We start from the raw sequence: 230,686 nt of genomic DNA on the forward strand, positions 1-230,686 counted from the left end.
CTTCCACCTCGTAAACCATATCAAAGTCGCCCGGCTTCGAAATTGAGGTTCCAATATCTTTGGGATGAAGCAGCTTAACATTAGGACATTAACTCCGAACAAAATCATCCGCCGCCAATTCACAATTTTTGCCGATTGTTTATTGATTTTACTTATTTGCGCGTTATATCCATCTTGGCCAATCCGAGCGTCCATTGCCTCTTGACGCTCTTTCAAGCATTCATCAATTTTTGCTTTGTTTCTTGCTGTTAGTTCATAATCACTCGTATTGAGTTCAGACTTTTTTATACTATGCCAGCATTGGCTGCCCCAAACCTGTTGGGTCAATCCACTGGATATGGTGGACTGCATATTGGTAATGCCACCAATGATGGAGCGTTCAACAAACAACAAGCTCCCCACCTCAAACGTAAAAGCCACCCCATGAGAGATGGCTTATATATTGATTTGCTAAAGGAGTTTATCGAATGATCTTCCCTGCTTTTACATCCTCTAACCAACACCCTTCAACGAGATAGGGAGGAAGCCAACCAGTTTCAACTGATAAACGATGACCTTTGTCGTACCACATACAAGCCATGCCAAGAAGAGGGAAAGATATGAAAGTTTCTATAGAAATCAAGTCCTCTGGCTTATCGAGCCTCATTTGGTATTGCTCTTGGAACTGTAGGTTCTTAATGAGTACCTCTTCAAAGTCATAACCGATGTCAGTTGTCAGGGCAGCAAAAGTTTCCAAAATACCCATGGCGATTTCTAACGCCCAATCATCACCCTGAGCAACTGCCGCGTCCATCGCGGCCACCAGTTTATCAGGGTAGTCTGCTGTACGTTGATGGAACGACTGTATGACGTCTACTAACATATAAGACAGCTCACCCGCTTTGGTAGAGCTCTGTCTCATCAAAAAAATCGGAAAGTTCGCCAACACATCCATGCTAGCTTTGTCACGGACGATGACAGAAGTAAAATAGGCATCTAGCCACATTGAAGGACAAATGAAGCCTGTTTTTAAAATACCTTCGCCTTTCCAGGTCACTTCTGGGTATCTAGGTAATTGAATACTTTGAGGTTCGTCAGGCCTCATCGCTAACTGATGATAAAACGCGCGCATTAATGACGCTTCATACAGGCAAAGTGTTCCGATTTGTTCATTTTCTATGGAGTGTGGGAACCACGAGTACCATCTCACTAGATAAAACGATTCATCACTTAAAGCAACTAAGTTTTCTCTACGAATACTGATTACCTCTTTGCGCGTGTCAAGGTCTTCATCAATATCAGAACTATAGCCTTTGATTAACTCCGAGGTCAGCTTTGGATCAGCATTTCTTTTTATTTTAATTTTGTCAGACATTTTAAAACTTCCCTAAATCTACATTAAATTCTTTTACTTTAATCTTTGAAACTTTCCCTGGTTCAGAGATTGGGGTTTTAGTATGTATCTATCTAATTGGGCGTCCACTCCTCGAAGCGTTTCTTATTGATTTAGCTGTTTCCCACTCTGTTGTATTTCGCCCATTCCTAGACATCTTACCAACTATTGCCGCTGCATATTTAGACGTTCCTTGCTGACATGCTTCGTTTCCTATTTTTCTACTACCCAAAGGACTGCTCCCCCTTTGGCCTCAACAATGATAATTTCACCTAGTGGTGGCTCTTCCACCTCGTAAACCATATCAAAGTCGCCCGGCTTCGAAATTGAGGTTCCAATATATTTGGGATGAAGCAGCTTAGCATTAGGACGTTTACTCCGAACAAAGTCATCCTCGACCGTTTCACAATTTTTGCCGATTGTCTATTGATTTTACTTATTTGCGCGTTATATCCATCTTGGCCAATCCGAGCGTCCATTGCCTCTTGACGCTCTTTCAAGCATTCATCAATTTTTGCTTTGTTTTTTTCTGTTAGCTCATAATCACTCATATTGAGTTCTGAGTTTTCTTTATACACTGCTTTATTCAGCACAAGATCTTCAGTGAAGATCGTGCAACCTTTCTCCCCACCAACTTTCTCAGATTCAAAAACATGCGCATTGACAAACTCCTCAATCCCAACAACATACTGCACTTCGTGTCTGGTGCCATCTGAATGATTAATATGACGATAAAAAGTAATCTCGTTTCTCTCGCAATCGATATGGTCTAAATCGTATTCATATCGGATATGATTTTTACCTTTTGGGGAACGTTATTTGCGCCTGATACTCTGCCAGCATTTGCTGTAAGCATTTTAACCCTTCTTCACAGAGGAAACCTGTTGGGTCAATCCACTAGATGGGGTTGATTGAATATCGGTAAACATATAAGCCACCTCGTGAAAGGTGGCTTATATACTGAATTTCTAACTAAATGATAATTTATCGAGTGATCTTCCCTGCTTTTACTTCTTCTAGCCAACGCCCCTCGACGAGATAAGGAGGAAGCCAACCGGTTTCAATAGATAAACGGTTGCCTTTGTCGTACCACATACAAGCCATGCCAAGCAGAGGGAAAGAGATGAAGGTTTCGATTGAAATCAATTTTTTAGGAGCATCCAAGCGCATTTGATATTGCTCCTGGAACTGCAGGTTCTTAATGAGTACCTCTTCAAAGTCATAATCAATATCGGTTGTCAGGGCGGCAAAGGTTTCTAAAATGCCCATGGCGATTTCTAATGCCCAGTCATCACCCTGAGCAACTGCAGCGTCCATTGCTGCGACTAGCTTATCGGGGTAATCCGATGTGCGGTTGTGGAATGACTGAATCACATCCACCAGCATGTAAGAAAGCTCACCAGCCTTCGTAGAACTTTGTTTCATCAGAGAAATCGGAAAGCTCGCCAATACGTCCATACTTGGCCTGTCACGCACGATCACCGAAGTGAAATAAGCATCAAGCCATCGGTTAGGGTGTAAACACCCCGTTTTTAAAATACCTTCACCTTTCCAGGTTACTTCCGGGTATCCAGGTAATTGAATACTTTGAGGCTCGTCAGGTCTCATGGCGAGCTGATGATAAAATGCACGCATTAATGATGCTTCATATAGACATAGTGTGCCGGTTCTCTCATCATCATTTAATGGAGGTAGCCATGTATACAGGCGAATTTGCTCAGACACATCATCACTCAAATAAACCAAGTTTTCTCTTTTTATCGCAATGCGCCTTTTTCGTTTATCTAAGTTCTCTTTTACTTCTTCTCTGTAAGCATCTATTGCCGCTTGAGTTAGACTAATATGAGCCAATCGCTCAATCTTTTTTAATTCCTTGGCATCAAACATTTCCAAATTCTCCCATGTCTATATCAAATTCTTTCGCTTTAATTTTCGAGACTTTACCATCTGAAGATATTTCTGCTTGTGTATGAATATAACGAATCGGAATATCATCTTTGATAGCGGATTTGATGTGATTTGCAGCAATCTTTTCCGTTGTACCTTGTTCTTGCTTAGACATCTCACCAATAATTGCTGCTGTATATTCAGTTGTCCCTTGCTGATATGCCATATTTCCAATTTTACGACTGCCGAGCGGGCTGCTGCCACCCTTAGCCTCGACGATGATGATTTCTTCAGGATCATCTGAGAGGTACACCATATCGAAATCACCTGGTTTCGATCCCGAAGTTGCAAGGTCTTTGGGGTGGATCAACTTAGCATTAGGGCGTATATTCCGAACAAAGTCATCCGCGACCAACTCACCAATTTTTGCTGACTGCTGGTTAATTTTAGCAATTTGGGCGTTATGCCCTTCTTCGCCGCTACGCGCATCCATTGCCTTTTGACGTTCTGCTAAACACTCATCAACCTTTTGTTTGCATTCTTCAGAAAGTTTGTATTTCTCATCCTCATCCTTATTATTGAATTCGAATTCTGAGTTATCCTTGTAATCCGCTTTATTCAGCACTAGGTCCTCGGTGAAGATGGTGCAGGTCTTATCGCCACCGACCTTCTCTGAATCAAACACGTGAGCATTAACAAACTCTTCTATCCCGACTACGTACTGCACTTCATGTTTGCTTCCGTCAGAATGATTAATGTGGCGATAAAAAGTAATCTCGTTTCTTTCGCAATCAATATGGTCTAAATCGTATTCATATCGAATATGATTTTTACCTTTGGGTTTTCGGATTTTGACTTGCGAGCGAACGCCATCTTCTCCGACGGATGATTCTTTTGCTGCCTCTAAAATCTGATCGCAAACCTCTTGGGGAACGTTGTTTTGCGCCTGATACTCAGCCAGCATTTGTTGCAAGCGTTTTAGCCCTTCTTCACACAAGAAGCCTGTTGGGTCAATCCACTGGATAGGATTGACTGCATATTGGTAATGATTAATGCCACCAGCAATAGATATCGGATCTTGTTGGATAAAACGTCCTAGCTTAGGGTCGTAATACCGAGCGAGGTTGTAATGTAAGTTGGTTTCTCGATCGAAGTACTGCCCTTGAAAACGCAATGGATTTGCTACATTTTCAATATGTACATGAGCAAAACCGTGAGCATCGTAACTTGCACTCCATACAACATTCCCCTCGCAATCGATCAGTCGCTCTGGTTTACCAACTTGATCGCACTGGTACCAATAAATAACGTCATTTTCTAGCAGTGCCACTGGCGTGTAGGTTTCTGGTTGATATAGGTACCAGCGGAAAGCACATGAAGAGCGTTCACCAATTAAACGTTCCCCTTCCCACAAGAACTCCGTAACGCCTTGTTGTGTAATTTTCTTCGTCCTGCGCCCTAATGCATCATATTCATATTGACTGATGCCATCGTCGGTGTGAACTTCAATGAGCTGATTTAACGCATCAAATACGCGAGTCTGAACGTGTCCTTGCCCCTCACGTTTTGTCTGATTTCCTTGCGCGTCATATTTGAACCGGACATTATCGTGCACTTCAATACGATCAGCGAATACCTCTGAAGATGGCAAAGTAGGATTGCCAAAACTATCGTATTCAAACTTAGTCACTTCTCCGGAAGCATTGACTCGTTTCAGTTGCCCTAAGGCATCGTACTGATAGTGTGTTGCTCCTGCCGTATTATCAATGATTGATGAAATACGGTTTTGCGCATTGTAAACGTACTTTTTCTCTCTATCAGGCCAATGTTGTTCGACCAAACGACCAACACCATCATAAATGATGCGCTCATTAAAATATGCCGTTTCAATTTGGGAAACTCGTCCCATTTCATCGTAATGAAATTTGATTTGAGGTAAATCTAGGTTTCCAAACCGAATCGCTGAAAAACGCCCATATCGATCATAAGAGAAGTTCAGCTCCGTATTATCTGGCAGTACCTGAGATACGCGTTGGCCAACTCTGTTAAACTCCTGCGCTATCTCAAACTGACCTTGAATGCGCTTTGTTAAATGCCCGAATGAAGAGTATTGGTATTGCAATGTTTGATGGCGATTGGAGGCGAACGTAAGTCGCCCACCAAGCGTATAATTAAAGTGGTGCTCTACAATACTGCTAGCATTTCCTGCTTTGACGTGCTTGAGATAACCCGCAGCGTCATAGCGGTACAGCACGGTCCTATCGGCGACTTGCTTACGATGGATCCGTCCCATATGATCATAATCAAATTGGCTTTGTAGATTATCAAACCCGACAGTTCCTGACAGCTGGCCTTCATCGTCATACAGGAATTCGAACTCTAAGCCGTCACTCCGAACTAATTTAGTCAGGTTACGTTGTTGATCGTATTCGTAAGAAATATGGCTGCCATCGGGAAAGATGACTGCTTCTTGTTGCGCGAGTGCTCCCCATTGATACGAGGTAATGCCTGCTGGCGTTCGAATCTGAGCAACACGGCTGTGCTCATCGTAAGAATATTCTTCGCTATAACCGACTTTGTCTTCGTCGTTAAAATAACGAACTGATGTACGCCTGCCAAATTGATCATAAGCGAGTTGAGCAATACACCCATCGGGATAAGCAACGCCATTCACTAAATCTTCTTCATTGTAGCTATAACGAAGTAATGTACCGTCTATTTCATTCGCGATAAGTCTTTGTTGTTCATCCCACCACCACTGACTTTTCTTACCATCTTCAGACTCTTTTTTGACGACTTGACCGTGTTTATCGTAATCATATTCCGTGACACAGCCGAACTGATCGGTATCCCAAACTCTTTGACCGAGGCTATTGTAGTAAGCCTTCTCAATATCCCCGTCAGGTGAAACCGTTTTAACTAACTTACCTAAGCCGTCATAGCCATATTGAATTTCTTTGCCAGAGGAATGAAACTTAGAAACTAATTGACCATGCTGATTATATTGATAATTGACCGTTGACTGATCAGGATAGATAGCTTGTGCTTTTCGTCCTAATTCATCATATTGCCATCGCCAAGTTCTACCTGTGGGGCTTATTTTCTCGAGTAAGTTACCCTGCTCGTCATGCAAGAAAGACCATTGATGATCTAACGAGTCAGAATAAGAAGAATGATTTCCCTGATAATGGAAGCGATAGTCATAAATTCCTGCGTCCCCAACGTTCCTGATGCATTTCGCGTTAGCACCTTCGCCATCCCATTCAAAATAATGAGTAAAGCCAGTTGGTCGTACACGCTTAACAATTAAATGGCCGCGGTATTGATACTGTTCCTTCAAGCCCAAATGATTAGTTGCACTGACCAAATCATCGTGCTCATCATAGGTATAAGTTGTCAGAACTTTTTGGGACTTTGCATTAAGCAGTTCTACAAGGCGTCCTTGCTTATCATATTGACATTCAAGAACCGGACGCTTGTTGTATGAAATCTCGATCAATCGATGGTTTCGAGAATACTGCAGTTGAAACGTTGAAAACGTGCCATTTCTGACTTGTTTAACAAGCCAACGATCATCTTTCTGTTCAAATCGATATTGATGCCCATTAGCGAGCGTCACGATCCGAGTTGCTGAATTTAGGAAATAACAGCTCGCACCAGCGTATATCTGGTAACTTGTTGCTCCAATATCTACTGGCTCAAATTCTGTGATATCGGCCTTATCGTCAACAAACTCCCAAGCGATAACATTGTCTTTCTCGTTCGTCTTTTCGCGTAATTCAAACTGAAATGCATGTCGCCAACCAAAGCCCATTCCATGATTTACATCCGACTGCGAAGAGCGGTAAGTACGCTGCCAAGTAGTACCTTGTTGTAGCTCGATATCATAGAGTTCGAGAATTTCTTCACCCGTCACAAGTGATACAGGATCACCGGCTTTCTCATGTTTTTCGCTGCTTTGTTGCTGAGGCTTGGCGGATGCGGCACTTCTGCCACTCTTTTTATTCGACTTCCCCTTTCCCTTCGATGGTTTTGCATTGACGGTATTTTGAGTCGGTGGAGGCGTAACCGCCGACGAGAGTGCGTAGTTTTCGCCGGTAGGTACAATTCGAGCAACATGCAAGTCACCGTTCACCAAAGCATTGGCAAACGTTGAATTATAGTGTTGGGAAGTAAGCTCACCGTCAGGTATGTTTGGCTTGAATTGACCAATCGTATAGAACAAATCCTCGACAGAGCGAAGGTCAAGCTCACCAAAGCTCTCAAGAAACTCTATTGCCTCTTGTTTGGTCACGAATGTTTTAGGTTCGCCGCTAGTAAGTAACTGACCAGAGAAGTGATAACTTTCGCCAAAGCGATTCGTGATAGGAATGACGAATTGAGGGATCATAGCCGTAACGTGTTTGTCCTTTTCTTACCTTGCCGCATCATTTAATGCTCGTTTCGCTCTTTTTATTTGTGAGAGCAAGATGCCTTAATCAAACATCCTCCGATAGAGATTCCTCTGTATGCGTAGACTGAATGTATTGATGGCAATTTTCACGTATGCAACTCTTTGAATTTCTGAGCGCAGCGTACTTTAACGGGACGATGAATCCTGAGTAAATGAACAATAGCGTGAGTGAGACTAATGTCTCATCGTGACGCGATTTTTTTACATGTTTCTTACTTAACTATGATTTTCTGCCCAGTTACGTAAATTCACTCAATAAGTTGCATCAAGTATCACCACTGCGACTCAACGCTTCATATTTGAGACAAAACAGCAACAAAAAAACCGCCTATTACGGCGGTTTTGCTTAAAGAATACTGATTAAAGGTTTGGACCTGTCGATGGTCTGTGTGGTTGGTTATTGAGCAGTTGCTGCATCCCTTGAAACATTCTCATAAACCACACCAAGATGGCTAATGCAGCAAACACCATCCCTACCCAAGGAATAAAGTAAGCGATGGTTTCAAGCAAAGTACTATGCAACCAATAATCACTCACGCCAACGAGTACACCGTTAGAAGTCGCGACGGTGACGATCAACACAACAAAAAACGTCAGGTAGAGAAAGAAGGTGCGAATTAAACCGTAGTAATGAGAAATCACTACGTCGCTGTCTTCTCCCTTATCTAATCGGTAACCCGCATAGATAATTGCGATAACGCCTGAGATCAGAAACGTAAACGGGGTCAGACAGCTCAGGATGTACGCAACCCAAATCCCATTATGAGGTTTGTTCATTCGCTTTCGCTCCTTTTACTTCCGTTTGTGCCGTATCTGTTTCGCCCATCGCTTCTTTGGACTTCACTTCCTCATACCAAAGATCGTGGTGTTCTTTCGCCCATGTCTCGTCAACTTCACCAGTCACCATGCCTTCTAACGCACCTTCCATACCGAATAGACCAATATAGATGTGGAAGATAAAGCCACAGATTAGAATCAGTGCCGAAATCGCATGAACTAAGTTAGAAAGCTCCATGTCACGGCGAGTTTGGCCAAAGATAGGAAAGTCCAGAACTAAGCCACTCACTGCCGCGATAGCACCAAAGAAGATCAACAACCAATAGATTGCCTTCTCGCCACCGTTTGAGAAACCAGCTGACGGATGTGTGCCTTTGTGTTTACCAACCATGCCGCCCATTTTCATAAACCAACGAACATCTGTCATGTTTGGAATCGACTTGCGCCACCATTTAAAGAGCACGAGCATCAGTAAAATGAAGAACAATGGTCCCATGTAATTGTGGTACTGCTTCGCCAACATGACGATAAAGCCCCAGAACTCAGTAGGAACGTACGGTTTTAAGAAGTGCTTACCGTAAACCAGCATCAAACCACTGAATGCCAACGTTAAGAATGTAAACGCCATACTCCAGTGAAGCGCGCGGTCTAAACGAGACCAACGCTTCATCTTTTTACCAGTACGCGGCTTGCTAAGCATCAAAGGACCAACGAATACGTAAGCCATGATAACCATCGCGATACTGCCGAAAATCGCGACAGCACCAGCAGGAGACATCCATTTCTCTTTTAGAATGTACCAAGTCTCACCAGGTTTACTGATCAATACGCCATGTTCTGGCGATTGGGACGTGGTGTAGCCTTCTTGCCCCTCTCTGACTTCGCGCCAATAGTCTGCCCCGGCGAGTTGCGTGATCTCCTGTTGAATAACTTTAGAAGATTGTTCCTCTCCTGAAGCAGGCATTGCGAAAGTCAGCAGCAATGCCGTCATCATTGACAGCATTGCTAGAGATGCACGTTTAAGCGTGTTTAACATGTGCCTCTCCTTACTTAGCTTTTCGTCGCATCGTAAGAAAGATCGTTTCCGTCTGTCCAACCTGCGTTTTTCGCGCCGCGTTCTACCACACGTTGACGGAAAATGTCAGAGACTTTCTCTGCGTCACCCGCAAGCAGCGCTTTGGTTGAACAAAGCGATGCACACATCGGTAACTTGCCTTCTGCGATACGGTTCGCACCGTATTTTTGACGTTCTTCCTCAGAGCCAGGCTCTGTTTCTGGGCCGCCCGCGCAGAAAGTACATTTATCCATTTTGCCACGTTCACCAAACGCCTCTTGTTTAGGAAATTGAGGTGCGCCAAACGGACAAGCAAACAAACAGTAACCACAACCGATACACAGATCTTTATTGTGAAGAACGATGCCGTCTTCGGTATGTTCGAAACAATCAGCTGGACAAACTGCCATACAAGGCGCATCGGTACAGTGCATACAAGCAACAGAGATAGAGTTTTCACCAGCTTCACCGTCGTTTAGTGTTACCACGCGGCGACGTTGAATGCCCCATTCAAGCGCATCGTCGTTTTCGTTCTTACATGCAGTAACACAGCCGTTACACTCGATACAGCGTTTGGTGTCACATAGAAATTTCATTCGTGCCATTGTCAGACTCCTTACGCTTTACGAATGTTACATAGGGTTACTTTGGTTTCCTGCATCAAGGTAACCGGGTCGTAACCGTAAGTGGTTGCCGTGTTAGCCGATTCGCCAACAACGTAAGGTTGTGTACCTTCTGGGTATTTAGGGCGTAGGTCTTCACCTTCGAACTTACCGCCAAAGTGGAACGGAATGAACGCCAAACCAGGTTTCACACGACGTGTTACCATCGCTTTCACCTTGATTCGTCCTTTCTCTGCACCTTCAACCCAAACATCATCACCATCTCTAAAGCCAAGATCGTTCGCGTCTTTCGGGTTCACTTCAACAAACATTTCTTGTTGAAGCTCGGCAAGCCAAGGGTTTGAACGCGTCTCTTCACCACCACCTTCGTATTCAACCAGACGGCCAGAAGTCAGAACGATTGGGTACTCGCCCGATTTGTCTTGCTCTTGAATGGATTTATACAACGTAGGAACACGGAAGATTGCATCTTTGTCTTCCCAAGTTGGGTAATCCATTACAAGGTCACGACGTGGTGTGTAAAGTGGTTCACGATGCAGTGGCACACGGTCTGGGAACGTCCAAACAATCGCACGCGCTTTCGCGTTACCAAATGGAATACAACCGTGCTTGATCGCGACACGCTGAATACCGCCAGAAAGGTCAGTCTTCCAGTTTTTACCCTCTGATGCCACTTTCTCTTCAGCAGTTAAGTCGTCCCACCAACCAAGTTGTTTCAACAACTTGTCAGTGAACTCTGGGTAACCGTCTTTGATTTCACAGCCTTTCGAATAACTGTCTTCTGCAAGAAGGCTCTTGCCTTCAAATTCCACACCAAAGCGCGTACGGAAGTTACCGCCACCTTCTGCAACCGTCTTAGACGTATCGTACAGAATGTGTGTACCTGGGTGTTTCATTTCTGGTGTGCCCCAGCATGGCCAAGGTAGACCATAGGTTTCACCGTTGACAGGGCCACCTTCCGCTTCCAATGTGGTTTTGTGGAACGTATGCCAGTTTTGTTGGTGCGCTTTCAAACGCTCTGGGCTTTGGCCTGTGTAACCAATCGTCCACATGCCTTTGTTGAATTCACGCGTTAGGTCTTCAATCACCGGCTGGTTGTTTTCAACACGGATGTTTTTGAACAGAAGATCGGAATAGCCCAGTTTCTTCGAAAGCAGGTACATGATTTCGTGGTCTGGTTTTGATTCAAACAAAGGTTCAATCACCTGATCACGCCATTGTAGAGAGCGGTTAGATGCGGTAACGCTGCCGTGTGTTTCAAACTGTGTTGTTGCAGGAAGCAGGTAAACGCCGTCGGTACGGTCGTTCATTACCGCAGCAACCGTTGGGTATGGGTCCACAATCACCATCATGTCCAACTTCTGCATCGCTTTTTTCATCTCAACACCACGTGTTTGAGAGTTCACTGCGTGTCCCCAGTAGAACATTGCACGTATGTTTTCGCGTTGACGAATGTTGTCTTTGTTTTCCAGTACACCATCAACCCAACGAGATACAGGAATACCTGCACTGTGCATTGGTTTCTGACCGCTATAAGCGTTGTCATCGAAACGACCTTTGATCCATTCGTAATCGATTTCCCACACTTTTGACCAATGACGCCAAGCGCCTTCAGAAAGGCCGTAGTAGCCCGGTAGCGTGTCAGAGAGCACGCCAAGGTCGGTTGCGCCTTGTACGTTATCGTGACCACGGAAGATGTTTGCGCCGCCGCCTGATTTACCAATGTTACCAAGCGCTAGCTCAAGCACACAGTAAGCACGTGTGTTGTTGTTACCAGTAGTATGCTGAGTACCACCCATACACCAAACAATACAGCCTGGGCGATTTTCAGAAAGCAGTTTTGCTGTTTGGTAAACGTCTTCTTCGCTTACGCCTGTTACGCGCTCAACTTCTGCTGGCGTCCATTTCGCCACTTCAGCACGGATCTCATCCATACCGAATACACGTTGACGGATGAACTCTTTATCTTCCCATTGGTTTTCGAAGATGTGCCACAACACACCCCAAATGAATGCTACGTCAGAACCAGGACGAAGTGATACATAGTGATCCGATTTTGCTGCCGTACGTGTACGACGAGGATCCGCTACGACGATCTTACAGTTGTTCTTCTCTTTTGCGATCAGAATGTGCTGCATCGCTACTGGGTGTGCTTCAGCTGGGTTTGAACCAATGAATAGCATCGACTTACAGTTGTGCATGTCATTGAAAGAGTTGGTCATCGCACCGTAACCCCAAGTGTTCGCTACACCCGCCACGGTTGTTGAGTGACAAATACGCGCTTGGTGGTCAACGTTGTTCGTACCCCAAAGTGATGCCATTTTGCGGAACAAGTACGCTTGTTCGTTGCTGTGCTTTGCGCTTCCCAAGAAGTAAACCGAATCAGGGCCAGACTCTTTGCGGATGTCCATCACCTTGTTACCGATTTCTTCGATCGCTTGATCCCAAGAAAGCTTTTTCCACTTACCGTTTTCAAGCTTCATTGGGTATTTAAGACGGCGCTCACCGTGGCCATGTTCACGCAGTGCGGCGCCTTTTGCACAGTGTCCACCGGCGTTAAATGGGTGGTCGAATGCAGGCTCTTGACCCGTCCAAACACCATTTTGAACTTCTGCGTAAATACCACAACCCACTGAACAGTGAGAACAGATAGTACGTTTTATTTCTGTTTTCGCTTCTGGATCGACTGATTTTGCTTGCGCTTTTTTCATCATTCCCGGTGCGAATAGACTAGCACCAACCACTGCGCCACCAGCGGCAAGCGAAGTGTTTTTCATGAATGCACGACGAGATACGCCAAGCTGGTTCGTTTCTTTGCTCACACTGTCGGAGCGTTTGACAAGTTTCATCCGTTATCTCCTAAAGTGTGTCGTAGTAATCGCGAATGTGTTGAGTTTCACGATACCCTTTCTTCTTCACGTCGTTTTCAGAAGGCTCAACCGTTTCTGAAGCAACGGCCACTTTCGTGGTTCCCGCAACAACAGCACCGGCAACGGCAGCGGTTGTGAAGCCTTTTAGGAGATCCCTACGGCTTGTGTTTATTTCTTTATTATCTTTCATCATTGCTTCCTTACCTTACGGTAGATCTTTGGAGACTCATGCCTCTCTATCGATATGACCAAGTACTGCTCGATTACTCGTAATCAGTGACGTTTTTCACATCAATTTTTAATTTGTTCTTACTGCTTTTGGTGTTCACGCTAAAGCGGACTTGCTCTAACGTTAAAAATGCATCGCAAAGCTGTGCAGCTGGCTTGTAGAAGTTCACGCTTTCGGCGCTCTCTAGTTGGCGCGTAAAAGATTGGAACCAAGGGGCAATGTGTTTGTTAAACACCGCTTGTTGAAGTTCTTCCTCTTCACCTGTCAGCATTGCCATCACTTCGCACAGTGCAGAAATATGGTCTTCAGGCTCTTTCACGCTCTCTTCTCGTTCGATGCCTAAAAGATCCAAATCGCGACGAATTTCCGCTAACGGCTTTTCCATCATCGAGCCAGTACGATGCCAAGATCCGAATGGCACAACTTCACCACGTCCAATGCCAATAAACAGATCTTGATATTCTTCTTCTAACGCTTCTCGCTGCGCTTCGTTCGCGGCTTGTTGCAGTGCGAGCCAAGCTTTTTGCATCGCGCTCTCAGACGGCTCAATTTCTAGCGATTTCAGGAACGCCAGCATTTCATCACTAGGCGCACTACGAAAAAGTGCAGATAGAACGAGATAAATGTCTGTTCTCAGTGTTTGTTCTTGTTGTGTGTCCACTGCGAGCTCCTAGTATTTTAATTGTTTCATTGGGTCTTCTGCCATCGACTCAAACATGTCGATCACACGGCAGTCTTCACACATCGCGATACGATTGATCGCCGCTTCATCAGAGAAATGAGAGTGACCGCGTAACTTGTTTTGTAGCATGTCGATCATCGATTGCGGAGCAAAGGGCTTGTGACAACGAATGCACTCGGCTGCCTTTTCTTCATGAATCACAACCGCTTTCTGGCGTTCTTCTTTCACCCAGTTCATACGAGGAGTAAGCGTCAGCACTTTCTCTGGACACGCTTTCTCGCACAGCCCACATTGAATGCAGTCTTGCTCGACGAATTTAAGCGACGGAGATCGACCGTCCGTATGCAATGCACGTGTTGGACACACAGCCACACAGCTCATGCACAACGTACAACCTTTACTTTCACAAGAGACTGTGCCGTAAGGTGCGTTCGCTGGAAGTTCAACAATGTTCTCGACTGGAATACGTGATGCGGACAACGCATCCAACGCCGTAAATAGACGCTGACGTTTGTTGCCTTGCAAGTCTCCTAATGCCAAATCAAAAGACTCGGTACAAAGTGTCGGAGCACCTTCACGTAGTGACTCTAGATACAGAATGTCGATGGTTTCTTTGGCGATACCAAGCTGACCGAGCAGCTCTTGAGCAATACCTACTTCGCTATTAAGCACACGAATAATGGTTTGAGGCATAAAACGTGAAGCCGCAAACAGCACCTGAGTAGCACCATTCACAAGCGCGGCGAACCAAGTATCAATACCAACCGAAGGCAGTTCTTCCACCACAATTGGAATCACATTATCTGGCAGTGCTTTCAGTGCCATCACGTTGTAGCTCTCGTGGCGAGAACTGCAAATCAATACGATAGGATCTAAACCACCCGCTTGCTCATAGTTGGCGAGCGTACGTTCAATAAACTTTTGCGTATCTTCAGGGTTTGGCAGTGCGTAATGAATCGCTTCTGTCGGACACGCTGTAGCACAAGTACCCACGCCTTGACATAGGTATGGGTTGATCTCGATGCGATGGCCCGTTTTGTCGCTGCCTTCACTCGATAGTGCCCCTGCCGGACAAGCATCCACACACCGTTCGCAACCTTTTACGCCACGAGAGCTGTGTGCACATAAATCGGTATCTAAACGGAAGAATTTCGGTTTATCGAACGTCCCCATTAAGGTTGGAATCTCTTCCAACGCTTCAGCCAGTTTCGGATAGCCACGACCTACTGGGTAGTAGCCCGGTACTGGGACTTCTTCCGACATGCAGCTGTTAAGGCAAAGATCGAGTACGATATCGAAACAATCGCTATTGATCGCGACCTTGGCAAGATTGTTGGTCGAACCATGATTTTCAATCAGAACTTCAAACGTACCTAAGAACCCTGAAACCTGAACCGAATTGGCGTAATAAAGCTCGGGATTTGTGCCCTTTTCGCCATCGGTAGAAAGCAGCGTTAGGCTGTTCATTTGCGACAATTGCGCTGCCGCACTTTCGATGATTGCTGTTGGGCCCACAATCAAAGTATTACCACCGCTTTCATAGCTTACGGTTGGTGGAATAAGATTGGTCAACTCTACGGTATTTTCGAAAGCGTACAGCCTCGCTTTACCGTTATTGGAAGTTGCTTGTTCTAATAATTGTTTCAGCATTGCTCAATTCCATTTATGAACATGGATAGTCTTTTCCATCTCTTAGTGTAGTTAGCGCCGGAGATTCTGCTGATTAACTTATCAATGAGCATTCTTATTCCGCCATCTATAGGCGATGAATACTACGCAGTGCGTCCGTACTAACTTCAACCAGATTGGTATTGAGCAACAGATAGCAAGTGTCATGCCAATAAAATATCAACTAAAAATCAATAGGTTATCAATTTTACTGACAAATAGTAGGGATAAAAAAACCGGTTGAGACATTTTGTCTCAGCCGGCTCATTGAGTGTTTAGTCAAAATGTACCTATTCTTTGTGTGGTATATTTTGTCTCACCTCGTTAGGCTGTGATTCTTCAGCAAAAGTATCACTTTCGCCAGGAACTGTATTTATATACAGTTCATTTTCATCTTGAGTAATTTGGCCACTTTTGTCGGTGTTTGACTCTGCGTCTTCAACTACCCCAGATGCGATATCGTTAGCGTTAAGCTCAGACCCTTGCGCAGTTTCAGCGTCTGGTTCGTCTTCCACTTTGTCTTTAACCCAATCACGCAGCGTCTCAGCGACGTCTTGAGAAAGTGACTTTAAGTTACTGTAATCATCATCGTAATCGTCTAGGCCGTCACGCACGTTAAATTCTTCGGACAAGAACATTTTGCGCAGCGCAGCTTTCTTGACGCTTTCTGAGGCTTCAGAAACCAGCAGTTGCGCCACAGACATTTCTTCGGTTTTTTCAGTCTCTACACTCGCGGTAATGTCTGGAGCCTGACTATCCTCATTGACGTTCAAAGCATCTGAGCTTTCGTCAGCGTTTGAAAGCGCTGTGACACTATCTTCGGATTGCGCCGTCTCTGCTATCGGCGTGATCTCTTCATCATGTTGGGAGGATTCTTCTAACTTACGTTTCGACCAACGGCTTAAAAAACTAGTTGCCATTTGCTCTGCCCGCTCCTTTGCGTTTCTTACGTCTTACTTCTAACAACTCACCGTGGCGACCGATAAAGGCTTCCATCCAAGCCTGAACGGCTAACGGCATATCGTTAGATAGTACAAGGTTATCACCATCCATATATTGCGCCGCAACAGATTGTGAAGCCGTCAGTAACTGTATCGCTGGTTTTTCACCAGACTCGACGTTATCCATCACTAAAAAGAGTTTAGGTTGCAGAGAGCTTAAGTTAAAGCGGTAGTCTGTACGTTCATCTTTATGTAATTGCAACGGACAAACATCTGGAGTTTCTTCCGTCGGATTCAGCGCAAATCCTGTCAACTGCCATTGGGTTGTCACCCAAATCCCTGTACTGATCTCATGCTCAACAAGCTCTACGCCGATTGGCCATGTATCCTCAGTCTTTTCGTAATTTTTTTCGAAATCTTTCTTATCCGACATAACTCACCCAGTCTTTCTATTTTTGGTCTGAAAACACACAGGACATTTTGCCCCCGTTTTCGACCATTTTTATTGTCTTCGAAGCAATAAACGCGCCAAGCTGATATAACTTAGTCTATATACTCCCTCAGGCTATAAGTACCAAACTAGACGAAACTCAAATGTATTGATGTGTCATTACTGCGAACTCGCAGTTTTAATGCATTGTTGACATAAAACCTCGCAATTTCTGTGGGAACCGCTATTTTGGAATGAGATTTGCTAGCCACTTAACAAGCTAAAATGCGTAGCAACCTAACGCTCTTAATCACTAGGACACGACTGTGCTGAAACCAAACATTATTAAAACCAGTGAAAATCCCCTGCAAACCATTGAAGTCGATGTGTACGACGAGTACGGCGAAAAACTGACAAAGCAAATCGCGTGCGAGCGTCCTCTTACGGTCATGCTGAACTGGAAAGAAGTGGTCACGCTCATGACGCTAGGTTCGCGTCCAGAAGCACTAGTACTGGGTTATTTAAAAAACCAAAGCTTCCTGTCCGACCCAGCCGCGATTGAATCCGTTATTATTGACTGGGAAACGCATTCCGCAGCGGTGATTACTAAAGAAAACACTGAACACTTAGAAGGCGCCCTGAAAAAGAAAACCGTCACCTCAGGTTGTGGCCAAGGCACTATGTATGGCAACGTGATGAAGCAGCTTGAAAATTATCAAGTGCCTCAAGTTCCTCTTAAGCAGTCAGAAATTTATTCTGCGCTGGAAGCGTTAACTCATTACAACGACACCTACAAAAAAGCGGGCGCAGTACACGGCTGTGCGGTTTGCAAAGGTAATGAAGTGTTGTCATTTGTGGAAGATGTCGGCCGTCACAACGCAGTGGATACACTTGCAGGTGAGATGTGGCTCAAAGAAGAAACAGGTGAAGATAAAATTTTCTACACAACTGGTCGCCTTACATCAGAGATGGTGATTAAAGTGGCTCAAATGGGCATTCCTGTTCTGCTTTCTCGCTCTGGCGTTACTCAAATGGGGTTAGATCTAGCGAAGCAATTTGGTATTACAACCATTGCGCGTGCGAAAGGTTTGCGCTTCCAAGTGTTTACAGGAGCCGACAAGGTTGAATTTGATGTAAAAGGCAACCAATAACACCTTTTCAGTGTAAACTAAAACCAATAATGCGGATTCACAGAGGATGTGGACTATGAATAATGACCAATTGTGGAATTTTCTGCTTACGCCCAGCGGTATCATGCTTTCTATGATTATTACCTTTGGCGTGGTCGGGCTCTATGCGTATATAACCGGTCAGTTTAAGGATTAAGGCCAAATATCAAAAAAGCCTCGCTAAATAGCGAGGCTTTTGCTTTTTAAACGCTTTGCGAGTAATTACGCGTCAACACCACGAGATTTTAGGAACTCAGAGTAAGTGCCTTTAAAGTCTGTGATTTTACCATCGCGGATTTCGATAATACGCGTTGCTAGTGAGTCTACGAATACACGGTCGTGAGATACGAAGAACAACGTGCCTTTGTATTGCTCAAGCGCAGTGTTCAAAGATTCGATCGATTCCATATCCATGTGGTTGGTTGGTTCGTCCATTAGCAACATGTTTGGCTTGTGCATCATCAGCTTGCCAAGCAGCATACGACCTTGTTCACCACCAGACAGTACTTTTACTGACTTCTTAATGTCGTCTTGGCCAAACAGCATACGACCTAGGAAACCACGAACGACTTGCTCGTCATCACCTTCTTGACGCCATTGACCCATCCAATCCGTTAGGTTCATGTCTTCTGCAAAGTCATGCGCGTGGTCTTGCGCGTAGTAACCGATGTTTGAGTTTTCAGACCATTTGTACTCACCCGCACGCGGTTCAAGCACACCAGCAAGCGTGTTTAGAAGTGTTGTTTTACCCACACCGTTCTCACCGATGATCGCAACGCGCTCACCCACTTCAAAAATTGCATTGAAGTCTGAGAACAAGTCCTCTTCGAATCCTTGGCTTAGGTTTTCAACAATCAGAGCGTTACGGAACAGCTCTTTCGACTGTTCGAAACGAATGAATGGGTTTTGACGGCTAGACGCTTTAACTTCATCCAGTTTGATCTTGTCGATTTGCTTAGCACGAGATGTCGCTTGTTTTGCTTTCGATGCGTTTGCAGAGAAACGAGCAACGAACGTTTGTAGCTCAGCGATTTGTGCTTTCTTCTTCGCGTTGTCGTTTAGTAGACGTTCGCGAGCTTGAGAAGCCGCAGTCATGTACTCATCGTAGTTACCTGGGTAAACACGTAGCTCACCGTAATCCAAATCAGCCATGTGCGTACATACTGAGTTTAGGAAGTGACGGTCGTGCGAGATGATGATCATTGTGCAGTTACGTGCGTTTAGCGTGTCTTCCAACCAACGGATAGTGTCCATATCCAAGTTGTTGGTTGGTTCGTCAAGAAGCATCACATCTGGGTCTGCGAATAGAACCTGCGCTAGAAGCACACGAAGTTTCCAGCCTGGTGCTACTTCACTCATTAGACCGAAGTGCTGCTCCATTGGAATACCCACCGCAAGAAGAAGTTCGCCCGCTTTGGCTTCTGCCATGTAGCCGTCCATTTCCGCAAACTGAACTTCTAGGTCAGCCACTTTCATGCCGTCTTCTTCGCTCATTTCAGCAAGTGAGTAGATGCGGTCACGCTCTTTCTTCACTTCCCATAGCTCTTTATGACCTATGATAACGGTATCGATTACAGTAAATTCTTCGTAAGCGAACTGGTCCTGGTTCAGTTTTGCAACGCGCTCGTTTGGATCGTAGCTTACGTTACCACTGGTTTGCTCAAGCTCGCCGCTGAGGATCTTCATAAAGGTTGATTTACCACAACCGTTAGCTCCAATTAAGCCATAGCGATTGCCTTCGCCGAACTTAACTGAAATGTTTTCGAATAGCGGCTTAGCGCCGAATTGTTGAGTAATATTCGCTGTGGAGATCAAAACCTTTACCTTAGCAATTGGGGTGTATTTAGAAAAACCGGGCAACGGTACTTGTTCATGCTACATACTGCAAGTGTTGTTTTTATTAATTCACTCCAAGTGAAATCATTGTAAGGCTTCTAAGAAGCAAAAGCGTGAACATAAATGCGTCATTAAATACAAAAAAGAGCCACTATCGTCAGTGACTCTTTTTCCATTAATACTTCAAAAAAGTGACTAAGCGATGTTCGTCACCTCTAGGATCAGTTCGGCTTTTTTAGGTAAATAAATACTGAATTTACTGCCTTTTCCCCATTCAGACTCTGCTTTTAACTCACCACCCGTTTGGCTGAGAATACTTTGGGAGACCGATAGCCCTAACCCTGTGCCTTCTCGTTTAGTTGTGTAAAATGGCGAGAAGATTCGACTCAAGTTTTCTGGTTTAATACCGCAGCCCTCATCGATAACATGAATCGCGGCTCCTTTCACTTCGCCCTCTTCAATCCAGTCTTCACTGACTACTGTTAAAGTTCCTTTACCGCTCATTGCGTGAATGGCGTTCATTTGCAAATTAACTAAGATTTGTAGCAAATGATGGCGGTTTATCTCAACTGACGTATGCGCTTGTAGGTCAGTCACAAACTCGACGTCGCGTTTCTTGGTGCCCGTTTTAACCAAGGTGATGCTTTCATCAATGATAGGATTGACATGTTGCCAAGTGATTTCATCTTGAACACCACCTTGGCGACTGTATTGCAATAAACTGCGCGTGATATTGCGGATACGATCAATTTGCGCGTGAATCGCATCAATTTCTTCTTGTACTCGACTTGCATCGTCACCCAATTCAAAATGGATCAATTCTACGTTGCCAAGAATCACGGCGGTTGGGTTATTAATTTCGTGAGCAATCCCCGCGGTGAGTTCTCCCAGTGCTGCCAGTTTTTCATGAACAACGAGTTTGTCGCGGGTTTGGTTGAGCAATTGAATATGCAGTTCAAGATCTTGGGTTTTTTCTCTCAGGCTTGCCGTACGCTCTTGAACTTTGCATTCAAGTTGAGCTGCGGAGTTTTTCAGTTCAATTTTGCGCTCTTCTAGCGCGTCTAACATATCATCAAACTGTCTGGCTAACTGCGCAAGTTCATGATCGGCATCTAATCCTAACGGGCCAATCCGTTTTTCTTTACCTTGTTGGACCTGCTTCACCACTTTGTGAATGCGTTCGATCGGTCGAAACAGATCATAAGAACCGCGATATACCATCACGCCAGAAACCAGCAATAACATAACCGTAATCAAGCTGATTTCGGCAATGTTGGTCATGTAGGCTTTAACGAATGGCCACATGAGGTAACCCGTATAAAGCATACCAATAACATTGTCGTATTGGTCTTTGATTGGTTGATACGCCGTAATATACCAAGCGTCATACACATAAGCGCGATCAACCCACTGTTCACCCTTCGAAAGTACTTGGTTATACACTTCTGCGCTCACGCGAGTGCCTATGGCGCGCCCTAGCCTATGATCGCTGTCTAAAGGAACGTTGGTGCTCACACGCAAATCATCGAGAAATACCGTCAACGTACCCACAGGGCGAAGGCGGTCATTATCACTTAAGTATATGAGATCGCGGATTTGATCCACCAGCACTGTACTATTGTTAAGGAGCAAACCACCATCCAGAAAGCCGATCAAATCGTTCGCTTGGCTGTATACCGGAATCACGGTTCGACTGACTAGCCCACGCGCCTCCCTGTCACCATCAGCAAGAATAGGCACTTCTGCTCGTTTGGCGAGTTCAGGATCGAGGCGTTCGAGTTCTTCTTTATTGAGTACATCAAAAAACGATTCGCGCTTGGTGAGATCCATAAAGCGGAATTTGTTTTCCATGGAATTAACGCGTTGGAAAGAGAGAAAATCTAAAGCATATCTTTTCTTCTGCTCTGTGACCCACTTTTGCAGGTCACCTTGTGGCGTTCCTTTATTAATGCGAATACGGAAATCGTACGAATCGGCAAACGCCCGCACGTAATTGGCTTGCTTTTGCTGTAACAACGTTACACTGTTATTTGCAACACCAAGACGTTCCGAGACATCAAGCAGCGCATTTTGCCACGTGTAATGAATAGACCAATAAATGGTAATGCCGATCAGAGCTAACAACGTGAGGAAAATCGGCGCAGAGGTTAAGAATAACAAACGATAACGCACCATGGTTTTAAAACGGTGCGTCCATTTTGACAATCCTTTGTGCTGTGGGCCGTTAGTCGGCATATTCCTCATCCTCAGAATCCCATTCTTTGTATTTACGTTCTAAGGTCTTGCGAGCTACGCCCAAGTCGCGAGCAGCGGCTGATTTGTTGCCTTCGTGCAAGTTAACGACTTGTTTAATATGTGCTTTCTCGACTTCTTTTAACGTCCAGCTGTTTGGATAGCCCTCGCCAGTAAATTCTTTGCCTTCTTTAAAGGTTGGTAACTCAGCTGAGTGAGAAACAGTAATCGATACATTAGGCAGTGAATGCCCGCCATTCAGCTCTCGCCAATAGTGTGCAGGTGGTTTGCCAAGCAAGATACAACGCTCAATCAAGTTTTTCAGCTCACGAATGTTTCCCGGCCAATCGTACTCACTCATGGCTTCCATGTCCTCGTGCGCCCATTTGGGCGCAGGCATACCGAGCTCGCGCGTCAGCATGTTGCTGAAAAATGGCACCAACTCAAATAAGTCGGTTTTGCGCTCTCGCAGCGGACACACTTCAATTTTCAGAACGTTTAAACGGTAATAGAGGTCACTGCGGAAATTACCTTGATTGACCTCTTCTTGCAGGTTTCGGTTGGTTGCCGCTACGATACGGACATCAATACTGATCTCTCTTTCTGAACCGACAGGGCGAATCGTACGCTGCTCTAACACACGTAATAATGATGCCTGCATTGCAAGTGGCATCTCCCCGATTTCGTCAAGAAATAAGGTGCCACCGTTCGCAACACGGAACAAACCTTCACGCGATTTTTTTGCACCGGTAAACGCGCCCGATGTATGACCAAATAACTCACTTTCTAAAAGCTCTGGTGCAATCGCACCGCAGTTGATTGGCACAAACGGGCCCGTTCGCCCACTCGCCTGGTGGATACCTCGTGCAACTAGCTCTTTACCCGTACCCGACTCACCTTCCACCAAAACAGAAGCACGTGATGGTGCAAATTGGTTAATAAGTTGCTTAAGCAGACGCGTTTTTTCTGAGCCGCCGATGATCTCTGAGGTATTGTGACGTTGGTAATCGCGTGTCATGGCGTACTGCATGCGTTCGTTCAAACGGCGATCCATACAGCGACTGACCGCTTTTAACATCTGCTCAAGGTTGAATGGTTTGAGGATAAAGTCGGAAGCACCGAGCTGTAGCGCTCGAATGGCAATTTCTAAATCCGCATAACCCGTCATAAAAATCACATCGGCACGTTTGTCATCATCTTCAAACGCTTCTTCCCACTCAATTCCAGAACGCCCTGGCAGATTAATATCCAGCAAGATCAGATCATAATGTCGAGAATTACGCAGTTGTTCTGCTTCTTCGATGCTACCAGCTGTATCGACATGTGAAAAAAGCTTACCCAATGCCTTTTTCAAGATGGCTTGCATGCCTAATTCATCATCGACGACCAGTACGGAAAAGGCGCTATATTGTTGGTTTGTACTAAGATGGGATTGAGTAGACATATTTACCCCAGATGGATTTCGATGGGACAGAGTGTACCAAGTTTAAACAGAGATACCCTACAAAAAGTGCGACATTTTGTACCAACGCAAACTTTTATGCAAATAACCCCATGATTTAGTGCATAAACCAAGCACTTTAAGCTTGTAAAAGGTTGGCATCTTGTTTGCTATAAGGTGGATACGGAGCGCATTTAAGTGATCTCAGGATGTTGATGTTTGCTTATTCCAACACCCTAAGACAACTTGCGTATTACGCTAATCGCTCTCGTCCAAAAAGGCTTCTCCCTAAAACCTGGAGAGATTCCAAAGAATCATTGGAAAGGAACACATAAAAATGAAAAAAATTGCGCTAACTCTGGCTGCAACGTCTATCACGCTTGTAAGTTACTCTGCGTTTTCTGCTCAAGACGGAGAACATGTTCGCCTTGCAACCACAACCAGTACTTACCATTCAGGTTTACTTGATTACCTGCTTCCACAATTTGAAAAAGACACGGGCTACAAAGTCGATGTTATTGCTGCAGGTACGGGTAAAGCCTTAAAAATGGGCGAAAACGGTGACGTAGATTTGGTGATGACACATGCACCAAAAGCTGAAGGCGCATTTGTTGAGAAAGGCTACGGCGTTTTACCTCGCAAGCTAATGTACAACGACTTTGTGATTGTAGGCCCGAAAGCTGACCCAGCAACAATCAAAAATGACGAAGGCGTGTTAGATGTATTCAAAGAGATCGCAAACAAAAACGCAACGTTCATCTCTCGCGGCGATGATTCTGGTACGCACAAAAAAGAAATGGGCTTCTGGGCTCAAACTAAAATCGAACCGAACTTTGGTGGCTACCGTAGCGTAGGTCAAGGTATGGGCCCAACTCTAAACATGGCGTCTGAAATGCAAGGCTACACCATGACGGACCGCGGCACATGGCTGGCTTACCAAAACAAATTGGATCTAGAAATTCTGTTCCAAGGCGATGAAAAACTGTTTAACCCGTACCAAGTTATTCTTGTTAACCCTGAGCGTTACCCAACGATCAACTATCAAGGTGCGAAGGCATTCAGTGATTGGTTGGTAAACCCTCGCGGACAGGAACTTATCAATGGTTTCCGCCTAAACGGTAAACAACTGTTTGTTGCGAATGCTGAGAGCAAATAACGCAATATGAATCTTGCTGATACAACACTGGAAGCGCTTCGCTTACTGGTGAATTTTGATGCAGACCTATGGGAGATCGTTGCGGTCTCCTTTAGTGTTTCTATCACGGCAATATCCCTAGTGGTATTGCCGGCTATTTTGATGTCCTTTGTACTGGCGTATACCGACTTTCGCGGTAAATGGTTTTTGTTGTCGATCGTAAATACGCTGCAAGCGGTCCCTACCGTGGTGATTGGCCTGTTGCTGTACATGTTGCTGTCGCGTGCTGGCCCTTGGGGAGACTGGCAAATGCTGTTCACTCAGAAGGCAATGATCTTCGGCCAAATGGTGATCTGCTTCCCTGTTTTGGTATCGATGATGCATGGTGCATTACAATCTAGCGACCGTCGTGCAGTGGAAACTGCCATCACGCTGGGCGTCTCCATTCCGCGCTTGGCAGCTACGATGATTTGGGAAACCCGCTTTCCTCTACTTGCGGCTATCATTGCAGGGTTTTCACGTATCGTGACCGAGGTGGGCTGCTCAATGATGGTTGGTGGGAACATTATGGGCGTGACGCGAAATATTCCCACGGCTATCGCAATGGAAAGCAGTAAAGGTGCTTTTGCGCAAGGAGTTGCATTAGGAATTGTATTACTATCTTTAGCGTTGGCTCTAAACTTCTTCTTATCAAGCATGAGAGGCAAAGGCTACCTCAGAACATAGAACATGAAGCAAACAAACGACTCACCATTAACCCCATGTCGAGGCGAATTATGACTATAAAAATCACCGCCGAACAGTTATCCATGCGCTTTAAAGAGCGTGTGCTTTTCCACATCCCTGAGTTAGCCATCGGCCCAAATGATGCCATTTATCTCAAGGGTGACAATGGTGTGGGCAAAACTACCCTACTCAAAATCCTTGCTGGCTTGCTCAAACCCTCTACTGGTGATGTTGTTGCGCCAAAAGATACGTGGCTAAAAAGACTGACGCGTCGCAATGGTCGTGTCGATGTGATTTATCTCCACCAATCCCCTTACCTTTTTGACGGCACTGTATATGAAAACGTAGTCTATGGAGTGAAATATCAACAAGACACGCAAAAAGATAAGCGAGCTCAAGTTATTCACGCGCTGCGCATGGTAGGTTTAGAAACCTTAGCGGACGAACATATTTCCGTGTTGTCCGGCGGTGAAAAACAGCGCGTTGCCATGGCAAGGGCTTGGATCTTAAAACCGTCGATTTTGTTGATGGATGAGCCAAGTGCGTCTTTAGACCAAGAATCCATTGAACGATTGGTGGTGATGGCGAAAGATCTTTTGGATCGTGGTTCCAGTATCGTGGTGACAAGCCATCAGGCCAACGCACTGACCGACTTATGTAAAAAACAGTGGTGGATTAAAGACAAGACTTTGATAGAGTCTCCTCTGTTGTATGTCATACCAAAAGAAACATCCCAAGAGAATGCATATGCTTCAACCAACACAAACTAGTTGGGTCATTTTGGCTGGTGGCCAAGCCAGCCGTATGGGTGGAAAAGATAAAGGTCTGATTGAGTTAAATCAGAAGCCACTCATCGAGCACGTTATTGAACGTTTATCTCCACAAACTCCACGCATTTTAATTAATGCCAACCGAAACCAAGATGCGTACAGCAAATTTGGTTTCGTATTTAGTGATCAATTCAAAGATTTCCCTGGGCCTATGGGCGGTATTCACGCGGGTTTGATGCATTCTGAAACCGACTGGGTCGGATTTGTACCTTGCGATAGTCCACAAATTAACACCGACCTTGTCGAGCGTTTCTGCCAGGCCGTCAAAGAAGACAGCGATATTTTGGTCGCGCATGATGGTGACCATCAGCAACCTGTTTTTACGCTCTACCACAAGCGCGTACTGCCAAAACTCACCGCGTTTTTAGAACGTGGCGACCGCAAAATCATTCTGCTCTACAAAGAGTGCAACACCAGTTACGTTGACTTTAGCGACTCACCAAACTGTTTCGTCAACTTGAACACTCCGGAAGAACTGGCGCAATTTGGACAATTAGAATCATGAAACACACGCTAAACATTCCTATTCTTGGTTTTGCAGCTTATTCAGGCACAGGCAAAACCACGCTACTTGAAGCCCTATTGCCAAAGCTGACCGAAGCAGGTTTACGCATTGGCATGCTAAAACATGCGCACCACAACTTCGATGTCGATAAGCCGGGTAAAGACAGCTACCGTTTACGCAAAGCTGGCGCATCTCAAATGCTGATTGCTTCTCGCAACCGTTTTGCGTTAATGACAGAAACGCCAGAAGCCGAAGCGGAGTTTGAATACCTATTAACACGTTTTGATGAAGACATGCTTGATGTGGTTTTGGTCGAAGGCTGCAAAAACATCGCGTTTCCTAAAATTGAATTGCATCGTGAAGAAGTGGGTAAACCTTGGCTTTATCCAAACGATGAAAACATCATTGCTATCGCTTCCGACAGTGCGGAGTTAGATTCTGAGCTCCCTCAAATGAACATCAATGATTTGGATGCCATCGCTCAATTTGTTCTTCAATACGTTCAAGAAGCGAAAGCGCCAAAAAACAAAGAGAAAGAAGCCGCATGTTGCGACACACTTTCTCCTGCTTTCCTTTCTGTGGTTCAAGGCCAAGAGAAAATCCTTTCTTTGGTGAACACGGTTTCGGAAATAGAAGCATGCAAGATTGAAAACGCCTATGGCCGCGTTCTTGCGGAACATATCGTTTCACCAGTAAATGTGCCGCAATACACCAACTCCGCGATGGACGGTTATGCCATCCGCAGTGATGATGTTGACCGTGATAGCTACCAAGTGGTTGCTGAAGTGATGGCGGGCCATGCTTACGATCAGCCTCTGGAAGTTGGTCAAGCAGTTAAGATCATGACTGGCGCACCAACACCACGTAACGGCGATACAGTGGTCATGCGTGAGCAAGCCATTCAAGAAGGTGACAAGGTCACTTTTAACGGTGCGAATATCAAAGCAGGCCAAAACGTTCGTCAAGCAGGTGAAGATCTCGCTATCGGCAGTGACGTCTTTACCGCAGGCACTCGCCTCGCCTCTCCAGAAATGGGCATGATCGCTTCGCTTGGCTTTGGTGAAGCGAATGTATTCCGAAAATTGAAAGTTGCCGTGTTCTCCACCGGTGACGAAGTACAAGCGCCGGGAACAGAGCAAAAAGCGAATTCTATCTACGATTCCAACCGTTTTACCATCATGGGCATGCTTGAAAAGCTCGGCTGCGAGAGCTTAGACTTCGGTATTCTGGAAGACAACGAACAGTTAATGATTGAAGCATTGGAAAACGCATCGGCGCAAGCGGACGTGGTTATGACTTCTGGTGGCGTATCCGTTGGTGATGCGGATTACATCAAACTTGCCTTGGATAAACTTGGTCAAATCGATTTTTGGCGAATCAACATGCGTCCGGGACGTCCATTAGCGTTTGGTCAAATCAACAACAAGCCGTTCTTTGGTCTGCCGGGCAACCCTGTTGCCGTGATGGTTTCATTCATCAACTTTGTTGAGCCTGCACTGCGTAAGATGCAAGGCGAACAAGGCTGGAAGCCTCTGAAAGTGAATGCCATCGCGACTGAAAACCTTCGCTCTCGCCAAGGTCGTACCGAGTTTAGCCGTGGCGTCTATGAACTGGATGCAACTGGCCGTTTAACCGTTCGTACAACAGGCAAGCAAGGCTCTGGTATTTTACGCTCAATGAGTGAGGCAAACTGTTTGATCGAAATCTCCCCAGCTATTGATACAGTAAAAGCGGGAGAAAGCGTGACAATTATCCCACTTCAAGGCAGAATCTAGCTCAAACTAGAAATTCAAAGGTCAGCGAGTCTGGCCTTTTTGTTTAATATACAGAAACCTTTTCAGAGAGACAGCTATGGCTCGCACCATTCTTTACACTTACAAAGACCAAGACAAAGAACTGACGTTCTCATACCAGCAACACCGCAACATTCAAGAAGCAGTTGCAGAAGCCGAAGGTATCGATATCACTGAGTTCCTAAAGATGGAGCAACAAATCGAAGCAGTGTCTGACACTAAAGCGGTGCGAAACTACCGCGACAACTACTTCAGAAAATTAGGCTTTAGCAAAATCACCCTAGCTCAAAAAGAAAACCTGGGCGTAGGCAAAAAGAACAAATAAGCTTAGCTGCAAACAGAAAACTCACGATTCGTCGTGAGTTTTTTATGCATGCTACTTTTGTTCATGATCCATACCCGAGCATACCGAAATTACTTAGGTATATGAGTTACTTGGGTATACAAGTTACTTCGGTATATAAGTTACTTCGGTATATAAGTAAAAGCCCCGTTTAACCTTGAAAGTCTAAACGGGGCTTTAAATTTCTTCTTACTTTATATCGAGTAAGGTTTAAGTCATTACTTGATGTTTAAGAACGCAGCGCCGCGTACACCACCTGAATCACCGTGTTTTGCTTTGATGATCTTAGGACACTTAGCCACAGACAATAAGTGTTTAGGGATGCGTTTTGGCATCTCTTCGTAAATCAATTCGAAGTTAGATAAGCCGCCACCAAGTACAACGGTGTGTGGGTCTGTTGCAGTAAACAGGTTTGCAAAGCAGATCGCTAGCAGCTCCATAAAGCGCTCGACGTGCTCTACTGCTTTCTCTTCACCCTCTGCGTGCGCTTTAATAATGTCGATCGCTTTCTTCTCTTCGCCGTAGTAATGCGCGTAAAGAAGCTCGAAACCACGACCAGATAGGTAACTATCTAAACAGCCTTTGTTGCCACAGCCACAACCCAGTAATGGTGCGTTTTCGCCTAGGTGGAACCATGCGTCGATAGGAAGACGTGTGTGACCCACCTCACCCGCTACGTGGTTGCGGCCAGAGAATACTTTGCCTTCGTAGATAAAGCCGCCACCAAAACCAGTACCAAGGATCAAACCTAGTACAGATGGTTCATCTTGAAGATCTTCGTCCCAGGCTTCAGAAAGCGCGAAACAGTTTGCATCGTTTTCAATTTTTACGCTGCGACCGATTTTAGCTTCTAGATCAGCACGAAGTGGTTTGCCTTTTGCCGCAGGAACGTTAACTGTTAGTACCGTTGCATCATCGGCGTCTTCCATACCTGGTAGGCCAAGACCAATCGTACCTTCGCAGCCAAACTCTGTATCGTATTTATTCACCAATTCCGCAATGGTATCAACCAGCAGCTCGTAGTTGTCTGTTGGTGTAGGTACACGTTCCGTCGCTACACGCTCAAGCTTCTCGTTAAATGCACCAAATTCAATTTTAGTGCCACCGACATCAAAGCCGTAATACATGTATTTCTCTCCTAAAAAATGCTTCAAACGACTCTCAAAATGGCTAGAGTCAAAAGTATAAACTGATGGCATTATCCATATCTGTACGCCTGCAAACCGTGACCGAATGCAGATTTATCCCCTCACCGAAGCCAGTTGAACAACATACCATCAACAAAAGCTCATTCCTTAGAGTCAGCTCTCGGTTTTCATCCACTCTTTGAAACGTTTCAAGTGTGGCTGGTTAGGGTCGTTTTTGACTCGAGTCTTGCTCAGCATGTAAGTTTCTCTGAAGGCTTCAAACCACAGTTGAAGGCATTCCGCAGCTTTCGGCTCACCAGCTTGTTTTAAAACTAATGTCGCGACTTCGGCGGTTGAAAGATGCTGCTCATTCTCGGAGCGGCGCATGATGTATTCAGACAGAGATTCCGGCTCAATGGAAAGCACAGGCAAAGATTTAAGAAAATCAGAACGACGGAATATCTTTCGCGCCTCACGCCAGCTACCATCAATAAAGATCAGCAACCATTTTTTGTTCTCGACATCTTCTTTTACCAATCGCCCTGGCTCTAGATCTTCAATTAAACGAGAGGGATCATCCACATAGTCTGCAGGAAATACAATCACCGGTTGGTAACTGTCATCCTGTAGTAGCGCTAGCATCTCTTCAGACGGTTCTGTTCGGTTCCATTGATACACGTAAGTCTCTTGAATCGTATCAGCGATTAGACGACCGGTATTACTTGGCTTAAACACTTCGTTTTCAGAAACAATCAACATACATGCAATATTGGCCTTGATGTTTGGCTGAAGGTCGCACAAACAGTGTTGCTCAGAAACCTGGCAATATTGGCAACGAACCACTTTACATCCACGCGCGTTGAAAGGCTTGGTTGAGATAGATTGTCGGTACTGATATAAACGGTGGAAAGCGTGAATTCTCATGGTAAGTAATGCCAAGTAAAAAGTAGAGCGCGATTCTACTGATATTATGGTTTCGCCTCAAGATAAGCCCATCAGCAGTGTGTTGAAATAATTTCACTCTTATCTCGGTCATAGATAAAGAAATAAATAAGGGAATGACAGTGACAGAAACGACATTTCAAGACCCCTCATGGCTCAGATTAGGCTTTTTCCTTGGCGTATTATTGCTTTGTGCCATTTGGGAGAACAAATTGCCTAGAAAAACACTGACCGCTTCGCGCAGGTTTCGCTGGGTCAATAACTTGTCATTGGTCGCTTTTAACAGCCTAGTTATTGCTTTAATCATGCCTATCGCCGCCTTTCAAGCTGCGGTCATAGCTCAGGAGCAACAATGGGGGCTGCTGAATATTCTGTCCCTCCCCGCTTGGTTAAATATTTTTCTAACCGTCATTTTGCTTGATTTCGTCATTTACGCTCAGCATGTTGTCTTTCATCATGTAAAGCCGCTGTGGAAGATTCACCGAATGCATCACGCCGATCTCGACATAGACGTCACTACAGGCGCACGCTTTCATCCCTTCGAAATAATCATTTCAATGGGAGTAAAAATTGCAGCCGTGTTTATCTTAGGTGTTTCACCTATCGGAATTGTGGTATTTGAAATTGTGCTTAATGCGAGCGCGATGTTTAATCACAGTAATGCAAAACTGGCTTTATCCATAGACCAAAAACTGCGAAACGTCATCGTTACACCAGACATGCATCGCGTGCACCATTCAGTGATAGTAAAAGAGACCCACTCAAACTTTGGTTTTTTCCTTTCAGTTTGGGACCGCTTTTTTGGGACATACCGAGCTCAGCCTAAGTTGGGTCATGATGATGTTGTTATTGGTGTGCCGGAAATTAGAGACGAAGAAGAGCAAAGATTAGATAAGCTTTTAACGCAGCCCTTTCGCTACAATAAAGAGAAGAAGTAATGGTTGAAAAAATATTGTTGGATGAAGTATGTCAACAAAACGAATAGACCAAGCCTAAACCCCTGTTAAACACTACTTCATCCTCATGATGTGTAAGAACAGATTAGTTTTCTGCTAGCTGACGCTTTTTGTTTAGCTGAGTAATACCAACAAATAAACCAACAACACCAAGCACTGCACATGCCAAAGCATTGGTGTTCATTACTTGCTGTGCCTCTATTGAGCTGTATAGAAAAGCAAGGCTGAAGAAAGTGGTGGCAAAGCTCAAACCTGTCAGTACGCTGAAACCAGCAAAACTGGCCAAGTCTTTAAAATCGTTCATAACGAGTCCCTGTTTACAATCCTTAATCGAGTGTTGTGAAAATAATAATTAACGAAATATTTGGCGCGATTGACTATGTTTTCGCGCATTCCATAACCAGATAGATACCCCAAATGAGAACCCTAAAAACAGTGTCTTCATTTGTAGGGCGACGTTGTTATCTAATATTTCTAATGTATAGTGAGCGTGGGAACTAAAGATAACATTGGTTATAAGAATCAATAACATAACGACTAGGCCAGAGCGGCGATGCTTGACCAATAGATACGCTCCTAATAAGTCCAATAGTCCCAAAGCGCTCCAATACATATTCAACCAGCGTGGCGCAAAATCGTAAGGTAAAAAGCCACCAACAATGTTGTCATAAACATGAACCACTCCGCCAACTGTCATAAAAAGGCATAAGAGAAACACGACGAATTTATCCATTACCGTTTCCTTATCTGAATGAATGAGCAAAGCATATAGAAGTCACTTAAACATTTGTAATCTCATCGCCATTTTTGAGATCGACAGTGCCATTATCAACACGATGAGAACAGTAACGGCTGCTCTACCTTCTTTATTTGCTTCTAGTAGAAGCATAGTGTTTGCTGTGGCGTTTCGCCCAAATCCGCCAATGCAATGACAGAATCCTCCTTTAAATCACGCCTTGGTTTATCAACTCTCGTACCTTTTCCAGCCCGCGCTGAAACACAGTATGTGCATTCGCGGGAAGGCCGCTCTCGACATCGTGCCAGAAGAACGCGAAATCATGTCCGCCATCGTCTTGCGTATGAAACAGTCATGAATTAGCGAGGTCAGTACACTCACACAAAACAAAATGCCATACTTGATTTTGAAAGCCACTGTCCCATGAGCATAAATATCGTGCGGAACGAACATGTGTGATACCAGGCTCCTCAGCGAGCTCCCGCTTGGCTGCTATGATGTAACTTTCATCAAACACTTCAACAGTGCCCTTGACGAGCTGAACACCCGCCAACGGATGTTTAAAAAGTAGGATCTCTTGATTTTGATTACGTAGAACGACGGGGCAAACTTTATCGATCACAAAACCACTCCTTATGGTTCAAGCAAAAGGCTTTAGCTTTCTCTGGATATAAAAAGAAATCGAGTGAAGTTGCTCTACACGCACCCACTTCAAATGGTACTGATTAACATCTGATTTTCTGATTTGCTCTGGCCCACTCCCTAGTTTCACTTTTAAGTTCCCTACATAAGAAAGAAAATAGGTTTCTAAGCGACCTTGATTTTCGAGTTCCAAAACTTTCTTAACCGAGCCAAGTTCTATTGAGGTTTCTTCCAGCGCTTCTCTTTTAGCAGCTTCAACAGGTTTCTCACCTGCTTCAACACTGCCGACAGGGAAAACCCAATACTGTCTGTCGTTTCGAACGCGGTGGATAAGCAAAAGCTCTTGGTGATGATTAACTAGTATGAGGCTGGCTCTTTGTGATAACTGCATGATTCGTTCCTTTGAATTCTGGCGACATTCTAGTCAACGAGTCCCTCGAACAAAGCATTAACATCACGTTGTGATAACTAAACCCTTTAGAAATGAACGAGATGAGATGTAACTCACTCTTGCAATGCAAATAGGAGCCATTGAATGGGTAGCCGTAACAAAAAAGCAGAACCGAGGTTCTGCTTTTAGTCGGTGGAAACATCTCATTTACTTGGTCTGATGAAGCTCATACTTGTGCAGCATTGCTTGCTGGTGCCCGGCAATTTCCGCCACTTGCTCAGAACTCTCAACCATAGGCTCAAGCTGCAGCTTTGTGCGTTCGCCAAGATCAGAAATATGTGTGATGGATTGAGATACATCTGCCGTCGCTCGTTCTTGTTCTTCTGTAGCAACTGAGATTTGCTCAACACGTTCTTGAATGTGCTTAACCGCGAGGTTGATATCAGAGAATGTCGATTTCACTTCATTACTGGACTTTAGCGCGTGGGTCATTTCTTCTCTTGAATCATTAACTGCTTGGCGCGAACGCTCTGCGGCAGTAATAAGCTCGCTCATCATTTCTCGGATGTTCGTAGTTTGTTGAGAGGTATCACTTGCAAGTTTGCGAACTTCATCAGCGACAACCGCAAATCCACGCCCTTGCTCACCAGCACGAGCAGCTTCTATTGCTGCGTTGAGAGCAAGTAAGTTGGTGTTGTCCGCGATCCCACTGATCATATCCACCATTTCACGAATCTGTTTAACACGCTGGTCTAGCTCTAACATTGACTGTTCATTTACATCCAAAGAGCTTTCTAATGACTCCAAACGTTCGCGGTTTTGTTCCACGACTTGAACTCCTTTTTCAGTGTGTTGGGTTGCAAGGAGCGAGTCCTGTGAAGATGCATTTGTCACCATTGCTATTTCACGAATAGAGGCTTCAAGCTGCGTTATGGTCGTGATCATACTCGACAACGCTTCATTTTGTGTTGCCAACCCATCACTTGTTTGTTCGGCTGCACTGTGACTTACTTCTGCCGTCTGATAAAGCGTTTCACAATTGCGCGTCACCGTTTGAATGGAGTCATGTGTGGAATCGATTACTTGATTCAACTTTCGTGCTACTTCTTTCAGTTCATAGGGGCCGACTTCTTCTGCCTTGTCACGAAAATCATGTTCGGTAAGTGCTGAAAGACGCGTTAGTACATTCCTTAACCCTCGGTTTGTCCATGACTTGAGACTAAACCAAGTAACCAGAATAATAAAAGAAATCACACACGCCGCAAACACGAGCACAACGCTCACCGATTCAATGGTCTCGTTGACCACCCGCTCTTTTTCATCGATCAACTGACCAGCGGTTTGGGAGATTTGATCAAGTAACCGCATGGTTTCATCCGCAAGCATCGAAGCCTGTTTAAACTCTGAACGTTGCAATTCCCCTTGTTCTAGTTTGGCGAGGATCAAACGCAGCACGCCCTTTTCACTAAAGCCTTGTTTCACCATCTCATATGGTGCGGTTAAGCTTGCATATTCACTTACTTCAGGATGGAAAGATTGGAAGTCTTCATAGGCGAGTTTAATACCTGCTATGCGATTTCGCATTTCTCGGTATTCTTTTTCGGCTTTGTTTAATTCTGAGTGCATCATCATGACTAAGAACGTACTTTCCATTGAGCTTGCAGAAGCAATGAAACGGTTAGCGGCATCGCTCGACTCAGGATTATCAGCACTAAGAAACGAACTGATTCGATTCATTTCCGGACCGATAGAGCTAAGCCCATAGCGAAACCCACCAACAGCGGCATCAATATCCATTTGAATTTGTATCACCGAAGATTGCTTCAACAAAATGGACTGCGTGATGTTATGTAAACGCGCTAGTTTGGTGTCTAACTCCTCCGAGAGTTGCTGAGCTACACCAGACGCTTTCACAACCAAAGTTGTGCTTTGAGTTGCAAGAGAGTCGATTTGCTCTTTTATGAGAGGCAACTCTTTCGGCTCAGTAATCTGCATACCATGGTTGAGTAGCTTAACCATCTCCAATACATTCCTGGTTAACTTTGCGTTTGCCATCGCGATTGGTAATGCTTTTTGCGACAAGTCTTCAAATTGTTCCCCTACCTGTTCCATTCCTTTGAAACTTGAGACAGAAAGGGCTATAACAAGAGCAATGATAGTTAAAAATGTTGCACTGACAGCCTGAATCAGTGAAAGTGATGTGCGTGAGCGTTTTCGCTTTGCCATAATCAATTTTTATTCTTTCTTAAGGTTGAATCGGTTCTGCAGTGATTCCGTCACATTTGTGAGACAAAACCGTGATTTGCAGCCCATACTATGGATTGGTTATGACACTAATATTTCAGTTGTGAGTCATAGAGATGACAGGTGGTGATTTGCGTCGAGTATATTTTCCTTTGATAATCAGTGTGCTACTAAGCGCCTGCTCTTCTGGGCCTGAGCCTAGTGAGCAAGCACAGGTGACAACACCTACAAATCAGCTATTGTCGGACAACCCTGACTTGTTCGACTTTTACACAGAGTGGCACGGCACGCCTTATCGCTTAGGCGGGACACAGAAATCTGGAATTGATTGCTCAGCATTTGTACAAAAAGCGTTTATTGAGGCTTATCAGCTCTCGTTACCAAGGACAACGAAGCAGCAATCAAAGCAAGGTGTGGAGTTAAGTTGGACGGATGCCAAGCAAGGGGATCTAGTGTTTTTTAAAACAAGACGTACAACTTATCATGTCGGAATTTACTTGGGTAACAAGCAGTTCATGCATGCATCGACGTCTAGAGGTGTGATTATTTCAAGAATCGACAACCCATACTGGGCATCTAAGTTTTGGCAAATAAGAAGAGTTACAATGTAACTCCTCTCACTCTTTAACCGGACATTGCTGTAAGTTAAAACAATATCAGTCGTAAGTCGCAACAGCATTATCGAACAGATTTTTGACCAGAGCGATGTATTCATCAAGGAACGTGATCTGTTCATTGGTCGCTTTTTTATGCCATACCCCAGCCAATATCTCACCAAGATCTTCAACAACTGCATCAGCCTCTTTCAACAATTTGAAGCGTACGCTCGAGTGAAGTTCTGGATTTTGCTCAAAAATCGCCATGATGTTTGAAGCCACCATATCGGTGACAACATCTTCGATGCTTTCGGATCCAGTGTCGCCAATTTCGGTCGTAAAAATATCTAGATTTAGAGACAAGTGCTCGATAAGAGCGAGATATCCATCGGTTTCTAAAACCACTGTTTTTCTCCGTTTATTGCAAGCCTTCGAAGCTGAAAGCAGAATAGTTTCAATAGTAAGACATGCCGAGAAAATTTCATTAACTTATTTCATATTAACAAACATTCACGAACCAACTGGATGATTTTCAAACAATTGAGCTTTGCTTCACTGAATTCGGATACAGGGTTTCTTCAAACCTTTTTATATTTCAGCCATTTTCATGCAAACAGGTTTGGTTACGACCATTTTCTTTTGCACGATACAGCGCAGCATCGGCACTCTTTAACCATTGAGTGTGAGTTTCAAAATAAGGCTTATACTCGCAAACACCAATACTTATCGTGTAATTAATCAAAAAATCTTCCACTTTCACGATCTCTTGCTCAATTCTTTTGCGCAAACGCTCTGCGAAATAGCAAGCTTGCTCCTGGTTTGTGTGAGGAAGTAGTACCGTAAACTCTTCACCACCAAAACGACCGCAGATATCACTGCTCCTTGCTGTTTTTCTCAACAATGCAGAGGTTCGACGAATGACTTCGTCCCCTGTCGGGTGACCATAAGTATCATTCACCTTCTTAAAGTGGTCGATATCGAATATTACTAATGAGCATGGTCCGTCGATAACTTTTAAGTGAGCAAACTCATCTTTCAATGATTGCTCCCAATAAGCGCGATTAAATAAACCTGTTAAACCATCTTTGCGACTGATTTCCGACAAATGTTGATTTGTTTCTTTCAAATGAATGCGATTTCTCGCAGTTTCAGAAACATCATTGACTTGAATCGCTATGTGGCTGACCTCTCCTGAGAGCCCAATTAACGGCGTGATCACGATATCTTGATACATAAAATCACTGCTGTTTGAAACCGGAGAAAAATTGTTGAACTTAAAAAGGTACGGTCGGTTTTCCCAGCTAGAAAAAGAACGAGTTTCCAGATCGGCGGCTGCTTTTATCTTGGTTTCTAGCCAAGTTCTTGGCAGCTCTTCAAAATGCTCAAATAAACATTCACCAAGAATTTCTTGTGATAGAACGCCACTGTATGACTGCATAAAACTGTTCCACACACATACTTTATACTCTTGATCCAAAACAATAAGCCCTGAATCCATCGTATCGAGAATTTGTGTGACCCAATGAAAGTCTGCTATGTCCAGCGTGATATCGGACATTAGATTAGCTCCATGATTTCATAGATAATTTCTACGGATGGCTTATCAATTAAAAACAGTACCTCGCACTCGAAATCGAGCGCTTCTGCCATGTAGGTGTATTCGATAGTAAAGAGCTCACCCAACTCGCCTTGCTCTTCACAATAAGGTGTTAAGGTATCCACAATGCCTGGCTGACGAAGTGAGAACTGCTTGTCGAGTTGATCGCCTAACGACGTGAGAAATGACGAAACCAGTAGGTTAGAGATATTCAAGATGATTTCATTATGAGGCGTAAACTCAAGGAGGTAACCTAATTTTTCCCCAATCTGATTGATATCCCTACCACGTAAGCACACCAGTGCCTCCCCGTGAATACCGCCACCGACAAACCTCTGCGCTACCGCAACGGAACTGTCACGCCCAACCACATCAACCAGTGTCATATGAAGCTCGCCGTAGGACAAAGGTCCAACATGAGGAACAGGAAGTTGGATGAACTCATGTAAATGGTCAGCCATAATCGCAGCCCCTTTACCAAGGGCAATGTTCGCAATTTCACGGAATTTGGCTAGTAAGGAAAGCTCTTCGCAACCCTGGTTTTTAGAATCAACCGAATGACTAGGTTTGAACGCATAATGCAGCCCTAATTGTTCGTATAGTGGGAGCACCTGCTCTTCTGTCAGAGGCTTAGCGATAAAAGCTTGAGCACCAAGATCGAGACAGCGCTGTTTTGCCTCTTGTTGAACATCTCCAGAAATAATGACGATTTTGGTCGGGTACTGACTAACAGGTAATGATTCGAGGACCTCAAAACCATCCATTATGGGCATCGTTAAATCGAGAAACAAAATATCGATATTTTGCTCAGCAAGAATATTAAGCGCCTCATAACCATCTTGCGCTTCAATAAGATGCAATGATGTATCTTGTACGATAGAACGCGCAATAAGCTTTCTTGCAACAGCTGAGTCATCACATATCAGTATTTTCATGCCACCAATGGAACTAACGTCAAAAAAATCATAATACCTGTTGTAAACGTTCATCTCCATATGCTAAGCCAACAAATCAGAGGCTTATAAGCGATTTGATTCACATTTATACAAATTGACTACACTAAGAGGAAGGTTTCTTTACTAAGTATGCTCAACATAGCGCCAACTCCCTGCTATTTATCCTAAACTATTGGTGGTCAAATAGATTCGCGAGGTTTTGTATGTGGCAAGCAATATCGCAACAGCTTTCTGATACTTTATTGTTCGATTACCAGATCACGGAAAAAGTAAGGCTGTCTGGTGGGGATATCAGTGAAAGCTACATGATCAATGATGGCGAGCAACGTTATTTTGTGAAAATTAACGATCGCGAGTTTTTGTCTAAATTTGACGTAGAAGCTGAAAGCCTGCATCTTTTGCGTGAAACATCCACCCTATTTGTACCTGAGGTGGTATTGGTTGGTAAAACCAAAAATGCCTCATTCCTAATTCTTAACTACCTTCCAACGAAACCATTAGAAGATGGTCCCAACAGCTTTAAATTTGGGCAGCAATTAGCTCACCTACACCAGTGGGGCGAGCAAAAAGAGTTTGGTTTTGATACCGACAACTATCTCGGTTCGACTCTACAGCCCAACAAATGGCACAAGAAATGGTGTGTATTCTTTGCTGAGCAACGCATAGGTTGGCAATTACAGCTCCTTAAAGAAAAAGGCGTCACCTTGGTTGATATCGATGACTTTATCGATGTCGTAAAACAGCGGCTAGCAAACCATGCTCCGGAACCTTCTTTGTTGCATGGCGATTTATGGAATGGAAATGCGGCACTCACTGCATTCGGTCCTATCTGTTACGATCCTGCGTGCTATTGGGGGGACAGGGAGTGTGATATTGCGATGACAGAGCTTTTTGGTGGATTTCAACCAGAATTTTATCAAGGCTACGAATCGGTTATGCCACTTTCTTCAAGCTATGAGGAACGTAAAGATATCTATAACCTTTACCATGTTCTCAACCATTGTAATTTGTTTGGGGGCCATTACTTGGAACAGGCTCAACTGGTTATTAATAAAATCATTTCTTATTAATTTGGAAGCCACTGCATATTTCAAGATGTAAAATCTCGAGGCACATCACTACAGAAAATCACCCTAAGCTCAAGGTTGAGTTTGGGGTCAAGTTTTGTACTTATTTCGACTCAATTAGCAACAACTCGACCTAATATCAAAGGAGACTTAACTTTGGATTGTGCCTATTTTCCTTGTAGGCAAAGTAAGTAAAGGGCTGTGCTTCCTTGATGAATAGTGTGTTTAAAAGCCCTGCGAGATTAGGAGTTGTTGTATGAAAAATTATACCGAAAGGTATGTAAAGTGCCCGCATTGCGGACACTCTATCGGCATTACATTGGATGCAAGTAATGGTGACCAAGAGTTTTATGATGATTGCCCAGCTTGTTGCCACGCTATCCACCTAAATATGCGAGTGGATGAGTTACAAGATAAGGTCGAACTATTTATCGATGACAATTACGAATAACAGCTCGAGCATGTGAACATCAGAAATATAAAAACGCTTAAATGAAAAAGGAGCACTAGGCTCCTTTTTCTCATTCTAAAGCTGTTTTGCTGCAAGAACGCGCTCAACAGTATCAACAATTGCTTGAGTCTGAGGATCAAACTCAATATTAACACGCTCCCCTACTTGTCTCACTCCAAAAAGCGTTCGCTGCAAGGTTTCTGGAATTAGGTGTACCGAAAAACGACACGCTTCAACTTCACCAATAGTTAGCGAGCAGCCATCTAAACCAATGTAACCTTTCGCTAATACATATTTCATTGATTCTTGCGGCAGTTGGAACCAAATCGTGCGGTTATTGGGCGTATCGATGATATCGACAATATCTGCCGTTAAACTAATATGACCAGACATGCTATGCCCGCCTATTTCGTCACCAAACTTAGCCGCGCGCTCAATGTTTACGCTATCCCCTTCCACCAGCCGACCTAAATTAGTAAGAGCCAATGTCGCTTGCATTAAATCAAAACTGATAAGGTTGCCTTCGATCTTAGTCACAGTTAGACAACATCCGTTGTGTGCAACGGATGCACCAATTTCTAACCCTTTACAAAGTTCATCGCTTAACTCGACAACGTGCGTTTGAAAGCGTTCTTTTTTATCAATTTTAACGACCTTCGCCGTACCCTGAACTATTCCTGTAAACATTTCTTTTTACCTATTGATTTAATACCAACTGTAGTCGAAGACTAAGCCCTAAACACTGCGCTACAGGTCGGAAATAAAGACCGCAGACGATAAAGCCATGGCTTAATGAACACTGGTTTGTTCTCATGCATGCTTCAACATTACCATGATTCGCTGCTGTTCTCAGTAAAAGCGTATCCTTAGCTTGGAGAGCGTCCAGTCAGTGTTATCGACTATTAGCTACCTAGCTATGGAATATAAACATACAATTGTTTATCATTTGCGCGGAGTTTCTCCGAGGCATTTTTTCACCTTATCGTGACTAAAATCAACCATCAGATCCGTTCACCACATCTTTTGCCCTCGAGTACTCTCATTCTTTCAACTTATTGTTCCGCTCTGGAGTATTTTTCGTGCATCGCTATAAAGAAGAAGCATCAAGTCTTATCAAATTGGCGACCCCGGTATTGATCGCATCTGTCGCTCAAACTGGTATGGGGTTTGTTGATACCGTAATGGCTGGCGGCGTTAGCGCCACCGACATGGCTGCGGTTTCTGTCGCTTCAAGTATTTGGCTACCATCCATTTTGTTTGGGGTGGGTTTATTAATGGCATTGGTCCCTGTTGTCGCACAGTTAAATGGCTCTGGTCGTCGAGTGAAAATACCGTTTGAAATTCAGCAAGGCGTCGTTTTGGCATTGCTGATCAGTGTGCCGATAATTGCAGTCCTGCTTCAAACCCAGTTTATTCTCGGGCTGATGGATGTTGAAGCACTGATGGCTGAAAAAACGGTGGGATACATTCATGCCGTTATATTAGCAGTACCCGCTTTTTTACTTTTCCAAACGCTTAGAAGCTTTACGGATGGTATGTCATTGACGAAACCGGCAATGGTTATTGGCTTTATCGGTTTGCTGCTCAACATTCCTCTAAACTGGATTTTCGTGTACGGCAAGTTTGGTGCACCTGAATTAGGCGGTGTTGGCTGTGGTGTAGCAACCACGATTGTTTACTGGGTCATGTTTGCCATGCTATTGCTGTATGTGATGACATCAGAGCGATTGAAAAGCATCAACCTATTTGGAGAATGGCATCGCCCACAATGGAAAGCGCAAGTTCGTCTATTCAAGCTCGGCTTTCCTGTTGCAGCAGCGCTGTTTTTTGAAGTGACATTGTTTGCTGTTGTTGCACTGCTCGTTTCACCACTGGGTCCTATCATTGTGGCAGCGCATCAAGTCGCGATTAACTTCTCCTCGTTGGTATTTATGCTACCAATGAGTATTGGTGCAGCAGTAAGCATTCGTGTCGGCCATCGACTTGGTGAAGAAAACGTAGATGGCGCGCGCGTAGCGTCACGAGTCGGCATTATGGTTGGTCTAGCATTGTCCGTTCTCACAGCGATTTTAACCGTCTTGTCTCGTGAGTGGATCGCCGAGCTTTATACTAGCAACCCAGAGGTAATCACTCTAGCGATGCACCTGCTCGTGTTTGCCGCTGTTTATCAATGTACGGATGCGGTTCAAGTGATCGCAGCTGGTGCATTACGCGGCTATAAAGACATGCGAGCCATCTTCAACCGTACTTTTATTGCTTATTGGATTCTTGGGCTGCCAATTGGTTACGTCCTTGGCCGTACAGACTGGATTGTCGAGCCAATGGGAGCACAAGGCTTCTGGCTTGGTTTTATCATCGGCCTATCTTCTGCGGCCTTTCTGTTAGGCGTCAGAATGCGTTGGATGCATCGCCAAGAGCCAGAAGTGCAATTGAACTTTTCAGTTCAATAAAAAGTAAAAAAAGCCAGCTTCCGCTGGCTTTTTTGATCGAATAATCACCCGGTTGAGTATACTTATAACAAGATTACGAAGCGGTTGATTTTGCTCTCTAGACAACGGATACGAAGTTATAAAAAAGGATATTTGTGCGGTCTATTTTATTGTTCTTAATCTTGATTCTTAATGGTTGTGATAACTGGTTTAATCCAGAGAACGCCATGTATGATAAGTATCATCAACGTGTAGCCAATGTATTGGACGTTCCTGCTATTCCAATAGAATTACAGTCTACGGTAACGATTCCTGCGAAACGCGTTTTGTTCGAGCCATTGCCAAGACTATCTATTGGCCTGCTAGAGAGCTATCAATTACGACAGTGCGGACTCTTTAATTTACTTGCTGAGAAAAACTCGCAACTTGGAAAGGTGCAGGATGCCTTTCATGATATTGATTATCAAACTGCCCTTTTAAGAGTCATGCATCGATGTTTATCCGAGTTTCCACTTAGCGATGAAGAACGCGCGACATTGACAGAGCTTTACTCAACCAAGTGGCAACATTTAGACATTCATCTCGACAACTTACTACTCGTAAGTGATGCCATGCAAAAGCAACTAACTGCCTCTGATTGGCTATCTCAAAATACGACGAATGATATTGCACGCATTAACGATGTCTATCGTATTTTCAGCGAAATGTATGATTTACCCCACCGCGCGGTCTCACGTCTACCCGACGTGGAAGTTACGCAATATCAAGAAGAGTTAGAGAAATCTCGTTTACTCGGACGACTTTACTATTCAATGGTAAACACATCCCTTTGGTTAAAAGCGACAACTCAGCTACTTGAGCAGAACCAGAGCAATGTATTGTGCGGGCCGAACAGAGACACCACTCAGTTCCGCTACTTAAGAAATGTCTTTCAATCCATTTACGTTGAAGAAGTGCAACCTTATTTGGCTTATTTAGACAGTACCTATCAACAACTTAATGATGGTGCCACTTTGGTGGAGAACCGTATGCAACTCCATGGTCACCAGTATGGCATAATTGAGGCACATAGGACATTTAGGCAAGAAACCCTAAACCACGTTCAGTTTTGGCAGGGTCTCTTCAAACGATGTGGCGTAACCGTTGGCAACTAGTAAGTGCAGAGCGTTCTATTCCTTCAACCTTTCACGCAAGAATCGAGCAAAACGCGGTTTACCAGTATGTGTAAAACCGTTATATCTAAATGTAATGGTTGAACCAATTTTCGGAGGCTGGCGACGCACTTCATCGGTAAATCCGCTACCGATGTAAAACTCAATGCCATTTGGTAAGCGAACTAACATTGCTCCCATCATACCTAATAAGCGCCCTGTTCCTGGCTTATAACCCACAACTAACGCTTCATCATCTGCGTATCGTTTTAGTTTAAGCAAATCACTACCGCGTCCAGCCTGATAGCGGCTTGATACCTTCCGCAACATCACCCCTTCACCGTCGGATATTGAAATTTTATCCAACTGTGTAAACAGATGAGCTTCATTTTGAATCGCTCGGTGCTCGACATATTTGATATGAGGCTGGTCGACTTCAAGCACTAAGTCTTTGATGTTGTAATAACGCTTCCGATAATCACCAGCGGAATATGGCATATCAAAGATCATAAAGTCGATGTGTCGCCAAGCAGACTCTACAGGAGTTTTATCTAATACCGTTTGCTGAACAAGATGGAAGTTACCTCTCCCAGCCCAAAGTTCACCGTCCAACGGATAATCAGGCAAAGGTCCTGTAAACCAATCTGGGGCGTAGATTCGATTACCATTTCTCGTCACGAGATGTTGCCCAGTCCAATAAGCGCGAACACCATCAAGTTTTTCGCTATACCAATATTCAGACACATCAATGCCATCCTGATAGCTTTGTGCAAGAGAAACTGGTGGTGCGAGAGAAGTATCCGCTTGAGGCTGTGAAGACGCTACCATAACAGCCAGCGCAATTAATGTCATTTTTAATGGCATAAGAAGACCTTGTACAAAAAATCGCCTTTATTGAAACGTAAGTCCTCTCGATGACCTATTTATTACTAGTTGTTCTTCGACTCATAACAATCAACATTAGTAATAATTTGCAAAGATAATCATAAACTTTAGACAGGTTTTGCATTTAGTCGTTACACGTTATTCACTTAAGGCGGATGGTTCGTCAATCGAGTTGGAATCTAATCATGACGAGATCCCCCGCTCTAATGACTTTTTAGGTTCAACACCTCTTATAAGCAAACCATTTCTCTGTGCATTTTTGATTCTCAATTTGAGAATCAGTCCTTTCTCAAATTGAACAATATCATCAACAGCGCTTAAACTTTTGATTTTTAAATAGTTTAAAATTGGCACGTTACCTGCTCTATATCCAATTAGAAAAACAAACGGAGACAGAGTCATGGAATTACGCAAACTAGAAATCAATCAAGACAAGTTAGCCATTGAGTTTTTTGGTGACTTAGACGCAAGCGGCTGTCGACAAGCACAACATCACATTGATGAAGTAATTCACAACAATCATCACAAAGAAGTCGAAATTAACCTACAGCACGTCCAATTTCTTGATTCTTCAGGGATTGGTGCCATTGTTTACTTATATAAGCGTCTAGTTGAACGTGAAAGAAGCATGAGTATTGAAAACGTATCAGGCCAACCTTTAGAAATCATGAGCTTGCTTCGTATCAACCATGCCATTCCCGTTAACTCAAAAGGACACTAAAAATACCGGTTTAAACGGAGGTTGGCATGGTAAATCTTATACGACGATATGCAGTAAGCGGTCTTGTTGTCGGCATGTTTGGTTGTTCGTCGTTTGACTACCCAGAACACGGGAAAGGTGGCTTGGCGGAAAGCTATCAAGATATCTCGATCGAGAATTATCAGTTTTCCCCAGTGATGCCTGACGAGCCTTTAGGTCCAGAACATGGGTTAAGGTTTGATTGGCAACTGACCAAGTTACATCTAGACGCACTAATCCAAGAGGGCGCGCGCTGGTGTTTTCCTGCGGCAGTTGTTCAGGCCCTTGAAAAACAAAATAGAATTGCGCGCGAGTTAGAAGGTGGGCTTTTACTCGACGCTGCCAACGACCTTGTGATTCAGCGTCGACGCTTAAACCAGCTCGAACAACAACTCGACTACGTACTGAGCCAAACCACTTGCACACCGCCCGATGATATTGAAGCACTACGTAGCGACCTAAACATAGTCTCGGATATCTATGCACTACTTAATATCGACAACCAGTTTGCTGTCGATTCAGCAGAAATCAACCCGAAGTACATGGGACATTTGGCAGAAGCAGCCTACATTTTACGTGACCACCCCAACCTATCTCTTGTAGTAACGGGGCATGCGGATGCAACTGGAACACCCGATTACAACCAGAAACTTGCTCAAGCGCGTGCGGAACAAGTAAAGCGTTACCTAACCGTATTTGGTATCACTTCAGAGAGAGTCACTACCAAATCTGTCGGAGATAATCTGCCACTCTATGAAGGTGACACATCTGCCGTGCGTTTAACTAATCGTCGAGTAAGCATCGAGGTTATTAGCCCTAATTCAGATAGCGATACCTCAATAAACCGCAACCCAACGGCAGGAGGCGCGCTATGAACACGATGAAACCATTTATCCTCTTAATGTTGTTGTGTCTGGTCGCGTGGGTACCTTCTTCCATAGCGGATGAGAGCAATACTGTTAAGGTCGGTGATTTAATACAGATTAACTTACCTGGAGAGGCGTCGTTAAACCAAGGGTTTCAGGTTGATCGTCGTGGACGAATTAATTTACCAGAAGTCGGCCCTGTATTAGTGGCCGGCTACAATGAACAACAACTCCAAGACGTGATTATCGACAGGCTAAAGACCGTGTATCGTGACGTTAACAACGCTCGAGTTTTTATTAAACAGCAACAGTTGTTAGTGTCCGTTCAAGGCTACGTGGTCAAACCCGGTGAATATACCTTACCTTCTGGGTCCAACATTCAAATGTTTGTGTACGAAGCTGGCGGCCTGCGCGCAGGGGCTCAGCTCGATAAAATGATCGTGAAACGTGGAAATAAAAACATTGAATTTGACTACAAACGCTTCCTTGATACGGGGGACAATAGCCAGCTGCCAAAACTAGAATCACTGGATGTCTTATTTGTCCCCGCTTCCCCACTCGTAGGGAATATTGAGCAAGAGTTTGATGCAGCAAAACTCGCGAATTCAGGTGACAGCGCAGATTCCGCTCGTGCAATCAAAGTCTTTGGTGAAGTCAACGCACCTGGCTCGTTCTCATACAAGCCAAACACCACGCTAGTTGATGTCGTAATGCGAGCTGGCGGCGTGACACGATATGCCAGTGTTGAACAAATTCGCGTGATAACAAACAATAACCCAACCATGTTTAACCTGAAAAAGTACCTTGATACTGGAGACCAAAGCCTACTGCCAGAGATCCTGCCAGGTGCCACCATCTTTGTCCCAAAACAGGAAGAAGAAATCAAAGCAGGTGCAAATGTGGTTTACGTGATGGGTGAAGTCGCCCATCCTGGGGCATACGAAGGCAAGAAAGGCGCTAGCTTCATGGATATCCTCGCCAACGCTGGCGGGCCCACTCGCTACGCAGAATCTCGCCAAATTCGCGTTATAAAAGCCGATGGCAAAGTCATCAAATTCGATCTTACCGCGCATACAGAAGGACTATCTTCAGCCAGACCACCAAATGTTGGACCAGGAGACGCGATTTTCGTACCGGAGAAAACCGATTTCAATGAGAAGTCTTGGTTAAAAGTAGCACCTAGTCGAGCGGTCGCAGTGATGGGAGAAGTTGTTCGCCCTGGACGCATCGAGTGGTCAGACGAAATGGATTTGATTGATCTGCTTGCACACGTTGGAGGCCCAACTCGACGAGCTGATACCACCAAAATTGAAGTCGCCAATAACGGTCAAATGACACAATTTGACTTAGACCAATACATTCTGGATGGCTCACCAACATCAAGCCTACCTCAAGTTTCCGCTGGTACAGTCGTAAGGGTACATGCATTGCCTGACGACCCATCCGATAATAAATCGCAATGGGTAAGCCAAAGCTCTGACGCATCGATATACGTTTTCGGGCAAATCAATGCACCTGGGCGCTATCGTTTCACCGAAGATATGCATTTTCTGGATATTTTATCTGCCGCCGATGGACCGACAATGGATGCAGATATTCACAACATCCGTGTCACACACCGAGGCCTAGGTTATGCCAAAGTGAGTAAATTGAATTTATCGATGTACTTTGAAACAGGCGATGAGTCAATTCTGCCCCACGTTCGTCCTGGTGATACCATTTACATTCCAGAAAAAAACAAAAACTGGTTAGATCGTTCAAAAGAGTCCACGGTACGCGTATTAGGTGAAGTAAGAGACCCGGGGCGATACGTATTCAATGACAACATGACTGTGCTTGATCTGTTAGCGGAAGCAGGAGGACCAACTGACAATGCCTACCTTGAAAAGATCAGTGTGGTCAATATGTCTTGCTGCCAGGGCCAAGCCCGAACATTTGATTTGGTGAACTTTAGTAAAACAGCCAACATTTATGAGCTGCCAGTCATTCGCGCAGGCGACACGATTTACATTCCCCATAAAGACGAAAGCTTTGTTGAAAAAGCGAGGGCCGGATTAAGAGATATTTTACAAATCACCACAACCATCGTGTTAATAGGAGCGTTGTAATGACTATTCCTGCAACTCACGCTGAGATTGAGCAAATTTATCTTCAGAGTGAACAGAAAGGCCACAAAACGATTTGTGTTGTGGGTTGTAAATCTGAAGATGGTGTCACTTCCGTGGCGTCATCTCTTGCAGAGCGCTTGGTTTTAGCAGGCCACAATACTTTGTATGTAGACCTTAACTTATTCAAACCCGCTTATCACACTGTTCACGAATTTGATGATGACGAGAAGGTTGGCCATTTGATCACACGAGAGAATACACATCAAACTTTAGTCGGCCTCCCAGCTCCATCTCTCGCCAGTACTCAGTTAGCGTACCGAGACCCAACAACGCTGAAACAAAACATTGCACAATGGTTAACGCAGTACGAGCGCGTCGTGATAGATACATCACCACTTCTTAGTGTCAACCGAAGCAATATTGCGCCTCAAGTGATTGCTGGCGTATGTGATGCTACTTTGTTAGTAGCGCATTATGGCTCTACGACTGCAACCCAGCTCGAGCAAGCCAAAAAGCTACTCGATGCTAGCGATGCGAACTTGATTGGTTCTGTACTGAACATGAAGCACACTCCAAGCCTGAAAGATGAGTTAATCCGCCAAGTTTCCAAGCTGCGTTTCTTACCAAAAAAGTGGAAAGAAAAACTGTCTCAGCAAATTAAAAAAAGCGAACTGTTTATGTTATAGGGAGCGCTATTATGACGATAAATAATACATTGACTATCGAGCAAGAATTAGTGGATGAGCATATTCTTCAGCAAATGATCAAAGATACGTGCGCCGAAATCATCCCTACCTTGATTGATCACTATGTCGAAGAGTCACGCGATCGCATGGAGAAAATAGAGCAAGCATTAAGCACAAAAGACCTTCAAACATTAGAGTTCGAGATTCACACACTGGGCAGTTCTGCTCTCGCTTTAGGCAATCGAACGCTTTCAAGACAAGCAAGAATGATTGAGAAGTACTGTGTCGAAGGAAAAATACCAAAAGCATTGGAGCTTTGTGAGACACTTCCGCAACTCGCCAATGAATCGTTTGATGCGTTAGAAAAGCGAAAAGCTCAAGGGTTTGAGTAGTATCAGTGTCTTACTCCCTAGCGAAGCATCGCGTTTGATAAAGCGCGATGCCGACATCATCTCAGAAATTTAGGCTCCAAATTCAATCACCCTCGCCAAGCCACACACCTTGAAATTATTTGGGCATAACTTAATCAATTAAAAAGTATGGATTTTTCGCAAATTTCCTACCTTGTGCTAATACTTAAATAACGCTTTTCTCAAATTGAGAATTTTCAGCACTAGAGAGCTATAAACCACTCATAATGCCAAATAGTAGTGCTGACAAAAATCATAAAAAATGAAACAAACTACGTTGGGATGGGACTATGAGACCAAGGGTGTTACTGGTAGAGGACTCTACTTCACTAGCCATACTTTATAAGCAGTATGTGAAAGACGAACCTTATGACATTTTTCATGTCGAGACAGGTCGCGAAGCGATTCAATTTATTGAAAGAAGCAAACCTCAGCTCATCATTCTCGATTTGAAACTGCCCGACATGTCTGGCGAAGACGTGTTGGATTGGATCAACCAGAATGACATTCCTACGTCCGTTATTATTGCTACGGCACACGGCAGCGTCGACTTAGCCGTTAATCTAATTCAAAAAGGTGCGGAAGATTTCTTAGAAAAGCCCATAAACGCTGATCGCCTAAAAACATCAGTCGCATTGCACCTCAAACGCGCCAAATTGGAAGATTTGGTGGAAAATATTCAGTCCAAATTTGATCGCCACAACTATCATGGATTCATCGGTTCAAGCCTCCCGATGCAGGCGGTATACAAGACCATTGATGCTGTTGCGCCAACTTCTGCCAGTGTGTTTATTGTGGGAGAAAGCGGCACAGGTAAAGAAGTTTGTGCTGAAGCCGTCCACCGCCAGAGCGACCGTAAAGACAAGCCTTTTATTGCAATTAACTGTGGGGCTATTCCACGAGATTTGATGGAAAGTGAGATTTTTGGTCACGTTAAAGGGGCCTTTACTGGAGCAACAACAGATCGAAAAGGTGCGGCGACGCTGGCACATGGTGGTACGCTTTTTCTTGATGAGCTGTGTGAAATGGAACTTGAGATGCAAAAGAAGTTGCTCCGCTTTCTACAAACGGGCACTTACACTCCTCTTGGTGGCACTCGAGAAATGAAAGTGGATGTGAGAATCATTTGTGCCACTAACCGAGATCCATTAACAGAAGTAGAAGAAGGTCGTTTTCGTGAAGACTTATACTACCGTGTGCACGTTATACCTATCGATATGCCTCCATTACGTGAACGAGGAAGTGACATTGTCACGCTCGCCAAGCACTTCTTGACCACTTACGCCAAACAGGACAAAAAGAAATTCTCAACAATCGACAGCGAAGCTCAACATATCATCAAGCATTACGAATGGCCGGGTAATGTAAGGCAACTACAAAACATCATACGTAACATTGTGGTGCTTAATAACGACGAAAAAGTCACGGTGAGCCACCTACCCACTCAACTCACTAAAAAGTCAAAAGTTACGAAAACAACGACACCTGCGCATGTTGCTCAAGAGTCAGCAAACATTGCACCAATCACACCACCACCTGTTTATACTGAGGAACCTTCACCTTCTGCGGTCGAATCGTCGATTACCGCAGCGGAGCAGCCTGGTACACCGTCCTCTGCTGCTACCTCACCGTACTTTAACTCTGATGGAACCATTCGTCCTATGTGGCAAGTAGAGCGTGAAGCAATTCAAAACGCAATTGCGTACTGTGATGGCAACGTCCTCAACGCCGCTGTCATGCTGGAGTTAAGCCCATCTACGGTTTACCGAAAAAAACAAGCGTGGGAAGCGGATGAAATTAATCTCGAACAATCTTGATAAACCTGCCATTGGTGAAATTTGGATCTTGCTTGATAGCCGTCTATTCGGCGGCATTGAAAGTCACGTTATCGAGCTAGCTCGGGGATTAATCGCCTTTGGACACAAAGCTCGAGTTGTGCTAACCACTGAGTATTCACCAGCTGCTCAGATTGTACAGAAGGCAAAAGAAGCCGCGATCCCTGTGAGTTACTTAAACTATTTGTCTGGCGAGCCCAATAAAGCTTTAAAAATTAAACACCTAACAAGCGCCGTCGCCAATCACCAACCCTCAGTGGTTCACTCCCATGGTTATAAAGCGTCGATTTTGTCGCGCTGCGCCAAACTGCTCACCCGTACGTTTCCTCGTTTGATTTCAACTTATCATGCTGGTGAATCGTCCTCAGGGAAACTATGGCTATACGATTGGCTTGATAGAAGCTCAGGCAGCCTATCTGACCATTGCTTTGCTGTCAGTCCAAGTATTCAGCGCAAAGTTTTTTGTTCTTCAGAACTGCTGAATAACTTTGTTTCGATTCCCAACAGTCAACTCAACTATCAGGAGATCGCTTTTGTCGGCCGATTGAGTCAGGAAAAAGGCGCCGATCAATTTATTGAGGTAGCGAGGCTCTGTCCAACATTACAGTTTAGTGTGTACGGTGATGGCCCAGAAAAAGAGTCGCTTAATCAAACTGCCCCTCCAAACGTGACTTTCTTCGGCCATCAAACCGATATGGAAGGTGTTTGGGAAAATATCAGCGTACTTATCATCTCTTCTCGTTATGAGGGTCTTCCAATGGCGGCGCTGGAAGCCATGTCGAGAGGCATTGCCGTGATGAGCTTACGTGTAGGTCGTCTTCCAGATATTATCCAAACGGGTAAAAATGGTTTTATCGTCGAAGACATTCCCTCTCTTGCTAAATGTCTTCATGACTGGATATCGATTGGTGAAGCGCAACAATCACTCATTCGCCAGAATGCTCGACAAACCATCATTGATGATTTCTCAGCGCAAAGTGTGATTCCCGTATTGCTACAAAAATATCAAATTGAAACGGATCACTAATCCATATTGGTTCTCAATATGAGAATGATGAGTTCCAAACATAAATATCATATAAGATTCAATCACATAAACTAATGGCATATTTTGGCATCTCTATTGCAGCTCAGCAGTTAACGCAGATTAATGATGAGACAGAGGTGACTTATGACTACGCCAAAACGCATTCTATATGTTCATTATGGTGATAATTGGATTCGCGGCAGTGAAGTGGTGCTTCTGGATCTCATTTCAGGAATCGACCGCAATAAGTTTGAGCCATTCGTATGGTCAAACTGCCAACCATTAATCGATAAGTGCCAATCGCTCGGAATTGAAGCGGAACATTCAGCCTTCAATTTGGTTGGTGGTTGGAGCGCTCCACGCTGGGATATTAGCGGGTGGAATAGCCTTATCAAACAAGGCTCAGCATTGATCGAAAAGCACAGCATCGACTTGGTACACGTCAATAGCGGCGGCCCTTGTCAATGGATGTGTTTGGCTGCTCGCATGAATCATATACCACTTGTCACGCAACTTCATTGCCATTATACATTGCGCGATCGCTTCTCTCTCGGACTTCACCTCTCTCCAAAATTGATTTGCGTTAGCAAAGATGTTGGACGCGAAATTCTTCAGGACGGCTACCCGCAAAACCAACTTCATGTCGTACACAACGGCGTGTCACTTCAAGGCGTGGATACACCCATCGACATTAAAGATCGCCTCGGAATCCCATCACAGGCCTTTACCTTTCTGTCGGTGGGTTCGCTAATTAAGCGCAAAGGGTTCGACCGCCTTATTCGCGCAATGCGCATGCACAACTACCACCACCACAACCCTCACCTTGTTATTGTTGGTGACGGCGAAGAAAGAGAAGCATTGCAACAGCTTGCCGCGGATCTTGGTATCCAAGAACGAGTGCACTTTGTCGGAGAGCAACACAATGCTGGAGCATGGATGTGTGGTAATGCAGACGCTTTTATTAGCGGCGCCTATGAAGAGGCCTTTGGTCTCGTGCTCGGGGAAGCGGCTTTAGCTCAACTGCCCATCGTGGCTCCTAAAACGGGAGGCATTCCTGAGTTGTTCGAGCATAATCACTCTGCATTGCTGTACCAGAACAGTGGAATGGCGAGCCTGTTAAACGCGATTCAACAAGTCATGCAAGACGCGGCATTAAGAAACAAGCTGGCGGAAAACGCTTACCTACATGCTAGCCAGCACTTAACGACGACTGCATCTATCAACGCTATTGAACGTATTTACGAAGGTGAACTTAATAACAACGCCATTACACCAATGCCAATGACTCACTGCATGAAGCCTCTTTCACGCTGGTTGAGCATCAATTGAGGAGCCCGGTCATGAAACGTGTATTGATGTTCGACGCCATCCCAATGCAAGGTGGATCCAAAATCGCGAATGCAGAGCTCCTTAAGCAGTGCGATAAGCTGAACGTGATTGGTTATCTACTCACTACAAATCCAGAGCATTGGGCGTCACTGCTTAGTGATACACCGCGTGTGCAAGTTATAAAAATAAAACCATCACCATTTAACTCGACTCATGGCCTGACCTACTGGTTGATGAACGCTTACTACTTTCTCCAACTTCTCTACGCGTGCATGAAGCTGCCAAAAATAGATAGCTTTTTGGGCCTATCTTGCCCAAGTAATGATATGCCTTTGTACTTACTACGATTAATTAGCAAAAAGCCTGTGGTACAGATGGTTCATGGCCCTATCGGACGATCGAGATCTGCTGGCTACTGCTTAGTAAAAGCATCGGCAATTTACTACTTGGCAAACACCCGCGAATCAATGGTAGAAGCATTACAGGCCTACCTCAAAACAGAGAAGCCAGCCACCGAACGTTACTGGTGTGGTTTGAATACATCTACGTTTGTTAATGGATTATCGAAAGATCGCTGGCCAAAACAAGCGAATCCGATTTCAAGCCGCGTTTTCTGGGCAGCTAGCTTACTAAAATGGAAGAACATCGATCTTTTGCTTGATGCTTTAACACTTGATGAGTCGAAAAAGATCAAATCCACCGTGTGTTACATCAAACCTAACGTGGCAGGTGTGGAATATTCAACACCGGACTTCAACACACAAGGTGTTGAATGGCATGAGTGCCCAAACAACTTAGATGAATTGCGTTCACAGTGTGGTGTGTTTGTTTCCACCAGTCTCAACGAACCTTTTGGGTTATCTATTTTGGAAGCGCTCGCTGCAGGTATGTGTGTCGTCATTCCACATGATGATAGTTATTGGGACCGCGTGTTAACTCACGGCCGAAATTGTATTAAATACACGCCTAACAATGTGGCTTCGTTACACAACGCAATTCGCCTTTTGAATGAATCGCCGTGGATGAAAGTAACGATGGGTATCGAAGCACTCAATGTTTCTCAACTATACACAGCCGAACGTTGTTATTTGCCAATCGCCCAGCACCTTGCTGCCGAAATTGCTACCAACAATGATTGCACACTCAAGACACCGCGAGACATCAAAGGATATGATCATGTCTAAAGCAATGACCAACATGACGCTATTTGCTATCGCCTTAGTGATCAATAAAAGCATCAGCCTAATCATGCTGCCTGTATTGCCCCACTTTCTCTCACCAGAACAAATGGGCAAGCTTGAGCTTCTAACAACCTTTGGTGTTGTTACGACCTTATTCGTCAGTTTCGCTTTGCATGAAGCGCTTTATCGATTCGTCGGCGTTGAAAAGGATAAAAATACGCGCACAAGCCTACTAAACCAGCTGTACTCACTTGCTTTACTCATCGCTGGCGTCGTCGCTCTTAGCTTGCTCACTATCATTTTAATCGCCCCCATTCCCGCGCCTTTTACGCGAGTCGAATTTGCTATTGTTATGTTTGCCATCGTTCTAGAAGGCAGTATTGCAATCGGCACTGCCTGGTTAAGAACACAAGACGACAAAGCAAGAACACTGCTTAACGTCATGGTCACTACCACCATTTTTCAGGTCATTTTTATCGTCGCGGCGCTGTCTGTTCATCCCCATGTTATTTCTGTTTTGTGGGGGGGCTTGTTGGCTGCTATTACTCAATTTGTTTGGCTGCACATCGTTAACCGTTACAATGTCACCCTTCCTAAGCTGACATTGGCAAAACAATACCTAAACTACTGCCTACCAATGATGATGGCCGGTTTAGTAGCATTTTGTCTCAATGGCGCTGAACGCTGGTTCATTGGTGCCAACACTTCTCTTGCGACGTTAGGGATTTACGCGATAGCGGTAAAATTTGCAGTGGGCATGTGTATTTTAGTGCAGCCGTTTGGCATGTGGTGGATGCCACGTCGATTTAACTACTTAGAAGGGCGCAAGAACACTGAAGCAGTGCGCATCACACACTTAGGTATGATTTACATTACAGGTTTGAGTGTAGTGGTTGGCACATTAGCAATGGTGATGATCACCCACTTACTGCCAGAAACCTATCATGAGGCGGTACTATTCAGCTTATTCTTGCTACCTATCGCCATGTTAAAAGAATGGAGCGAGCTGATTAACATCTCCATTTTGTACAAGCGTCGTACTCGCTGGCTACTGGGTATAAATGTCATCTCTGCGTGCGTTGCGATTGCTTTGCTGTTTGGCTTATCTTCTCTGGGTATTTATGGTGTGTTCATTGCGCTTTATTACGCACAACTGTGTAAGCTGGGCCTGACTTATGTAGTAGGTCAACAATGTATGACGTTGCCTTTTCACCTAAGTCTGATGGTTTTATTACAGATTATATCCGGTGTGGCACTGTTCCTGCTTCACTCTTCACAATCAATAGGAATCGCCATCGCAATTTGCATTTTGACATGCAGTTTGCTGGCAGGGATAGCCACTCGCTACATGAGTAAAGAGACGCTCAATGCTCTCACTCGATACATAGTGAAACGGCGTGGACAGGTGAAGAGATACTCGTTATGAATGAAACCAAGGTGAGAACAAAACAGTCCATCGCAGCACTGACGATCACTGTCGGTATCGGCCTGCTTTGGGTTGTTATGCCTCATCCCATTTTGATTGTTGCGTTGTGTTTCGCACCACTCGCGTTACTGTTTGTTCTCAATCAAACGTTTTGGCTTGTCACACTGTTCGTTATTTTTTCATTCTTTCGTATTCACGAAGCCTTTCCTGTTATCTATAGCTTCAAGATCCCATTACTCTTATCACTGGGGGCACTAGCCGCACTCGCTTTTCACCTTCTTATAAGCCGCCAGATTACAGCTTTTTGGCACCCTTCATTAAAGTGGCTGTGTATATTTTGGGGTCTGGTTATCATCGGAATCATATTCGCTTCCAGTCGTGATATCGCAATAACGGTGTTCAAAAATACCTATTGGAAAATCATCATTATGACGTTGGCAATCACTTGGCTTATTACTAAACCTTCACAGCTCGCACAGATGTCAAAAGCAATTATTTTCGCCGGACTATTGATTGGCTTAGTGGCATTACAAAACGCAGCGAATGGCATTGATTTAGTCGAAGGAACGCGCGTGTCAATAGGACGATCCATAGGTTCAGTACTTGGCGATCCTAACGATTTGGCACTAGTGCTGATGTTTCCCCTTGCCTTTACCGTTAGTCAATTGATGGAGAAGCATTCCCCCAAGCATCTCAGGCTCTTTGCCCTTATCACCTGTTTGGTTTTGTTCTTTGCGATAATTGAGACTCAGAGCCGCGGTGGGTTACTCGGTTCACTGTCTGTATTTGCCTACTTTGCTTTTAAACACATCAAAAGCAAAACATTAGTCTTGGTACTAGGCGCCATCGCAGCGATCGTACTCTACGCATTCGCTGGTATTTCAGGACGAGAATCGGGGGGAGCCGCTGAGGATGGTATAGATGCCTCTGCGATGGGGCGACTTTATGCGTGGGAAGCGGCATTTAAAATGGCGATGCATCATCCGTTGACTGGCGTAGGTCTAGATAACTTCTACTTTAATTACTATTTCTACAGCCCACACTGGGATGGTATCAACCACGCCGTCCATAGTACTTGGTTTGGCGTGTTAGCAGAAACGGGTTTTGTCGGGCTCGCGGTGTTCATTACTTTAATTGTGTCATTGATCCGCACCTCTTTGCATTCCATCTCATTGCTGACACCAAAATCAGATTACACCCTCTCTGTAGGAGCAAACGCCGTGTTAAGTGGGCTTATCGGTACCATCGTATCAGGTACGTTTCTGACTCAAGGTTTCACTTGGCCAATTTACATTCTAGCGGCATTAACAGTTGTCGTTAGCCGTATTGTTCAAAGTGACTGTCAAAATGAGAAATCCTAGTTTCAAACATAAACAAGACCCATAACTCACTGTTTTAAAATGGCTAATTCCTTGGCACGCATTGTGATTACTCACTTAATTAGTAATCAAATAACCAAGACTCAAGGAGAGTCACATGACGGACATCGTAGTATTTGGAGAAGATTTTGGTGGGTTACCCTCTTCCACTCAGCATATTGTCAAGCAACTAGCAGCGAACCATCGAATCCTTTGGGTGAACTCCATTGGCCTTCGTCAACCTAAGCTGGATTCTAAAGACATACAGCGTGCGTTAAACAAACTCACTCGTGTATTTCATAACGTAGGCTCACACAAGCCAACATTGGACTCTGAAACAAACCCAAACATTCACATCATCAACTTGCTCACCATTCCTGCCCCTAGTTCTGCATTCGCAAGAAAAGTGGCCGCTAAGATGATGAAACACCAGCTCAATAAACAATTACAAGCTCTTGGTTTTGATAAGCCTGTATTTTGGACGTCGCTCCCGACTGCTGCCGATCTTTGTTCAGAAATGAACCCACGTGGACTGATTTACTATTGTGGCGATGACTTTAGCGCTTTAGCTGGTGTTGACCACGACACGGTGGTCAAGCACGAACGTACTCTTGTTAATGCGGCCAGCGTTATCTTTACGGCAAGCGAAACACTCTCCACCAAATTTCCATCTGGTAAAACCGTCACTTTGCCTCACGGTGTCGACTTTAGTCTGTTTTCTGAGCCAGCACCTAAGGCTGAAGATTTTCCTAATAATGGTCGCAAAGTGCTGGGCTTTTATGGCAGTTTGTCTGAATGGTTAGACTACGACTTAATTGCCCAAGTCGCAGACCAAGCGCCTGACTGGGATCTCGTGTTCATCGGCCCTAACGAGTTCAGTGATAATCCACTTCCACAAAGATGCAACGTATACTACCTGGGCCCGAGAGCGCATCACACTCTGCCACGTTACTCCCAACACTGGGATGCCAGTTGGTTGCCCTTTGTTGATAACGCTCAAATCAAGGCATGTAATCCGCTTAAACTTCTTGAGTACTTGGCAACAGGAACCCCTGTTATCAGCACACCGTTTCCTGCATTAATGCCGTACAAACATATGCTTCATGTGGTTCAAGATGTCGAAGACGTGCGTGCCAGTCTCGATCACCTCTTACCTCCACCGACAGATTCAAAGTCATTTGTTCAACAGCAAAGCTGGGAAGCAAGAGCCAACCAAGTTGAGAAATTAGTGAGGACGCTATGAACGATTTGAGAGAGAACCTTAGTGTATTACTACATGGCGCTTGGCGACGTCGTTACATGATCGTTATACCAATGCTTGTCTTACCGGTGCTGGGTTTCATCATAAGTAAGCTGGTTCCGACGACTTATGTTGCTCATACCAGCATGCTTATTCAAGAGACAGCGAAAATGAACCCGTTCCTTCAAGACCTTGCCGTCTCAACAATGCTGAAAGACCGATTGAGCGCACTCAGTACTCTGCTAAAAAGCCGACACGTTTTGTATTCTGTCGCAAAAGAACAATCGCTGATCAATGACGAGATGAGTGCAAAAGAGCAAGAGTTCATCATAAAAGATCTTGCGTCGCGCCTGTCTGTTCAGCCACTCGGTAAAGACTTCATTCAAATTCAATTGCAAAGTGGTAAATCAGAAGGAATGGAGTCGATGCTGCTCTCTGTCAGAGAGCATTTTGTCGAACAGCTTTTGGCTCCTGAGCGTTCTTCGATTAAAGATTCGAGTCATTTTTTGACTATCCATATCAACAAACGCAGGGAAGAACTAGACAAGGCAGAGCAAGCCTTTGCAGAGTATAAAAATACTTACTCAGACGCGACACCCGAAATGCAAGCTCAAAGCCTTACTCGCCTTGCTAGCCTCAAACAAACGCTAGCCGAAAAGGAGGCGGAGCTTGCTGGTGTTTCACGAAGTCTGGGCAGTTTGGATCAACAACTATCCAAAACGAACCCGGTTATCGGTAAACTGGAAGAGCAAATCATCGACATTCGTAGTGAACTTACCCTGCTTCGCGCTAAATACACAGAGGCGCATAGTTTGGTGCAAGGTAAGTTGCGAGAATTAAACCGGTTGGAGCAGGAACGCTCGGTACTCTTGAACTCTAAACAACCAGAACTAAACAGTGCTCAACTATGGGATATCGCGAGCAATACCACAGTAAACAGTCTTGGCGAAGCACAGCCTCTACTTGTCTCCCAACTACATCAATTACAAATGATGCGCGGACGTTTTGAAGCACTTACGGAAGAAACCAACAGCTTGCGAGACATGATCCAAGAATTAGAGCGAAATGCGCACCAATTTGGGAGCACAGCAACAGAAATCAACCGCTTAGCTCGTGACGTCGCAGTGAAGAGAGAAATGTATGATGAACTCGTCGAACGCTATGAGATGGCCCAACTAACGGGTTCTTTGGGAGAGTTTGAAGAGAATAAGCGCGTAAAAATCATTGATGAACCGTTCACGCCAACGATTCCAACTAACTTACCTAGTTTTGTATTTGTCATTTTAGGATTTATTGGTGGCGCTGGTTTAGGCATTGGATTAGCGACGATACTAGAGTTAGCCGATAACTCTATCCGCTCTAAAAGAGCATTAGAAAAACACCTTGGTGTTCCTGTCATCACCACTTTACCTAACGTAGTGTACGGAAACTAACCGCCATAAGAACTCATTTACAAGCACTCGGTCGGCGAGTGCTTTTCTTTTACTACTGCCTTATACAGCCTCATAGCATGTCCACTAATATGAATCTCAAATTGAGAATAAACATAAAGTCTCACAAATATCAATATTAACCTATTGTTTTTAAATGATTAATTTTTTGGCACGCAGTCTGCAACTCCTAAATAAACAAAGAACTCAACGAGGGTTTGAAAATGGAATTCAGACAAAAACACAATAACACTAAGCACAGCAAAAAAGTGATATTACACGTCGTGCAACACTTAGCTCCTGGTGGTTTAGAAACGCTCGTACTAGAAATGCTTCGTTTTGCGCAGCCAAACCATTCCGTTTTTGTCGTGAGCTTAGAAGGAAGCAAAGAACATGCACTACAAGGCTGGCAAAAACTATTGCCCTACCAAGGCCAACTGCACTTTCTTAATAAGAAACCTGGATTCAGCGGAAAAACCATCAGTACGCTGACTTCCATGCTCAAAGGACTTAAGCCTGACGTGGTCCACACCCATCATATCGGCCCACTTCTGTATGGTGGTATTGCTGCACGTTTAGCGCACGTACCTGTAGTGATTCATACCGAGCACGACGCATGGCACCTTAATAACAAAAAATCAGCTCGACTACAGTCCCTTTTGCTAACGATGATTCGCCCGCAAGTAGTTGCCGATGCTAACTTTGTCGCCCATCAAATACAGACTAAGTTAAAGTATCGCAAAATTTGTACTATCCATAACGGGATTGACTGTCAGAAGTTTAAAAGCGGTGACCAAACGGCAACAAGACACTTGTTTGAACTTCCAACCGACAAAATCGTGATTGGCGTTGCCGGGCGTCTAGAAGCAGTTAAAGGCCATAAAGTGCTTATCGAAGCATTCTCTCATCTTACGCCAAACACACACCTAGCCATTGCTGGAGATGGTTCTCAGCGAGCTCAATTGGAAGCACAAGTTAGAACGTTAAAACTTGAAGATCGAGTAACCTTTTTAGGCTTGGTCGACGATATGCCCAGCTTTTACCAAAGCCTAGACTTGTTTTGCTTACCATCACTTCAAGAGGGATTTCCTCTCTCAACCCTCGAGGCTCAAGCATGTGACATTCCTTGCGTCGCGACGGATGTTGGCGGCGTGAAAGAGACGCTCTGTCCGAACAACAGCACACTGGTTGAAGCAAATCGCGTGTTTTCGTTGGCCGAAGCGTTATCACAGCAACTGGAATCATCACACCATTCTCCTCGAACTTTTATTCTCAAACACTTTGATATCAGAGACATGGTGAGTCGCTACTCACGTTTGGCCAAGGAGGCTAGCTATGAATGATTTACTTTGGATTATAGGGTTTGGTTTATCCGCGTTTTTGATTGTCTATCATCACGTTGGGTACCCACTGCTCCTTAAGTGGCTTCCTTTAAAACAGCAAGACGAAACCAAAGCACCATTTGTAGAGCGAGCTTACAAAGCCTCCAAAACAGACAGCCAGCTACCCTCTATTACTGTCATCGTGCCCGCCTACAATGAAGAACAATGGATAGCAGAGAAGATCCGTAACCTTGCGAGCCTAGACTACCCGAGGGATAAATTAAGAGTAGTGATCGCATGTGATGGCTGCACAGATAACACAGCCGAGATTGCTCAAGCGACAATTCAAGAAGCAATCTGCTCTGATACTCTGTTCATTATTAATGATCACCAAGTCAATCGCGGTAAAGTTGCCCTACTCAACGAAGAAATGCGTCATGTTAGCTCGGACATTACCGCACTGAGTGACACGTCGGCATTGATTTCTTGCGATTCTCTATTGCTAGCTAGTCAGCATTATCAAAATGAGAACGTTGGAGTGGTTAACGCAACATATCAAATAATGAGCACTGATAACCAAGGTGAAGCGGCGTATTGGCAATACCAGTCTCGAGTAAAGCACCAAGAATCTTTGTTAGGTTCAACGATTGGTTCCCACGGTGCGTTTTACACTTTCAGAACTCACTTATTTGAACCACTGGAAGTTAGCACCATTAATGACGACTTTATTCTCCCTATGAGAATCGTTTTGCGAGGCTATAGCGCTATTTACGAGCCAAACATGCTGGCTCTTGAACTAGAACAGAGCTCAGACAACGCAGATTTCAAGCGGCGCCTAAGAATTTCAGCGGGTAACATGCAGCAGCTCATGCAATTAAAGAAATTACTGCTACCTCGTTATCGTGGCACTGCCTTTGCATTTCTATCGGGAAAGGTTCTGCGCTTAGCAACACCCTATTTGATGATTGTTTGCTTTATTTGCTCACTACTACTGGCACACAATCCGCTGTTTCAAGTAATGCTGTCCGCACAAGTTGGTATTTATAGCATCGCGCTTATCACTTACTTGATGCCAGCACTTAACACAATTAAACCTTTTAAGCTGATTAGCTACATCGTCATTGGTCATCTCGCCAACTTTATCGGCGGTATGAAGTATTTACTCGGAATGGAAAATGGACGTTGGAAACGCGTCAACCAATAAGGAAAGCATCATGAAAAACTCACGCTACGATTCAAATGTATGCCACGCGAAAAGAACGTTTGATGTACTGGTTGCAATGCTTATTTTGGTCGTCACTGCACCACTATTCCCATTTATCGCGCTAGCGATCAAAACCACATCGAAAGGCCCTGTGATTTATCGCCAATTGCGAGTAGGACGCTGCACACCAGAAAAAATGGATCTTTTTCAAATCATGAAGTTTCGCACCATGTATATTGATGCAGAGCAACGCTCTGGCGCAGTATGGGCAACTGAAAATGATCCCCGCATCACGCCAGTAGGACGCTTTTTACGCAAAACGCGTTTAGATGAACTACCTCAACTGTTTAATGTGTTGAGAGGTGAAATGTCGATGATTGGGCCGCGCCCAGAACGCCCAGCTTTCTACCAGAAATTAGAAGATGAAATCCCCTATTTTGTAGAGCGCACATATGGCGTGTTACCGGGTATCACAGGCTTAGCTCAGGTTAACCAAGGCTATGATGCATGCATTGAAGATGTAAGACGCAAAGTTGGGTTTGACCACAGTTACGCACTAAGCTTAGGTTCGTTTTACTCTTGGATTTCAATGGACCTTTCAATCATGAGCAAAACATTCGTTGTGATGATTGACGGACGAGGTCAATAACTTCCGGTTCTGGTAACGGTCACTCTTGCCACTGGCGGCGCATCTTTTCTATCGTCGCTGGTGGCACGTCATGAATGCTTTGATACGCTCCGTGACACACTTTAATTTCCACCTCGATGCGCTTCTTCATGCAGTAGTCCATGTAACGCTTCATCTCCCAATGTCGAACAAACGTATTGCTCACAATCACGACTCTCCCTTTGTTCAACCACTTTCTAGTTTGCTGAAAACACCACTCATGCGCTTGAGGTAATTGAACTGGTTCAAAGTGATAATCACCTTCATCATTTTCAAAATACATGTCAGCTTCAAAATGCTTAGCACCAAGATCTATTGCCAATTGTTTTGCTAAGGTTGTTTTACCTGAACCCGGAAGTCCACGAATAAGAATGAGTTTAGCCAGTGACATAATGCAGTTTAATGAGGTGGGAATAAGCCTAAACTGTAACGAAATTATTGGAAAAGAAAAGTAGAAATAAAAAATGCCGAGCACATTAGGCTCGGCATTTAAACTCAATCATGGATCGTGTTGTATTTATTTGTAAGCTGGCAGTTCTGTTCTTAACCCTTTCACCAAACTTACGCACATCAACAGCAGAACAAAAGTAAACGGTAACCCTGTTGCAACAACGCCTGATTGCAATGCTTGCAAGGCTTCTTTACCACCAACCCAAAGCATTACGGCTGCAATTGCGCCTTCAATACACGCCCAGAAAATGCGTTGCGGTACTGGTGCATCAATCTTACCACCGGCGGTAATACTATCGATAACCAGCGAGCCAGAGTCTGACGATGTAATAAAGAATACCAGAATCAGCACGATAGAAAGCATTGAAATCACTGAGCTATACGGAAGCGCATCGTAAACATGGAACAGAGTCAATGAAATATCAGTTAGGCCATTTGCACCTAGCTCACCAACTTTATTCACCACTTGGTCAAGCGCGATACCACCAAACACAGACATCCAAATCAAAGTAACAACTGTAGGAATAACGATGACTGCGAATAAGAATTCTCGAACCGTACGACCTTTAGACACACGCGCGATAAACATACCAACAAACGGTGACCAAGATACCCACCAAGCCCAGTAGAATACCGTCCAGCCGTGCATCCAAGTTTCATCTTCACGACCGTGAGGGTTACTCAATGGAATAATATTTTCAATGTAAGCCATTGTTGTGTCGCGTAGCGAGCTCCACGCCGTATCAAACGTGATGAAGGTAATGAAAATAAGCAGCGCAAACGCAACCACCATATTGACGTTACTCAGTAGCTTAACACCACCATCAATACCACGAATCACTGATAGCACCGCGATAAAGGTAACGAAGGTGATCACAATCATTTGTGTACCAATGCCGCCTTCTAGACCAAAGACATGATTAATACCACTGGTCGCCTGCTGAGCACCCAGACCTAGCGACGTTGCAAGACCAAATAGCGTCGACAAAACGGCAAGGATATCAATAACGTGACCTAACCAGCCCCATGCACGGTCACCAAAAATTGGATAGAACGCCGCGCGCAATGAAAGTGGTAAACCTTTGTTAAAGGCAAAAAACGCTAATGCTAGTGCAACGAGTGCGTAAATACTCCAACCATGTACACCCCAGTGGAACATAGTGGCACCCATCGCGAGGGATTTTGCTTCTTCGGTGTATGGTACTGCGTTAAGTGGCATTCCCCACCAATCAGTGAAATACGCGGTCGGCTCAGCCACACTCCAGAACAGAAGACCAATACCCATACCCGCGGCGAAAAGCATCGACAACCAAGAAACGGTTGAGTGATCCGGCGTTGCTTCTTTGCCTCCTAAGCGGATTTTACCTAGCGGAGAAAAAAGAAGAGCAACGGCGAACAATAAGAAGAAGTTTGTCGACCACATAAAGAACGCATCAAACTGTTCGATAATTCCGTTTTTTAGACCGTTTAATACGTCACGAGCAGTGGTTGGCTCAACAAGAAGAAGTGAAATCAGACAGAAAACAACGAGCCCCGCACTAATGCCAAAAACCGGGTTATGTATATCGAATCCCCACTTTTGAACGTTATCCTGTCCAACCTGATAATCGGTTGTATCAATACTATATTTTTTAAATGCATTATCCATAAATACAAATTTAACGTGAATTTGAAACGCCCCTCAGGTGAGAAGAACTCCAATACCGCCCTCCATTAATTTGAACTCTAAAGTTTTAAAGCGGGACGAATTTTAGCAGCAATCACATATTTTTGCAAAAAGTCGTGATTTATTGCATTTTAAGCTCAATTCAAGACAGATGAAGGGGAAATAATATCAACACAAAAATTATGAGGTCTAACGATTGATTTTGTCGTAGGTTGTAGACTAGAAAAGACACAAGAAATACTTAAGTTCATAGCCAGTCACTGCGCAAATAGAGAAGACCTGCGCTGATTTGGTTTCACAATTAACGACGAAACCAAATCAGCAAACCTTTCATCCAGCGAGCGTTATAAGAAATGGAAGGTGATGTTCCCTGTTACGCTGCTAACGGTATCGCTATCGCCTTCAATATCCACGCCAAACGCTTGATAACTCGCGCCCACAGACACATTGTCAAGCAAGAAGTATTCGGCACCAACACCATACATATAAGAGACGCCATCATCTTTGTCTAAGTTTCTCAGTCCGCCGTCATAATCAACGTTGAATGCATTGATGCCGCCTTTTGCGTAAACGTGTAACGGGCCGAAGTCGATACTAGGTTTCGCCGCTAAATAGAATGAATCAAAATCAGCACTACCCCTGCTGCCACTCAAAGATAAATCCACTTTGCCGTGGTTAAAGTAGCCTGCTTCAATGCCAATGAATGGCAAAATACCAGTACCGACATGAATACCATAAGTTGTATCATTTTCGCTGTCGATATCGGACTGACCAATTTGACCACCAGCGTAAATCCAAGAGTCAGCCATTGCTGACGTTGAGCACAACGTTAGAGCGAATAACGAGAGTGTTTTTTTCATACTATCCCTTCCTGATCGATTCCTAAGCGAAACATTACGCAAATATGCGCATTTAATCGCCACTATATATTGGAAAGCATAGGCATTTTAAGACTCTAAAAGTGAATAATTTATGTTCAACTTTTGTTTTGTGACTTCCAGACAAAAAAACACCGACATAAAGCCGGTGTGTTTCATATGGTGTTAGAAAGCTTGACGCTTATAGGAAATGTAGTGTTGCGTTAACAGAGAACGTGCTGATATCGTCTTTACCAGCAGTGTAGTTCATGTAGCTAGCACCAACAGACATTGGACCAAAAATGAAGTACTCAGCGCCTACACCGTACATTAGATCGAAATCATCATCGTCTTTGCCGCCTTTTACTTTCTTATCCCACTGGTGGATACCACCTTTCGCGTAAACGTGCAGTGGGCCAAAATCGATGCTTGGCTTAAGTGCAGCGTAGTAAGAAGTCAGCTTAGTATCTTGGCCGTTTACGTTGAACTCACCGTGTTGAGTTACACCCGCTTCAATACCGATGATAGGTAGAATACCTGTACCTACGTGCACAGAGTAAGACGTATCTGTCTCGCCTTTGTAGTCAGATTGACCAACAGTTGCACCGCCGTAAATCCAAGAATCTGCCATTGCCGCAGAAGATGCGCCAAGTAGCGCCACTGCTAATAGAGTTTTTTTCATCATCTACCTTTACTCTTTATTATTCCCCACGTCTTGCAAATCAGACGTTGGTACTGCAAATACAAGGGAGGCGAACCATTGCCTCCCAGAACTAAAAAATAATGCTTATTGAGTTACTAGCAATTAGTGTACCAGCAACTTCTTAAGCGATAATTACAAATCTGACACTATTTTACTGGTTGATTAGCAAGCATCAATCGCGTTTTTGACTCGTTTATCAGAAACAGGATAAGGAGTGCCTAATTGTTGAGCAAAGTAACTCACGCGAAGTTCTTCAATCATCCAACGCACTTCTTTTACATTTTCAGGAATGGCCACACCTTTCGGGATCTTGTTCAGCAACTCTTTATAGTCTTGAGTCACAGATTCAATCTTCAGCATATGTAAACGATCTTTGTTTGGATCGATAGGCAACTTCTCCATACGGCGCTCTATCGCACGCATGTAGCGAAGAATATCCGGCAAGCGTTTCCAGCCACATTCCGTTGCAAAGCCTTTGAAGATCAAGCCTTCAATTTGTGCTTTGATATCGGACAGAGCAAACGCCATGGTGAAATCAATCTTGCCTTTCAGCTTTTTGTTGATGTTGAAAGCCGTCGTCAGAATGGTTTCTACCTGTTTGGCAATTTCCACCACGGTATCACCCAGTTCAGCGCGAACGTGTTCTTTCAACGCTTCAAACTTCTCAGGCTCCCAAACCAAACCGCCCTGCTCTTCAATAAGCTTATCGACACCACAGGCAATACAGTCATCAATCAGATCAAGCACTTTGCCGTAAGGGTTAAAGTACAGACCCAGCTTCGATTTGTTCGGCAAGTTTGCATGCAAATATTTAATTGGCGACGGTACGTTCAACAAAATTAAGCGGCGCTGACCTGCGCGCATTGCGGTGATCTGCTCAAATTCAGTTTCGTAGAGTTTGATTTCAACGCTGTCTTTAGTATCAACAAGCGCCGGATACGCTTTTACATCGTAGCCGCCACGTTTTTGTTGATACACTTTCGGCAGTTCGCCAAAACTCCACGTATGCAGGCCTTGTTGTTCGATATCGTCATCCGCGACTTTGGAAAGCGTTTCTTGAACTTTGTCTTTCAAGCTTTCTTTCAGTTCATGAAGATCTTTATTTTCCTTCAGCTTGCGATTTCGATGATCAACCGCGCGGAACGTGACTTTCAAGTGTTCAGGCACTTGTTCTAAGTTCCAATCTTCACGCAGCACTTCTACGCCCGTCATACGGCGCAGTTCTTTTTCTAGTGAGTCCAGCAGCGGCGCTTCCATTGGTGTTACGCGTGCTAAAAACGCATCCGCATAGTTCGGTGCAGGCACAAAGTTCTTACGAATTGTCTTCGGCAGAGACTTAATCAAGCTCACCACGAGCTCATGGCGTAAACCCGGGATCTGCCAGTCAAAACCTGCTGGTTCGACTTGGTTTAAAATCGGCAACGGCAAGTGTACGGTTACACCGTCACTATCATCACCCGGTTCAAACTGGTAACTCAACTTGAGCTTCAAACCATTCTGATGCCAGAAGTTCGGGTAATCCAAATCGGTGACATGACTAGCATCGCCCTTGAATAGCATCTCTTTTTCAAAATTCAGCAGTTCCGGATTTTCTTTCGATGCCTTTTTCCACCATGTATCGAAATGCTTACCAGACACCACTTCGGTACCAACGCGTTGGTCATAGAAATCAAACAACTCATCATCATCCACCAAGATGTCACGACGACGAGATTTGTGTTCAAGCTCTTCCACTTCTTGCAAAAGCTTACGGTTTTGCTTGAAGAACGCATGTTTGGTTTCCCACTCACCTTCAACCAATGCACTACGAATGAAGATTTCGCGGCTAACGGAAGGATCGATACTGCCGTAGTTCACCAAACGTTTCGGTACGATTGGCACGCCGTAAAGCATGACTTTTTCGTGCGCCATCACCGCCGCGCGTTTCTTCGACCAATGCGGTTCGCTGTAACTGCGCTTGATAAGGTGCTTGGCTAATGGCTCAATCCACTCCGGTTGAATCTTGGCGATGATACGACCCCAAAGTTTCGAGGTTTCCACCAGCTCAGCCGACATGATCCACTTAGGTTGCTTCTTGAACAACCCCGATGCCGGGAAGATATGAAAACGAGCGTTACGCGCGCCTTGGTATTCATTCTTCTCTTGGTCTTTCATACCAATGTGCGACAACAAACCAACCAGAATCGCACTGTGTACGCCATGGTAAGACGCAGGCTCATCGTTAAGTTTGAATTCCATTTCACGCATCGACTGGTGAATCTGGAAGTACACATCTTGCCACTCACGTACGCGCAAGTAGTTCAAGTAATCTTGCTTACATTGTTTGCGGAATTGGTTGCCCGTCAACGCTTTCTGCTGCTTCTGGATGTAATCCCACAAGTTCACAAATGTCAGGAAATCCGACTCTTCATGGAAGAAACGACGATGTTTATCATCTGACGATTGTTGTTTGTCTGAAGGACGCTCACGCGGATCTTGAATCGACAATGCCGCTGCAATGATCATCACTTCTTTTAGTGCACCATATTTTGGTGCTTCCAAAACCATGCGCGCGAGACGCGGGTCAATAGGCAAGCGAGCCAGTTGGCGACCAATGCTGGTTAAGCGTTTTTTCGCGTCCTTCGCTTCGGCGTTAATCGCACCAAGCTCTTCCAACAAGCGAACACCGTCTTGGATGTTGCGTTTATCCGGCGCTTCCACAAATGGAAACGCTTGAATGTCGCCCAAGCCAAGTGCCGTCATCTGCAAGATAACCGATGCTAGGTTAGTACGCAGGATCTCAGGATCGGTAAACTCCGGACGTGACTCAAAATCTTCCTCTGAGTACAGACGGATACAGATACCCTCTTCCACACGACCACAACGACCTTTACGTTGGTTCGCGCTCGCCTGAGAAATTGGCTCAATTGGTAGACGCTGTACTTTAGTACGGTAACTGTAACGGCTAATACGCGCTGTACCCGGATCGATCACGTACTTGATGCCCGGAACCGTTAACGAGGTTTCGGCAACGTTGGTTGCCAGTACAATTCGACGACCAGCATGAGGTTGGAAAATCTTGTTCTGCTCACCCGCTGACAAACGCGCGTAAAGCGGCACGATTTCCGTGCTCTTCAGGTTACGTTTAGACAGTGCATCAGCGGTATCACGGATTTCACGCTCACCGTTCATGAAGATCAGGATGTCACCTAAACCCTCATCACACAGTTCGTCTACCGCTTCGAAAATACCTTCAAGCTGGTCACGATCGTTGTCGTCATCACCACTTAGTGGGCGGTAACGCGTTTCTACTGGGTAAGTACGACCTGACACTTCAATAATTGGTGCATTGTTGAAGTGTTTTGAAAAACGCTCTGGGTCGATGGTTGCCGACGTGATGATCACTTTCAAATCAGGACGACGTGGTAGCAACTCTTTCAAGTAACCCAAGATGAAATCGATGTTAAGGCTGCGCTCGTGCGCTTCATCGATAATGATGGTGTCGTATTGATTCAAGAAACGGTCATGCTGAATTTCAGCCAACAAGATACCGTCCGTCATCAATTTGATTTGGGTATTTTCAGAGATCTGATCGTTGAATCGAACCTTGTAACCAACAAACTCACCAAGCTTGGTTTCCATCTCTTCGGCAATACGGTTAGCAACCGAACGCGCTGCAAGACGACGAGGCTGAGTATGACCAATCAGACCAAATTTACCGCGACCAAGCTCAGCACAGATTTTTGGTAGCTGAGTGGTTTTACCAGAACCGGTTTCACCCGCGACGATAACCACTTGGTTTTCTTCGATCGCTTTCGCAATATCGTCACGTTTTTGGCTTACAGGCAGGATTTCTGGGTACTCAATCGTTGGTTTGTAGTTGCTGCGCTGCTCTGCAACCATCATGGATTTTGCGATGTCTAATGCGATTTCGTCGAACACAGCATTACGCGCTGCGTCCTTCTTAATTTTGCTTGCACCAGAAATACGTTTACTCAAGCGGAAACGGTCGCGCATCATGCACTGATTCAGCGCTTTACGCAGAGATGCAGCACTATTCACTTGAGCCTGAGGTGTTTGAGCTTGTTTCGCTGTCGCTTTTTGCGCACCATTTGACGGTGTCGCTTGCTCTTCAGCTAGATTCTTTTTTGGGGGCTGTGACGAAGTCAAAGCGTTTCCTATTCTTTTCATTACAAAAACTGCGCGGATTGTATCACACAAGATCTGTAACAAGATAACCGAAAGCTCATTCAATTTTTTCGAACATGTTTAGCGAATCGCTAGGCTTTTGAACTCACTTACGTCGCTTATAATGGCTCCCATAGTCGAAAGCACTTATTTAAGGAATAACCATTATGTCTCGTGTACTAGCTCTAAAATCAAGCATCCTTGGCGATTACTCTCAATCAAACAAATTGGTTGAAGACTTCATCAAAAATGTAGACCAAGACAAGCTTACTGTTCGTGATTTGGCTGCAAACCCGCTACCTGTTTTGGACTTCGCCGTTGCGACTGCACTGCGCGCTACGGAAGATCTTTCACAAGAACAGCAAGCGGTAGTCGACTTGTCTGACACCCTTATTGAAGAAGTAAAGGCCGCAGACACTTTGGTTATTGCCGCTCCAATGTACAACTTCACCATCCCGACTCAGCTTAAAAACTGGATTGATTTGATTGCTCGTGCAGGCGTGACATTCAAATACACAGAAAACGGCGTTCAAGGTTTGATTGAAGGTAAAAAGGCGATTGTAGTAACGACTCGTGGTGGTATTCATAAAGATTCACCAACTGACAACGTTACGCCATACCTACGCACTGTACTGGGTTTTGTAGGAATCACTGATGTAGAATTTGTTTACGCAGAAGCGCTAAACATGGGTGAAGATGCGGCTGCAAAAGGCATTTCAGAAGCGCAAAGCCAACTTGCAACAATGGCGTAAGTTAGAATAAACCAGAATACAAAAGGGATTGGTTCGCGCCAATCCCTTTTTGGATCCTGATGCCTTGAACGTATTTATAGGGTCTCTTACATCGTCAAAGACGATTCACTTTCTCCAAGTTGCGTATTGCATCAAGGTAGACTTTTTCTAAAGACCGCTCAGCTTCGCTTATCATATTCTCGATCATCGCATTAAACGCGACATCGCTACGGATTTCTATATTGTCTCCCGCCTTAACGTCAAGAGAGTTGACGTACAACACCAACCATTCATCTCCCTCCAAATGCCCTTCTCCGTGAATGGCAAAAAAGCGTTTAGCAAATTCATAGTTAGTACAATTTATCGCTTCAATTTGAATATTGAATGAGGAGTCGATACTCATGGTGCTCATGCCATCCGATTCATCAGATGCATCACAAACAGCCTTAACTCTGGCACGATATACGAAATTTCTCGTTGAAAGCAGCATAGTATTATTCATCTTTACTCATAATGGGCGATAAATAAGTCAGTTGCAAATCCGACCTATATGCATCTCGCGATGCACTAAAACTCGAACTGGAAATAAATAGTATTGTAGTTGCTCCCACCTTTAATTCGCCCAAACTGGGAAGCGCTTTCAAAAATCGCCGAGCGGTGATGCAATGAATAGCCCACCCACATATTGTTCCAGCTCTTTTGGTTGAAGAGATCGCCTACATTGACATCAAACGAGAAATCTAGGTAGTTGAGCAACTTGCTTGGTGTATAACCCTTGTCTTCCATTTCTGTGCCTTCAATATAGGTAATGCTATCAATGTATGACACACCTTCCGCTACACCAAATCGCCAAGTCGTAGGCCAATTAACCGTATAATAAGCCTTAATCGCCATGACGTATTCTGTGCTCGCAGACTGAACACTGGACGACCAGTGATGAACCAACCCTGGAGTTAAATAAATATCAAGAGGAAAACCAAACAGCTCATCCGTTAATGGATGCCCATAAAACAATGAAGTAAGTTGATTGTCGTATGGGTCTTTTTCTCTCTCAAAGCTAAATATTTCACCGATGTTCGAAGGCGTCGCCCAACCATGCGCAATACGTAGGTATGCTTTATTGCTCAGTGTTGGTTTCGGAGCTTTGCTTTTATCGTTGAAAAAGCCAAAACCGACAAACACTTCTCCCTGATACCGATCTTCTACAAGCTGACTGTTGTAGGCGTTATCATCTAAGCGAGTAACACTCGTCTCACCCAATAAATACAAATTTGAAGTTACATGGTAACGCGCTTTAATACCAAGATTGGTGTCAAGTCCAGCTCCAATTCTCTCGCCAGTAATATCCTTAAAGGAATAATATTCACTATTGAAATCAGCGTCTTTGTATCGAATCGTAATCGATGGCTCTAATTCCCAATCACCAAATACATAATTGGCAGCAAGGCGGTAATTAGAGTGAAACTGGAGTTCGTCGTCCGTCATCAACTCTACTTCTGCGCGCCAATTGTCGTTAATGCTATAACGCACTTGCCCACCGAAATCGACTCTGTCTCCTTCATTAGCATTTTGTAGCGACATGGGAATATCGACAAATCTCAATCGCATGAGTGCGCTCGCGCACCAGTCGGAATCACTCTCGTTATACAAAAAAGCGCCACCTTCAATGCCATTGATATACACATGTTCGTTTTCAAAGAACATCATTGGTACAAATGTACTCACCGTAGAGTCATTATCGGCGGTATAAAACGGAATCGATGCTGTGCGATACATCGCAGCAATCCCCCACGTTTGTTCGTCTGCACCATGCGCAGAAGAAACTGCCGCAGCTAAAGGTAAAGCGAGTGTTGTTAGAATTAATCTCTTCATGAGTTCGAAAAATGTTGGTTGAGAAGCAGGCAAACATCAATGATTTGCCATTAAAAGCTTATGTTCTGCTGATGATAGCCGTTACAATGGCAAATGTTGTCATCCTCGTGACAGTTTGAGTCCCAAGATCATATTAATATTGCACGACTAGGTGAGCTTGTTTGCGAATATTTTACCATTACAACAAGCGCTTAAACTCTAGCTTAGTTCTAAATCAAACATAATGAAGTAAAAAGTGAAAGCATCAGAACTCATCTCTACCTTGAATCATTTACCCGCAGACACAGACATTGTGATGGGAGAAGCATGGCTGCCAGAGAGGTTGATAGGGACTCAACTCGATGGTGACATGTTGTTTTTGCACTTTGATAATGCACCAGAAGATGGTCAAGGTGACGAAGAAGGGCGTGGCTTCGTCGAACACGAAATCGACCTAATTAGAACTCGGCTTCAGCAAATTTTGGATGAAGACAGTGATAACGCGTCAAAAGCCGATGCGATGCTTGGTTTGTTCCTTATGGGACATGAACTTAGTAGCTCGCAAGTTATCGAAATATTAGAAGAAGAAGCTGACACATAAGGAGCCGTTTTGCCAGCATTGATGAACACGACTGAAATTTCTTCACTTCCTCTTGTCGTTGCAGGTCCGATCCTACGTAAAGTGACCGCAACTGAAATCAATATTTGGCTAGTCACCACCCAACGCTTGGAGGGTATGGTGCAAATTACGGATGAAAATGCCTCCATCCTTTATCAAGCCCCTTTAAGTGAACAAAAAGAACAGCTTCAAATCGGCCTCAATGCGTGGTGTTGCTTACTTAAATTAGAAGGCGAGTTTCCAACCCATCAAGCGTTACGCTATCAAATAAAAACGCAATATGGCTTAGTGACGGAACTGCTCCCTCACCTGACTTATGAGCGAGATAATACGCCAAACTTGGGTATTGAGTTCCTCGTTAGTGAAAAAGCGGATTATCTCTTACATGGCTCTTGCCGTAATCCCCATCACTTCAGTGATGATACATTGGTCGCTGCGGATCATAAAATCGCGTCTCAATCCATTGAAGAGAGACCAGATATGCTCATCATGAGTGGTGATCAAATCTATGCAGACCATGTTGCAGGCCCCACTCTCGATGCCATTGAGCAAGTCATAGCTTTATTGGGTTTGCCAGGCGAAGAATTCGATCAAGCTCCGATAAAAAATACCAATGACCTCTACCAACACCCTGCTTGCTATTATGGTCGAGATAAATTGTTGCCCCATTATGTGAGTGATGACAGTTTACTAAGTAAGTTTTTTCCACACCGAGGGACACCAATATTCAGCGCCAAAGAGTGTGAGAATCACCTAATAAGCTTTGCTGAGTGCTTTGCAATGTACTTATTGGTTTGGTCTCCGACCTTGTGGAAGCTTGTTCGAACGGATCGTTTATTAGAAAACGAATTTACTGTCGGCGGAGAAGTTCTTGAACCCAAATGGCAGCAGCAATGGCGCGAAGAAAAAAAACAAATTGATAAATTCGTCGTAGGTCTGGACAAGGTTCAACGCTTACTCGCTCACATTCCAACCTATATGATTTTTGATGATCACGATGTCACCGACGATTGGAATCTCACCATAGGCTGGGAACAAGCCGCATACAGCAACACGTTTGCAAAACGCATTATCGGTAATAGCTTGATTGCTTACTGGCTTTGCCAAGGTTGGGGAAATGCGCCAGAAAAATTCAATGATGAATTTATGAGCCTCGCTCAACGCTTTATCGATGAGCGAACCTCGCAAACCCAAGATGCATTTATTCAATATTTGTATCGCTTTGAGAATTGGCACTACACTATTCCTACGACACCAAAAGTTGTCGTGCTAGATACACGAACCAGACGCTGGCGTTCTGAGTCTAAAATGAACAAACCTTCTGGCTTAATGGACTGGGAGGCGATGATTGAGTTCCATCAGGAGCTCGTGCATCAAGACAAGGTTGTTATTGTTTCTGCCGCGCCAATGTTTGGTGTGAAATTTATCGAAGCACTACAACGTGTGGTGACCATGCTTGGTAAACCATTGATGGTTGATGCTGAAAACTGGATGGCTCACCCCGGAAGTGCGAATACTCTTATTAGTATTTTCACACACACAAAGACACCAACTAACTTTGTTATTCTCTCTGGCGACGTGCACTACTCTTTTGCATACGATATTAAGCTCCGCTATCGAAAAAACAGTCCGAATATCTATCAAATCACCTGTAGTGGAATTAAAAATCAGTTCCCTACACAACTGCTCAATATGTGTGATGGCCTAGATAGACTGCTATACAGCCCTCGCTCACCTTTAAACTGGTTCACAAAACGTAAACGACTCAAGATTTACAAACGCGCACCAAGTACGCACAACTTTTATCGCTTGGTTAACCATAGTGCCATTGGTGAGCTACGCCTTGATGATGAAGGCAAACCAAGTCAAATTAGTATTCTGACGAGTGATGGTGACGAAGTTCATTTTCCACCGACACGTGCTGAAAGCTGAGTATCAATCCCAAAATGACTTGCCCTTTGTAAGAGGCAAGTCACCTTGAACTAACTCAGGAGTTTAGGTTTTTTTGGGGAGAAAGTGGCCGTTCTTAAATGTCAACGGCGTGCTAAATTTGGTATCGCACCTTGAGATCTTCCGTATTTATTACCATGTTAACCAAATAAACAATAGCTCGGTGTTCATTATGTTTAATTCTCTCACATCATTATTTAAACAACTCATTGATGGCTCTGATTTAAGCCAAACCAACACACTTTCCCCTAACATGGCTATCGCGTGTTTGCTTTGTGAAGTTTCTGGCGCAGACCATAGTGTCGATGATAGAGAACAAGAAACAAAGCGCTCTTTATTGATGAAACTGCTTTCGTTAAATGAAGAGGAATCAAATACTTTGTTAGAGCAAGCGCAACAGAAAATAAAAGATTCCGCTTCGCTGTACGACTTTACCTCTCAACTAAGAGAACTGACTCAAGAAACTCGTTACAACTTAATCAAAAGCATGTGGGAAGTCGCTTACGCAGACGGCGAAATTGACCCGCTAGAAGACGCGGTGATCCGTAAAACAGCAGAGCTACTCTATGTTGATCACAGCGAGTTCATTCGAGCGAAGTTACAGTCTCAGTAAAGTGACGAGATGAGTATATAAGTCGCTGGCTAACTCTAAGCTACCCCTAGAATGACAACAGATATCGCTTCTGTAGCCATAAAAAAACGCGCACTCTGCGCGTTTTTCAATAAGCCAACGACATTGTTATTAAAATACTGGTCAAGGTATGTGTTTAGCTCTTTCCACACTAAACAGACTGCATGACAAAACAACAATGGTTGGATGATTATTTAATTACAAGCTAGCTAGGTTCGAATAACTAAAACATGGTCAAAGCAAGCTTAGCTAAGTTATATGCATCTACATAGCCAGAGTGTTGACGCCCTTCCCAGTCTATTCCTTTTGCTTCTTGAGCGGCTCGATGGCCTATACGTTTATCTTTAAGACGATTTTGAATACGGTAGAGTGTCGCTAAGTTGATGAACTCTGTGAACGGTGCTTCAATACCTTTTTGCTTACACTCTTCTAGAAGAATGAGGTCATCTCGCCCCCAAGATGCAAAGATTTTGTTGCGACCACCGAAATTCTTAACCATGGATTTAAGCACTTCTTCTAGTGGGCGTCCTTGTTTTTCAATCTTACGTGGTGTGATGCCCGTTAACTCAGCGCAAAATAGAGAGACTTCATCGTGTTCTGGTTTCACGTAGTATTGAGCACGCTTGACTATCTCACCTTTAGACAAATCTATTTCAGCTAACCCCACTTCGATAATTTCACCCGTGCTGCCGACGCCATTTTCGTTCCAGCAACACATTTCTAAATCGAAGCATACAATACGGTTATGGTTCATAGTTTGCCTTGGTTCCTAACATAAAAATTTAAAGCGTGCGATTCTATCGTAACACGGCGTAAAACTCGAATTTGTGCGCCCATTTAATCGCCGATCGACACATTATTACGGCCGTTTTTTTTACTCAAATAGAGTTGACTATCCATTTTGTGATACAAGCTCTCAGGATCTTCTTCTTTATGGATAACCGCACCGATACTCAACGTACAGATGATTGACGCATCACCATAATCAAAAGCCGTACTTGCCACAACACTCCGTAATTTTTCTAGGTAAGCTTCTAGCACTGCTCTATCAATGACTTTAGAAATAATACAAAACTCGTCACCACCAGCTCGGTAAAACTTATCTCCCGGTTTTAAATTAGCACTTACCAGCTTAGTGACATGTTGTAACGCTTCATCTCCACCTAAATGGCCGTGTTTGTCATTAATCACTTTGAAGTGGTCGATATCAAAACCAACCAAGGCGAAGTTAACACCTTTGTTTATCTGATTAAGCAAATGATCGTTGAATGCTCGGCGATTCAGTAGTTGAGTTAGAGGGTCTCGCTCTGCCATTCTTTTTAATTCAACGGTTTTGAGCTCCAACATGACCGCTAAGCGCTCTTTTTCTCGAGACTGTAAATTCACAATCCAACTGATCAAAAAGGCGATTACCAATCCGGCTAGTGTCGTGCCCGCTAAAATAGAACGTTCCCAAGCTGAGACTGCGTCAGAAAGCTTAAAGTCAATACGCCATTCACGGTTAGGCAGTTGAATGGTCCGGCTTATAACCGTTCCTCGAATGTTGTCCCAGCTCGCACTTTGAAAGAGAACAGGGTCATCTGCTGCGTCGAATCCCAAATCTTCTACGCGCACCGACATATCGAGCTCCGTCGCGGTTTTCGTAATCAAATCCTCAAAGTAAACCGTACTTCGGATAACACCGGTCACTACTCCTAATAAATATTTGTTCTCGAAGTCGAACACTGGATGGAACACCAGCAACCCAGTCTTAGGTATGGACTTGTCATAACCATCTTGCAGCAAGCGAACTTTATCCGAGACATTCGCTCGCCCATTTTCGGAAATATCATCCAAGATTAAATCGAAGCGTTTGCGCGAAAAATAGAAACCCAATAGAGAAAGGTTTTCCGGTGTTCTTGGGTAGATATCCGACGCGATGAAAATTGGCTCATTGTGTTCAAAAATGTACCCGTAGGTTTTGGGACCATCTTTAGGAACGGTAAACGGTTGGAAGTTTGGAAATTTTTGACGGGTCTTTAAAATATGTTCATCAAGATCTTCGAATTCGACCTTTTGCATCCATTGAAGTCCAATAAGACTTCGTGAGCTATTAATCACTTGTTCCGCATACATGGGAAACGATGGCCAATAGCTTCGCTCAATCGAATGGAAAAAGTTTGCGCCCGCACCAATGAACTTTAGATCATTCTCGACGTTTGCTTTAAGTGATTCTGCTTGTCGGTCGGCTAAAGTATCAAACGTAGTCTGTGTATACCGTTGCTGCATTGTATAAGCAGCACCAACTACACCAGCAGTGACACATAAAGTCGCCAAAAAAGCTAAAATAGAGTCTGAATGTCGTTTTATAAAGCTCTTATGAGCGGTGCTTTGTGTCATATCGTAATTTTTGATACTTCCGTAAGTTAAACTTCGGGATCTATTGAAATACTGCGTTAGCAATGCACAAACATCAAGCAACAACCTATATTGGGGAGTCTGATCGTCGATTTTTCACGCTGTTCGTACGGTATAGTCACGAATTATTACAGCCTTAAGCCTTGAATATGCTACCATCCGTCATCATTTTAATGTCTAAACTTGGTGCAAGATCGCAAAGACGATCGTTTTAGTGAACAAATATGAGCCAATACTGAGCACCAATAAATCAATAGAAAGAGAAAAAACGTCATGAACATTGATTTGAACCTAATTCCTCAAACGTTCGATATGCTTCACGCTGGCCTAACCGCATCGAGCGTTTTGCTTCTTCTAGTTGCAGTGTCGCGCAAATCAAAAGTGGTCGAGAAAGTGGTAGAAAAACCAGTCGAGAAAATCGTCGAGGTTGAGAAACCAGTTGAGAAGATCGTTGAAGTAGAAAAAGTAGTGGAAGTAGAGAAAGTCGTTGAAAAAGTGGTGGAAGTTGAATCAAAACTTGCAACCGCGTCAACGGACTCTGCAATGCAGCTGCTTTCTATCATGCAACAAGAAGCTCGCCTGATTGACTTCCTAAAAGAAGACCTAACGTCATTCTCTGATGAAGAAGTAGGCGCAGCTGCTCGCGTAATCCACACTGGCGGTCAGAAAGTACTGAACGACTACGTGACGCTAGCGCACGTTCGTAACGAAGACGAAGAAACTCGCATTACGGTTGAAGAAGGCTTCAACCCACAAGAAATCCGCCTAACTGGCAACGTAACAGGCAGCGCGCCATTCAACGGCACGCTAGTTCACAAAGGTTGGAAAGCAACATCAATGACGTTGCCTAAACTTGCTGAGAACTACGATGCATCTGTGATCGCTCCAGCTGAGGTTGAGCTGTAATGGAACACATGAACCAAGAAAACCATTCTCAAGAAGCGTCTGTTGAAACTCAACAGACGCCTAAATTCAGTGTTGGTATCGACTTAGGTACAACACACTGTGTTATGTCTTTTGTTGATACACACAACGAAGACGCTCGCGTTGAAGTGATGCCAATCCCGCAGTTGACTGCGCCGGGTACGGTAGAGACTCGTAGCCAATTAGGCTCTTTCCTATACCAACCACACGAACACGAAATGAACCCGCAATCACGCGTTCTTCCGTGGTCGAGCGAGCCAAAAGCTCTGGTTGGTGCGATTGCACGTAACCTAGGTTCGAAAACGCCAATTCGTCTTGTTGCAAGTGCGAAATCTTGGCTTTGCCACGCTGGTGTAAACCGTCGTGATGCTTTCCTGCCAGCAGGTAGCCCAGAAGAAGTGGAAAAAGTCTCCCCTCTTCGTGCGACAGAGCTTTACCTAGAGCATCTAAAAGACGCTTGGAATCACGCGAACCCAAATCACAACCTTGCCGATCAAGACGTGACTATTACGGTTCCTGCTTCTTTTGATCCTGCTGCTCGCGATCTAACTGCAGAAGCAGCACGTAACGTTGGCTTTGTGCACCTAACGCTTCTAGAAGAGCCACAAGCTGCGCTTTACAACTGGATCGATAACAGCAACGACAAATGGCGCGACGAAGTTGAAGTTGGCGACATCGTGCTTGTGGTCGATATCGGTGGTGGTACAACCGACCTTTCTTTGGTTGAAGTAACTGAAGACGACGGCAACCTAACTCTGAACCGCATCGCGGTAGGTGAACACATCCTACTTGGCGGTGACAACATGGATCTTGCACTTGCGTACCGCTTGAAAATGAAGCTAGCGCAAGAAGGCAAAGAGCTACAGCCATGGCAAGTTCAGGCAATGACACACGCATGTCGTGACGCGAAAGAAGCGTTATTGAACGACAGAGAACTTCAGTCAGTGCCAATCGTAGTACCAAGCCGTGGTTCTAAACTGCTTGGCGCAACGCTGAAAACAGAACTGACTCAAGAAGAAGTACAACAAACACTGGTTGATGGCTTCTTCCCTCAAGTTGCAATTACTGACCACCCTGTTCAACGTAACCGTGGTGCACTAACGCAAATGGGTCTGCCTTACGCACAAGATGCAGGCATTACTCGTCACATTGCAGCGTTCTTGTCTAAGCAAGCTAATGCCCTTTCTGCTTCAGGAAATGGCGCAGAAGCAGCAGCTCAAGATTTCAATCCATTCGCTAACATGCCTGGTATGCCAGGTGCGGATGCAGCCCAATCAGCTGAGTTCATCAAGCCAACCGCAATCCTATTCAACGGTGGCGTTCTGAAATCGAAACTTCTAGCAACTCGTCTAGAAGACACGATCAACGAATGGCTAATTGAAGCAGATGCAGAAATGGCGAAACGCCTAACAGGTGTGGATCTAGACCTTGCGGTTGCTAGCGGTGCGGCTTACTACGGCTCTGTACGTCGTGGTCAAGGCGTTCGTATCCGTGGTGGTATTGCTTCGGCGTACTACGTGGGTATCGAAAGTGCGATGCCAGCGATTCCGGGCATGGCGCCTCCAATGGAAGCACTTTGTGTTGCACCATTTGGTATGGAAGAAGGCTCAAGCGTTGACGTACCAAGCCAAGAGTTTGGTTTGATCATCGGTCAGCCAGTTAACTTCCAATTCTTCGGCTCAACGGTTCGTCGTGATGACCTAGCAGGTACTCACCTAGACTACTGGGCACCAGAAGAGCTTGAAGAGCTTCCAGAAATCCAAGTAACTCTGCCTGTATCTGAAGGTCGCCGTGAAGGTGAAGTGGTTCCTGTAACCCTAGCCTCTCGCGTCACAGAGCTTGGTACGCTTTACTTAGAAGCCATTGCCGCTGATAACGGTCAAAAATGGCATGTTGAGTTCGATGTGCGCGAAGACGCGAAAAGCAACTCAAACGAAGAAGAATAAATAGAAATCAAACGGCATCCAATCGGGTGCCGTTTTTAAATACACGAAGGTTTGTATGGCATCTCCTCGTTTTCTTGTTGGTATTGACCTTGGCACCACAAACACTGTGGTGGCGTATTGTGAAATTACCGACAACCTTGAACAATCCGAAGTATCCCTATTCGACATCGACCAATTGATTGGGCCGGGTGAAGTGGTTCGTAAACCATTGCTGCCCTCTTTCCGCTATCACCCAGCGGTTGGTCAAATCTCCCCTTCTGACCTAACACTTCCTTGGGAAAACGAACCTGTATCTGGCGACATTAGTAATGTGATCGTGGGTGAATGGGCTCGTGAATTAGGCGCTAAGGTGGAAGGACGTCAAGTATCCAGTGCTAAAAGCTGGCTATCGCACCAAGCAGTGGATCGTAGTTCAGACATTCTTCCTTGGGCGGGCGCGCAAGACGTAGATAAAGTCTCACCCGTTATTGCCAGCGCAAGCTACCTCAACCACATTCGTCAAGCATGGAACTACCGTCACCCTAGCAATAAGATAGAAGACCAAGATGTGGTTGTGACCGTTCCAGCGTCGTTCGATGAAACCGCTCGTAAACTCACGCTTGAAGCTGCACAGCTGGCTGGTTTAAAGAAAATCGTCCTGCTCGAAGAGCCACAAGCCGTATGTTACGACTGGTACGCACGCCACCAGCAAACCGCAGCTGATGAACTCAAAGAGTTGCCGCTGATTCTGGTGTGTGATGTGGGCGGTGGTACTACCGACTTGAGCTTGATTGAAGCAAGTTTCTCTTCTCAAGATGAACTAGCCCTTGATCGTATTGGTGTTGGCGAGCACTTGATGCTTGGTGGTGATAACCTCGACTTAGCATTAGCGCACCTTGCGGAGAGCCGCTTCAACCAAAGTAAGAAGCTCACTGCAGCAAGCCTGACTAAGTTGATTCAGCAAACTCGCAAGGCGAAAGAGAACCTGCTTTCAGCGAGTGCACCTGAAGAAGTAAAAATCACCATGCTGGGCAGCGGCTCAAAACTTCTTGGCGGAACAAAGAGTATTGGGCTGAGCAAACAAGAAGTGCACCAAATCGCTTTAGATGGCTTCTTCCCGCTTTCTGATTTCAGTGAAGTACCAGACAAGCGCCGCAGCGCCGTTGTCGAGTTTGGTCTTCCATACGTTGCTGACCCAGCAGTGAGCAAACACGTTGCCGAGTTCTTAACTCAGCATCAGCAAGTTGCTCGCGCCGCTCTCGGCATTGAAGACGACAAACAAAATGCAATTCCGGTAGGCTTGCTACTTAACGGTGGTGTGTTCAACAGTGAGCTTGTGACTGAGCGCGTCACTACCCTACTTTCCGATTGGCGCGGCGCACCAGTTACGGTATTAGATAACCCTCATCCAGATTGGTCTGTTGCGCTGGGTGCCGTTGCCTTTGGTAAAGCACGTCGTGGTGCACAGCTTAAAATTGGTGGTGGTGCAGCGCGTTCTTACTTCTTGCATCTTCAAGAAAAGAACAAGATGGGCAAAGCGCTCTGTTTGCTTGCAAAAGGTACAGAAGAAGGTCATGAGATCCGCTTAAGTGGTCGTCGTTTCTCGCTTACCCTAGGTGAACCCGTTCGCTTTAACCTGCTGACGTCTACCCACGACACCTTAACCAATAACACCGCTATTCAAAACGGTGTGATGGTGGACGTTGATCCTGACTTATTTGCCCCTCTTCCGCCTTATATCACCACCCTTGAAGGTGAAGGCGCTGAACTGCAAGCCAACCAGAAAGAGCGTGTAGAAGTACAACTGGCGTGTCAGTTGACCGAAGTCGGCACACTTAAGATGGAATGTGTCAGCGCAGAAGATGACAGCAAACGTTGGGAGCTTGAGTTCGAAGTTCGTAACAAGCAAACCGACGACAGCGAGCAAGTTAAGCTTCACCCTAAACTGAACGAATGTAAGGAGCTGATCGCTCGTCTTTACAGCGGTAACAAGAAAAGCGCAGAAGGCAAAGAGATCAAAACCTTAGCCAAAGACCTTGAGAAGAAGCTCGGCAAACGTGACGAATGGGACTTCACCACACTCCGTCAACTTTTCGATACTTTTGCACAAGGTCGTAAGCGTCGCCGTCGTTCTGAACAGCACGAGAAAAACTGGCTTCGTTTGGCTGGCTTTGCACTGCGTCCGGGCTTTGGCGATCCAACAGACTCTTGGCGTATTGAGCAAGTTTGGGGACTGTATCAACAAAATATTCAGTTCAAAAACCATCAAGGCTGGACAGACTGGTGGGTATTCTGGCGACGTATCGCGGGCGGTCTAAGCCAAGAACAACAAGAAACCATTTTGGCAGACATCGCGAAATACCTACACCCTGGCGCGATGAAAAACCCACAGTCAGCTAAAGCGGCACAAGACATGGGTTATGAATCCATGGTTCGATTGGCGGCGTCGCTTGAACACCTAGAAGTCGAAGACAAAGTTCTATTGGCAACGTGGTTCTTGAGCAAAGCCATCAACCAAAACCAGTTTGAACAAGCGCACTGGTGGGCATTGGGACGCTTGGCATCGCGAACGCCACTTTATGGCAGCCAGCACAACGTCATTCCTCGTGAACAAGCGGAACAGTGGCTACCTAAATTACTGGAACAAAACTGGCAGAAAGAGCCAATGATCGCGTTCGCAGCCGTAATGATTTGTCGTAAGACGGGCGACCGCCTATTCGATATCTCTGACGACTACCGTGAGCAAGTGCTGGCTAAGTTGAAGCAAAGCAAGGTGCCTGAATCTTGGATATCACTGGTTGAAGAAGTCAAAGAGTTATCTGAGAGCGAATCGAAGCGTATCTTCGGTGATGCACTCCCAAGCGGTCTGACGCTGGTAAATAACTAGGCTCTCACGCTTATAAACGCAACTAAGCCCTTCTCGTGAAGGGCTTTGTTTTATCTGATTCTACTTGCTGACCAAAGACGACTCGTTAGTTCATTTCCGTATTGATCACCACGTCACGCGTTTCATTATCCATATCACTGATGCCAACAACTGAGATTTCACGGTCAGATAAATTCTCAATCATGCTGTCTTCTAACCCACCGTCCGTCATCCACGCATAGAATTTTTCCGCAATACGATCCGAACCTTCCCCGACAAACGTTAATGTGACCTTCTTCATTTGTGACACTCCATCAATTTACGATTCAGCCACTTAAGCGTAGTATGTTTCGCAAATATCGACATAAACTAGGACTAACTTCTTTTATGAGTATCGAAAAATTTGACGCGATTTATCAGCGCGCTGCCGAGCGTAAAGGTGGTGAAGATCAACTTGAAGCGCTTTTGTCTCATCCACTAAGCAAAGAGGAACTGGCTGCGATTCCCGATGACCGTTGGCTGGCCGCTTTTTCGATGAAGGTATTCCAAAGTGGGATTTCATGGAGCGTGGTTCGCAACAAATGGCCGAACTTCGAAGAAGTGTTCTTCGGATTTAAAATTGAGCCGTTGCTGATGCTGTCAGACGAGCAATGGGAAACCAAAGCAACCGACAAACGCATCATTCGCCACCTCACTAAAGTCATGTCGATTCCTGCTAATGCTCGTATGATCCACGAAGCAAAAATCGAATACGGCTCGTTTGGCAAAATGGTTGCCGATTGGCCGCAAGAGAAAATCACCGACCTATGGGCGTATTTGAAGAAACGCGGCAATCGCCTAGGCGGAAATACTGGCCCTTACACACTGCGTCAAATGGGCGTTGATACCTTCATCTTGTCTAGCGACGTTGAAGCTTACCTACGTAATTGCAAGATCATTGAAGGTGGCAAAGATACGAAAAAATCGCTCGATGCAACCAACAAAGCGTTTGTTCAATGGCAGCAAGAAAGTGGTAGAAGCCTGTCTGAGATCAGCCAAATCATTGCGTTCAGTACCGGCGATAATCGCATTTAATCCAGACTGAACCCAAAATACAAACGGCGCACTGATCATTGGATTTAGTGCGCCGTTTTTATGTTCATTGGTTCAAGTACACACTTACTTTGAAGCCAGTGATTCCCACTCAGTCAGTAGCTGCATAATACGATGAGAATCGTCCCATGTTGCACAAGGGTTTTCTAACGAGGTACGCCCCTCTTCAACCGCTTGGCGAATATTGCGCACTTGATAGAAGAAAGCGTCCCCAGTTGCCGGTACAGACACTTCCCGCTTCGACGTCTCGTAAATTTCCACACTAAACTGGTTATCTTGCGTTGGTAGCCATGGGTTTGAATCTAAGGTAATACAGCCTTTGCTACCCAGAATGGTGAACTGGTGTTTCAATCCATGATCTTCGGCAGTATGTACGCTCACCGTTTGTTGCTCACCAAATTGCATCATCAAGCTCGACTCGCAGATATTCCCATCATTACCTCGTCGGCCAATCGCTTTCATTGAACGGTTCTCAAAGGTTTGTTCACCCAACATGGTTTTAACCACCAAATGCACTAATGACATTGGATAGCAACCTAAGTTATACAAAGCACCTTTGCTGTCTGGATTAACAAACTGCGCAATCGACGCAATATAAGACGTATGGATGGAGCGAAGTTCACCAATCTCTCCCGATTTAAGCACCGAAACCAACTCACTGATCAATGGGTGATGCAAGTACATTAAGCCTTCAGCAAAGAATACCTTGTGCGCTTCTACGGCTTGAAGTGCCAGCTCGGTTTTTTCCATATCTACCGAAAGTGACTTTTCACACAGGATCGCTTTGCCCTGCTCAGCCGCTTTGACGATAAAGTCATGATGAAGGTGATTTGGCAATGCGATATAAATAATGTCGACTTGCTCATCAGCAATCAACGCATCGTAATCGTTGAACGTATTCTCGATGCCATATTGCTCAGCGAATGCCTGTAAGTTCTGCTCCGAACGCCCAGCAACCGCGTACAGTTCACTCTTGTCATCGCCTTGGATTGCCTCAGCCATGACTCCTGAGATAAAGCTTGTGCCTAAAATGCCCCATTTCATGTTCACGTCTCCTATTGAGCTTGGGTTTCGAATGCTTGAACTAACTCTGCCATTTCAGCCGCAATAAACGCTTGTGTATGCGGCATAGCAAAATGCGCTTCAATCGCGGCGCGGTTTTCATATCGCTCCCAAAGAATCACACGTTGTGGAGCTTTAGAATCGTAGGTCGCATTCGCTTGCAAGCACCCCGCTTCGCTTTGCATATCAAGGCAAAATTGTTCAATGGCTTCAACCACTTGTTGTCTTGGCTTATCGGCATTCATTTTCAGTTCGGCGGTAACAAAAATCGTCTCATTCATGATGGATCTCTTTCTCCATTCTTAATCATACGCCCACTGTAATTAACCTCGTTTGATTGATAAACTCTGCTTTAGTTATTTCTTTATCAACTCTGGGTGTGCAATGGATAAATTAACAAGCATGAAAGTTTTCGCTTACGTGGTCGAACACGGCAGCTTTCGTAATGCTGCACACCACTTTGATATTTCACCGACTATGGTTGGCAAGCACGTGAGCTTTCTTGAGCAAAGCTTAGGTACACAGCTGATTCATCGCACCACGCGTAAACAGTCCCTGACCGAAGCTGGCAGACTCTACTACCAAGAGTGCCACCGCATTATTGAAGACATCACCAACGCAGAGAACCTGATCCAGACGCTGATCAACCGTCCAACCGGAACTGTAAAAGTTAACTGCCCTGTCACGTATGGCAAAAAGGTCATTGCTCCTATCGTGGCTGACTTCTTAGCTGAATTTCCCGATTTGAACGTTGAGCTGATGTTGGACAACAATTTGATTGACCCATATCGAAGCGAAGCTGACGTGATTATTCGAATCGGTGAGTTGGTCGATTCGTCGTTAGTCGCGAGAAAATTGGGTGAATACCACATGACTTACTGCGCCTCACCCTCTTACCTTGAACAACATGCCCCTATCCAATCGCTTGATGACCTTGAACATCATCATTGTTTGGGGTTTCAGTATCACCAAGGAGAAAGCCAACAAGTGGTGAACATGCCATCTAATACCTTTGGAAACAGTAACACCCGATTAACGTCTAACAATGGTGATGTGCTTAAGTTTGCTGCGTTAAAAGGCTCTGGTGTTCTTCTGCAACCAAAGATCTTAGTTGAGCAGGAAATCCAATCTGGTGCCTTGGTAGAAATTCTCCAGCAACATGCTCCCAAGCCAAAACCGATCCACCTGCTTTACCGTTCAAAACAGCTTTCCCTTAAAAACCGCACCTTGGTTGATTTTGTTCTTTCGCATGTGAATCCGTAACGCCACCTCATAAAGCGGCGACAATTTAACCACTCAATCAACTTTTGTTGTCGATACAACAAATATTATTGCTTGTTAATTGTCTTTATTTTTCATGTTGTTAGTCAGAAACACCCATAACTAGGCATAATTTATTGATTCACACCAATTGCATTGCTCTGACAAAGTGACTAGGATTGCCGCCTTTCCTGAGTGAACTATCAAAAAATATCGAGAAATTTAATCTAATTTCTCTTCCTGTTCGTGTGCAATCACAACATTTACACTCATTTCAAATTGCATAAGCACATTCCTTTGCTTATGAAAACGACATTGATTTCTCAACGCTTTTAGTCACGTATGTGGCTTTTTGGCTTGAGAGAGATTTTTATTCAAGGTAGGTCACAAGGACGCTACCCCTTGACTGCATTTACTGGAGGATAAGATGCCTAAAGGTCTAATGCTGACTGACTTAGCCATCGCTGGCTTACTATTGATTTTGGCAAAAGTCATTCGCGTTCACGCGCCATTACTACAGCGTATGTACATTCCATCGGCGGTTCTCGCAGGATTATTCGGTCTAATTTTTGGACCAGCCCTGTTAGACGTACTGCCTTGGACCGATACGTTTACCGCTAACGCAAGCCTATTAACTGCTGCACTTTTTTCTGCGTTAGGTCTGGCAACGGATGTTCCATCACCTAAAGCCGTCGCACAGCGTGCTGGCTCATTGTGGGCGTTTAACCAAATCGCTTCTGTTTCTCAGTGGTTGTTTGCGGCAATGTTTGGTCTAGTTCTCACAACCTTCTTCTGGCCAGAGATTAATCCCGGCTTTGGTGTGACAATGTCTGCGGGTTTTATGGGCGGACATGGCTCTGCATCTGTTGTTGGTGAAATCTTCACGGGGCTTGGCTGGGAAGATGGCTTCACACTTGGCTTAACGTTCGCAACCGTGGGTATTTTCATTTCAATTTCTGTCGGCATGCTCATGCTGCAATTCGCATTGAAGATGGGTTGGATTCGTAGCTTTACGACATTCGATAGCATGGATGAACACGAACGCAAGGGGCTCGTTAAGCCTGATGATCAAGAGCCGGTAATGAAAGACACCATGTCTTCCCTGTCGGTTGATTCTTTTGCGATTCACGCGGCGTTGGTTGTAGTGGTAACAGCTTTCTCGTATGTAGCGGCTAACTACTTATCCTCTTTCCACGATAAGGTACAAATCCCTACGTTCGTAACTGGCTTCCTTGGCGGCATGCTCGTGCGAATCGTCGCGAAACAAACGAAAGCTTCACGCTATCTTTGTGACGGTGCATTCAAACACGCTGCGGGCATCAGTACCGATTATTTGATTATCTTTGGTATCTCAGCCATCAAGATTACCGTCCTAGCCCAGTATTTAATGCCGATGGTAGTGCTTGCAATCGGCGGTGTAAGTTTCACACTTTGGTTAATCTTTTGGGTAGCGCCGCGAATCATGGGTGAAGATTGGTTTGAGAAAGGCATCTTCTCTTGGGGTTGGTTGACCGGTACGGTAGCTATGGGCATTGCTCTACTTCGTATTGTTGATCCAAAGATGCGTAGCAAGGTACTTGATGATTACGCCATCGCTTATGTCCCAGGCTCAATCACTGACATCTTCATCATCTCTTTGATGCCAATCGCGATGTATAACGGCATGCACTGGCAAGCGCTTGGTGTAGGATTAGGTTACATCGCAATTGTCTTATTTATTTGGCGATTCATTTTTAAACGTAACAGCAGTGCTCTGACACACGAATCTTAGTCGCTTTACTCGGGAGGATTTTATCCTCTCGAGTTCATTCCTTGGTTTTTATCAAAATCACTCCTCATCTCGAAAATAAGCAACTTGTTTTATATTTGAGATTTGCAATCCCGATCTCTTACTATCATTCTTTTTTAATACTTGACCTGAAAGTTTCTATATCAGAATAGCCGCCTATTCGTTTCTAAAACATGGAGAAAGGCTGTGCGTCGCTCTCAAGGATTTACTCTTATTGAACTCATTGTGTGCATCATCATTCTTGGTATTGTAAGCGTCGTTGCATTTCCTAAATTTCTTGGCTTACAAAAAGATGCCAGAGTGGCGGTTCTATATGGAGCCAGAGAAGCACTCATGACCGCCAACAACTTTGTCTACACCAAAGCAGTGATTCAATCTCAAGAGACAGTAGATGGCGGCATACAATATAACATTGATCTAGATAATGACGGCCATAACGACCTAATTGGTTACTTTGGATTTATCAAAAATGTTATTCCAGCAAAAGAGCTAGCAGGCTTTGATCCGCAACTCACTATCAACACTTGGTATGGGGTAGATAGCCCAGACGAGCCCTACTTCCTTATTGGTTTTGCAAACAAGCCTGTTGGTCCAGAACATATGTGTTATGTCGAAGTTTACTACCCAGAAACTCCTGGTGGCCAAGTGAAATACAAAATACAAACTGACGATTGCTAATTCCCATAGAGAGTGGCAGTAACACTTTTACTTTTGGTGTCTTCATCGTTATTGCAAGGTAATGGCTCCAAAACCATCATTAACAACTATTTCACATAATGTCGTCGCACAATGAGCTCATAGAGATAAAACCAGTAATTTGCGCCGACACATGGCTATAATTGAAACAATCTATCGTTTTTAAACCCGCCTATAACTTGTGCTTGTAAACTCATCATTTCGCTCAATAATAGTTCTATAACAAATTCAATAATTTAAAGCGGGAGGCGTAATGAGAATATTCTGGCAGCTACGTTGGTATTTCCAACAAAAGTGGAGGCACTATGTCGGATCCATTCTGCTTTTCGCTGTGATATCAGCACTACAGCTTGTTCCGCCCAAAGCAGTTGGCATCATAGTTGATGGCGTCGTAGACAACACTTTAGATACAAATACGCTGATTCTATGGCTCTCAGGGTTAACTGTACTGATCTTTACTATTTATGGGTGTCGCATCTTATGGCGAATTTGGCTTTTCGGCGCAAGCTGGGAGCTCGGGACCATTCTACGTAACCGTCTATATAGGCATTTATCGACACAGCCACCTCGTTTTTTTGAACGTTACAAGACGGGGGATCTGATGGCTCGTGGCACTAATGATGTGCGTAATATCGTTATGACTGCCGGCGAAGGGGTTTTAACCGCCGCAGACTCTTTGATCACTGGTATTGCGGTTTTAATCATTATGGTAACGCAAGTAAGCTGGAAGCTCACCGTAATGGCGCTTCTTCCAATGCCATTTCTTGCCATCATCATCTTCTTTATTGTGCGTATCCTACATCAACGCTTTCGTGTCGCTCAGGAAGCCTTTTCTACCATGTCAGACATGACACAAGAGTCACTTAATGGCGTGCGAATGCTGCGTGCTTTCGGATTAGAAAACCAAGAGCAGCAACGTTTTGAAGAGGTTGTGGATGATACTGGCGAAAAGAACATCGCTGTCGCAAGAGTCGATGCTAGATTTGACCCGGCAATTCAGTTAACCATCGGTCTTTCTTTCCTTCTTAGTGTCGCTGCTGGTGCTTACCTTGTTGATAAAGGTGAGATCACGCTTGGTGATCTGACCGCATTTACGATGTATTTAGGGTTGATGATATGGCCGATGCTGGCATTCGCATTCCTATTTAACATTTTAGAAAGAGGCTCTGCTGCATGGAACCGATTACAAGAGATCTTTGATGAAAAGCCAGCAATTATCAGTGGCAATAAGCCAATAGAAAATAAACCACTTCCGTTGAAAATTGATATCGACGATTTCCATTGGTCTAGTGATTTACCGCCCGCTTTGACGGAAGTAAACATCGAACTGGAACCCGGAAAAATGTTGGGAGTTGCAGGGCCGGTAGGAAGCGGAAAATCGACCCTGTTAACACTACTTTTGCGTCAACATGATTTAGAAAACGGCTCAATTAAATTCGGTGATGTCGAGATCAAGGATGCCCTACTTCCACAGTGGCGCAACCGTTTTGCTGTCGTTAACCAAAGTCCGTTTCTATTCTCCAAATCTATCTTCGACAATATTGCCTTAGGTAACCCTAATGCAGAGAAAGAAGAAGTCTATAGAGCAGCAAAGTTAGCCTGTATACATGACGATATTGAGAAGTTTCCTGAAGGCTACCAAACAGAAGTTGGTGAAAAAGGCATTACACTCTCCGGCGGGCAAAAACAACGTATTGCGATAGCACGCGCTATGCTGCTGAATGCCCAAGTGTTGGTTTTGGACGATGCACTTTCCGCTGTTGATGGACGGACCGAACATCAAATCCTTAAGAATTTGGAAACACACTACCGTGATCAAGCCCTAATCGTTATTGCGCACCGCCTCACCGCTTTGGAAGCAGCAGACGAGATCATTGTATTGAATCACGGACACATTACTGAACGTGGGCAACATAGCGCTTTATTAGCGCATAAAGGCTGGTACGCCGAGATGTTCGAGTATCAGAAACTAGAGCAGGCGATGGAGGAATAATGAATGAACCAGACCAGCACGTTTAAACGGTTAATGTCTTACCCATTATCTCAACCAAAGCCAATGATTAAAGGACTCGCCTTGCTGTTTATTGCTGCGTTAGCCAGCGCTGGCGGCCCTTGGTTGATTCAATATTTCATTGATGAGCACATCGCTAAAGGTGACTATTCACAAAATGTTCTGATTTCGCTAGCAGTAGGTTATATCGCTCTTCAGATCGTATCGGCAACATTCCAGTATTTTCAGTCATTGCAATTTAGCATTGTCGCGGCTAACACGATCAAAGCGATTCGTAAGCAAGTATTTTCTGGCGTGATTAAGCAGCCGTTATCTGCGTTTGATTACACTCCTGCTGGAAAATTGGTGTCGCGAATCACCAACGATACGGAATCTTTACAGCAATTTTATGAGCTTTTGATCGCGACCGTGGTGAAAAACGTGGTCATGATTGTCGTAATGCTTGGCGTTATGTTTTTCATGAGTTGGAAGCTCACACTCGTTGTGCTTGTATTGCTGCCGATCGTCATCGGCTTTATGTACTTGTTTAAGCAGCTAAGTACAGAAAGCTACCGAAAGATGCGTGACCTATTGACCGATATAAATGCGAATCTGAGTGAATCCATTCAAGGGATGAGTGTCATCCAATTAATGCAACAAGAAGAGCGTTTTAATAAACAGTTCAACGAGCTAACCGCAGAGCATCTGGTGGCATCTAAACGAGTGATTCGGCTAAACGGCTATCTGCTAAGACCATTAATGGACTTACTCGCTGGTCTTGCGTTGCTTTGCTTGGTTGCGATCTTTGGTTTTAATGGTATTGAGTTGATTGGTGTGGGGGTACTGTATGCATTTATCAGTTATCTTGCGCGAGTTACTGAACCACTAATTGAGATGACTCAGCAACTTGCTCTACTTCAGCAGGCGTTAGTATCAAGCGAACGTGTTTTTGAATTGATTGATGCGAAAGAACAAACTTACGGGGGCGATCATCAACCATTAAGGTCAGGTGCTATCGAACTTAAAGACCTCTCATTTAGCTACGATGGTAAACAGGACGTCCTAAAAGACATTTCGTTGAAGGCCAACCACCAAGACTTTATCGCGCTTGTCGGGCATACAGGAAGCGGTAAAAGCACATTAGCGTCACTGTTAATGGGCTTTTATCCAACGCAATGTGGTGAACTGCTCATAGATGGTCGTCCACTTAAAACATTAGGGAAAGACGTACTTCGCAAAGATGTGGCAATGGTTCAACAAGATCCACATATTCTCCCTGCTTCAGTCAGAGAAAACATCTCTCTCAGTCGGGCGGTTGATGACAATCAAATATGGGATGCGTTAGACAAGGTAGGTTTGGCAGAACAAATTCATCGTTACCCTAACGGGCTAGACACGCAGTTAGGTCAAGGCGAAACTAATTTATCTGCAGGTCAGAAACAGCTTTTGGCGTTAGCACGTGTGCTTGTGGTAAAACCTAAGATATTGATATTAGATGAAGCAACCGCAAATATTGACTCAGGAACAGAGGCTTTAATCCAAAAGAGCTTGGCGGTCCTCAGACAAGACATGACGCTCGTTGTTATTGCTCATCGGCTTTCAACTATCTTAGATGCAGACCAAATCATTGTTCTTCATCATGGGGAGTTAGTCGAGAAAGGCACACACAAAGCACTCTTAACGCAAAATGGTCGTTATGCTCAAATGTATCAGTTACAGCAAGCAAACCGACATCTACAACAGATTGAAGAAGACACCAAGCAACTCGAAGAAGCGGTGTGATTTTATGCCCGCGCCTTCTTTTTATTTAGTCGGCCTGGGCATAATTCGTGTAACTTCAAAATTTAACCTTGTTAGCTTCCAATTTCTTCATAATGTGAACTAATTTTCTATTTCTTACCTATTATTGACATAACCCCTCGCTATATCACGCAAGGTCGTTGTAAAATCGTACGGTACTTAAGTCTACTGCCTGTGGCATTGGGCTGAATTCCGCTTTCTAATTATGCACATTAATCTCATGACACAAGTCCATGGACAAAGATAAGTTTACTAACATCTATCGCTTGCCTGGTTCGATTCAAATTCGTATCGGTAAATGGCAAAAGACGTTCCGCGGCACCTCTGATTTAGTTTTACATCAGGCGCTAATGGAGCGTAATAAGCAATTTAAGAAGCCAGACTTTTTACCTAAAGGCTGGTGTGTCACTCCTATTGATGAAAATGACATTACAATTACGCATCACGGTAAATATATCCAAACCGTTATGCGCACAATGCTGGACAGAAAGGTCTCATACAAGCGACTGTTCCTATCTCGGATGAGTCTCGAAGATGGTGAAAAAGTGCTCCACAATTACAAGCTGGAGTGGGTAAGAAAACATAACCAGATCGCCAAAAAGTACAATCAAATTAAAAAGAAACAATATATGAACTTTGCAAGAGAAGAAGAGGAAACCCTCTACCCTTCGATTCCAAAGGGTGAGTTTGACAAAGCGTTATGGAACAAACTTGTCGTATCATCGTTTGGCCCGCAGAAAAAGTATAAAAACCCGCACTTTGTCCGTAAAGCCGATTTCTAAATAAACACCCCTAAAGTTAGGGGTGTTTATTTATACGTTAACTCACCAGTCGTAAGTTAAACTTGCAATAACATTTTGTCGGTCGCCATACCAACAAAAACCATCACATGTCGCTATGTACTTTTTATCCGCGATGTTTTTAGCTGCGACTTGTAGCTTGTAATCGCCGATTCGATAACTGACCGTCGCATCCATTAAGAAATAACTTGGTACTTTTAGTCTCTCTTCATTGTCTCCGTATGACTCACCTGTATAGCGCGCGCCTAAGCCAACAGCAAAGCCATCAAGAGGTCCATCAAAGAAACGATAATGTGCCCAAGCTGATGATACGGTATTCGCCACTTGGGAAGGTGTTTTGCCAACCCATGCCTTATTGATGTCTTCTTTTATCTCTGCATCAACGTACGCAATGTTCCCGATCAATGTTAAGGATGGTGTCACATTAGCTACAGCTTCAAACTCAACGCCGTTATTTTCTATTTTTCCTATTTGCGTTAATTCACTCAAGTAGATACGAGCCAAGTTTTCTTTTGTTGCCCGATACGTTGCAATATTGAAATAACCATCAAATGAATCCGGTTGGTATTTCATACCGATTTCAAATTGATCACCGCTTTCAGGCTTCGCTGGCTTACCATTGCTGTCTTCTTGAATAATTGGATCAAAGTACTGAGAGTAACTAAAGTATGGCGTGAAGCCAGAATCAGAAATATAAGCCGTTCCCACGCTAAACGTCCACTCTCCATTATCGACTTTCGTGCGAGCACCCGTGGTAACATTATGTACTTCATTACTTGTATCGTCGTAACGTGCGCCCAATAACATCGCCCATTTATCGTTGATCAGCATATGATCTTGAAAGTAGACGCCGAGCTGCTGATTATCGATTTTCGTTCTTTGCTTATCGGTTTCGCTCAATGGTTGTAGCGTATTCGGATCGAGTAACATTATGTTATCCGAATAAGTAGGATTAAATACATTAAACCTAGGGTCAGGCAAAGCTCCCATTGGTGTGTTTAAGAGCGCATTACCATCAGCAACGATAGGATCATTCGCAAAGTCCTTACCATCGATACTGATCATTTGAAAATCTAAACCCAACATCAAGTTATGCTCAACGCTTCCCCAATTTACTTGGTGCATCAAACGATTATCAATATTAAAAGCATCGGATGATCCATCTTCTGTTGAAGCGCCCCGAAGTATGGTCTTGCGTTCATTTGATGGATCTAAAATCGGCCCCAACCCAGGTACATCAGCCGAGTAAACGTACGAATACATTTGTCTCAACTTAACATCCATTTCACTGTAACGAGCAGCTTGAACAAACGAAGTGGTATCATTAAACGCATGAGAAAACTCATAGCCTAAAGACACCTGCTCACGCTCAAACGTCTCCCAGTTGGGATTGCCTATCGCTAAACTATCACTGATCTTTCCATTTTTGTTTGGCGTTAACGTTCCTTCAACTGGCAAAAATTGCAGATAAGGATCTGAGTCGTCTTTTTGATAGCTCGTTAGAAAGGTAATTTCAGACATCTCATTAAATTTGTACGTCATCGATGGAGAGAGAAGAATGCGCTCTGCTTCTACCCCACTAATTCTCGTCCCATTTTTTCTCGCTAACCCTTGAAAGCGGAAAGCTAGCTGCTTACTCACCTCAGAGTTTACGTCAAGAGAAAGTTGTTTACGGTCTTCAGAACCGTACTCCAAAGATACAAGTCCTGACCCCCCATCAAATTGAGGTCGCTTACTGACAACATTGATGACCCCACCAGGAGGGTTTTGCCCATAAAGAACAGACGCTGCACCACGTAAAACTTCAACCCTCTCTAACGCAAACGGATCTATTTGCCAACTATAGAAGCCAGAAGAATATAAACGGGTACCATCTTGATACAACCCACTGTTCGCCTGTTTAAAACCACGAATAATAAACCAATCTTGCTTGTTATCTTCGCCGAAATAATTAGTTTGAATGCTTGGTGTGTACTGTAGTGCGTCAGAAATGCTAATAGAGGCACGATCATCCATTTGCTCTCGCGTAACAACAGACACCGCTCTTGGAGTCTCATTGATAGCAATATCAGTTTTCGTCGCTGCCCGACTCTTCGCTCCGAGATAACTAAAATCTGGACCAACTGCACTGTCTTGCTGCTGTCCAATCACAACTATATTTTCATCTTCCTGAGCCAAGACATTTGGCGTTGATACAGCTAATACAACCGCCATCGACGTTGGTGTCAGCATAAACTGCCGAGTCATATTCTCTCCTTTTTGTCGGCAGCCAAACCAACCCTTCATGACTTCAGCGACCGCTGAAAGAAAAGCGAGTTACGGCATCGCCAGTTGTTTCCGTAAAAGACAAACCAGAGGTTTTGCATAAAGCACTCGCATAGGTTACGAATGCCACTACGAGTGCTTATTTGTATAAGTACTTTCTTGGTTGAGGCTTAGCTCATTTCTATAAGCGGCGTAAACCCCACATTAAATACAAACCGCCAATGAGAGACGCCATAATCCCTGTTGGTATTTCTTGCGGGTAAAGGACCTGTCGTCCCAACCAATCAGCCAACAACATCACCCCTGCCCCCAGTATCGCGGCGCATAACATGTGTTGTGACGCTTTGTTAAAACCAAATAAGCGAGCTAAATGCGGAGCCAACAACCCAACAAAGCTAATCGGGCCAACAACCAATGTCGCACTGACCGTGAGACAAGCAACTAAAAGAAGCAGTATTGCGCGTGAACGATCAACTCGAATTCCAAGTGCTTTAGAGGAAGCGGCACCGACAGGAAGAATATCTAGCCATCTTACGCAGAGAAAACTCAACCCTATAAAGACAAGCGCAGATAAAGACAATGGGAGTAACGTTTCAACCGAGACATAGTAGGTAGACCCAGACAACCAAGCCAATGCTTGATAACTTCTTGGGTCACCAGTGGCTAGAATAAAGCTCTGTATTGCATTCATCAGTGCGGTTATCGCAATACCAGTCAATAAAATACGCTCCGGCTGAAAGCCTGACTTACGGTTTAGCAGCACAATGACTAATACCGTCGCTAATGCACCTACGAGCCCGCCTAGAGAAAGAGTGAAAATTGACGAACCAAACCCAGTAAACATCGCGATGATCAATCCCATTGCTGTCCCTGAACTGATACCGATCACTTCAGGACTTGCCATTGGGTTTCCACTTAGGCGTTGAATCATGGTTCCAGCAATCGCTAACATTGCCCCCGCAATTGCTGCTGCAAATAATCTAGGTGCGCGCCATTCCAAAAAAATCCAATTTTGGCTAGCAAATAAGTTTGTCCACCCTTCATTTTGCACAGCAACCGTGGCAAAAAGAACAACAGAAATTAACGTGCCGATCAACGCCAATGAGATCGCTTTAGGGTTTAGCTTGTAAACATGTTGACGGTGTCGAGTTAACACTGTTTGAGTATGGCTCTGCGTCTTTTGTGATAAACGAGGTAACAGCCATAACAGTAACGGAGCGCCCAGTGCAGCGGTTGCTGCTCCCGTTGGTATAAAACTCGCCATTAGCCCTGGCAGTTGCTGAATAACCAAATCGGTTAAAGTCAATAACATGGCACCAATCAGCATTGATACCCAAAGCTTATGCTGGATTTTATTGATACCTATCAATCGAGTAATCGCTGGCGCCGCTAACCCGATGAAACCGATGATTCCTACGGCAGAAACCACCCAAGAAGTGATTAACACCGCAAGCCCAAGACAGACAAAACGCAACTTAGCTAACGAGACACCTAAACTCTTGGCACCTTGCTCGGAGAGTTCCAACAGACTTAACGGCTTTGCAATCACAAATGCAATGATCGTAGCAAGTGCGATTCGAGGGGCAAGATACGAGAAATCTCCCCATCCACTCTGAACAAGCGAACCCGCTCCCCATATCATTAACCCATTCAGCTTTTCGGTATTCATCATCAGAATAACCGTACTTAATGATGCAAAGTACAGGTTTATCACTAACCCAGAAACGACGACAACCGTTGGAGATAACGCTCGTCGCCATGACAACAGCATCACCAACCCCATCGATATCACACCGCCGATGAGAGCAACCAAATTAGGCGCGATATCCAACATCCAAGGTGCGAATAGCGTAGCTAACATCAAAGCAAAACTTGAACCGCTCGCCACACCAAGTGTCGTGGGTGAAGCGAGAGGGTTACGCAGCACTTGCTGCATCAATACCCCAGCAACCGCTAATCCAGCACCAGATATAATCGTGGTGAAGACTCGAGGCCACCAGCTAAAGTGAAGTAAAACAGAATCGATAGATTGAAAGTTAGGCTCCCATAAACTGATTAGAGCCAACGAAAATGAGCTTACTTGGTACAATTGGAAAGCACCAATAGAAAAGGTAAATGCCGAAAGTAACACCACAAAGCTTAAAGGCATCGTTTTCATTGTGTTAACTCCTCGACCTTACTCGCCGTAACTAACTCTGCGAAACGGAGAGCTGAAGGCATAGAACCAAAACTCCAAACGGGTGCGACTTGCATGACCTTTTCACCAGATTGTTGAACAACATATTGCCAAAATGGGTCTTGAGAGAGCTGCTCCGCTCCACCGTAAGGTAATGGCTCTACGATAACAATTTGAGCTTTTATGCCAGCTAACTTGTCGATGCCAACTAGGCTAAAGCCCCAGCTATTCGTCTTTTCATTCCATGCATTACTCAGCCCAATCTTTTCGATAGCCTGAGAGTAAAGACTATTTTGACCAAAAACACGAACGTGCTTCGTATCCATAAACTGAATCATTAAAAGCGGCGGCTGGTCTTTGTTTATGCGCTGTTTTAATAAAGAGAAACGTTTTTCATATTGTTGGATAAGCGCCTCTGCTTCCGCTTCTCTTCCCAGCTCTTCACCAAACCTCCGAGTGAAACGAGTAAGTACCGACCAATCTGTGATCCCGCTTTCATATAAGTCAATCGTGGTAACGGGGGCAATATCGACTAAACGATGCTTCATTGAGGAGAAGTACGGGGCAATAAAAATACGGTCAGGTCTGAGCTCGTAAATACGCTCTATATTGGGTTGAGTTCTTAACCCTACATCCTTAGTTTGAGGTGGTAACGGTGGCGATTTTACCCAAGCATCGTAATCTTGCCCTTGAGCGACGCCTACGGGCACAACCCCTAACGCCAACATCGTTTCAGTTTGTGTCCAATCAACCGACATCACCCGAGGTGATGCGTCAGCTAGTGCTTGAAAAGAACTGACCAAAAGCGCACTAAGTGAGAGAGCGAAAGAGAAATGTTTAAGTCGAGTGTTTGTACTGCTCATTATTCCAACCTTTAGCTTGGCATCGCCACCGGGTAACCCGCAGGGTGGTCAGAGATCATCATCTCTATCCCATATATGTCCCTCAACTTAGGTTCAGTAAACACCTGTTCAACATTGCCTTGTGCAATCAAATCACCTTGATGTAATGCAACGATGTAGTCGCAAAATCGTGCAGCCAAGTTGATGTCGTGTAATACGATAATAACGCCCAAGTCCAGTTCTTGACTGAGTTTAGAGATAAGCTTCAACATATCGACTTGATGGCTGATATCTAGCGCAGACAAAGGCTCATCAAGAAGCAAATACTCGGTTTTTTGGGCTAACAGCATAGCTAGCCACACACGTTGACGCTCTCCTCCAGATAACGTGTCCACTAAGCGATCTGCGTATTTTAGTGTGCCTGTCATCGCCATTGCTTCTTCAACAATGTCGTGATCTTTCTTACTCAAACGTCCAAGTAAACCATGCCATGGATAACGACCAAAACCGACTAAATCTCGACCTAAAATACTGTCGGTCACTGGAAGATGCTGAGGCAAGTAGGCAATGTGTTGGGCGAATTTTTTCGCTGAGAGATCGTTAATGCTCGTTCCATGCAGAACCACGTCACCAGCGGTGTATGGCTGTTGCTGTGCCAGCAACTTTAACAATGTGGATTTTCCTGAACCATTGTGTCCAACAAGAGCGTATGTTTTTCCGGGTTCAAATGTCACATCAAACGCTTTTAGCAATGACTTGCCTTCAATCTCAAACTGGAGTGCTTTAGCTTCCAACATCCCTACTTCACCTAATAGCCATTTACGAATAACAGTTATTCAGAGCTCTCATTCGTTGATCACGTTTGCCGTTCTTATTCAACAGAACGATTAATAAGGGAGGTTTTATATAACAATAAAGATACAAATGCAAACCGTTGTCATTATCATTGCATCAACAAGATCATTGAGAGAATTGCTAAGTGTTAGTGATAATTTGCTCTGCTGAACTTCATTAGTAAATTATAGGCAGGTCAACGAGAGCAGCGGTCTCCCACTGCTCTCGCATAAATTTGAACGAATACTGCAGCGTATGAAGAAATGAAAAATGCCGCAGTGAATACATTAATGACGAGCGTCAGCGCCAAACTCTACTTCTTTATAGATATCGGCCAGCGACTTTTTACCTTGTTTGTCTTTGGCTGAACGCTTTTTCTTAGTTTGATAATGGTATTCTTGCTCCTGAAGTGCTTGTTCGTGCTCTTTTGCTGACTCAACAAACTCAGGATTTGCAAGTGCTTGTTGGCGTAAGCGGTTTACTCTTTCAAGGGTTTCCCACAACATACTTCACCTCCAAACTTATTACTGTATATAAAAACAGTATTGTTTAAATATTCCTCCTCGTCAACATTTCAACTTTGTTACTGCTCTTCACATTAACCCCAAGCCTGTATAGTGCTCGGGATATTTGTGGATGATTTGCTTTATATAACCTTGATGCTCTCGCAGAGCATCAACACATTCTCGAGATAACCATCCCTGATATACCCATTTTTCAAGTTCTAACAATGCGTATGGGATGGACCACGCTTGTCTATACGGATGGTGCGTTGTCATAAAATCAAAGGCATTTGCGGCAGCCGTAATTTGGGCGGCTATTGGTATATCATCACTGGTTAAACCATACGGATAACCAGTGCCATTTAAATTTTCGTACTGATAAATAATCATCTGCAAAAACAAAGTCACACTCGGGTGAACCGGATTTCCGATACGGGCAACTATGTCATCCGCTGAATCGATACAACGCTCAATATGTTGAATCAATATCGCCTCTTGTTCTTGAGAGTAATTTGTTCGGCGGCTAGCAATTTCAACTGGCAGCTGACTATCACCGAGCGCATGGAACTGAGCAAAAATACCAATATCTTCGACCATTTCGTCATTCAGGTGATAACGATCCGCTAACTGCGTTGCGATAATTTGACTGTAGTACTTCATGCGTTTGGTATGCGCGTAATACTCAGGTGAATAGCCTGGCATCATACATTGCATTCGGTTAGCTAGCGTTTCTATCGCATTGACTACTTGAGTTTCTGATTCAACCGCAAATCGAATCATTTCGAAATAAGGTTTAAGACCATTCAGCGCTTCTAAACTAAACGCATCACGTTGAGTGGAGTTCAAAAATACAAAACCAGTAAAAGCTTTATTGTCATAACAAGGAATAGCAGCCGACGACTGATATCCGTGTTTGAGTAAAATTTGAACCCGAGGACAGTGCTTAATATCATGAAGGTCTTCGACGATACGAGGAACCGCGTTTTTAGAGGCAATATTGAGGTGGTGGAGTTTACGGAATGCTGATTCGTGATGGGCTAAACACCAAGTGTCGAACTTACTTTCTGCAAATGATTTGAGCACATCTTGGTCTGGGTGATATTTTGCAAATGACACCCTATCAATACATGGCAAGTGCGCCTGCATCCTGCCTTTTAGCGTTTGCAGTTGCTCGTTAAGCGGTTTTGCAAACGGGTAAAAACTCCGGTGCGCCATGCTTCACCTCCACACCAAAGCAGAGAAACAAGAAAAGCTCATTGTGTTGCAAATTCAATGGTATTTTGAGCGGTTTTCTCCACTTAAATTATCGATATACCACAACTTAAGTGTACGAAATAAAAGCACATTTCTACCAATTTTTTCACCGGATATCTTACGGTAATTTGATCCAGATTAAAAAAGCCAACGAGCGAAACTCGTTGGCCTAACAATACTGATTGATTACGATGGATTCAGTAACTAGAAGTTATTCAAAGAACGTTCTAAACAACTAGCCTAGAGCAGGAAGCACACCCAGCGTAATTAACACCTGAGCGAATACGATGCCAGTGCCAGCGATGCCCGTTATCACTAACGCACCTTGACCACCTGCGACGCGGTACTCCCCAGTAAAATCATCCGATTTACGAACCTTGATCACCATAACCAAAGGCAAAAAGATGGCTAAAATCGCTAAGGCAATCGCTGCATAGCCCAAAGCCATAATAAAGCCTTGAGGATAGAAAAGTGCGAAGCCTAGCGGTGGAGTAAACGTCACTAGTGCCGCAATCAAACGATTAGGCTTATCGTTACTTCCTTTGATGGTATCACCCAAAAATTCGAATAGACCCAAACTCACGCCAAGGAACGATGTCAACAATGCCAAGTCAGCAAACACACCAACAATGCTACCCAAATTTGATTGGTGTACTGTCTGAGATAGTTGACCAATCAGTGCGCTCAACCCTCCGTTCTCAACAAGCGTACTTTGGCTAACCACACCCAACGTCACGATTTGCCAAAAGATATAAATAACGAGTGGAATCGTCGAACCAATAATAACGGCTTTGCGTAAAGAAGAAGTGTCACCGTCTAAGTAATTCACAATTGCAGGTATACTTCCGTGGAAACCAAACGAAGTAAAGATCACCGGAATCGCCGCTACAACAAGGCCTTGTTCGATTGGCATACTTAACAAGTAAGATTCCGTAACGTTTGGAGCAAGAAAAGAAAGCACCGCAACCATCGCAATGAGCTTCATCGCGAACAGAACTCGGTTTACTTTATCGACCGTACCGGTACCCACTGTCACAACTAAAGTCACAATCAAGGTAAAGATTATCGTTGATGTAGGCCCTGAAATATCGAGGTCAAACCATTGTGCAAGGCGGTCTCCGAACTGAGCACCACCGCCAGCGATATACGCTGCACATAATGAGTAGAAAAGAAACAACATCGCAAAACTTGCCACCCACTTGCCTTTTTGACCTAGGATCTGTTTCGCCAAAGTATGAAGTGTAGCACTACTCTCCGCATGTTGATGAAGCTCAAGCATAAGCAAGGCAGTGAAAGCCATCAGAGCCCATAAGCCTAGCATGATGATAATAGAAGTTGAAAAACCAATGCCGGCAGAGGCAAGTGGAAGCGCTAGCATACCAGCGCCTATTGTAGTGCCCGCAATAATTAGCGTACTACCGAATACTTTAGAACGACTCATTGTATATTAATCTTTACACTTTATTAGAAATTATCAGTATTAGATCGGGCAACGGCGGACCGAAACCAACACCATATTTGTATTGCCGTCGATATTGTAGGATCTTTAGCAGAAGATCAAGCAAAGTGTAAGGATAAAAAACCACACATGTAAACTATAATTTACACCTTACTGATATTTAACAATAACTGTGTGCATTCTTCCCTGTTCATGAACTTGGGAACAGGGTAATTCCAGTGCGCCTCTTTCAGAATTAAATCAACAAGCGCATCAGCATCTTCACGTTGAATGAGCGCACTGGTTTGCTCAATATCAATAGTTGAAAACAAGGACTCCAGATTCGCCAAAAAATGCTGAGCACTTGCGTTACCTAACTGCCCCTCGGCCGTCAACTCATCGAGCTTTCTTAGTTGAGGCTCAATCTCTGATAATGAAAAGCGCAGCACAGGCAACAAGGCTAATCCGTTTGCCATACCATGAGGTATTCCATATCTCGCACCGAATGTGTGAGCAAAGGCATGAACATAACCCAAACTCGCTTTGGTAAATGCTAAACCCGCGTAATAGGATGCCATAGCCATTTTATGACGAGCTTCGACATCATCCCCTAGCATCACAGCCCTAGGAAGATATTTAAAAATGAGTTTAATAGCGGCAACCGAATAAGCCATCGTTTCTTGAGTAGCGTTTTTCGATACATAGGCCTCAATAGCGTGGGTTAATGCATCAACGCCAGTATCAGCCGTGATCTTAGGAGGTAAACCAATCATTAAATTCGCATCTAAAGCTGCCATTAGTGGCACCAACTTTGGATCCATTAAAGGGGTTTTAATGTGTGAGGAGGGATCTGACACGACCGCAGCGATAGTAACTTCACTTCCGGTTCCAGCCGTTGTTGGAATAGCAAAAAGCGGTGCTGGCATTCGCCATACCTTCAATAGTCCAGCTAATTTTTTTATTGGCCGTTTATTGGTAACTTTCGCAGCAATAACTTTTGCACAATCCATTGCAGAGCCGCCACCCAAAGCTAATATGCCCTCACAATGAAAACGATGATAAGCCTCTAGACCGCTCTCAACCTGATCATAGGTAGGATCGGGCTTAACTTGCGAGAAAACATCTAACTGTAAATCGAGTTGTGCTGCTGCCTCAAGCACCTTATCTACAATACCGACTTGGACTAACCCTTCGTCGGTTACTAACAAAACGCGTTTAAATCCCAGCTCGGCCATCGATTCTAATAGCTCATTCATCGAACCAGGGCCGGAAAACAAGGTTGGTCTCGGCATAGGAAGGATAAGGGCTGCTATTTTTAACCCTGCGGTGTAAGTCCGATATAAACGATGCTTCAACATACGAAATCCTTTTCATTTAGAGGTATCATTCTAGCTACTTTTACCACCTATGCTTACTTTGCAATCACACATTTTCAATAAACTTATCTCACCAAAAAGGCTAACATCGCTGGGAAGCCGTACCATTTTATTATCTTTCCTCAACAACATGAGCTACAGAGAAAATATTTTCAACGACGCTCTATTGTCATGTTGTTAACAAGCTGCTTTACCTAATACTCTGTTAGTTACAGAGCAAGCCTCGAAGAAGTCTTCTTATTTTTTGCCTTCAAGAACAACAATATAAATTCTGTTAATCACACATCAATACCGTGTGTCTCTGGTTGAGCCCGAACACGATTTACAAAAATAAAAATAAGAATGCGTTACATCATGATTTATTGTCGTTTTCAAATAAGTCAACAAGAGCAACAATAATCTTTCAAAACTTATACTTAGTTCAAATATCTGACTCTTAACCATGAGCTTCAGGTGATATTATTATGCAACTAGGATTATTATCCCGCCCATAATCAAAACTATGTCTAAACGCCCACCTTTTTGGGGTCTATTCGCTGTCGTACCCAATCTTTCCTATCACCTTCTGATTTGGGTTTAGCGTGGGCTAATTAGCAATGTCGGTATAAACCATGAATCATTCTTGCCATTCCCATACGGACATGGGCTTTGAAGTCGATCTGAAACAAGCACTTATCTGGGTTGCTCGAGCACTCGACTATGTCGGTGTTGATGATACGCACCATAGCCATCGTGTCGCTTACATCGCTTACCAATGTGCTCGGGTCATGAACTGGGAACCAGAAAAAGCGGAGTTTTGCTACTTCGCAGGGATGATCCACGATTGTGGAGTCTCCGAAACACAAGAACATAAAATGTTACTTGAGGAGTTGGTGCCACAAGATGTAAAAACACATTGCTTAAGAGGATACCGAAGCCTCAAGCAGTGTCGTTTGTTGCGTCAGTTTGCTACACCTGTTCTTTACCACCATACACATTGGAGTGAACTAAAATATCTTGATTTACCGCCTTTTGAAAAAGAGGTCGCTGCCCTACTCTATTTAGCCGATCGTCTCGATTTTATGCGTTCCAAATACGTCATGAACTGCCACTGTGACATTGTCACACTTCATGAAGAACTAATTGCAGAATGCATCATGGCAAACGCTGGAACTTTGTTTAATCCAGACATGGCTAAGGCAATGGTTAAGCTCGTTATGACCGACGCATTTTGGTTCGCGATGGAGTCTGAAAATATAGAAACCATCGGATTAAACTTTAAAAGCATTGATTGGCTTCAAAAACAGCTCACCATCCAAGATATGAATAGTTTGGGAATGTTTATCGCTCGAATTGTTGACGCAAAAAGCCCATTTACTTATCAACATTCGCAAAAAGTGGCGGAGTTATCTCGGTATCTAGCCATCAAGCTTGGGTTCTGTGAGCACGACCAAGAGATGTTATTTATTGCTGGGTTGGTGCATGATATCGGAAAGTTAAAAACACCAGATGAGATTCTTCATAAAGAAGGCTCTCTTAATAAGCAAGAGTATACACGTATTAAACGCCATACAATTGATACTCAGCTCGCATTACACAAAGTGTTTCCCAACGCTAAAATAGCGGAGTGGGCCTCTAATCATCACGAGCGTTTGGACGGTTCTGGCTATCCTTATCATAAAACAGGAGACGAACTCGATGTACCATCGCGTATTGTCGCGGTTGCCGATGTTTTTCAAGCTCTGTCTCAGGACCGTCCCTACCGCGGACGAATGGCTCAAGCACAAATCGCCGCGATTATGGGTGAGCAAGTCGCTAAACAAGAACTTTGTCCTGACGTCTATGAAGTACTAGAGCGAAACATGACCGAGTGTTACGAGCTATCAACTAATGTTTAATCGATAAAGGGCGTATCTACGCCCTTTGCTGATTTTATGCTGGTTGCAAACCAATCATTTTGCAATATCAAGTACATTGTCTCGCACACCATTGATTCTGAACCAACCTGCAATGCTGAACCGCTCTGCGTTGGTCGGTAAAACCTCATGCGGGAATTGCTCAGATAAGAATAAAAGTAAGCGTCCTGATTGAGGAGGGATGGTTGCTATCTTATTATCGTTTAGATCGTAAACCACCAATTCACCTGCATCCTTTTCCGTCCAAGATTCGTTCATGTAAAAAACGGTTGTCAATCGACGGTTTTCATTGCCCTTAAAACAATCTAGATGCTTTTGGTAGAAATCCCCTTCCTCGTACTTGGCAAAGTGAGCTTCATACTCAAAAAGCCCCAGAAACAAGTGACGGTTCACTTCTTGGCGTATTTCTTCCATCTTATCTAAGTAAGAAGTAACCGCGTGCCCCATATTGGGCGATAACCATTGAATTTTGTCACTTCGAATTGACTCAATACGTGTCACATCGTCATTACGACCAATACGCGCTTTTTTCCAGTTACTTGGAATGCAGTCTCGTAATTGAGCCACTTCTTGTTCAGAAAGAAAATCATCCCAGATGTAGTAGCCATGGGTTGCTAACGCATCGATCATTTTATCCATTATTGTCGTTCACTCATATTAGTTGGGCGGTCTATATAAAAAATCTTCAACCCCACAACAAATGCGATTTTTTGTCGAAACGACAACAAAATAAAAAGAGAGTAAAAATAGGTGATGACGAATATAAAAAATGCCGCTCATATGAGCGGCAATATCTTTTATTATTGACGAGCTTCTAATCTGGTTGGATGAACTCGCAACGGACTAAGACGTTTAATAGTCGGGCGTTGTTTGTTTTTTAACTGGATATGACAAAGTTCCAGAATTAAGCCGAATGCCATCGCAAAGTACACATAACCTTTGTTGATATGAATTTCGAAGCCTTCTGCCATCAATAAACCACCTAACAAAACGAGGAATAACAAAGCAAGTGTCTTAAAACCAGGGTAACACGACACCAGGTTATTGATTTTTTCGGCTGTCATGACCATCACGATAGCAGACGAAACAATCGCTGCGACCATAAGTGGGACATCACTTGTCAAACCAACGGCGGTTATCACCGAGTCCATCGAGAATACAGCATCCACGGCAACAATCTGCAACAGAACTACCGCTAAACCAGTACGGGCGTGAGTTGAGTGAGCCGACTCGTTGTGATTTAACCAACTCCACAACTCTTTCAGGCTTTTAGCCAAGAGGAATGCACCACCCGCAATCATGATAACGTCTCTTCCGGTAAACGCATGGTTCGCCAAAGAAAATAGCGGTTGAGTCAATTGCATGATCCAAGAGATTGAAAACACTAAACCAATACGAGCAATAACAGCAAGACCAATACCAAGGTTTCTTGCCAGCTTACGTTGGTGCAGCGGCAGTCTTTCACATAAGACAGAGATAAAAACGACGTTATCAACGCCTAAGACAACTTCAAGCGCAAACAAAGTGGCGAAAATAGCCCAAGCTTCTGGTTGCATAAAAAGTTCTAGCATGAGCATGTCTCCAATAATAAGAAGACATATGGTGAAGGGTTTTGTCGACTAAAGGGGTCGTCCATTAATTATTTATACCTTTGTTACTGAGGGATCATGAGTAAATCACCAAACAATCAACAAAACAATATCTATTTTAATTAACAAGGAACAAGTTTAATTCGTGTACAAATCAATCAACTCCTCCAAATTGATTAAAATTACATAGAAGCTTTAGAATTGAATAAATGAAAGCATTAAAGTCCAACAAAACTAAGATAAATTTCTAGACTTATAAGCACCATTAATCCTTATGCAACCCATTAAATGCATTGAGTTCAAAGAGAAACAGGCGTGTTTCCGAGATAAACAATAGTAAAAATTTGTTTCATGCTGATATACTGCCAAAAATCATAAGAAACCATGCTATTTATGGACTACATTGCTCTTTCGCGTATAAGCCTTAAACATCTAACTGTTTTACATATGTTGTTAACCACTCACAGCGTCACACTTGCGGCAGAACGCTTGTGTGTAACACCATCGAGCGTCAGTAAAACGCTCGGACAGTTGCGCGAAACGCTAAAGGATGACCTTTTTTACCGTGATGGCACTCGCTTAGTGCCGACAGCATTTGCGCTGCATATAGGCCCATCAATCCATGGCATACTCTCCAGTATGAATGGGTTATTACATCAAGGCTCTTTTAATCCGGCTTACTATCAAGGTAGTTTTTCATTAGCAATGCGTGAAAGTTCATTTGAGCTCTTTGCGCCAGTTCTACAGCACTTGTCCCAACAACTGAGCAATCACGCGCACTTGAATGTCCATGCGAAAGAGGAAATGAGCTTCGATGCATTAGCAAGAGGTCAAGTGGATTTTTTGTTGCTTCCTCACGATCTCAGCCAACCACCCACACAAAATAAAGACTTGGTATGGAAAACCATTTTGAAAGACGAAATGGTTTGCTTAATGAGAGCATCGAACCCACTCGCTGAGCAACCCTTATCTGTTGAAAGTTACCTTTGTGCAAGACACATCGGTATTCATGATAAAGATCTGTCACAACCTTATTTTGAGCAAAATCTCACCCAAAGGCATTCAAAACGAAACTTGGCCATGCGTGTAGCCGACTTTGGTTCAGCTGCGGTGATGTGTCAGCACTCGGATTACTTGTTCACATGCTCCAAGCTTTGGGCAAGAGCGGCAATGCAAGCAAAAGGTTTGGTTGAACAAGCTCTTCCATTCGATTACGGACAGGTAGCCTACAGCCTCGTTTGGAACAAAGCGAGCTTAAACGATCCCGCTTTAAAATGGTTACAGCAACAATTACTCGACGCCTGCGCCATGTTAGATGCCTGTGATGCGTAAGCATAGATAAACAACGGTACTACGTAAGTACTGTCGGCACTGTGATAGGGTTACTCACGTAGCATCGAAGCTCTGATTTTAAGCGTTCGATATCATGATGAGAGCACATATCCCAAGTTAACGCCTCCCCCACTACTCCGTGATGCTGAAAGGCATTTAAACGGATAAGCACCGATTCAGGAAGAGTACTCAAGTAACGTCCAATTGCTACGATTTCTATATCTAAATCACTTTTTTGGGGAATATGCAGTAAGCGGACCTCGTACAATTTTTCGTGCTCAACAAGGTACTGAAGGGTTTTAAATACACGATGATTATCACGCCCAGTTAGCCACTGATGCGTCTCCGTCTGCCACGCTTTCAAATCGATCATTGCGCCATCCAGAAAAGGTAGAATACGCTGCCAACCAGCAACCGCTAAAGAACCGTTACTGTCGATGAAACAAGAGAGGTGCCGTAATTCAGGATCTTGTTTTATCCCTTTAAACAGCTCAATAATGAAAGGAAGTTGTAAGGTAGATTCCCCACCGGATACTGTAACACCACTGATGAAAAAGCGATGCTTGCGTATCAAATCGAGCATTGTTACTACAGAGTAGTCAGTAATTTTTGGATTAGATTGGTTCTGACATATCTCTATACAATGATCGCAGTGGGTGCACTCCTCTTTAAGCCAAACAACGTTGTTGTTTTCGTCGAACTTCAATGCGCCTGCTGAACATTCACTCACACACTCACCACAATGATTACAATGGTTTATCGTGTGAGGATTGTGGCAGTTCAAACACTGATAGTTACAACCCTGTAGAAAGATGACTAGACGATTTCCTGGCCCATCAACACAAGAGAAAGGAAGGATACGAGTGACTTTTGCCAAAAGGCTTCCACTTCGTCTAGACATCTTGTTCTTTCCTAAACCGAACTTATGCCTGCGTGTAAGTCGGTGTTACTTCATGACTCACCACACGTGGCGAGCGTTCTAAAATTTTGGTATTTTTTGCTGCTTCTGCACCTAGACACGTCGTGTTGGTTCTCGAACCTTCTTTATCATATTTCGCGACATCTGAAAGTTTGATCATGTAGCCTGTCACGCGAATTAAGTCATTTGAAGTGACATTCGCGGTAAACTCACGATAACCAGCATTTAGTGCCCCTTTACATAAATTGAACATCGCTTCTGGGTTAGATTTCACCGTTTCATCAATCGTCAAAATATCGCTGATACCCGCACGATAATACTGATGATGCTTCGCCGTTGCTTGTACATAAGTGACAGGGTCTGGCTCTGCACCATAAGGCAGACGTACACCTGGCGTAACATCATGATCTAAGCTAATGCCGCCTTGTGCATGTAAGAGCGCTTTGCCATCTAAACCATATTTCACCGGGGTTGAGTCCACCAGTTTAGCCAGTGTTGCTGAAACATCATGAGCAAAAGTATTTGCTCGATCATTTTTTCCGTATCGCCCTATTTGCCCTTCTTTTTCAAATAGAAGGTTTACCGCTTCGGCCATGCCGTAAACGCCATACATTGGCGCGAAATAGGACTCTTTTATCAACCCTTCTTGCGTCAAAAAGCCTTGAAAGAAGTTCGATTTTTCATGCAAGTGCGTGCTTCTTGCGTTTATGAGCTCGACCATTAATCGATGGTAAGAAGGCAACGCACTGTTTAAGAAGTCGTTACAGTCTGATGCTCGTTTTGCAACTTCTTTTAAATTCATTCGCACCAATGTGTTCGAGCCACCTGCTAATGGAAGCGAGTTGTAACAACTTACAATACCAAAGCGTGAGCCGTTGTAGGCTTTCGTGTGCATTGGGTAATTGGCGATATGCGGTTTACTGCATTCACAAATGTTCTGTGTCGCTTGACGAAGTAAATCATCAGGTGTAACTGTCTCGTCGTACATAAAGGTGAGATTCGGTGCGATCTGCTTGAGCTCCGCATCTACTTTTAAAACAGTGCGACAAATAATGTTGTCTGTCGGTCCGACATTCACATGCATAAACGCATCTGGCAATGTGCGATCCAGCATGATCCAAAAATGTTTTAACTTTTTGTAAATCTGGCTCTCTGTTAGGTCGCCTATGTAAGGCAACAAGACATCATCTAACTGGCCTAAGTAAACCGGAATGTTCGTTACCGAAGGAACATGATGGTAAATGATGGTCAGCATGTTCAACGCATCATCGAAATCATCAGCCGGAGACAACTCTAAATAGTCTGAGCCTTGCGATAGAAATTTAGCGTAATCAGGCAACACATAGCGAGGTTTAAACGGTGCATGACCTTCAAACATATCGCAGATGATGCCTTCATCCATTGCTTGTCTCAGTGATGGAGATACGGTCATGTAAGGAATGCACGCTTCAGCCTCTAAAGCTAAAAAACTCGACTTCTGTTTTGGAGAAAGACGGACGTCGGTCGCGATATCTAGAAAACGTTGTTGTAGTTTAGAAAGGCTTGTCATCTAAGATATTCCTACAAAGTAACCACAAGCCCACAAGACAAAATACGAGCTCTACCCCTAAAGAGTAACGTGATTTTACTCCTGCTTGGCTGTTGCCACTAATGAAAATAAACAAAACGTCTATTTCCATTCTGGAAATAAGACAAAGCTAAATTAGCGCATTCCCACTTACTATATGGGAAAACCTAACTGCGTACCGAAGTCTGTCTTATTTATCGGTTTGCCGTCGACAACATCACGCCTGCACCAATAAATACTCCCCCAGTCAAACGATTAAACAACTTCGCTCTTCCAGCGACAAACAACCAATCGGAGGCTTTTACCCCTAACAATGCATAAAATGTTAGCCAGCTAAGCTCAAAAACCACAAATGTAGACGCGAAAATCGCGTATTGAGACAGTAGCGGTGCGGAAGGTTCTATGAATTGAGGAAACAAAGCGGTGAAAAAGACTATCGCTTTGGGATTACTAGCGCCAACAATGAAACCACTAGTGAACGCGCTAAACGCTGTCGCGGAACTTTGAGTCGTTGCCGTTTTATTAAAATCTGTCTGAGATGAGCGCAACGCTTGAATACCTAACCAGATTAAATAAGCGGCGCCACACCATTTGATAATATTAAAAACTAACTCAGATGAAGCAATGACAACTCCCAGCCCGGTAAATGAGAGCGTAAGGATGATCGTAATCGCAGACAAACTGCCAAGCGCAGTCATGAAAGCAATACGAAACCCACTACTCACTCCTTTACTTAAACACAACAGTGAGCTTGGTCCTGGTGAAGCTGTGAGCACGAGAATAGCAAGAGTGTAAAAAATCCATGTATCTATTTGCATTGGCATCCCTTCCAGCAAAATGAGGTTTATAGCCCATTGTGTATAGAACTATTTTATCGCCCGGTTTCTATCCATGAAGCCGAGGTCTTAATAACCATCTTGCATCTAAACAACTTAGAAAAAATTAATAGATAGTTATGCAAATAAAATACGATCTACATGCAAGGATGTAAAGCCTGTTGTATAAGCTTATCTATTTCTCTTAATCATAAAAAGGCTTAGGATCGATCTCTAACGATGAAGGCGCGATCGCTCTTTCAATTTTGTACGCACTCGTTTTTAAATCCACCATCGTGACATCAATGTATCGTTTATACTTGCGGGAGTAGAAACATTTCACTTCTGGCTTTAATGCTTGAGATTCATTTGAAGACCAAACAATACCAACACGCCCATCGTTCAACTCGACAATGGAGCCGACGGGGTACATCCCAATGCAATTAATGAATTTGTAAACTAAGTCGGCGTCTAAATGAAATGGCGTTAGACTCAACAAGATTTTAAACGCTTCCGCAGAACTCATGCCTTTTTTGTAACAGCGATCAGCCGTTAGCGCATCGTAGATATCTACAATACAGCTCATACGGCCGTGAATTGGAATCTCCTCCCCCTTCAAGCCTCTAGGATAACCATTGCCATCTAACTTCTCGTGGTGCATCAAACAAACATCACGGCTTACGTCACTAAGTCCTTTTACGTGAAGGATTATCTCACCTGCGAACACTTGATGTAGCTTCATATGTTCAAATTCTTCAGGCGTTAGCTTCGCTGGCTTGTGCAAGATCTTATCATCGACTTTAATTTTACCTACATCATGAATAATGCCACCTACAGCAAGCTGTTTTAGCGTTGGCTTATCCAAGCCCAAGTACTTACCGAATGACACTAAAAGACAAGCGACATTGACGGAGTGTTCCAATAAGTAAGAGTCTTTTTTTCGGAGTGCAGAGACACACTGCAACGCATCTGAGTCAATCAAAACACTTTCAATGACATCGTCAGCCCAAGCTTCTACTTCATCAACTTCAATGATTTTTCCTTCAAAAGTTTGATTCAATAGTTTCTGCGCCAAATCTTTTGCTTCGGCGATCAGCTTTTTGGCTCGCTTGTGTTGGATGTCTCTCGAACGATAAGTTCGTTGACCCCTCTTAAAATCGGAGTGTTTCTGCTCTCGCGTCTCTTTAGTGGCATCAGTTGATTCATCTACAGGCTTGAAGACACACTGCTGCGAAGATAATGTTTGATCTACCCAAACATACTTTACGCCACTTGTAGCAAGCTTCTTAATGCCTTCAGGGCTAGATATCCGCCCTGCATTGGCTAAATTGACGCGCTTGTTGTGCTCTATCGCGGTAACAAACATACCAACGCCGATATCAGCGAGCGCAATTTTGATTGAATTTTTCGGATCGTACTGCATATAAAGAAGGCTTACTCGATATTAACGTCCGCATTATAAGAGATTTGATTACTTGGCGTGATAATAAATTTGAATTGATTACAATTAATGAGCATCCTGTCAATTAATAATCGGTCGCGCTCATTAAGTCCTTTTTGTTATTATGGTTTTATCCAAGATAACATATATACAAATGACGTTAGAAAACAGCACATTGATACCGACACAACTGAAAATAACTTTAGGATAATTATTCATAAATATTTATAGATTGCGGACGGCATCAATAACTGTATTTTATAAATGATTTTTACTGTTGACTATTTTTTATAAATGTCGATGATTAGCCGCCTAATCTTAGTATGTTATTAACCTAGTAGCGCATAAAATGATAGCCAAACAATTTGAACTGACACTTTTGTGATTGTAATGTACGCCAGCAGATCAACTCTATGTTATCAACCCCAACACTCATCTCTGATGCTAAAAGGCTCGAGGAGGAAATATCTTGACCACCATATTTGACCAACAAGTCTCAGATAGTGACCGAGAGTTCCTAAAAATCGTCGAAGAACGATTCATTCATATCTTCGATGTATTTAACGAAGGCCTCTTTTACATGGATGAGTTTGGCACCATGGTATTTTATAACAAGGGCTTTTATGAGCAGCTTGGTATCAACGCTGGTCGAATCAGCTTAGAGCAATGGTTAGACCTTGTTCACCCTCTCGATCGAGAAAGACTCTCCACTCGGGTCGATGCTCACATCATTACCAACAACACGAGGGTCACAACGACCTACCGCGTGCGTAAACCCAATGGACAGTACGTCTGGATTGAAGGCGTAGCCATGACCAAAGAAACAGAACATGGTCATTATATGGTTGGTAGCCACCGTGATATTTCTGAACGCAAGCTGATGGAAAGCTACATTCATCAAGTCGCATTTCATGACAATGCGTCAGGTATGGCTAATCGCGCCCATCTCTTGCTGGATATTGAAGATAGTGTGCGAGCCACCGATTCTTGTGCATCTATCTGTTACATTCAGATAGAAGAGATTAAATCTTACTTAAATCAATATGGCAGCGAGTTGGTCGATGGGTTAGTGGAAAAATTGCTACAAACTCTCAGTCACCTACCTTCTCCAAATAGTTCTGTATATCGCGTACATGATGATGACTTTGCGATTTTGATTCACGATGAATGCTCGGTAGAAACGCTGCAAAGTTATGCCGAAAGTTTAAAGGAAACCTACCACGAGGCAGTGATTGAAGAGGGCCAATACTTAGGAAGTAACATTAGTATTGGTTTGTATCCTTGCATAGATCCAAGTCACTCAGCAGAGGAAATATTGCGTAAAGCAGCACGAACTTGTCAGTACGCAAGCGAGCAGAATAAAGACCGTGTTGCGGTTTACAGTGAGAAAACTCAGCATGCCGTAGACCGTTATTTCTTTATTGAACAAGGTCTAAAAAGTGCACTAGAAAAACAGACATTAAGCGTTAAGTTTCAGCCAATTATTGACGCCAAAAGCTCAAAAGTAGTGAGCTTCGAATCTCTGGTTCGCTGGCGTAGCAAAGAGTTTGGCGAAATTTATCCAGACGAATTCATCCCCGTGGCAGAGAACAAAGGTTTGATTGTCGAACTCGGATATCAAGTCTTTGCCAAAGCGTGTGAATTTATCAAAAACTACCGTGAGCGTTACCAAAACCAAGTTCGTGTCAACGTGAATGTTTCTGTACTTCAGTTAATGAACAGTGAATTCCCTGCGCGAATTAAAGCCATGGCGGATGAGGTTGGTGTCGATCCTGAGTCTATTGTGTTGGAACTAACAGAAACGTTTATTTTGGATAATAATCAGACAGCCATTGCCCCTCTGAATACCCTCAGGGAACTAGGATTTGCACTCTCTCTGGATGACTTTGGATCTGGTTACAGTTCATTAAATAGCTTCTTCGACCTCCCGATGACACAAATCAAAATTGATAGGTCGATGGCGTGGAAAACACTAACCAACCGCTCTTCACAAGAATATCTGAAGTTTCTTATCACTATGTGCCAGGAAAATAATATTGAAGTAGTGATTGAGGGAATTGAAGACGCCAAAATGTGTGAATTTTTTACCGAAATGGGCGTCGATTATCTGCAAGGTTATTGGTTCTCTAAGCCACTTTCTGTTGCCAGTGCAAGCCGCTATTCGTTGAGTTAAGCATACTAGAGCAATATTCCCGCACGGCCACGTTAAACATGCTGAACTATTCACTATAGATTTCAGACACTAACTGGCCGTGACGAAAACAAGCTTAATGTCCCCCGATTAACGTAGACGTTCAAACACCACACTCTGATCTAAATGCTCGTGATACTGAGTGTAATCTAAGCCCACATCAAAGATATATTGGGTCACCAAGTTTCTAACACACTCTATTAATTGGCTTGCTTGCCATGGTTTTTCAAAGTAGCGGTCAATGCCTGCGGAGTTGATCGCATTAATCGTATCGGTGTGCGTCGCTTGCCCGGTAAGAAGCACTTTCCTCGTAAAGCCAAAACGACCGTCTTTTGATACATCGGTCAGCAGTTCTACTCCCGTTTTACCTGGCATCACATGATCGGAAATAATCAATGCGATCATCTCGCCTTCTGCATCAAATTCATCCATCAGTTCTAGAGCCTCACCTGCTGATTCGCAGTCTTCGACATTCAACCATTGATTTAACGGCTCTAAATCTTGTAGAACCGCGCTTAGTACCTCTCGTTGGTCATCAACGCAAATTACATTAAGCTTCTCCATGTTCACCCTCTACTGGTAACTTGATTCTAAAAATCGTTTTTTCACTGTCGCTCTTTACCACAATAGAGCCGTTATATCCGGCGATAATGCGCTTTACAATCGACAGACCTAACCCTAAACCAAACGACAAGCCCCCCTTTTTAGTGGTGAAGTTTGGCCGGAAAATTTTTCTACGTGTCGCTTCATCAATTTCTGGTCCGTTGTTAGCAATCGTGACCAAAATTTTACCCTTACTCTCCCGAGTATGTATTTCGATACCGGGTTTCTCCGTTTCACCAAGTGCATCGCACGCATTCTTTAAGATATTTACCCAAACTTGGACGAGTTCGGTTTGAGAACCAATAAAAGCAGGTAAATCCGCAGGGCTAAAACGAACACTCACTCGTCTTAAGTCACTTTGCAATAGAGCCAAGGCGCGATTGATTGAATCATTGATGTTAATCGCTTCATCCAAGTCGATATCCGTGCGCCCCAATTGTTTTACGGATCGCACAATGCCAACGGTATGTTTAGAAGCGATGCGTAAGTCATGGAGATCTCGCCCCATTTGCCAGAAACGTATCGCTTCTTCTGGTCTTTTTAGCCAATGTTCTGAAAGGAAGTTATTTGGAACGGCACGTGCAAGATCACGAGCAACCTCCTTGGTTAAACCGTAGTATTTTTCGAAGTGACGCCCCCGCTTTCTCGCTTCGCTAGAAGAGACTTTCTGCCCTTGCATTAAACCAAAATCAAAAAATTGACTCGCTTCCGGATGAACTTCTTCAAGCAGTTCCATGATAACTGTCTCTAGCCGTTCTGATTTACTGCTTACAACGCCTATCGCATTGTTCAACTCATGAGCAATACCCGCTGCAAGCTGCCCCAACGTTGTCATTTGCTCTGCGGTATGAAGCTTTTGTAGTGCTTTTTCTTTAGCCAATGCCTCTTGCATTGCGCGCCGTTGACGACGAGATAATTCGTTAACCATCACAGGCATAAATTGTGTCGTCAATGGTCCGTATGTCGCCTCTTCCACGGCAGGCGTATCACGCTGTATCCAAGCCAATTCAACATCTGTTTGAGCAATCACTGTCGAAGAGGCAGTCCACGTACCAGAAAAGAAACTATGTACGCCAATAAACGCACCTTGAGACGCAGAAAATACCTGAATCGGTTTCTTGTCATCTTCCGCGTAATAGCCCGCCAGCTCTCCCGAAAGCACATAGTACAAGCGATCGTTGTAGCCAGCTTGCTCAATAAGCACCGACCCGGATAAAACCGTTAATCGGCGTTCAAGGTGATTAAAGTAGCGTTGTACTAACGCGTCTAACTTCGTTTCGTACATGGGTTATCCAATATGCCCAACAGTATGTAAAATCCACACCATCACAAAGCTGAGTAATACGCCAATCACGCCTAGCACGGCACCGATACGAGCCATTTGGCCGCTCTCGACATGCCCTGTTGCATGAGCTAACGCGTTTGGTGGCGTACTGATTGGTAACGACATACCGAGTGAAGCAGCAAATGTCACGACCAAGATCAGAGTAACTTCACCGCCGAGAGGCGTTAGCGAAGCCATAGAAGTACCCAGCGCAGCCATAATCGGCATCAGCAAGTTTGCGGTGGCTGTATGCGACATAAAGTTTGCCATTAACAAGCACAAGAAAGCCGCACCAAACAAGACAACATATGGCGAGAACTGATCAAACGGAATGCTGTGTACCACCAGCTTCGCAAGCCCGGTTTTATCTAGAGCAAGGCCCAGAGCAATACCGCCTGACACCAACCAAAGCACATCCCAAGAGATTTTCTTCAAGTCTTCTTTGTTGATGATGCCCGTCAATGAGAACACTGCGACCGGAATTAATGCTACTGTGTAAGAATTCATTCCATGTGCAGACCCCATCAACCAAAGAATAATCGTGCCGGCAAAGGTGACGTAAACCATTATTGCTTTGGGTGTTTTCAAAAACTTGCTTTTAATGTTCAGATCGATGGTGGTTTGTTCGGCTTTATATAAAAAGCCAATCAGAAACCAGGCTAACGCCATCATCACAATAACGAATGGCACACCAAATACCATCCATTCACCAAACGTAATTAAGTTGTCACCAACCAAATATTTTAGGGCGATGGCATTCGGTGGCGTGCCGATTGGAGTACCAATGCCACCAATGTTGGCCGCAACAGGAATACACAAAGCGAATGCAATTCGACCTGGGTCTTTAGGCCCGAAAACTGCTATCACAGGGGTTAAAATGGACAACATCATCGCTGTTGTTGCGGTGTTTGACATAAACATGGAAAAAACAGCTGTGATCAGCATCAACCCCAGCATAACGAACTTTGGTTTTTGTCCAAATGGTTTGAGTAACACTCGGGCTAAGTTGACATCTAACCTGTACTTTGTCGCCGCCATAGCCAAAAAGAAACCGCCGAGGAAGAGCATGATAATCGGACTAGCGAAGGTCGCCATTATCTCGTTATATTGTAATAGCTCACCAAAATGTGGCAGCCCTTCTTGCAAACGAAAGAGCACAATACCTTTATTTGATACAAGCAATAGCTCTAGGACAATGATCACAACCGAAGTGGCGTAGATTGGAATTGGCTCGAATACCCAGCAAAGTGCGGCAAGCAAGAAGATTGCAATCACTCTTTGCTGGACGATAGTAATGCCATCAAATGGGAACGCAGAGAGAGGCATTAACCAAACAAGCAATGGTATCAATGTTGGAACAACGTATTTGAGATAAGGGCGCATAGTACTACTTCTCTTCCTGAGATGGTTAGCCAGACACATTTGGCGTTTGGAACGCTATTACCCGCCGCAAAACCAAAACTTTCAGACTGTTTTTAAGCCTTCAGAGACGAAATGCGGTAATGGCGTTCCAGAGAAGATTATGTACACTGTTTTCAAACAAAACGTTGGTGCGAGATCAATGAACTCGTTTTCACATTGGAAAACATTTTATATCTGTGTTCAAGCTCACTAAATGCTCACTATTTAAGTTAAATATACTTTTCCATCATAAAGTTAGTTAAGGTTTCTCCCCTAACCTCAACACGTTGTCGAGACTTAACTGTGAAACCCATTTTCTCGTAAAAAGGTCGGGCGGTAATACTCACTTCAGAATACAGTCGTTTTATCCCCTGTACTTTCGCCTGTGAAAAAAGAAAAGACATCAAATCACGACCAACACCTTGTCCTTGGTATTCATGATGGCAAAAGAAATGATCAATCAAGCCGTCACCTTGCAAATCACAATAGCCAACGACCTGCCCTTCTATCTCCGCGACGTATGGTTGAATATCGTCCATTTTTCGTTGCCACACATCGAGGTCAAAATCTGATGGTGCCCAAGCGGAAACTTGTGATTCCGTATAATCGCGACGATTAATGATTCGCACAGTATGGTAAAAGAGTGCCCACAGTGTTGGGGCATCCTCGGTGCGATAACAGCGTATTGAGAGCATCAATTTCCTCATTCCTATTCAATAAATACTAAGCATTAACGCAAAGTGATACTAGTGAACTCATCATTTTCAATGCCAATCACTAAAGGCTTCCCAATCTGATCACTGTTCATCAATACGGTAGTATTCAGCTCACGGCTTGATCTGCGTATATTGCTTTTTCTTATGATATGAATATTCACAATATAATCGGAATACTCCTTTGTGATTCCGCCGGAAAATTCTACGTGCTCACTTTCATTGTCTCGGACAACATGAAATTTTCGATTGGCTTGAATATCAGTACTGATGGAGGAATCACCATAGTTCAGCACAACGGACGTTGGTTCGCTATCTTGATTGGCAAAACAGCCAAATGCGAACATGCTTAATGCGAGTATACTTTTTGATTTAAACATTAATTATTCTATTTCTAGTTATTTTTCTGCTATTTGCATGACCAAACAGCACTTGTTCTGTGAGCGCCTATTGTGCCATAGCTGAACGCTGACTCTAAACGCGCAAAAAGATGAGCGATGAAAATTCCGCCCAAAACAAGCAAATGTGAGACAATGTGAGGGTCCCAAACTCACTCAATCAGTCAAAATCCACTGTAAACCTCTGTTTTTTAATGCTTTTAATTCATGTGGTCGTGTAAGGAATACATACAACCTCTTACTTTTTCATACGCAACTAGACGAATCGTTCGAGAAATACGGCATCGTCTATGCCACATGTTACAAATCGGCTTACCTTATTATTACGTATGAACTGGAATTATGGCACTAACTTCCCTCTCTCTTTTAATAAGGAGAGGATTTCAACAATCAGGCTTGCCACGTTTTTATAGCTAAAATCAGTAGAGCGTTACCAACATCGGTTGGTCTAGGAGCAATAAATGAAAGACCTTCTCAACTTTACTCACCTTGTAAAAATTGGGTTCATGTCAATCGCGGTTATGCTGGGTGGATGCACTCAAGGAGATTGGCGTACTGCTAGCAGAGAACCTGCGGGTATCGCACCCGACCCTTCTAATGTTAAGCATGCTGTGATTGAGTTTTACGCCGCAGATGCGTTTGGTTGGCGAGGCTGGTTTGCTGTTCATACATGGTTTGCAATAAAGCCTGAAAATGCGAACGAATATACAGTGTATGAAGTAGTCGGCTGGAGAGTGAATCGCGGACAACCCGCTCTATATCAGTACCAAACTGGGACGCCAGATCGATATTGGTATGGTGCAAAACCAGAAAAGATCCTCTCCATACAAGGTGAAAAGGCCCGCCAGCTTATCCCTAAAATACAAAGTGTTATTAACCAATACCCTTGGGCTGAAGAATATACGCTGTTTCCAGGGCCAAATAGCAATACATTTCCGGCTTGGGTGGGTAAACAAATTCCAGAGTTAGAGCTAAACTTGCCGTTTCGCGCAATTGGTAGCGGTTACGCCAGCGATTAACAGCAAAGGTTAGTCACTGGCTCGTTTTATGTTCAGCATAAAGCGCAATATCTATTGTGCGTCGTCACCCAACTCCGTTCTATTTCTTCCATTATGTTTCGCTTTATACAGTGCATTATCGGCGTCTTTCATTACCGCTTCAATTGGTGTGTCATTGCCTTTCCAGTGAGAAACGCCCAACGAAACCGTGACCTTACCAACCACCTGAAAGTCATGTTGTTCCACATTGTGTCTAATACGCTCTGCAACATCCATAGCGTGGTTTACGTCTGTTTTTTCCAAAAACATCATAAACTCTTCACCGCCAGAACGACACAGGTGATCATTAGAGCGAGCTTGGTCTTTCATTAACTGCGCAAACTCTCTAAGTAAGTTGTCACCCACGTCATGGCCATAGTTATCGTTTACGCTCTTAAAGTGGTCAATATCTAGCGCCAAAACAGAGAACGCGGTATTTTCCTGCTTAAACAAACCAAGAACTTTATCTAATCCACGTCGATTCAATAATCCAGTCATCGAATCTGTTAATGTATCCAGTTGCAGCTTATCAATGGTTTTTGACACGATACCAAATGCTTTAAGAAAACTAAGCTTCAAATGTGAGACCTCAAAATACCAAGACTTAACCAGTTTGAGATCATCGATAGATGATGAATGTTCTTCGACACCTCGCACAGCACCCGCTAACTGCCAAAGTGGTCTAGAAATAAGAAGGGACAAGAACCAAATTAGCAACAAAGTTAATAAACCAATTGGAATCGACTTAAGGAAAACATTCCACATCTGTTCATCTAGCACAGATAACGTCATCGATTTCGGGCGCTGAGCAACAATTCCCCATCCTGATGACTTTACTGGTGCATAACCAGCAAGCATTTCGACGCCGCGAGAGTTAACAATTTCTTTGTTACCGCTCTGCCCCATCGTCACCGCTTTGATTGCCTCATTATCGTCGATTACTTCACCAACTCTCGATTGATCTGGGTGATAAATCAGAGTGTTACTCTCATCGACAACGTAAAGGAAAGAACCATCTTTGTATGCGTGCTGGCTGAGTAACTCTGCAAGAATATTTTCTTTTTCTAGATAAATAGTGCCGCCGATATAACCTAAATATTCATTAGATTGAGAAAATATAGGGTATGAGATGGTTAACAAGTAATTTCCAGCTGGCGATATAAATGGTTCAGTAACAACCGGTGCTTGAGCGTTTAAAGACTGGCGTTTTCTTTCACCCACTAACCTTACACCTTTCACCTGAAGTGTTTCAGGGGATACAGAAATAATAACCCCTTTTGCATTAACGACAACCACAGAGTTAAATGATTTGGTTTGCGTTCTTAATCTCTCAGCCTCTTTATCAAGAAGCTGAGCGTCATGCATCTTGTCTTTTAGCACGTTCGCACTGTATTTTAGCTGCGACATTGAGCTTTCTATGAAAGAGTCTGTCATTTCAGACATTTTTTGGGCGTAAACACGGTTTGATTCTAACGTGTTATTGATGATGAGATCCCTTTGAACACGATAAATCGAGTAGAATGCGTTGATCAAAGTGACAAGCACACTGAACACACATAGGGTGACAATAAGATTTCTAAGATTGAGTTTTTCTTTTCTTCTAAAAGACATTGCCAATGGCCAACTTTGAAGGCTTTCTATATGAATGAGCGTATAGGTTATATGAAATTGATTTGATTTTCAGGTAGTAAGTTGGGATCAATGTTAATATTTGCTCACATTAAAGAACACTTTATGAGCTAAAAAGAGAATTCAGTAGCACGATAAAGAACCGTGCTACTTTCATATTTGGCGTTTAAGAGGGTTTTGTCTCTGTCATCGTTTTTAATATATCCACAACTAGCTGATGATCATCTAACTGCGGTAAACCCGATACCGTCACAACCCCAACCAAACCAGACCCAGAAAGCCGAATTGGGAACGCGCCACCATGAGCGCAGTACTCACGAGCATCGAGATGAGGCTGATTTTCGAAATCACGTTGCTTTTGCTTGTTGTACATAGAAAGATAGTAAGAGCTGTGGCCATACCTTAATACTGAGTTTCGCTTCCTACGGACCCAATCTAAATGATCAGCACAGGTTCCTGCCATCGCGTATTGAAATAGCGTTTGTCCAAAGCCGTAAACCTCAATAGCAACAGCCGCGCCGCGAGCTTCAGCCTCTTCTTTTAGAGCGAGGCCGATAGACCACGCAATATGGTGATTAAATTCCGCCAACTGAAGTTCATGCTCTTGCAGGGCCACGAGTTCAAGCGTCAAACTCATGGTTTCACCTGAATCGTTTTACCCGTTTTACTGCTTTCCAATGCCATCTCAATCAGAGCGATATTCTGTACTGCCTGAGCGGCAGGAACTGGGTTATCAGTGCCCAAACGAATGGCATCTGCCACACCAACAAAGTAAGCTTGGTACGCGCCTCTCTCCGTTTTGATAGTTTGCGCACCGTCTTCGTCGTAACGGACGCCGTATAACGCCTCATCTTCTTCCGACCAAGCATCGTTTTCCGGCAAACGGCCTTCTTTTAAGTAGCCCTCTTGAGGATCTAATCCGAACTTTTCATATTTAGCTTCCGTACCCAATACTTTGTAGCGGAGATTCGGCTCTGGGCTATACAAGTTTGAATGCAAGTGCACAATATGCTCAGGGTAATGAAGTATCAAGTTGTAATAATCAATCGTTGTCGCACCCGGGCGCATCATTCGACATTGTGCGTCTATCGCATCTGGCAAGCCAAACAACACCAATGCTTGATCGAGAAGATGAGGAGCAAGGTCGAATAGAATACCACCACCATCTTGAGCTAGCTCTCGCCATCGTTGACGAACTTCAGGGCGGTAACGGTCAAAGTGTGACTCAAACAACTTTATATCACCTAACTTACCTTGTTCGATAAGAGATTTAACCGTGAGAAAATCTCCATCCCAACGTCTATTGTGAAAAACGCTCAGCACTAGACCTTTCTCTTCCGCCAAGGCGATAAGTTCATTACCGTCTTCTATACGAGTAACAAACGGTTTTTCGACGATGACGTGTTTCCCATTGTTCAACGCACGCTTTGCAAGTTCGTAATGTACGTCATTTGGCGCAGTAATGATTACGAGCTCTGCATCACTATCATCGAGTAAAGTATTCGCATCAGAAAACCACTTAGCATCTGGCCAATCATTTTGAACCGCCTCCTGTTGACGCGAGCTTATCGCGCTCAGCGTTAAATTTGGTAGCGCTTTAATGAAGGGTAAATGAAACGTTTTTGCTGAATATCCGTAACCAATCACAGCGGTTTTTACGGGATCGTAAGCCATTCTAAGATTCCTTATTTCGGTGACACAACAATACATTCAATATCATTGTGATCGAGGAGTTGTTGAAAATCTGATTGAGGAGGATGATCGGTAATAATGATGTCGATCTTTGACAAATCACATACGTGGTGGAAATTGTCGCTACCAATTTTTCGGGATTCACAAACGACGATGACCTGCTGAGCTTGAGCAATCATCGCTTGTTTCATTGTTGCTTCTAACAAACTATTTGTTGTCAGCCCTCGGGATGACAATGCACACACGCCAATGAACGCTTTGTTCACGTGATAATGCTGCATTTGCTGCTCTGCTTGCGCCCCTAAAACTGCTCTGGCATAAGGGTCAAAGTGTCCGCCTAAGAAATAAACGTCCATTGTGTCGTTTGTCTCAGCAGCGGTCAGCACATCAATGCTGTTAGTAACGACGTTGAGCTTGTTTTCTCCACAATGTGCTTTTCCTGCATAGAGTGGGAGCAGAGATAAAATGGTGCTGGTATCAATAACAAGATGGTCGCGCTCATCCAACAACGCTGCGGCAGCTTGAGCCAGTCGATGTTTAACGTCACTCACGGGTCGACTCGCGTATGCCTCGGTATGGGAAGAGATCGGCGCAAGCATGACACCACCTCGTATTCTTTGTAACCCAGGTTGCTGACTCAACTTAACTAAGTCTCGGCGAGCTGAATCTCGCGAGATACCAAAGTACTCACAAACTTCAGACAACGTTACTTTGTTTTGCTGCTCCAGCTTCGCTCTGAGTGCTACGAGTCTTTCTTCTTGTGTCATAACTTAAATTCACTTAAGTGATTTTAAGTGAATTTGCCACAATAATAGAAAAATTACCAACAAAACCACTTACAACCAACTCAATTGACCAAAGGTTAACCAAAGATAAATGAGCAGCAAGGCAAAACTTCCTAGGACGGTACGTTCACTCAGCCCACATAGTTAGGCGTATGAAGTTTATTTATACCCGTTTAAAACAACTGGCTCATCTAGCCCTAACTTCACTCTATTTCTTTTAATAAGCGCTTTTGGTAGTGGAATAAACCCAGCATTTCGTACCTGTTGTGTATTGTGGTCGGTTGTAAGGAGTTCAAATAGCTTTGATTTTTTGATCTTCTGATTAGTGTCGAATTGTTTATTTATATAAACGTAATAGACCACGGAAAATGGATAGCGAAGAGAATAGATGCAATCTGTGCTCAAAGAGCATGAGTCATCGTTATGATGAACAGAGAGAGCCTTGTAGCTCGACCACTGTTCTGAGTATTTAAAATCGGAGTATCGCATATAAGCTTTGGCTGAAAAGTCGTCGCTTAAAGCCCGTTTCAATCGGTCTTCATCAAGCATTTGAATCGATGATTGACAACCATTAGAGCTCACATCTGGGTTACTTAAACGCATCTCCCCGAAAGCATACGTATTTGCATCACAGCGTTTCAATTCACTAACGGAAACACTATCTACCGTACTCTTTTGACTATTGATTACGACAATAGCGTTTGCCATTAAAAACAAACGTGTAGGCCTGTGGCCTCTTTCTCGTTGAAATCGGGAGATGTTTTCATCTGACCATATCTTAGATGTGATCGCAATAGAGGCTCCGTCATTTAGCATGTCGTTAAAACCACCAGACTGAGATGCAAGCGCTACATTTACACTTGGCTCATCTATCAATGTTTCTATCGTTTCTAGTATCTCTGGTTCGACAAAAATCGATGTTCGAGCCTCAGAGTCAGCAAATGCCAGCGGTGAAATCAAACATGAAGTTAGAGCAAAGAAAGGCAAGACTTTAATTTTCATAATTCAACTCCAACTTCGAGTTAGGTGTCAACTCGCTGTCCGAACTAAATATAGTCCACGCTTGTTCAGTACTTTCAGCTTTCGTGTTTACAACAGCAATTGTGCGCCTTTCCCGTTTTTTTAGTTGTACCGTCAATGCCGTATTCTGATAAAACTCTTGCTCTTCAATTCGATTATCTTGAATGCCGTTTCTCACTAGCAATTTTCGTATAGCTGCCGTTCTTTTCTTTGCCAACGCTTTGTTGTATTCGAGTGACGCTTCAGGGCTTGTGTCTCCTATCAGTATGACTTGCGCATTTGGGTTACTCTGAAGCAATGCTTTCAACTCGCTTAGCGGCATATCATGAGATGGCGTTACCTGATGCTCATCCATCGCAAAGAAAAAGCTGATCAGGTGTGTCTGCGAGTCGTTGACCCAATTCGCACAGCCCTCACTGTCAACAACCACACCTTTGGGCGTATCTGCGCAGTTATCTCGTTGGTTTATCACGCCATCACTATCATTGTCTTTAAGGTCGTTGTACTGGTAAGTGGTCAACGTCGTATTCGGTGATTCAGCACAGCCTGCTAACATGAAAACTAGAAGACTCGTCACTGCGAATTTATCCATTATTGTTCTCCTTCCAGTTCTCTGGATACTCAACTCGCAACGCATAAGTCAGAATCCCCATCGAGTTGAATAAACGGTAAGTGGCAACCAAATGATCGTACTTTGTTCGGGTATAGTTCCGTCTCGCAACAAACGTTTCAACTTTGGCATCTAATACATCTAACAAACTGCGTCGCCCTACATTGAACTGCTGGATGTACCCTAATTCAGTTACTTTCGCCGCATCAACGTTGACTTTTAAAAACTCCATTTGCTGTTGAAGCAATGTATGTGCGTCCCATGCCAGCCTTACACCTTCATTCGCATCTAGTTCTGCATTTGCTCGAATAGCCCTCGCCTCCTCTACTCTCCAGGCGGATGACTCCACTCGGGAGTCTGTAGAAAAGCCGTTAAAAAGATCGTAGTTGACCGTCAGCATAACCTTTGCATCTTCGTTAATGCCTTCAATATTATCCACGTTGTCTGTTTTGTTGGCTGACAGCTCAAGCTTGAGCTCTGGGTAGTAATCCCCCTTTTCTCTTTTTACTTCATGTCGAGCCGCCTCTAAATCTTTCATCGCCGACTGTATGGATGGGTGCAACCTAACCGCTTGTTTAAGTGCTTCGTCAAGCTTATTCGGAAGCAATTCCTGCGGGTAAACAGGCTCAACTAAGTTTTGCGGCGCTCGACCAACTAAACGTACAAATCTTGTTCTAGCATCGGAAAGATTGTTTTGGGCGGCAATCAATGAGGACTGTGTTGTCGCGACACGCGAAGAAACTTGCGCTAAGTCGGAGTTGCTGGTTAAACCTTTTTCTTTTTTATCTAGAATGAAACGGTAGATCTCTTGGTGTTCACTTAGGTTTCTTTCTGTCAGTTTCATCAACTCTCGGGCATGTAAAACGTCCACATACGCTCTGACAGTATCTAATGCGACATTTTCCGCAGATGCCAATAAGCCCAAGCGTTCAGCTTCAGCCTCGTAAGATAAGCGATCAACGTCAGCACTTGTTTTAAATCCATCAAATAACAGTTGGGAGATTCTTACGCCCATCTCCGTTCTTTCTAATGTTCTATCTTCACTGTCGATGTAGTTTCCGTTGTTATATCGAGTACCTTCGTACCCTGCTGCTGCATACAAATTAACCTGAGGAAGAAATGAACCATTTATGGCATTTCGGTCTCGTACCATCGACTCATAGCGAGAATAGCGAGCAAGCAAACTTGGGGAGCTATCGAGAGATAACGTAACTGACTCTTCTAAAGTCAAAGCGTTTGGCGACGATGATACTGCAAACAAGACCAATAACGTTGATTTAAGCCGCATCTTATATCCTTATGTCTATCTTTCTCTGAGCGAATTCTCTTTCGCACGTAATATAGGTTTTAACCAATAATTCAGTACTGTTTTTTCTCCTGTAAGAATGTCTACCACAACCTGCATTCCCGGGATGATCGTAAACTTATCATCAACCTTGAAAGTAACGTTGGCACGGTAGTAGGCATTGCCCTCTTCATTTTGAAGTGCATCGGCGCTTACGTAGGTCACTTCTCCTTCTAGACCTCCGTAAATGACAAAGTCATAGGCAGACAACTTTACCGTTGCCGGCAGGCCAGGCCTTATGAAGGCGATATTCTGAGGAGAAATTCTCGCTTCAACGATTAACGTGCTATTACGAGGGACTATTTCTAAAATAGGCTCACCCGGCTTAACCACACCTCCGATGGTTCTGACAAAAACATCTTTGATGGTTCCATCGACCGGAGAAAGTAACTGCGTTCGATTCAACTGATCCGCAATCGCCTGACGACTTTCATTGAGCTGCGCTAGTTGCGTCACAACTTCATTGAGCTGCCCTTGTGCCTCTGCCCTAAAAGCAAGCGCAGTACCACGATAGTCTGCGATGGATTCAGAATACACAGCCCTCTGCTTTTGGGCAGCAGCTTGTGAACTCGCGATGTCTCCTTTGAGCTTTATAACGTCTCTATTCAGTTTTAATAATTCCACTTCAGCCACCGCGCCACTAGAAACCACCTCTCTCAGCATATCTCGCTCTTTCGAGACAATAACCAGACTGCTTTTTAGTGTTTGAATGGTATTCAAGGTATCAAGATAAGCTTGCGATTGTTGCTCAATTCGCAATTTAGCCTCCTCCAGCTCAGACTCCAGTTGGCTCAACCGCTCAAGATAGTTTGCTTTGGCATTCAGATAGGCAGAGTGGCCGGTCATCGAAATATCAAATGTCTGAGGCTCGATACTCACTTGTTGTTTCCAATCCAGTTGGAGGCTATTCACTTTTACCGTTTCTAATTCAATTTGAAGCCTCTGCTTTCTGGCGAGCAAAGATTCAACTTGCTCAGAGGTCTCCGAATAGGTCGACTTAAACCTTGTATCATCCAGAATGGCGATGGTTTGCCCCTTAGTGACGCTTTCACCAGGCATGACAAGTAACTCCTTTAGAATGCCTCCCTCTAAGCTCTGAATCGTCTGAACAGACAAAGTAGGAACAACTTTTCCTTCGCCGACAACCACTTCGTCTAACCTCGCCCACGAGGCCCAAATAATCACACTCAGCACTAACGCGGCAGACAACCAAATCAACGTTCTCGAACGGTTTGCTAAATGAGCATTACTCCAACGAACTGTGCTCATCATTGACCTCCTTCGCGTACAATTGATACTGCGCGTACTCTGTTCGTCTTCGCGTTAGACTGTTGTTTAGCAAAAATTTCTTGGGGCGCTCCTTCCCTCAAAATTGTGCCTTTATCAAGCACAACAATTCGATCACAAAGCGATAATAAGGAATGTTTATGAGAGCTAATAATCATCGTCGTCGAGTGCGGCAACGATTTGAGAGCATTAAACAATGCATTCTCAGCAGGCTGGTCTAAGGAACTGGTTGGCTCGTCTAAAATTAATGCTGCTGGGTTTCGATAAAAAGCTCTTGAAATCGCTACAGCTTGCCTTTGCCCCCCCGACAAATAACGCCCTCCTTCTCCGACCTGCGTTTCTAGACCATGAGGAAGGCGACTCATGTACTGGTTCAAACCCGATAATTCTATCGCACGGCGTAAACGTTCTTGATCAATAACATGATGTCCTAATACTATGTTTTCCATAATGCTGCCGTATATAAGATGCGAATCTTGGCCAACCCAACCCGTTTTCTCTCTTATCAATTCGGCGGGCCAAAGCTGACTGTCAATGTCATCAAAATAAACGCTACCCTGTAAGGCACTGAGTTGATTGGTAATAATAGAAAGGAGTGTAGACTTTCCGGCTCCTGCACTACCAATCACGCCAACGCGTTCGCCTTGCTTGATAGTAAGATTAATATCTCTCAAACATGGCATATCAACATCTGGGTATTGGAAGCTCACGTTTTCTAAACGTATATTCCCTGTAAATTCGGCAGACGTAATGACCTGACTGCGTTGCGCCTCCTGAGGTAAAGACATGATAGAATTTAAGCCTTCAACCGCTGTTTTTGTCTGTTGATAGCGAAGTAACAGCATAGCTAACTGGTTAATCGCCCCTGCAGCACGACCGCTAAGCATGACAATAGCAATGAGCCCCCCCATGCTTAGCAATCCCTCAGAAATTCTGTACACGCCTGTTACAAGTAACATTACGGTAATTATCTGCTGGCTAGATTGAATGGAGTAAGCAACGATATTCGAACAGTTTCGCGATTGATTTTGCCAATCAGAAAGCATGGATACCGTTTGCTCCCAACGCTTTTGTGCTTCTCCCGTAGCGTTATTTTGCTTAATCTCTTTTAAAGAGGACAATGAATCAAACAAGTGAGCTTGTCGCTTCATGGATAGTGCAGCACTTTCCGTATGTGATTGTTCTATTTTTGCTTTTACCGCAAAGCCAAGGATCAGCAGGGTAAACATGACGGCAATAGGTATGAACATCATTGCCCCACCTAGCCAACCTATTAAGACTAAAAATAACAACGTAAATGGGAGGTCAACTAAGGTCACAAGAGATGCAGAAGTAAAAAAATCGCGAACACTATCAAAATCTTGTAGTTGTCGAGCGAATGCACCGACTGATGCAGGACGGTGTTCAAGTTTCATCCCCATAACTTTAGAAAAAAGTATCGAAGAAAGCTTGTTATCGATGTACTTACCCGCGGTATCAGTGACAACTCCCCTTGCTTTACGCAATAGCCAATCAAAAATAATGATGACGGAGACACCAGCGACCAAAACCCATAATGTACTGAAAGCTTGATTAGGCACTACACGATCGTAAACGTTCATAGTGAAAAGCGGAATAACTAGCGCTAGCGTATTGATAAGGAAAGAGGCAATCAAAAGATCTCGATACCACGGAGACATTTCTTTCACTACGGCGAAAAGCCAATGTTCATTATAATCCGCTTGAATTGAACTTATCCGTTTGTCCAGCTCTGGACGCATAGAAACTTGCCATGCTTGAGGCTGGAATTGATTATGCAGTTCCTCGCTCGTGACATATTGCGTTTCACCTTGATCTTCACTAAATAACGTGACTTGATAATCGCTGTTATGTCGCTCAGATATAATAGCGGGTTGTAACGTCTTCCTATTGATTACCACCAATGGAAAGCTCAACATTGCGGTGGATTTTAAATCGATTAATGTGAGTTCAAGATCGGCTCGCTCAGCGGCTCTGATGAATAAGTCACTATCCAATCTACCCTCAACAAGAGGTAATCCAGAAAGCACCTTTTTTGTATGGTGTCTAACCTCAAAATAACGCATCAACCAAGTTAACGATTGCACCCAAGGATCGTTAGTCTGCTCACTTGATGAGGATGAGTGATGCTTCATGACATACCACCTACTAGCAAGTTGTTGTCATCAATCATCTTCTGTAAGACATTTTCTTCGGCTACGCCAGTCGAGTCACCTTTGTAAAGCTGATCGAGAGTGACGCCCTGCATAAGAATCTGTTGTTTTGTCCCCGCCTCTTCTGGTTTTATGTGAAGCGTTACGCCATCATCATTCTCTGTTAAATCGAGCTTATTATCGACTTCTGTTATCGAGGTAGCGGTGATTATAGAGGCAATGTCAATTGTGTCATTATCATCACCAATAGCGGATATTTGGAAATCGTTGATCACATCGTACGAGGGCTTTAACTCGTTACCGAGCCCTGAACTATCAAACTGGAATACATCGCTGCCACTTCCTCCAATAAGCAAATCATTAGCATCTGTCGCAAGTAATGTTTGGTCACCCTCTTCCACTAAGGCAACATTGACTACCTGAGCAGCACCTTCTGCGACAGTAGCACCCAGTGTTGCAATCGGTTTTATCGACAACGTAAAATCACTTGCACCGCTAAACCCGCCAACGATGGAAAGATCAGCGACATCCTCTTGATCAACAGTATAAATGCCGTTCAATCTTTCACCATGACTCAACTCTAGATCTGTTGGTAATCCGCGAATCTCCACACTTCCAAACTCTTCTGGTGCAGGGTTGACTAAATTCATGCTCAACCCTAAAGGAATACTCCCAGACGCTTCAGACACAATAGATTGATAATCGGCCGTTAGTGTTGGCTCATCAGCTTCAGGGGTAACAACAATGGTTAGATCGGTGCTTTGCACATCTCCAAAATCGGTTTCGAGTTTCCCTGACACTATCGCTTGATCAAACGTTCTAACATTGAGAGCAACATCCATCGTTCCAAATGCATCCTTCGGAACGAACTCCAAACCTGACACTTCATTTGCTCGCACTAATACCGTCGCCACGGCATTGCCCGCGTCATCGAAGGTAAAGGATGAGAATTGAGTCCCGATACGAATCCTACCTAAGCCTTCCAATGCAGAGGGTTCAGAGCTTGCTTTGATCAACATCGACACTTCTATATATTCGTTGCTATTTGTTTCAAAACCGCTCGCTAAAAAGTCAATCGAAATGGAACCACCTTCATCTCCAGTGAACGTGTTAGAGGTTGTATTCAACGATACATCATCGCCAATCGGTTTTACGCCGACGTTGAACTGAGAAGTGGTATAGTTATAGTCGTTTGATCCAGACTCTTGGGTAATAGCTTGCAGTGTTAATGAAATATCCCCACTAAAATCTAGTGGCGGTAGAAAGTAAACCTTATCAAGTTGTGCTTGAGTTAGCTGCCACTCTTTGCTCTCACCATCCGTTGAACCGTTATCAGGGAGTAATTCGAACGTCCCGTTATTGTCCCAAACCAACACGGCTCCGTCTGGCACTCCTGTCATGACCAAAGACATCGACTCAGAACCATCTTGATCGATTAATGATGCTGATAAGTTTCCTAAATAAATATAATTATCTTCATTACCAACTACGTCTTCTGTTTCCAGAACCGCTTTATCAACCACTGGGGCAATGGTAACGGTAACTTCTGTTGATTTAGTTTGAGTATCTTTCGCACTGTCAGTACTTAAACAACTTCCCGTGACTTCATCAGTAATGTTTGCGTCAACGGAAATAACAAGCTCTCCACTGTAGTTTTCAGGTGGGATTAACTGAATTTCGTTTAGACGCGTAACATCTGTCACTACCCATGTTCCATCACCGTTGTCAATGAGTAGGCTCGGGTCCACGGCAGTAAACCGCGCATTCTCGTCAGACACAGATAAAGAAACCCAATTGACACTTTCAAGGCCAGTCGCTGCGTCACCTTCTCCAGTAATGGACTGCATTGGTCCTTCACTATCGCCCAATACAAGAGCAAGATTCAGGTTGGTTATAGTATCTTCTTGAACCGTAACTTGGCTTGGTGCTATCGCGATATCATCGACAACAGGAGAGATTTGTACCGTAATGGTCTGAGCGGTTGTTTTCGAGTCACCATCGCATGGGGCCGTTTCTGTCACTTCTAAATTGAAAGTAATGCAACCAGCAAAGTCCTCATCCACGCCAGTAAGCGTCAAGGAAGACAATCCAGCGCTAGAAATTGAATAACCTAACAGATTGCCCGCATTATCATAAGCAGGTATCACACCTTCGCCAGTAAGCTCGACTCCTTCAGGTAAAGAATCTGCGGCGACAAAGAAGGAAACTAAGTTACCATCACTACTCGCTACATCAGGGTTTAAAAACGCCCCAATTGAGACATCTTCACCTTCTTTACCTACAATATCCCCACTTTGAACGCTTCCTGGTTCACCAGGATCAGCACACTGGTCTCCATCTCCTTCATGGCCAGTAATTTGAATTTGGAACTGACCTGTGATGTATTGAGCATCCGTTCCATCTCGAACATACGCTAACACATTCACATCAAGTATCTCTGTATTAGATGGGCTATAAATCGATGCGCCAGCAAGCAAATCTTGAGCGGTTTCCAACACGCTATCACTTGTGATTCCTTCCATTGGAATCAGCCAGTTCCCATCGGCATCTTGAGAAGCACCGTTCGGATGAGTAACAATGAGGTCTTGACCCTGCGGTATCTGTAAAACGATGTAATCGAGATACTCTGAACCATCAATATCCGCTTCTGTAAATGTAATGCCTCCACTCACGTCAACAGCAGACCCATCCGTACTTGTGAATACTTCAGTCGCGCCTTCTAAACGTGTTTTGTCAATATCTTCATTACCAATATCCACTTTTCCAGAAACCACGACGCTCAAAGAGCCATTGATTGCCTTTACATCAGTCTCCATCGTAGGAGACGTGTCTGTCACTTCGTACTGAACTTCCAGGCTAAACGTCCCACTTAGGTCTTCATTAGCTTTTACAGTGATTCGTCCACTGTTTAACAACTCAGATAATGTTGCTGAGCTACCATCGAGTAGTTCATTGAGTTCTAACGGTAAATTACTTTCCTCTACTGCATTACCATCAAAGTAAAGTGTTAAGCCATCTGGAATGGATACAATGGTGTATCCTGTCAAGGACTCGCTAGAATCTATATCTTGATTAACGACAGGCTCAAGATTTAGTGTGATGAAATTGTCCTCAATACCATTGCTTTGTAATTCTTGACCGTCAGTTTGATCAACAATAGGTGAGATTTCCATTTCCACTTTAAGAGGGGTTTCAGCAGAATCACCATCCGGCTCTGTTGAAACGACGATAACATCCATGCTCAGTGTTCCACTAAAATCTTGCTCTGTTTTGAGGTAAGTGTTTTCAAGAACAGCATTCGAGACCTGATAAACTGGCCCCGTTATTGGGTCCACGTAAGCAATTGGAAGAACAATAGGGTCACCATTTACATCTGTCAGTTGTGTTCCCAAAGGGATGTTCTGAAGCAAAATATTAATTTCTTCTGATAGATCGTCGTCTGATGTCTGGATGATAAAATCCAGTTGTATCAGGTTATCTTCGTCTAACGTAGAGAGATTACTAATTACTTTAGTCGCTTGATCATATTGCCAATTCCCCTGTCCACCATCTAGGACAATTGGTTCATCGACCACGCCTTTTAGCTTAATGTCAATGGTTGCAGATTGGCTCTCGGCGGTTTCATTAAGAGGTGCTAAGCCATCAATAGTCGACTCTGTTGAAATGGCGGTTACTTGAAGGGATAGAGATTCAGTAAATGAGCTGATATCCGATTTTGGTTGAAGTAACGCCTCTGAATTGGCTAGAGCATTGGAGGTCACTAGGTAGGTATTAATACCGATAAGCGTAATCCCAGCTCCGACAGGCAATGTCCAACCATCTTGAACTTCTATGCGATAAGACAGAGACTCCGAGCCATCTGTGTCAGTGAGCCGCCCTAGGATGTACTCTTTTAAGTCAATCGCTTGGTCTTCAAGCCCCTGAATGTTTTTAACGGTCAGCGTAGGCACATCGGCATCTGGAGATATATCGATAACAACTTGCTCAGTGATCTCCGCTGTTTTATCTTGCTCATCGGCAAACACACTACCCGACTCAGTCGTTACTGCCGTCACATCAAAAGTAAATCTTCCGGCTAAGTTTTCGTTAGATGTGATTTCAATTTGATCTAACTCGGATTGGCTATACGCTTTCCCTTCCTCAATAGCACTTCCGTTAAGTGTTAATATAAGTCCATCTGGAATATTCGAAATTTGGTAGTGGAGCGTTTCAGAACCGTCTTGGTCAAACTTTTCAGCAACAATATTGAGTGAAAGTGATTCAGCGGAATCTTCAACACTTTGATAAGAAAAGTCCGAATCATTAGACCACTCTGGCAAATCTGCAACCGGTAAAACGTTAACATTTAACGTGTTATTGCCTTGTAATACAAAACCATCTGGTTCGACATCAGATACGATTAATGCAGACACTGCTAACGAAACTTTGATAGTGTTGCCCGACAGGTTTAGTGCTGGTTGATAAGTAAGATCACCATTTGGAACAGTGAATATACCCACCCCCATTAGCTCTGTACCAGAAAGACTAATAAATCCGTCATTATCATCATCTTCAAGGCGCGCTCCGTCTAAAAACAGAGCCCCTCCTTGTAGAGATTCAACAGAGATCCTTATCGCTTCAACACGCTCATTATTCTCCGTATCCCCAGGAGAAACTCTAATCGGTAACGCGACTGGCGTAGGGTCTCCACTATTATTCGCGCCATTATCTTCTAACGTATCTACATTAACGGTTCGAATAAAGCCCCTAGCATCATCAAGAATTAATTGAGCTTCACTGCTTGCTTGGTCACCGTCTGCATCCGTCACAGTTATCGTTAGATCATCAAGCAAACCACCTACAGGCGTATTAACAATAAGCTCGGTAGTTAGCGTAAATGTCCCATCTTGAGCAATAGTCAGCGTTCCATATTTTAAGTTACCATCACTACTATTGATTAAATCGATGGTCCAAGCATCATTGCTAAATACCGAACTCGCCGTATCGTATGTTTCACCTGCATAGGTCAAACTTGAAATCAACGTGCCATCTGAACTGATTAAGTCGGCATTATTGCTAAACCAGTTTCCCGAAAACTCATCCCCCTCGGTAAGTTCAATTTCTATTGGTGAGCTTGTGTCTTCAGGGATATCATCTACTACACTAACGGTATATGTCTCAGCTTCAGACTGGTCGCCATCCTTATCAACGGCATAAATTGAAAAACTGAGTTCTAATGTGTTCTCGTCCGCTGGAACACCGTCAGGTTCATCGTGTTCAAGTGCACGGTATAGATCAAACTCGACAGTCCCATCGGTATTAAATCTAATTCTAAAGACGTCTTGCTCGCTTTCATCTCTTGCATATAACCAACCATTCGAGTCCGGTGAATCAAGCGAAACCAAGCTACCACTACTTGTTTTATAGCCGAGCACATTGAACATATCGATATTCACGCTCACACTGGCGATAGAGTCTGAACCTTGTAATAGCGTAATGGATGGTGACGAGCCCTCGATGCCAGAATCAAGCGAATCATCATTCAACCCACTTTCATTGACTGTGATTCCCTCTGTAATTACTAGTTCCGGAAACAAGCCATCATAGACCAGTATGTTGGACTCCGTAGAGATCTCGCTTCCATCAGAATCTCTCGCCACGATGGGCATAGAGATCGACAATTGCGTCCCATCACCTAAAACATGGTCAAGCGAGTGATAAAGCTCTACAGTTACATTAACGGTAGACGTATCATTTGATGGCAAAGAGAAGTCACTAGGTAACGTGACCCTAAATACAACGTCTCCAGTGTCTGAAATTGCGTCAAAGCTTCCATCATTGTTATCGTACCAAGTGACAGCCTCTCCGTTATAAGTAACAGCATCACCAAGCGTAGTTTTGACAGTATCTCCATCATTTATGTCAACACCCAGATACACAATCGGATCGAATGATGACGTAACTATCACATCCGTATTCGCTATGGCTGAAACACCATCAGGAGCAATGTTTGTATCGACAGGTGTTTCGGTCAACTCGACATTGCCACTATTGATTAGCGCTTGTCCATTGTCGTTATCTATCACATTAATGTCTAAAACGACCGACGTGTTATCTTGGTCTGAGTCCATTGCAGTAACAACGAGAGGTACGTTTGGATCAGTATTTTCTTGTTGGTCGAGAGCCTGAAAAAGCTCAAAGGAGTAGGTAATGTCGCCATTTGCATCAATAGGTAATGAAGCATTGAGGATAGCTTGAAAGATGGGAATCTGAGTTTGCCCATCTTCGTCAAGAATATAACCATCAAGTGTTTTGCCATCCGCAGAGACTTGATAAAGCACAACTTGTTCACCACTCGTCAACAAGGGTTGTTCAGAGACGATGAACGACAAAGATTCGAGGTAATCGCTGCCAACCTCAACTTGAAAATTCCCTGAGCTCAACACACCTCCATTTGCGAGATCAGATTCTTTTACTTCTACCCCATTCAAATTATTTAAAGTTGGGTCTGCGCCATCCTTTAGAACATAGTCAATTTCATTCTCTACAAGCGGTGTGGCATCTAAATCTACGCCACCAATGGTCAACGGGAAAGTGACCGTATCACTGCTATTGAATTGATCGATAGGGTGCTCAAGAGTAAGCGAAATTGAAGCTAATACATCGTTACCCGATTCAACGCCACTCAATGTTAACGTAAATACAGTGACACCATTGGCAAATGCTGTAATTTGCTTTCCACTAGAGCTTAACGTGTAGCTAAGCTCATTATCAGAGACTGAGCTTGTAAGCCCTAATGCTTCTAACTTAGTAATAGATGACCCACCGAAATACAAACTACTCGGATCCGGATTGTCAGATCCCGCGACAATATTAACAGTTCCTTCAAAGTTCAATATCGGGCCATCCAAAGGGACTTCTGTTACGTCTATAGTCGCATTGCCTACGTAACCTGCTTGTCCATCACTAATATCAATCGTCGCGTTAGCCAAGCCATAGTCTTGGGAGTCATCTGCAGCTAAATAGCTGAAAGAAACACTTTGCTCGACCGAATGATCTAGGTTTCGACCTGCATCAAACTGCCAAGAGCCATCAGAAAATACGGTTAATTCGCCTTTTTCTAAACTAAAACTTACGGATCCCCCCTCTAGAATTGACTTCTGCTCCCCGCCAGCCTCTACAAATTTCACATAAAGTGTTCCATCAAGATCAATATCATTTTCAAGTAGATTGCCCGTAATTGTTTGATCTTCTACGACTGAGTATGTGTCATCTCTAATCACCGGATCAGAGTCATAAATAGTAATCGTTAACGGTGCCACAACCGTCTCTTGTGTACCGTCAGCATCACTTTGAATGCTTTCAACCAATACGTTAGTCACCAGCTCATCTTGACCTACACCATGATCAATCGCTTCATAAAAAGTAATTTGAACCGTACCATCATCATTGACCTCTGCAGAGAAAACTAATCGGTCGTCAGTCGATGTTCCTTGTAAGCTCAACCCATCTTCTGCAACAACAACATTAATAGATTGACCGACCGATGTAAGCGCACTCAAACTTGGTTGCTCTGCATGCAGTGCTGGCACACCATTTTCTATGTTGATGGCTGCCGAGCTGCTTTGCTCACCAAAAAATCCAACGATGTTTTCAGAAAATACCGTTGAACCGGGTAGCACTATTGTCGGCATGGTATCTACCGCGTGGTTGCCGGCGGCATCCAACACTTCTGCTTCAATGGTCCACGTGTTGTTTAGATTGAGAGTGTTTACGTCAATTCCGGTTACTGTCCACGAACCTGATGCATCAACAAGGCCAGTAAAATTCAGCGTGCTGTCTCCGTCACTTACCCGAATCGTCACTGCCAGACCTTGCTCTACACCACTGGTTATCCCTCTCATTTCCGTGACTATACCCTCACGGAAATCATCAATGGCAAGACCACCGCTAATATAAAAATCCGTATCGATATCAATGGTGGGAGCAGTGGCATCTATGGTCGTAGCCTCATCCATCGCTTTCGCTTGGTTGCCCGCCACATCATTCACGGAGGCAGATACGGTTAACGCCCCATCGGCTAACGTGGATAAGTTCACCCCTTCGACTTGCCACATACCATCAACGACAACGGCATTGAACGAGAGCATCACCCCTGAGCTGTCTTGAACCGTGACAGAAACCGTCTGACCATTTTCAACATCACTGACTTGCCCTGACAAAGTGACAGATTGGCGCTCTTCAATGCTTAAATAGCCGTCTCCGCCATCGTCAACGTCCACCGTCACACTTGCGAGCGTATCTTTAATGATGGTGTTTTCACTGGTTGCAGGGTTGCCCGCTATATCTATACTCTCAGCAACAACTGTCAGCGTACCTTCAGACAATCCAGAAAAGTCAACGTCGTCCAGAGACCAACTTCCACCAGTCACCACCGTTTCTAAGTTTATGACCGCTCCTAACGAGTCGGTTACCGTAACTTGGATACGCTGACCATCTTCAATGTTTTCAATCGTCCCTTCGAGGCGAGTAGTCGCGATTTCGTACTGATTTAAATACTCATCCCCTCCACCATCAAAATTGACGTTCACCGTTGCAAGTGTATCTTTAATGGTCGTATCGACAGCGTTCAGGTTATTGCCATAAATGTCAGAAACCACAGAAGTCACCGTAAGCGGCCCTTCGGCAAGAGAAGACAGATCAACGCCTGATAGGGTATAAGCCTCGTTCTCTACGGTCGTTGTAACAGTAATAGAATTATTGAGGCTATCGGTAATGGTGATAGTAACAAGCCACTCATCGCTTATCTTGAGTGCGTCACCTTGAATCGTGACACTAGGAACTTCAAACTGGTTTTCGTATCCATCGCCGCCATCAAGAATATCCACCGTTAAAGAGGCATCATCGTTCAAACCTTCAATTGCCTCTAAGGTAATATCCAATGTTACGGAGGTGGTGTCACCGTCTGAATCTGTTGCATTAACTAACAATGGTATATCCAGGATTTGATCTTTTGACAGATCGAAAGAGCGATATAATTCAAAGGAATACTCTATTTCACTACTCGACTTTAAAGGTAATGTGGATAATAGTTTCGATTGAAAAATATTTACTTCCACCCCACCTTCTAAGATATAGCCAGTAATTGTCGTACCGTCATCAGACAGACGGTAAAGCAACTCACTTTCACTACTCACTAATGTGGGCTGGTTTAATTCGCTAAATCGAAGAGAGTCAACATAATCACTCCCGATATCGAGTTGAAGGCTCCCAGTCTTAAAGATTGCCCCACTTTCTAGATTAATCTCCTCCATTGCAACAACAGTCAAGTTGCTCAACGTAGGATCAACACCATCTTTCAACACGAAATCAATTTCATTCTCTACAAGCGGTGTGGAGTCTAGATCTGCCCCTCCAATGGTCAGCGTGAAAGTGACCGTATCACTACTATTGAATTGATCGATAGGATGATCAAGAGTAAGCGAGATTGAAGCTAGTACATCGTTACCCGACTCAATGCCACTCAATGTTAACGTAAATACAGTGACACCATTGGCAAATGCTGTGATTTGCTTTCCACTGGAACTTAACGTGTAGCTAAGCTCATTATCAGAGACTGAGCTTGTAAGCCCTAATGCCTCTAACTTAGTAATGGATGCCCCACCAAAATACAAACTAGTCGGATCAGGGTTATCAGAGCCAGCAATCACATTAACACTGCCTTCGGTGGTTAATAATGCCGCTCCCAGAGGTACTTCTTCTGCGTTTATAGTAGCGCTGCCTACATAACCCGCTTGGCCATCTATAATGTCGATGGTCGCGGTTGCTACACCGTAATCTTTTGAATCATCGGCTGCGAGATAATCAAATACGATACTTTGCTCAACCGTGTGATCTAAGTTGCGACTGGCATTCAACTGCCAAGAGCCATCTGAAAATACGGTTAATTCACCCTTCTCTAGACTAAAACTTACTGAGCCACCATCAGGGACAGACTGGATCTCTCCTCCGGCTCTGACATATCGAATGTACAAGTCACCATCAATATCAATGTCATTCTCCAGTACATTGCCAGAAATGACTTGGCCTTCGGTTACACTATATGACTCATTTGCGATCACTGGGTCGGCATCACTGATGACGATTTCTAGGGGAGCCACAACAGCCTCTTGTGTACCGTCAGCATCACTTTGAGTGCTTTCAACCAATACGTTAGTCACCAGCTCATCTTGACCTACACCATGATCAATCGCTTCATAAAAAGTAATTTGAACCGTACCATCATCATTGACCTCTGCAGAGAAAACTAATCGGTCGTCAGTCGATGTTCCTTGTAAGCTCAACCCATCTTCTGCAACAACAACATTAATAGATTGACCGACCGATGTAAGCGCACTCAAACTTGGTTGCTCTGCATGCAGTGCTGGCACACCATTTTCTATGTTGATGGCTGCCGAGCTGCTTTGCTCACCAAAAAATCCAACGATGTTTTCAGAAAATACCGTTGAACCGGGTAGCACTATTGTCGGCATGGTATCTACCGCGTGGTTGCCGGCGGCATCCAACACTTCTGCTTCAATGGTCCACGTGTTGTTTAGATTGAGAGTGTTTACGTCAATTCCGGTTACTGTCCACGAACCTGATGCATCAACAAGGCCAGTAAAATTCAGCGTGCTGTCTCCGTCACTTACCCGAATCGTCACTGCCAGACCTTGCTCTACACCACTGGTTATCCCTCTCATTTCCGTGACTATACCCTCACGGAAATCATCAATGGCAAGACCACCGCTAATATAAAAATCCGTATCGATATCAATGGTGGGAGCAGTGGCATCTATGGTCGTAGCCTCATCCATCGCTTTCGCTTGGTTGCCCGCCACATCATTCACGGAGGCAGATACGGTTAACGCCCCATCGGCTAACGTGGATAAGTTCACCCCTTCGACTTGCCACATACCATCAACGACAACGGCATTGAACGAGAGCATCACCCCTGAGCTGTCTTGAACCGTGACAGAAACCGTCTGACCATTTTCAACATCACTGACTTGCCCTGACAAAGTGACAGATTGGCGCTCTTCAATGCTTAAATAGCCGTCTCCGCCATCGTCAACGTCCACCGTCACACTTGCGAGCGTATCTTTAATGATGGTGTTTTCACTGGTTGCAGGGTTGCCCGCTATATCTATACTCTCAGCAACAACTGTCAGCGTACCTTCAGACAATCCAGAAAAGTCAACGTCGTCCAGAGACCAACTTCCACCAGTCACCACCGTTTCTAAGTTTATGACCGCTCCTAACGAGTCGGTTACCGTAACTTGGATACGCTGACCATCTTCAATGTTTTCAATCGTCCCTTCGAGGCGAGTAGTCGCGATTTCGTACTGATTTAAATACTCATCCCCTCCACCATCAAAATTGACGTTCACCGTTGCAAGTGTATCTTTAATGGTCGTATCGACAGCGTTCAGGTTATTGCCATAAATGTCAGAAACCACAGAAGTCACCGTAAGCGGCCCTTCGGCAAGAGAAGACAGATCAACGCCTGATAGGGTATAAGCCTCGTTCTCTACGGTCGTTGTAACAGTAATAGAATTATTGAGGCTATCGGTAATGGTGATAGTAACAAGCCACTCATCGCTTATCTTGAGTGCGTCACCTTGAATCGTGACACTAGGAACTTCAAACTGGTTTTCGTATCCATCACCACCATCAAGAATATCTACCGTTAATATAGCATCGGGATTCAACCGCTCAGGAGCCTGAGTCTCAGAAGTTGGGTTCTCTCTTTCTTGCACTGCTGGCCTAGTAACATAGCCATTAGAAACGAGTTGCTCAGGTAAAACGGCGCGAATATAGGCAACAAAACTTAACCCACCAGAAGACTCACTAAAATCTCGAACGCTCTGATTAAAAGTGGATTCAATACCGTTTTGAGATGCAATTAAAAGTTCATTCGAACTCGATTCATCCTCACTTGTTGTATCTTCATTAAATGCGATATCGAGAATGTCAGTATTAAGAACAACCACCTCTACTTCTGGAACTAATTGTTCGTTAGGCAACATTTGGATCCAAGAACCGTCACTTAAAACCGCCCAAAGAACATTACCGACTTGAATGTAGAGTATTGGCTGCATAATTCGCCCCATATGAAACAACGAACTTTAAGTATGGTCGACGAATGTGACTGTTCAAATGAAACTAGAAAAAACATGGCCCTAAATGGCTCTAATGAGATATTGAACCAAAAACATACCTCATGTATGCGAGAAAGAGCCATTGGGGTAAACTACTTCTGGCGTAACCCATCCACTGGAAATTGATTGAAATTCCCCTTGCTACAATCGGGCTTATATCCAAATGGAGCAGGGAAAGGAATCGTATCGCAGCTTGTTGCAACGGAAGATTCAAACTTTACTCTCTTTCCTATCATGATAGGAAATAACCATGTGGCATTATTTCTTAAATCAAACTCCTCTTTAGGGTCATCAATCAAATTGTATATTTCAGGGATCTGTAATGGGCGCCCTTTCTCCGGCATGATATCTTGATCAATAAAGTGCATCTTGTAATTTTCCCACTTATAAGCGTAGGTTTCAGATCCATTGTTAACGATTAAACCATCTCGATTAGACTTTTCACTATCTCCCTTTAAAAAGGCCCACTGATCAATACTATCTATTGTTCTATCGCTTGGTAATTTGTATCCACCGACATGAGAAAGTGAGGCAAATAGATCCACAACATGGATAATTTCATCACTCACTCTGCCCGGTTTGATGTGGTTAGGCCAAGAGGCAATAAATGGTGTTCGGAGAGAGCCTTCAAGAGCCGTAAAGTACGCACCACGCCATGGTCCGCTAGAGCCTTGGTATGGCATATGCCACTCTGGACCGTTGTCAGAAAACCAAATCACTAGTGTATTGTCTTTAATTCCTGCTTTTTCTATTGCACCAATAACTTGCCCAGCTCGAAAATCTATCTCAGCTAACACATCTGAGTAATTTCCTTTGCCTGTTTTACCAATAAAATCAGGATGAGGTAGCGTCGGTAAATGTGGTTGAGTAAAAGTAATTACAGAGAAAAATGGCTTATTCTCTTTCACATTTCGATTTATAAAATTTGTGGCATGTTCAACTAGCTCACTGTCAATCGTTCTACGTGAGTCCAAATTATATTCTTTGACCCCTTTAGGGTTCTGCCCTGCTCTAGCTGAAAGGATTTGAGGTTTAGGTAATATAGCTTTATAACCGGGTTGAGAGCTATATTCTGACTCATCCGTCGTATTTGCAATGCCATACCATTCATCAAAGCCTTGATCCGTTGGAAAGCGCCCTTTTTGGTCTCCCAAATGCCATTTCCCGTAAAGGCTCGTGTTATATCCTTGTTCCTTAAACTTCTCTGCAATGGTTATTTCCCAGTTCACCATACCGTAAGGCACTCCCCAAACAACCTTATCTGTCCCAGATCTAAGCGCTCGCCTCCCCGTCATGAATGAGGAGCGAGTTGGTGTGCATTGCGGTTCCACATTAAAATTAGTAAGGCGTACACCTTCTCTAGCAAGTTGATCTAAGTTTTTGGTTTCAACACCTCTGGTACTCCCATAGGAACTTAATTCCCCCCACCCAAGGTTATCAACCAACATTACTACGACATTTGGTGTCTCTTCCGCAACCACTTCTAACGGGATACATAGAAACAGGATAGTTGCTAGTTTATTTTTCATAGTGTCGCCTTTCATTGAAATTTAATCCTGTAAGTGCGTCTTATCACACTTAAAACACACTAAAGTCTAGTTCATGTTAATTAACATTTTTGAAAAACAGGGATTACTTGGAAGCAACAAAAAACCTCTACTATATTCAACTAACTACATTGTCTCATTTGGTGTCATCTCACTCGACTTCGCCATGATGAACACAATTAGTAACGTTATATAACGATAATGGATTCATTTATCGCGGAGGATTTTCATGCGAAACTCGATTAAAAAGGTAATGGCATTGGTCGGTACATTAGCTGCGTCCACAGCCTTTGCTGCCGATAAGCCCAACATCCTTGTGTTCTGGGGTGACGATGTAGGTGTATACAACATTAGTGCGTATCACAATGGTATGATGGGAGGGAAGACTCCTAACATTGATAAAATCGCCAATGAAGGTGCCATTTTCACAGACGCTTACGCACAACAGAGTTGTACTGCCGGACGAGCCTCATTTATTCTGGGTCAACATCCGTTTCGTACCGGTCTATTGACTATTGGTATGCCCGGCGCAAAAGAGGGTATTCAATCGAAAGATCCTACTATCGCAGAGTTACTTAAAAATCACGGCTATGTGTCTGGTCAGTTTGGTAAAAACCACCTTGGTGATCAAGATGAGCACCTACCAACTAACCATGGGTTTGATGAGTTCTTTGGTAACCTATACCATTTAAACGCGGAAGAAGAGCCTGAGTCTGAGTTTTATCCAAAAGATCCAGAGTTTCGTAAAAAATTCGGACCTCGAGGCGTGTTGAAGGCGACTGCGGATGGCAAGATCGAGGACACAGGTCCCCTTACTCGTAAGCGTATGGAAAACGTAGACCGAGAGTTCATGGATGCTAGCTTGGCCTTTATGGAAAAAGCAGTAAAAGAAGACAAACCATTCTTTATTTGGCATAACTCAACCCGTATGCACGTCTGGACACATTTGAGTGAAGAATATCAAGGGAAGTCAGGTTACGGCTTATACGCCGATGGCATGATGGACCTAGATGATCAAGTAGGTGTCATGCTTGATAAACTTGAAGAGCTAGGCGTAGCAGATAACACCATTGTTGTTTTTAGTACCGATAATGGTGCTGAGAAATTTACCTGGCCAGATGGTGGTACTACACCGTTCAAGGGCGAAAAAGGTACGACTTGGGAAGGCGGATTCCGCGTTCCGATGATGGTACGCTGGCCTGGAAACATTAAACCAGGAACGGTTATCAACGATATCTTTTCACAAGAAGACTGGATGCCAACTCTACTCGCAGCTGTGGGCGAACCTGATGTGAAAGAAAAACTATTGAAGGGTCATAAAGCAGCGGGCAAAACCTTTAAAGCACATTTAGATGGCTACAACCAACTTGATCTGCTGACTGGTAAAGCTGATGAAGGCGCACGCAAAGAAATCTTTTACTTCGATGCTGGTGGTAATTTAAACGCCGTTCGTTATAAAGACTGGAAGATCCACTTCAGTGTTATGGAGGGTGCCATTAATGAGGCATACCGCAAAACACCTAGTTGGCCTTTGATTGTAAACCTTCGTATGGATCCATTTGAGGTCGGTCCAGATGCAGCACTTTACGTCAGACATTTTTACGCTGATCAAATGTGGATGTTCGTTCCTGCTCAAGCTATCGTGCGTAAGTTCCTAGAGACATTTAAGGAGTTCCCTGCAACGAAAGGTAGCTCGTTAAGTATTGAAAAAGTGGTAGAAACAATGACACAGCAACCTAGAAACTAGACCCTAGGTATCGAAGCTACTGTGGAATTAACTAAGGCCTCAATTGTGAGGCCTTTTATTTCGTTGCAATTGTTTGGTTGCAGCAAGTTATGGTCAAACAAAGATTATCATTTAGTGCTCTCTTTAAACACTTGATTCCAATCTTGTTTCATATCGACAAATAGCCAACCTTGCTCTTCACCTACTTTAAACGATTTATCTAACTTACCAACATGAGAATCTTTATCATACGCCCATTCGCGCTTGTCATCCGTGTGATGGATAATCGCAGAAAATCTTGGACCTGAACCTGCTTTCGTCCACTCTAACATCTGTAAATCACCATCAGAATTACCAAACGCCATTACCGGACGTTTGCCAATGAAGTTTTGGATCGTCACAGGCTTTACTGCTTTGTCATTGACAAAGTCTATTTCCGGCATACGTTGGATGGTAGGTTTTCCATCAACACTTTGATATTCCGCCTTTAACGTCGTTCCCACGATGTTTTGCGTTGGAATGCCGTATACTTCCGGCGCCCAAACGCGCATAAATTCAATTCCGCCTCCAGAAACGATGTAGGTCTGATAGTCGTTCGCTCTTAAATAGTCGAGCAGTTCGAGCATAGGTTGATATACCATTTCAGTGTATGGTCTACCCGTTGTTGGATGGACAGCCGTTTTCAACCATTCCTTAACTTCTTGATGAAACTGTTCAGTAGACATTCCAGAATGGGTTGCCATAACAAGCTTCATTACACCTTCGAGTCCTTGTTTACCAATCCCCTCCATGTCACCTTTTAATGCGGAAGCAAAGGGTTCGGTTGTCTTCCAATCAGGATGCTCAGAGGCCATTTCTTTTACTCTATCGATCGCAAAAAACAACTGTAGATAAACAGGCTTTTCTGCCCAAAGTGTTCCATCATTATCAAACGTCGCGATTCGTTGGCTTTCAGGCACATAGGAATCCGAACCTTGGGTCGTTGTTTTCGTAACAAACGCCATAATAGCTTGCTTAGCGTCAGTGTTGTTCCATGACGGAAGTGGATCTTGCATATCAGCAGCAACAGCGTAACTAGACAGAGCAAAACCTGTTGCTAAGACAATCGCCTTTAACTTTATAGCCATCTTAATTCCTTATATTGAGGTGCTAGGTGCGAATCCAATCAAAAGTATAGTTCAATTGAAACAGGCGCATATTGAACTGAAATATGCAACGGCCACCAAAAAGTGACAATGTCACCAATCTAGTCCACTATTTTATTAAAATAGGAACATGGAATTTACCGATTAGAGTTTAAATTCATTGGCTTCAACTGATGTAGAGGCACTTTTACGTCCCTTTTTCTGATTGAGCTCTTCAATAACATAGTCGGGAGCGACCTTCGTTAGCTCTGTTAAACAGTCATCCGTTTTAGGGTTGCCGTATCTGACATAGATGTCACACACGGCATACAATTGTTCTGGAGCACCGGATATCAAATACGCTTGCTCAAAAGCGTTGACAGACTTCTTCAAGTCTAACTCTTCTTGCAGAACACCATTTAAATACCAAAAGTAACTGTTCGTCTTTGCCATCGTCGCAGCTTTGTCTATTTCAAACGCCGCTTCTTTCTTTTTGTCTAATCTAACCAAAGCGAGAGATTTAGAATAATGCAGCGAGGCATCTTCTGAATTTAGCTTGATACCCTCGTCAAGCACTTTGATAGCTTTTTGGTCTAGCTGTTGCGCTCGGAAGTTGTCTGCATAGCTTAACCAAACTTGAGGGTTGTTTGGCTCAAGCTTAGTTAACTCTGGGTATATCAGCGCCGCTTTATCCCAATCACGATGCCAACGGTAAACGTCTGCAAGTAATAACTTGGAAACATTATCGTTCTTACTGGACAAGTGTGCTGTCAGCTCTGAAACAGGCCCTTCAAGTGACTGCTGTTGCTCCGAACTCAAATTGGCGTAATCTCGAACGAGGTTAATCGCTGCTGTAATTCGCACCATGGCGGCGTCATCACTCAATAATGGTGAAATCAAACGCCAACGGTGCTCAATCATATATGGCTGTGCTCCCACGATCGCAGCTTCGCGAATACCTCCATCTTCATCCTGCAACCCACGCGCAACTGCAACCAATGCATTTTGGCTTGGATAGTTGGCTAACTCACGTAAAGCATCAATACGTTTTTCTGAAGACAACTTTTTATTTTGCGCATCATAAGACAGCTTTTCGACTCGTTGCGCCGGTGTCATTTGAGCTTCTTGTGGAGTGACAACCGTTGTCGGCGATACCTGGTCTGGGTCTAGCAATGTTGTTTCTTGTGCCACTGCTGTTTGACTCGCAGCAATGCCGATCGAGATCACGAGTAATGATTTAGAGAGCAGCTTAATTTTTTGCATTCAATAACCTATATTCTTTCATTTCCGGGCCTGTAGCAGGCGTAGTGACTATCTTAAAACTTCGTTTCAAACACAGTCTGTGTTTGAGTAGCTTGCTGGCGTAGAATCTGGTCACTGTATTTACCGTGAACCACTGGGTTACCTGTCGCTCGTAAGATGTACGCCATCGACTGATCAGCATGGGTAAAAAACTTCTTCCAACCCGCGCAGAGATAATTAAGACCAGGCTCACCTTGCCTAGTACGGATAAAACGGTTTTTGGGACATTCTCCAAAACATGCAAATTGATAATCACATTGAAGGCACTGTTGGGGCAGCGTACGACTTTTAGCAAACCCAAATTTCTGCTGTTCAGAGCTATAAGCGAGCGTATCGAGCTTTTCGTGATGAATGTTTCCAACCTTATATTCTGGGTACACGTAATGATCACACGCAAACACATCACCATTAGGCTCCATTGCTAAGCCTTTCCCGCAGATTTCACCTAAAGTACACAGTGGGTTTTTTCTGCCCATCCAGGTTTCGATACTGGCTTCAAAGTACTGCACAAACACGTTGCCGATATCGTGTAAAACCCATTCATTGAAAATCGCGATCAGAAAATTTCCCCATGCTTCATCCGCAACGCAAAAAGGCTCAACAACGGCATCTTTATGACCTGGGATCAACCGTTTATCTCCTTGCTTTAGTTGCTCGTTTGGCTCCCAAGTTTGAGGGGCGGTTGTTCTGAATGTTTTCTGCTCAACTATTGGAATAAACTGCATTTGAGGGGAGCGTACTTCATCTCGCAAGAATCGGTACACTTCAAGTGGGTTACGGCCGGTCAAGTTGTTAACACAAGTGAGCGTAGCAAACTTTACTTCGTGCTTATGTAATAATTCAACCGCATTCATAACTTGCCGGAATGTGCCTCTACCAGCTCGGTTTGTTCGGTAAGCGTTGTGCATCATTTCTGGGCCATCAATGCTTAAACCGACGAGAAAGTTGTTCGCCTTTAAAAACTCACACCATTCATCGTTAAGCAGTGTGCCATTAGTCTGGAGATCATTGGAGATCGTAATGCCATCGGGACGGTATTTATTCTGTAGCTCAACAATTGTCTTGAAATAATCCAAACCTAGCATTGTCGGCTCACCACCCTGCCAAGAGAAAATGATTTCAGGTGTATTTTGTCCCGCTATATATTGACGGATATAGGTCTCGAGCGTTTCCTCATCCATGACTGGTGAGCAGCCTGGCTTGTACTCAAGTAAATCTTGTTTGCTTAGGTAGTAACAATAGGTGCAATCGATATTGCACACTGCACCGATAGGTTTCGCCATGACATGTAATCGCTTGGATGCTTTTCCATTGAACTGCGGACCTTGAGTTATGTGCATTCATCACCTTCTTAGTTGCTAGCCTGCGCCCAACGGCGTTAAGACTAATCATTAAGTTAATCGCCTAGTGTGATGATAATGTTCAATTATTCGTGGCGCTTGTTATAGTGTGTATAACTGTTTTTCATAGACTTGCCTGATAAAATTTTTTGATCATAAATGTTGATGGAGCTCCCCTATGAAGCATTCCAAAAGTAATACTCTTTACCTTGGTGCCACTATTTCGATTTCGCTAATTATCACTGGGTGTGCAACAACACAACCTAGCCCTCTTGCTCAAAAAATCGATCAAGATATGGTTCTTATTGAAGGTGGACAATTTATGATGGGCTCGGATAATCCATCAGCAAATAAATCCGAGCGCCCGGCTCGCACCGTTCGCGTGGAAGATTTCTATTTGGCAAAATTTGAGGTAACCCAAGAGTTATTCGAATCGGTTACAGGCTCTTCTCTGAGTTATTTTAGAAACCCAAATACGCCCGTGAATAACATTAGCTGGCAACAAGCCAATTATTTTATAAAGAAATTGAATGAAAAAACGGGAGAGCACTATCGTTTACCCACAGAAGCAGAATGGGAGTTTGCAGCGAAAGGGGGGAATCTAAGTCAAGGATTCACTTACGCGGGGTCTGATGATATTAACGACGTTGCCTGGTATGCCAGTAACTCAAACAATAAGGCACACAAGGTAGGTCAGAAAAAACCGAATGAGCTTGGCTTATACGATATGACGGGTAATGTTGGTGAGTTTGTTATTGATGCGTTTGATGAAGGCTATTACAAATCAGCACCAAGTGATAATCCGGTAAACGCAAAAGATGAAAAAGAAAGCCTTGCACACAAGTCTGTACGAGGTGGTAGCTTTGCCTATGATGCTGACGAATCCGAAAACTATCGTCGCGATTTTGCTAGCCAGTCAGTCATCATGTCCGACATGGGGCTGAGATTAGCGAAAGACGCTGATTAAACTAAGCAAGAAAAAAGTGGAGCGATAAAAGCTCCACTTTTGGTAATTAGCTCCTATTGACCCCGACAATAGAGGCTTTAAGCTGATCAATAGCTTGTTTAGGTGCATAGTGACTAAGCTCTTGTATGCACCTATCGAAAGCAAAAGCGACAGCACCTTTTTTATGATTTCTCGCTAGAACCTCGCATTGAGCATACAAGTGCTGTGGATTGCCACCGACTTCAAATGCTGTTTGCAACGCTTTACTGGCTTCTAGAACATCGCTTTTTTCTAGGGCTAGACCGTACACGTACCAATAATGAGCATTAGTTTCACCAATTTCTGCGGCGCGTCTAAGTAGCTTTTTCGCATCATCAGCTTTGCCTTGACGCAACAAAGAAAGACCTGCGCTGTATGGTAACGTGCTGGATTTAGGTTGAGCTTTCATCCCTTGTTGTAGCACCGTGAGCGCAGCTTCTTCTTTACCTAGGTGACGATACAAATCTGCTAGGTTAACGTAGCTATTTTCGAAATAGGGTTCGATGCTGATCGCTTGTTTATACAGCTCGGCCGCTTTGTCGATTTCACCTAAGCTGCGGTACACATTCGCCAAATTGGTTCTTCCGAAGCCACGATCGGCATTAAACCCTTGAATTTCCATGTACTCTTCTAAAGGCGATTTAATGATATCTTTTTGTAAAGGGGTCATTTGTGCGTAGTTCGCTACCAGCACCGAGGCAGCTTCCGCTCTCACTGAAAGCACCGGGTCACCAAGCAATGGCTCTAGAATCCGCCACCGATCATGAAATTCATAACCAGACGAGCCTGAAATTGCCCCTAATCGAACCATTTCATTCTCATTCTTAACGGCCCTAGCCAAAGATACTGTTGTATTTTGGTCAGTATTGCCCCCCATTCTCTCCAGGGCTGAAGCACGAATAATGTCTTTTAACGACGAATCCTGAGCAGAGTATGCCAACGCATTTGCTGCTCCTTGATGACCAATTGAATCCGCATAAAATGCGACAGCAAAATGTTGCTGATTACGATACTTCGAATTCGGGTACCATTCTGCTATCTGTTCATCGGCCCATTGATTGCTTTTATCTTCATGGCATGACATGCAAACATTGGGCGTTCCAATATGTTTGCTCAAATCCGGTCGTGGAATATGCCAACTGTGGTCTCTACGAGGATCGACTTGCATGTAAGTCGTTTCTGGCATGTGACAAGTCGTACATTGCGATGCTTCAGATCCAGCCTTATGAAAGGTATGCTTTTCAGGTGTATATTCCGATGCAATATGGCATTGCGAACATACTGCTTCTTCTGGTATCGTTAACTCTGCCGTGTGTGGATCATGACAATTAGTGCACGTGACCCCCTTCTCCGCCATTTCAGATTGAAGAAACGAACCATAAACATAATCTTCGTCGTAAATCTGTCCATCATGATAGTAGAGTTCAGGTGTTATAAGACTTAAGCGATATTTATCAAAAAAAGAACCTTTAACATGATCACCTGTTTCATTTAACTGGGTTCGGCGACTATGGCATTGAGCGCATGTTTGCACTTGATTGGTTGCTTCAATTGATTTCGGCTGTAACGTACTATGGCCTTCCTCAAACACCCAATCCGACACTGCTTTAGACAAATTTCGATCAAAGCCATAATGGCTGTCATGCTCAAAAGAAGTGCCAGCATTTTTGTATTTCTTGGCCAGTTCTATGTGCTGACTAGCGGGACCATGGCATGCTTCGCATCCCACATTAATCTCTGACCATGAGCTGTTGTAAGTGTTTTTGTCAGCGTCGTAATTCTTCTTTAGGTTCGTTGAATGGCAATCAGCACACATGAAGTTCCAATTTTGCCCGGTATTGGTCCAATAGAATTCATCCGTTGTTGTCGTTTCTGGATAAAGATGAAACCAACGCTGTCCCCCTTCAACTTTAGCTCTTGTGTCCCAAGCAAAAGGAATAAGCTGCACGCGGCCATCTTCAAACTCGACCATGTACTGCTGTAGTGGCTCCCAGCCAAATGTATAGCTGATCTTATAGTCATGCCATTGCCCGTCAGAGCCTTGAATGTTGACCCAATATTCGCCGCCTTTTTTAAAGAAACGATTAGGCATTCCTTTGTGCGTTACAACATGGTTATCAAAATCACCACGTACAGAGGTTGTACTTGCATGCTTCATGGCCATATCGTGATGTGACCCTTTCCAAGCCTCCACCTCGTTTTGGTGGCACTCTGCACAAGCTTGTGTGCCAGCATATTCTGGATTTAAGCCTGAAGGAATATTTGGTTTCTCTGTGAATAACTCTTGAGAAAAAGCCATAAAACTGACAACAACGTTGACCAGCAATAAAATGCGAAACCGGCCTGCCCACTGACTCATAGATATCCTTATATTTATAATGTACAACCTAAATCAATATAGACACTAAATCACTGGTTATACAAATAATTACAAGCAATACATAACGACTTTAGTATTGCTTTAGGACCGTAAAACAAGCGAGCATCTTATTGTTTTTCATTTCCATCCCCTCTTCTACTACGCAATAAAAATAAGGCTCTTCAGTGATCTAAATCTACTTTACGAATCTCTACAAACTAACAGGACAATCCTATTTCTTCTTAATTAACAAATAGTTACCACCTAGTAATAACTTATGGTTATATCGAGTATAAGAGGATTTTTCTATATACATCATTAACTTATGCAGCAACTAAGCATAAGGCTCACTTGTGCTTATCTTTACTCTCAACAATCTGGAGTTTTTATGGCAAATCAATTGAGCAAAATCGCTGTAGGCGCAGGACTGTTAGCGGCGTCCAGTGCTGCTATGGCAGCCGACAAACCGAATATTCTGGCAATTTTTGGTGACGATATCGGCTACTGGAATATCAGCGCATACAACCAAGGTATGATGAGTTACAAAACGCCAAACATCGACCGTATCGCGAATGAAGGTGCGTTGTTCACAGATCACTACGGACAACAGTCTTGTACTGCTGGTCGCGCGGCCTTTATTACGGGTGAAGAGCCATTTCGTACGGGTTTGTTAACAATTGGTATGCCAGGCTCTGACCACGGCATACCTGATTGGGCGCCAACCATTGCAGATCTGTTAAAAGAACAAGGTTACATGACGGGTCAATTTGGTAAAAACCACTTAGGTGACCAAGATAAGCACTTACCGACCAAACACGGCTTTGACGAATTCTTCGGTAACTTATATCACCTAAACGCAGAAGAAGAGCCTGAAACTTATTACTACCCTAAAGACCCAGAGTTTCGTAAAAACTATGGCCCTCGTGGTGTCATTAAGTCTTATGCCGACGGTAAGATTGAAGACACTGGCCCGATGACACGAAAACGTATGGAGCACGCAGATGAAGAGTTCCTAGAGAGCTCTTTGGCATTTATGGAAAAAGCAGTTAAGGCGGATAAACCCTTCTTTATTTGGCATAACGCCACTCGTATGCACGTTTGGACTCGCTTGCAGGAAAAATACCAAGGTAAATCAGGTGTAAGCATTTATGCCGATGGTATGCTGGAACATGATGATCATGTAGGTGTTTTACTCGACAAGCTGGATGAGCTAGGTGTTGCAGACAACACTATCGTTATCTACTCAACGGACAACGGCGCAGAAACCATGACTTGGCCAGATGGTGGCGCAACACCATTCCATGGTGAAAAAGGTACAACTTGGGAAGGCGGTATGCGTGTTCCTCAACTGGTTCGTTGGCCAGGCGTAATTAAGCCAGGAACCAAGATCAATGAAATGATGGCACACCAAGACTGGTTGCCTACATTATTGGCAGCTGCTGGCGTACCTGATGTAAAAGAAAAACTGGCAGAAGGCTACAAAGCAAATGGCAAAGAGTGGCGTGTACATTTAGATGGTTATAACTTCATGCCATACTTTGAAGGTAAGGAAGAAAAAGGCCCTCGTGAGTCGCTGCTTTACTTTACGTCTAATGGTGAATTAAACGCTGTCCGCTGGAATGACTGGAAACTTCACTTTGCAACGCTTGAAGGGAACCTAAGTAACGCAGTTCGTTTTGCTCCGAACTGGCCTAAAATCATCCACCTACGCGCTGACCCATTCGAAAAAGGCCCAAGCGAATCACAAATGTACTTGCGTTGGATGGCTGACAACATGTGGCTATTTGTACCTGTTCAAGACGTTGTGGGAGAGTTCTTTAAAACACTTCCAGAATACCCAATGCAACGTGGCACAGCGATGAACCCTGCTTCACTAAACTACGACTCTCTAAAAATGCAAGAGAAGCTGCAGCAACTAGACAAAGTTGAACAAGAAATCAGCAAGTTTAAGTAAACTAAGTTAACGTTAGTTAATCAGTAACATTAAGCCAGCAGACCATTCTGCTGGCTTATGTGTATCGCCAAATAGGAACTTACTTAAATCGTCTGTTTAGACTATGCAAAAGTACAAACTGAAAAACAAAAAAGGAGAGCTAACCTGCTCTCCTTTGTATTTTAACCGTGGATAAACTAAGCCACATTAACCGATTTAGCTAAACTGCTACTTTGGAAAAACTCATCATGCAATGCGCAAATCGCGTGCTGGTATTCCTTATCACCGACAACAAATTGAACATTTACATTTCTCAATGATGAGTGCAGTGCAACTGGCGTAACGCCATTATTCATCAATGCAAGCACACCTTTCGCCAACGTCTTGTTGGTATCAATTTGAGAACCGATGGCTGAGATAAGCGCGACCATACGACCTTTAATCGAGGCATTCGGATAACGTTTCTCGGCTTTATACAATACTTTGTTTAAGCTATCTGTACTGCCACCTAGATAGTAAGTAATAGAGTTAGCGTTCATCTCTTTACCAACCAAACTTACACGAGCATCGGAGATGATTTCCATCAATTCGTAACTAACGTTATCGGCTTTTCCTACCATTGCTTGGTCAAACAAATGCAGTGCAAATACTTTCTCTTTACCTGCGATGATCTCGACTTTGTCTTCTTCTGGGCGGTAGCTTGAAGAGATCAAAGTACCTTCGTGTTCAGGTTCGAATGTATTTTTAATCTGTAGCTCAATACCACTTTCACGCAAACCCGCAGCGGCATTTGGGTGAATCGCTTCCATGCCAAGGTTGGCAAGTTGGTCTGCTACGTCATAGTTTGTACTACCAATTGGTAATACTTTTTCAGGGCCAACAACGCGTGGGTCCGCTGAGCTCAAGTGGTACTCTTTGTGAATTACTGCTAAATCCGCTTTTGTTATTGCTGCAATTCGGCTAAATGTCATCTCACTATAACCTCGGTCATAAGTGTGCATTAGGCCCTCTTTACAGTAAGCATAACCTGTCACGATTGGCAGTTCTTTTGATACATCGATATCAGCAAACGCGTCACTGATCGACTCATCAAGGCTTCTTGGCGCTTGATTATCCCAACCAGACAGGTCAACGAACTTAGCGTTAATACCCATATTTTTTAGTTTTAGTGCTGTGTTGTAAGCACTATGTGCCTCACCGATAGACGAGAGAAACTCTCGAATTTGAGGCAAGTACTGGCGCAACGAAAATTGACCGTACTGACAGGTTTCTAAAATATTCGCGATACAGTTTTTCGCTTCAGCAATGCGGGAGCGAATGAATTTATCCGCACGGATACGATTCATTGGGTCCGCAAAAATATTTTCATTGGTCAGCAACATACGGCTTTCAACGTACGCTAACGCTTCTTCCCATTTGTCGTCGCGTTTCGCGATAAGCTGATAAACGCCTGGTTTACTGGTTTTTTTACACTCAAGCAGCGCATCGGTCATACCACCGTATGCAGATACGACAAAAATACGATTGTATGGCGTTTTGGGACGAAGAATAATATTGTCGAGAACAGCATCAAATGCTGTCATTGATGTACCGCCGATTTTTTCTACGGTAAATGTCATGATAAGCCTTTTTTGATTGGTAACTTTAAAAAGAAAAAAGAAGAGATAGTAAAGTGTGGGGTGGCAAAGCACCCCACCATCATCTTTTAGTCAACGAGAGGATAAACACCGTTTTCATCGTGCACTTCAGCGCCAGTAATCGGTGGGTTAAACACACACGCCATTACCATTTCTTTATTCTTATAAGCTCTCAAGTAGTGCTCATCGTGTTTATCAAGGATGTATAATGTACCTGGTTTGATTGGGTACGTTTCTCCACCTACAACTTCAATCTCACCTTCACCACTCATACAAAACACCGATTCAAGGTGGTTTTGATAGTGAATATGAGTTTCTGTATCTTCATAAATCGTTGTGATGTGGAAAGAGAACCCCATGTTGTCGTCTTTCAACAACATGCGGACACTTTCCCAGTTATCTGAAACAACACGTCGTTCGCTGTTGCGGCATTCATCTAGAGTTCTGACGATCATAATTAAAATCCTTATTAAGATGCTTGTTTGAAATGTTTCGCAGCGATAGTCTCTACTGCATTTTCAAAGATGCTTAGTCCTTGATCTAGCTCTGATTCGCTGATGGTTAGTGGACAGAAGAACTTCACAACTTCATCGTCTGGACCCGCTGTCTCTATCACCATTCCATTCTCGAAACAGTTTTTCGCAATTTCAGATGCCATGTCACCATTGATACATTCAATACCAACCATCATGCCGCGGCCTTTTTTCTGCACAAACATTTGTGGAAAGCGACGAACACAACGGTCAATAACAGCACTTACCTTGTCTGAACACTGCTTGATGTGTGTTTCAAAATCATCGTTTGCCCAGTAAATTTCTAGTGCTTTTGCAGCAGTAATAAAGGCGTGATTATTGCCACGGAACGTACCGTTATGCTCGCCTGGCTTCCACTGGTCAAGCTCAGGCTTAAGTAATACGACAGCCATCGGCAAACCGTAACCACCGATCGACTTCGATAGCGTCACGATATCCGGTTGGATACCAGACGGCTCGAAACTAAAGAAAGTACCGGTACGTCCGCAACCTGCTTGAATGTCATCGACAATCACAAGAATGTCATTGGCTTTACAGATTTTGCTCAAACGTTGTAACCACTCGTTTGAAGCAGCATTTAAACCACCTTCACCCTGCACAGTTTCAAGAAGTACAGCGGCTGGTTTATCCATACCTGCAGAGTTATCATTTAGCATGGTTTCGAACAGCGCGAGACCATCTACGCCAGCGTAACCTTCAAATGGAATACGAGTGACGTTACTTAGACTAGAACCGTTACCTTGTCTGTGATGCTGGTTACCCGTTGCAGCCAGTGCGCCAGCAGTACAACCATGGAAACCGTTAGTAAACGCAACGACGCTGTCGCGGCCTTTTACTTTTTTAGCCAGCTTCAATGCCGCCTCAACAGCGTTAGTGCCTGTTGGGCCCGTAAACTGAACCTTGTAATCCAAGTTTCTTGGTTTAAGGATGTAAGTATCCAACGCTTCCAGAAACGATGCTTTCGCTTCTGAGTGCATATCCAAACCGTGAGTAATACCGTCCATTTCAATGTACTCAAGCAACGCTTGTTTTAGTACTGGATTGTTATGGCCATAATTTAGAGATCCCGCTCCAGCAAGGAAGTCTAAGTATCGTTCACCTTGTTCTGTTTCTAGCCAGCAGCCTTTCGCTTTACGAAAAACGACCGGGAAATTGTTTGAATATGAGCGTACGTTGGATTCCTGCTTTTTGAAAATATCCATGATGAGACCGTTTTTAATTCCTATTGTTTGAGGATTATTTGAGAGGAATGCGATACAAATATTCTGTATCGTGTTTGCCTTTAAAGTGGGCTTCTTCATCCAAAAATGTGCTTACTTGGCCAGAATTGCCGTTCATCGCATCTAACTTTTTGAACAGTGCCCAAGAGGCTTTATTATCTTCCGTGATGGTAGTTTCTACCGATTTAACACCGCCTAATTCCTCTCGGGTGAGAAGTTCTTTCAACATGCGGAATGCTAAACCATGACCTCTAAAGCGAGGTGAGACTGCAACTTGCCAGACAAATAAAACGTCTTGCTCGTCTGGTTTCTGATAACCGGAAATGAAACCTGCGATTTCGCCTTTTTGCTCAACCAAAATACTGGTTTTGCTGAAATGCGTAGACTGTAGGAAATTGCAATAAGATGAGTTCATGTCCAATGGAGGACAGTCTGCAATCAAGCTGTAAATGTCGTCACCATCAGAGATTTTAGGTTCACGAAAAATCCATTTTTTACTTGAGTCTTCTCCAATCTCTGGATAAAGGACCCAAGGTGCTGATGTGATCATGTGAAAATACATATCCTTTGAGGTCTAATTAAATTTCCTTTTTATTATGGGCATCCCTCGCGACTAAAAATCAAATAATCCGCCTTTTTATCGGTATTTTTGTGATATAGATCACAAAAACAAACCTATTAACCAAAAGTTAAAATAGTTCGAGGTCTAATTTATTAAATAGTCACCTAAATGCGCAGTACAAAAAACAACCAGAATAAGACCATTTTCCATGCTGTTCATTTCTCAGAGAAAAATAGAAATCCAAAAAAAAGCGGCATGCTTTCGCATACCGCTTTTATCAATAATTTAACTGCTGATACTAGTTATTTTGATTTCTTAGAAACCGCCTTTGGACGAGGTTCATCCATCAAACCTTTTATCAAAGATACCGTTGCAACAAGCAAAACAATAGTAAATGGTAAACCAGTCGTCACCGCCATTGCTTGAGCAGCAGCTAGACCACCACCCAACATCAATGCAATCGCAACCAAACCTTCAAACGTACACCAGAACACGCGTTGTGGCGTTGGTGCATCGACCTTACCGCCCGCAGCAATAGTATCAATAACCAGTGATCCTGAGTCAGAAGAGGTAATGAAGAACACCACGACTAAGATAATGCCGACAAAAGATGTTATCTCAGCCAATGGCATAACATCTAACATGGCAAAAAGTTTTAAAGGTAGTTCTGCGTTAAACACCGCCTCGTAGCCATCATTAACGTATTGGCTAATTGCGTTACCGCCAAAAGCCGTCATCCATAACACACAAACTGAAGATGGGATAAGAATAACGCAAATAATAAACTCACGAACTGAACGACCGCGAGACACACGTGCGATGAACATACCCACAAATGGTGACCAAGAAATCCACCACGCCCAGTAAAACGCCGTCCAGCCTTGAGAGTAATTCACATCCTCTCGTCCAAATGGCATAGATAAGGCAGGGATATTAGCCACATAGGAAACGATGTTCTCGAAGAAACCAGTTAAAATCGCAATCGTCGGGCCAACAACAATAACAAATAGCAATAGCAGCGCTGCAAGACCCATGTTGATTTCAGATAAGATTTTCACGCCCTTATCGAGTCCAGCCACAACAGAGATTAAAGCGAGCGCAGTAATACCAATAATCAATATAACCTGCGTGGTATTGGTCATTGGGACATCAAACAGGAAGTTCAAACCCGTTGCGGCTTGAGACGCACCGTAGCCTAGCGATGTTGCTAAACCAAAAACCGTCGCTACCACTGCAAGAATATCGATAATATGACCAGTCCAACCCCATACACGCTCACCAAACAAAGGGTAAAAAATTGAGCGCATGGTGAGTGGCAAACCTTTGTTAAATGAAAAGATAGCCAGTCCAAGAGCCAAGAGCGCGTATATTGACCACGGATGAAGTGCCCAGTGGTAAATCGTCGCAGCCATCCCTAATGCCGAAGCTGCAGTTGCATCGCCCTCTGCACCACCCAGCGGTGCCCAGTCAGTACGTACACCATTCTCAACGCTCACGCCACCAATCGCAGAACTAAAATGGGACATCGGTTCTGATACACCGAAGAATACGAGACCAATGCCCATACCTGCAGCAAATAGCATTGCCAACCATCCGGCATAGGAGTAATCCGGTGTTGCTTCAGTACCACCGATTCGCACACGGCCCAATGGTGTGAAGATCAATCCGACACAGACAATGACAAAAATATTACCTGAAGCGAGAAAAAACCAGTCTAAATTGTGTAACAAACCCGCTCGTAGGTCTGCAAAAAACGGCTCTACCTGTTCTCGGAATAATAGTGTTATCACAACAAACATGACGATTGCTAAGCCAGAAATTGCAAAAACACGGTTGTGAATATCAAGGCCAAATGGGCCTACCTTTAGCGCAACGTTATCCTGACCAATTTGATAGTCAGTATCTATTGCGTTTACTTTTCCATCGGGGCGTTGAATGCCACCGTTATTATCGGTGCTCACGGATAATCTCCTTAAAAATACGTGACCAAGTTTAAATTACTTTCGTCGGAGTTCGAGTAATGAAACGTCTTCATCACTACCAAGCACATGTTCATAAAACATTGTTCTTATAAGCGGTTACTCAATCCGCCATCATAATCTTAAAGCCCCCTATCTCTCATTGCATTTTATTGTTTTCACCATAAATAACGCCTATTGCCAAACCGAAGATATTGGCATGTTTCGATTAAAGTGATACTGCAGTTGTGCTTGAAACAGCTCCGCAGTTGCTAACGCATCCGTCAGGGCATGGTGAGGTTGATAAGCAGGGAGGCCATATCTTTCACGAGCGTGCCCTAATCGTACAGAACCGGGTTTCTTGCCTTTCAACTTATTGATAAAACCTCTGCATTCACGGCGTTGTATCGCATACTCAATATCTAACGTATCAACAACAGGAAACTGTATCCCCTCTCCGATGCTATTTAGCAAGGCGTTATTAAAGAACTGCCTTTCAATGTTCTTGTAGTGAACAAGTACCACTTTGCCTGACAACGCATCCAATATTTCACCCAAGATCGGAGACAGCTGCGGCGCGTTTTTAACCTCAGAGTCAGTGATACCGTGAATAATGACAGACTCGTGGTTTAACTCTCTGTTTGGGTTAACGACCCAATGAGCAGAACCATTACATTGAACACGATCAATAGTGAACGGCACAAGTCCGATCGTGAGAATGACATCCTCTTCCGAGTTCAATCCTGTTGTCTCAAAGTCTACCGAGACAAATGGCACTTGTTCAATTGGTGTTTCCCCATTAACCATCGGTGTCGAATAGTAGCGTTTGAGCCTCTCGTCTTTCGCTTCTTTAGCTAGTTGTTTGAACAACATTGACCACTCTGGCGTCTGGGATGTATCCAACAACAGCTGTTCTTTTTCTACTTTTTTTGAGAACCACATTATTTGCTACTTCTCTGGTATCGAAACTTAATGAAGTTCTGAGCGTTACTTAGAATTTGAAATGCTGCTTTTAAGTTTCGACGTTCAAATTCAGACATGTTCTCCGGCTCAATATTGTTGTCTGGCTCTTCTCCATTTTCTATATCAAGGGCTTGGTGACGAATTCGAACCATGTAGATTAGCTCCATCGCATCCCTTAAATCCAAACCTCGACCTTTCGGTAAAATGCCAGCATCATTAATGTCATCTAAACGGTCGAAAGAGTTTTGCGATCGCGAACCGATTGCCAGAGAATGCACCCGTATTAAATCGGCCAACGGAGCCGTCCCCCTTCGCTTCAAGTTAATCGAGTTGCGATGACGACCATCTTTCTCCATCACAAAGTCTTTGAAAAAGCCCAGTGGAGGCGTCCTACGTATTGCGTTATACGCCATACAAGCAAGAAAGCGGTTATTTCTTTTCGCTCGTCTCACAATAAAGCTGCTTAATTGCTCCGCCCATTTCACTCGCCCATGCACACCGAGGAGATCAAAAAAGATATTACTATTTAACAATCTCTCAGGGGTTGGATTGTCTATCCAGTTTCCAAAGCATTCTTCCCATTCTGCACGAGTTTTTCGCCATTCTGGGTTGGTAGCCATAATGTCTCCAGTACAATAAGCATAGCCGCATGCCGCTAAACCATCACAAACAAATTTAGCAAACTTTTCAAAGTACTCTCCGTGAATCTCAACGTCATAACTGTTATCGAGAATAAGGGCGTTATCTTGATCCGTTACAATTAGCTGCTCATCCCTCGCCATTGAACCCATTGCGACTAAACAATAAGGAATGGGCGCTGGGCCGAACTCTTGCTCAGCTAATTCAGCGAGGCGTTGTTTGAAACTACTGCCTATAACCGACATGGCTCGACCAATCATGTGCGCGTTGGCATCTTCATTGACCATTCTTACGAAACAGTCTTTTACTTGTTCAGAAACCTGCTTGAGATCCTCGACACTGGTTTGCTGAAAAATAGAGCTCACTAGCAATAGGCTGTTCTGAGATTCGTAACGAACGATGTCCGTCATGCCAATAATTCCTATCGGCTTTTTATCTTTTAAAATTGGTAAATGATGCACGTTGTAACGCAACATGGTTAACATGGCCTCAAACACATAGGCGTTATAATCCAATGAAACCACGTCATAACTCATGACCTCACTCACTGGAATATTGGTATCAATACCTTGAGCTAGTACGCGAATGCAAAGATCGCGATCAGTCAATATTCCAAGCAGCTGTTCATCATCTTCTTCTGTGAGTTCCTCTGTCGGGCGAATAATGAGCAGAGAGGTGACATTTTCCTCTGCCATTAGTATCGCAGCTTCCTGAATTGAAGCCGTTGCCTCCAGAGTTACTGGATCTCTTGCTAAGATTTTACGTGCCTTAGCGGTGGTAAAGTCATTGCTTTCGGAGCGGCTAGATATTGCGCTTCGCAAACGCGCGCTATCTTCCAGTTCCATGTAGTCCGCAAAGTTTTCAAACTCATCACAAAGTTCATTGAAGATGTTTTCCGGAATACAGTAAACGAGAGTGTCTTCTATCGCTTTGGCTGGCATCCGTACGCGGTTGTTCATCAACAACCCCATCTGACCAAACAGTCCACCAGCATCAATCCTGTTATAGAGTTCACCTTTACGTCGATAAATCTCTACCGCCCCACTTCTCACCATATACAAGTCGCGGATCGTATCTCCGAAGTTAAGGATTTTTGTTCCTTGCCGAAAGTATGCAACCTCGGCATTGAGAGCAATTTTTCTAAGCTGCTCTTCAGGTAGGTCATCAAAAGGTGGGTACTGGCTAATGAAATTGAGCACTTCTAACTGTTCGGCTTCCATTTTTTATTCCATACGTTGCCTAAACTACAGCGATAAATATCACCCTGAGTGAAATCAAGCAATAAAATAAATCTAAGGATAACAGTACCTAACCGATTTCACAGGACCAAGTCTTAATCAAAAATTAGAGCTCTAACCTTTTTACATGTAGAGTTCTAAGCTATCACAGCTTATATCTATGCAAGCGAGTTGAGTTGAAATGTACAAAAAAATTCAAAATAAATTCAACCCTACGTCAGGGCAACGTTATGGCGGATAAAAACACATCGCAAGCAATTGTTTTAAATATAAAAAATAAGAATTGAACATACCTTGCTCAACGAACTCTCTATGCACAGCAGAACTAGTTAACCACCCCCCTTTCGTTGAAAGTTGAACTAAAATTAATTAGAGTACAAATCGTTAAACAGTTATAAACACACGAAAAAGGACAGATAACATGGATCCCATACTGGAAGTTAAGGGACTGTATAAAGTGTTTGGAGAAGACCCAGAGAGAGCCTTCTCGCTTATCGACAAAGGCGTCGATAAAGACGGTATTTTTGAACAGACAGGTTTAACAGTCGGCGTAAACGATGTATCTCTCACCATAAATGAAGGGGAAATTTTCGTAATCATGGGCCTTTCTGGCTCCGGGAAATCCACCCTTGTTCGACTTCTTAACCGGCTCATTGAGCCGACTAAAGGTAGTGTTTATCTCAAAGGAAGAGATATCGCCCACATCTCCGAAAATGAACTTCGAGAAGTTCGTCGTAATAATATCTCAATGGTGTTTCAAAGTTTCGCACTCATGCCACACATGACGGTGATTGAAAATGCCGCCTTTGGTTTAGAACTTGCCGGCATCGACGTTAATGAGCGTCAGAAAAGTGCCCTTTCCGCCTTAGAAAGAGTGGGTTTAGACCCTTATGCAGAATCTTTCCCTGACGAACTATCCGGTGGTATGAAACAGCGCGTTGGTTTAGCGAGAGCGTTAGCTTGTGATCCAGACATCCTATTAATGGACGAGGCGTTTTCCGCTTTAGACCCATTGATCCGTTCTGAGATGCAAGATGAGCTTATTCGTCTACAGAACGATGACAAACGCACAATTGTCTTCATTTCTCATGATTTGGATGAAGCAATGCGTATTGGCGACCGTATCGCCATCATGCAAAACGGTGAGGTTGTTCAGGTTGGTACACCTGATGAAATATTACACAGTCCAGCAAATGATTATGTCGAAGCGTTTTTCCGCGGCGTAAACATCGCAAGTGTCTTGACAGCAAAAGATATCGCGCGCAAGAAGCCAGCGGCTGTTTTTAAGAAATCGGAAAATGACGGTCCAGGCTCTGCGATGCAGATTCTGATGGAACACGACCGTGATTACGGCATTGTCGTCGATAAATCTAGCCGATATTCCGGCATCGTATCTCTTGATTCACTACGTTTGGCTCATAAAGAAAACCGTTCGTTAGCCAGTGCTCAATTACCGGATGAAGTTACTCTTCAGCCTGATCAGTCAATTAATGACATTTTGGGTCTGGTTGCTGGTGTTCCTTATGCCGTGCCTGTCGTAGATGAGAAAGGAACTTACTTTGGTGTCGTGACTAAATCACGTCTTCTACAAACACTAGATAAGGATTAACACGATGTCTTCAGAGCAAACTAACAATGATCCCTGGTCAAATACTGCTCCTGCGCAAGATGATCCTTGGCCGCAAGGTACAGAGACCACGCCAAGTAATGATTGGCTCAACTCAGAAACTGTAGAGCAAGCGCCATTCGATATTATGAACCCATTCCAAGATGCGGTTTTACCCCTCGATAGCTGGGTAGAGTCCGGTTTGAACTGGCTGGTGGAACATGGTCGACCTGTTTTCCAAGCAATACGAGTTCCAATCGACTTTATTCTAACGTCGTTTGAAACTGCTTTGGTGTCTACACCTGCGCCTATAATGGTACTCATTTTATTTTTGCTAGCGTGGCAGTTTTCCAATGTAAAACTTGGTTTTTCTACTCTTGTATCCCTTGTTTTCATCGGCCTAATTGGTGCGTGGTCACAAGCGATGACAACGCTAGCACTGGTGTTAACCGCCGTTTTCTTCTGTTTGCTTATAGGGCTACCAATGGGGATATGGTTGGCAAGGAGCCAAACCGCTGCCAAATTTGTTAGGCCAATATTAGATGCAATGCAAACGACTCCCGCGTTCGTTTACCTTGTGCCAATTGTTATGTTGTTTGGTATTGGTAACGTTCCTGGCGTAGTAGTAACGATCATTTTCGCCCTGCCTCCCGTTGTGCGCCTGACTATTTTGGGTATTCAGCAAGTACCTGAAGAGCTTATCGAAGCTGGCCACTCTTTCGGGGCAAACAAAAAACAGATGCTTTATCGCATCCAGTTACCGTTGGCGTTACCAACTATCATGGCAGGTGTAAACCAAACCTTAATGCTGTCACTTTCTATGGTAGTGATTGCTTCAATGATTGCTGTTGGCGGCTTAGGCCAAATGGTACTTCGTGGTATTGGCCGACTTGATATGGGTCTTGCTGCCGTTGGTGGCTTAGGCATCGTTATTCTTGCGATTTTGTTAGACCGTATCACCCAGGTGTTAGGGGTTAATGCGGGCAACACTAAACTTCGCTGGTATCACACAGGTCCTGTTTCATACCTATTGAAACTGAAAACAAAGACGAACCAAGACGATCTAAAACTTAGGAGAAACATCAATGAATAATTCATGGAAGAAAGCGCTCTCTGTTGGAGCTCTAAGTACTATCGCATTTTCAACTTATGGTGTGGCAAGTGAACTACCGGGTGAAGGTGTCACTGTTCAGCCTGTTCAATCAACCGTTGCAGAAGAAACATTTCAAACGTTGATCGTAAACCGCGCACTTGAAGAGCTTGGTTACGATGTTAAACCGACCAAAGAAGTGGACTACAACGTAGGCTACACCTCTATTGCTAAAGGTGATGCTACTTTCTTAGCGGTTGGTTGGTTCCCTCTTCACGCCGATAAGTACACGATGTCTGGCGGTGATGATAAGTTCTTCCGTAAAGGCCAATACGTAAGTGGTGCTGCGCAAGGTTATTTGATCGATAAGAAAACCGCGGAAAAATATAACATCACTAACATTGGTCAGTTAAAAGATCCAAAATTGGCGAAGCTATTCGATGCAAACGGCGATGGCAAAGCGGACTTAACTGGTTGTAACCCAGGTTGGGGTTGTGAAATGGTTGTTGAGCATCAGTTGGATGCTTTCAAACTTCGTGACACAGTAACACACAACCAAGGTAACTACGCGGCGATTATCGCTGATACAATCTCACGTTACAAAAAAGGCGATCCGATTCTTTACTACACTTGGACACCGTACTGGGTAAGTGGCGTTTTAGTTCCGGGGAAAGATGTTGTGTGGTTAGAAGTGCCATTCTCTTCACTTCCTGGTGAGCGTAAGGACATTGATACAACACTAGAGAACGGTAAGAACTACGGCTTCGAGATGAACTCTATGCGCATCGTTGCCAATAAAGAGTTTACAGAAAACAACCCTGCTGCTGCAAAGCTGTTTGAAATCATCAAACTAAATATCAATGATGTTAGTGCTCAGAATATGATGATGAGCCAAGGTAAGAACAGCTCAGCGGACATCGAGTCTCATGTAAATGGCTGGATCAAAGCGAACCAGAAAAAGTTCGACGCATGGGTCGAAGAAGCGAAGAAAGCCGCAATGTAATCATGCCTTTATCAACCTCTAGAGCCAGTTGGTGTTATCAACTGGCTCTTTTTTACACAAACGCCCCTCCCCCTTACATAGACATACCAACACTTACACTACTCGACCATAAACCCACATTATAATTCACGTTTATTTCACGCTTGCTTTGCTAAAAACAACACAACATAACAATTAAACTATTCGAATAAATATGAAAAACTTATCAAAGAGCTCTGTGTGGGGGCCTTTGCAGCCAATTGCTGCCTTTTCTTTGTTTTCGCTTCTATTTCTGTCTATCTCAAGAGTTTTGCTAGCTTTTTGGCAGATTGACCGTATTGACTCTCTAAACGACTTAATTTATATCCTAGGTCAAGGTTTGCGCGTAGATATTGCAACGCTTTGCTGGTTATTTATTCTTCCAGCACTGTTTTCAACCTTCATGCCATTAACCGGTAAGATGGGAGAGTGTTGGAAGCGAATATTACGCATATGGATGGTTTTAGGGCTTTGGGTGCTTGTATACATGGAGCTCGCAACAGCGCCATTCATTCAGGAATACGACCTACGTCCAAACCGCCTGTTTGTGGAATACTTAATCTACCCAAAAGAAGTCTTGAGTATGCTCTGGACTGGCTACAAATTAGAACTGTTTATTGGTGCGTTAGGTACAGTTTTAACCATCACTTTAGGTTGGAAGTGGAGTAAGAAACTGACCGATAAGGCGCAGCAGGTCAACTGGAAATGGCGACCACTATTGGCACTTTTCGTTGTTCTTTTTGGGGTTGCAGGTGCTCGCTCATCTTTAGGTCACCGCCCGCTAAATCCTGCTATGGTCGCCTTTTCTAACGATCCACTGCTTAACGACTTAGCACTGAACTCATCTTACTCATTGTTGTTTGCGGTTAATAGCATGAAGTCAGAAAAGAGCGCGGAGCAGTTCTACGGAAAAATGGACACTCAAAAGATGTTGGAATTAGTTCGCACTTCATCAACAAAGTCCGACTTCACCCCTTCATTACTCCCAACCATGAACAGTAACCCCGCGACTTACCAGGGTAAACATAAAAACTTAGTGATTTTGCTACAAGAAAGCTTAGGCGCCCAATTTGTCGGTGCTTTGGGTGGTTTGCCTCTAACACCAAACCTTGATGAACTCATGAAGGAAGGTTGGCAGTTCACACAAATGTACGCCACTGGTACTCGTTCTGTTCGTGGAATTGAAGCCGTAACCACGGGCTTTCCTCCATCTCCCTCTCGCGCGGTAGTGAAGCTGAGTAAAAGCCAAACGGGTTTCTTTACCATCGCGGACTTACTGAAAGCTCAAGGCTATCACACGCAATTTATTTACGGCGGTGAAGCCAACTTTGACAACATGAAAACTTTCTTCTTTGGTAACGGTTTTGATCAAATAGTAGAAGAAGATGATTATAACAACCCAAGCTTTGTTGGCTCTTGGGGTGTTAGTGATGAAGATCTATATAACAAAGCAAACGAAGAGTTTGAACGCCTTTCAAAAAGCGACAAACCTTTCTTTAGCTTAGTTTTTACGTCAAGTAATCATAGCCCTTATGAGTATCCGAAAGGCAAAATTGAGCCATACGATTCAGAACATATGACGCGTAACAACGCCGTAAAATATTCCGATTACGCTTTGGGCACTTTCTTTGAAAAGGCGAAAAAGTCATCTTATTGGGATGATACCATTTTCATTGTAATTGCAGATCATGATGCACGTGTTTCTGGCGCTAACCTTGTTCCGGTTAAGCACTTTCACATTCCAGCATTGATCCTTGGTAAAGGCATTCAACCACGTAAAGATGACCGCATAGCAAACAACATCGACATGCCGCCTACACTGTTATCTCTAATTGGGGTAGATGCTAAAACACCGATGATTGGTCGTGATTTAACGAAGCCACTAGCTCGCGAAGATGAGCGCGCAATGATGCAATACGACAAAAACTTTGGTTATTTAACGCGCGACAATCTCGTTGTGCTTTCCCCTGGTGAAAAGATATCGACCCTGGCGTACGACTTTAAAGACCAAACCATGAAGCCGCTAGAGGTGGACGAGTCTATTATCGAGCGTGCAAAAGCAAACGCATTATTTGCATCTAAAGCGTATCAAAACAACTGGTATTCTTCCAAACACACTCATTAATACCAATGATTCCGCTGATAAAAAGGAGCTAAACGGCTCCTTTTTCTTATTCTGTCACTTACCTTCGAGAATGTTCTACTGACAACTCCTGTCGTTCCTTTCCGTTAGATTGCCCCTACTATTTCTAATTGATTAAGGAACAAACCATGCTGACTATCAATTCATTCGTTCTCTACGTTGAGGACATCCACATAAGCCAAGTTTTTTATTCGAAACTGTTCGAACGCAAAGTCACGCAGTTGTCTCCAACCTTCGCCGCTATTCCACTGACCGAAGGCTTAACGTTGACACTCAAGCAAAGAGATAATCTTTCACCCTACAGCGGAATTAGAGGTGGTGGCACCGAGTTGTCTTTATCGGTGCCCAATAGTCATATGCTAGAGCGCATTTACAAGCGCTGGAAAGACCTAGGTGTTGAGTTTGTTCAACCACCAGCGACATCAGTGTATGGGTTAAATTTTATGGCTATCGATCCAGATAAGCATCGCATTCGTGTTTTCATAAATGAATAAAAATGCGTTAAAAATGCTTTTTACCCATTCCCAATGTGACTTCAATAAATTAGACTCAAGGAAACATCAAAAGCGGCGTAGTAATAAGAAGGAATGCCCATGAGCTCAAGTATGATCCTTAGCGAATCCCTAATCGAGAGCGGAAGAGATATCCCCCTCAAAGAACTGCTTTATGCAAAGCGCGTGCTGGATAACTACATGGCAGTAGCCAAAGAAAGTAGCCCGCTTGAGCTATTAACTGAGATGAAATCGGCAGCAAAGCAAGTAGAATACTTTACAACGACGAGTAACCCGTGTGAGGCTCGTAATGTCATCAGTCAGATGATTGATAAAATCGACACCGCGGAATCTTTTGCTTCGTTCAAAGCATTAGCAGGTAAGCCATCTCAAGCACTCAATGAACTAATTGAAGATCGAGCTCAGCTGATTAAACACGAACGAGAGCTCCTGCTCGCCTCAGGCTATGACGCCTCACGAATCTAATATACGCGACAGGCTAAAAGTCATAGCTAACAACGAAAAAGGAGCTCTTAAAGAGCTCCTTTTGCTTTTCAAAACCGGATACAAAAGACTTAAAGGCCGATATCTTCCGTTATTGCTTTGATTTGTTTGAGGTCCATTTTATAGACTTCAATCATTTGATCGACCTGACTTAGTCGTGAATTAGCTTCATCATGTTTATCACACGCGTCCGACTTCACGTCCCAAGATTTGCCTTCTAAAAATACGTCACACTCTTTCTTGAGTTTCTCAATCTTAGGTAATAATTTCGACCGTTCTTTCTCGAGAGACTCTAATTCTTGCGAAATTTTTAGCTCTTTCTGGAATACTTCGCGGGACCGCTCAAACATAGTCGCTTGCATATCCGCTTGACGACTCAGCTTCTCATTTTCTGACTTCGTCGTGTTGATCTTATCTGCCTGCTGCTTCAATTGAGACTCTAGTGACAAGTTGACCTTCTCGACCTCAGTCAATTGCTTTTGCAACTTCTTAAGTGCTTTCTGGTGCGCTTCGTCTTTCGCGGCAAGTAACTCACTAACTTGGTTTTGTATTTCTTGGTCAAGCGCCTCTTCACGCACTTTTACTTGAGATGCCAACTGGGTTTTATCTTGCGTTAGTGCTTGATACTTTTCTTCTAATACGTGGTAAGTCGATTCCCACTTGTTCGCAGTGACAACCGATCCAACAAGGCCACCAAATGCCAAGCCTAACACCGCAGCGATTGCGATATAGATATGCGTACGTTTGTCACGCTCTTCAATGACAACTACGTCGTCTTGCTCTTCCATTTTGTTCTGAGAACTCACCGTATACTACTCCAAGGACTCTTTTACTTTGCTAGCGGATCAATTCCGCAAACATAATTGATGCTGTATAAATCAGAAATGCGCCAATTAATGTTATAACGGTCGCTTTTTGGACTTTTTCATTGGTTCGATAACGAAACAGCACAAATGCTACTGCAATCAACACCGCAATGGCTAATAATCTGGTCATACCGCCTCCTTGTCCACTCATGAAAAACTGCCTAGGTCCGTAGACTGTTTCACAAAGATTCATTGTAACCCATTTATACGTACCATAAGGTCAACTTAGCGTAGATTTTAAAATAAGTGCTCCGATTTTAATCAATTTTGTGTCCTTAATTGAATAACTTATGTCGTAACAATCGAAACACATTTATCGTTCTGAAGTGTTTTTGGGTTCCATTCCCTAACCCAATAAATTTTATTTATGCCGTGACTCGCACAAAAAGATTGGCAAACATACCTTCATGAAAATTGATGAGGTTATTTCATTGAAAATAAATTGACATAGGGTGTTGAAATGGACCAAAAACATGATAGAGTTCACACGTTAATGATGACCAGCATCATTAACTAACCTTTACTCATTTAATTGAGTAATTGTTCCGATGAAGACTGCAGGAGAGTGGTTATTAATCAAATTTTAACATTTGATTAGCATAACTCGCCGAAGAATTAACTATTTCAGGTGCTACCTAGGTAGCGGGGACTGTAGTTGGAGGAACCTCTGGAGAGAACCGTTAAATCGGTCGCCGAAGGAGCAAGTCTTGCACTCACGCAAGGTGAAACTCTCAGGCAAAAGGACAGAGGAGTGGAAAGTTACAACCTAACTATTTTGCTTGGCCTTCCCGCCTACAACCAATAGCTTAGTTCTTTTCGAGATCGTTGATCTCGTCCTTTCCCTCTTCTCCTTATTAGTTGTTTTATTAAGGGGAAATCATGAACAACCTACAATCTTTACTACAAACCATCGATAATTTTGTCTGGGGTCCACCGCTGCTTATTTTGCTAGTGGGTACAGGTGTTTACTTCACTTTTAGCCTTGGCTTGATCCAGTTTAAACACCTCCCAACAGCGCTAGCGATGGTATTCAGTAAAGATAAGTCATCTAATACTCAAGGTGACGTTTCTAGCTTTGCAGCTCTTTGTACTGCACTCTCAGCAACAATTGGTACTGGTAACATTGTTGGTGTTGCCACAGCAATCAAACTCGGTGGACCAGGCGCTCTATTCTGGATGTGGCTCGCTGCCCTTTTCGGAATGGCGACTAAATACGCCGAATGTTTGTTGGCGGTTAAGTACCGAAGAGTCGATGATAAAGGCCAAATGATTGGTGGCCCAATGTATTACTTGCAATACGGTGTTGGCTCAAAAGCTCTCGCGATCATGTTTGCTGTGTTTGCTTTAGGTGTTGCTTGTTTTGGTATCGGTACGTTTCCACAAGTAAACGCGATTCTGGATGCAAGTGAGATATCTCTTGGTGTTAACCGTGAGCTATCTGCCTTTGTACTAACTCTTTTGGTTGCTTTCGTAACTTTGGGTGGCATCAAATCCATTGCTAACGTTGCAGGAAAAGTGGTTCCTACCATGGCTGTATTTTATGTGTTGGCGTGTTTAAGCGTGATCATCATGAATGCAGACCAATTGTTCAATGCCGTTGAATTAGTGCTGGTTTCAGCCTTTACATCAACAGCAGCGACGGGTGGTTTTTTAGGTGCAAGCATCATGCTGGCAATCCAATCAGGTATCGCTCGCGGTGTGTTCTCAAATGAATCAGGTTTGGGTAGCGCGCCTATGGCAGCAGCAGCAGCGAAGACAGACTCTTGTGTTAAACAAGGCCTAATTTCAATGACGGGTACCTTTTTCGATACCATCATTATTTGTACCATGACAGGCCTTGCTCTAATCCTGACCGGTGCATGGCAAAGTGACCTTGCTGGTGCCGCGATGACGACTCATGCTTTTGCGGTGGGTTTAAATGCAGATACATTTGGCCCTATGCTCGTCTCAATCGGTTTGATGTTCTTCGCTTTTACCACCATTCTTGGTTGGAACTACTACGGTGAGCGTTGCGTTGTGTTCCTGTTCGGAACTAAAGCTGTGCTTCCATACAAACTGATTTTCGTTGGCTTGGTGGCATCTGGTGCATTCCTTCACCTCGATATGATTTGGCTACTGGCTGATATCGTAAACGGTCTGATGGCAATTCCTAACCTAATTGGTTTGATCGCACTGCGTCACGTCGTGCTGGCAGAAACCAAACTGTTCTTTAGCTCAACATCGCAATCAGGTGAAGTTGAAGCAGTGAAAGCTTAATGAAACGGCAGGTTTGCGGTCATAAACTGTCAGTCACAGAGAGCAAAACACATTAGAAATGGTAAAAACACAAAGCCCGCTATTATTTAGCGGGCTTTATTTATCTTCGGTTAAATGGTTAATCTCTCAACCATTGATGCTCAACGTTTTCTCCACGTTCTTCAAAAAACTTCGCATTTTTTTGCTTGAATTGATCCGCTTTCAACTCTGATAGCGGCCAGTCTAAAAATGCTTCTGTTACAAACGAGTCGCCGACACCAACCTCAATCGATTCCAGATGTTTCCCGATGTAGCGATAAAAGTAGCCTTGCCCAAACGCATCGCACACCATAGGTACATGCCTGACACGTTGATGATTGACAGAGACCGATGCCCAAGTCGTCGTTTTAGGTTCACAGGTTTGCTCTTTTACAACGTCAACCTCAAATTTATTGTCCATAGTTGTCGAAACAAAAACGACAATAGCGTCATGCAAATACACACGCCTGAGCAATAACTGTTTAGTATCTTGAGTTCGCGTTTGTTGTATTCCATTAGCAAAAGGCTCGAAGTAGCCCCAGTGCCAAGACCAGATCATGCCGCGTTGCGCAAACTGTACTTGTGGCCACGTATGCCAAACAACAGCGGCACCTACCCCCACAATAAATAAAGCGAGTAGTATCAACAATCGATAAATATTACGCATTAAACGGGTTTTTCAATCAATAACTTCACACCAAGTGCGACTAATACTGCGCCCGTCGCGCCTTCCATCCACTTCATAAAGCTTGCATTCTTTAGTAGATTTTTAGCCGAGTTAAGCGCGCCAGCTAAACCACACTGCCAAACCATCGCAATAGCAAAATGTACAGATGCCATCATCATTGATTGAAGCAAGGGTGAACCTTCTGGATTCACAAACTGTGGCAAGAAAGCCAAATAGAAAACCGCCGTTTTTGGGTTCAAGACGTTAGAAAGAAAGCCCTCTCTAAAAGAGCGCTTACCATTAAACACTTCGTGAATCTGCTCGGTCACGGTCAATCCATCTTTCGACGACATTAGCGCTTTTAAACTGCTCAAACCAAGCCAGATAAGATAAGCCGCGCCAATCATTTTTACGATTTGGAACAACTCTGCTGATTGCGCAAGAATCGCCGAGATACCAACCGCAGAAAAAAAAGCATGTACGAATAAGCCAAAGCAAATCCCTAGACTGGTTGTACATCCATCTTTTAGGCCCGAGCGGCTAGTGTTACGGATAACAAGTGCAGTATCTAAACCTGGCGTTAACGTTAAAATCGTAATGGCAATAATAAATGCCTCGAAATTCAAAATATCCATATTATCGTGATAATTAATTGTCAATCCTTCATCAATACCGCCAATCCACAAGATTCGCAAGCTTCTTTTTTAAGAGAGCTATACAACTGGGTGAGTTTATGGACAATGGGTTGGAGTTAATTGTTAATTATTAGTAAATTAACGCAGGTTGCTTAGTGCAACACCATATGAAGGACCCGTTATCGGGTGTTTAGGGAAAGAACAAAAGAATAAGAGTAGTCACATGAACGCATTTACAAAACTCGTTGAACATTCCAAAAAAGTGGCAAATTTTGAGCATCTATCTGCCATCATAGATTGGGATCAAGCAGCGGTCATGCCACCTGGTGGCGCTGAAGCACGCTCGAATGCCACGGCAGAGCTCGATGTACATATCCATTCTTTAATGACTCAACCGCACTTGGGAGAGCTTTTCGCTCAGGCAGAAGAAGAGACGCTGTCTACAAAAGAAAAATCTATCCTAAGAGAAATGAAGCGTGGGTGGCAGCAAGCTAACTTACTACCAGAATCATTAGTTCAAGCTCAATCTCTTGCTGGCTCCAAATGTGAACATGCATGGCGTACACAGCGTGGAGAAAACGACTGGGCTGGTTTTGAAAAGAACTGGGCTGAAGTCGTAAAGCTATCGCAGGAAGAAGCGCAAATTAGAGCCGAAGCAAATGGCACGACTCCTTATGATGCCATGCTCGATGTTTATGAGCCTGGCACAACGTCTGCGTCGTTAGACATTCTTTTTGCTGACGTGAAAACCTGGCTTCCTACTTTGATCGATGAAGCGCTTGAAAAACAACAATCAGACAACATCTTATTGCCAACTGCGCACTACCCTGCGGAAAAGCAAAAAGCGCTCGGTTTGGAAGTCATGAAGCTACTTCAATTCGATTTTGAACACGGTCGACTTGATGAGAGTACCCACCCATTTTGTGGCGGTGTACCGACAGATGTGCGTATTACGACACGTTATAATGAAAACGAGTTTGTCCAATCATTGATGGGGATTGTCCACGAAACTGGCCATGCTCGATACGAGCAAGGGCTACCAAAAGATTTATCAGGAACACCCGCGGGAGAAGCTCGCTCTATGGGTATTCATGAATCACAATCACTCTTCTTTGAAATGCAAATAGGACGAAGCAGCGCGTTTATCGATCACCTCGCTCGACTGGCTTCTAACCATTTTTCTGGTAGTGAATTCGAAAAAGACAATTTAGCCAAAATTTACACTCGCGTAGAAAAAGGCTTTATTCGCGTAGATGCTGACGAACTAACATATCCTGCTCACGTTATTCTTCGATATGAAATTGAGCGAGATCTCATGAACGGCGTCATCAAACATACAGATGTACCAGAACTCTGGAACGAAAAGATGAAAGCGTACTTGGGGCTATCAACCGAAGGAAACTTCAAAAATGGCTGTATGCAAGATATCCATTGGACAGACGGAAGTTTTGGCTATTTCCCGTCCTACACGCTCGGTGCGATGTACGCTGCACAATTTATGGCAGCAATGAAACAAACCGTCGATGTAGATGCGGTTATTCGTTCTGGCGACTTAGCTCCGATATTCAATTGGCTCTCGGAAAACATCTGGAGTAAAGGTAGCTTATTCACCACTGATGAATTGGTAAAACAAGCCACGGGTGAAACACTGAATGCTAAACACTTTCAAGCTCACCTAAAAGATCGCTACTTATAAAGCGAAAAGAATAGAAAGTAAAAGCCCAAGGTTCGTATGTTCCTTGGGCTTTTTGTAGGCTCTCTATGTGTTATGCCAAGCTAGGGATGAGCCTAGGCTTGTACAAACAGTCCTCACCCTCTGGTCTAGTTTTAAACCGACGATGAAGCCACATATACTGGCTCGGACTTGCCATGATTGATGTTTCAACTATTTGATTCACGAATGCGGCGGCGCGTTGATGATCCTCTTTCGGGAAACCTTCGACGGGCGCACTAATGGTTAGGGTATAGTGTCCGTCTTTTCCTCTTACCATCGTAAAAGGCACAATGGCGCAATCTGTAGAATCAACCAACAAACTTGTGCCTGTCGTAGTACAAGCATTTTTAACGGCAAATAACGGTGCAAATGTCGAGCGTCGGTTACCATAATCGTGGTCCGGTGCATACCAAACCCGCTCACCCGTTTTAAGTGCTTCAAGCATGGCTTTGACGTTTTTACGATCAATCAGTGTACGATTAGAGCGAGAGCGTCCCTTATACTGAAAATAATCAAAGCACGGATTATTGTTTGGGCGATAAACACCGGTTCCAGACTTTTTAATGCCAAAAGCTCGAGCACCTAACTCTAGATTCATTGAGTGTACGGCCAACATTAATGCACCTTTGCCTGACTTCTCTAAAGCCTCTAGATGCTCCATGCCTTTTATCGTGACGTGTTTGTTTACCCGTTTATCTGACCAAAACCATGCCATTGCGGTCTCAAAAAGTGCGATGCCAGTATTGTCGATGTTGTCTTTTAGAATTGCTTCGCGTTGGCATTTTTCCATATGAGGGAAGCAAAGCTCAAGATTGCGTCTGATCGTAACTTGACGTTTTCTCATGAATCGCATAGCTAAACGACCAATGTTGCGTCCCAAAGCTAGTTGAACTTTAAAAGGAAGGAGGCTAAGTAAGTACATCACGCTAATGATAATTAACGTTCCCCAGTAACGAGGCAAAAGAAATTCGGCCTTGAAAGCAGGCTTTTTGTATTTGTTCATGTAAGTATTGTCAGATGTGCCCATCTATAAGTGATAAAAACAATGATAATGGACTGCACTTTTATCATTGATAACGCTAATAACATAAATTAAAGCGCGCGGATTCTATGGTTCTTCGACACACTACACAATAAGAACTTTGCAGAAATATGTAGGGAATGAAAAAGCAGTAAAGATGAGTCGCCACGTTAACATCTATCGGAGTGATTTATCTACTGCCCTTTCCTAAAGTTTGAAGAAACATAACTTTGTATTTTCAATGCGCTAAATAATGTCTATTTTTCAATCACATAATGCGACCGTTATGAATACAACAATAAGACGTCATATCAATACTCGCCATTAGCGATTGAATTTGCACTAAAAAGCCGCAGCAATTTCTCGCTGCGGCTTCTTATTCACTTAACAAGTAGAGTGGCGTTATTCGTGCCCTACTGTTTTGGATAATAAATTTACGATCAACACACCAGCGATGATAAACCCAATACCAACTAGGGCTGGTAAGTCTAGACGCTGTCCGTAAACAAAGTAACCAACCGTCGCAACCAAAACGATCCCAGCACCACTCCATATGGCATAAACAACCCCAACAGGCATTGTTTGCACTGTGACGGAAAGCAAGAAGAAAGCGATGCCGTAACCAATCAAAACGACTGTGCTCGGCATTACTTTCGTAAATTGCTCTGTTTTGGGAATATAAGAAGTGGCAATCACTTCACATACAATCGCGATCGACAGCGCCAACATTGGTGGCATAGAGACAAGCATTTTGAACATAAGGCATTAACGCTCAACAGAAATGTAACCGACAACATGTCCGGATAATTAGGCCGCGCATTATACCCAACTCATCTCACGATGGAATACCACTAACGATGTTTACACACCATCACTTTCGCTTACTTTTTGATGACCAGGTGAAAGGCTGACGTTTTGGTGCTGACGAGAAATTTCAAAGTAGATATGCATATCAATCGGCTCAGGTGTATTGAGTAGCATCTTACCTACTTCACGTTGGAAATGACCATAATTACCTAGCTCATCCGTTAGTTCTAGGAGCTCGTAAGAGGCTTCATCGGCAAACATTCCATACGCATACTGATAATGACTGATATCCTTGCTCTTATCATAACCCAGCTTTTGAAGAGCTTGATCAATCTCTTCCGGCGTATAAATGTCTTTATCACCAAACGAATGCAGTAGCACGCAAGGAACTTCTTGAGCGATGCTCTGAATCTTTGTCTTTCTCTTGAAAATACCGAACATAATGTCCTCCACTGACGATGTTTCCAAATATGCACATTAATGCAAAATGGTGAGCTGATTGTTTTTAGTATGGCTCATTAATTTGAGACTTCCTTACTACGAAGTCACCTTCACATATTAACGTGATCGCATAATTACCAGCAAATAGTACACACTGCGTTTCAAACCTATCTCATCAGAAACTCTGCTTTAGTCACAATTGTGTGACAACCCCGAGTACGGTTTACCATAATGTAAAGAGTAGATTGAAAAGTCGGATTTCGTATCGACATCTAAACTTAATTAAGTTAGCTTTAGAAGTATAGACGTCTAGATTGACTATACTTAGGGAGAGAAAGTCGTGCCAATTAGAATTCCAGATCAATTACCAGCTACCGATGTATTAAGGACAGAAAACATCTTCGTGATGAGTGAAACGCGTGCAGCGAGTCAGGAAATACGTCCTTTAAGAGTACTGATCCTTAATCTGATGCCAAAAAAAATAGAGACTGAAACTCAGTTTCTGCGTCTACTCTCAAACAGCCCACTACAGGTTAACGTCGAATTACTGCGCATTGATAACCGCCCGAGTAAAAATACGCCAACTGAACATTTAGACACGTTTTATCGCCAATTTGAAATGGTGCGAGATAAAAACTTCGATGGCATGATCATTACTGGGGCTCCATTAGGTTTGGTGCAATTTGAAGATGTCATTTATTGGGATCATCTCAAAACCATCATGGAGTGGGCAAAAGATCATGTGACATCCACTCTTTATGTTTGCTGGGCTGCGCAAGCAGGGTTAAAGCTACTCTACGATCTACCTAAAAAAACGCGTAAAGAAAAACTTTCAGGCGTGTATCATCATCAAATCCATCATCAATTTCACCCTATCTTACGCGGATTTGATGACACGTTTTTGGCTCCTCACTCGCGTTACGCAGATTTTTCGCCTCACTTTCTAGAAGAGCATACTGACTTAGACATTTTAGCGACATCGGATGTCGCAGGTGTGTACTTAGCCACCACAAAAGACAAACGCAATGTCTTTGTCACAGGACACCCTGAGTATGATTCTCACACCTTACATAATGAATATATCCGAGATTTAAGCGAAGGTATGGAGCCCGCTATTCCTGTCAACTATTACCCAAACAACAACCCAGATAACCCACCAATTGCAAGCTGGAGAAGCCATGGACACCTCCTCTTTTTAAACTGGCTGAACTACTGTGTTTATCAGCAAACACCGTACGACCTCGATCACTTCAGTGAAGATGCTTTCACTAAAGACGATTAGCTTCAAAATAAGCAAACAAAGCACTCATCATTACCGAAATGCAATATGTGAACCAAGCCGCCATATGGCGGCTTTTTCATAACAGTTTGCAAACCTGATCGCATAGTGTTTTTTCCTCAATAGGCTTTTGCTAAGTAATTCATATCATGCAGAAAGATTCAGGGATGTAGGGATAAAGAATGAAAACAGCAAAGCTCGGTGCACTAATATTATTGTCTCAGTTTGCACTCGTGGGTTGCGTGACGGTGAAAGAAGATGGAAGCCCTGTCGTTAAAGCCGATCCTGTGGCAATGGCAGAATCACGTATCGCACTTGGCTTAGGTTATTTAGACGGCGGTAACATGATTCGCGCGCATGATAACTTACAACAAGCCTTAAACCACGCACCTCAATACTATCGCGCGCAATTATCTATGGCTCACTACTACGAAACGGTTGGTGAAGATATTAAAGCCGAACAGATGTATAAACGCTCTCTACGCCAACACACTAAAAACGGAAATGTGCTCAATAACTACGGTACTTTTCTTTGCAAGCGAGGTGACTTCGAAAAAGCCGATCAGATGTTTAATCGAGCCATTGAGCAGCCTTATTACTACCTTATTCCAGCGAGCTATGAGAATGCAGCTTTTTGTGCGCTAAAATCACAAGATAAAGACAAAGCGAGATACTACTTTACTAGAGCTATCGATCATGACCCTCATAGACCAAAATCGATTTTGCAACTCGCTAAAATAGAAATTGATAGCGGTGATTATACTGAAGCTAGAATTCGATTAATGAGATTCAATCAAATGTATGGCGTGAAGAAGCCCTCTTTGCAACTCATGATTCAACTTGAACGTGCAGCAGGCAATGAAGCTCTCGAGAAAAAGTATCAAAAACAATTGGAAAAATTTTCTTAGTACAAAATAGCGATACATAAGGCGCATTAGCTCACAGCCAATACAGCGCTTGACCAAGAATCCAGTGAATTCAGACTCACGGTGATACATTCATCCTGTACATAAACGTCAAATTCGGTACTATTTGAACGGAATAAGTGACCAAGTCACATTATAAAAATTGCGCACACAACGAAATTTGTACATCATACTGTTTTTAAGATTGATTTCGGCACATTGATAAATACTAAATATTACTGACATGCACCAGAAGGAAGTTGAAGCCGGATGAAACCTGCCTGCACTCTGTTATTACTCACTTTGCTGAGTTCACCTTTTGTTGTCAGTGCACAAGAAAATATTGAGAAAACATTCACATTTGGCATTGTGTCCAATAAAGCCCAAAGCAAAATCAAAAAAGCGACGCCCCTTACTCAGTATGTAACTGAAAATATGACTGAATATGGTTACGCAAAAGGGGCGGTAAAGGTATTTAAAAATTATCGTCAGCTCGCGGTTGCGCTTGAAAATGGCACCGTTCAAATTGCAACGGCGACCCCCTTTAATGCGATGACCTTAGAAAAGGAGTCTAATAGCCAAATCCTTGCTATACGATGGAAAAAAGGCCTGCAAAAATATCATACGGTGTTCTTTACTAATAAAGAGAGTGGCATTGAGTCACTTTCTGACCTGCGCGGAAAAACGCTTGTTTTCGAAAAGCGCACGTCTACCAGCAGCTATTACCTACCTGCGATTACATTGCTGAATCACGGAGAAAAACTGCAATACCTTCCCTCTCCTGATGACAAACCGGCCAAAGACAGCATTGGTTATTTATTCCTTGATGAGCAACTCGCTCAGTCAAATGAAATCAACCTATCTGTATGGGTATATAAACAGAGAGTTGCAGCAGGAGCATTCAGTAACTTCAACTGGAACAATCCCAAAGATTTGCCAGAGAACATGAAAGACAAACTAGCGATTTTTTCTCGTTCTGTTGAAATACCCAGGGATTTGATTCTCGCTTCTCCAAGCATGAGCCTAGAGCAACAGCGTAAAATCACGTCCATACTGCTTGATATGGATACAACTCACGAAGGCTCTCTCGCACTTAAAAAGTTTCAGAACACCAAAAAATTCAGCGCGCTTACTCCAGAAATGCGAGCCTCCTTAAGTACAGTGCGCAAGTCAGTTCACTTATTACCGAAGGTGGATTGATGTTTCAAAAGCTCTCACTCGAAACCAAATACATTTGCTCGACAATGTTCGTTGTCTTGTTTGTTGTGGTGATAAATCTTGCGTTATACATGCACGGTTACGATGCATATTCAAATAGCTTAACTCAACAAATCACGAACAACTCTCAAGAAAAAACAGAATCTTACGTTAAGCAAAAAGGGTTGGTTTATGCAGAGCTATTATCAAAACAGCTTTTTGATCCACTCTATACAGACAATATCAGTCAAGCGTATGAGCAAATTAAGGCAACATTGAGCCAGCCAGATGTCTCGAAAATACATGTTGTTGACAATGAAGGGCTAATCTTTCACGACGGCACTACTCAGCTAAGGATGTTTGCCCAACCTCATTACCGCTCTCCTTTTATTTTGAAAGCAATAGAAGAATCTAGAACTCTCGTTTCCTTTTCCAAGCATCAGTTGGAGATCGCAGCGCCGATTCAGCAATCAAACATTACTCTTGGGGCGGTGTATCTTGAGCTTAACTTGATACACCTACTGGAAGAGAAAGAACAGAACATTGAACAAGTCCAAGCGATTACCTCAAACGATAAACAGAAGATGTTTAACTTGCTGCTAACGATCAGTGGGATATCCGTTCTATTCGGTAGCATCATCGCTTATGCTTTGGGGCGGTCGTTAACTAAGCCACTCAAGCAACTAAAAGATCAATTTTCAGAGTCAAATACCCAAGCGCTGCCAGTCACCGACATACAAAGCAAAGATGAAGTGGGAGAACTTATTTCAGCGTACAACAAAATGTCAAACAAAGTGAACCGATACACCAGCCGAGTTGAGTTCATGGCATACCACGATATTCTGACTTCCCTGCCAAACCGAGAAAAGTTACTCATTGATATTCAAACGCAAATAACTGACCACAAATCCCCCTCACTCGCGGTTGTGTTTATTGACTTGGATGACTTTAAGCACATTAACGATAACTATGGACATAACATTGGGGATAAATTGCTAGGCCATCTTGCCTCAGAGCTTCAAGGCCGTTTGCCGAGTTATTTTAAGCCGCTTTACCGCCTTTCTACCATCGTAAGTCGAGTAGGTGCGGATGAATTTGTACTGGCCTTTCCGTGCTCGGACAATCATGAAGCTACAGAAAAAGCGCACGCTATTCATCGCCAACTACTCTCTCCCTTTAGTTTGGAAGAGAACGATATTCAAATTACGGCAAGCCTCGGAATTGCTGTGTATCCAGAATTTGGTTCAAACGCTGAGTCTCTTTTACAGCTTTCCTCTCTTGCGGCGCAGGAATCTAAAAGACGCGGTAAAGACATTATGACGATATACGATTCCACGTTTGATGAAACGATTAAACAACGTTTATACATAGAACGAGAACTGCGTCGTTCAGTACGTGACTTGTCTCAATTCGAGCTGTGGTATCAACCACAATTTGATCTAAAAACCTATCGCCTAATTGGGGTCGAAGCATTGGTTAGGTGGAATCATCCCGAGAAAGGCTATATCAGTCCAGAATCGTTTATCCCGATCGCAGAGCAAAGTGATTTAATATTGGAGCTTGGAGAACATATCATTGAGACAGCAGTTGCTCAGCGGGCAATGTGGGCAGAACATTTCGGTACTGATTTTCACATCGCATTAAATTTATCCCCAAGGCAAATCTATCGCCAAGATTTAAGTCAATTATTTTCTAAGTATTTACGACGACATGATGTCGCCCCTCAAACCATTCATGTTGAAGTGACAGAGTCACTTTTTATTGATGATACAGAGAAAGCTCAATATGTGCTTAAAAAACTACAAAGTATCGGAGTGGAAGTTTGGCTAGATGACTTTGGTACGGGGTATTCAGCCCTTGCCTACCTACAACATATGGCTTTTGACGGGCTCAAGATTGATCGTTCATTTATCGCTCAAATCCGAAAAAGCGATCAAGACGATTCATTAGTTCGCGCGATTGTATCCATGGCTCACAACCTAAGAATGAAAGTAGTAGCCGAAGGCGTAGAAACTCAAACTCAGCTCACACGAATGGAGTCTCTCCACTGTGACGTCGTACAAGGTTTTTTCTTAGGTAGACCTGTACCTGCCGAGGAATTGATTGCATTTGAATACCAACGAGGGAATGGCGCTCAAAGCGTCAATCACTTTGCTTAGAACGCCGTTTTGTTAACTATTGCCGCTTAGCGCGTTAGTACTCGTAATGCAATATCGGTCACACTTCCCCCACCTCATTAATATGAATTTTCTCTTAAAATCTAACATCTGAGATAAATAAACTACACTTTTCATATCAACTTCTTGGATATGGAAATGCGCGTGGTAGGAATCTTTTCTTGGAACAACCTGTCGGTAAAACAAAAGCTATTTGGGTTGGTTTTGCTGCCAATTTTATTGTTGCTTGTCCTCGCGGGTAAACATGTACAAAGCCTTTCTATCCAGGCTCAGGAACTACAAAAAGCACAGTTATTCTCTGTCTACATCGACCGCGTATCTTCGCTTTATCACCTACCGAATAACCCTGATGTAATAGATAAGCAACTAAAAACTCAGCAGATATCTCAATTGTTACGCGACACCGCTGCACCAGTATTCGGTGAAAGCGCTGAGATACTAAACCAGTTGACAAGCTTTGAGGAAGCAACCCTCTCGATGCTCTCTTCGCAAAATCAAGAGGAAAAGTTAGATGCGGCAGAGTGGCGCGCTGATACGTTCAAAGAAATCCTCATGAGCTTAGACAAAGTCTATTTTAGAAATGTGAGTTATGAAACAAACACTCACCTTTCTTCTTTGATGCAACTTGAATGGTTGATGTTTTGGTCTACTGAAGAGCATAGATTAAGCGAATATTTGATTCGATCTTCAGAGGAAAATAACGAGTATGACCTCACAACACAGGCTTCTATCCAATCTTTAGTCCAGAACCAACAACTATTTCTAGAGCGTTTTGTGACGCTAAATGCCAATCAACAACAAGTAGATCTGCTCATTGAGACGTTTACGGGTGAAGTCTTTATCAAAAGCCAAGAGTTTCGTGCCTATTTATTGCAACCAGCTCAACTCAAATCATTAACCCCGGATGAGATTGATGCGGGGTTATCTGCACTCAACAAACGCTTATCGTTATTACAAAGTGTTGACGACAAAATGGAACAACAGCTGAGTGATGATATATCAAAGACAATCAACACGACGACACAGCACCGCTTTACCTTTATCGCAATGATGAGCCTTTTAACGCTGTTGGTCGTAAGTTTAACGCTAAGATTGGTGCGAAAAGTTACTGGAAACTTGAATCTAGTCCTCAAATTTCTCAGTAACGAAAGCAATGAACAAAGTAACACTGAAAATTCACCTCTTGCTCAACTAATAAAGGGTAAAGACGAGCTGAGTAAGTTTGCTCGAGAGGTAAAAAAGCTTAGTGATGAGCGGATGTTGTCCAGACTAAAGCTCACACAAGCTAAAGAAGATGCAGAACAAGCAAAAGATGATGCAATTAAGGCGAGTAAAGCCAAAAGTAGCTTTTTGGCCAACATGTCCCACGAGATCCGCACGCCGCTAAATGGCGTTATTGGTATCTCTGAAGTCTTATCCGATACTTCCCTGACTGCCACACAACGCGATTACGTCGACACGATTGAAACCTCCTCCCAACTGCTTTTGAGTTTAATTAATGACGTTCTAGACTTCTCAAAAATTGAATCTGGGATGCTGCTCATTAGCCCACATTCAACTTGTGTTCGAGAGTCTATCTATGACATTGCTTCTATCATTTCACCAAAAGCAAAGGAAAAAGGCATCGATGTGCAAGTCAACATTAGCCGTAACACGCCTTACCACGTAATGTTGGATGACCATCGTATACGCCAAGTTGTCATGAACTTCATGTCTAACGCCGTAAAATTTACCGAACAAGGCAGTGTAGAGCTATCGGTCATCACCCGCGAAATAAAAAATGGTGAAGCGGTCATCGAGTTTTCCGTTAAAGATTCTGGGATTGGTATTGATGCCCAGCAGCAAAAGAAAATATTTGCTCCATTTGCCCAAGAGGATAACTCTACTACCCGACAATTTGGGGGAACTGGACTTGGGCTTGCCATTAGCACGCAATTAGTTGAGCTAATGGGTGGAGAAATTCAACTTGAATCCGAGAAAGGTAAAGGCAGTCGCTTCTTCTTTGAACTAACTGCTCCTGTGGTGACTCAAGAGTTTAACGCTTATCACGCTCTGAATCACAACGACATATGGATTGTATGCAGCAGTACTCAACTAGAACAAAAACTGCGTAACGAGTTAAGTTTTTTCAACATCAATATAACGCAGTCAGTAGATACCTTAAGTGCGTTGCCAACGTGGATTGATAACGAGCGCGTTATCGTTATTCATGTAGAAGCATCACCAAATGCAGCGGCGATGCATATCGATGAGATAGAAAGCCTTTGTAAACGAAACATTCGTGTCTGCCTCATCAAGCACCTTCATAGCCCACAATTCGACTTTAGAAGCAGTATCAGCGCCTTGGTCACTCAGCCACTACTAGGGCAGCGCTTAATTAAAGCACTTGAAAGTTGTGCGGCAAACTTCTCGCACGCACAACAAGAGAGCATTTCAGCGCAACATGTTAAATCTTTGCCGAAAATTTTGGTCGTTGATGACAATACGGTCAATCAAAAAATCGCGGGGCTACACGTCACAAAAGCTGGCTTCGACTTTGATGTCGCAGTAAACGGACAAGAAGCAGTTGAGAAATTTCAACAGAATCAATACAGCCTAATTTTAATGGACTGCATGATGCCCGTAATGGATGGATTTGAAGCCACCCAAATAATTCGTCAAATAGAAGTAAAAGAAAAACGCGCTTTCAGAATTCCGATTATTGCTCTAACGGCAAGTGTGGTCGATGACGATATACAAAAATGCTTTGACGTTGGAATGGATGACTATGTGCCCAAACCGTTTAAAGCAGGGTTGCTTAAAGAGAAGTTAGATAAGGCAATAGGGTTACGCGTTTCCAACACGACGCCTGCTGAACCACACCAAGAGAACACCACCCCCGATAAAACTCATGAACTACCTGCAAGTTCTGAGCAACCAGAAGCAACGGTAACGCCTATTCGCTCCGAACGCATCTTGCTTGTCGAAGATAATAGAGTGAACCAGAAAGTGGCTTCTCTATTGCTATCTAAAGCAGGCTATCAATTCGAAGTCGCAGAAAACGGTCAAATTGCAGTCGAAATGTTCCAAAAAGATGGAAAGTTTGATGTTATTTTGATGGATTGCATGATGCCCATAATGGATGGGTTTGAAGCTTCTAGGCAAATTAGAGCTTATGAAGCGAGTAAAGGATTAGCTAAGACGCCCATTATCGCATTAACAGCAAGCGTCGTTGATGATGATATTCAACGCTGCTTTGATTCAGGAATGGATGCCTACGTACCAAAGCCTGTGCGCAAAGAAAAACTGTTGTATCAAATTGAACAAGCAATGTAGGTGGATTCTATGAGTAGAAATCATTCTCGCGTTGCTTTTCCTTTGCGTTACATAAAACGCTATCTGTTTATTCTGATTGCCCTTCTTTCATTAAATTGCCAAGCTCTCGCTGCAGAGAGCTACGCCGTTTTCTCATTTAATGACGAATTCTCTCCGCTCACTGTCAATAAAGCGCGAAAGTTGTACAGAGGGAAGACGCAACTTTTACAAGGCCAGCGAATTGAACTCTCTGACTGGCCTGCGACATCAACAGAAAGAGCTGAGTTCTATCGTTATCTTCTCAACAAAAATTTAGCGCAAATGAACGCGCATTGGGCAAGCTTGTCTTTTTCAGGTAAAGCTAGACCGCCAAAAGTGATTGCACGCTCCAGCATTGATGACCTCATAGCATGGATGCAAGAGAAGCCGAATAGAATTGGTTATGCCCCAACATCGAGCGTCCCTAGTAATGCTCATGTTTTATGTGTGGTTAGCTCGGAGAATTGATATGAAAAAATATTTAACCATGTTATCGCTGAGTATCGCGACCTTTCCGAGCTCAGCCACGATTGAACTAACAGAACAACTTTCTTTAAGTGGTTTTGGCTCTACTTCGTGGGCAAAATCCGATAACCCAACTACGGTACTAGTTAACCGCTTTATTGGCGATGAATCTTGTTTCGATTGCGATACCACTTTCGGCATGCAGCTCGATTATTTTCACAAGGCATTTCGGGCATCCGCACAAGTCGTAAAGCGCCCGCAAGACCATTGGAGCTCGCCTCAGCTCGAGTGGGCGTATTTGGCTTATACCTATAAAAACATAGAAATACGAGGAGGACGCTTAAGACTGCCACTGTTTTTGATGTCTGAGTACAACTATGTCGGCCACGCTTTTACCCAAGCCCGCCCACCGAATGAGGTATATGACAGCATTCTAGGTATCACAGCTTATAACGGCCTATCTGCACGCTGGATTCATGACCTTAATGAGCAAATCGTACTTACCGCCATGCCGTTTGTCGGGTTTAAAGACAATAGTGACGTAACCATCAATGAACGCACTGAATTGGAAATTGAGTCAAACAACACTGCAGGGATGAACTTAACGCTAAGCGGAGAGAGTTATCGTTGGAATTTTTCCTACCTCCACGGCGATTATGATCAAACAACGACGCTCTCTAACATTGAGCAATCCACTCCCGGTGGCGGAACCACAATCATTGACCGTCTAGTTGAAACAGAAAAAAACAACACGATCGATCTGTTTTCTCTAGGGTTAAGATACGAGCTCGATAACATTGTGATTATGGCAGAAGGACAGACCAGCAATCTTTCCTCATCTTGGTACGCGACAACAAGTTATAATGTAAACAAGCTAACTCCTTATATTGTTTACGGTCAGCAGTTTAATAGTCGGGATAAAAAAAGTGGAGACAGTTTCTTACTCGGGTTGAGATATGACCTAGATTACAACGTTTCCCTGAACGCAGAATGGCAAAGGTTCAACGCCTACAATAATAGCTCTGGCGCGTTTTCATCAGCCCCAAAGGATGACAGTGCGAGCCTTTATACGCTAATGCTCAACTTCGTTTTTTAATGTTTCTTACAGTACCAATTTCCACAACACTAGGGGCTGTGGCATTAAGAAGGCTTTTTGCAACACGTAACTAAACGCTAAACGACTGGAAGGGATAGAATCGTTCAGATAGGTAAGTGGCAATCCAAACAGAGACAAAGGTTACTCTATTTCGGTTTGTTTTGATTGCCTTTTAACCGCTTTTCTTTGCGTCGCAGTGCCCGGAAAAACTTTGACTCTTCGTGGTACCAACCAAGGACACTAATTGGAAAGCCCACGAGCATCATAATAAAAACATCCGCAGGGAGTTGTTCCCAAATGTCGCTTAAAGAATGCAGCTCTCCAAAAATGAACAAACCGATGACTTTACCAAGCAGTAATGCACAACAAATCATAAAGAAGGACTTTAATATATAGTGCCATTTGCCTTTTTTACGCTCTTCTCTCCAATAGGCATATTTATATTGTCGGTCGTACATTCATCCCCCTAAAGTAAACTTGCCGTAAGTTTAAGTATCTCGATAGCGTAAAGTGCGTTGGCACCTCTTTAATCATAGTGCGTATCTAAAGTGAATGCTTGTCGTGGCAATAAGAAGGAGAGGTATTATGTAGTAAGAGCTACATAATCTCTGAACGTTATATGTCTTGTATCATTCGGATGATGCCTGATTTTGCTTATCGCTAGTGTTTTCTGAACACCCAAATCGGGCCGATGAGTAGAAACTGTAAATCCTCAAAAAACGACGGTTTTTTACCTTCAATCTTGTGACCGATAAATTGCAATATCCACAATACGCCAAACAAGAGCATAGAAATATGCAGAACGGGCAACATCAATACCTCTAGCGACCAAATAAGGCCAATGCACGCTAATGTGTAGCCGATCATCATCATGAATACACTCAGAGACAAACGAAAATAGAAAACCCAAGTGGGGATCACCGCTACCCAAACCCAATTAAGTTCGAAGCCTAATAATGAAATCTGGGGAATCGACCAAATAAGTCCAACCACAGAAAGGTAAATACCTGGAACTGCGATTGTGTGAATCTTTTGGTTGATAGGGTTTTGGTGACTCTCCCCGTATTCTTTTAGCCATTCAGATAATGCTCGCATATCATTCCCCTTTTCCACCTTCTTATTCTTATATAGCCCGAGGATGAAAAAGGTGCGAATTTTTCCGTAAAGGCTACGAGCAACGAGCGACAAAACAACAGAGGCCAGTGCGTTGCCGATTACTCACCAAGCAACGCTCGTTGTGCTTTCGGCAGCTTGGCAACGACAAGAGCATAAGAGCGTTCACACAAGTCTTGAATCAACCCATCCTCGACATCACCGTTAAAATAAACCGTTATCCAATGACGCTTATTTAAGTGATAACCCGGGATAATGTCCGTAAACTGCGACGTTAAGACTTCTCCATCTTCTGGTTTTACTTTTACGCTGACATACTCCCGACCGTTTCTCTCTGCAATGATGGCAAACATCTTGCCTTTGATTTTGTAAACAACCGCTTCAGGCCCAAATGGGAAATCGCTTTCTGCACACATGAAGGTACTTAAGTATTGTTCTAGTTCTTTGCTTTTCATATCCCCTACCTCCTTCTGCGTTCTCATTCAAATTGTGGCAATAGCAATTTTAACGCCTGGTTAACCTGCGCTTTTTCATTGCCTTCTAAACCATGCAATAACGATTGCTGAACGTCTACATGCTCCAAAATTAGCTTGTCAATTAAGGTTAAGCCTTGCTCTGTTAGTTCAACGGTGACGCTACGTCGGTCTTCTTTACTATGGGTTCTGGTAATAAACCCTTTCTTCTCTAGTTTATCTAAGCGATTAGTCATCGCACCCGAAGTGAGCATCATCGACTCTATTAACGCTGAGGGAGTAAGACAATATGGTGAACCAGCTCGACGCAGTGTCGCTAACACATCAAATTCACCCATTTTCAGATCGTACTTCTTATGTAGCTCGGCGACCCTAGATTCCATGTGTTTTGCAATTCGCATTAGTCGACCCATTATTGCCATCGGTTCAGTGTCGAGGTCTGGCTTCTCCCTAGCCCACTGCTCTACCACTCTATCAATTGCATCCATTATTTCTCTCCAAACATCATATGTTTTTTATTTTAACATAAAGATACTTTACAAAAAGCCACCTTGCCGATATCGTTACATTTAATTATCTCTACATAAAGATATTTAACATGAACATTTTACTTGCGATGATTCCTGCCTTTTTTTGGGGGACGACTTACGCTGTTACTCAGTTTACTCTACCGGACTGGCCTCCCGTTTTACTTGGCGCTCTAAGGGCACTGCCTGCGGGTCTTTTGTTGCTGGCAATAAAGCCCTCGTTTCCAAAAAGAAGTGAGTGGAAGGTGCTGCTTGTTTTAGGAACCATCAACATCGCTTGCTTCTTTGGTCTCATTTTTGTCATGGCGTTGACGCTTCCTTCTGCCATCTCTGGTGTTGGTATGGTTTCGGTCCCCGTTTTTGCGATGCTGTTTGGTTGGGCGGTCTACAAACGTCAGCCTAGTGGCATTCAAGCGATAAGCGGCGCAACTTTGATTGCTTTAGCTTGGTTCTTATTTGATCCTAGCTCTATTTCTCTCGAACCCGTGGGCTTACTTGCGATGATCTCCGCCATTATGTGCATCGTGATAGGAAGTAGCGTAACAAAGTCACTAGGTACAAAAATGCACTGGTGGACAGTGCTAACATGGCAGCTCATTTTGGGTGGCGTGATTATGTCTATCGCAACAAGTGTGCTGGCGATAAACAATCCAGAGCCATATGTTACAGTCGTTCAGGACGTATCCATGACGAATATTCTAGGGTTACTGTGGGTAATTATTCTGAACACCGCATTAGGGTATGGCATGTATGTATGGTTATTACAGCGGATGTCGGTCGTAGATTTTACCTTTGGTGGTATTGCAAACCCAGTCGCAGGCATTGTTTCGGGCCTACTGCTATTGGGGGAAACGTTCACTCCTCTGCAATACAGCTTAATGCTGGGAATGATCGTAATGTCATTACTACCTCAGCTCATTACGTCAATCAAAACGAAAAGAGCCGCACTCTCCTCCTAAGTAACGTTAATTCCTAACACTCTAGGAGTAATGAGAGTGTTAGGAATCCTCAAGTGTGAGCCTACCAGCAGAAATCAGCGCTAACCTAGGAAACTGGCACCTTTAAAGCGGGATGTTATGACGTTATGGCTATTAAGCGCTTGCAAGGTTAGTCAGGGGCTCTGGTTTAGCGTAAACATAACCTTGAATAAGGTAAATCGCATGCTGAGCCAGATATTCGACTTGAGCCTGGCTCTCTACACCTTCTGCAATCATCTCACATTCCGCTTTGTTCGCTGCAGACACAATTGAGTCCAGCACTTTCAATTTTTGGTCGTCAGATCCTATTGGATCAATAAACATCTTATCCACTTTTAAACATCGGATGCCCAAATCTTGTAGGTAAGAAAAGCCACCATATCCGGTACCAAAATCGTCAATTTTGAACTTGTAGCCTTTATTCGTTAAATACAAAATCTCTTTTTTCGCGGCCTCAGTGTCTTTTACTGGTATTCTCTCGGTCAACTCAAAATGAATTCTATTCGAGATTGGCCAATTTAACTCCGACAGCAACTTCGTTAATACGCCTGACTCTAAATGGGAGGAAACAATATTGATGCTGACCCACGTATGCTCGGGTAAGTCACTTAAGTCTTGTATGATTTTACGAATAAGCTGATTGGTCATCGGGATAATCAGGCCACTTTCTTCTGCAGCACCAATAAACATATTTGGTGGCACCATTCCATCACGCCGCGACCATCGAATCAGTGCTTCGTATCCTACTGTCTTACCATCGCGACTATCGACAATCGCCTGGTAGTAAGGAATAAATTCTGCATTACTAATCCCATTTTCAATTAGACCAGTAATGGATTTTCTCAAGCTTTTACCAGATATGTATGCAAAGGCAGTCGCAAGACCAGCAAGCACACTTACAAGACCGCCCCACAAAAGTACTCTTTCCTGAGCATAATTTTTAAGTTTTTCACCGCTGTATATCTTTATGAGCATGTTGGCTTGAGACTCTCCTGAAAAGAAAAACTCTTTTGAGAGTGCGTTTTCTTCTCCTGCAATATTCGCTTTGCCACGGCTTATCGTTAAATCACCAAATATTGGTTCATCATACTTAAACTCTACAAATAGGCAGTCTTTGCAAGGCGTTTTTATTACCTCGTTAACCCAACTGTTATCAAGCACCCAGAAGACTTCAACGTGTTCATTATCATAAATGACCATCCACTCTATTTGGTCATTCTGTTGCGGCAAAATAAGTGATGCGAAAAAGTTTTCATCCATCTGAAATCGTTCACTACTAGATGGGCGAGACACTTCACTACCAACCGTGGAACACTTTTTACCGCCTTCTGTGGTCATCGCAATAAAACGAATGTAACGGTTATAAAAACGTGGGTCGCGTAAAGTTCTTACATCACTATCACTACAAGTAAAATCTAACTGAGCAATCTGCTTCACTATTGCTCCGTCCAAATAGGCAGACCTTTGATTTAAATAATCTACGTAAGCATCTATTTTCGACGCTTTTACCGAGTTGACGTAAAAGTTGGTTATCGAATGAAAGGCCACTACAAATATGGCGATGGGAACTAAGCCGAGTAAAATGGCATACCTTGTATTCTTTGTTATCAAAGTTCGTCCTGCTAATCTGTCAAGCAACCTAAGTGGGATATGAATACTATCTCATTTTTATAGTCCAAAAAGTGAGGAATGACGCTCAATAAAATTATAGACTCAAGTGGCTTTCAGATGTCGGGATTTAGAATGTGAGCACCAAACCACATTCGAGGAGAACAAAGTAGCGACTAAGTGAAAAGTAAGAACGAGCCCAACTGTTAAGTCATCCGTAATAAAAGTGACAACTTGGATCTTGAGCAATACTTTTTAGATAGGCAGCAGATACGCTAAAAAACAAAAAGGAAACGATTGATGCCAACCGCTTCCTTTATTTGTTATTGCTATTTAAAAGTGCGTGAATTACGCCACTTCAAGAATCACTTTTTCCAACTTATCTAGGCCTTCATTTAGCACGTCAGATTCGATGGTCAGTGGAGGTAACAGACGAATCACGTTCGCTTTTACTCCACAAGAAAGCAGGATAAGGCCGTTTTCTTGCGCTTTAGAAATCACCGCTTTGGTCATCTCTTGCAGTGGTTTGCCTGATTCTGGGTCAGTAAACTCAATCGCCATCATTGCACCAGTAGTGCGGATTTGACCGATAGCAGGTACTGACTGTTGCAGCTTAGTCATTCGTGCATTGACCACTTCACCAATGCCCATCGCTTTAGTGCACAAGTTTTCTTCTTCGATGATTTTCAGCACTTCAAGACCAGCAACACAACCAAGTGGCGAGCCCGCATAAGTGCCACCTAAACCACCGGGTAGTGCAGAGTCCATCACATCCGCTTTCCCAACTACCGCTGAGATTGGGAAACCACCAGCAATGCCTTTCGCCATTGTCATTAGGTCTGGTTCAATGCCTAGGTACTCTGTTGCAAACATTTTACCGGTACGAGCAAAACCCGTTTGGATTTCATCGGCAATCAGCATGATACCGTGCTTATCACACAGCTGACGTAAGCCTTGTGCAAACGCTTCAGGTGCTTTGTAGAAGCCGCCCTCACCTTGTACTGGCTCGAAGATGATCGCCGCAACGCGTGAAGGTTCGATATCGCAAGCAAATAGATCGTCGATTGCTTGTAAGCTTTGCTCAACGCTGATGCCGTGGAACGCATTTGGGTACGGCGCGTGATAGATTTCATTCGGGAAAGGACCAAAGCCTGCTTTATATGGCGCAACTTTACCAGTTAACCCCATAGTCATGTTTGTGCGACCGTGAAAGCCGCCTTTAAACGCTATCACGCCGCTACGGCCTGTATGAGCGCGTGCCACTTTTACGGCATTTTCGACCGCCTCGGCGCCAGTGGTTAGAAAAATCGCTTTCTTCTTAGTCTCACCTGGTGCAAGTTCTGTCAGCTTTTCTGCCAGCTCAACGAATGACGCGTAAGGCGTGACCATTGCACACGTGTGCGAGAAGTTATCCAACTGAGCTTTTACCGCTTCACTAATGCGTTTATGAGAATGCCCCGTGTTAGTTACCGCAATGCCCGCTGCAAAGTCGATGTATTTGTTGCCTTCAATATCCCACACGTAAGCGTTTTCTGCTTTCTCGACGTAAAGTGGGTACAGTGCGCCCATGCCTTGAGCGATAACTTGGCTTCTTCTTTCGTGTAGTTGTTGGTTTGTCATTGTTTTGTCCTTAATTAGTTGCCGCCAAAGCAGAGATATTTCACGTCCATGTATTCATCGATACCTTGTTTTGCTCCTTCGCGTCCGATGCCGGACTGCTTAACACCGCCGAAAGGAGCGACTTCAGTAGAAATCATGCCTTCGTTAATGCCAACCATGCCGTATTCGAGCGCTTCTGCGATTTTCCAAACACGGTGGATGTTTTGGCTGTAGAAGTACGACGCAAGACCGTAAATGGTGTCGTTCGCCATTTCGATCAGCTGTGCGTCGCTGTCAAAACGAATCACTGGCGCAACAGGGCCAAAGATTTCCTCGGAAACAATCTTCATGTCGTGAGTAACGTCTTTGAGAACCACTGGCTGCATAAATAGACCATCGAGCTTTTTAAGTTCTGAAACCGGCTTCGCGCCTTGCTCGATAGCACCATCAATAAGCGTCTGAATGCCTTGCTTCGCTGACTCGCTGATCACTGGACCAATGTTGACCCCCTCTTCCAATCCGTTACCAACTTTGAGCTGCTGAACCGCAGCGTCAAACTTAGCAACGAATTCGTCATACACTTTGCTGTGTACATAGAAACGGTTCGCACAAACACACGTTTGGCCTGCGTTACGGAACTTCGACGCCATCGCACCCGCCACGGCAGCATCAATGTCGGCATCATCGAATACGATAAACGGCGCGTTGCCACCGAGCTCCATTGAGGTACGTTTAATGTCCGCCGCGCTTTGCTGCATCAGCACACTACCAACTTGGGTAGAGCCAGTGAAAGACAACTTGCGAATCAACGGATGCGAAGTGAAGATAGCACCGACCTGACGGGAGTTTTCCCCCAATACCACTTGCAGCACATCGCGTGGGATACCCGCTTGATAGGCAAGCTCAGCGACCGCAAACGCAGACAGCGGCGTAGATTCAGATGGTTTTACGACAAAGCTACAGCCTGCCGCTAAAGCTGGACCTGCTTTGCGCGTGATCATCGCAATTGGGAAGTTCCAAGGTGTAATCGCACAGGCAACACCAATTGGCTGTTTGATGGTCACCAAACGCTTGTCCGCACTTGGGGCAGGAATCGTCTCACCGTAGGTACGTTTCGCTTCTTCAGCAAACCATTCGATAAAGCTCGCGCCGTAAAGCACTTCACCTTGAGCTTCAGCCAGCGGCTTACCTTGCTCTAACGTCATTAAGCGGCCAAGGTCGGCTTTGTTTTCTAACAGGAGTTGGAACCAACGATTGAGCATGCCAGCACGCATTTTTGCTGGCAGTGCCGCCCATTCTTTCTGCGCCACACTGGCGCGTTCAATGCCATTTAAAATGTCGTTTTCGGTTGAGACTGGTGCGTACCCGAGGAGTTCTCCGGTCGCCGGATTAGTCACTGCAATACCCTGTTGTGGGTTCGCTACCATAAACGAAACAAGGGTTTGGTTTTGTATCTGTTGCATGGTCATTCCTTTTGACAACTCATCATCGCCGCTAAGCCAGCGGCGAGTTTATGTTTAAGCAGGGATCTGCTGCGTAATGCAGTGAATGTTCCCTCCGCCAAGTAAAACCTCTCTCGACGGTATCGCGATGATTTGGTACTCCGGCATCGCGTTTTGCAAAATATCGATCGCCATAGCGTCGGTCTCTTCGTCCAGCATCGGCAAGAACACATGCTCGTTGACGATAAGAAAGTTCGCATAAGAGGCACTTAGGCGTTCGCCAGCTTGTCGACTCATTCCTGAACTGGCGTCAATGCCATTGGCTTCGCGCTCGCTGTAATGCAACGGACCCGGTAATGGCAAACGGACAATTTCAATCTCGCGCCCTCTCGCATCGTGCTGAGATTTCAGTACTTGTTCCGCTTGACGAGATAACGCGTATTGCGGATCGCTTGGGTCATCGGTCCAACTTAGTACCACTTTACCCGGTGCGATAACGTGCAACAGGTTGTCGATATGGCCGTCTGTTTCGTCATTGAATAAACCATTTGGCAACCAAATGATTTTTTCGATGCCGAGATACGCCTTTAACTGCTCTTCGATTTGCGCTTTGCTCAATTGCGGATTTCGCCCCGGACTAAGTAAGCACTCTTCTGTGGTGTAAAGGGTGCCTTCACCATCGGTGTGAATCGCCCCACCTTCAAGTACAAACGGAGCGCGGTAATAATCTATACCGATGATGTCGCACACCGAGCCAGCGACAAGATCGTCCTGCTGCCAGTTATCGTAAAGCCCGTTGTATTCGCCGCCCCACGCGTTAAATTGCCAACTAATCCCACGGCGCTCGCCCGCCTGATTCACGAGCACGGTCGGTCCAATATCGCGCATCCACGCATCGTTAAATGGGATTTCCACCAAACGTACGTCTGAATGGAGCATTTGACGCGCTCGGTCAAAGTTGTGCGAGCATACCGCCACGCACACCTTGGTCACTTCCGCGATTAAGTTCGCGATTCTGGCAAAGGTTTCTTGCGCGGGTAATGCGTCATCACGCCAGTTGTCTTTCCTTTCTGGCCACGCTAGCCAAACTTCACTAACCGGCTGAAACTCAGCCGGAAAATAGAAGCCATCTTGCGCTGGTGTTGTCGATAACTTCATATTAACGCCTCTTTAAACAGCTAGTTTACCAACGCTGGTGTAAAGGTCTGGACGACGGTCGCGGAACAAGCCCCATGCGTGACGCGCTTTCGCTGTCGCAGCGAGATCGATTTCTGCGTAAATGATGGTTTCACCTTCACGTGGTGCTTCGGCAATTTTTGCACCGGTGTGGTCAGTGATAAAAGATGAGCCGTAGAACGTGGTCTCGATACCATCATCGACTTCAGTGCCGACTCGGTTTGACGCAATCACTGGAACGAGGTTTGCTGCCGAGTGACCTTGCATTGTACGTTGCCAGTGATCACGCGAGTCCAGTGTTGGATCTTGAGGCTCAGAACCGATTGCAGTTGGGTAGAAAATCGCTTCAGCCCCGTGTAGAGCCAAACTGCGTGCTAGCTCTGGGAACCATTGATCCCAGCAAATGCCAGCACCGAACTTACCGAACTTGGTTTGCCACACTTTGAAACCGGTATCGCCAGGGCTAAAGTAGTACTTTTCACTGTAGCCCGGACCGTCAGGAATGTGTGACTTGCGGTAGTTATCTAGTACCGTGCCATCGGCATCTATCATCACTAGCGAGTTAAAAAACGTGTTGCCCGCTTTTTCAAAGTAGCTAACAGGAATAACCACGCCGAGTTCTTTCGCCAGTGCGCTCATTTCCTGAATAAGGTGGCTATTTGCCGTCTCTTCTGCGAGCTCGAAATACTTCGCTTCTTGTTTTTTGCAGAAGTAAGGCGCGGCGAACAGCTCTTGAGGAAGAATCACGTTCGCACCGTTTTGTGCTGCTTCACGAATCGCCTTTTTGGCTTTAGCTAGATTTTCTTCCAGATCCCAGCTTTTCGTCAGTTGAAGGGCTGCAAATTTCACCACTTTGCTCATTGGATATTCCTTATCTCTTAAATCGCCAGTTTGTCACGTAGGTTGTAGTAAGCCGCACCCATTGCCGTAAACGGAATTTGGAAGTGGCGGCCACCTGGGAAGGAGTAATGTTTCAGTGCAGCAAACGCATCGAAACGTTCAGCGTGTCCGGTCAATGCTTCTGCCAACAACTTGCCTGCTAGATGAGTACACGTTACACCGTGACCGCTGTAGCCTTGGAGGTAGTAAATGTTGTCTGCAAACGAGCCAAATTGCGGCATGCGTGAGTAAGTCAGCAAGAAGTTACCCGTCCAGGTGTAATCGATCTTAATGCCTTTCAATTGTGGGAAGACCTTTTCCATCTTCGGACGGATCAATGCTTCAATGTTTTCTGGGTCACGTGCACCGTAAACCACGCCACCTCCGAACAACAAACGCTTGTCGGCAGTTAAGCGGAAGTAGTCAAGTAAGTAATTACAGTCTTCAACGCAGTAGTCGCTAGTCAGCACTTGTTTTAGCTGCTCATCACTCAAAGGTTGAGTCGCCACCACTTGCGTGCCACACGGAATCGCTTTGTTGCTGATGTTTGGAGCCAACCCACCAAGATACGCGTTACCTGCCAAAACCACATACTTGCTCTTCACGCTACCTTGCGCCGTTTTGACTACTGGATTAATCCCTTTGTCAATCGACACGACCGCCGACTGTTCGAAGATTTGGCCACCCAGAGAAATAAACGCAGCGGCTTCACCTAACGCGAGTTTAAGCGGGTGAATGTGACCACCGCGCATATCCAGTAAGCCGCCAGTGTATACTTTAGTGCCTACCGCTTGTTCTACCTCTCCTGCGTCAAGCAGAGTCAGTTGGTCGTTGCCGTAACGCTCCCAGTTCTTCTTATGTTCTTCTAGCCCTTTGAGTTGTTTACTGTTCAGTGCCGTGAACAAGCCGCCTTGCTTGTAATCACAGTTGATGTCGTATTTGTCGATCAGGCCACGGATGATATCGCCGCCTTCAAAAATCATATCGCACAGAGCTTTGGCTTGGTTTTGGTCGTAACGGCTTTCAATCACGTCAACATCTCGGCTGTAGCTGTTAACGATTTGGCCACCGTTACGACCAGTTGCTCCAAAGCCCACTTTTGCGCTTTCTAGCACAACGACTTTAAAACCTTTTTCTGCAAGGTGTAGTGCAGAAGAAAGACCAGAAAATCCCGCACCGACTACACACACATCGCACTCGATGTCGTTTTGCAACTGTGGGTATTCCGGCATGTTTGGCACAGAGTGCGCGTAGAACGAATCCGTATGCTTGTTCATAGAACTATTCCTTTATTTATCGTAATCGTCAGCAGGCTTAAGGATGGAGGCGAATCCAAGTGGTTTTGGTTTCGGTGAATTTTTCAATCGCGTGGAGAGACTTGTCTCGACCGTTTCCGCTCATTTTGAATCCACCAAATGGAACCGTCATGTCACCTTCGTTATAGTTGTTGACCCAAACCGAGCCGGCTTGCAGTCGTTTTGCTACGCGATGAACGCGGTTGATATTGCTACTCCAAAGTGCAGCACCTAAGCCGTACTTCGAATCGTTAGCGATCTCAATTGCTTGCGCTTCGTCTTTGAATGGAATGACACACAGCACCGGACCAAAAATTTCCTCTTGGGCGACACGCATCTTGTTGTCGACGTTGTCTAAAATGGTTGGGGAAACAAATGCGCCCTGCCCATCGACATCGCCGCCACAACGTACGTTTGCACCTTCTGATTCACCTAACGAGATGTATTCCAATACTTTTGATTTATGATCTTGGTCGATGAGCGCACCCATTGATGAACTTGGGTCCATTGGGTCTTTTGGCGTGAACGCTTTCGACGCTTGAATAACTTTTTCTATAAACTGCTCTTTGATGCTTTCGTGAACAAGCAGGCGGGTTGCCGCGACGCACACCTCACCTTGGTTGTAGAAACACCCTGCGGCGGTTTCTGCTGCTACGCGGTCTAAATCATCACAATCTTCAAACACGATGTTCGCGTTCTTGCCGCCCGCTTCTGCAAACACGCGCTTTAGGTTGCTCTCACCCGATCTGACCATCAGTTGACCTGCAATGCGCGTCGAGCCTGTGAAGGCGATGCAGTCTACGTCTTGGTGTTTCGCCAGCGCGTCGCCAGCTTCATGACCAAAACCCGTAATGACTTGGAAAACGCCTGTTGGTAAGCCCGCTTGAGAAGCAAGTTGACCTAGAAATATCGCGGTGAGAGAAGATTTTTCTGACGGTTTTAGAATCACGCTGTTACCAGCGGCTAAAGCAGGACCAAGCTTCCAGCACGCAAGCCAAAGGGGGAAGTTCCACGGTACAACCGCAGCAACCACACCAATTGGTTGATGAGAAATAAAAGCGTGTACATCTTTTTCGGTTGGGGCAACTTCGCCGTATACTTTGTCGATTGCTTCTGCGTACCAGCGTAATGCACTTGCCGCGCCAGGAATATCGGTAGAGAAGCTGTGAGAGATAGGCTTACCGGTATCAAGCGTTTCTAGCAGAGCCAATTCTTCTTGGTTTTGATCAATCAAGTCAGCAAACTGTTTAAGCACTGCTTTGCGATGAGCTGGGCTGCTCTCGCTCCACTGACCGGATTGAAATGCTTGGCGAGCGTATGAAACCGCGAGATCAACATCTTCATTTTGGCAACGGGCGATTTCGGTGAATATCTCATCTGTTGCTGGGTTAACTACCGGGATGGTTTGCCCTGTTAAAGCGGCACTGTATTCACCGTTAATGTACGCCCTGTTTTCGATGTTTAGATTGTTTTTTAGTTCAATCCATTGCTCTTGGGTTTTCATACGCTCTCCTTGTGATCACACAAGGCAAGCCCCCACTAAAATGTGGTTGGCGTATGCGCACTTATCATTCGACAAGCCTTGTCTGTGTGATTTGTAAATCGATGGGGCTTCGTCGTATCAATAATGTACGACTCGCCCGCTGTTATGACATGAGATTGCCCTTTATATTCCAGAGTGATTTCACCCTCTAATACGGTGCCAATCTCTTCGCCTTCGTGTTTGATTTCTGCCGCACCAGTGGTTCCATAAGGTGCGTATTCCTCGATCAAGAATCCGATGACTTGATCTTTGTCGCCATTCGTTACCAGTTTCATGGACACCGTCTCGCTTCCGATTTCCACAAGATCTGACGGCTTGATGACTACTTTCACTTCATCGTTCGAAGGTTGTTCAAAAGTGAAAAACTCTGATAACGATAAAGAAAATACATTAACGATTTTTTGTAGTGAGCTGACCGACGGGCTCACTTTGCCATTTTCAATGGATGAGATTGCACTGTGGGTAATACCAGCGCGCTCGGCTAGTTCCCTTTGTGACAATCCATGTTTTTTTCGTAACTGAACAATATTTTTACCAATCTCTTGATTGTCCATTCATACAGCTCCAAACGTTTAACGAGAGGTAGCCATCATAAATTCATTGAACAAAATTTGAGAGAAATGATTGGTTTTTGCTTCCCATTCTGGGTGCCACTGCACGCCAACGAAAAATTTTTGATTAGGAAGACTAAATGCTTCTACCAAGCCATCCGGGGCTTTAGCTTCTACTTGTAATAGAGGAGCAAGCTGATCGACGCCTTGGTTGTGTAGTGTGTTCACTTCAAAGAAGGTGGTGTTTTCCCAATGATTTTGCACCAGCCATTGTTCAAATAAGCTCTGCTTTTGAACTAGCACAGCGTGTGCTGGCGCGTATTTTTGTTCGAAATCTTCAACAGGCGCTTCACGATGGTCATTGAAGCCGGAGTCATGAACGGCTGGGTTTAACGAGCCACCGAGTGCGACATTCATCTCTTGAAAGCCGCGGCAAATACCAAGGCACGGAATGTTTTGGTCAACCGCATGACGAATTAACGTGAATGAGAGCTCATCACGAGCTTCATCTTTGTAGCTCTCTTCGTGCGTTGCATTGTATCGATGTGGCGCAACGTTAGAGTGGCTGCCAGGAAAAAGAAAACCATCACATATGTCTAGGATGGTGGTTACGTCATCGCCCGACATGTCGGGAGCCAACATAATCGGTAGTCCTCCAAAATCCTTTATGGCGCGAAGGTAAAAGTCGTTGACCGCTTGTATCTGATAGCCACCCAACTCTTTAGCGCAGCTAACCACACCAATGATGGGTTTGTGTGTATCTGCCATGATATGTCCGTGTTCAATTTATTTAACACAAACCCTACAAACCATGTACAAAATTATCAACACAGATGACCATTATTATCGTCACAACGTGATCCGACGCACTTTTTAGGCTTCAAAACTGAATATTTATGCTCATTATATTGAACAAAACAAAACCAACTGTTACAAAATAGTTAACAGAAAGACATAAAAACCAGCCGTTAAACATCAAAAGCACAGTGTAAGTGCATGTTTAAATTAAAAATAACCTGAAAAACAAACAACTCGTTCAGAGTGCTGTAATTTATTTGTTAATTTGGTTATTTCTAATTTCTACTCGTCAGGCTATTTGGAGAAGAAAATGGAATCGTATCTACAGGAAGTACAAAATTTTAAACAAAAATGGCCCGATATTGAATTTATCGATCTCATCTTTACCGATATAAATGCCACCCCAAGAGGAAAACGCATCCCGATAGATGCTCTAGAAAAACTGAATAAAGGTGTTGCCCTCCCCCTTTCGACCATCACCCTAGATACCAAAGGTAACGTCGTTGAAACGGCCGGGTTGGGAGAAGATCTCGGAGAACCAGATAACCTCTGCTATCCAATCAGCGGCACCTTAATGCCGACGGCAAAAGAACAAGTTGGTCAGCTACTGCTTAGTATGATGGATGAAACCGGGCAGCACCCTAACCCACTGTTCATCCGAAACATTCTCGCTTCTATATTGCAAACACTGCATGCTAAAGACCAATATCCTTGTGTCGCGCTCGAGCTGGAGTTCTATTTAATAGACAAAACCCGCGGCGAAAATGGCGAACCATTAACGGCAATTAACCCCACGAAAAAAACTCGAGAAAAAGATACCGAGGTTTACGACCTTGATGGACTAGATGACTACGCTGATTTCTTGGCCGACCTTAATCGAATTGCATTAGAACAAGGTTTAAACACTTCCGGAGCCCTATCTGAATCGGCACCAGGGCAGTTCGAAATCAACTTCAACCATTCTAAAGATGTACTTCGAGCATGTGATGAAATCATCATCGCAAAACGCTTGATTCGCCAGGTCGCTCATCAGCACGGATTTGACGCCACATTTATGGCGAAACCTTTTAGTGAGCAAGCGGGTAATGGCATGCACATTCATCTCAGCTTGGTTGATACAGATGGTAACAACCACTTTAGCCAATCAGACGGTCAAGCGAGCGCCTTCTTCTATCAAACCATGGCAGCGATGCTGTCACAAACATCCGATGCCATGGCTCTAATCTGTCCTAACGTTAACTCTTACCGTCGCTTTGTTCCTGGCGCTTACGTCCCAACCAAAGCCGATTGGGGAGAAAACCACCGCGGTGTTGCGTTGCGTGTGCCTATCAGCGATAGCAAAAATCGCCGTATAGAGCATCGTATAGCAGGCGCTGACGTTAACCCATACATTCTCGCTGCAGTAGTACTTTCCGCAGTATTAGCGAGTGAAAGCTACACCAAAGATCAATGTCCACCGACTCTCAGTGATGATGCAATTGAGTTACCTCTGCGTATGTCAGAAGCTCTAGAGCGACTGGAGCACAGTGAGCTGGCTCAATACATCTCAAGAGACTTTATCGATTTGTATCTAGCTTGCAAACAGAGTGAACTCGCAGAATTTGAGCGAGCTATTACTCCATTGGAAATCGACTGGATGTTGCACTCGGCATAAACAAAGGAAATGAACTTTATGACTACGCAGACCAAGGCGCTGGATGCGCCTCTTAAAATCAACTCTCAACACATTATTGTTTCTTTAATCTCGGTTGCGACGTTTGTCTTTTTTACCACAATCGGTTTGAACCATGAGGAAGGCGAAGCCTACGGATGGATGAGCCTTTTACCAACGGCGTTGGTATTGGTCTTTGCGCTGACAACACACCGAACTGTGGAAGCCCTCTTTAGCGGCGCTATTGCCGGTGTTCTTCTGCTTAACCCAACTGAAGCGGTAGAACAGATTGTTGATATTTCCATGAGTGTAATGATGGATGAAACCATTGCCTGGATCATCCTCGTTTGTGGTTTGATGGGCGGCCTAATTGCTATTTTGGAGAAAGGCGGCAGTATCTTAAGCTTCTCCGACATGTTGGTCACGAAAGTAAAAAGCCGTAAGCAATCGATGCTGATGACCTTTGCGTTAGGTATTCTGATCTTTATCGACGATTATTTGAATGCGATTGCAATTTCTTCCTCAATGAAAAAAGTTACAGACGGCTACCAAATCTCGCGTGAAAAACTCTCATATCTTGTGGATTCAACCGCCGCGCCTATCTGTATCCTCGTACCGATTTCCACTTGGGCAATTTTCTTCAGTTCGTTGCTAGAAGCAAACGGAGTAGCAGAAGCGGGAGATGGTATCAAAGCATACATTGAAGCTATTCCATACATGGCTTACGGCTGGGTAACGCTGGTGATTGTTTTGCTGGTTGCAATGGAAAAGATCCCAGATCTAGGTGCGATGAAAAAGGCAGAAAAGCGTGCGAAGAATGGTCAAGTTCGTCCAGACGGTGCAACAGATGTCGACTTTGGTCCCGATGTATCTGCACATACCAACCCAACCATGGGCCTTGTCAACTTCTTGTTGCCGATGATCGTACTCGTTGCCGCAAGTTGGTACTTTGGTATCGATCTACTTGCTGGTGTTTTCGTCGCGCTAATCTTTACTATTAGCTTTTACGGCGCACAAAAACTGATCTCGATGAACGACATGTTCGAAGCTGTTTATGATGGCATTAAGGTTATGCTACTGCCGCTTGCGACCGTTATTGGTGGTTTCATGTTGAAATCGGTCAACGACTCATTGGGCGTCACGCAGTATGTCATTGAGACCGTCAGCCCTTACCTGTCAGCGTCTTACTTCCCGGCGATTATCTTTATGATTACGGGCGCGTTGGTATTTGCAACGGCATCGTCTTGGGGAACGTTTGCAGTAGCGATGCCAATTGTTCTACCTTTGGGCGAACAGCTTGGTGTGCCTCTACACTTAACCGTTGCAGCGCTGCTTTCAGCATCAGCGGCAGGGAGCCACTCTTGTTTCTTTAGTGACTCAACCGTGTTATCTGCACAAGGTTCGGGCTGTACAGCAATGCAACACGCAACCACACAGTTTCCTTATGCGTTGATTGGTATTGTTGCAACCGCGATTTTCTTCTTCATCATCGGTTAGCCCCTTTATCTAATTGCAAAACCCTGCTCAAAAATAGCGGGGTTTTGTTCTATCAAGTCAAATGATCCTCTTAAAACTACTTTACGTTCGTTCAGTATAAAAATACTCAAAGATGTACAGCTGCACTCAATAAGGGTTTGGTAAACCTAATATTTTTGGTTTACGCTTAGCGAAGCGTTTATTGTGCAGCAAGGCAGCTTTTGAGTAACTTAAATGCCGCCTTAATACAGTGTTAACGGTTGGAGAGACATGAAAAAGTTAGCCCATGAGATATGGATATTTGATGGAGATCCTGTCCAATTTTTAGGACTCCCATACACCACTCGTATGACTATTGTTAGGCTTTCTGATGGTGGCCTTTGGATTCATAGTCCAATTAAGTTATCAAATTCGATTAGAGAGCAAATCAACAATCTAGGCCAAGTGAAATACTTAATCGCTCCTAATCATTTACACCACTTGTTCTTATCTGAATGGGTATTTGCCTATCCTAGCGCAGAAGTTTATGGCACAGATGAAGTCATTAAGAAGTGCCGTGATATACACTTTCACGCTTCACTTAACCAAGGTGGTAATGCTTGGAACTCTGAGATTGAACAAGAACTATTTTCTGGCTCTCCATTAATGGAAGAGTGTGTGTTTTATCATCGACTTTCAAAGACCTTAATTGTTACTGACCTCGTCGAGAACTTTTCTGGCCAGGACTTTAACTACTGGCAGCGGTTTGTGGCTAAAGGGGCCGGTATTCTTGCTCCGAATGGAAAAATGCCTTTGGATTGGCGCCTAAGTTTTATGTTTAGCAAACAAGAGGCTCGAAAACACTTAAATAAATTGCTGTCTTGGAAACCTAATATATTGGTTATGGCTCACGGCGAAATCGTCCTTGATAATGCAGACGAGTTCTTACAGCGCTCTTTTAAGTGGCTAGTATGAGACAGCATTGAAAACTTACACAACAGAATAGACAATAAGCTATTTTAAAACATCAGGCCCTTTTAGCTTAGTCTTAGGGGGGAATTTACAGAACTACACGTTATGTTTAACGATAAGATCCCCTAATCCTCTTAATTGAGCATTATGCAGCAATTTAAAATTCCGTTAGAATTGCACTTCAAAAACTTCAATGCGAAGAATTCTGGACATTGATACGGACATAAGTTCAAGAGTTAACATAACGCTATAGCAATCTCTTACTAATAATTTACTTCGAGACATTGGCATACTCCCGAAACAAACCCTTTTACTCTAAAGGTTTTGTTAATAATAGTTGCCATGCTTGTTAGTTATTCTCGTTGAACTCAGTATCTTGAAGTTGTTTGAATATATGAATTTAAAAAAGAGACATAAGATGCACAAAAAACTCATCATTCTAAGCTTGCCTATTCTATTAGCCGCATGTGCGGCACCAAAGTATACGGTAGAAACAATCTCGAAAGAAAATCAGAGCAAGGAAATCACCATCGTAAAAGACAACGCCACGCGAGATGTTTTCTTAGATTCGATGCAAGACTGGTGTTTGGATACCGCCCACAAATGCACAGTCGTAAGCGACGGCACGCCTCCTGTTAGCTCTGAGCTAACACTTACTTACGTATCACGCTGGAGCTGGGATTTTAGAACATTTATCGCTGATGCTCAGATCAAAGCCTACAAAAATAACGAAAAAGTAGGACAAGTTGAATTTAAAGCACCAAACAGCGCGAATCCAGATAAATGGGGTAAAGACAACAAACGAATCATTTCGATGATGGATTTGTTATTCGGTAAACAAACCGTGAGTGAGGCTCAATCCAAGATTAAGCTGGGCGAAATGTAATGAGTCGAACAATTGCCCATTTAACAAGCATCATATATTTGTAGAGAAAGATAGGAATGTTTAAGTGACTGAAGTCAAAACCATTGGGCTTTTCTTTATAACCGCCATTGCAGAAATATTAGGCTGCTACTTACCTTATCTCTGGTTAAAGGAAGATAAGTCAGTTTGGCTTTTGGTACCAGCAGCGCTATGCCTTGCTATGTTTGCTTGGCTTCTATCTTTACATCCTACCGCAACTGGCAGAGTTTATGCCGCTTACGGTGGTGTCTATATTTTTGTCGCAATTCTATGGTTGTGGTGTATCGACGGCGTTCGACCAACGCTCTGGGACATAGTGGGGGTTTCTGTCGCTATGCTTGGCATGTCAATCATCATGTTTTCACCCAGAGCATCCTAAACGTAACCGAGGGAAACCCTTACGCTTAGTATTTTGGCTATGTGCTAGATTTATTGATTAATAACATTATGACGTAATTGCTACATAGCCAAAGTATGCTTGGGCTTCACCCCAAAACAGCGCTATTTATAGGAGATACCAATGAACCATGCAGTGAAGGCAAGATTTGATGAGTATCCAAAACATGTGCGTATTCGGATAGAAGAGCTACGAAATATCGTCTTAACTATCGCTTCTGAATTAAAACTGGGGGAAGTTGAAGAATCTCTAAAATGGGGAGAGCCAAGCTACAGTGTGAAAACAGGTAGCCCGGTAAGGATGGATTGGAAACAGAAAACGCCTAGTCGTTATTATCTGTTCTTTAATTGCCAAACTAAGCTCGTCGACACATTCCGCGAACTGTATAGTGACTCACTTGAGTTTCAGGGTAATCGAGCAATAATTCTATCTTTATCAGCACCTTTGCCAGAAGCTTCAATCAAGACCTGTTTAGAATTAGCATTAACCTATCAAAAGCGAAAGAACTTACCTCTTTTAGGTATGTAAAATCGCTTAATAAAACTATTTACGGCCGATTAACCATATTCAACTACTCTACCTTTGTATCCTTTTTAATGCTTCCGCAGTAAAGTTTTAGATTAAGTGGTCACGTTAATAGCGCCGTAACCAAACTAGTAATATCGAAATAAAGAAGAGTTTATGAAATCAAAAATCTTGTTCTTACTTATGCTTGGAGCTCATTTCAATGCTTTTTCAGCGACGAACTATCAAGTCAATGTGGTAGTAACAGAGCCTCAATCAACATTCATTTTTCCGACTTTTAAAATATCCTCTAAAGGAAAAAGCAAAACCAGTTTTGTCGACGGCTGCACGTACTTAGGAACCCTTTCAGAACCGAGTAAAAATAGCATACAGCTTGAAGCTACCATGTCATGCAACCGAGATGGCGCTACGTCAAGGATGGAAATGCCGGTATTTGTACTCAACTCCGAGGGTCAAAGCGCGAGTTATGATCTTGTAGAAAATGGGATCGTGATGTGGAAATATTCTGTAGAAGTTAAGCCGTCACTTAAAAAGTGATATATCAGAAATACTAAAGTAACAATCAGCACTATTAACCGCCGCTTAAGTGTAATAGGTATATTCTTTACGACTTAATGACGTTACTTGTTGCTGCAAGTCTCCAACTCATGTACAAAACAGCCCTAATTTTAATAGGAGCTAAGTGGCATGAATTTAATTGTACGTCAGGTAACTTTAGGTGATGCTGAAGGCATTACAAACGTCCTCAATCCCATCATTATTGAAGGTTTATACACTGTATTAGATACGCCTTTCACACCTGAAGAAGAAAAAGAGTTCATTACTCATTTCCCAGAACGGGGCGTGTTTACAGTCGCTTTATCCGAAAATAGCTCACAAGTCATTGGTTTCCAAAATATCGAGCCCTTTGCACAATATACAAAAGCTTTTGACCATGTTGGCATAATTGGTACGTTTGTTAGTGACGGTGTTCGTGGCCAAGGTGTGTCTAAACAGCTTTTCAAATCGACATTCGAAGTAGCCAAACAAAAGGGTTACGAAAAACTATTTGCGTACGTTCGCAGCGATAATGAGCGAGCGTTATCAGCCTATCTCAAACAAGGCTTCGAAATCGTAGGGACCGCGAAGAAGCATGCAAAAGTTCGTGGGAAATACGTAGACGAAGTCCTCATTGAGAAGTTTTTGTAGGTGTTAAGTCGCTAAACACTAAGCACGCATATAAGAACATTTGAACCAAGACTCAATTTCCGTCGTAACAATGTCTTTTCTAAAATAGGTTATTTGAAATGAAACTGACCTCGGAAACTGAGTCAAGAATAATAGAAATGGCATGGGAAGACCGCACCCCATTTGAGGCTATCGAATTTCAATTTGGTTTGAATGAATCCGACGTGATTCAGTTTATGCGTAGCCGGCTCAAATCAAGTAGCTTTAAATTGTGGCGTAAAAGGGTTTCGGGGCGCAATACAAAACACAACAAGCTACGAAACTCAGACATCATTAGAGGTTATTGCCCAACTCAATATAAGCCGCGATAGCGAACTGCACTTGGCATAAATTTTTATTACGAATCGCAACATTTATCGCCCTACCTTTGAACCAACTTCATGATTGGAGGGGAATAGTCACCACTTAATTCAACCTAGGTGTTTCAGGGCGATAATAAATTCAATGGGAGTCATATTAACATCCTCAGACGCCATCAAACTAATGATTCCACAGAAAAGATTGATACAAAACGCCCACTAAAAGTAACTCAGATTAAGGCGTCATTTAACCCGTGTATCAATCTCTTTTACCTTCTATTTAGGCACTAGAATCACTAACCTTCTATTTTATCTTTGAAGGCACAGACAAAAAGCTGCATGATTAAAAAGGAAAAATAGCTGATAACGGTTTAACAAGCACTCGGAGCTTGGAGGCAATTTTGAACAAATTACTTATGATATTTGCGTTGGTTTCTTTACCTTGCTTGGCTTCTGCTGATGTTGAAGATCCCTGCAAAGTAAAAGGCGGTGGCGTTATGGCTGGTTATCAGTGTGTAGAAAAGAAGATGGAATCTGCAGATAAAGAGCTTAACGAAAGTTACAAGGAAGCAATCGCTAGAATAGGTGAGGAAGAAAAAGCACTAAGGGAAACATGGTCTCAGACCGAACTGGTAGAGCCATTTCGAAAGGCCCAAAGAGCTTGGCTAAAATACAGAGACGCCGAATGTGAATTTACGGGCCTGTCTTCCACACCCTCACCCTGGCAAGGTGTCCAGATTGAAGAGTGTAAGTTAAGAATGACGTTAGAACGCGTCGAGTACTTCAATGGAGTATACGTAGGCTAAACGGATTACATCTAACAAAGCACTTCAATAAGATTCGCAACTCTTGGCAATTTCAGTTTAAATGTACTCGGTGTTTAAGATGCAAACGTTCAGGTTGAGTGGTCGCTCCGCTTACTACTTAACCCTGCGTTGTGCGTAAAGCTAATATGGGTGTGAAATAATTATGGAAAAGACGATTTAGTTGGGCTAGTAGTTAAGTATTTCGAGAAAATAGATGCCGGTGATCCTAGCTATCTGGATCTATTCTCAGAGGATGTTGATTTTTTCTTTCCTAAATTTGGGCAAGCGAAAGGAAAGAGTGCCTTAGTGGAGTTTGGCAATAGGATTGGTAGCTCGTTGATTAGTATCTGGCACGACATAGACGGCTTTCAAATAACGACTGCTGGAAACAAGGTCATTGTTGAAGGACAGGAAGGCGGCGTAATGAGTGATGGTACCTCTTGGCCGGACAACAAAGTTTCCACAGGGCGTTTTTGTAGTGTATTTGAGTTTGAAGGGAAAATGATAAGTCGTATGTTTGTGTACGTAGATCCTGACTTCCCGAGTCGAGATTTTGAGAGAATTTCCGTGCTGTCAGGCGAGAGCAACGTGCGACAAACTGTTCAAGCCTGAATACTACCGTTACCGCATAGCATCTTTGTTATGCGGTAGTATTCGTAGTTAAGGTGTGTTGAGGGCTTTGATATCGCTTTACTCACACCTTATCAGTGCGTTAGCCACATTCCCTTACTGATAGAAATGCTACTTTCTTCAATCGTCCTGTATTATGATAATGAAAAAGATTGCACTAATTTTAAAATTAAAATGAACCAAAAATTTTTTCTAAAACTACTCCCTGTCCCTTTTCTTCTAACCGGTTGCCAGTCTACGCAAAGCCAGCTACAGCCTATACCTGAAAACGTATTATCAAACCTATCGACTCAATGGGCAGTGGTAGAGGCCTGTTTTCATTCCGATGCTTATAGCTTAGAGCAATCGGTAAACTATCGAGAGGCCATTAACTATTCTTTTTCTACTTGGCTAGTCGATCAGTCCGATATCGATCAGTCGGTAAATGAAGCTCGTGTAGCGTTATCAGAATATCAGTCTCAGAATGATGGTTTAGGAACAACATGTAAGGATTGGCACCTACCCTTAGAATCTGGATTGCGAGAAGTTAACAATCACAAGAATCAAGTGGCGATAAACCAGCAGCGAGCACATGAAATACATAAAGCAAACGCTTCTAAACCTGTGACCTATTCAACACCAGCATCTACTTCGACTAGTAATGTTGTTCACTGTTACAAATTGGAAGACGTTAGCTTGAATAAGAACATTCAAACGTTTAATGGAATGATATGCCCTATAGGCTGGCTTAAATATTATGGCTATTAATGCATTTGATTAATAAAGCCCTTAAGAATGAACTCAAAGTTTAATTTTTAGTTCAAGGTTGGGTTTCGTGTTTACAATGTTATGTTTCCAGTTGGATTACCGTATTCGAATAGATTGACGAAGTTAATCAATATATGTGTATTGATGCTTACTTTTTATCGAGTTATCTTTGTTTGATAGCCATTAAAACGAGTAAGGAAACAAAGTGACTGTGTTAACAAAAGGCATACACCACGTAGGTTTAACCGTATCTAACCTAGAAGCAAGCGCGAAGTTTTTCACTGAACAATTAGGTTGGAGTGAAGTAAAAAGAAATCCAGACTACCCGGCAATATTTGTGAGTGATGGGCATATCATGCTTACACTATGGGCGGCTAAGGCTGATGCCTCCACTCCATTTGACAGAAAAACGAATATTGGTTTGCATCACTTAGCTTTACTCGTAGAGACTGAGAAGCAACTCTATGAGTTGCGTGATCAATTTATGGCGTCGGGAATCGAAATTGAGTTTGGTCCCGAGCTTGTTAAGACAGGACCCGCAAAACATTTAATGTGTTACGACCCAAGTGGTATTAGGGTTGAGTTTTTCTGGGCGGGCTCGTAAAACAAACATAACAAAATTTTATAATAGGGATTTGGTACACATGGCATTGTTAGTTTGCACCGCCTTTGGTATTTAAGGTGCTCAGCAGAAGCTTGCGTATTGAATGCCCCTCCCCTCCTACTACACATTTTGCGACTTACGAGTAAGTCCAAAAGGATAAATGTTATGTATAAAATCGGCGTTGTTTTATTTGATGATTTCACGGATGTCGATTTCTTTCTTATGTATGACTTGCTAGGGCGCACAACCGACAGTTGGACGGTAAGTATACTTGGAACTAAATCTGAACATCATTCCCACCTCGGTATGAAAGTTAAAACAGACGGACACCTTTCTGAGGTGACGAATCAAGATGTCGTTCTTATTACAAGCGGCAAACGGGGTATTCCAGCCGCTTTAAAAGATGCTGAATTTATGTCAGCGTTGAATCTTGATCCAAATAGGCAGCTAATAGGTTCGATTTGTGCGGGATCATTCATCCTCCATGAACTCGGTTTACTAAAAGGCAAGCGATTAACAACAAACCCAGATGCAAAGGATGTTCTACAAAGTATGGGAGGAGATGTTCAGGATCTGCCTCTCGTGATAGACGGTAATGTAGCGACGGCCGGTGGCTGCCTTTCACTGATGTATCTAATTGGTTGGTTAACAGAGCGGCTATTTGACTCAAACAAACGAAAAGCTATACAAAATCAATTGATACCTGCTGGGCAATTAGAGCTGTTTGAAGAGCTTATTGCCACAACTATTCAATCAGCAGAGTTAGCAAGCTCGGATCACAAGGCGTTAAATAATCATTCATAACATGTGGTGTTTTACATTACGTTCGTTTTAGTGTTTAGGGTAAGTCACACATCAGTCTTGTGTGACTTACCCTTGAACATAACGCCACTTGGGGAAATTAACTTACAGGGAGTAAATCAATTGGTAAAAATGTACGGTTCTGAAGAGACAAGAGCGTTTTGCTGTAATTGTAAAGAAGTAACGCTACATCGGTACGAAAGCTTCTCTAAAGCGCAGGAAAAGACCGAGAAAAAAGCTAAAGGTTTCTTCTCTGGTCTATTTGCAGCAATAATTAGCTCATTAATGGAAGGCGAAGCGACTGGTGACTACAAATGTACAATATGCGGCACCAATCTTCACACGCCAGATAATTTAGATTAGTAGTCAGTGCCTCTAAAGCCACAGCAAGTGGCACGCAACATAATTTATAGACGGCTCTAGTGGGTTTGAAGCGTATGCACCTTATGCTTTGCATTTAGGGTCTTGAGGTTGTGTTGCGGATCAGGTAGTGCACTTTTATCTTTAACAAGGGGCTAACGCAGAGCAAAAACAAGGGACAAGAAAAGAAGTAGTTTTACTTGAGTATCAATGAATTACAGACACAAAAAAGCCCACCAAAAGGTGGGCTTTTTTAAAATTTGGTGGGTCCGGGCGAACTCGAATCGCCGACCCCTACCATGTCAAGATAGGATAGAAATTATACTTTTTCATTTTATTTTCATAAGGTTACGCATAATTCCCCACGTATTTTATCACTCAAAAAAGCGCGAATTTGCAAAATGTGCACACTTAAAAATCAACCACTTACGAAAATGAAACTACTGTATTTTACCACCCTAACGAGTCCTAGCTTGAAAGTCCCAATTGGAATGGTGATTACTGCCAATGAGAGAAAGCAAGTCGGTGTTCAAAGTTTATTGCATTGTGTCTATCCTTTACCGATAAACCTCTGTAAACCTAACCTACTTCTGCTCTCAAAATACAACATATTCCATGCGTATTGTTCCCTCGCCCTACCCTTGCCAACGAGACAGCACAAAGTTTAACCAATATATCAAGCAGCTTTTTGTAATCTAATTAGCCACCACAATCACTAACTTTCTAATTTATCTTTGAAGGTACAGGTAAAAAACTGCATGATTAAAAATCAAAGATGGCTTGCTGCTCTTTAACAAGCGTTATAACCACGGCATAAAATGGAGTATTTATGATCGCCAGGGAATGGAAAGCTACTTGTCCGAAGGAACATGAAGAAGGGTTTATTGTTTACCTTTACGAGACAGGTATAAAAGACACGTCAGGCACTAAAGGTTTCCTTGGAGCACAAATTCTGAATCGAGATTTAGGAGATGATGCTGAAATCACGTTGCTGACTTACTGGGAAGATCTAGATTGTATTAAGTCGTTTGCTGGTGAAGATCTCAGTATTGCTAAGTTGTACCCAGAAGACGAGAAGTACAAATTAAATCCTGATCTCCACGTGAGTCATTATGAAGTCCGCGAGAACATGTGGTTATAACAAAGCGTTTAAGAGGAACTTGGCACGTGTGGCATTTTCAATTTGCGGTAAGTTTAGCGGTTAAGGTGTTATGCGGTCACTTTTGTATTGCGTGCCTGCCCCCCCCTTAACGCGGCGTTAGCAATATAAGGCAAAAGTTCAGGTCCTTTACTAATCTTATCACGATAGATTGGCTAGGAGACAGAGTAATGGAATGTGAATCTACAGCTTCAAAACAAGAGTTTATCAATGCGTTGATCAAGCTAAGAGATAAAAGTCGGTTTCGAGATACAACTAGTTATTTGGAAATGCTGCGGGCGCAGGCAAAGTCCGACAATCAGACAATAACAGCAACTAAGTTAGCCGAAGTGGTTGGTTTCCCAAATTACAATACTGCAAATTTAAAGTATGGAACCTTGGGGCATGAATTGGCAGAAGTGCTAAATTATGAACCACCAAAAAGGAACGATGGCAGCACAATGTGGTTCTGGACAATCTCAACTGGAAATCCGGCTTCTGAAGATACTCAAGATGGACACTATGAATTCGTAATGCGCCCAGAATTGTATGAGGCTTTAGTAGAGATTAAGTGGGTGCGTTAGACATATTGTTAACAAACTGTTTAAGAGTGATTCGCAACGTGTGGCATTTTTGGTATGGAAGTGCCATGCGGCAGCTTAGTCATTGCGTGCCCCCCCCTTAACTGGGCGTTAGGTGAATTTTATAACTCTGCCTGTGTTGGATAATGATGATAGAAGAATTTTTAGAGCGAATTGAAGAAGTTGGTTTCAGCGTTACAAAACGCAATGAATATCAGGTTTTCATAGGGTTAGATTGCTGTCCTCAATGGAGAATATTTCTAGAGGATATTGATGATGAAAAACTGTTTCCAGTTTTCTACTATCGACAGCAGCGCATCGAGGAAGTTACTGACTTACATGCAATTGTACCAACGGTCCTGACCGCTATTACAAAATCTAGAGGGATAAGCTCATTTCGTTTTCTAGGCGAGCATAATGATTTCAGTGGAATCGAAGACGAATTATATGGGATGTATTGGTTCCCAGCCCAGCCGCTTAATGAACGAATTAGAAAAAACAGTAAACAAGACTTTGAGTGTTTCTATAACATTTTAATAGAACTATATATGTTCCATATGTATCAAGGAAATATTCTAGGTGCGGTCGGTTATTGTCCGGAAGATTTCTCCTTTGACTCTCCTAAACTCAATGTGTGGAAAAATAAAATCAGGGACTATATTGGTGAGAATGAGTCATATGTCGCTAACGTCCGTATGAATCCTGACTGGTTGTTTTTTCGCAGCTTTTCATCTGAGTTCTCTATATTTAAAAGTACGCATATATCCGGATTACTTAAGAAGCTTGCTATCAAAAATGATAGTACGCAGATGATCAAGGGAGTAGCGTCAAATGTAGAAGTTAGTAACGATATACGAACGACCATCCCATTTAAAGATGAGGAGTTCGCTAAAGATCTTGTCGCTGCGTTGGGAGATACATCGAACATGGAGGTAATATCACAAGAAAATCAGCTTGTGTTTATTAGCGATCATCATGTTGTAATTAAGTATAGTAATTGTGGTTTGGAGTCCGTTTCTGAAGAAAGAGAGTTAATTAGACTTCGCCAACAAAAAGAGATCTCACTGCTCTTTGGTGACCAAAAGTTTGAGTGGAACATTATTGACCGGCATGCCAGTGGAGAATTTGAGGATTTAGTCCTAGAACTACTAAATCGTGAACCTTGGGTCTTTTCTGTTAAGAAAGTTGCACCTACCAATCAAGGTGATAATGGTCGAGATTTGATTTGTGAATACAATATGCTTCACAATGAAAATCGAGTTTCCAAAGGAACTGAATCTGTCCAAATAGGTAAAATGATTGTTCAGTGTAAAACAAACTTAAAACATTCTAAAAAATCTTCTATTGGTAAGTCAGATGTAGATATGCCAAACACAATTTTTGACTATCGACCAGATGGTTACATGTTGGTTGTAAACACGCAAACTACGCGTGATTTGACAGAAATGTTAGAGCGGCAAAGGGATAGAAAAGAGCAGAATACGATCCTTTGGTGGAACGCTTTCGATATAGAAGATAGGTTGCGTAAGTATCCAGATATTCTAGCTAGGTATCGCCATATAGTGGATTACGCATAATTCACCGAACAAACTGCTTAAGAGTGATTCGCAACGCGTGGCATTTTCACTATGCGTTGGTTTTAGTGTTTAACGTGGTATGCGGCGACTTCGGTATTGCCTTGCTCCCCCTTAACAGGGCGTTAGGTTAATCTAAATCAACATTTCACAGTTTTTTGTTCTGTATTATGTAAGGTCTGTTAGTTTATTGAATCTTATGATTATGTCGATCGTTTATATCACTGAATCAAACCTAAACTCTATAGCTCGAGATGTAACTGATGCGGTCTCTGACACGAGGTCATTAGAGTCAATCTATGATTTTGAACTACGTTCTTTCTTAGCATTACCAGAAATAAAAAGGCTATCTTCTTTAAAGTTGATCTTAGAAAGCTTAGAGCATCAAGATATATTGTTCAGAATCATACAGTTTAATGAGCAGCCAAAAACTCGGCAGCGTAAGAATCCAAAAGAAAGGTGGATATATCTAGGGGGCAGTCCAGCGTATCACAAGACTAAGAGCTGCAAACGGTTAAAATCAGAGTATCGAAACTATAATATTCCGCTGCAAATTCCTATAGAAAGAATCGAAGAGTATCGTAAATTTTTCGTCGAAAATATAGAACTTTTTGAGCGCAATCAAGAAGCATTTTACGCTAACGTAGAATTGAAATTTAATGTGCGCATAAATGGAGTTAGAAAAGTACAGGCGAAAAACTCGGGAAGTGAGGAAGTCGATAACTTTGAAATGAAATCTCCAAGCCAACTTTTAAATCAGATACATTTACATGTCGAAAAAATGGTGGGTTACAGAAGCTCAGCGCCGGAAATAGAAATGATTATAGCAAAGTGTGGCTTTAACACACATAAAACCCTCGAAAATCCGTCTATTTTTAAATTATCGAATGAACAAATTGAAATTGTTCAGACTTGGCATTCATTAAAGGCAGAGTTAAAAAAATTAGTAGTCCATCATTTAACAGCAAAGTTGAATGCAGACTTTGGTTTTAGTGGTGAACTACTGGATTCATTTGGTTTTCGTAAATGTGCAGACTGTTTTCCTGACGCGTTAAGATATTAACCTAACAAACTGTTTAAGATTGATTCGCAACGCGTGTTATCCTATCATGCGTTGCGTACACTCCTTCAAATCAGTGTTTGCCTTGCACATATTCTATTAGAGAATTAGGCTTCAAAAACAATCTTCCGCTCAAAGGATCATGCACCTACTAGACTAAGCTAACTACTTATTATCAACGATAAGGAAATAGCTCTGTCTGCTGAAAATGACAAATAATAGGTCACTGTTGTCGATATAAAAATGCCTTTTTGTTTTATGTGGAATAGTCAGGACGTGCTCTGACCGATTACTCTAGCTTACTTTTTTCTCTTAATGAGTTACGAACTGTGATAGGGACGCCTCTTATAAGCTAATTTTGAAATACGTTTTCTGATGGGTAAGAAAATTGTAAGTCTTGCGACTAACACCTAAATACAATGAATAGTCAAATATAAAAACATTACGCACATCAATAAACTTAATTTACTTTATTGAATCATTACAAAACTTTATAATTTAATATCTAATCAACCAACCCACAAGCACCATGAATATTAGATCTGTAAATATACAAACTGAAGAACAAAACCAATTTTTAGAAAAACTCCACATTATTAAGCAGGAGCTACCTGTGGAGTATGAATCACAACATCGTCGCATTAGTGAATATAAAGAAGATTATCAGCAAGCAGTAGGTTTTCTTAACAGTTCTAAACGAGTTGCATTTATTGGCGATGTCGGAAAAGGTAAAACAACAGCGATTTGTAGAGCATTTGAGTTGTTAAATCCAAATGACGCAACAGATTTACTGTTAAGTCACTCATCTGGACGTACAACTATTTGCGAAGTTGAGATCATTCCAAACTCTAACAGCGCTAAGATTCAAATCCTGCCTTACGAGAATGAAGAAGTTATTCATCTGTTAAAGGACTATTCAAAAAATATCTTTAACAAAGCGCACCCAGTAGCTACAGATGACCGCATAAATGCCAACGCTATTAATGAAGGCTTTGCTTTGAGCGGAGAAGTCGAAAAAGCATTCCGCAATATGCTCGGTCTTAGCGGTGGCAGTTTGAACGAGCGTGGCCGCATGATCCAGAATGACGTTAAGTTTGCCAGTGCGTTTACTGATTGTGATGATATGTTACGTGTAATGGAAAGCAAACTAGAATTGCATAAACGTATGGATACTGTGCTGGAAGCTCCCAAGGACATAACCAAGAGCTCATTTGAGTGGATTAAGGATACATTCAAGAGCATCAATATCGGTAAAATTGCTACAGTTAGCCTTCCTCGCAAGGTCTTTATTCATGTTACGGATGATCTTGCTGATTACCACATCGTTGACACTAAAGGTTTGGATGGCACGACAAATCGACGTGATATCAATCAGTGTCTTGAAAGTGATGTGACATTAAACGTGATCTGTACAAGCTTCAATGATGCACCAGACCAATCAATGCGAAAAGTTGTCGAACAGATGATTAAGGGGGGGCTAACAGAACAATTATATACAAAAACCATTTTACTGATAATCGATAGAGAAAAAGCGTCGTCTAGTGTGGCTGACGATGACGGAGAACTTGTAGGTGACAAAACTTATGGTCGAGCAATTCGTATTGGCCAGGTGCTTAACGACCTTGAGCAAAAATACGGATTGGATGGTGATAGGCTAAACGTAGTTTGTTACGATGCCTTCGACGATGAACGAAACGTTTTATTGGACTGTATCCAAGAGAAACTAAGTGAGTTAGAGCTATCATACAAAACGAAGGTTGAGCTAATTACTAAAGGTGTGACAGAGCTAATAGATGAGCAAAATTCACAATCATTTGATATTGCAAAAAAAGCATTATTAGATGTGTTTAGCAAATGGTTTAATGATGCCGAAAATTTTACTACCTCCGTTGATCCATTACACTCCTCCCTCCTAAATGAGATCAGCACAACTCGTGCCGCTGCAACTATTCGAGCTAGCGTAGCTCGTCGTGGTCACTGGCATAACTTAGATATGTACGAAACGTTAGCGCAACAAGCAAAATTCGACGTCAACCAAAATAAAGCAAAACTATTTAACGACTTCGATTGTTTGATTGATAGCTGCATTGAGAATCCTCAACTTCGCAAAGTGTACAATATATCAGTACAGCTTAAACAAGTCGCACAACGTGTTCGCCAGCAAGAGTTGATGACTGTATATAAACAAAGCATCGAGTTCTACAATAGTGATTTTTACTATGCCACTAATATGTGGAATAGTGCACAAGATGAGTGGGGAAGAGGCTCAGGTTACAAAGGTCGAGTCGTTGCTCATATTCGTAATCACTTTGGCAATGAACAAAGAAAATATGAAAAGCAATTAGAACACAAATCTAATCAGCGATGGAAAAAGTTTCTAAAACAGATCAAATCAATGTTATAGGATAATACAAACGACTTGGGAACAACGCTACTTTTTCTTATTTGAAATAAGTGCATTGGAGAAAAGACTCTAACGCACTTATGTCCAGAAGCGATTTTAGTGGCATTTTCCATGCAATGAGACGGTACTAACAACTTTCCTAAAAGTGATCCATACCCATCGCATTTTAGGTTCTGGCTTGGTTTCGCTTAGTAACTCGGTTAAACATTATAAATAAAAAAGCCCTTTCTATTTTGCAAGGGCTTTTTTATTTGCAGAATCCGACCGTAAACTCACCCTCTCAACCAGTCTAATCCCCCACTCTTTTTCTTTCGCGTACTCAAAAAACGTGACTAGGGAACTCAAAAAAAAAACTACTGACAAGCCGCTAACTTAACGAGCCTGAAATGCCTTATTACATTAAGTCTAAACACCTTTAATTTATTGATATTGGAGAAGTTATGAAAAAATTCTTATTCGCTTTACTTATACCATTCTTTGCTAATGCATCGACAATTGAACTAGATGGAAATGAGATAATATCATTGCGATATTCGGATACTAAATTTGCTGGGGAAAACCAAGCATTATTTGGCATTGGATTCTCTCATATTCGCGGTGCTGGAAATATTGGCTTTACTCTTTCTGCTGATGCACAAAATTTTGATAAAGATGGTAATTTTGTAGAAAACGTAGGCAAAGAATCGGAATCATTTCAACATTATAACATCATGGGCGGTTTAACTTATGGTGTTATAGATGAATTTTATGTTATGCCAAAAATTGGCTTTACATATAGCAAATACAAAAACAAATTTGCAGACACAAATTGTTCAGTTTTGTTAGGTTGTCAGGATTTCATCAATACGGACAGAAAAGACAATTACGGCATCTCATACGGCATTGATTTTATGATGATAAGTAATTCCCTTGCTTATGGTATTGGTGTAACAGATGTTGATTATTTTGATGATCGAGACGTTAGATTAAATCTAAGCGTTGGATATAAATTTTAAATAAAAAAAGCCGCTCAAACCGAGCGGCGTTTTTTATTTATGAAATATCGATTTCAAATGGATAATCGTTTCCAACTCCATTCCAGATAAGATCCCAAAGTGTTCTTACATCACCAACCACAAGATCATCTAAAAGCAATGCCGTATATGTGTAATTACCATCCGCATCAACTTCTGTATTAATAAACCAATTATCTGTGTTGTAAGTAAAAGTTACGCTAAGACCGCCCATTTTTACAACAAAGGTTGTATATGTCGTCTTATCTGCTGAGAATTTAATATCCATGATATGCGCACCTGATGCGCCATCAATCAAACCATCCCTAGCAATGATGTCGTATAGTTTTCCTACTGGTGGCCGTATTGTATATTCTGGATTAGTCAAAGAGCCAAATACGTTGAGCTGATAGCCTCTCATTGTTGGCTTGCTAACTCCTTTATCAGTAACAGTCATCACAGAAATAACTTGATCAACTGTGAGTGTTGCATCGCTTGAAACAGCATTACCTTTTGAGTTGGTTGCTTCAGCTCTGATTGTGTGAGTCCCCAAGCTTGGCTCAACAAATGTGTAAGTTGTTGAGTTGCTGCTAGATTGTGCGACATTATCCAAGAACCAAACGATTGTTCCCGTTTCCCCGCCCCAATCAACGGTAATTGAAGCAGTGTAGTCTTGTGCCTCTGTAATTGTTCCGCTCGATGGGTTTGTTGTGATTGTGGGTGCCACAATTGACGATTCAACAACAATCGTAACCGTGCTTGTATCCGTATATCCACCAAAGCCAAATACACGACAAAAGAACGTATGGTTGCCAGTTGATGACGGAGTAAACACGTAGCTAGATCCAGTGGCGCCGGAGATTGGAGTGCTTCCGTTGTACCACTGATAAGACAACGTGGATCCTAGACCATCAGCGACAACGGACAGCGTTAAGTTTTGAGAGTCCGTAATTGTGCCACCCACTGGTTGAGTGGTTATCATCGGTTTGCGCGCGACCTTTTCACCATCAAGGTAAACTTCATCAATATTAACGTCATTTAACTTTAACGTTCCAATTTCTACACCATTAAAATAGATAGCCATAAATTAACTCGTATACAGGTTTAACATGCTTCCAGAAACGGTATAACGAAAACCACCGAAACCAGATCCCGCCGCTGAAGAGTTGTTTGCTGCTGGTACTTTCGCTATTGGGATAACTGGCAATCGACCAGTGTTTAACGTACCAGAGGTAATAGATCCAGCATCTATATCTTTTTGTGCTTGAGCCACAATCTGACTCAAATAAACATTCAATCCACCATCAGCATGCTCAACATAAAACAGTGGGTTATCTGCAAGCTGAGTGTCTGAGATATTAGTTAGCGAACCTACCGTCGTTGTTCCTGCCGGCTCACTTCTTGTTGCTGAATTTATAAATTGCTCAAGCATTACAACTCGCTTTGCCATAGCTTCTAATTCTGATTGTAACTTCTCAACGTCGCTCATTATTTAGTCTCCAATGGTACGGCAATGCCCTCATTAGCAGGGGTGATTAACCATAGGTTTGATGGTGTTATCAGTTTTGTTTTTGTGTAGTCAAAATCCGTAATTTTGAAAGTTGCGCCATTGCTTAAAGTGACGTTCTCGGATGATGTAGCAGTGAATGTCACTTCATCAGATTTCGCCAAGGCCGAGTAATATCCGTTGGCATCTATGGACGCTTTCGTACTATCACTTGAGCTCCAATTCACAACCGATGGGTTATCTGTAGAACTGACTGCAATCCCGTTGTTGTACGTCACACTAGCTGTAGTTCTGCCAGTGTCGCCAACTGCAAGCTCGGGAACTGGCGTTGTAATAGAAACAGCGGTAGGAACAACCGCAATGATAGTTTTTGTGATGGTTTGAAAAACGCTGTCGTCGTAAGTTTCATCTTCCGATACAGCTAAGGCAGTAACTGTAACGTCACCACCCGCTATAGCTCTATAGGCGCCATTAGAATCAATCGTTAATATTGACTCATTACTTGACGTCCACTGCACAACGCTAGGATTATCTGACGTGCTTATGACGTGATCGTCTACATACGTTACTGTCGCGGTAAGTGTTCCAGTATCGTCAGCAAAAACCGTATCTGGAAATGAAGACACGACGATTGATGAAGGTACGACTGGTGAAATGTCAAACGTTGCATCACCACTTATATTATTGCCATAAGCAGGATCTGTGGATGTAGCTAAAGCCGTTGCCGTTACCGAGCCAGCGTCTAAGGCAGTAAAATTACCTGAGCTATCGATTGTGAGTATTGACTCATCGCTAGATGACCATGTGACTATTCCAGAATCTTCCGCTGTAGTTGATGAGTTGCCGTCGCTATAAGTCACTGTCGCTGACAACATACCAGTATCACCTCGAAATACCGAAGCTGGAACGCCAGATATTGTTACTGCGTTTGGCAATATAGGTTCAATAAACGTGATTTCTAAGTAGGTACCAGATGGGTTAGCGAGAACTTCTAATATTTTGGTAAGTTGGGCCAACTTAAACTCCGATACTGGTTGCGGTACCAGCAATCCAAAATTAGAAGGCGTAACCAGCCATAGATTCGATGGAGTGATCAGTCTCGATTGGTACGACTCGACATTGTAGATATTGATAACTAAGTGTCTTGGCCTTGGTGATGAATACTGTATCCCTACTCCATTACCTACGACTTGCTCAATGACCAATGTATATGAATCGTAAGTGCCTGCCGTTTGCATTGCCTGCAAAATGGCCATGTAGTTTTCGGCAAAGAAATCGCGGTTAAGTCCGGTAAGCACCGGAAATGTGTTGTTATCGTAAAGCAAGTAACCAAATGGTTTTGAACCAACCATTTCAGAGTTCATCTGAACTAACTCATTAATGATCACTCGCTGCTTAGCTGTGAGGGTTATATTATAGAAAAACTCGCACGCTTCATCGTTTCGAAATAACTGCGTCATTTCCCCTCCAATTAAGCATCAGTAATAATCACATTCTCTACAGGCAAATCCGGAATGAATTTTACGTTATAGGGTGTTTTATAAATGCCTTCCGACCAACTGGTACCATCATCTAACGAATACTCGGCTTTGATGTTTGACGCATACAAAGCATCACGGTTTATTTCAAAATACTTTTCTGGTTCGATATCCATTCCGATCCAAAAAAACGCATCAAAGTTGGCAAGAAACTTACTCACAATGTCATCTTGGTTATCGACCACCGCATTTGTGTTTCTTGATTTAGTGAGAGTGAGCTTCCACAAAATCGGCTTTTCTTCTTTTGCGGTCCATCGGTAAGTCTCAACGCCACCCTTGGTTAGAACAATGTCTTGCTCGATATCACCGACCATGTAGGTACTCGCAACCACAGCCGTTTTTTCCATATACGACGCGATTTGGTAGTTGATGTTAGCCGAAGGAGTGTAATCAATGGCAACGTGCATTTTCCCTGAATTCTCTTCCGTCATTTGCATAATGGAAGACTTGAACCCAAAGTTTTCTTCAAGCCCGGCAATAAGGGCATTTGGGGTTGTTGTTGGATTGTTTATTTTTAAGTTTGAGTTTTGGATAAACTCGGACATTTTCACGAAGAGAGATGCAATGATGGTTTCGATGGTCATGTCGATTTGCGCACTAGCATAAAACACTTTGTATTCATCACTAGCGACAAAGGTGTTAAACGCCAAGCCAGAGAATTTATCATCTGACTCTTTAAACGCCTCAAAGTACGCTTCAATTATCGTGTCAAAGTCATCAGGAGTTAGACCCGTAGATGAATCCCATATCATGTGTATGAACCTGTAACATATTGAGTTTCTGCGGTGCCAGCTAACGTGTAACTCATTTTTAACGTAAAGCCTTCTACCTCGACTTTACTGTTAAGAACCATAATCGAACGTTTCACTGATTCGTTAATAATC

190 protein-coding genes, 4 pseudogenes and 1 riboswitch (1 of these 195 cut by a window edge) are annotated in these 230,686 nt (G+C 43.6%); of the genes and pseudogenes, 87 read left to right on the forward strand and 107 right to left on the reverse strand.

Annotated features, from left to right (window positions below):
* From R7Q46_RS03820 to R7Q46_RS03885, 14 genes and pseudogenes are all read right to left on the reverse strand, one after another.
* Window positions 1-285, reverse strand: a pseudogene (locus R7Q46_RS03820) (hypothetical protein); the annotation flags it as partial.
* Between the two features lie 175 nt (window positions 286-460).
* A complete protein-coding gene (locus R7Q46_RS03825; RefSeq protein ID WP_213872144.1) occupies window positions 461-1,354 on the reverse strand; it encodes an immunity 49 family protein in 894 nt (297 codons plus the stop codon).
* Window position 1,355: 1 nt separating this feature from the next.
* Window positions 1,356-2,311, reverse strand: a pseudogene (locus R7Q46_RS03830) (type IV secretion protein Rhs); the annotation flags it as partial.
* A 45-nt stretch (window positions 2,312-2,356) separates the two neighbouring features.
* Window positions 2,357-3,259 (reverse strand): immunity 49 family protein, encoded by a 903-nt coding sequence (locus R7Q46_RS03835; RefSeq protein ID WP_213872143.1) that lies wholly within the window; start codon window positions 3,257-3,259, stop codon window positions 2,357-2,359.
* Window positions 3,252-7,649 carry an RHS repeat-associated core domain-containing protein gene (locus tag R7Q46_RS03840; RefSeq protein WP_318077303.1) on the reverse strand — a complete coding sequence of 1,466 codons (4,398 nt, stop codon included), beginning with the start codon at window positions 7,647-7,649 and terminating at the stop codon, window positions 3,252-3,254. Before R7Q46_RS03840 ends, R7Q46_RS03835 begins: the two co-directional genes overlap by 8 nt.
* Window positions 7,650-8,072: 423 nt before the next feature.
* On the reverse strand, window positions 8,073-8,489 hold the full coding sequence (locus R7Q46_RS03845; protein WP_005377532.1) for a membrane protein: 417 nt from the start codon (window positions 8,487-8,489) through the stop codon (window positions 8,073-8,075).
* The gene (locus R7Q46_RS03850) at window positions 8,473-9,525 is read right to left on the reverse strand and encodes a formate dehydrogenase subunit gamma (protein WP_065274532.1); all 1,053 of its coding nucleotides are present in this window, start codon (window positions 9,523-9,525) and stop codon (window positions 8,473-8,475) included. Before R7Q46_RS03850 ends, R7Q46_RS03845 begins: the two co-directional genes overlap by 17 nt.
* A 14-nt stretch (window positions 9,526-9,539) precedes the next feature.
* Complete coding sequence (gene fdh3B, locus R7Q46_RS03855; protein WP_005377536.1) at window positions 9,540-10,148, reverse strand: formate dehydrogenase FDH3 subunit beta; 609 nt, start codon at window positions 10,146-10,148, stop codon at window positions 9,540-9,542.
* 11 nt (window positions 10,149-10,159) lie between these two features.
* Window positions 10,160-13,015, reverse strand: a complete 2,856-nt coding sequence (locus R7Q46_RS03860) for a formate dehydrogenase subunit alpha (protein ID WP_318077304.1) — start codon at window positions 13,013-13,015, stop codon at window positions 10,160-10,162.
* Window positions 13,016-13,025: 10 nt separating this feature from the next.
* The gene (locus R7Q46_RS03865; protein ID WP_005377542.1) at window positions 13,026-13,226 is read right to left on the reverse strand and encodes a twin-arginine translocation signal domain-containing protein; all 201 of its coding nucleotides are present in this window, start codon (window positions 13,224-13,226) and stop codon (window positions 13,026-13,028) included.
* A gap of 73 nt (window positions 13,227-13,299) precedes the next feature.
* Window positions 13,300-13,926, reverse strand: coding sequence for a molecular chaperone (locus R7Q46_RS03870; RefSeq protein WP_318077305.1), 627 nt, complete (start codon window positions 13,924-13,926; stop codon window positions 13,300-13,302).
* A 9-nt stretch (window positions 13,927-13,935) separates the two neighbouring features.
* Entirely contained in the window at window positions 13,936-15,597 is a 1,662-nt protein-coding gene (locus tag R7Q46_RS03875; RefSeq protein WP_017634908.1) for a 4Fe-4S dicluster domain-containing protein, read from the reverse strand.
* Window positions 15,598-15,905: 308 nt separating this feature from the next.
* Window positions 15,906-16,535 (reverse strand): DUF3306 domain-containing protein, encoded by a 630-nt coding sequence (locus R7Q46_RS03880; RefSeq protein WP_318077306.1) that lies wholly within the window; start codon window positions 16,533-16,535, stop codon window positions 15,906-15,908.
* Window positions 16,525-16,989 carry a DUF3305 domain-containing protein gene (locus R7Q46_RS03885; protein ID WP_017634910.1) on the reverse strand — a complete coding sequence of 155 codons (465 nt, stop codon included), beginning with the start codon at window positions 16,987-16,989 and terminating at the stop codon, window positions 16,525-16,527. The genes R7Q46_RS03880 and R7Q46_RS03885 overlap by 11 nt, the downstream gene beginning before the upstream one ends.
* 323 nt (window positions 16,990-17,312) lie before the next feature.
* On the opposite strand from R7Q46_RS03885, the gene R7Q46_RS03890 reads away from it, so the two are divergent.
* The gene (locus R7Q46_RS03890) at window positions 17,313-18,137 is read left to right on the forward strand and encodes a formate dehydrogenase accessory sulfurtransferase FdhD (RefSeq protein WP_017820681.1); all 825 of its coding nucleotides are present in this window, start codon (window positions 17,313-17,315) and stop codon (window positions 18,135-18,137) included.
* Window positions 18,138-18,377: 240 nt separating this feature from the next.
* Here R7Q46_RS03890 and R7Q46_RS03895 read toward each other — a convergent pair whose 3' ends face one another.
* From R7Q46_RS03895 to R7Q46_RS03905, 3 genes are all read right to left on the reverse strand, one after another.
* The gene (locus R7Q46_RS03895) at window positions 18,378-19,970 is read right to left on the reverse strand and encodes an ABC-F family ATPase (protein ID WP_318077307.1); all 1,593 of its coding nucleotides are present in this window, start codon (window positions 19,968-19,970) and stop codon (window positions 18,378-18,380) included.
* Window positions 19,971-20,186: 216 nt separating this feature from the next.
* Window positions 20,187-22,226, reverse strand: a complete 2,040-nt coding sequence (locus tag R7Q46_RS03900) for a cache domain-containing protein (RefSeq protein WP_182038956.1) — start codon at window positions 22,224-22,226, stop codon at window positions 20,187-20,189.
* Window positions 22,216-23,667: a sigma-54-dependent transcriptional regulator gene (locus R7Q46_RS03905; protein WP_025766656.1), complete on the reverse strand. Its 1,452-nt coding sequence runs from the start codon at window positions 23,665-23,667 to the stop codon at window positions 22,216-22,218. The genes R7Q46_RS03900 and R7Q46_RS03905 overlap by 11 nt, the downstream gene beginning before the upstream one ends.
* Window positions 23,668-24,001: 334 nt before the next feature.
* Between R7Q46_RS03905 and R7Q46_RS03910 the strand changes: the two genes are divergently transcribed.
* From R7Q46_RS03910 to R7Q46_RS03935, 6 genes are all read left to right on the forward strand, one after another.
* Complete coding sequence (locus tag R7Q46_RS03910) at window positions 24,002-24,820, forward strand: substrate-binding domain-containing protein (RefSeq protein WP_005389522.1); 819 nt, start codon at window positions 24,002-24,004, stop codon at window positions 24,818-24,820.
* A 6-nt stretch (window positions 24,821-24,826) separates the two neighbouring features.
* Window positions 24,827-25,525, forward strand: coding sequence for an ABC transporter permease (locus R7Q46_RS03915; protein WP_005389524.1), 699 nt, complete (start codon window positions 24,827-24,829; stop codon window positions 25,523-25,525).
* A 50-nt stretch (window positions 25,526-25,575) separates the two neighbouring features.
* The gene (locus tag R7Q46_RS03920; protein ID WP_025766658.1) at window positions 25,576-26,295 is read left to right on the forward strand and encodes an energy-coupling factor ABC transporter ATP-binding protein; all 720 of its coding nucleotides are present in this window, start codon (window positions 25,576-25,578) and stop codon (window positions 26,293-26,295) included.
* Complete coding sequence (mobA, locus tag R7Q46_RS03925; RefSeq protein WP_005389527.1) at window positions 26,273-26,860, forward strand: molybdenum cofactor guanylyltransferase MobA; 588 nt, start codon at window positions 26,273-26,275, stop codon at window positions 26,858-26,860. Before R7Q46_RS03920 ends, mobA begins: the two co-directional genes overlap by 23 nt.
* A complete protein-coding gene (locus R7Q46_RS03930) occupies window positions 26,857-28,635 on the forward strand; it encodes a bifunctional molybdopterin-guanine dinucleotide biosynthesis adaptor protein MobB/molybdopterin molybdotransferase MoeA (protein WP_318077308.1) in 1,779 nt (592 codons plus the stop codon). Before mobA ends, R7Q46_RS03930 begins: the two co-directional genes overlap by 4 nt.
* A gap of 76 nt (window positions 28,636-28,711) precedes the next feature.
* Entirely contained in the window at window positions 28,712-28,978 is a 267-nt protein-coding gene (locus R7Q46_RS03935) for a DUF2960 domain-containing protein (protein WP_005377584.1), read from the forward strand.
* Between the two features lie 236 nt (window positions 28,979-29,214).
* Here R7Q46_RS03935 and nagK read toward each other — a convergent pair whose 3' ends face one another.
* Complete coding sequence (gene nagK / locus R7Q46_RS03940; RefSeq protein WP_005377586.1) at window positions 29,215-30,123, reverse strand: N-acetylglucosamine kinase; 909 nt, start codon at window positions 30,121-30,123, stop codon at window positions 29,215-29,217.
* 174 nt (window positions 30,124-30,297) lie between these two features.
* Window positions 30,298-31,047, reverse strand: coding sequence for a tRNA-uridine aminocarboxypropyltransferase (locus R7Q46_RS03945; protein ID WP_021033873.1), 750 nt, complete (start codon window positions 31,045-31,047; stop codon window positions 30,298-30,300).
* 140 nt (window positions 31,048-31,187) lie between these two features.
* Here R7Q46_RS03945 and R7Q46_RS03950 point away from each other — a divergent pair, with 140 nt between their 5' ends.
* Entirely contained in the window at window positions 31,188-32,003 is an 816-nt protein-coding gene (locus R7Q46_RS03950; RefSeq protein ID WP_318077309.1) for a sterol desaturase family protein, read from the forward strand.
* Between the two features lie 103 nt (window positions 32,004-32,106).
* On the opposite strand, the gene R7Q46_RS03955 is transcribed toward R7Q46_RS03950, so the two are convergent.
* The 5 genes and pseudogenes from R7Q46_RS03955 to R7Q46_RS03975 all read right to left on the reverse strand — a co-directional run bounded on the left by R7Q46_RS03955 (window position 32,107) and on the right by R7Q46_RS03975 (window position 36,016).
* On the reverse strand, window positions 32,107-32,325 hold the full coding sequence (locus R7Q46_RS03955) for a hypothetical protein (RefSeq protein WP_005389537.1): 219 nt from the start codon (window positions 32,323-32,325) through the stop codon (window positions 32,107-32,109).
* A 48-nt stretch (window positions 32,326-32,373) separates the two neighbouring features.
* Complete coding sequence (locus R7Q46_RS03960; protein WP_318077310.1) at window positions 32,374-32,754, reverse strand: hypothetical protein; 381 nt, start codon at window positions 32,752-32,754, stop codon at window positions 32,374-32,376.
* A 211-nt stretch (window positions 32,755-32,965) separates the two neighbouring features.
* Window positions 32,966-33,379 (reverse strand): annotated as a pseudogene (locus tag R7Q46_RS03965) (NUDIX hydrolase).
* An 18-nt stretch (window positions 33,380-33,397) separates the two neighbouring features.
* A complete protein-coding gene (locus R7Q46_RS03970) occupies window positions 33,398-33,790 on the reverse strand; it encodes an NUDIX domain-containing protein (protein ID WP_318077311.1) in 393 nt (130 codons plus the stop codon).
* Between the two features lie 207 nt (window positions 33,791-33,997).
* Complete coding sequence (locus R7Q46_RS03975; protein ID WP_318077312.1) at window positions 33,998-36,016, reverse strand: methyl-accepting chemotaxis protein; 2,019 nt, start codon at window positions 36,014-36,016, stop codon at window positions 33,998-34,000.
* Between the two features lie 134 nt (window positions 36,017-36,150).
* On the opposite strand from R7Q46_RS03975, the gene R7Q46_RS03980 reads away from it, so the two are divergent.
* On the forward strand, window positions 36,151-36,645 hold the full coding sequence (locus R7Q46_RS03980) for an NlpC/P60 family protein (protein ID WP_025998640.1): 495 nt from the start codon (window positions 36,151-36,153) through the stop codon (window positions 36,643-36,645).
* Between the two features lie 45 nt (window positions 36,646-36,690).
* Here the strand turns inward: R7Q46_RS03980 and R7Q46_RS03985 are convergent, their stop codons facing one another.
* The 3 genes from R7Q46_RS03985 to R7Q46_RS03995 form a co-directional block, all read right to left on the reverse strand.
* Window positions 36,691-37,035, reverse strand: coding sequence for a DUF3802 family protein (locus R7Q46_RS03985; RefSeq protein WP_005377620.1), 345 nt, complete (start codon window positions 37,033-37,035; stop codon window positions 36,691-36,693).
* A gap of 190 nt (window positions 37,036-37,225) precedes the next feature.
* Window positions 37,226-38,188, reverse strand: coding sequence for a GGDEF domain-containing protein (locus R7Q46_RS03990; protein WP_017634922.1), 963 nt, complete (start codon window positions 38,186-38,188; stop codon window positions 37,226-37,228).
* Complete coding sequence (locus R7Q46_RS03995; RefSeq protein ID WP_021033872.1) at window positions 38,188-39,162, reverse strand: response regulator; 975 nt, start codon at window positions 39,160-39,162, stop codon at window positions 38,188-38,190. The genes R7Q46_RS03990 and R7Q46_RS03995 overlap by 1 nt, the downstream gene beginning before the upstream one ends.
* Before the next feature lie 224 nt (window positions 39,163-39,386).
* On the opposite strand from R7Q46_RS03995, the gene R7Q46_RS04000 reads away from it, so the two are divergent.
* Together R7Q46_RS04000 and R7Q46_RS04005 are read left to right on the forward strand one after the other, a co-directional pair.
* The gene (locus R7Q46_RS04000) at window positions 39,387-40,253 is read left to right on the forward strand and encodes a fructosamine kinase family protein (protein WP_318077313.1); all 867 of its coding nucleotides are present in this window, start codon (window positions 39,387-39,389) and stop codon (window positions 40,251-40,253) included.
* Between the two features lie 253 nt (window positions 40,254-40,506).
* Window positions 40,507-40,701, forward strand: coding sequence for a CPXCG motif-containing cysteine-rich protein (locus tag R7Q46_RS04005; protein ID WP_017634925.1), 195 nt, complete (start codon window positions 40,507-40,509; stop codon window positions 40,699-40,701).
* A gap of 75 nt (window positions 40,702-40,776) precedes the next feature.
* Here the strand turns inward: R7Q46_RS04005 and R7Q46_RS04010 are convergent, their stop codons facing one another.
* Window positions 40,777-41,388, reverse strand: coding sequence for a riboflavin synthase (locus tag R7Q46_RS04010; RefSeq protein ID WP_005377625.1), 612 nt, complete (start codon window positions 41,386-41,388; stop codon window positions 40,777-40,779).
* A 392-nt stretch (window positions 41,389-41,780) separates the two neighbouring features.
* On the opposite strand from R7Q46_RS04010, the gene R7Q46_RS04015 reads away from it, so the two are divergent.
* Both R7Q46_RS04015 and R7Q46_RS04020 read left to right on the forward strand, forming a co-directional pair.
* Window positions 41,781-43,151, forward strand: coding sequence for an MATE family efflux transporter (locus R7Q46_RS04015; protein WP_053303080.1), 1,371 nt, complete (start codon window positions 41,781-41,783; stop codon window positions 43,149-43,151).
* Window positions 43,152-43,285: 134 nt separating this feature from the next.
* Entirely contained in the window at window positions 43,286-44,284 is a 999-nt protein-coding gene (locus R7Q46_RS04020) for a DUF3080 domain-containing protein (protein ID WP_318077314.1), read from the forward strand.
* A gap of 15 nt (window positions 44,285-44,299) precedes the next feature.
* Here the strand turns inward: R7Q46_RS04020 and R7Q46_RS04025 are convergent, their stop codons facing one another.
* Window positions 44,300-45,145, reverse strand: coding sequence for a DNA ligase (locus tag R7Q46_RS04025; protein ID WP_318077315.1), 846 nt, complete (start codon window positions 45,143-45,145; stop codon window positions 44,300-44,302).
* A 421-nt stretch (window positions 45,146-45,566) separates the two neighbouring features.
* Between R7Q46_RS04025 and R7Q46_RS04030 the strand changes: the two genes are divergently transcribed.
* From R7Q46_RS04030 to R7Q46_RS04105, 16 genes are all read left to right on the forward strand, one after another.
* Window positions 45,567-45,887 (forward strand): STAS domain-containing protein, encoded by a 321-nt coding sequence (locus tag R7Q46_RS04030; protein ID WP_017634929.1) that lies wholly within the window; start codon window positions 45,567-45,569, stop codon window positions 45,885-45,887.
* A gap of 26 nt (window positions 45,888-45,913) precedes the next feature.
* The gene (locus tag R7Q46_RS04035; protein WP_262682545.1) at window positions 45,914-46,780 is read left to right on the forward strand and encodes an OmpA family protein; all 867 of its coding nucleotides are present in this window, start codon (window positions 45,914-45,916) and stop codon (window positions 46,778-46,780) included.
* Entirely contained in the window at window positions 46,777-48,879 is a 2,103-nt protein-coding gene (locus R7Q46_RS04040) for an SLBB domain-containing protein (protein WP_149191799.1), read from the forward strand. The genes R7Q46_RS04035 and R7Q46_RS04040 overlap by 4 nt, the downstream gene beginning before the upstream one ends.
* The gene (locus R7Q46_RS04045; protein ID WP_005377635.1) at window positions 48,879-49,565 is read left to right on the forward strand and encodes an AAA family ATPase; all 687 of its coding nucleotides are present in this window, start codon (window positions 48,879-48,881) and stop codon (window positions 49,563-49,565) included. The genes R7Q46_RS04040 and R7Q46_RS04045 overlap by 1 nt, the downstream gene beginning before the upstream one ends.
* Before the next feature lie 11 nt (window positions 49,566-49,576).
* A complete protein-coding gene (locus tag R7Q46_RS04050; RefSeq protein WP_318077316.1) occupies window positions 49,577-49,957 on the forward strand; it encodes an Hpt domain-containing protein in 381 nt (126 codons plus the stop codon).
* 308 nt (window positions 49,958-50,265) lie between these two features.
* Window positions 50,266-51,792: a sigma-54 dependent transcriptional regulator gene (locus R7Q46_RS04055; RefSeq protein ID WP_318077317.1), complete on the forward strand. Its 1,527-nt coding sequence runs from the start codon at window positions 50,266-50,268 to the stop codon at window positions 51,790-51,792.
* The gene (locus R7Q46_RS04060) at window positions 51,767-52,837 is read left to right on the forward strand and encodes a glycosyltransferase family 4 protein (protein ID WP_042522936.1); all 1,071 of its coding nucleotides are present in this window, start codon (window positions 51,767-51,769) and stop codon (window positions 52,835-52,837) included. The genes R7Q46_RS04055 and R7Q46_RS04060 overlap by 26 nt, the downstream gene beginning before the upstream one ends.
* 144 nt (window positions 52,838-52,981) lie before the next feature.
* On the forward strand, window positions 52,982-54,166 hold the full coding sequence (locus R7Q46_RS04065) for a glycosyltransferase (RefSeq protein ID WP_053303085.1): 1,185 nt from the start codon (window positions 52,982-52,984) through the stop codon (window positions 54,164-54,166).
* A gap of 11 nt (window positions 54,167-54,177) precedes the next feature.
* Complete coding sequence (locus R7Q46_RS04070; protein ID WP_005377641.1) at window positions 54,178-55,350, forward strand: glycosyltransferase; 1,173 nt, start codon at window positions 54,178-54,180, stop codon at window positions 55,348-55,350.
* Window positions 55,343-56,773, forward strand: a complete 1,431-nt coding sequence (locus R7Q46_RS04075; RefSeq protein WP_318077318.1) for a lipopolysaccharide biosynthesis protein — start codon at window positions 55,343-55,345, stop codon at window positions 56,771-56,773. The genes R7Q46_RS04070 and R7Q46_RS04075 overlap by 8 nt, the downstream gene beginning before the upstream one ends.
* Window positions 56,770-58,134, forward strand: a complete 1,365-nt coding sequence (locus R7Q46_RS04080) for an O-antigen ligase family protein (RefSeq protein WP_318077319.1) — start codon at window positions 56,770-56,772, stop codon at window positions 58,132-58,134. The genes R7Q46_RS04075 and R7Q46_RS04080 overlap by 4 nt, the downstream gene beginning before the upstream one ends.
* 115 nt (window positions 58,135-58,249) lie before the next feature.
* On the forward strand, window positions 58,250-59,374 hold the full coding sequence (locus tag R7Q46_RS04085; protein WP_318077320.1) for a glycosyltransferase: 1,125 nt from the start codon (window positions 58,250-58,252) through the stop codon (window positions 59,372-59,374).
* Entirely contained in the window at window positions 59,371-60,804 is a 1,434-nt protein-coding gene (locus R7Q46_RS04090; RefSeq protein ID WP_054579477.1) for a GumC family protein, read from the forward strand. Before R7Q46_RS04085 ends, R7Q46_RS04090 begins: the two co-directional genes overlap by 4 nt.
* Before the next feature lie 221 nt (window positions 60,805-61,025).
* On the forward strand, window positions 61,026-62,144 hold the full coding sequence (locus R7Q46_RS04095; RefSeq protein ID WP_195723096.1) for a glycosyltransferase: 1,119 nt from the start codon (window positions 61,026-61,028) through the stop codon (window positions 62,142-62,144).
* Window positions 62,137-63,327 (forward strand): glycosyltransferase family 2 protein, encoded by a 1,191-nt coding sequence (locus R7Q46_RS04100; protein ID WP_042522924.1) that lies wholly within the window; start codon window positions 62,137-62,139, stop codon window positions 63,325-63,327. Before R7Q46_RS04095 ends, R7Q46_RS04100 begins: the two co-directional genes overlap by 8 nt.
* 10 nt (window positions 63,328-63,337) lie before the next feature.
* Entirely contained in the window at window positions 63,338-63,976 is a 639-nt protein-coding gene (locus tag R7Q46_RS04105; RefSeq protein ID WP_005377654.1) for a sugar transferase, read from the forward strand.
* Window positions 63,977-63,995: 19 nt separating this feature from the next.
* Here R7Q46_RS04105 and R7Q46_RS04110 read toward each other — a convergent pair whose 3' ends face one another.
* From R7Q46_RS04110 to hrpA, 5 genes are all read right to left on the reverse strand, one after another.
* Window positions 63,996-64,385 carry an AAA family ATPase gene (locus R7Q46_RS04110; protein WP_017820650.1) on the reverse strand — a complete coding sequence of 130 codons (390 nt, stop codon included), beginning with the start codon at window positions 64,383-64,385 and terminating at the stop codon, window positions 63,996-63,998.
* A 126-nt stretch (window positions 64,386-64,511) separates the two neighbouring features.
* Window positions 64,512-66,092 (reverse strand): BCCT family transporter, encoded by a 1,581-nt coding sequence (locus R7Q46_RS04115; protein WP_005377659.1) that lies wholly within the window; start codon window positions 66,090-66,092, stop codon window positions 64,512-64,514.
* A 362-nt stretch (window positions 66,093-66,454) separates the two neighbouring features.
* Window positions 66,455-66,970, reverse strand: coding sequence for an outer membrane beta-barrel protein (locus R7Q46_RS04120; RefSeq protein ID WP_005377661.1), 516 nt, complete (start codon window positions 66,968-66,970; stop codon window positions 66,455-66,457).
* Window positions 66,971-67,169: 199 nt separating this feature from the next.
* The gene (locus tag R7Q46_RS04125) at window positions 67,170-67,649 is read right to left on the reverse strand and encodes an outer membrane beta-barrel protein (protein WP_213872006.1); all 480 of its coding nucleotides are present in this window, start codon (window positions 67,647-67,649) and stop codon (window positions 67,170-67,172) included.
* 183 nt (window positions 67,650-67,832) lie between these two features.
* Window positions 67,833-71,819 (reverse strand): ATP-dependent RNA helicase HrpA, encoded by a 3,987-nt coding sequence (gene hrpA / locus R7Q46_RS04130; RefSeq protein ID WP_318077321.1) that lies wholly within the window; start codon window positions 71,817-71,819, stop codon window positions 67,833-67,835.
* Window positions 71,820-72,004: 185 nt separating this feature from the next.
* Between hrpA and R7Q46_RS04135 the strand changes: the two genes are divergently transcribed.
* On the forward strand, window positions 72,005-72,589 hold the full coding sequence (locus R7Q46_RS04135) for an FMN-dependent NADH-azoreductase (protein WP_005377667.1): 585 nt from the start codon (window positions 72,005-72,007) through the stop codon (window positions 72,587-72,589).
* A gap of 94 nt (window positions 72,590-72,683) precedes the next feature.
* Here R7Q46_RS04135 and R7Q46_RS04140 read toward each other — a convergent pair whose 3' ends face one another.
* Together R7Q46_RS04140 and R7Q46_RS04145 are read right to left on the reverse strand one after the other, a co-directional pair.
* Window positions 72,684-73,070, reverse strand: coding sequence for a hypothetical protein (locus tag R7Q46_RS04140; RefSeq protein WP_017820647.1), 387 nt, complete (start codon window positions 73,068-73,070; stop codon window positions 72,684-72,686).
* A gap of 65 nt (window positions 73,071-73,135) precedes the next feature.
* On the reverse strand, window positions 73,136-74,440 hold the full coding sequence (locus tag R7Q46_RS04145) for a MipA/OmpV family protein (protein WP_262647599.1): 1,305 nt from the start codon (window positions 74,438-74,440) through the stop codon (window positions 73,136-73,138).
* A gap of 235 nt (window positions 74,441-74,675) precedes the next feature.
* On the opposite strand from R7Q46_RS04145, the gene R7Q46_RS04150 reads away from it, so the two are divergent.
* The 3 genes from R7Q46_RS04150 (at window position 74,676) to R7Q46_RS04160 (ending at window position 77,601) form a co-directional block, all read left to right on the forward strand.
* Window positions 74,676-75,020: a hypothetical protein gene (locus R7Q46_RS04150; protein ID WP_017820645.1), complete on the forward strand. Its 345-nt coding sequence runs from the start codon at window positions 74,676-74,678 to the stop codon at window positions 75,018-75,020.
* 9 nt (window positions 75,021-75,029) lie between these two features.
* The gene (locus R7Q46_RS04155; protein WP_262647598.1) at window positions 75,030-76,970 is read left to right on the forward strand and encodes an alkaline phosphatase D family protein; all 1,941 of its coding nucleotides are present in this window, start codon (window positions 75,030-75,032) and stop codon (window positions 76,968-76,970) included.
* A 190-nt stretch (window positions 76,971-77,160) separates the two neighbouring features.
* The gene (locus R7Q46_RS04160; RefSeq protein WP_017820644.1) at window positions 77,161-77,601 is read left to right on the forward strand and encodes a TerB family tellurite resistance protein; all 441 of its coding nucleotides are present in this window, start codon (window positions 77,161-77,163) and stop codon (window positions 77,599-77,601) included.
* Window positions 77,602-77,842: 241 nt separating this feature from the next.
* Here R7Q46_RS04160 and R7Q46_RS04165 read toward each other — a convergent pair whose 3' ends face one another.
* A complete protein-coding gene (locus R7Q46_RS04165; protein WP_005377684.1) occupies window positions 77,843-78,373 on the reverse strand; it encodes a 3'-5' exonuclease in 531 nt (176 codons plus the stop codon).
* A gap of 83 nt (window positions 78,374-78,456) precedes the next feature.
* Window positions 78,457-79,998, reverse strand: a complete 1,542-nt coding sequence (locus R7Q46_RS04170) for a sensor domain-containing diguanylate cyclase (RefSeq protein ID WP_005377686.1) — start codon at window positions 79,996-79,998, stop codon at window positions 78,457-78,459.
* A 291-nt stretch (window positions 79,999-80,289) separates the two neighbouring features.
* Between R7Q46_RS04170 and R7Q46_RS04175 the strand changes: the two genes are divergently transcribed.
* From R7Q46_RS04175 to R7Q46_RS04185, 3 genes are read left to right on the forward strand one after another with little or no spacing between them, the layout of a single operon-like run.
* Window positions 80,290-80,922 (forward strand): DUF2760 domain-containing protein, encoded by a 633-nt coding sequence (locus R7Q46_RS04175; RefSeq protein WP_005389474.1) that lies wholly within the window; start codon window positions 80,290-80,292, stop codon window positions 80,920-80,922.
* The gene (locus R7Q46_RS04180) at window positions 80,922-82,886 is read left to right on the forward strand and encodes an Hsp70 family protein (RefSeq protein WP_258657657.1); all 1,965 of its coding nucleotides are present in this window, start codon (window positions 80,922-80,924) and stop codon (window positions 82,884-82,886) included. Before R7Q46_RS04175 ends, R7Q46_RS04180 begins: the two co-directional genes overlap by 1 nt.
* Before the next feature lie 55 nt (window positions 82,887-82,941).
* A complete protein-coding gene (locus R7Q46_RS04185; protein ID WP_256895781.1) occupies window positions 82,942-85,752 on the forward strand; it encodes an Hsp70 family protein in 2,811 nt (936 codons plus the stop codon).
* A gap of 85 nt (window positions 85,753-85,837) precedes the next feature.
* On the opposite strand, the gene R7Q46_RS04190 is transcribed toward R7Q46_RS04185, so the two are convergent.
* Complete coding sequence (locus tag R7Q46_RS04190) at window positions 85,838-86,032, reverse strand: hypothetical protein (protein WP_005377692.1); 195 nt, start codon at window positions 86,030-86,032, stop codon at window positions 85,838-85,840.
* A gap of 86 nt (window positions 86,033-86,118) precedes the next feature.
* Here R7Q46_RS04190 and R7Q46_RS04195 point away from each other — a divergent pair, with 86 nt between their 5' ends.
* Window positions 86,119-86,805 (forward strand): DNA-3-methyladenine glycosylase I, encoded by a 687-nt coding sequence (locus tag R7Q46_RS04195; RefSeq protein WP_005377694.1) that lies wholly within the window; start codon window positions 86,119-86,121, stop codon window positions 86,803-86,805.
* An 84-nt stretch (window positions 86,806-86,889) separates the two neighbouring features.
* Here the strand turns inward: R7Q46_RS04195 and R7Q46_RS04200 are convergent, their stop codons facing one another.
* Window positions 86,890-87,867, reverse strand: coding sequence for a Gfo/Idh/MocA family protein (locus R7Q46_RS04200; protein WP_262647597.1), 978 nt, complete (start codon window positions 87,865-87,867; stop codon window positions 86,890-86,892).
* 11 nt (window positions 87,868-87,878) lie between these two features.
* Window positions 87,879-88,166: a putative quinol monooxygenase gene (locus tag R7Q46_RS04205; RefSeq protein WP_169697506.1), complete on the reverse strand. Its 288-nt coding sequence runs from the start codon at window positions 88,164-88,166 to the stop codon at window positions 87,879-87,881.
* 103 nt (window positions 88,167-88,269) lie between these two features.
* On the opposite strand from R7Q46_RS04205, the gene R7Q46_RS04210 reads away from it, so the two are divergent.
* From R7Q46_RS04210 to R7Q46_RS04235, 6 genes are all read left to right on the forward strand, one after another.
* Entirely contained in the window at window positions 88,270-89,148 is an 879-nt protein-coding gene (locus tag R7Q46_RS04210; RefSeq protein WP_005389067.1) for a LysR family transcriptional regulator, read from the forward strand.
* 424 nt (window positions 89,149-89,572) lie between these two features.
* Entirely contained in the window at window positions 89,573-90,916 is a 1,344-nt protein-coding gene (locus R7Q46_RS04215) for a sodium/glutamate symporter (protein ID WP_262647596.1), read from the forward strand.
* A 204-nt stretch (window positions 90,917-91,120) separates the two neighbouring features.
* Window positions 91,121-91,612 (forward strand): type II secretion system protein, encoded by a 492-nt coding sequence (locus tag R7Q46_RS04220; RefSeq protein ID WP_005377704.1) that lies wholly within the window; start codon window positions 91,121-91,123, stop codon window positions 91,610-91,612.
* A 271-nt stretch (window positions 91,613-91,883) separates the two neighbouring features.
* On the forward strand, window positions 91,884-93,623 hold the full coding sequence (locus R7Q46_RS04225; RefSeq protein WP_053350572.1) for an ABC transporter transmembrane domain-containing protein: 1,740 nt from the start codon (window positions 91,884-91,886) through the stop codon (window positions 93,621-93,623).
* A gap of 3 nt (window positions 93,624-93,626) precedes the next feature.
* Window positions 93,627-95,402: an ABC transporter transmembrane domain-containing protein gene (locus R7Q46_RS04230; protein WP_262680478.1), complete on the forward strand. Its 1,776-nt coding sequence runs from the start codon at window positions 93,627-93,629 to the stop codon at window positions 95,400-95,402.
* 251 nt (window positions 95,403-95,653) lie between these two features.
* Window positions 95,654-96,202 (forward strand): hypothetical protein, encoded by a 549-nt coding sequence (locus tag R7Q46_RS04235; protein WP_262596311.1) that lies wholly within the window; start codon window positions 95,654-95,656, stop codon window positions 96,200-96,202.
* A 42-nt stretch (window positions 96,203-96,244) separates the two neighbouring features.
* Here the strand turns inward: R7Q46_RS04235 and R7Q46_RS04240 are convergent, their stop codons facing one another.
* The 8 genes from R7Q46_RS04240 to R7Q46_RS04275 form a co-directional block, all read right to left on the reverse strand.
* Window positions 96,245-98,467 carry a TonB-dependent siderophore receptor gene (locus R7Q46_RS04240; RefSeq protein WP_318077322.1) on the reverse strand — a complete coding sequence of 741 codons (2,223 nt, stop codon included), beginning with the start codon at window positions 98,465-98,467 and terminating at the stop codon, window positions 96,245-96,247.
* 199 nt (window positions 98,468-98,666) lie between these two features.
* Window positions 98,667-100,643: a Fe(3+)-hydroxamate ABC transporter permease FhuB gene (fhuB, locus tag R7Q46_RS04245; protein ID WP_318077323.1), complete on the reverse strand. Its 1,977-nt coding sequence runs from the start codon at window positions 100,641-100,643 to the stop codon at window positions 98,667-98,669.
* Window positions 100,640-101,524: an iron-siderophore ABC transporter substrate-binding protein gene (locus R7Q46_RS04250; protein WP_054574124.1), complete on the reverse strand. Its 885-nt coding sequence runs from the start codon at window positions 101,522-101,524 to the stop codon at window positions 100,640-100,642. Before R7Q46_RS04250 ends, fhuB begins: the two co-directional genes overlap by 4 nt.
* Before the next feature lie 11 nt (window positions 101,525-101,535).
* Window positions 101,536-102,300 (reverse strand): ABC transporter ATP-binding protein, encoded by a 765-nt coding sequence (locus R7Q46_RS04255; RefSeq protein ID WP_262630188.1) that lies wholly within the window; start codon window positions 102,298-102,300, stop codon window positions 101,536-101,538.
* Between the two features lie 324 nt (window positions 102,301-102,624).
* The gene (locus R7Q46_RS04260; protein WP_005377723.1) at window positions 102,625-102,843 is read right to left on the reverse strand and encodes a hypothetical protein; all 219 of its coding nucleotides are present in this window, start codon (window positions 102,841-102,843) and stop codon (window positions 102,625-102,627) included.
* A gap of 87 nt (window positions 102,844-102,930) precedes the next feature.
* On the reverse strand, window positions 102,931-104,055 hold the full coding sequence (locus R7Q46_RS04265; RefSeq protein WP_318077324.1) for an HD-GYP domain-containing protein: 1,125 nt from the start codon (window positions 104,053-104,055) through the stop codon (window positions 102,931-102,933).
* Between the two features lie 274 nt (window positions 104,056-104,329).
* Window positions 104,330-105,535 (reverse strand): aromatic amino acid transport family protein, encoded by a 1,206-nt coding sequence (locus R7Q46_RS04270; protein ID WP_033905238.1) that lies wholly within the window; start codon window positions 105,533-105,535, stop codon window positions 104,330-104,332.
* A gap of 161 nt (window positions 105,536-105,696) precedes the next feature.
* Window positions 105,697-106,890 (reverse strand): iron-containing alcohol dehydrogenase, encoded by a 1,194-nt coding sequence (locus tag R7Q46_RS04275; protein ID WP_213868779.1) that lies wholly within the window; start codon window positions 106,888-106,890, stop codon window positions 105,697-105,699.
* A 629-nt stretch (window positions 106,891-107,519) separates the two neighbouring features.
* Between R7Q46_RS04275 and R7Q46_RS04280 the strand changes: the two genes are divergently transcribed.
* On the forward strand, window positions 107,520-108,785 hold the full coding sequence (locus tag R7Q46_RS04280; RefSeq protein ID WP_130544911.1) for an HD domain-containing phosphohydrolase: 1,266 nt from the start codon (window positions 107,520-107,522) through the stop codon (window positions 108,783-108,785).
* Window positions 108,786-108,839: 54 nt separating this feature from the next.
* Here R7Q46_RS04280 and R7Q46_RS04285 read toward each other — a convergent pair whose 3' ends face one another.
* Together R7Q46_RS04285 and R7Q46_RS04290 are read right to left on the reverse strand one after the other, a co-directional pair.
* The gene (locus tag R7Q46_RS04285) at window positions 108,840-109,442 is read right to left on the reverse strand and encodes a 2OG-Fe(II) oxygenase (protein ID WP_005377733.1); all 603 of its coding nucleotides are present in this window, start codon (window positions 109,440-109,442) and stop codon (window positions 108,840-108,842) included.
* Between the two features lie 161 nt (window positions 109,443-109,603).
* On the reverse strand, window positions 109,604-110,374 hold the full coding sequence (locus R7Q46_RS04290) for a TerC family protein (RefSeq protein ID WP_017820626.1): 771 nt from the start codon (window positions 110,372-110,374) through the stop codon (window positions 109,604-109,606).
* Between the two features lie 411 nt (window positions 110,375-110,785).
* Here R7Q46_RS04290 and R7Q46_RS04295 point away from each other — a divergent pair, with 411 nt between their 5' ends.
* Complete coding sequence (locus tag R7Q46_RS04295; protein ID WP_005377737.1) at window positions 110,786-111,724, forward strand: LysR family transcriptional regulator; 939 nt, start codon at window positions 110,786-110,788, stop codon at window positions 111,722-111,724.
* Between the two features lie 19 nt (window positions 111,725-111,743).
* Here the strand turns inward: R7Q46_RS04295 and R7Q46_RS04300 are convergent, their stop codons facing one another.
* The 4 genes from R7Q46_RS04300 to R7Q46_RS04315 all read right to left on the reverse strand — a co-directional run bounded on the left by R7Q46_RS04300 (window position 111,744) and on the right by R7Q46_RS04315 (window position 116,448).
* Window positions 111,744-112,625, reverse strand: a complete 882-nt coding sequence (locus tag R7Q46_RS04300; protein ID WP_021033867.1) for a YjjW family glycine radical enzyme activase — start codon at window positions 112,623-112,625, stop codon at window positions 111,744-111,746.
* 22 nt (window positions 112,626-112,647) lie between these two features.
* On the reverse strand, window positions 112,648-114,192 hold the full coding sequence (locus R7Q46_RS04305; RefSeq protein ID WP_318077325.1) for a YjjI family glycine radical enzyme: 1,545 nt from the start codon (window positions 114,190-114,192) through the stop codon (window positions 112,648-112,650).
* Window positions 114,193-114,404: 212 nt separating this feature from the next.
* Complete coding sequence (locus R7Q46_RS04310; protein WP_025766704.1) at window positions 114,405-115,028, reverse strand: LysE family translocator; 624 nt, start codon at window positions 115,026-115,028, stop codon at window positions 114,405-114,407.
* Between the two features lie 202 nt (window positions 115,029-115,230).
* Window positions 115,231-116,448: an HD-GYP domain-containing protein gene (locus R7Q46_RS04315; protein ID WP_025766705.1), complete on the reverse strand. Its 1,218-nt coding sequence runs from the start codon at window positions 116,446-116,448 to the stop codon at window positions 115,231-115,233.
* Window positions 116,449-116,935: 487 nt separating this feature from the next.
* Between R7Q46_RS04315 and R7Q46_RS04320 the strand changes: the two genes are divergently transcribed.
* Window positions 116,936-118,639 carry a putative bifunctional diguanylate cyclase/phosphodiesterase gene (locus R7Q46_RS04320; RefSeq protein WP_005377743.1) on the forward strand — a complete coding sequence of 568 codons (1,704 nt, stop codon included), beginning with the start codon at window positions 116,936-116,938 and terminating at the stop codon, window positions 118,637-118,639.
* Window positions 118,640-118,747: 108 nt separating this feature from the next.
* Here the strand turns inward: R7Q46_RS04320 and R7Q46_RS04325 are convergent, their stop codons facing one another.
* From R7Q46_RS04325 to R7Q46_RS04345, 5 genes are all read right to left on the reverse strand, one after another.
* Window positions 118,748-119,221 carry a response regulator gene (locus R7Q46_RS04325; protein ID WP_005377744.1) on the reverse strand — a complete coding sequence of 158 codons (474 nt, stop codon included), beginning with the start codon at window positions 119,219-119,221 and terminating at the stop codon, window positions 118,748-118,750.
* Window positions 119,208-120,545 carry an ATP-binding protein gene (locus R7Q46_RS04330; RefSeq protein ID WP_005389108.1) on the reverse strand — a complete coding sequence of 446 codons (1,338 nt, stop codon included), beginning with the start codon at window positions 120,543-120,545 and terminating at the stop codon, window positions 119,208-119,210. The genes R7Q46_RS04325 and R7Q46_RS04330 overlap by 14 nt, the downstream gene beginning before the upstream one ends.
* A 3-nt stretch (window positions 120,546-120,548) precedes the next feature.
* Entirely contained in the window at window positions 120,549-121,967 is a 1,419-nt protein-coding gene (locus tag R7Q46_RS04335) for an SLC13 family permease (protein ID WP_104979129.1), read from the reverse strand.
* Between the two features lie 248 nt (window positions 121,968-122,215).
* A complete protein-coding gene (locus R7Q46_RS04340) occupies window positions 122,216-122,680 on the reverse strand; it encodes a GNAT family N-acetyltransferase (protein ID WP_017820619.1) in 465 nt (154 codons plus the stop codon).
* Window positions 122,681-122,715: 35 nt separating this feature from the next.
* A complete protein-coding gene (locus R7Q46_RS04345) occupies window positions 122,716-123,078 on the reverse strand; it encodes a hypothetical protein (RefSeq protein WP_017634013.1) in 363 nt (120 codons plus the stop codon).
* A gap of 479 nt (window positions 123,079-123,557) precedes the next feature.
* Between R7Q46_RS04345 and R7Q46_RS04350 the strand changes: the two genes are divergently transcribed.
* Window positions 123,558-124,115: a DUF3750 domain-containing protein gene (locus R7Q46_RS04350; RefSeq protein ID WP_054574115.1), complete on the forward strand. Its 558-nt coding sequence runs from the start codon at window positions 123,558-123,560 to the stop codon at window positions 124,113-124,115.
* A 51-nt stretch (window positions 124,116-124,166) separates the two neighbouring features.
* Here R7Q46_RS04350 and R7Q46_RS04355 read toward each other — a convergent pair whose 3' ends face one another.
* From R7Q46_RS04355 to R7Q46_RS04405, 11 genes are all read right to left on the reverse strand, one after another.
* The gene (locus R7Q46_RS04355; RefSeq protein WP_005389121.1) at window positions 124,167-125,744 is read right to left on the reverse strand and encodes a sensor domain-containing diguanylate cyclase; all 1,578 of its coding nucleotides are present in this window, start codon (window positions 125,742-125,744) and stop codon (window positions 124,167-124,169) included.
* 184 nt (window positions 125,745-125,928) lie between these two features.
* The gene (locus R7Q46_RS04360) at window positions 125,929-126,399 is read right to left on the reverse strand and encodes a heme-degrading domain-containing protein (protein WP_151514744.1); all 471 of its coding nucleotides are present in this window, start codon (window positions 126,397-126,399) and stop codon (window positions 125,929-125,931) included.
* Window positions 126,396-127,436, reverse strand: a complete 1,041-nt coding sequence (locus R7Q46_RS04365) for an oxidoreductase (protein ID WP_005377752.1) — start codon at window positions 127,434-127,436, stop codon at window positions 126,396-126,398. The genes R7Q46_RS04360 and R7Q46_RS04365 overlap by 4 nt, the downstream gene beginning before the upstream one ends.
* A gap of 11 nt (window positions 127,437-127,447) precedes the next feature.
* Window positions 127,448-128,221 carry a DeoR/GlpR family DNA-binding transcription regulator gene (locus tag R7Q46_RS04370; protein WP_033905226.1) on the reverse strand — a complete coding sequence of 258 codons (774 nt, stop codon included), beginning with the start codon at window positions 128,219-128,221 and terminating at the stop codon, window positions 127,448-127,450.
* Between the two features lie 177 nt (window positions 128,222-128,398).
* On the reverse strand, window positions 128,399-129,241 hold the full coding sequence (locus R7Q46_RS04375; RefSeq protein ID WP_054576923.1) for a hypothetical protein: 843 nt from the start codon (window positions 129,239-129,241) through the stop codon (window positions 128,399-128,401).
* Window positions 129,231-129,851 carry an OmpA family protein gene (locus R7Q46_RS04380; RefSeq protein ID WP_017634007.1) on the reverse strand — a complete coding sequence of 207 codons (621 nt, stop codon included), beginning with the start codon at window positions 129,849-129,851 and terminating at the stop codon, window positions 129,231-129,233. Before R7Q46_RS04380 ends, R7Q46_RS04375 begins: the two co-directional genes overlap by 11 nt.
* On the reverse strand, window positions 129,844-131,157 hold the full coding sequence (locus tag R7Q46_RS04385) for a TolC family outer membrane protein (protein ID WP_064368370.1): 1,314 nt from the start codon (window positions 131,155-131,157) through the stop codon (window positions 129,844-129,846). The genes R7Q46_RS04380 and R7Q46_RS04385 overlap by 8 nt, the downstream gene beginning before the upstream one ends.
* A gap of 15 nt (window positions 131,158-131,172) precedes the next feature.
* Complete coding sequence (locus R7Q46_RS04390) at window positions 131,173-132,486, reverse strand: HlyD family type I secretion periplasmic adaptor subunit (protein ID WP_047102180.1); 1,314 nt, start codon at window positions 132,484-132,486, stop codon at window positions 131,173-131,175.
* Window positions 132,483-134,654, reverse strand: coding sequence for a type I secretion system permease/ATPase (locus R7Q46_RS04395; protein ID WP_213871986.1), 2,172 nt, complete (start codon window positions 134,652-134,654; stop codon window positions 132,483-132,485). The genes R7Q46_RS04390 and R7Q46_RS04395 overlap by 4 nt, the downstream gene beginning before the upstream one ends.
* On the reverse strand, window positions 134,651-146,791 hold the full coding sequence (locus tag R7Q46_RS04400; RefSeq protein WP_318077326.1) for an Ig-like domain-containing protein: 12,141 nt from the start codon (window positions 146,789-146,791) through the stop codon (window positions 134,651-134,653). The genes R7Q46_RS04395 and R7Q46_RS04400 overlap by 4 nt, the downstream gene beginning before the upstream one ends.
* A gap of 152 nt (window positions 146,792-146,943) precedes the next feature.
* Window positions 146,944-148,380 carry an arylsulfatase gene (locus R7Q46_RS04405; protein WP_262647591.1) on the reverse strand — a complete coding sequence of 479 codons (1,437 nt, stop codon included), beginning with the start codon at window positions 148,378-148,380 and terminating at the stop codon, window positions 146,944-146,946.
* 247 nt (window positions 148,381-148,627) lie between these two features.
* On the opposite strand from R7Q46_RS04405, the gene R7Q46_RS04410 reads away from it, so the two are divergent.
* The gene (locus tag R7Q46_RS04410) at window positions 148,628-150,145 is read left to right on the forward strand and encodes an arylsulfatase (RefSeq protein ID WP_033905220.1); all 1,518 of its coding nucleotides are present in this window, start codon (window positions 148,628-148,630) and stop codon (window positions 150,143-150,145) included.
* 107 nt (window positions 150,146-150,252) lie between these two features.
* Here the strand turns inward: R7Q46_RS04410 and R7Q46_RS04415 are convergent, their stop codons facing one another.
* The 3 genes from R7Q46_RS04415 to R7Q46_RS04425 form a co-directional block, all read right to left on the reverse strand.
* Entirely contained in the window at window positions 150,253-151,251 is a 999-nt protein-coding gene (locus tag R7Q46_RS04415; protein ID WP_033905219.1) for an HAD family hydrolase, read from the reverse strand.
* Window positions 151,252-151,413: 162 nt separating this feature from the next.
* On the reverse strand, window positions 151,414-152,511 hold the full coding sequence (locus tag R7Q46_RS04420; RefSeq protein ID WP_318077327.1) for a hypothetical protein: 1,098 nt from the start codon (window positions 152,509-152,511) through the stop codon (window positions 151,414-151,416).
* A 53-nt stretch (window positions 152,512-152,564) separates the two neighbouring features.
* A complete protein-coding gene (locus tag R7Q46_RS04425) occupies window positions 152,565-153,890 on the reverse strand; it encodes an anaerobic sulfatase maturase (RefSeq protein WP_318077328.1) in 1,326 nt (441 codons plus the stop codon).
* Between the two features lie 178 nt (window positions 153,891-154,068).
* Between R7Q46_RS04425 and R7Q46_RS04430 the strand changes: the two genes are divergently transcribed.
* Window positions 154,069-154,857: a formylglycine-generating enzyme family protein gene (locus R7Q46_RS04430; RefSeq protein ID WP_171345374.1), complete on the forward strand. Its 789-nt coding sequence runs from the start codon at window positions 154,069-154,071 to the stop codon at window positions 154,855-154,857.
* Window positions 154,858-154,903: 46 nt separating this feature from the next.
* On the opposite strand, the gene R7Q46_RS04435 is transcribed toward R7Q46_RS04430, so the two are convergent.
* Window positions 154,904-157,234: a tetratricopeptide repeat protein gene (locus R7Q46_RS04435; protein ID WP_318077329.1), complete on the reverse strand. Its 2,331-nt coding sequence runs from the start codon at window positions 157,232-157,234 to the stop codon at window positions 154,904-154,906.
* Window positions 157,235-157,622: 388 nt separating this feature from the next.
* Between R7Q46_RS04435 and R7Q46_RS04440 the strand changes: the two genes are divergently transcribed.
* Window positions 157,623-159,188: an arylsulfatase gene (locus R7Q46_RS04440; RefSeq protein WP_005377767.1), complete on the forward strand. Its 1,566-nt coding sequence runs from the start codon at window positions 157,623-157,625 to the stop codon at window positions 159,186-159,188.
* Window positions 159,189-159,364: 176 nt separating this feature from the next.
* Here the strand turns inward: R7Q46_RS04440 and R7Q46_RS04445 are convergent, their stop codons facing one another.
* The 7 genes from R7Q46_RS04445 to R7Q46_RS04475 form a co-directional block, all read right to left on the reverse strand.
* Window positions 159,365-160,786 carry an aspartate kinase gene (locus R7Q46_RS04445; RefSeq protein WP_005377768.1) on the reverse strand — a complete coding sequence of 474 codons (1,422 nt, stop codon included), beginning with the start codon at window positions 160,784-160,786 and terminating at the stop codon, window positions 159,365-159,367.
* An 86-nt stretch (window positions 160,787-160,872) separates the two neighbouring features.
* Entirely contained in the window at window positions 160,873-161,259 is a 387-nt protein-coding gene (locus R7Q46_RS04450) for an ectoine synthase (RefSeq protein ID WP_005377769.1), read from the reverse strand.
* A gap of 14 nt (window positions 161,260-161,273) precedes the next feature.
* Window positions 161,274-162,539: a diaminobutyrate--2-oxoglutarate transaminase gene (gene ectB, locus R7Q46_RS04455; RefSeq protein ID WP_017820939.1), complete on the reverse strand. Its 1,266-nt coding sequence runs from the start codon at window positions 162,537-162,539 to the stop codon at window positions 161,274-161,276.
* Between the two features lie 34 nt (window positions 162,540-162,573).
* A complete protein-coding gene (ectA, locus tag R7Q46_RS04460) occupies window positions 162,574-163,107 on the reverse strand; it encodes a diaminobutyrate acetyltransferase (protein ID WP_005393379.1) in 534 nt (177 codons plus the stop codon).
* 314 nt (window positions 163,108-163,421) lie between these two features.
* Window positions 163,422-165,080 carry a BCCT family transporter gene (locus tag R7Q46_RS04465; RefSeq protein ID WP_005377772.1) on the reverse strand — a complete coding sequence of 553 codons (1,659 nt, stop codon included), beginning with the start codon at window positions 165,078-165,080 and terminating at the stop codon, window positions 163,422-163,424.
* 192 nt (window positions 165,081-165,272) lie between these two features.
* Window positions 165,273-166,019: a 3'-5' exonuclease gene (locus tag R7Q46_RS04470; protein ID WP_318077330.1), complete on the reverse strand. Its 747-nt coding sequence runs from the start codon at window positions 166,017-166,019 to the stop codon at window positions 165,273-165,275.
* Entirely contained in the window at window positions 166,019-167,899 is a 1,881-nt protein-coding gene (locus R7Q46_RS04475; protein WP_005377775.1) for a DUF294 nucleotidyltransferase-like domain-containing protein, read from the reverse strand. Before R7Q46_RS04475 ends, R7Q46_RS04470 begins: the two co-directional genes overlap by 1 nt.
* A gap of 439 nt (window positions 167,900-168,338) precedes the next feature.
* Here R7Q46_RS04475 and proV point away from each other — a divergent pair, with 439 nt between their 5' ends.
* The 6 genes from proV (at window position 168,339) to R7Q46_RS04505 (ending at window position 174,754) form a co-directional block, all read left to right on the forward strand.
* Window positions 168,339-169,526: a glycine betaine/L-proline ABC transporter ATP-binding protein ProV gene (gene proV / locus R7Q46_RS04480; RefSeq protein ID WP_270007313.1), complete on the forward strand. Its 1,188-nt coding sequence runs from the start codon at window positions 168,339-168,341 to the stop codon at window positions 169,524-169,526.
* Between the two features lie 4 nt (window positions 169,527-169,530).
* Window positions 169,531-170,616 carry a glycine betaine/L-proline ABC transporter permease ProW gene (gene proW, locus R7Q46_RS04485; protein ID WP_318077331.1) on the forward strand — a complete coding sequence of 362 codons (1,086 nt, stop codon included), beginning with the start codon at window positions 169,531-169,533 and terminating at the stop codon, window positions 170,614-170,616.
* On the forward strand, window positions 170,609-171,616 hold the full coding sequence (proX, locus tag R7Q46_RS04490) for a glycine betaine/L-proline ABC transporter substrate-binding protein ProX (protein WP_005385703.1): 1,008 nt from the start codon (window positions 170,609-170,611) through the stop codon (window positions 171,614-171,616). Before proW ends, proX begins: the two co-directional genes overlap by 8 nt.
* Before the next feature lie 193 nt (window positions 171,617-171,809).
* Window positions 171,810-173,759: an LTA synthase family protein gene (locus R7Q46_RS04495; RefSeq protein WP_206959193.1), complete on the forward strand. Its 1,950-nt coding sequence runs from the start codon at window positions 171,810-171,812 to the stop codon at window positions 173,757-173,759.
* A gap of 146 nt (window positions 173,760-173,905) precedes the next feature.
* On the forward strand, window positions 173,906-174,271 hold the full coding sequence (locus tag R7Q46_RS04500; RefSeq protein ID WP_005377781.1) for a VOC family protein: 366 nt from the start codon (window positions 173,906-173,908) through the stop codon (window positions 174,269-174,271).
* A gap of 99 nt (window positions 174,272-174,370) precedes the next feature.
* Window positions 174,371-174,754: a hypothetical protein gene (locus R7Q46_RS04505; protein WP_005377782.1), complete on the forward strand. Its 384-nt coding sequence runs from the start codon at window positions 174,371-174,373 to the stop codon at window positions 174,752-174,754.
* Between the two features lie 89 nt (window positions 174,755-174,843).
* On the opposite strand, the gene R7Q46_RS04510 is transcribed toward R7Q46_RS04505, so the two are convergent.
* Both R7Q46_RS04510 and R7Q46_RS04515 read right to left on the reverse strand, forming a co-directional pair.
* Window positions 174,844-175,578, reverse strand: a complete 735-nt coding sequence (locus tag R7Q46_RS04510) for a chromosome segregation ATPase (RefSeq protein ID WP_017820934.1) — start codon at window positions 175,576-175,578, stop codon at window positions 174,844-174,846.
* A gap of 31 nt (window positions 175,579-175,609) precedes the next feature.
* Entirely contained in the window at window positions 175,610-175,768 is a 159-nt protein-coding gene (locus tag R7Q46_RS04515; RefSeq protein WP_005377784.1) for a hypothetical protein, read from the reverse strand.
* 527 nt (window positions 175,769-176,295) lie between these two features.
* Window positions 176,296-176,395, forward strand: a riboswitch (glycine riboswitch).
* A gap of 122 nt (window positions 176,396-176,517) precedes the next feature.
* Between R7Q46_RS04515 and R7Q46_RS04520 the strand changes: the two genes are divergently transcribed.
* Window positions 176,518-177,894 carry an alanine/glycine:cation symporter family protein gene (locus R7Q46_RS04520; RefSeq protein WP_005377785.1) on the forward strand — a complete coding sequence of 459 codons (1,377 nt, stop codon included), beginning with the start codon at window positions 176,518-176,520 and terminating at the stop codon, window positions 177,892-177,894.
* Between the two features lie 118 nt (window positions 177,895-178,012).
* On the opposite strand, the gene R7Q46_RS04525 is transcribed toward R7Q46_RS04520, so the two are convergent.
* Together R7Q46_RS04525 and R7Q46_RS04530 are read right to left on the reverse strand one after the other, a co-directional pair.
* Window positions 178,013-178,579 carry a threonine transporter RhtB gene (locus tag R7Q46_RS04525; protein ID WP_318077332.1) on the reverse strand — a complete coding sequence of 189 codons (567 nt, stop codon included), beginning with the start codon at window positions 178,577-178,579 and terminating at the stop codon, window positions 178,013-178,015.
* Window positions 178,579-179,214, reverse strand: coding sequence for a LysE family translocator (locus tag R7Q46_RS04530; RefSeq protein ID WP_017820932.1), 636 nt, complete (start codon window positions 179,212-179,214; stop codon window positions 178,579-178,581). The genes R7Q46_RS04525 and R7Q46_RS04530 overlap by 1 nt, the downstream gene beginning before the upstream one ends.
* A gap of 223 nt (window positions 179,215-179,437) precedes the next feature.
* Here R7Q46_RS04530 and R7Q46_RS04535 point away from each other — a divergent pair, with 223 nt between their 5' ends.
* Entirely contained in the window at window positions 179,438-180,910 is a 1,473-nt protein-coding gene (locus R7Q46_RS04535) for a carboxypeptidase M32 (RefSeq protein WP_005377788.1), read from the forward strand.
* A 70-nt stretch (window positions 180,911-180,980) separates the two neighbouring features.
* Here the strand turns inward: R7Q46_RS04535 and R7Q46_RS04540 are convergent, their stop codons facing one another.
* The 3 genes from R7Q46_RS04540 to R7Q46_RS04550 form a co-directional block, all read right to left on the reverse strand.
* Window positions 180,981-181,931, reverse strand: a complete 951-nt coding sequence (locus tag R7Q46_RS04540; protein ID WP_137281935.1) for an LpxL/LpxP family Kdo(2)-lipid IV(A) lauroyl/palmitoleoyl acyltransferase — start codon at window positions 181,929-181,931, stop codon at window positions 180,981-180,983.
* Window positions 181,932-182,351: 420 nt separating this feature from the next.
* On the reverse strand, window positions 182,352-182,687 hold the full coding sequence (locus tag R7Q46_RS04545) for a DMT family transporter (protein WP_069593657.1): 336 nt from the start codon (window positions 182,685-182,687) through the stop codon (window positions 182,352-182,354).
* Between the two features lie 123 nt (window positions 182,688-182,810).
* Window positions 182,811-183,197 carry a DUF6559 family protein gene (locus R7Q46_RS04550; protein WP_005377791.1) on the reverse strand — a complete coding sequence of 129 codons (387 nt, stop codon included), beginning with the start codon at window positions 183,195-183,197 and terminating at the stop codon, window positions 182,811-182,813.
* Window positions 183,198-183,537: 340 nt separating this feature from the next.
* Here R7Q46_RS04550 and metA point away from each other — a divergent pair, with 340 nt between their 5' ends.
* The 7 genes from metA to R7Q46_RS04585 all read left to right on the forward strand — a co-directional run bounded on the left by metA (window position 183,538) and on the right by R7Q46_RS04585 (window position 193,649).
* Entirely contained in the window at window positions 183,538-184,479 is a 942-nt protein-coding gene (gene metA, locus R7Q46_RS04555; RefSeq protein WP_005377792.1) for a homoserine O-acetyltransferase MetA, read from the forward strand.
* A 179-nt stretch (window positions 184,480-184,658) separates the two neighbouring features.
* Window positions 184,659-185,384: a type IV pilus biogenesis/stability protein PilW gene (gene pilW / locus R7Q46_RS04560; protein ID WP_017820928.1), complete on the forward strand. Its 726-nt coding sequence runs from the start codon at window positions 184,659-184,661 to the stop codon at window positions 185,382-185,384.
* A gap of 267 nt (window positions 185,385-185,651) precedes the next feature.
* Window positions 185,652-186,581, forward strand: a complete 930-nt coding sequence (locus tag R7Q46_RS04565) for a phosphate/phosphite/phosphonate ABC transporter substrate-binding protein (RefSeq protein WP_137281932.1) — start codon at window positions 185,652-185,654, stop codon at window positions 186,579-186,581.
* On the forward strand, window positions 186,581-188,737 hold the full coding sequence (locus tag R7Q46_RS04570) for an EAL domain-containing protein (protein ID WP_318077333.1): 2,157 nt from the start codon (window positions 186,581-186,583) through the stop codon (window positions 188,735-188,737). Before R7Q46_RS04565 ends, R7Q46_RS04570 begins: the two co-directional genes overlap by 1 nt.
* A gap of 156 nt (window positions 188,738-188,893) precedes the next feature.
* Window positions 188,894-192,070, forward strand: a complete 3,177-nt coding sequence (locus R7Q46_RS04575) for a response regulator (RefSeq protein ID WP_213972319.1) — start codon at window positions 188,894-188,896, stop codon at window positions 192,068-192,070.
* A gap of 9 nt (window positions 192,071-192,079) precedes the next feature.
* Complete coding sequence (locus R7Q46_RS04580; RefSeq protein WP_017633987.1) at window positions 192,080-192,556, forward strand: hypothetical protein; 477 nt, start codon at window positions 192,080-192,082, stop codon at window positions 192,554-192,556.
* A 1-nt stretch (window position 192,557) separates the two neighbouring features.
* Entirely contained in the window at window positions 192,558-193,649 is a 1,092-nt protein-coding gene (locus R7Q46_RS04585; protein ID WP_213972318.1) for a sulfate ABC transporter permease, read from the forward strand.
* A gap of 146 nt (window positions 193,650-193,795) precedes the next feature.
* Here the strand turns inward: R7Q46_RS04585 and R7Q46_RS04590 are convergent, their stop codons facing one another.
* The 4 genes from R7Q46_RS04590 to R7Q46_RS04605 form a co-directional block, all read right to left on the reverse strand.
* Window positions 193,796-194,107, reverse strand: coding sequence for a hypothetical protein (locus R7Q46_RS04590; protein ID WP_005377799.1), 312 nt, complete (start codon window positions 194,105-194,107; stop codon window positions 193,796-193,798).
* A gap of 202 nt (window positions 194,108-194,309) precedes the next feature.
* Entirely contained in the window at window positions 194,310-194,744 is a 435-nt protein-coding gene (locus tag R7Q46_RS04595) for a DUF962 domain-containing protein (protein WP_005377800.1), read from the reverse strand.
* Window positions 194,745-194,863: 119 nt separating this feature from the next.
* Window positions 194,864-195,217 (reverse strand): MmcQ/YjbR family DNA-binding protein, encoded by a 354-nt coding sequence (locus R7Q46_RS04600; RefSeq protein ID WP_005377801.1) that lies wholly within the window; start codon window positions 195,215-195,217, stop codon window positions 194,864-194,866.
* Between the two features lie 23 nt (window positions 195,218-195,240).
* On the reverse strand, window positions 195,241-195,723 hold the full coding sequence (locus tag R7Q46_RS04605) for a MarR family winged helix-turn-helix transcriptional regulator (protein ID WP_053350391.1): 483 nt from the start codon (window positions 195,721-195,723) through the stop codon (window positions 195,241-195,243).
* Between the two features lie 110 nt (window positions 195,724-195,833).
* On the opposite strand from R7Q46_RS04605, the gene R7Q46_RS04610 reads away from it, so the two are divergent.
* A complete protein-coding gene (locus R7Q46_RS04610; protein ID WP_064353868.1) occupies window positions 195,834-196,721 on the forward strand; it encodes a DMT family transporter in 888 nt (295 codons plus the stop codon).
* A gap of 132 nt (window positions 196,722-196,853) precedes the next feature.
* Here the strand turns inward: R7Q46_RS04610 and R7Q46_RS04615 are convergent, their stop codons facing one another.
* From R7Q46_RS04615 to R7Q46_RS04655, 9 genes are all read right to left on the reverse strand, one after another.
* Window positions 196,854-198,176 (reverse strand): EAL domain-containing protein, encoded by a 1,323-nt coding sequence (locus R7Q46_RS04615; RefSeq protein ID WP_195723099.1) that lies wholly within the window; start codon window positions 198,174-198,176, stop codon window positions 196,854-196,856.
* A gap of 519 nt (window positions 198,177-198,695) precedes the next feature.
* Complete coding sequence (gene gabT / locus R7Q46_RS04620) at window positions 198,696-199,967, reverse strand: 4-aminobutyrate--2-oxoglutarate transaminase (RefSeq protein WP_054730169.1); 1,272 nt, start codon at window positions 199,965-199,967, stop codon at window positions 198,696-198,698.
* A gap of 14 nt (window positions 199,968-199,981) precedes the next feature.
* On the reverse strand, window positions 199,982-201,409 hold the full coding sequence (locus tag R7Q46_RS04625) for an NAD-dependent succinate-semialdehyde dehydrogenase (RefSeq protein ID WP_213871611.1): 1,428 nt from the start codon (window positions 201,407-201,409) through the stop codon (window positions 199,982-199,984).
* Between the two features lie 54 nt (window positions 201,410-201,463).
* On the reverse strand, window positions 201,464-202,546 hold the full coding sequence (aguA, locus tag R7Q46_RS04630) for an agmatine deiminase (protein WP_213871610.1): 1,083 nt from the start codon (window positions 202,544-202,546) through the stop codon (window positions 201,464-201,466).
* Between the two features lie 12 nt (window positions 202,547-202,558).
* On the reverse strand, window positions 202,559-203,425 hold the full coding sequence (gene aguB, locus R7Q46_RS04635) for an N-carbamoylputrescine amidase (protein ID WP_005485617.1): 867 nt from the start codon (window positions 203,423-203,425) through the stop codon (window positions 202,559-202,561).
* A gap of 17 nt (window positions 203,426-203,442) precedes the next feature.
* A complete protein-coding gene (locus R7Q46_RS04640) occupies window positions 203,443-204,720 on the reverse strand; it encodes an NAD(P)/FAD-dependent oxidoreductase (protein ID WP_054574096.1) in 1,278 nt (425 codons plus the stop codon).
* Window positions 204,721-204,757: 37 nt separating this feature from the next.
* Window positions 204,758-206,242 carry an aldehyde dehydrogenase gene (locus tag R7Q46_RS04645; RefSeq protein WP_086046701.1) on the reverse strand — a complete coding sequence of 495 codons (1,485 nt, stop codon included), beginning with the start codon at window positions 206,240-206,242 and terminating at the stop codon, window positions 204,758-204,760.
* Between the two features lie 35 nt (window positions 206,243-206,277).
* Window positions 206,278-206,835, reverse strand: coding sequence for an HTH-type transcriptional regulator PuuR (gene puuR / locus R7Q46_RS04650; RefSeq protein ID WP_005377813.1), 558 nt, complete (start codon window positions 206,833-206,835; stop codon window positions 206,278-206,280).
* Window positions 206,836-206,853: 18 nt separating this feature from the next.
* On the reverse strand, window positions 206,854-207,600 hold the full coding sequence (locus R7Q46_RS04655) for a gamma-glutamyl-gamma-aminobutyrate hydrolase family protein (protein ID WP_005377814.1): 747 nt from the start codon (window positions 207,598-207,600) through the stop codon (window positions 206,854-206,856).
* Window positions 207,601-207,940: 340 nt separating this feature from the next.
* On the opposite strand from R7Q46_RS04655, the gene R7Q46_RS04660 reads away from it, so the two are divergent.
* The 21 genes and pseudogenes from R7Q46_RS04660 to R7Q46_RS04760 all read left to right on the forward strand — a co-directional run bounded on the left by R7Q46_RS04660 (window position 207,941) and on the right by R7Q46_RS04760 (window position 226,760).
* Window positions 207,941-209,284 (forward strand): glutamine synthetase family protein, encoded by a 1,344-nt coding sequence (locus tag R7Q46_RS04660; protein WP_005377815.1) that lies wholly within the window; start codon window positions 207,941-207,943, stop codon window positions 209,282-209,284.
* Window positions 209,285-209,302: 18 nt separating this feature from the next.
* Entirely contained in the window at window positions 209,303-210,778 is a 1,476-nt protein-coding gene (locus R7Q46_RS04665; RefSeq protein ID WP_005377816.1) for a Na+/H+ antiporter NhaC family protein, read from the forward strand.
* Between the two features lie 249 nt (window positions 210,779-211,027).
* Window positions 211,028-211,711 carry a DUF4336 domain-containing protein gene (locus tag R7Q46_RS04670; RefSeq protein ID WP_149191835.1) on the forward strand — a complete coding sequence of 228 codons (684 nt, stop codon included), beginning with the start codon at window positions 211,028-211,030 and terminating at the stop codon, window positions 211,709-211,711.
* 415 nt (window positions 211,712-212,126) lie between these two features.
* Window positions 212,127-212,594, forward strand: coding sequence for an Sbal_3080 family lipoprotein (locus R7Q46_RS04675; RefSeq protein ID WP_005385757.1), 468 nt, complete (start codon window positions 212,127-212,129; stop codon window positions 212,592-212,594).
* 64 nt (window positions 212,595-212,658) lie between these two features.
* Entirely contained in the window at window positions 212,659-212,991 is a 333-nt protein-coding gene (locus tag R7Q46_RS04680) for a YnfA family protein (protein ID WP_005377819.1), read from the forward strand.
* Between the two features lie 141 nt (window positions 212,992-213,132).
* Window positions 213,133-213,537, forward strand: a complete 405-nt coding sequence (locus R7Q46_RS04685) for a DUF1801 domain-containing protein (RefSeq protein WP_017633973.1) — start codon at window positions 213,133-213,135, stop codon at window positions 213,535-213,537.
* A 153-nt stretch (window positions 213,538-213,690) separates the two neighbouring features.
* The gene (locus R7Q46_RS04690; protein ID WP_258657713.1) at window positions 213,691-214,071 is read left to right on the forward strand and encodes a hypothetical protein; all 381 of its coding nucleotides are present in this window, start codon (window positions 213,691-213,693) and stop codon (window positions 214,069-214,071) included.
* A 150-nt stretch (window positions 214,072-214,221) separates the two neighbouring features.
* Window positions 214,222-214,722, forward strand: a complete 501-nt coding sequence (locus tag R7Q46_RS04695; RefSeq protein WP_025766738.1) for a GNAT family N-acetyltransferase — start codon at window positions 214,222-214,224, stop codon at window positions 214,720-214,722.
* 98 nt (window positions 214,723-214,820) lie between these two features.
* Window positions 214,821-215,072 carry a TIGR03643 family protein gene (locus tag R7Q46_RS04700; protein ID WP_005377824.1) on the forward strand — a complete coding sequence of 84 codons (252 nt, stop codon included), beginning with the start codon at window positions 214,821-214,823 and terminating at the stop codon, window positions 215,070-215,072.
* Between the two features lie 404 nt (window positions 215,073-215,476).
* A complete protein-coding gene (locus R7Q46_RS04705; RefSeq protein WP_054865629.1) occupies window positions 215,477-215,866 on the forward strand; it encodes a lysozyme inhibitor LprI family protein in 390 nt (129 codons plus the stop codon).
* Window positions 215,867-216,067: 201 nt separating this feature from the next.
* Window positions 216,068-216,478, forward strand: a pseudogene (locus R7Q46_RS04710) (nuclear transport factor 2 family protein); the annotation flags it as partial.
* 126 nt (window positions 216,479-216,604) lie between these two features.
* Window positions 216,605-217,243 carry a hypothetical protein gene (locus R7Q46_RS04715; RefSeq protein WP_054865570.1) on the forward strand — a complete coding sequence of 213 codons (639 nt, stop codon included), beginning with the start codon at window positions 216,605-216,607 and terminating at the stop codon, window positions 217,241-217,243.
* Between the two features lie 205 nt (window positions 217,244-217,448).
* Window positions 217,449-217,847 (forward strand): VOC family protein, encoded by a 399-nt coding sequence (locus tag R7Q46_RS04720; RefSeq protein ID WP_318077334.1) that lies wholly within the window; start codon window positions 217,449-217,451, stop codon window positions 217,845-217,847.
* A 165-nt stretch (window positions 217,848-218,012) separates the two neighbouring features.
* Window positions 218,013-218,651 carry a DJ-1/PfpI family protein gene (locus R7Q46_RS04725; RefSeq protein ID WP_206959177.1) on the forward strand — a complete coding sequence of 213 codons (639 nt, stop codon included), beginning with the start codon at window positions 218,013-218,015 and terminating at the stop codon, window positions 218,649-218,651.
* Between the two features lie 129 nt (window positions 218,652-218,780).
* A complete protein-coding gene (locus R7Q46_RS04730; RefSeq protein WP_017820907.1) occupies window positions 218,781-219,011 on the forward strand; it encodes a hypothetical protein in 231 nt (76 codons plus the stop codon).
* 826 nt (window positions 219,012-219,837) lie between these two features.
* Complete coding sequence (locus R7Q46_RS04735; RefSeq protein ID WP_140316345.1) at window positions 219,838-220,149, forward strand: antibiotic biosynthesis monooxygenase family protein; 312 nt, start codon at window positions 219,838-219,840, stop codon at window positions 220,147-220,149.
* A 188-nt stretch (window positions 220,150-220,337) separates the two neighbouring features.
* Entirely contained in the window at window positions 220,338-220,730 is a 393-nt protein-coding gene (locus R7Q46_RS04740; RefSeq protein WP_005464480.1) for a hypothetical protein, read from the forward strand.
* 143 nt (window positions 220,731-220,873) lie between these two features.
* Window positions 220,874-222,304, forward strand: a complete 1,431-nt coding sequence (locus R7Q46_RS04745; RefSeq protein WP_180803270.1) for a hypothetical protein — start codon at window positions 220,874-220,876, stop codon at window positions 222,302-222,304.
* A 202-nt stretch (window positions 222,305-222,506) separates the two neighbouring features.
* Entirely contained in the window at window positions 222,507-223,364 is an 858-nt protein-coding gene (locus R7Q46_RS04750) for a hypothetical protein (protein ID WP_258619091.1), read from the forward strand.
* 526 nt (window positions 223,365-223,890) lie between these two features.
* A complete protein-coding gene (locus R7Q46_RS04755; protein ID WP_258619093.1) occupies window positions 223,891-225,765 on the forward strand; it encodes a hypothetical protein in 1,875 nt (624 codons plus the stop codon).
* Window positions 225,766-226,205: 440 nt separating this feature from the next.
* Window positions 226,206-226,760, forward strand: a complete 555-nt coding sequence (locus R7Q46_RS04760; RefSeq protein ID WP_318077335.1) for an outer membrane beta-barrel protein — start codon at window positions 226,206-226,208, stop codon at window positions 226,758-226,760.
* A gap of 37 nt (window positions 226,761-226,797) precedes the next feature.
* On the opposite strand, the gene R7Q46_RS04765 is transcribed toward R7Q46_RS04760, so the two are convergent.
* The 5 genes in view from R7Q46_RS04765 to R7Q46_RS04785 are tightly spaced (at most 11 nt apart) and all read right to left on the reverse strand, a layout consistent with a single transcriptional unit that may run on beyond the window.
* Window positions 226,798-227,841 (reverse strand): hypothetical protein, encoded by a 1,044-nt coding sequence (locus R7Q46_RS04765; RefSeq protein WP_025557483.1) that lies wholly within the window; start codon window positions 227,839-227,841, stop codon window positions 226,798-226,800.
* 3 nt (window positions 227,842-227,844) lie between these two features.
* Window positions 227,845-228,246: a hypothetical protein gene (locus R7Q46_RS04770; protein ID WP_005495325.1), complete on the reverse strand. Its 402-nt coding sequence runs from the start codon at window positions 228,244-228,246 to the stop codon at window positions 227,845-227,847.
* Window positions 228,246-229,724, reverse strand: a complete 1,479-nt coding sequence (locus R7Q46_RS04775) for an Ig-like domain-containing protein (protein ID WP_049884248.1) — start codon at window positions 229,722-229,724, stop codon at window positions 228,246-228,248. The genes R7Q46_RS04770 and R7Q46_RS04775 overlap by 1 nt, the downstream gene beginning before the upstream one ends.
* Before the next feature lie 11 nt (window positions 229,725-229,735).
* Window positions 229,736-230,554, reverse strand: coding sequence for a hypothetical protein (locus R7Q46_RS04780; RefSeq protein ID WP_025510244.1), 819 nt, complete (start codon window positions 230,552-230,554; stop codon window positions 229,736-229,738).
* Window positions 230,551-230,686, reverse strand: partial view of a hypothetical protein gene (locus R7Q46_RS04785; RefSeq protein ID WP_025510243.1) — the end only. 167 nt of this gene lie beyond the right edge of the window; the window shows 136 of its 303 coding nt (coding positions 168-303); its start codon lies beyond the right edge, outside the window — the gene reads right to left on this strand; it ends in the stop codon at window positions 230,551-230,553. The genes R7Q46_RS04780 and R7Q46_RS04785 overlap by 4 nt, the downstream gene beginning before the upstream one ends.

The organism is Vibrio sp. 811 (assembly GCF_033339195.1).

Excerpts from the sequence above, each read along its gene's own strand:
- R7Q46_RS04025 (WP_318077315.1), bottom strand. The coding sequence starts at position 45,145 with ATGCCATTAAAAATGACATTAATTGCGCTGGCTGTTATGGTAGCGTCT.
- R7Q46_RS04470 (WP_318077330.1), bottom strand. The coding sequence starts at position 166,019 with ATGTGGTTCTCAAAAAAAGTAGAAAAAGAACAGCTGTTGTTGGATACA.
- R7Q46_RS04175 (WP_005389474.1), top strand. The coding sequence starts at position 80,290 with ATGAACATTGATTTGAACCTAATTCCTCAAACGTTCGATATGCTTCAC.
- R7Q46_RS04530 (WP_017820932.1), bottom strand. The coding sequence starts at position 179,214 with ATGGATATTTTGAATTTCGAGGCATTTATTATTGCCATTACGATTTTA.
- R7Q46_RS04105 (WP_005377654.1), top strand. The coding sequence starts at position 63,338 with ATGAAAAACTCACGCTACGATTCAAATGTATGCCACGCGAAAAGAACG.
- R7Q46_RS04225 (WP_053350572.1), top strand. The coding sequence starts at position 91,884 with ATGAGAATATTCTGGCAGCTACGTTGGTATTTCCAACAAAAGTGGAGG.
- R7Q46_RS04265 (WP_318077324.1), bottom strand. The coding sequence starts at position 104,055 with ATGGCGCACCGGAGTTTTTACCCGTTTGCAAAACCGCTTAACGAGCAA.
- R7Q46_RS04740 (WP_005464480.1), top strand. The coding sequence starts at position 220,338 with ATGGAATGTGAATCTACAGCTTCAAAACAAGAGTTTATCAATGCGTTG.
- R7Q46_RS04535 (WP_005377788.1), top strand. The coding sequence starts at position 179,438 with ATGAACGCATTTACAAAACTCGTTGAACATTCCAAAAAAGTGGCAAAT.
- R7Q46_RS03835 (WP_213872143.1), bottom strand. The coding sequence starts at position 3,259 with ATGTTTGATGCCAAGGAATTAAAAAAGATTGAGCGATTGGCTCATATT.
- R7Q46_RS04760 (WP_318077335.1), top strand. The coding sequence starts at position 226,206 with ATGAAAAAATTCTTATTCGCTTTACTTATACCATTCTTTGCTAATGCA.
- puuR (WP_005377813.1), bottom strand. The coding sequence starts at position 206,835 with ATGGACAATCAAGAGATTGGTAAAAATATTGTTCAGTTACGAAAAAAA.
- R7Q46_RS04250 (WP_054574124.1), bottom strand. The coding sequence starts at position 101,524 with ATGAGCAGTACAAACACTCGACTTAAACATTTCTCTTTCGCTCTCTCA.
- R7Q46_RS04370 (WP_033905226.1), bottom strand. The coding sequence starts at position 128,221 with ATGACACAAGAAGAAAGACTCGTAGCACTCAGAGCGAAGCTGGAGCAG.
- R7Q46_RS03840 (WP_318077303.1), bottom strand. The coding sequence starts at position 7,649 with ATGATCCCTCAATTCGTCATTCCTATCACGAATCGCTTTGGCGAAAGT.
- R7Q46_RS04705 (WP_054865629.1), top strand. The coding sequence starts at position 215,477 with ATGATATTTGCGTTGGTTTCTTTACCTTGCTTGGCTTCTGCTGATGTT.
- R7Q46_RS04420 (WP_318077327.1), bottom strand. The coding sequence starts at position 152,511 with ATGCAAAAAATTAAGCTGCTCTCTAAATCATTACTCGTGATCTCGATC.
- R7Q46_RS03880 (WP_318077306.1), bottom strand. The coding sequence starts at position 16,535 with ATGGCAACTAGTTTTTTAAGCCGTTGGTCGAAACGTAAGTTAGAAGAA.
- R7Q46_RS04285 (WP_005377733.1), bottom strand. The coding sequence starts at position 109,442 with ATGGATAAAATGATCGATGCGTTAGCAACCCATGGCTACTACATCTGG.
- R7Q46_RS04095 (WP_195723096.1), top strand. The coding sequence starts at position 61,026 with ATGGAATTCAGACAAAAACACAATAACACTAAGCACAGCAAAAAAGTG.
- R7Q46_RS04330 (WP_005389108.1), bottom strand. The coding sequence starts at position 120,545 with ATGTACGAAACGAAGTTAGACGCGTTAGTACAACGCTACTTTAATCAC.
- R7Q46_RS04325 (WP_005377744.1), bottom strand. The coding sequence starts at position 119,221 with ATGGAGAAGCTTAATGTAATTTGCGTTGATGACCAACGAGAGGTACTA.
- R7Q46_RS04315 (WP_025766705.1), bottom strand. The coding sequence starts at position 116,448 with ATGCAGTACGATCCGAAAAATTCAATCAAAATTGCGCTCGCTGATATC.
- aguB (WP_005485617.1), bottom strand. The coding sequence starts at position 203,425 with ATGAGCAAAGTGGTGAAATTTGCAGCCCTTCAACTGACGAAAAGCTGG.
- R7Q46_RS03980 (WP_025998640.1), top strand. The coding sequence starts at position 36,151 with ATGACAGGTGGTGATTTGCGTCGAGTATATTTTCCTTTGATAATCAGT.
- R7Q46_RS04515 (WP_005377784.1), bottom strand. The coding sequence starts at position 175,768 with ATGACCAGATTATTAGCCATTGCGGTGTTGATTGCAGTAGCATTTGTG.
- R7Q46_RS04070 (WP_005377641.1), top strand. The coding sequence starts at position 54,178 with ATGAAACGTGTATTGATGTTCGACGCCATCCCAATGCAAGGTGGATCC.
- R7Q46_RS04660 (WP_005377815.1), top strand. The coding sequence starts at position 207,941 with ATGGAATCGTATCTACAGGAAGTACAAAATTTTAAACAAAAATGGCCC.
- R7Q46_RS04700 (WP_005377824.1), top strand. The coding sequence starts at position 214,821 with ATGAAACTGACCTCGGAAACTGAGTCAAGAATAATAGAAATGGCATGG.
- R7Q46_RS04570 (WP_318077333.1), top strand. The coding sequence starts at position 186,581 with ATGTTTCAAAAGCTCTCACTCGAAACCAAATACATTTGCTCGACAATG.
- fdh3B (WP_005377536.1), bottom strand. The coding sequence starts at position 10,148 with ATGGCACGAATGAAATTTCTATGTGACACCAAACGCTGTATCGAGTGT.
- R7Q46_RS04365 (WP_005377752.1), bottom strand. The coding sequence starts at position 127,436 with ATGGCTTACGATCCCGTAAAAACCGCTGTGATTGGTTACGGATATTCA.
- R7Q46_RS04715 (WP_054865570.1), top strand. The coding sequence starts at position 216,605 with ATGCTACTTTCTTCAATCGTCCTGTATTATGATAATGAAAAAGATTGC.
- R7Q46_RS04215 (WP_262647596.1), top strand. The coding sequence starts at position 89,573 with ATGCCTAAAGGTCTAATGCTGACTGACTTAGCCATCGCTGGCTTACTA.
- R7Q46_RS04545 (WP_069593657.1), bottom strand. The coding sequence starts at position 182,687 with ATGCCACCAATGTTGGCGCTGTCGATCGCGATTGTATGTGAAGTGATT.
- R7Q46_RS04170 (WP_005377686.1), bottom strand. The coding sequence starts at position 79,998 with ATGACACAAAGCACCGCTCATAAGAGCTTTATAAAACGACATTCAGAC.
- R7Q46_RS04110 (WP_017820650.1), bottom strand. The coding sequence starts at position 64,385 with ATGTCACTGGCTAAACTCATTCTTATTCGTGGACTTCCGGGTTCAGGT.
- R7Q46_RS03875 (WP_017634908.1), bottom strand. The coding sequence starts at position 15,597 with ATGCTGAAACAATTATTAGAACAAGCAACTTCCAATAACGGTAAAGCG.
- R7Q46_RS04040 (WP_149191799.1), top strand. The coding sequence starts at position 46,777 with ATGAACACGATGAAACCATTTATCCTCTTAATGTTGTTGTGTCTGGTC.
- R7Q46_RS04140 (WP_017820647.1), bottom strand. The coding sequence starts at position 73,070 with ATGAATAATACTATGCTGCTTTCAACGAGAAATTTCGTATATCGTGCC.
- R7Q46_RS04385 (WP_064368370.1), bottom strand. The coding sequence starts at position 131,157 with ATGCGGCTTAAATCAACGTTATTGGTCTTGTTTGCAGTATCATCGTCG.
- R7Q46_RS04195 (WP_005377694.1), top strand. The coding sequence starts at position 86,119 with ATGAGTATCGAAAAATTTGACGCGATTTATCAGCGCGCTGCCGAGCGT.
- R7Q46_RS04275 (WP_213868779.1), bottom strand. The coding sequence starts at position 106,890 with ATGTTGAAGCATCGTTTATATCGGACTTACACCGCAGGGTTAAAAATA.
- R7Q46_RS03905 (WP_025766656.1), bottom strand. The coding sequence starts at position 23,667 with ATGTCTACTCAATCCCATCTTAGTACAAACCAACAATATAGCGCCTTT.
- R7Q46_RS04145 (WP_262647599.1), bottom strand. The coding sequence starts at position 74,440 with ATGAAGAGATTAATTCTAACAACACTCGCTTTACCTTTAGCTGCGGCA.
- R7Q46_RS04440 (WP_005377767.1), top strand. The coding sequence starts at position 157,623 with ATGGCAAATCAATTGAGCAAAATCGCTGTAGGCGCAGGACTGTTAGCG.
- R7Q46_RS04550 (WP_005377791.1), bottom strand. The coding sequence starts at position 183,197 with ATGTTCGGTATTTTCAAGAGAAAGACAAAGATTCAGAGCATCGCTCAA.
- R7Q46_RS04495 (WP_206959193.1), top strand. The coding sequence starts at position 171,810 with ATGAAAAACTTATCAAAGAGCTCTGTGTGGGGGCCTTTGCAGCCAATT.
- R7Q46_RS04425 (WP_318077328.1), bottom strand. The coding sequence starts at position 153,890 with ATGCACATAACTCAAGGTCCGCAGTTCAATGGAAAAGCATCCAAGCGA.
- ectB (WP_017820939.1), bottom strand. The coding sequence starts at position 162,539 with ATGGATATTTTCAAAAAGCAGGAATCCAACGTACGCTCATATTCAAAC.
- R7Q46_RS04055 (WP_318077317.1), top strand. The coding sequence starts at position 50,266 with ATGAGACCAAGGGTGTTACTGGTAGAGGACTCTACTTCACTAGCCATA.
- R7Q46_RS04180 (WP_258657657.1), top strand. The coding sequence starts at position 80,922 with ATGGAACACATGAACCAAGAAAACCATTCTCAAGAAGCGTCTGTTGAA.
- R7Q46_RS04610 (WP_064353868.1), top strand. The coding sequence starts at position 195,834 with ATGAACATTTTACTTGCGATGATTCCTGCCTTTTTTTGGGGGACGACT.
- R7Q46_RS04600 (WP_005377801.1), bottom strand. The coding sequence starts at position 195,217 with ATGAAAAGCAAAGAACTAGAACAATACTTAAGTACCTTCATGTGTGCA.
- R7Q46_RS04750 (WP_258619091.1), top strand. The coding sequence starts at position 222,507 with ATGTCGATCGTTTATATCACTGAATCAAACCTAAACTCTATAGCTCGA.
- R7Q46_RS04755 (WP_258619093.1), top strand. The coding sequence starts at position 223,891 with ATGAATATTAGATCTGTAAATATACAAACTGAAGAACAAAACCAATTT.
- R7Q46_RS04770 (WP_005495325.1), bottom strand. The coding sequence starts at position 228,246 with ATGAGCGACGTTGAGAAGTTACAATCAGAATTAGAAGCTATGGCAAAG.
- R7Q46_RS04310 (WP_025766704.1), bottom strand. The coding sequence starts at position 115,028 with ATGCAAATAGATACATGGATTTTTTACACTCTTGCTATTCTCGTGCTC.
- R7Q46_RS03885 (WP_017634910.1), bottom strand. The coding sequence starts at position 16,989 with ATGTCGGATAAGAAAGATTTCGAAAAAAATTACGAAAAGACTGAGGAT.
- R7Q46_RS04255 (WP_262630188.1), bottom strand. The coding sequence starts at position 102,300 with ATGTTGGAAGCTAAAGCACTCCAGTTTGAGATTGAAGGCAAGTCATTG.
- R7Q46_RS04165 (WP_005377684.1), bottom strand. The coding sequence starts at position 78,373 with ATGAACCATAACCGTATTGTATGCTTCGATTTAGAAATGTGTTGCTGG.
- R7Q46_RS04730 (WP_017820907.1), top strand. The coding sequence starts at position 218,781 with ATGTACGGTTCTGAAGAGACAAGAGCGTTTTGCTGTAATTGTAAAGAA.
- R7Q46_RS04160 (WP_017820644.1), top strand. The coding sequence starts at position 77,161 with ATGTTTAATTCTCTCACATCATTATTTAAACAACTCATTGATGGCTCT.
- R7Q46_RS04010 (WP_005377625.1), bottom strand. The coding sequence starts at position 41,388 with ATGTTTACAGGAATAGTTCAGGGTACGGCGAAGGTCGTTAAAATTGAT.
- R7Q46_RS04085 (WP_318077320.1), top strand. The coding sequence starts at position 58,250 with ATGACGGACATCGTAGTATTTGGAGAAGATTTTGGTGGGTTACCCTCT.
- R7Q46_RS04230 (WP_262680478.1), top strand. The coding sequence starts at position 93,627 with ATGAACCAGACCAGCACGTTTAAACGGTTAATGTCTTACCCATTATCT.
- R7Q46_RS04505 (WP_005377782.1), top strand. The coding sequence starts at position 174,371 with ATGAGCTCAAGTATGATCCTTAGCGAATCCCTAATCGAGAGCGGAAGA.
- R7Q46_RS04625 (WP_213871611.1), bottom strand. The coding sequence starts at position 201,409 with ATGCAACAGATACAAAACCAAACCCTTGTTTCGTTTATGGTAGCGAAC.
- R7Q46_RS04060 (WP_042522936.1), top strand. The coding sequence starts at position 51,767 with ATGAAATTAATCTCGAACAATCTTGATAAACCTGCCATTGGTGAAATT.
- R7Q46_RS04290 (WP_017820626.1), bottom strand. The coding sequence starts at position 110,374 with ATGCTAGAACTTTTTATGCAACCAGAAGCTTGGGCTATTTTCGCCACT.
- R7Q46_RS04340 (WP_017820619.1), bottom strand. The coding sequence starts at position 122,680 with ATGCTCTCAATACGCTGTTATCGCACCGAGGATGCCCCAACACTGTGG.
- R7Q46_RS04690 (WP_258657713.1), top strand. The coding sequence starts at position 213,691 with ATGAAATCAAAAATCTTGTTCTTACTTATGCTTGGAGCTCATTTCAAT.
- R7Q46_RS04415 (WP_033905219.1), bottom strand. The coding sequence starts at position 151,251 with ATGGCTATAAAGTTAAAGGCGATTGTCTTAGCAACAGGTTTTGCTCTG.
- R7Q46_RS04410 (WP_033905220.1), top strand. The coding sequence starts at position 148,628 with ATGCGAAACTCGATTAAAAAGGTAATGGCATTGGTCGGTACATTAGCT.
- R7Q46_RS04185 (WP_256895781.1), top strand. The coding sequence starts at position 82,942 with ATGGCATCTCCTCGTTTTCTTGTTGGTATTGACCTTGGCACCACAAAC.
- R7Q46_RS04605 (WP_053350391.1), bottom strand. The coding sequence starts at position 195,723 with ATGGATGCAATTGATAGAGTGGTAGAGCAGTGGGCTAGGGAGAAGCCA.
- R7Q46_RS03860 (WP_318077304.1), bottom strand. The coding sequence starts at position 13,015 with ATGAAACTTGTCAAACGCTCCGACAGTGTGAGCAAAGAAACGAACCAG.
- R7Q46_RS04655 (WP_005377814.1), bottom strand. The coding sequence starts at position 207,600 with ATGGCAGATACACACAAACCCATCATTGGTGTGGTTAGCTGCGCTAAA.
- R7Q46_RS04050 (WP_318077316.1), top strand. The coding sequence starts at position 49,577 with ATGACGATAAATAATACATTGACTATCGAGCAAGAATTAGTGGATGAG.
- R7Q46_RS04115 (WP_005377659.1), bottom strand. The coding sequence starts at position 66,092 with ATGGATAATGCATTTAAAAAATATAGTATTGATACAACCGATTATCAG.
- R7Q46_RS04580 (WP_017633987.1), top strand. The coding sequence starts at position 192,080 with ATGAGTAGAAATCATTCTCGCGTTGCTTTTCCTTTGCGTTACATAAAA.
- R7Q46_RS03955 (WP_005389537.1), bottom strand. The coding sequence starts at position 32,325 with ATGAACGATTTTAAAGACTTGGCCAGTTTTGCTGGTTTCAGCGTACTG.
- R7Q46_RS03995 (WP_021033872.1), bottom strand. The coding sequence starts at position 39,162 with ATGAAAATACTGATATGTGATGACTCAGCTGTTGCAAGAAAGCTTATT.
- R7Q46_RS04745 (WP_180803270.1), top strand. The coding sequence starts at position 220,874 with ATGATGATAGAAGAATTTTTAGAGCGAATTGAAGAAGTTGGTTTCAGC.
- R7Q46_RS04695 (WP_025766738.1), top strand. The coding sequence starts at position 214,222 with ATGAATTTAATTGTACGTCAGGTAACTTTAGGTGATGCTGAAGGCATT.
- R7Q46_RS04595 (WP_005377800.1), bottom strand. The coding sequence starts at position 194,744 with ATGCGAGCATTATCTGAATGGCTAAAAGAATACGGGGAGAGTCACCAA.
- R7Q46_RS04005 (WP_017634925.1), top strand. The coding sequence starts at position 40,507 with ATGAAAAATTATACCGAAAGGTATGTAAAGTGCCCGCATTGCGGACAC.
- R7Q46_RS03975 (WP_318077312.1), bottom strand. The coding sequence starts at position 36,016 with ATGGCAAAGCGAAAACGCTCACGCACATCACTTTCACTGATTCAGGCT.
- R7Q46_RS04685 (WP_017633973.1), top strand. The coding sequence starts at position 213,133 with ATGAACCATGCAGTGAAGGCAAGATTTGATGAGTATCCAAAACATGTG.
- R7Q46_RS04200 (WP_262647597.1), bottom strand. The coding sequence starts at position 87,867 with ATGAAATGGGGCATTTTAGGCACAAGCTTTATCTCAGGAGTCATGGCT.
- R7Q46_RS04190 (WP_005377692.1), bottom strand. The coding sequence starts at position 86,032 with ATGAAGAAGGTCACATTAACGTTTGTCGGGGAAGGTTCGGATCGTATT.
- R7Q46_RS04305 (WP_318077325.1), bottom strand. The coding sequence starts at position 114,192 with ATGACAAGCCTTTCTAAACTACAACAACGTTTTCTAGATATCGCGACC.
- R7Q46_RS04090 (WP_054579477.1), top strand. The coding sequence starts at position 59,371 with ATGAACGATTTGAGAGAGAACCTTAGTGTATTACTACATGGCGCTTGG.
- R7Q46_RS04380 (WP_017634007.1), bottom strand. The coding sequence starts at position 129,851 with ATGGATAAATTCGCAGTGACGAGTCTTCTAGTTTTCATGTTAGCAGGC.
- R7Q46_RS04205 (WP_169697506.1), bottom strand. The coding sequence starts at position 88,166 with ATGAATGAGACGATTTTTGTTACCGCCGAACTGAAAATGAATGCCGAT.
- R7Q46_RS04375 (WP_054576923.1), bottom strand. The coding sequence starts at position 129,241 with ATGAAAATTAAAGTCTTGCCTTTCTTTGCTCTAACTTCATGTTTGATT.
- R7Q46_RS04520 (WP_005377785.1), top strand. The coding sequence starts at position 176,518 with ATGAACAACCTACAATCTTTACTACAAACCATCGATAATTTTGTCTGG.
- nagK (WP_005377586.1), bottom strand. The coding sequence starts at position 30,123 with ATGTATTACGGCTTTGATGTCGGTGGCACTAAAATTGAATTTGGTGCA.
- R7Q46_RS04525 (WP_318077332.1), bottom strand. The coding sequence starts at position 178,579 with ATGCGTAATATTTATCGATTGTTGATACTACTCGCTTTATTTATTGTG.
- R7Q46_RS04350 (WP_054574115.1), top strand. The coding sequence starts at position 123,558 with ATGAAAGACCTTCTCAACTTTACTCACCTTGTAAAAATTGGGTTCATG.
- R7Q46_RS04035 (WP_262682545.1), top strand. The coding sequence starts at position 45,914 with ATGGTAAATCTTATACGACGATATGCAGTAAGCGGTCTTGTTGTCGGC.
- R7Q46_RS04030 (WP_017634929.1), top strand. The coding sequence starts at position 45,567 with ATGGAATTACGCAAACTAGAAATCAATCAAGACAAGTTAGCCATTGAG.
- R7Q46_RS04430 (WP_171345374.1), top strand. The coding sequence starts at position 154,069 with ATGAAGCATTCCAAAAGTAATACTCTTTACCTTGGTGCCACTATTTCG.
- R7Q46_RS04300 (WP_021033867.1), bottom strand. The coding sequence starts at position 112,625 with ATGTCTAGACGAAGTGGAAGCCTTTTGGCAAAAGTCACTCGTATCCTT.
- R7Q46_RS04270 (WP_033905238.1), bottom strand. The coding sequence starts at position 105,535 with ATGAGTCGTTCTAAAGTATTCGGTAGTACGCTAATTATTGCGGGCACT.
- R7Q46_RS04500 (WP_005377781.1), top strand. The coding sequence starts at position 173,906 with ATGCTGACTATCAATTCATTCGTTCTCTACGTTGAGGACATCCACATA.
- R7Q46_RS03850 (WP_065274532.1), bottom strand. The coding sequence starts at position 9,525 with ATGTTAAACACGCTTAAACGTGCATCTCTAGCAATGCTGTCAATGATG.
- R7Q46_RS03900 (WP_182038956.1), bottom strand. The coding sequence starts at position 22,226 with ATGCCGACTAACGGCCCACAGCACAAAGGATTGTCAAAATGGACGCAC.
- R7Q46_RS04670 (WP_149191835.1), top strand. The coding sequence starts at position 211,028 with ATGAAAAAGTTAGCCCATGAGATATGGATATTTGATGGAGATCCTGTC.
- R7Q46_RS04400 (WP_318077326.1), bottom strand. The coding sequence starts at position 146,791 with ATGCAGCCAATACTCTACATTCAAGTCGGTAATGTTCTTTGGGCGGTT.
- R7Q46_RS04360 (WP_151514744.1), bottom strand. The coding sequence starts at position 126,399 with ATGAGTTTGACGCTTGAACTCGTGGCCCTGCAAGAGCATGAACTTCAG.
- R7Q46_RS04435 (WP_318077329.1), bottom strand. The coding sequence starts at position 157,234 with ATGAGTCAGTGGGCAGGCCGGTTTCGCATTTTATTGCTGGTCAACGTT.
- R7Q46_RS03970 (WP_318077311.1), bottom strand. The coding sequence starts at position 33,790 with ATGCAGTTATCACAAAGAGCCAGCCTCATACTAGTTAATCATCACCAA.
- R7Q46_RS04000 (WP_318077313.1), top strand. The coding sequence starts at position 39,387 with ATGTGGCAAGCAATATCGCAACAGCTTTCTGATACTTTATTGTTCGAT.
- R7Q46_RS04775 (WP_049884248.1), bottom strand. The coding sequence starts at position 229,724 with ATGACGCAGTTATTTCGAAACGATGAAGCGTGCGAGTTTTTCTATAAT.
- R7Q46_RS04280 (WP_130544911.1), top strand. The coding sequence starts at position 107,520 with ATGAATCATTCTTGCCATTCCCATACGGACATGGGCTTTGAAGTCGAT.
- R7Q46_RS04295 (WP_005377737.1), top strand. The coding sequence starts at position 110,786 with ATGGACTACATTGCTCTTTCGCGTATAAGCCTTAAACATCTAACTGTT.
- R7Q46_RS03825 (WP_213872144.1), bottom strand. The coding sequence starts at position 1,354 with ATGTCTGACAAAATTAAAATAAAAAGAAATGCTGATCCAAAGCTGACC.
- R7Q46_RS04125 (WP_213872006.1), bottom strand. The coding sequence starts at position 67,649 with ATGAAAAAAACTCTATTAGCAGTGGCGCTACTTGGCGCATCTTCTGCG.
- mobA (WP_005389527.1), top strand. The coding sequence starts at position 26,273 with ATGCTTCAACCAACACAAACTAGTTGGGTCATTTTGGCTGGTGGCCAA.
- R7Q46_RS04765 (WP_025557483.1), bottom strand. The coding sequence starts at position 227,841 with ATGGCTATCTATTTTAATGGTGTAGAAATTGGAACGTTAAAGTTAAAT.
- R7Q46_RS04540 (WP_137281935.1), bottom strand. The coding sequence starts at position 181,931 with ATGAACAAATACAAAAAGCCTGCTTTCAAGGCCGAATTTCTTTTGCCT.
- R7Q46_RS04565 (WP_137281932.1), top strand. The coding sequence starts at position 185,652 with ATGAAACCTGCCTGCACTCTGTTATTACTCACTTTGCTGAGTTCACCT.
- R7Q46_RS04390 (WP_047102180.1), bottom strand. The coding sequence starts at position 132,486 with ATGATGAGCACAGTTCGTTGGAGTAATGCTCATTTAGCAAACCGTTCG.
- gabT (WP_054730169.1), bottom strand. The coding sequence starts at position 199,967 with ATGACAAACCAACAACTACACGAAAGAAGAAGCCAAGTTATCGCTCAA.
- R7Q46_RS04640 (WP_054574096.1), bottom strand. The coding sequence starts at position 204,720 with ATGAACAAGCATACGGATTCGTTCTACGCGCACTCTGTGCCAAACATG.
- R7Q46_RS04645 (WP_086046701.1), bottom strand. The coding sequence starts at position 206,242 with ATGAAAACCCAAGAGCAATGGATTGAACTAAAAAACAATCTAAACATC.
- R7Q46_RS04585 (WP_213972318.1), top strand. The coding sequence starts at position 192,558 with ATGAAAAAATATTTAACCATGTTATCGCTGAGTATCGCGACCTTTCCG.
- R7Q46_RS04355 (WP_005389121.1), bottom strand. The coding sequence starts at position 125,744 with ATGTCTTTTAGAAGAAAAGAAAAACTCAATCTTAGAAATCTTATTGTC.
- R7Q46_RS04080 (WP_318077319.1), top strand. The coding sequence starts at position 56,770 with ATGAATGAAACCAAGGTGAGAACAAAACAGTCCATCGCAGCACTGACG.
- proX (WP_005385703.1), top strand. The coding sequence starts at position 170,609 with ATGAATAATTCATGGAAGAAAGCGCTCTCTGTTGGAGCTCTAAGTACT.
- pilW (WP_017820928.1), top strand. The coding sequence starts at position 184,659 with ATGAAAACAGCAAAGCTCGGTGCACTAATATTATTGTCTCAGTTTGCA.
- R7Q46_RS04735 (WP_140316345.1), top strand. The coding sequence starts at position 219,838 with ATGATCGCCAGGGAATGGAAAGCTACTTGTCCGAAGGAACATGAAGAA.
- R7Q46_RS03915 (WP_005389524.1), top strand. The coding sequence starts at position 24,827 with ATGAATCTTGCTGATACAACACTGGAAGCGCTTCGCTTACTGGTGAAT.
- R7Q46_RS04445 (WP_005377768.1), bottom strand. The coding sequence starts at position 160,786 with ATGACATTTACCGTAGAAAAAATCGGCGGTACATCAATGACAGCATTT.
- R7Q46_RS04405 (WP_262647591.1), bottom strand. The coding sequence starts at position 148,380 with ATGAAAAATAAACTAGCAACTATCCTGTTTCTATGTATCCCGTTAGAA.
- R7Q46_RS04780 (WP_025510244.1), bottom strand. The coding sequence starts at position 230,554 with ATGATATGGGATTCATCTACGGGTCTAACTCCTGATGACTTTGACACG.
- R7Q46_RS04725 (WP_206959177.1), top strand. The coding sequence starts at position 218,013 with ATGTATAAAATCGGCGTTGTTTTATTTGATGATTTCACGGATGTCGAT.
- aguA (WP_213871610.1), bottom strand. The coding sequence starts at position 202,546 with ATGAAGTTATCGACAACACCAGCGCAAGATGGCTTCTATTTTCCGGCT.
- R7Q46_RS04475 (WP_005377775.1), bottom strand. The coding sequence starts at position 167,899 with ATGGAAGCCGAACAGTTAGAAGTGCTCAATTTCATTAGCCAGTACCCA.
- ectA (WP_005393379.1), bottom strand. The coding sequence starts at position 163,107 with ATGATCACATCAGCACCTTGGGTCCTTTATCCAGAGATTGGAGAAGAC.
- R7Q46_RS04045 (WP_005377635.1), top strand. The coding sequence starts at position 48,879 with ATGACTATTCCTGCAACTCACGCTGAGATTGAGCAAATTTATCTTCAG.
- R7Q46_RS03930 (WP_318077308.1), top strand. The coding sequence starts at position 26,857 with ATGAAACACACGCTAAACATTCCTATTCTTGGTTTTGCAGCTTATTCA.
- R7Q46_RS04575 (WP_213972319.1), top strand. The coding sequence starts at position 188,894 with ATGCGCGTGGTAGGAATCTTTTCTTGGAACAACCTGTCGGTAAAACAA.
- R7Q46_RS04065 (WP_053303085.1), top strand. The coding sequence starts at position 52,982 with ATGACTACGCCAAAACGCATTCTATATGTTCATTATGGTGATAATTGG.
- R7Q46_RS04135 (WP_005377667.1), top strand. The coding sequence starts at position 72,005 with ATGTCTCGTGTACTAGCTCTAAAATCAAGCATCCTTGGCGATTACTCT.
- R7Q46_RS04345 (WP_017634013.1), bottom strand. The coding sequence starts at position 123,078 with ATGTTTAAATCAAAAAGTATACTCGCATTAAGCATGTTCGCATTTGGC.
- R7Q46_RS03935 (WP_005377584.1), top strand. The coding sequence starts at position 28,712 with ATGGCTCGCACCATTCTTTACACTTACAAAGACCAAGACAAAGAACTG.
- R7Q46_RS03920 (WP_025766658.1), top strand. The coding sequence starts at position 25,576 with ATGACTATAAAAATCACCGCCGAACAGTTATCCATGCGCTTTAAAGAG.
- R7Q46_RS04075 (WP_318077318.1), top strand. The coding sequence starts at position 55,343 with ATGTCTAAAGCAATGACCAACATGACGCTATTTGCTATCGCCTTAGTG.
- R7Q46_RS03960 (WP_318077310.1), bottom strand. The coding sequence starts at position 32,754 with ATGGATAAATTCGTCGTGTTTCTCTTATGCCTTTTTATGACAGTTGGC.
- R7Q46_RS04120 (WP_005377661.1), bottom strand. The coding sequence starts at position 66,970 with ATGAAAAAAACACTCTCGTTATTCGCTCTAACGTTGTGCTCAACGTCA.
- R7Q46_RS04450 (WP_005377769.1), bottom strand. The coding sequence starts at position 161,259 with ATGATCGTCAGAACTCTAGATGAATGCCGCAACAGCGAACGACGTGTT.
- R7Q46_RS03990 (WP_017634922.1), bottom strand. The coding sequence starts at position 38,188 with ATGTCCGATATCACGCTGGACATAGCAGACTTTCATTGGGTCACACAA.
- R7Q46_RS03945 (WP_021033873.1), bottom strand. The coding sequence starts at position 31,047 with ATGAGAATTCACGCTTTCCACCGTTTATATCAGTACCGACAATCTATC.
- R7Q46_RS04210 (WP_005389067.1), top strand. The coding sequence starts at position 88,270 with ATGGATAAATTAACAAGCATGAAAGTTTTCGCTTACGTGGTCGAACAC.
- proW (WP_318077331.1), top strand. The coding sequence starts at position 169,531 with ATGTCTTCAGAGCAAACTAACAATGATCCCTGGTCAAATACTGCTCCT.
- R7Q46_RS03845 (WP_005377532.1), bottom strand. The coding sequence starts at position 8,489 with ATGAACAAACCTCATAATGGGATTTGGGTTGCGTACATCCTGAGCTGT.
- R7Q46_RS04665 (WP_005377816.1), top strand. The coding sequence starts at position 209,303 with ATGACTACGCAGACCAAGGCGCTGGATGCGCCTCTTAAAATCAACTCT.
- R7Q46_RS04100 (WP_042522924.1), top strand. The coding sequence starts at position 62,137 with ATGAATGATTTACTTTGGATTATAGGGTTTGGTTTATCCGCGTTTTTG.
- R7Q46_RS04260 (WP_005377723.1), bottom strand. The coding sequence starts at position 102,843 with ATGTTGTGGGAAACCCTTGAAAGAGTAAACCGCTTACGCCAACAAGCA.
- R7Q46_RS04395 (WP_213871986.1), bottom strand. The coding sequence starts at position 134,654 with ATGAAGCATCACTCATCCTCATCAAGTGAGCAGACTAACGATCCTTGG.
- R7Q46_RS04590 (WP_005377799.1), bottom strand. The coding sequence starts at position 194,107 with ATGTACGACCGACAATATAAATATGCCTATTGGAGAGAAGAGCGTAAA.
- R7Q46_RS04240 (WP_318077322.1), bottom strand. The coding sequence starts at position 98,467 with ATGACTCGGCAGTTTATGCTGACACCAACGTCGATGGCGGTTGTATTA.
- R7Q46_RS04235 (WP_262596311.1), top strand. The coding sequence starts at position 95,654 with ATGGACAAAGATAAGTTTACTAACATCTATCGCTTGCCTGGTTCGATT.
- R7Q46_RS03910 (WP_005389522.1), top strand. The coding sequence starts at position 24,002 with ATGAAAAAAATTGCGCTAACTCTGGCTGCAACGTCTATCACGCTTGTA.
- R7Q46_RS04335 (WP_104979129.1), bottom strand. The coding sequence starts at position 121,967 with ATGCGCCCTTATCTCAAATACGTTGTTCCAACATTGATACCATTGCTT.
- fhuB (WP_318077323.1), bottom strand. The coding sequence starts at position 100,643 with ATGAAAACGATGCCTTTAAGCTTTGTGGTGTTACTTTCGGCATTTACC.
- R7Q46_RS03865 (WP_005377542.1), bottom strand. The coding sequence starts at position 13,226 with ATGAAAGATAATAAAGAAATAAACACAAGCCGTAGGGATCTCCTAAAA.
- proV (WP_270007313.1), top strand. The coding sequence starts at position 168,339 with ATGGATCCCATACTGGAAGTTAAGGGACTGTATAAAGTGTTTGGAGAA.
- R7Q46_RS04675 (WP_005385757.1), top strand. The coding sequence starts at position 212,127 with ATGCACAAAAAACTCATCATTCTAAGCTTGCCTATTCTATTAGCCGCA.